Annotated in this window: 202 protein-coding genes, 2 tRNA genes and 1 other RNA gene (1 of these 205 running past the window's edge); 91 read left to right on the top strand and 114 right to left on the bottom strand. The window is 40.8% G+C overall.

The features are described from left to right. Positions 1 to 151: 151 nt before the first annotated feature. The 4 genes from ACE2AL_RS04245 to trmB all read right to left on the bottom strand — a co-directional run bounded on the left by ACE2AL_RS04245 (position 152) and on the right by trmB (position 2,990). Positions 152 to 883, bottom strand: a complete 732-nt coding sequence (locus ACE2AL_RS04245; protein WP_272539819.1) for a DUF2884 family protein — start codon at positions 881 to 883, stop codon at positions 152 to 154. A gap of 27 nt (positions 884 to 910) precedes the next feature. Then, positions 911 to 1,837, bottom strand: coding sequence for a glutaminase B (gene glsB / locus ACE2AL_RS04240; RefSeq protein ID WP_206084725.1), 927 nt, complete (start codon positions 1,835 to 1,837; stop codon positions 911 to 913). Positions 1,838 to 1,941: 104 nt separating this feature from the next. Beyond that, the gene (locus ACE2AL_RS04235; protein WP_206084724.1) at positions 1,942 to 2,271 is read right to left on the bottom strand and encodes a YggL family protein; all 330 of its coding nucleotides are present in this window, start codon (positions 2,269 to 2,271) and stop codon (positions 1,942 to 1,944) included. Next, positions 2,271 to 2,990, bottom strand: coding sequence for a tRNA (guanosine(46)-N7)-methyltransferase TrmB (gene trmB / locus ACE2AL_RS04230; RefSeq protein ID WP_206084723.1), 720 nt, complete (start codon positions 2,988 to 2,990; stop codon positions 2,271 to 2,273). Before trmB ends, ACE2AL_RS04235 begins: the two co-directional genes overlap by 1 nt. Before the next feature lie 294 nt (positions 2,991 to 3,284). On the opposite strand from trmB, the gene mutY reads away from it, so the two are divergent. The 4 genes from mutY (at position 3,285) to ACE2AL_RS04210 (ending at position 5,997) form a co-directional block, all read left to right on the top strand. Further along, a complete protein-coding gene (gene mutY, locus ACE2AL_RS04225; RefSeq protein WP_272539817.1) occupies positions 3,285 to 4,337 on the top strand; it encodes an A/G-specific adenine glycosylase in 1,053 nt (350 codons plus the stop codon). Between the two features lie 10 nt (positions 4,338 to 4,347). Further along, positions 4,348 to 4,617, top strand: coding sequence for an oxidative damage protection protein (locus tag ACE2AL_RS04220; protein WP_206084721.1), 270 nt, complete (start codon positions 4,348 to 4,350; stop codon positions 4,615 to 4,617). A 54-nt stretch (positions 4,618 to 4,671) separates the two neighbouring features. Then, a complete protein-coding gene (gene mltC, locus ACE2AL_RS04215) occupies positions 4,672 to 5,745 on the top strand; it encodes a membrane-bound lytic murein transglycosylase MltC (protein WP_206084720.1) in 1,074 nt (357 codons plus the stop codon). Between the two features lie 176 nt (positions 5,746 to 5,921). Continuing rightward, positions 5,922 to 5,997 (top strand) — tRNA-Phe (locus ACE2AL_RS04210). 102 nt (positions 5,998 to 6,099) lie between these two features. Here ACE2AL_RS04210 and ACE2AL_RS04205 read toward each other — a convergent pair. Then, positions 6,100 to 8,310 carry an extracellular solute-binding protein gene (locus ACE2AL_RS04205; RefSeq protein WP_272574355.1) on the bottom strand — a complete coding sequence of 737 codons (2,211 nt, stop codon included), beginning with the start codon at positions 8,308 to 8,310 and terminating at the stop codon, positions 6,100 to 6,102. Between the two features lie 344 nt (positions 8,311 to 8,654). Here ACE2AL_RS04205 and ACE2AL_RS04200 point away from each other — a divergent pair, with 344 nt between their 5' ends. The 3 genes from ACE2AL_RS04200 to ACE2AL_RS04190 are packed head-to-tail and all read left to right on the top strand — an operon-like array spanning position 8,655 to position 11,473. Further along, the gene (locus ACE2AL_RS04200; protein WP_272574354.1) at positions 8,655 to 9,476 is read left to right on the top strand and encodes an MBL fold metallo-hydrolase; all 822 of its coding nucleotides are present in this window, start codon (positions 8,655 to 8,657) and stop codon (positions 9,474 to 9,476) included. A gap of 12 nt (positions 9,477 to 9,488) precedes the next feature. Continuing rightward, positions 9,489 to 10,736 (top strand): MFS transporter, encoded by a 1,248-nt coding sequence (locus ACE2AL_RS04195; RefSeq protein ID WP_375084039.1) that lies wholly within the window; start codon positions 9,489 to 9,491, stop codon positions 10,734 to 10,736. Between the two features lie 23 nt (positions 10,737 to 10,759). Beyond that, positions 10,760 to 11,473, top strand: a complete 714-nt coding sequence (locus ACE2AL_RS04190; RefSeq protein ID WP_206084716.1) for an MgtC/SapB family protein — start codon at positions 10,760 to 10,762, stop codon at positions 11,471 to 11,473. A 71-nt stretch (positions 11,474 to 11,544) separates the two neighbouring features. Here ACE2AL_RS04190 and hypT read toward each other — a convergent pair whose 3' ends face one another. Continuing rightward, complete coding sequence (gene hypT, locus ACE2AL_RS04185; protein WP_206084715.1) at positions 11,545 to 12,453, bottom strand: hypochlorite stress DNA-binding transcriptional regulator HypT; 909 nt, start codon at positions 12,451 to 12,453, stop codon at positions 11,545 to 11,547. Between the two features lie 837 nt (positions 12,454 to 13,290). Here hypT and ACE2AL_RS04180 point away from each other — a divergent pair. The 6 genes from ACE2AL_RS04180 (at position 13,291) to ACE2AL_RS04155 (ending at position 20,840) form a co-directional block, all read left to right on the top strand. After that, positions 13,291 to 14,022, top strand: a complete 732-nt coding sequence (locus ACE2AL_RS04180) for an aspartate/glutamate racemase family protein (RefSeq protein WP_272574454.1) — start codon at positions 13,291 to 13,293, stop codon at positions 14,020 to 14,022. A 78-nt stretch (positions 14,023 to 14,100) separates the two neighbouring features. Next, positions 14,101 to 15,402 carry an anaerobic C4-dicarboxylate transporter gene (locus tag ACE2AL_RS04175; RefSeq protein WP_349422251.1) on the top strand — a complete coding sequence of 434 codons (1,302 nt, stop codon included), beginning with the start codon at positions 14,101 to 14,103 and terminating at the stop codon, positions 15,400 to 15,402. A gap of 731 nt (positions 15,403 to 16,133) precedes the next feature. After that, positions 16,134 to 17,207 (top strand): zinc-binding dehydrogenase, encoded by a 1,074-nt coding sequence (locus ACE2AL_RS04170; protein ID WP_375084038.1) that lies wholly within the window; start codon positions 16,134 to 16,136, stop codon positions 17,205 to 17,207. 149 nt (positions 17,208 to 17,356) lie between these two features. Next, positions 17,357 to 18,217 carry an ABC transporter substrate-binding protein gene (locus tag ACE2AL_RS04165; RefSeq protein WP_370661211.1) on the top strand — a complete coding sequence of 287 codons (861 nt, stop codon included), beginning with the start codon at positions 17,357 to 17,359 and terminating at the stop codon, positions 18,215 to 18,217. A 156-nt stretch (positions 18,218 to 18,373) separates the two neighbouring features. Continuing rightward, positions 18,374 to 19,858 carry a sugar ABC transporter ATP-binding protein gene (locus tag ACE2AL_RS04160; RefSeq protein WP_272539813.1) on the top strand — a complete coding sequence of 495 codons (1,485 nt, stop codon included), beginning with the start codon at positions 18,374 to 18,376 and terminating at the stop codon, positions 19,856 to 19,858. A gap of 4 nt (positions 19,859 to 19,862) precedes the next feature. Next, complete coding sequence (locus ACE2AL_RS04155) at positions 19,863 to 20,840, top strand: ABC transporter permease (protein ID WP_375084037.1); 978 nt, start codon at positions 19,863 to 19,865, stop codon at positions 20,838 to 20,840. A gap of 151 nt (positions 20,841 to 20,991) precedes the next feature. Here ACE2AL_RS04155 and ACE2AL_RS04150 read toward each other — a convergent pair whose 3' ends face one another. The 3 genes from ACE2AL_RS04150 to ACE2AL_RS04140 all read right to left on the bottom strand — a co-directional run bounded on the left by ACE2AL_RS04150 (position 20,992) and on the right by ACE2AL_RS04140 (position 23,444). Continuing rightward, positions 20,992 to 21,999 (bottom strand): LacI family DNA-binding transcriptional regulator, encoded by a 1,008-nt coding sequence (locus tag ACE2AL_RS04150; protein ID WP_206084709.1) that lies wholly within the window; start codon positions 21,997 to 21,999, stop codon positions 20,992 to 20,994. A gap of 248 nt (positions 22,000 to 22,247) precedes the next feature. Next, a complete protein-coding gene (locus ACE2AL_RS04145) occupies positions 22,248 to 23,042 on the bottom strand; it encodes a sulfite exporter TauE/SafE family protein (protein ID WP_272574451.1) in 795 nt (264 codons plus the stop codon). A gap of 54 nt (positions 23,043 to 23,096) precedes the next feature. Beyond that, entirely contained in the window at positions 23,097 to 23,444 is a 348-nt protein-coding gene (locus ACE2AL_RS04140; RefSeq protein WP_272539811.1) for a co-chaperone YbbN, read from the bottom strand. 172 nt (positions 23,445 to 23,616) lie between these two features. On the opposite strand from ACE2AL_RS04140, the gene ACE2AL_RS04135 reads away from it, so the two are divergent. After that, positions 23,617 to 24,492 carry a leucine-rich repeat domain-containing protein gene (locus ACE2AL_RS04135; protein WP_272574450.1) on the top strand — a complete coding sequence of 292 codons (876 nt, stop codon included), beginning with the start codon at positions 23,617 to 23,619 and terminating at the stop codon, positions 24,490 to 24,492. A 49-nt stretch (positions 24,493 to 24,541) separates the two neighbouring features. Here ACE2AL_RS04135 and ACE2AL_RS04130 read toward each other — a convergent pair whose 3' ends face one another. The 11 genes from ACE2AL_RS04130 to ACE2AL_RS04080 all read right to left on the bottom strand — a co-directional run bounded on the left by ACE2AL_RS04130 (position 24,542) and on the right by ACE2AL_RS04080 (position 31,085). Next, positions 24,542 to 24,949: a DUF3597 domain-containing protein gene (locus ACE2AL_RS04130; RefSeq protein WP_206084705.1), complete on the bottom strand. Its 408-nt coding sequence runs from the start codon at positions 24,947 to 24,949 to the stop codon at positions 24,542 to 24,544. 184 nt (positions 24,950 to 25,133) lie between these two features. Further along, complete coding sequence (locus ACE2AL_RS04125) at positions 25,134 to 25,514, bottom strand: hypothetical protein (protein WP_375084035.1); 381 nt, start codon at positions 25,512 to 25,514, stop codon at positions 25,134 to 25,136. 109 nt (positions 25,515 to 25,623) lie between these two features. Further along, positions 25,624 to 25,851: a hypothetical protein gene (locus ACE2AL_RS04120; RefSeq protein ID WP_272539808.1), complete on the bottom strand. Its 228-nt coding sequence runs from the start codon at positions 25,849 to 25,851 to the stop codon at positions 25,624 to 25,626. A gap of 335 nt (positions 25,852 to 26,186) precedes the next feature. Continuing rightward, positions 26,187 to 26,522, bottom strand: a complete 336-nt coding sequence (locus ACE2AL_RS04115) for a DUF6572 domain-containing protein (RefSeq protein ID WP_272574448.1) — start codon at positions 26,520 to 26,522, stop codon at positions 26,187 to 26,189. Between the two features lie 9 nt (positions 26,523 to 26,531). Then, positions 26,532 to 27,074, bottom strand: coding sequence for a hypothetical protein (locus ACE2AL_RS04110; RefSeq protein WP_375084033.1), 543 nt, complete (start codon positions 27,072 to 27,074; stop codon positions 26,532 to 26,534). 641 nt (positions 27,075 to 27,715) lie between these two features. Further along, positions 27,716 to 28,060, bottom strand: coding sequence for a DUF6572 domain-containing protein (locus ACE2AL_RS04105; RefSeq protein WP_375084032.1), 345 nt, complete (start codon positions 28,058 to 28,060; stop codon positions 27,716 to 27,718). A 9-nt stretch (positions 28,061 to 28,069) separates the two neighbouring features. After that, positions 28,070 to 28,387 carry a hypothetical protein gene (locus ACE2AL_RS04100; protein WP_375084030.1) on the bottom strand — a complete coding sequence of 106 codons (318 nt, stop codon included), beginning with the start codon at positions 28,385 to 28,387 and terminating at the stop codon, positions 28,070 to 28,072. Further along, positions 28,368 to 28,673: a hypothetical protein gene (locus tag ACE2AL_RS04095; RefSeq protein WP_375084029.1), complete on the bottom strand. Its 306-nt coding sequence runs from the start codon at positions 28,671 to 28,673 to the stop codon at positions 28,368 to 28,370. The genes ACE2AL_RS04100 and ACE2AL_RS04095 overlap by 20 nt, the downstream gene beginning before the upstream one ends. Before the next feature lie 9 nt (positions 28,674 to 28,682). Then, positions 28,683 to 29,105: a hypothetical protein gene (locus ACE2AL_RS04090; RefSeq protein ID WP_375084028.1), complete on the bottom strand. Its 423-nt coding sequence runs from the start codon at positions 29,103 to 29,105 to the stop codon at positions 28,683 to 28,685. Positions 29,106 to 29,166: 61 nt separating this feature from the next. Further along, complete coding sequence (locus ACE2AL_RS04085; protein ID WP_375084027.1) at positions 29,167 to 29,568, bottom strand: hypothetical protein; 402 nt, start codon at positions 29,566 to 29,568, stop codon at positions 29,167 to 29,169. Then, positions 29,565 to 31,085 carry a VENN motif pre-toxin domain-containing protein gene (locus ACE2AL_RS04080; RefSeq protein ID WP_375084026.1) on the bottom strand — a complete coding sequence of 507 codons (1,521 nt, stop codon included), beginning with the start codon at positions 31,083 to 31,085 and terminating at the stop codon, positions 29,565 to 29,567. Before ACE2AL_RS04080 ends, ACE2AL_RS04085 begins: the two co-directional genes overlap by 4 nt. Before the next feature lie 167 nt (positions 31,086 to 31,252). Between ACE2AL_RS04080 and ACE2AL_RS04075 the strand changes: the two genes are divergently transcribed. Next, positions 31,253 to 31,444: a SymE family type I addiction module toxin gene (locus tag ACE2AL_RS04075; protein ID WP_375084025.1), complete on the top strand. Its 192-nt coding sequence runs from the start codon at positions 31,253 to 31,255 to the stop codon at positions 31,442 to 31,444. A gap of 69 nt (positions 31,445 to 31,513) precedes the next feature. On the opposite strand, the gene ACE2AL_RS04070 is transcribed toward ACE2AL_RS04075, so the two are convergent. Together ACE2AL_RS04070 and ACE2AL_RS04065 are read right to left on the bottom strand one after the other, a co-directional pair. Further along, positions 31,514 to 31,891 carry a contact-dependent growth inhibition system immunity protein gene (locus ACE2AL_RS04070; RefSeq protein WP_375084024.1) on the bottom strand — a complete coding sequence of 126 codons (378 nt, stop codon included), beginning with the start codon at positions 31,889 to 31,891 and terminating at the stop codon, positions 31,514 to 31,516. Further along, complete coding sequence (locus ACE2AL_RS04065; RefSeq protein WP_375084023.1) at positions 31,888 to 33,249, bottom strand: VENN motif pre-toxin domain-containing protein; 1,362 nt, start codon at positions 33,247 to 33,249, stop codon at positions 31,888 to 31,890. Before ACE2AL_RS04065 ends, ACE2AL_RS04070 begins: the two co-directional genes overlap by 4 nt. 105 nt (positions 33,250 to 33,354) lie before the next feature. On the opposite strand from ACE2AL_RS04065, the gene ACE2AL_RS04060 reads away from it, so the two are divergent. Then, a complete protein-coding gene (locus tag ACE2AL_RS04060; protein WP_375084021.1) occupies positions 33,355 to 33,549 on the top strand; it encodes a SymE family type I addiction module toxin in 195 nt (64 codons plus the stop codon). A gap of 43 nt (positions 33,550 to 33,592) precedes the next feature. Here the strand turns inward: ACE2AL_RS04060 and ACE2AL_RS04055 are convergent, their stop codons facing one another. The 9 genes from ACE2AL_RS04055 to ACE2AL_RS04015 all read right to left on the bottom strand — a co-directional run bounded on the left by ACE2AL_RS04055 (position 33,593) and on the right by ACE2AL_RS04015 (position 51,697). Then, positions 33,593 to 34,117, bottom strand: coding sequence for a hypothetical protein (locus ACE2AL_RS04055; protein WP_375084020.1), 525 nt, complete (start codon positions 34,115 to 34,117; stop codon positions 33,593 to 33,595). After that, on the bottom strand, positions 34,114 to 34,602 hold the full coding sequence (locus ACE2AL_RS04050) for a hypothetical protein (RefSeq protein ID WP_375084019.1): 489 nt from the start codon (positions 34,600 to 34,602) through the stop codon (positions 34,114 to 34,116). The genes ACE2AL_RS04055 and ACE2AL_RS04050 overlap by 4 nt, the downstream gene beginning before the upstream one ends. A 12-nt stretch (positions 34,603 to 34,614) precedes the next feature. Beyond that, positions 34,615 to 35,076, bottom strand: coding sequence for a hypothetical protein (locus ACE2AL_RS04045; protein WP_375084018.1), 462 nt, complete (start codon positions 35,074 to 35,076; stop codon positions 34,615 to 34,617). Positions 35,077 to 35,150: 74 nt separating this feature from the next. Continuing rightward, the gene (locus ACE2AL_RS04040) at positions 35,151 to 35,465 is read right to left on the bottom strand and encodes a hypothetical protein (RefSeq protein WP_336844144.1); all 315 of its coding nucleotides are present in this window, start codon (positions 35,463 to 35,465) and stop codon (positions 35,151 to 35,153) included. Between the two features lie 2 nt (positions 35,466 to 35,467). Further along, a complete protein-coding gene (locus ACE2AL_RS04035) occupies positions 35,468 to 47,065 on the bottom strand; it encodes a hemagglutinin repeat-containing protein (RefSeq protein WP_375084016.1) in 11,598 nt (3,865 codons plus the stop codon). Between the two features lie 11 nt (positions 47,066 to 47,076). Next, entirely contained in the window at positions 47,077 to 48,786 is a 1,710-nt protein-coding gene (locus ACE2AL_RS04030) for a ShlB/FhaC/HecB family hemolysin secretion/activation protein (protein ID WP_375084015.1), read from the bottom strand. Between the two features lie 425 nt (positions 48,787 to 49,211). Further along, positions 49,212 to 49,877 (bottom strand): heme exporter protein CcmB, encoded by a 666-nt coding sequence (gene ccmB, locus ACE2AL_RS04025; protein WP_206084699.1) that lies wholly within the window; start codon positions 49,875 to 49,877, stop codon positions 49,212 to 49,214. Further along, positions 49,862 to 50,494: a cytochrome c biogenesis heme-transporting ATPase CcmA gene (gene ccmA, locus ACE2AL_RS04020; RefSeq protein ID WP_272539034.1), complete on the bottom strand. Its 633-nt coding sequence runs from the start codon at positions 50,492 to 50,494 to the stop codon at positions 49,862 to 49,864. The genes ccmB and ccmA overlap by 16 nt, the downstream gene beginning before the upstream one ends. A 24-nt stretch (positions 50,495 to 50,518) precedes the next feature. Next, positions 50,519 to 51,697 (bottom strand): ion channel, encoded by a 1,179-nt coding sequence (locus ACE2AL_RS04015; protein WP_206084697.1) that lies wholly within the window; start codon positions 51,695 to 51,697, stop codon positions 50,519 to 50,521. A gap of 360 nt (positions 51,698 to 52,057) precedes the next feature. Here ACE2AL_RS04015 and cptA point away from each other — a divergent pair, with 360 nt between their 5' ends. Continuing rightward, the gene (gene cptA, locus ACE2AL_RS04010) at positions 52,058 to 53,767 is read left to right on the top strand and encodes a phosphoethanolamine transferase CptA (protein ID WP_206084696.1); all 1,710 of its coding nucleotides are present in this window, start codon (positions 52,058 to 52,060) and stop codon (positions 53,765 to 53,767) included. Positions 53,768 to 53,816: 49 nt separating this feature from the next. Here the strand turns inward: cptA and ACE2AL_RS04005 are convergent, their stop codons facing one another. Beyond that, positions 53,817 to 54,503 carry a DUF421 domain-containing protein gene (locus ACE2AL_RS04005; protein WP_206084695.1) on the bottom strand — a complete coding sequence of 229 codons (687 nt, stop codon included), beginning with the start codon at positions 54,501 to 54,503 and terminating at the stop codon, positions 53,817 to 53,819. Between the two features lie 294 nt (positions 54,504 to 54,797). Here ACE2AL_RS04005 and ACE2AL_RS04000 point away from each other — a divergent pair, with 294 nt between their 5' ends. The 4 genes from ACE2AL_RS04000 to ACE2AL_RS03985 all read left to right on the top strand — a co-directional run bounded on the left by ACE2AL_RS04000 (position 54,798) and on the right by ACE2AL_RS03985 (position 58,531). Beyond that, complete coding sequence (locus tag ACE2AL_RS04000; RefSeq protein WP_206084694.1) at positions 54,798 to 55,121, top strand: hypothetical protein; 324 nt, start codon at positions 54,798 to 54,800, stop codon at positions 55,119 to 55,121. A 192-nt stretch (positions 55,122 to 55,313) separates the two neighbouring features. Continuing rightward, positions 55,314 to 55,754 carry a GNAT family N-acetyltransferase gene (locus tag ACE2AL_RS03995; protein WP_272574236.1) on the top strand — a complete coding sequence of 147 codons (441 nt, stop codon included), beginning with the start codon at positions 55,314 to 55,316 and terminating at the stop codon, positions 55,752 to 55,754. Positions 55,755 to 55,827: 73 nt separating this feature from the next. After that, positions 55,828 to 56,094 carry a DksA/TraR family C4-type zinc finger protein gene (locus tag ACE2AL_RS03990; RefSeq protein WP_272539032.1) on the top strand — a complete coding sequence of 89 codons (267 nt, stop codon included), beginning with the start codon at positions 55,828 to 55,830 and terminating at the stop codon, positions 56,092 to 56,094. 430 nt (positions 56,095 to 56,524) lie between these two features. After that, positions 56,525 to 58,531: a choline BCCT transporter BetT gene (locus ACE2AL_RS03985; RefSeq protein WP_206084691.1), complete on the top strand. Its 2,007-nt coding sequence runs from the start codon at positions 56,525 to 56,527 to the stop codon at positions 58,529 to 58,531. A gap of 158 nt (positions 58,532 to 58,689) precedes the next feature. Here ACE2AL_RS03985 and ACE2AL_RS03980 read toward each other — a convergent pair whose 3' ends face one another. The 5 genes from ACE2AL_RS03980 to hpaR form a co-directional block, all read right to left on the bottom strand. After that, a complete protein-coding gene (locus ACE2AL_RS03980; RefSeq protein ID WP_272539031.1) occupies positions 58,690 to 58,965 on the bottom strand; it encodes a hypothetical protein in 276 nt (91 codons plus the stop codon). Between the two features lie 79 nt (positions 58,966 to 59,044). Further along, on the bottom strand, positions 59,045 to 59,392 hold the full coding sequence (locus tag ACE2AL_RS03975; protein ID WP_272539030.1) for a zinc ABC transporter substrate-binding protein: 348 nt from the start codon (positions 59,390 to 59,392) through the stop codon (positions 59,045 to 59,047). Positions 59,393 to 59,404: 12 nt separating this feature from the next. Then, the gene (locus tag ACE2AL_RS03970; protein ID WP_375084013.1) at positions 59,405 to 64,537 is read right to left on the bottom strand and encodes a DUF637 domain-containing protein; all 5,133 of its coding nucleotides are present in this window, start codon (positions 64,535 to 64,537) and stop codon (positions 59,405 to 59,407) included. 24 nt (positions 64,538 to 64,561) lie between these two features. Beyond that, positions 64,562 to 66,235 (bottom strand): ShlB/FhaC/HecB family hemolysin secretion/activation protein, encoded by a 1,674-nt coding sequence (locus ACE2AL_RS03965; protein WP_375084012.1) that lies wholly within the window; start codon positions 66,233 to 66,235, stop codon positions 64,562 to 64,564. Positions 66,236 to 67,185: 950 nt separating this feature from the next. Next, complete coding sequence (gene hpaR, locus ACE2AL_RS03960) at positions 67,186 to 67,641, bottom strand: homoprotocatechuate degradation operon regulator HpaR (protein ID WP_206084687.1); 456 nt, start codon at positions 67,639 to 67,641, stop codon at positions 67,186 to 67,188. 420 nt (positions 67,642 to 68,061) lie between these two features. Between hpaR and ACE2AL_RS03955 the strand changes: the two genes are divergently transcribed. The 25 genes from ACE2AL_RS03955 (at position 68,062) to ACE2AL_RS03835 (ending at position 92,798) form a co-directional block, all read left to right on the top strand. Further along, positions 68,062 to 68,691 (top strand): fumarylacetoacetate hydrolase family protein, encoded by a 630-nt coding sequence (locus ACE2AL_RS03955; RefSeq protein WP_206084686.1) that lies wholly within the window; start codon positions 68,062 to 68,064, stop codon positions 68,689 to 68,691. Continuing rightward, positions 68,691 to 69,470 carry a fumarylacetoacetate hydrolase family protein gene (locus ACE2AL_RS03950; RefSeq protein WP_375084011.1) on the top strand — a complete coding sequence of 260 codons (780 nt, stop codon included), beginning with the start codon at positions 68,691 to 68,693 and terminating at the stop codon, positions 69,468 to 69,470. The genes ACE2AL_RS03955 and ACE2AL_RS03950 overlap by 1 nt, the downstream gene beginning before the upstream one ends. Then, positions 69,470 to 70,936, top strand: a complete 1,467-nt coding sequence (gene hpaE, locus ACE2AL_RS03945; RefSeq protein ID WP_206084684.1) for a 5-carboxymethyl-2-hydroxymuconate semialdehyde dehydrogenase — start codon at positions 69,470 to 69,472, stop codon at positions 70,934 to 70,936. The genes ACE2AL_RS03950 and hpaE overlap by 1 nt, the downstream gene beginning before the upstream one ends. A gap of 217 nt (positions 70,937 to 71,153) precedes the next feature. Continuing rightward, the gene (gene hpaD, locus ACE2AL_RS03940) at positions 71,154 to 72,035 is read left to right on the top strand and encodes a 3,4-dihydroxyphenylacetate 2,3-dioxygenase (protein ID WP_375084010.1); all 882 of its coding nucleotides are present in this window, start codon (positions 71,154 to 71,156) and stop codon (positions 72,033 to 72,035) included. A gap of 9 nt (positions 72,036 to 72,044) precedes the next feature. After that, positions 72,045 to 72,428, top strand: a complete 384-nt coding sequence (locus tag ACE2AL_RS03935) for a 5-carboxymethyl-2-hydroxymuconate Delta-isomerase (RefSeq protein ID WP_272539027.1) — start codon at positions 72,045 to 72,047, stop codon at positions 72,426 to 72,428. 27 nt (positions 72,429 to 72,455) lie between these two features. Next, positions 72,456 to 73,682, top strand: coding sequence for a Bcr/CflA family multidrug efflux MFS transporter (locus ACE2AL_RS03930; RefSeq protein WP_206084792.1), 1,227 nt, complete (start codon positions 72,456 to 72,458; stop codon positions 73,680 to 73,682). Further along, positions 73,679 to 75,142: an NAD-dependent succinate-semialdehyde dehydrogenase gene (locus ACE2AL_RS03925; protein WP_206084681.1), complete on the top strand. Its 1,464-nt coding sequence runs from the start codon at positions 73,679 to 73,681 to the stop codon at positions 75,140 to 75,142. The genes ACE2AL_RS03930 and ACE2AL_RS03925 overlap by 4 nt, the downstream gene beginning before the upstream one ends. A gap of 174 nt (positions 75,143 to 75,316) precedes the next feature. Continuing rightward, the gene (gene hpaH, locus ACE2AL_RS03920) at positions 75,317 to 76,120 is read left to right on the top strand and encodes a 2-oxo-hept-4-ene-1,7-dioate hydratase (protein ID WP_206084680.1); all 804 of its coding nucleotides are present in this window, start codon (positions 75,317 to 75,319) and stop codon (positions 76,118 to 76,120) included. Between the two features lie 10 nt (positions 76,121 to 76,130). Further along, a complete protein-coding gene (gene hpaI, locus ACE2AL_RS03915; RefSeq protein WP_206084679.1) occupies positions 76,131 to 76,937 on the top strand; it encodes a 4-hydroxy-2-oxoheptanedioate aldolase in 807 nt (268 codons plus the stop codon). Between the two features lie 160 nt (positions 76,938 to 77,097). Continuing rightward, complete coding sequence (gene hpaX / locus ACE2AL_RS03910; protein WP_272516356.1) at positions 77,098 to 78,465, top strand: 4-hydroxyphenylacetate permease; 1,368 nt, start codon at positions 77,098 to 77,100, stop codon at positions 78,463 to 78,465. A 198-nt stretch (positions 78,466 to 78,663) separates the two neighbouring features. Further along, positions 78,664 to 79,554, top strand: a complete 891-nt coding sequence (gene hpaA, locus ACE2AL_RS03905) for a 4-hydroxyphenylacetate catabolism regulatory protein HpaA (protein WP_375084009.1) — start codon at positions 78,664 to 78,666, stop codon at positions 79,552 to 79,554. A 476-nt stretch (positions 79,555 to 80,030) separates the two neighbouring features. After that, entirely contained in the window at positions 80,031 to 81,593 is a 1,563-nt protein-coding gene (gene hpaB / locus ACE2AL_RS03900) for a 4-hydroxyphenylacetate 3-monooxygenase, oxygenase component (RefSeq protein WP_206084676.1), read from the top strand. 19 nt (positions 81,594 to 81,612) lie between these two features. Continuing rightward, entirely contained in the window at positions 81,613 to 82,131 is a 519-nt protein-coding gene (gene hpaC / locus ACE2AL_RS03895) for a 4-hydroxyphenylacetate 3-monooxygenase, reductase component (protein WP_272539023.1), read from the top strand. 237 nt (positions 82,132 to 82,368) lie between these two features. After that, positions 82,369 to 83,190, top strand: a complete 822-nt coding sequence (locus ACE2AL_RS03890) for a transcriptional regulator (protein ID WP_375084008.1) — start codon at positions 82,369 to 82,371, stop codon at positions 83,188 to 83,190. Next, a complete protein-coding gene (locus ACE2AL_RS03885) occupies positions 83,180 to 83,662 on the top strand; it encodes a hypothetical protein (protein ID WP_375084006.1) in 483 nt (160 codons plus the stop codon). Before ACE2AL_RS03890 ends, ACE2AL_RS03885 begins: the two co-directional genes overlap by 11 nt. A 466-nt stretch (positions 83,663 to 84,128) precedes the next feature. Continuing rightward, positions 84,129 to 84,680 carry a fimbrial protein gene (locus ACE2AL_RS03880; RefSeq protein ID WP_375084005.1) on the top strand — a complete coding sequence of 184 codons (552 nt, stop codon included), beginning with the start codon at positions 84,129 to 84,131 and terminating at the stop codon, positions 84,678 to 84,680. 44 nt (positions 84,681 to 84,724) lie between these two features. Continuing rightward, positions 84,725 to 85,294: a fimbrial protein gene (locus ACE2AL_RS03875; RefSeq protein WP_375084004.1), complete on the top strand. Its 570-nt coding sequence runs from the start codon at positions 84,725 to 84,727 to the stop codon at positions 85,292 to 85,294. 34 nt (positions 85,295 to 85,328) lie between these two features. Further along, positions 85,329 to 87,818 (top strand): fimbria/pilus outer membrane usher protein, encoded by a 2,490-nt coding sequence (locus tag ACE2AL_RS03870; protein ID WP_375084003.1) that lies wholly within the window; start codon positions 85,329 to 85,331, stop codon positions 87,816 to 87,818. Positions 87,819 to 87,879: 61 nt separating this feature from the next. Then, entirely contained in the window at positions 87,880 to 88,560 is a 681-nt protein-coding gene (locus ACE2AL_RS03865) for a fimbria/pilus periplasmic chaperone (protein ID WP_375084295.1), read from the top strand. 27 nt (positions 88,561 to 88,587) lie between these two features. Then, the gene (locus ACE2AL_RS03860; protein ID WP_375084002.1) at positions 88,588 to 88,938 is read left to right on the top strand and encodes a hypothetical protein; all 351 of its coding nucleotides are present in this window, start codon (positions 88,588 to 88,590) and stop codon (positions 88,936 to 88,938) included. After that, positions 88,931 to 89,458, top strand: coding sequence for a fimbrial protein (locus ACE2AL_RS03855; RefSeq protein WP_375084001.1), 528 nt, complete (start codon positions 88,931 to 88,933; stop codon positions 89,456 to 89,458). Before ACE2AL_RS03860 ends, ACE2AL_RS03855 begins: the two co-directional genes overlap by 8 nt. A gap of 10 nt (positions 89,459 to 89,468) precedes the next feature. Then, positions 89,469 to 89,978: a fimbrial protein gene (locus ACE2AL_RS03850; protein WP_375084000.1), complete on the top strand. Its 510-nt coding sequence runs from the start codon at positions 89,469 to 89,471 to the stop codon at positions 89,976 to 89,978. Between the two features lie 14 nt (positions 89,979 to 89,992). Next, on the top strand, positions 89,993 to 91,048 hold the full coding sequence (locus ACE2AL_RS03845) for an adhesin (protein WP_375083999.1): 1,056 nt from the start codon (positions 89,993 to 89,995) through the stop codon (positions 91,046 to 91,048). Between the two features lie 17 nt (positions 91,049 to 91,065). After that, on the top strand, positions 91,066 to 92,469 hold the full coding sequence (locus ACE2AL_RS03840) for an O-antigen ligase domain-containing protein (protein WP_375083998.1): 1,404 nt from the start codon (positions 91,066 to 91,068) through the stop codon (positions 92,467 to 92,469). Between the two features lie 65 nt (positions 92,470 to 92,534). Beyond that, positions 92,535 to 92,798 carry a helix-turn-helix domain-containing protein gene (locus ACE2AL_RS03835; RefSeq protein WP_375083997.1) on the top strand — a complete coding sequence of 88 codons (264 nt, stop codon included), beginning with the start codon at positions 92,535 to 92,537 and terminating at the stop codon, positions 92,796 to 92,798. 92 nt (positions 92,799 to 92,890) lie between these two features. Here ACE2AL_RS03835 and ACE2AL_RS03830 read toward each other — a convergent pair whose 3' ends face one another. The 6 genes from ACE2AL_RS03830 to ACE2AL_RS03805 form a co-directional block, all read right to left on the bottom strand. Further along, positions 92,891 to 94,168, bottom strand: coding sequence for a glycosyltransferase (locus ACE2AL_RS03830; protein WP_272681984.1), 1,278 nt, complete (start codon positions 94,166 to 94,168; stop codon positions 92,891 to 92,893). Between the two features lie 21 nt (positions 94,169 to 94,189). Beyond that, complete coding sequence (locus tag ACE2AL_RS03825; protein WP_375083996.1) at positions 94,190 to 95,050, bottom strand: TauD/TfdA dioxygenase family protein; 861 nt, start codon at positions 95,048 to 95,050, stop codon at positions 94,190 to 94,192. 59 nt (positions 95,051 to 95,109) lie between these two features. After that, the gene (locus ACE2AL_RS03820) at positions 95,110 to 96,066 is read right to left on the bottom strand and encodes an L-tyrosine/L-tryptophan isonitrile synthase family protein (RefSeq protein WP_375083995.1); all 957 of its coding nucleotides are present in this window, start codon (positions 96,064 to 96,066) and stop codon (positions 95,110 to 95,112) included. A 507-nt stretch (positions 96,067 to 96,573) separates the two neighbouring features. Continuing rightward, positions 96,574 to 97,755, bottom strand: a complete 1,182-nt coding sequence (locus ACE2AL_RS03815) for a cyanate transporter (protein WP_375083993.1) — start codon at positions 97,753 to 97,755, stop codon at positions 96,574 to 96,576. Next, entirely contained in the window at positions 97,755 to 98,219 is a 465-nt protein-coding gene (locus ACE2AL_RS03810; RefSeq protein ID WP_206084658.1) for a nucleoside deaminase, read from the bottom strand. The genes ACE2AL_RS03815 and ACE2AL_RS03810 overlap by 1 nt, the downstream gene beginning before the upstream one ends. Then, positions 98,219 to 98,905, bottom strand: a complete 687-nt coding sequence (locus ACE2AL_RS03805; RefSeq protein ID WP_206084657.1) for an ankyrin repeat domain-containing protein — start codon at positions 98,903 to 98,905, stop codon at positions 98,219 to 98,221. The genes ACE2AL_RS03810 and ACE2AL_RS03805 overlap by 1 nt, the downstream gene beginning before the upstream one ends. 84 nt (positions 98,906 to 98,989) lie before the next feature. Between ACE2AL_RS03805 and ACE2AL_RS03800 the strand changes: the two genes are divergently transcribed. Together ACE2AL_RS03800 and ACE2AL_RS03795 are read left to right on the top strand one after the other, a co-directional pair. Continuing rightward, positions 98,990 to 99,844 (top strand): LysR substrate-binding domain-containing protein, encoded by an 855-nt coding sequence (locus ACE2AL_RS03800; protein ID WP_272681978.1) that lies wholly within the window; start codon positions 98,990 to 98,992, stop codon positions 99,842 to 99,844. 2 nt (positions 99,845 to 99,846) lie between these two features. Continuing rightward, complete coding sequence (locus ACE2AL_RS03795) at positions 99,847 to 100,215, top strand: DUF4440 domain-containing protein (RefSeq protein ID WP_206084655.1); 369 nt, start codon at positions 99,847 to 99,849, stop codon at positions 100,213 to 100,215. A gap of 50 nt (positions 100,216 to 100,265) precedes the next feature. On the opposite strand, the gene ACE2AL_RS03790 is transcribed toward ACE2AL_RS03795, so the two are convergent. Both ACE2AL_RS03790 and ACE2AL_RS03785 read right to left on the bottom strand, forming a co-directional pair. Further along, on the bottom strand, positions 100,266 to 101,231 hold the full coding sequence (locus ACE2AL_RS03790) for an agmatinase (RefSeq protein WP_375083992.1): 966 nt from the start codon (positions 101,229 to 101,231) through the stop codon (positions 100,266 to 100,268). Between the two features lie 43 nt (positions 101,232 to 101,274). Next, on the bottom strand, positions 101,275 to 102,495 hold the full coding sequence (locus ACE2AL_RS03785) for a sodium/glutamate symporter (protein ID WP_272681975.1): 1,221 nt from the start codon (positions 102,493 to 102,495) through the stop codon (positions 101,275 to 101,277). Positions 102,496 to 102,774: 279 nt separating this feature from the next. Between ACE2AL_RS03785 and ACE2AL_RS03780 the strand changes: the two genes are divergently transcribed. Continuing rightward, positions 102,775 to 103,647, top strand: a complete 873-nt coding sequence (locus ACE2AL_RS03780) for a LysR family transcriptional regulator (RefSeq protein ID WP_206084652.1) — start codon at positions 102,775 to 102,777, stop codon at positions 103,645 to 103,647. Between the two features lie 61 nt (positions 103,648 to 103,708). Here the strand turns inward: ACE2AL_RS03780 and fbaA are convergent, their stop codons facing one another. The 13 genes from fbaA to dnaQ all read right to left on the bottom strand — a co-directional run bounded on the left by fbaA (position 103,709) and on the right by dnaQ (position 119,522). Next, positions 103,709 to 104,785: a class II fructose-bisphosphate aldolase gene (fbaA, locus tag ACE2AL_RS03775; RefSeq protein ID WP_206084651.1), complete on the bottom strand. Its 1,077-nt coding sequence runs from the start codon at positions 104,783 to 104,785 to the stop codon at positions 103,709 to 103,711. A 59-nt stretch (positions 104,786 to 104,844) separates the two neighbouring features. After that, positions 104,845 to 106,008 carry a phosphoglycerate kinase gene (pgk, locus tag ACE2AL_RS03770; protein WP_206084650.1) on the bottom strand — a complete coding sequence of 388 codons (1,164 nt, stop codon included), beginning with the start codon at positions 106,006 to 106,008 and terminating at the stop codon, positions 104,845 to 104,847. Positions 106,009 to 106,101: 93 nt separating this feature from the next. After that, complete coding sequence (gene epd / locus ACE2AL_RS03765) at positions 106,102 to 107,121, bottom strand: erythrose-4-phosphate dehydrogenase (RefSeq protein WP_206084649.1); 1,020 nt, start codon at positions 107,119 to 107,121, stop codon at positions 106,102 to 106,104. 316 nt (positions 107,122 to 107,437) lie between these two features. Next, a complete protein-coding gene (tkt, locus tag ACE2AL_RS03760; RefSeq protein ID WP_206084648.1) occupies positions 107,438 to 109,429 on the bottom strand; it encodes a transketolase in 1,992 nt (663 codons plus the stop codon). Positions 109,430 to 109,987: 558 nt separating this feature from the next. Continuing rightward, on the bottom strand, positions 109,988 to 110,668 hold the full coding sequence (locus ACE2AL_RS03755; protein ID WP_375083990.1) for a TenA family transcriptional regulator: 681 nt from the start codon (positions 110,666 to 110,668) through the stop codon (positions 109,988 to 109,990). A 225-nt stretch (positions 110,669 to 110,893) separates the two neighbouring features. Next, positions 110,894 to 111,580, bottom strand: coding sequence for a fimbrial protein (locus ACE2AL_RS03750; RefSeq protein WP_206084646.1), 687 nt, complete (start codon positions 111,578 to 111,580; stop codon positions 110,894 to 110,896). A gap of 31 nt (positions 111,581 to 111,611) precedes the next feature. Beyond that, positions 111,612 to 113,228 carry a fimbrial protein gene (locus ACE2AL_RS03745; RefSeq protein ID WP_241017468.1) on the bottom strand — a complete coding sequence of 539 codons (1,617 nt, stop codon included), beginning with the start codon at positions 113,226 to 113,228 and terminating at the stop codon, positions 111,612 to 111,614. Positions 113,229 to 113,235: 7 nt separating this feature from the next. Then, positions 113,236 to 115,734 carry a TcfC E-set like domain-containing protein gene (locus ACE2AL_RS03740; protein WP_375083988.1) on the bottom strand — a complete coding sequence of 833 codons (2,499 nt, stop codon included), beginning with the start codon at positions 115,732 to 115,734 and terminating at the stop codon, positions 113,236 to 113,238. 19 nt (positions 115,735 to 115,753) lie between these two features. After that, a complete protein-coding gene (locus tag ACE2AL_RS03735) occupies positions 115,754 to 116,437 on the bottom strand; it encodes a hypothetical protein (protein WP_206084638.1) in 684 nt (227 codons plus the stop codon). 91 nt (positions 116,438 to 116,528) lie between these two features. After that, entirely contained in the window at positions 116,529 to 117,134 is a 606-nt protein-coding gene (locus ACE2AL_RS03730; RefSeq protein WP_206084636.1) for a common pilus major fimbrillin subunit EcpA, read from the bottom strand. A 125-nt stretch (positions 117,135 to 117,259) separates the two neighbouring features. Beyond that, the gene (locus tag ACE2AL_RS03725) at positions 117,260 to 117,580 is read right to left on the bottom strand and encodes a helix-turn-helix transcriptional regulator (RefSeq protein ID WP_206084634.1); all 321 of its coding nucleotides are present in this window, start codon (positions 117,578 to 117,580) and stop codon (positions 117,260 to 117,262) included. Positions 117,581 to 118,532: 952 nt separating this feature from the next. After that, positions 118,533 to 118,609 (bottom strand) — tRNA-Asp (locus ACE2AL_RS03720). Positions 118,610 to 118,763: 154 nt separating this feature from the next. Then, on the bottom strand, positions 118,764 to 119,522 hold the full coding sequence (gene dnaQ, locus ACE2AL_RS03715) for a DNA polymerase III subunit epsilon (protein WP_272539005.1): 759 nt from the start codon (positions 119,520 to 119,522) through the stop codon (positions 118,764 to 118,766). A 54-nt stretch (positions 119,523 to 119,576) separates the two neighbouring features. On the opposite strand from dnaQ, the gene rnhA reads away from it, so the two are divergent. Beyond that, positions 119,577 to 120,047, top strand: coding sequence for a ribonuclease HI (rnhA, locus tag ACE2AL_RS03710; protein ID WP_206084630.1), 471 nt, complete (start codon positions 119,577 to 119,579; stop codon positions 120,045 to 120,047). On the opposite strand, the gene ACE2AL_RS03705 is transcribed toward rnhA, so the two are convergent. Continuing rightward, positions 120,044 to 120,775 (bottom strand): class I SAM-dependent methyltransferase, encoded by a 732-nt coding sequence (locus tag ACE2AL_RS03705; protein ID WP_206084626.1) that lies wholly within the window; start codon positions 120,773 to 120,775, stop codon positions 120,044 to 120,046. The genes rnhA and ACE2AL_RS03705 overlap by 4 nt on opposite strands. A gap of 34 nt (positions 120,776 to 120,809) precedes the next feature. On the opposite strand from ACE2AL_RS03705, the gene gloB reads away from it, so the two are divergent. The 4 genes from gloB (at position 120,810) to ACE2AL_RS03685 (ending at position 124,164) form a co-directional block, all read left to right on the top strand. After that, the gene (gene gloB / locus ACE2AL_RS03700; RefSeq protein WP_206084624.1) at positions 120,810 to 121,565 is read left to right on the top strand and encodes a hydroxyacylglutathione hydrolase; all 756 of its coding nucleotides are present in this window, start codon (positions 120,810 to 120,812) and stop codon (positions 121,563 to 121,565) included. An 80-nt stretch (positions 121,566 to 121,645) separates the two neighbouring features. Then, positions 121,646 to 123,019: a murein transglycosylase D gene (gene mltD, locus ACE2AL_RS03695; protein WP_206084622.1), complete on the top strand. Its 1,374-nt coding sequence runs from the start codon at positions 121,646 to 121,648 to the stop codon at positions 123,017 to 123,019. 499 nt (positions 123,020 to 123,518) lie between these two features. Continuing rightward, entirely contained in the window at positions 123,519 to 123,887 is a 369-nt protein-coding gene (gene tomB / locus ACE2AL_RS03690) for an Hha toxicity modulator TomB (protein ID WP_225820328.1), read from the top strand. A 73-nt stretch (positions 123,888 to 123,960) separates the two neighbouring features. After that, positions 123,961 to 124,164 (top strand): HHA domain-containing protein, encoded by a 204-nt coding sequence (locus ACE2AL_RS03685; RefSeq protein WP_004905417.1) that lies wholly within the window; start codon positions 123,961 to 123,963, stop codon positions 124,162 to 124,164. A 356-nt stretch (positions 124,165 to 124,520) separates the two neighbouring features. On the opposite strand, the gene ffs is transcribed toward ACE2AL_RS03685, so the two are convergent. Together ffs and ACE2AL_RS03675 are read right to left on the bottom strand one after the other, a co-directional pair. After that, an RNA gene (gene ffs / locus ACE2AL_RS03680) (signal recognition particle sRNA small type) lies at positions 124,521 to 124,617 on the bottom strand. Positions 124,618 to 124,769: 152 nt separating this feature from the next. Continuing rightward, the gene (locus ACE2AL_RS03675) at positions 124,770 to 125,228 is read right to left on the bottom strand and encodes a YbaY family lipoprotein (RefSeq protein ID WP_206084618.1); all 459 of its coding nucleotides are present in this window, start codon (positions 125,226 to 125,228) and stop codon (positions 124,770 to 124,772) included. A gap of 238 nt (positions 125,229 to 125,466) precedes the next feature. Between ACE2AL_RS03675 and tesB the strand changes: the two genes are divergently transcribed. Beyond that, positions 125,467 to 126,333, top strand: a complete 867-nt coding sequence (gene tesB / locus ACE2AL_RS03670; protein ID WP_206084617.1) for an acyl-CoA thioesterase II — start codon at positions 125,467 to 125,469, stop codon at positions 126,331 to 126,333. 132 nt (positions 126,334 to 126,465) lie between these two features. Here tesB and amtB read toward each other — a convergent pair whose 3' ends face one another. The 5 genes from amtB to ACE2AL_RS03645 all read right to left on the bottom strand — a co-directional run bounded on the left by amtB (position 126,466) and on the right by ACE2AL_RS03645 (position 132,331). Further along, complete coding sequence (amtB, locus tag ACE2AL_RS03665; RefSeq protein ID WP_206084616.1) at positions 126,466 to 127,746, bottom strand: ammonium transporter AmtB; 1,281 nt, start codon at positions 127,744 to 127,746, stop codon at positions 126,466 to 126,468. Between the two features lie 10 nt (positions 127,747 to 127,756). Further along, a complete protein-coding gene (locus ACE2AL_RS03660; RefSeq protein ID WP_206084614.1) occupies positions 127,757 to 128,095 on the bottom strand; it encodes a P-II family nitrogen regulator in 339 nt (112 codons plus the stop codon). A 173-nt stretch (positions 128,096 to 128,268) separates the two neighbouring features. Next, complete coding sequence (locus ACE2AL_RS03655; RefSeq protein ID WP_272574213.1) at positions 128,269 to 130,053, bottom strand: SmdB family multidrug efflux ABC transporter permease/ATP-binding protein; 1,785 nt, start codon at positions 130,051 to 130,053, stop codon at positions 128,269 to 128,271. After that, complete coding sequence (locus tag ACE2AL_RS03650) at positions 130,050 to 131,795, bottom strand: SmdA family multidrug ABC transporter permease/ATP-binding protein (protein WP_206084611.1); 1,746 nt, start codon at positions 131,793 to 131,795, stop codon at positions 130,050 to 130,052. The genes ACE2AL_RS03655 and ACE2AL_RS03650 overlap by 4 nt, the downstream gene beginning before the upstream one ends. 74 nt (positions 131,796 to 131,869) lie before the next feature. Continuing rightward, the gene (locus ACE2AL_RS03645; protein WP_206084610.1) at positions 131,870 to 132,331 is read right to left on the bottom strand and encodes an Lrp/AsnC family transcriptional regulator; all 462 of its coding nucleotides are present in this window, start codon (positions 132,329 to 132,331) and stop codon (positions 131,870 to 131,872) included. A 277-nt stretch (positions 132,332 to 132,608) separates the two neighbouring features. Here ACE2AL_RS03645 and queC point away from each other — a divergent pair, with 277 nt between their 5' ends. After that, positions 132,609 to 133,304: a 7-cyano-7-deazaguanine synthase QueC gene (gene queC / locus ACE2AL_RS03640; protein WP_375083987.1), complete on the top strand. Its 696-nt coding sequence runs from the start codon at positions 132,609 to 132,611 to the stop codon at positions 133,302 to 133,304. 55 nt (positions 133,305 to 133,359) lie between these two features. On the opposite strand, the gene ACE2AL_RS03635 is transcribed toward queC, so the two are convergent. The 9 genes from ACE2AL_RS03635 to bolA all read right to left on the bottom strand — a co-directional run bounded on the left by ACE2AL_RS03635 (position 133,360) and on the right by bolA (position 144,235). After that, positions 133,360 to 133,785 (bottom strand): thioesterase family protein, encoded by a 426-nt coding sequence (locus ACE2AL_RS03635; RefSeq protein WP_206084608.1) that lies wholly within the window; start codon positions 133,783 to 133,785, stop codon positions 133,360 to 133,362. Between the two features lie 181 nt (positions 133,786 to 133,966). Then, complete coding sequence (locus ACE2AL_RS03630; protein WP_206084607.1) at positions 133,967 to 134,338, bottom strand: ComEA family DNA-binding protein; 372 nt, start codon at positions 134,336 to 134,338, stop codon at positions 133,967 to 133,969. A 144-nt stretch (positions 134,339 to 134,482) separates the two neighbouring features. Then, a complete protein-coding gene (gene ppiD / locus ACE2AL_RS03625) occupies positions 134,483 to 136,354 on the bottom strand; it encodes a peptidylprolyl isomerase (protein ID WP_206084606.1) in 1,872 nt (623 codons plus the stop codon). A gap of 175 nt (positions 136,355 to 136,529) precedes the next feature. Then, entirely contained in the window at positions 136,530 to 136,805 is a 276-nt protein-coding gene (hupB, locus tag ACE2AL_RS03620; protein WP_206084605.1) for a nucleoid-associated protein HU-beta, read from the bottom strand. A 234-nt stretch (positions 136,806 to 137,039) separates the two neighbouring features. Further along, entirely contained in the window at positions 137,040 to 139,475 is a 2,436-nt protein-coding gene (lon, locus tag ACE2AL_RS03615) for an endopeptidase La (RefSeq protein ID WP_206084604.1), read from the bottom strand. Between the two features lie 206 nt (positions 139,476 to 139,681). Continuing rightward, complete coding sequence (gene clpX, locus ACE2AL_RS03610) at positions 139,682 to 140,959, bottom strand: ATP-dependent protease ATP-binding subunit ClpX (RefSeq protein ID WP_206084603.1); 1,278 nt, start codon at positions 140,957 to 140,959, stop codon at positions 139,682 to 139,684. A gap of 118 nt (positions 140,960 to 141,077) precedes the next feature. Next, positions 141,078 to 141,698, bottom strand: coding sequence for an ATP-dependent Clp endopeptidase proteolytic subunit ClpP (gene clpP, locus ACE2AL_RS03605; protein ID WP_206084602.1), 621 nt, complete (start codon positions 141,696 to 141,698; stop codon positions 141,078 to 141,080). 541 nt (positions 141,699 to 142,239) lie between these two features. After that, entirely contained in the window at positions 142,240 to 143,544 is a 1,305-nt protein-coding gene (gene tig, locus ACE2AL_RS03600; RefSeq protein ID WP_206084601.1) for a trigger factor, read from the bottom strand. A 352-nt stretch (positions 143,545 to 143,896) separates the two neighbouring features. Next, complete coding sequence (gene bolA, locus ACE2AL_RS03595) at positions 143,897 to 144,235, bottom strand: transcriptional regulator BolA (RefSeq protein WP_206084600.1); 339 nt, start codon at positions 144,233 to 144,235, stop codon at positions 143,897 to 143,899. Between the two features lie 264 nt (positions 144,236 to 144,499). Between bolA and ACE2AL_RS03590 the strand changes: the two genes are divergently transcribed. The 9 genes from ACE2AL_RS03590 to ACE2AL_RS03550 all read left to right on the top strand — a co-directional run bounded on the left by ACE2AL_RS03590 (position 144,500) and on the right by ACE2AL_RS03550 (position 154,637). Continuing rightward, a complete protein-coding gene (locus ACE2AL_RS03590; protein WP_206084599.1) occupies positions 144,500 to 145,081 on the top strand; it encodes a YajG family lipoprotein in 582 nt (193 codons plus the stop codon). 121 nt (positions 145,082 to 145,202) lie between these two features. Then, positions 145,203 to 146,705, top strand: a complete 1,503-nt coding sequence (locus ACE2AL_RS03585; RefSeq protein ID WP_206084598.1) for an MFS transporter — start codon at positions 145,203 to 145,205, stop codon at positions 146,703 to 146,705. 276 nt (positions 146,706 to 146,981) lie between these two features. Next, positions 146,982 to 147,752, top strand: coding sequence for an outer membrane protein OmpK (locus ACE2AL_RS03580; protein WP_206084597.1), 771 nt, complete (start codon positions 146,982 to 146,984; stop codon positions 147,750 to 147,752). 426 nt (positions 147,753 to 148,178) lie between these two features. After that, entirely contained in the window at positions 148,179 to 149,129 is a 951-nt protein-coding gene (gene cyoA / locus ACE2AL_RS03575; protein ID WP_206084596.1) for a cytochrome o ubiquinol oxidase subunit II, read from the top strand. A gap of 4 nt (positions 149,130 to 149,133) precedes the next feature. Then, on the top strand, positions 149,134 to 151,125 hold the full coding sequence (gene cyoB, locus ACE2AL_RS03570) for a cytochrome o ubiquinol oxidase subunit I (protein ID WP_206084595.1): 1,992 nt from the start codon (positions 149,134 to 149,136) through the stop codon (positions 151,123 to 151,125). Next, the gene (locus ACE2AL_RS03565) at positions 151,115 to 151,729 is read left to right on the top strand and encodes a cytochrome o ubiquinol oxidase subunit III (RefSeq protein ID WP_206084594.1); all 615 of its coding nucleotides are present in this window, start codon (positions 151,115 to 151,117) and stop codon (positions 151,727 to 151,729) included. The genes cyoB and ACE2AL_RS03565 overlap by 11 nt, the downstream gene beginning before the upstream one ends. Further along, complete coding sequence (locus tag ACE2AL_RS03560; protein ID WP_206084593.1) at positions 151,730 to 152,062, top strand: cytochrome o ubiquinol oxidase subunit IV; 333 nt, start codon at positions 151,730 to 151,732, stop codon at positions 152,060 to 152,062. Positions 152,063 to 152,074: 12 nt separating this feature from the next. Then, entirely contained in the window at positions 152,075 to 152,962 is an 888-nt protein-coding gene (cyoE, locus tag ACE2AL_RS03555) for a heme o synthase (protein ID WP_206084592.1), read from the top strand. A gap of 313 nt (positions 152,963 to 153,275) precedes the next feature. Next, positions 153,276 to 154,637 carry an MFS transporter gene (locus ACE2AL_RS03550; protein WP_272538996.1) on the top strand — a complete coding sequence of 454 codons (1,362 nt, stop codon included), beginning with the start codon at positions 153,276 to 153,278 and terminating at the stop codon, positions 154,635 to 154,637. A gap of 55 nt (positions 154,638 to 154,692) precedes the next feature. Here the strand turns inward: ACE2AL_RS03550 and ACE2AL_RS03545 are convergent, their stop codons facing one another. After that, the gene (locus tag ACE2AL_RS03545) at positions 154,693 to 155,184 is read right to left on the bottom strand and encodes a YajQ family cyclic di-GMP-binding protein (protein ID WP_042846924.1); all 492 of its coding nucleotides are present in this window, start codon (positions 155,182 to 155,184) and stop codon (positions 154,693 to 154,695) included. 183 nt (positions 155,185 to 155,367) lie between these two features. Between ACE2AL_RS03545 and panE the strand changes: the two genes are divergently transcribed. The 4 genes from panE (at position 155,368) to ACE2AL_RS03525 (ending at position 157,806) form a co-directional block, all read left to right on the top strand. Continuing rightward, a complete protein-coding gene (panE, locus tag ACE2AL_RS03540) occupies positions 155,368 to 156,279 on the top strand; it encodes a 2-dehydropantoate 2-reductase (protein ID WP_206084590.1) in 912 nt (303 codons plus the stop codon). Further along, entirely contained in the window at positions 156,242 to 156,862 is a 621-nt protein-coding gene (gene yajL, locus ACE2AL_RS03535; protein WP_206084589.1) for a protein deglycase YajL, read from the top strand. Before panE ends, yajL begins: the two co-directional genes overlap by 38 nt. 244 nt (positions 156,863 to 157,106) lie before the next feature. Then, complete coding sequence (locus ACE2AL_RS03530) at positions 157,107 to 157,250, top strand: Hok/Gef family protein (protein ID WP_206084588.1); 144 nt, start codon at positions 157,107 to 157,109, stop codon at positions 157,248 to 157,250. 412 nt (positions 157,251 to 157,662) lie between these two features. Continuing rightward, positions 157,663 to 157,806 (top strand): Hok/Gef family protein, encoded by a 144-nt coding sequence (locus ACE2AL_RS03525; protein ID WP_375083985.1) that lies wholly within the window; start codon positions 157,663 to 157,665, stop codon positions 157,804 to 157,806. A gap of 71 nt (positions 157,807 to 157,877) precedes the next feature. Here ACE2AL_RS03525 and thiI read toward each other — a convergent pair whose 3' ends face one another. Then, positions 157,878 to 159,329, bottom strand: a complete 1,452-nt coding sequence (gene thiI, locus ACE2AL_RS03520) for a tRNA uracil 4-sulfurtransferase ThiI (RefSeq protein WP_206084587.1) — start codon at positions 159,327 to 159,329, stop codon at positions 157,878 to 157,880. A 219-nt stretch (positions 159,330 to 159,548) separates the two neighbouring features. Between thiI and xseB the strand changes: the two genes are divergently transcribed. The 4 genes from xseB to caiF all read left to right on the top strand — a co-directional run bounded on the left by xseB (position 159,549) and on the right by caiF (position 163,754). Beyond that, positions 159,549 to 159,800, top strand: coding sequence for an exodeoxyribonuclease VII small subunit (xseB, locus tag ACE2AL_RS03515; RefSeq protein ID WP_206084586.1), 252 nt, complete (start codon positions 159,549 to 159,551; stop codon positions 159,798 to 159,800). Between the two features lie 3 nt (positions 159,801 to 159,803). Beyond that, positions 159,804 to 160,721, top strand: coding sequence for a (2E,6E)-farnesyl diphosphate synthase (gene ispA / locus ACE2AL_RS03510; protein WP_375083984.1), 918 nt, complete (start codon positions 159,804 to 159,806; stop codon positions 160,719 to 160,721). Between the two features lie 234 nt (positions 160,722 to 160,955). Next, positions 160,956 to 162,821: a 1-deoxy-D-xylulose-5-phosphate synthase gene (dxs, locus tag ACE2AL_RS03505; RefSeq protein WP_206084584.1), complete on the top strand. Its 1,866-nt coding sequence runs from the start codon at positions 160,956 to 160,958 to the stop codon at positions 162,819 to 162,821. A gap of 540 nt (positions 162,822 to 163,361) precedes the next feature. Next, positions 163,362 to 163,754: a carnitine metabolism transcriptional regulator CaiF gene (gene caiF / locus ACE2AL_RS03500; protein ID WP_206084583.1), complete on the top strand. Its 393-nt coding sequence runs from the start codon at positions 163,362 to 163,364 to the stop codon at positions 163,752 to 163,754. A 69-nt stretch (positions 163,755 to 163,823) separates the two neighbouring features. Here caiF and caiE read toward each other — a convergent pair whose 3' ends face one another. The 6 genes from caiE to caiT form a co-directional block, all read right to left on the bottom strand. Continuing rightward, positions 163,824 to 164,417 carry a carnitine operon protein CaiE gene (gene caiE, locus ACE2AL_RS03495; RefSeq protein WP_272538994.1) on the bottom strand — a complete coding sequence of 198 codons (594 nt, stop codon included), beginning with the start codon at positions 164,415 to 164,417 and terminating at the stop codon, positions 163,824 to 163,826. 23 nt (positions 164,418 to 164,440) lie between these two features. Continuing rightward, a complete protein-coding gene (gene caiD, locus ACE2AL_RS03490) occupies positions 164,441 to 165,226 on the bottom strand; it encodes a crotonobetainyl-CoA hydratase (RefSeq protein WP_206084581.1) in 786 nt (261 codons plus the stop codon). Between the two features lie 85 nt (positions 165,227 to 165,311). Beyond that, positions 165,312 to 166,871, bottom strand: coding sequence for a crotonobetaine/carnitine-CoA ligase (caiC, locus tag ACE2AL_RS03485; RefSeq protein WP_272538993.1), 1,560 nt, complete (start codon positions 166,869 to 166,871; stop codon positions 165,312 to 165,314). Positions 166,872 to 166,943: 72 nt separating this feature from the next. Further along, positions 166,944 to 168,164, bottom strand: a complete 1,221-nt coding sequence (gene caiB, locus ACE2AL_RS03480) for an L-carnitine CoA-transferase (RefSeq protein WP_206084579.1) — start codon at positions 168,162 to 168,164, stop codon at positions 166,944 to 166,946. Positions 168,165 to 168,236: 72 nt separating this feature from the next. Then, on the bottom strand, positions 168,237 to 169,379 hold the full coding sequence (gene caiA / locus ACE2AL_RS03475; RefSeq protein WP_102139025.1) for a crotonobetainyl-CoA dehydrogenase: 1,143 nt from the start codon (positions 169,377 to 169,379) through the stop codon (positions 168,237 to 168,239). Between the two features lie 34 nt (positions 169,380 to 169,413). Next, entirely contained in the window at positions 169,414 to 170,931 is a 1,518-nt protein-coding gene (caiT, locus tag ACE2AL_RS03470) for an L-carnitine/gamma-butyrobetaine antiporter (RefSeq protein WP_272538992.1), read from the bottom strand. A 504-nt stretch (positions 170,932 to 171,435) separates the two neighbouring features. Here caiT and fixA point away from each other — a divergent pair. The 5 genes from fixA (at position 171,436) to ACE2AL_RS03445 (ending at position 176,181) form a co-directional block, all read left to right on the top strand. After that, complete coding sequence (gene fixA / locus ACE2AL_RS03465) at positions 171,436 to 172,206, top strand: putative electron transfer flavoprotein FixA (protein ID WP_272538991.1); 771 nt, start codon at positions 171,436 to 171,438, stop codon at positions 172,204 to 172,206. 11 nt (positions 172,207 to 172,217) lie between these two features. Beyond that, a complete protein-coding gene (locus tag ACE2AL_RS03460; protein ID WP_206084576.1) occupies positions 172,218 to 173,159 on the top strand; it encodes an FAD-binding protein in 942 nt (313 codons plus the stop codon). A gap of 52 nt (positions 173,160 to 173,211) precedes the next feature. Further along, positions 173,212 to 174,498: an FAD-dependent oxidoreductase FixC gene (gene fixC, locus ACE2AL_RS03455; RefSeq protein ID WP_349415735.1), complete on the top strand. Its 1,287-nt coding sequence runs from the start codon at positions 173,212 to 173,214 to the stop codon at positions 174,496 to 174,498. Then, positions 174,495 to 174,782 carry a ferredoxin-like protein FixX gene (fixX, locus tag ACE2AL_RS03450; protein ID WP_206084574.1) on the top strand — a complete coding sequence of 96 codons (288 nt, stop codon included), beginning with the start codon at positions 174,495 to 174,497 and terminating at the stop codon, positions 174,780 to 174,782. Before fixC ends, fixX begins: the two co-directional genes overlap by 4 nt. Before the next feature lie 73 nt (positions 174,783 to 174,855). Continuing rightward, complete coding sequence (locus ACE2AL_RS03445) at positions 174,856 to 176,181, top strand: MFS transporter (protein WP_206084573.1); 1,326 nt, start codon at positions 174,856 to 174,858, stop codon at positions 176,179 to 176,181. A gap of 52 nt (positions 176,182 to 176,233) precedes the next feature. On the opposite strand, the gene pgpA is transcribed toward ACE2AL_RS03445, so the two are convergent. From pgpA to queA, 11 genes are all read right to left on the bottom strand, one after another. After that, positions 176,234 to 176,746, bottom strand: coding sequence for a phosphatidylglycerophosphatase A (pgpA, locus tag ACE2AL_RS03440; protein ID WP_272538988.1), 513 nt, complete (start codon positions 176,744 to 176,746; stop codon positions 176,234 to 176,236). Next, positions 176,736 to 177,728 (bottom strand): thiamine-phosphate kinase, encoded by a 993-nt coding sequence (gene thiL, locus ACE2AL_RS03435; protein ID WP_272538987.1) that lies wholly within the window; start codon positions 177,726 to 177,728, stop codon positions 176,736 to 176,738. Before thiL ends, pgpA begins: the two co-directional genes overlap by 11 nt. Positions 177,729 to 177,980: 252 nt before the next feature. Beyond that, a complete protein-coding gene (nusB, locus tag ACE2AL_RS03430) occupies positions 177,981 to 178,397 on the bottom strand; it encodes a transcription antitermination factor NusB (RefSeq protein WP_036958557.1) in 417 nt (138 codons plus the stop codon). Positions 178,398 to 178,486: 89 nt separating this feature from the next. After that, positions 178,487 to 178,960: a 6,7-dimethyl-8-ribityllumazine synthase gene (gene ribE, locus ACE2AL_RS03425; RefSeq protein ID WP_206084570.1), complete on the bottom strand. Its 474-nt coding sequence runs from the start codon at positions 178,958 to 178,960 to the stop codon at positions 178,487 to 178,489. 91 nt (positions 178,961 to 179,051) lie between these two features. Continuing rightward, positions 179,052 to 180,164, bottom strand: a complete 1,113-nt coding sequence (gene ribD, locus ACE2AL_RS03420) for a bifunctional diaminohydroxyphosphoribosylaminopyrimidine deaminase/5-amino-6-(5-phosphoribosylamino)uracil reductase RibD (protein WP_272539039.1) — start codon at positions 180,162 to 180,164, stop codon at positions 179,052 to 179,054. An 8-nt stretch (positions 180,165 to 180,172) separates the two neighbouring features. Next, entirely contained in the window at positions 180,173 to 180,622 is a 450-nt protein-coding gene (gene nrdR / locus ACE2AL_RS03415) for a transcriptional regulator NrdR (RefSeq protein ID WP_206084569.1), read from the bottom strand. A gap of 245 nt (positions 180,623 to 180,867) precedes the next feature. After that, positions 180,868 to 181,836 carry a protein translocase subunit SecF gene (gene secF / locus ACE2AL_RS03410; protein ID WP_206084568.1) on the bottom strand — a complete coding sequence of 323 codons (969 nt, stop codon included), beginning with the start codon at positions 181,834 to 181,836 and terminating at the stop codon, positions 180,868 to 180,870. Positions 181,837 to 181,846: 10 nt separating this feature from the next. Further along, positions 181,847 to 183,694 carry a protein translocase subunit SecD gene (gene secD, locus ACE2AL_RS03405; protein WP_272538985.1) on the bottom strand — a complete coding sequence of 616 codons (1,848 nt, stop codon included), beginning with the start codon at positions 183,692 to 183,694 and terminating at the stop codon, positions 181,847 to 181,849. 26 nt (positions 183,695 to 183,720) lie between these two features. Beyond that, a complete protein-coding gene (gene yajC, locus ACE2AL_RS03400) occupies positions 183,721 to 184,053 on the bottom strand; it encodes a preprotein translocase subunit YajC (protein WP_004905542.1) in 333 nt (110 codons plus the stop codon). Positions 184,054 to 184,188: 135 nt separating this feature from the next. After that, on the bottom strand, positions 184,189 to 185,316 hold the full coding sequence (gene tgt, locus ACE2AL_RS03395; protein WP_219245724.1) for a tRNA guanosine(34) transglycosylase Tgt: 1,128 nt from the start codon (positions 185,314 to 185,316) through the stop codon (positions 184,189 to 184,191). Positions 185,317 to 185,405: 89 nt separating this feature from the next. Then, complete coding sequence (gene queA, locus ACE2AL_RS03390) at positions 185,406 to 186,476, bottom strand: tRNA preQ1(34) S-adenosylmethionine ribosyltransferase-isomerase QueA (RefSeq protein ID WP_206084565.1); 1,071 nt, start codon at positions 186,474 to 186,476, stop codon at positions 185,406 to 185,408. Positions 186,477 to 186,929: 453 nt separating this feature from the next. Here queA and ACE2AL_RS03385 point away from each other — a divergent pair, with 453 nt between their 5' ends. The 4 genes from ACE2AL_RS03385 to ggt all read left to right on the top strand — a co-directional run bounded on the left by ACE2AL_RS03385 (position 186,930) and on the right by ggt (position 191,146). Further along, a complete protein-coding gene (locus tag ACE2AL_RS03385; protein ID WP_206084564.1) occupies positions 186,930 to 187,541 on the top strand; it encodes an ACP phosphodiesterase in 612 nt (203 codons plus the stop codon). Between the two features lie 211 nt (positions 187,542 to 187,752). Next, a complete protein-coding gene (locus ACE2AL_RS03380) occupies positions 187,753 to 188,355 on the top strand; it encodes a peroxiredoxin C (RefSeq protein ID WP_219245721.1) in 603 nt (200 codons plus the stop codon). 193 nt (positions 188,356 to 188,548) lie between these two features. After that, the gene (locus tag ACE2AL_RS03375; RefSeq protein ID WP_206084562.1) at positions 188,549 to 189,169 is read left to right on the top strand and encodes a hypothetical protein; all 621 of its coding nucleotides are present in this window, start codon (positions 188,549 to 188,551) and stop codon (positions 189,167 to 189,169) included. Positions 189,170 to 189,379: 210 nt separating this feature from the next. Next, entirely contained in the window at positions 189,380 to 191,146 is a 1,767-nt protein-coding gene (ggt, locus tag ACE2AL_RS03370; protein WP_206084561.1) for a gamma-glutamyltransferase, read from the top strand. Between the two features lie 42 nt (positions 191,147 to 191,188). Here ggt and ACE2AL_RS03365 read toward each other — a convergent pair whose 3' ends face one another. The 4 genes from ACE2AL_RS03365 to phoB form a co-directional block, all read right to left on the bottom strand. Continuing rightward, positions 191,189 to 191,506 carry a DNA-binding transcriptional regulator gene (locus ACE2AL_RS03365; RefSeq protein WP_272681901.1) on the bottom strand — a complete coding sequence of 106 codons (318 nt, stop codon included), beginning with the start codon at positions 191,504 to 191,506 and terminating at the stop codon, positions 191,189 to 191,191. A gap of 157 nt (positions 191,507 to 191,663) precedes the next feature. Next, positions 191,664 to 192,989 carry a branched-chain amino acid transport system II carrier protein gene (gene brnQ, locus ACE2AL_RS03360; protein ID WP_206084559.1) on the bottom strand — a complete coding sequence of 442 codons (1,326 nt, stop codon included), beginning with the start codon at positions 192,987 to 192,989 and terminating at the stop codon, positions 191,664 to 191,666. A gap of 491 nt (positions 192,990 to 193,480) precedes the next feature. Beyond that, the gene (gene phoR, locus ACE2AL_RS03355; protein WP_206084558.1) at positions 193,481 to 194,791 is read right to left on the bottom strand and encodes a phosphate regulon sensor histidine kinase PhoR; all 1,311 of its coding nucleotides are present in this window, start codon (positions 194,789 to 194,791) and stop codon (positions 193,481 to 193,483) included. 23 nt (positions 194,792 to 194,814) lie between these two features. Continuing rightward, entirely contained in the window at positions 194,815 to 195,504 is a 690-nt protein-coding gene (phoB, locus tag ACE2AL_RS03350; protein WP_206084557.1) for a phosphate regulon transcriptional regulator PhoB, read from the bottom strand. A gap of 236 nt (positions 195,505 to 195,740) precedes the next feature. Here phoB and sbcD point away from each other — a divergent pair, with 236 nt between their 5' ends. Together sbcD and ACE2AL_RS03340 are read left to right on the top strand one after the other, a co-directional pair. Further along, the gene (gene sbcD, locus ACE2AL_RS03345) at positions 195,741 to 196,952 is read left to right on the top strand and encodes an exonuclease subunit SbcD (protein ID WP_272574205.1); all 1,212 of its coding nucleotides are present in this window, start codon (positions 195,741 to 195,743) and stop codon (positions 196,950 to 196,952) included. Between the two features lie 5 nt (positions 196,953 to 196,957). Next, positions 196,958 to 200,641 (top strand): AAA family ATPase, encoded by a 3,684-nt coding sequence (locus tag ACE2AL_RS03340; protein WP_375083980.1) that lies wholly within the window; start codon positions 196,958 to 196,960, stop codon positions 200,639 to 200,641. A 51-nt stretch (positions 200,642 to 200,692) separates the two neighbouring features. Here ACE2AL_RS03340 and ACE2AL_RS03335 read toward each other — a convergent pair whose 3' ends face one another. Together ACE2AL_RS03335 and ACE2AL_RS03330 are read right to left on the bottom strand one after the other, a co-directional pair. Beyond that, positions 200,693 to 201,976 carry a cystathionine gamma-synthase family protein gene (locus ACE2AL_RS03335; RefSeq protein WP_272574203.1) on the bottom strand — a complete coding sequence of 428 codons (1,284 nt, stop codon included), beginning with the start codon at positions 201,974 to 201,976 and terminating at the stop codon, positions 200,693 to 200,695. 49 nt (positions 201,977 to 202,025) lie between these two features. Continuing rightward, on the bottom strand, positions 202,026 to 203,060 hold the full coding sequence (locus tag ACE2AL_RS03330) for an isopenicillin N synthase family dioxygenase (RefSeq protein ID WP_375083979.1): 1,035 nt from the start codon (positions 203,058 to 203,060) through the stop codon (positions 202,026 to 202,028). A 250-nt stretch (positions 203,061 to 203,310) separates the two neighbouring features. Here ACE2AL_RS03330 and ACE2AL_RS03325 point away from each other — a divergent pair, with 250 nt between their 5' ends. The 3 genes from ACE2AL_RS03325 to ACE2AL_RS03315 all read left to right on the top strand — a co-directional run bounded on the left by ACE2AL_RS03325 (position 203,311) and on the right by ACE2AL_RS03315 (position 205,870). Further along, positions 203,311 to 204,171, top strand: coding sequence for a MetQ/NlpA family ABC transporter substrate-binding protein (locus tag ACE2AL_RS03325; protein WP_272538978.1), 861 nt, complete (start codon positions 203,311 to 203,313; stop codon positions 204,169 to 204,171). A 350-nt stretch (positions 204,172 to 204,521) separates the two neighbouring features. After that, entirely contained in the window at positions 204,522 to 205,121 is a 600-nt protein-coding gene (locus tag ACE2AL_RS03320; protein WP_206084551.1) for a nitroreductase family protein, read from the top strand. A gap of 449 nt (positions 205,122 to 205,570) precedes the next feature. Beyond that, positions 205,571 to 205,870 (top strand): type 1 fimbrial protein, encoded by a 300-nt coding sequence (locus tag ACE2AL_RS03315; RefSeq protein ID WP_206084550.1) that lies wholly within the window; start codon positions 205,571 to 205,573, stop codon positions 205,868 to 205,870. 175 nt (positions 205,871 to 206,045) lie between these two features. Here ACE2AL_RS03315 and ACE2AL_RS03310 read toward each other — a convergent pair whose 3' ends face one another. After that, positions 206,046 to 207,995 (bottom strand): bifunctional 2',3'-cyclic-nucleotide 2'-phosphodiesterase/3'-nucleotidase, encoded by a 1,950-nt coding sequence (locus ACE2AL_RS03310; protein ID WP_206084549.1) that lies wholly within the window; start codon positions 207,993 to 207,995, stop codon positions 206,046 to 206,048. A 985-nt stretch (positions 207,996 to 208,980) separates the two neighbouring features. Beyond that, a complete protein-coding gene (mak, locus tag ACE2AL_RS03305) occupies positions 208,981 to 209,886 on the bottom strand; it encodes a fructokinase (protein WP_206084548.1) in 906 nt (301 codons plus the stop codon). Between the two features lie 209 nt (positions 209,887 to 210,095). On the opposite strand from mak, the gene rdgC reads away from it, so the two are divergent. Next, a complete protein-coding gene (rdgC, locus tag ACE2AL_RS03300) occupies positions 210,096 to 211,001 on the top strand; it encodes a recombination-associated protein RdgC (protein WP_206084547.1) in 906 nt (301 codons plus the stop codon). Between the two features lie 240 nt (positions 211,002 to 211,241). Next, positions 211,242 to 211,751, top strand: a complete 510-nt coding sequence (locus ACE2AL_RS03295) for a GNAT family N-acetyltransferase (protein WP_206084546.1) — start codon at positions 211,242 to 211,244, stop codon at positions 211,749 to 211,751. Positions 211,752 to 212,147: 396 nt separating this feature from the next. Here ACE2AL_RS03295 and yedF read toward each other — a convergent pair whose 3' ends face one another. From yedF to exbB, 4 genes are all read right to left on the bottom strand, one after another. Then, positions 212,148 to 212,387, bottom strand: coding sequence for a sulfurtransferase-like selenium metabolism protein YedF (gene yedF, locus ACE2AL_RS03290; RefSeq protein WP_206084545.1), 240 nt, complete (start codon positions 212,385 to 212,387; stop codon positions 212,148 to 212,150). Continuing rightward, positions 212,384 to 213,598: a selenium metabolism membrane protein YedE/FdhT gene (gene yedE / locus ACE2AL_RS03285; RefSeq protein WP_206084790.1), complete on the bottom strand. Its 1,215-nt coding sequence runs from the start codon at positions 213,596 to 213,598 to the stop codon at positions 212,384 to 212,386. The genes yedF and yedE overlap by 4 nt, the downstream gene beginning before the upstream one ends. A 1,625-nt stretch (positions 213,599 to 215,223) precedes the next feature. Further along, the gene (gene exbD, locus ACE2AL_RS03280; RefSeq protein ID WP_206084544.1) at positions 215,224 to 215,649 is read right to left on the bottom strand and encodes a TonB system transport protein ExbD; all 426 of its coding nucleotides are present in this window, start codon (positions 215,647 to 215,649) and stop codon (positions 215,224 to 215,226) included. Positions 215,650 to 215,654: 5 nt separating this feature from the next. Continuing rightward, a complete protein-coding gene (gene exbB / locus ACE2AL_RS03275) occupies positions 215,655 to 216,581 on the bottom strand; it encodes a tonB-system energizer ExbB (RefSeq protein WP_206084543.1) in 927 nt (308 codons plus the stop codon). 430 nt (positions 216,582 to 217,011) lie between these two features. On the opposite strand from exbB, the gene metC reads away from it, so the two are divergent. After that, the gene (gene metC, locus ACE2AL_RS03270; protein ID WP_375083978.1) at positions 217,012 to 218,196 is read left to right on the top strand and encodes a cystathionine beta-lyase; all 1,185 of its coding nucleotides are present in this window, start codon (positions 217,012 to 217,014) and stop codon (positions 218,194 to 218,196) included. A 150-nt stretch (positions 218,197 to 218,346) separates the two neighbouring features. Then, positions 218,347 to 219,015, top strand: a complete 669-nt coding sequence (locus ACE2AL_RS03265; protein WP_375083977.1) for a DedA family protein — start codon at positions 218,347 to 218,349, stop codon at positions 219,013 to 219,015. 38 nt (positions 219,016 to 219,053) lie between these two features. Here the strand turns inward: ACE2AL_RS03265 and ACE2AL_RS03260 are convergent, their stop codons facing one another. The 8 genes from ACE2AL_RS03260 to ileS form a co-directional block, all read right to left on the bottom strand. Next, positions 219,054 to 220,079, bottom strand: a complete 1,026-nt coding sequence (locus ACE2AL_RS03260) for a MerR family transcriptional regulator (RefSeq protein WP_272538976.1) — start codon at positions 220,077 to 220,079, stop codon at positions 219,054 to 219,056. 168 nt (positions 220,080 to 220,247) lie between these two features. Next, the gene (carB, locus tag ACE2AL_RS03255; protein ID WP_206084539.1) at positions 220,248 to 223,469 is read right to left on the bottom strand and encodes a carbamoyl-phosphate synthase large subunit; all 3,222 of its coding nucleotides are present in this window, start codon (positions 223,467 to 223,469) and stop codon (positions 220,248 to 220,250) included. A gap of 13 nt (positions 223,470 to 223,482) precedes the next feature. Further along, on the bottom strand, positions 223,483 to 224,646 hold the full coding sequence (gene carA / locus ACE2AL_RS03250) for a glutamine-hydrolyzing carbamoyl-phosphate synthase small subunit (protein ID WP_272538975.1): 1,164 nt from the start codon (positions 224,644 to 224,646) through the stop codon (positions 223,483 to 223,485). 444 nt (positions 224,647 to 225,090) lie between these two features. Continuing rightward, positions 225,091 to 225,912, bottom strand: coding sequence for a 4-hydroxy-tetrahydrodipicolinate reductase (gene dapB / locus ACE2AL_RS03245; protein ID WP_206084537.1), 822 nt, complete (start codon positions 225,910 to 225,912; stop codon positions 225,091 to 225,093). 299 nt (positions 225,913 to 226,211) lie between these two features. Continuing rightward, on the bottom strand, positions 226,212 to 227,165 hold the full coding sequence (ispH, locus tag ACE2AL_RS03240; RefSeq protein WP_206084536.1) for a 4-hydroxy-3-methylbut-2-enyl diphosphate reductase: 954 nt from the start codon (positions 227,163 to 227,165) through the stop codon (positions 226,212 to 226,214). After that, complete coding sequence (gene fkpB, locus ACE2AL_RS03235; protein WP_206084535.1) at positions 227,146 to 227,616, bottom strand: FKBP-type peptidyl-prolyl cis-trans isomerase; 471 nt, start codon at positions 227,614 to 227,616, stop codon at positions 227,146 to 227,148. The genes ispH and fkpB overlap by 20 nt, the downstream gene beginning before the upstream one ends. Positions 227,617 to 227,699: 83 nt before the next feature. Continuing rightward, entirely contained in the window at positions 227,700 to 228,203 is a 504-nt protein-coding gene (gene lspA, locus ACE2AL_RS03230) for a signal peptidase II (RefSeq protein ID WP_206084534.1), read from the bottom strand. Continuing rightward, a protein-coding gene (gene ileS / locus ACE2AL_RS03225; RefSeq protein ID WP_206084533.1) for an isoleucine--tRNA ligase crosses the window boundary here: on the bottom strand, positions 228,203 to 230,686 show its 3' portion. It continues 327 nt past the right edge of the window; the window shows 2,484 of its 2,811 coding nt (coding positions 328–2,811); the start codon falls outside the window, past its right edge — the gene reads right to left on this strand; it ends in the stop codon at positions 228,203 to 228,205. The genes lspA and ileS overlap by 1 nt, the downstream gene beginning before the upstream one ends.

Below are 230,686 nucleotides of genomic sequence, written 5' to 3'. Positions count from 1 at the left end.
CTACATGTCAATCAAATAAGAATCAATTTCATTTTCATTCCCATTAATGGAACTAAAATCACATTTATAAATCCACATAATAACCATCATAAATAAAAAAACAGCCATGCAGTTAATACAGGGCTGTTTTTAAGAAATATAGATAAATGGATTATTTGGCTTTTAAGGAATTCAATAAAGAAACCCGTTGTTGCTCAATGCCAGTGACTTTTGAACACACTTGAACACCAAACAATTGGAAGCTTTTCTCTTGTTTTTTCCATTCTGTTTCAAGCTCTTGCTGCAAACCACCTAGATTGCCCAGCATGCCTTGTAGCGCTTGGTTAGCATCACCACCTGATAACAGTTGCTTGCGCCCCATTTCGTTGATGCTATCTTGTAAAATACCGCCCAAGCTTTCATTCACCAACTGCTTGCCTTTTGTTTCCGCATTTTTCATCGCTTCATGATGAAAAGCATAGCCATTCGGACGGGTTTCAATAATTTGGTTGATTTGGCTATTCAGGTCTTTTTCTAGCTTAGTCAAACGTTTACGTACATTACTGTCGCTGCCAATGACCTTAACAACGACTTTATCTACCGTTTCACGTGACGTTGCCAGTTTTTTCTCAGACTCTTGTTTTATCCAAGGTAAATCATTACGAATTGCCGATTGATAACGGATCGCTTGCTGTTTTTGAGCCTCAGTCGCCGCAATATTTTTGCCGTTTAACGTGATCTCACCATTAGGTGTAATCACTAAATCGCCACTGCGACCAACCACTCGCACGCTTTCTGGCGTCATGAAAATATCATCGTTCGGTGTCACTGAGCAGTTATAATCCGCAGCTTGGCTCGCTGCACTCGCTAACAGTGAAAATGCAATTAATGTACGGCGTAACATAACATCTCCTAGAAGGCGTTGAATTAATTAGAAAACAGAACGCCCAATTCGTTTCGATAATAGCTCTAAAGCAGCGCAACCCACCAGAGAATTCCCTGCTGCATCGAGTTCAGGTGACCATACCGCCACAGTAAATTGGTTAGGGACAACACAAACAATACCGCCGCCAACACCTGATTTCCCTGGCATTCCAATACGAAATGCAAATTCACCAGAGCCATCATACATTCCACATGTCATCATCAATGCATTGATTTGCCTTGATTGTAATGGGGTAATAATGGGGTCTATGGAGCAAGATGACATTCCTTGCGATGTTAAATAGGAGAAACATCTCACTAATTCAACACAGTTCATACTTAGAGAGCAATAATGAAAATAAGTTTCGAGCACCGTCAAAACATCATTTTCAAAATTACCAAATGATTTCATTAAATAGCCGATTGCTGCATTACGGCTTGCATGTTCCATTTCAGAGCGAGCAACGGTTGTATCGTAGGTAATATCAGGCTCACACGATAATTTTCGAACAAACTCTAGCATACGTTGTTTTGGCGCACTTAAACGCGACTGCAACATATCTGCAATCACAATCGCACCTGCATTAATAAACGGGTTTCGTGGGATACCTTTTTCCATTTCAATTTGAATTAATGAGTTAAATGGTAGCCCTGATGGCTCTTTGCCAACACGGCTCCAAATTTCATTTTCTTCGTAGCGCGTCATCGCCAATGTCAGGCTCAGCACTTTTGAAATAGACTGAATGGAAAAACGTTGATAGGCATCCCCTGCGGTGAAAACCTCACCGTCAATGGTGGAAACGGCGATACCAAGATGATGAGAAGGCACACAACCTAGCGCAGGAATATAGTTGGCAACACAACCTTGGCCTATTAGCGGCCGAACTTGGTCTAGAATGTCGTTAAGTAGCTGGTTAGAAAACATAGCACTCAAAACTTTTACTCCAGAAAATAAAGGCACCCAAAACTTGGATGCCTCTTCAAACACTGAGAAACTCAGCCTATTTATTTAGTGTGATTTAATCAACCAAAAAGTGATTATTCCCACCAAACATCAAACAGTTCAGAAACAACAACGTCGTTCATCCCTTTTGCTTTTAACCAATTTTCAACGATTTGACGGTGTTCTTCGGTACATTTACCAATTTGCTGTAGGCAAACAATCCCTTCCCAGCTCAAGTAGCCGCTTGCTTCGAATGCTAAACCGTTTGGTTCAATAGCTTCAGCAATCAGTTGGTCAACGGTAGTGTCAACTTCTTCGATCGGTGTACCTTCTTTAAAACTCCATTTAACCGTAAAACCTAACTCTTGGAATTCATCCAAACGCATTTTTTTACGTAAACGACGACTACGTGGTTGTTTAGCCATTATTTGGTCCTCTCAAACATTAAATCCCATACACCGTGCCCTAACCGCTGGCCGCGCTTTTCAAATTTTGTTTCTGGTCTTGATTCTGGACGAGGAACATAATCACCTGTTGGTGATAAATTTTTATACCCTTCGACACTCTTCATGACATCAAGCATATGTTCTGCATACGGCTCCCAGTCGGTCGCCATATGGAAAACACCACCAACCGCTAATTTACTGCGAATTTTTTCAGCAAATGGCACTTGAACAATACGGCGTTTATTGTGTTTTGCTTTATGCCATGGGTCAGGGAAAAATAACTGAACCATCGCAAGGCTTCCATTGGGCACCATGCAATCCAAGACTTCAATCGCATCATGGCACATCACACGGACATTACTGACGTTTTCTTCTTTTGCCGATGCTAAGCATGCGCCCACACCTGGCGCATGAACTTCAATGCCTAAAAAGTTTTGCTGTGGATTTTGCGATGCCATAGTCACCAATGAGGCGCCCATACCAAACCCAATTTCCAGCGTCACTGGGTTTGAGTTACTAAATACTTTGGCGAAATCAAAGGGTTCATTGATAAAATCAATCCCCATTTCAGCCCATTCTTTTTCTAATGCGTCTTCCTGACGTTTTGTCAGACGCCCTTGACGGCGGACAAAACTACGGACACGGCGCATAACCCGCCCTTCTTCATTATATTCGGGGGAGATAACATTATTGATCATAATAAAGGTTCTAAAAAATAGTTGCCCAATTAAGTTAATGTGCCAACGATCAAGTTCTATAAGGCTAGTAAATAGCAATTATGTTTAAATTACCCTTGCTAATTCAAACCATTAGATTAATTACCTAACAGTAATCGCAGGGTAAGAGTAGGAGTTTAGCAAAACTTCAACAAGGATGCAGTTGATAATTGGCTAACTTTACACTAAACCACACAATAAGCGGTTTACAGCCTACCGCGTCTATGTTGCAATCCTTAGCATTATTAAAAAATCGATAAAAAAATAAAGTGTTCAATGGAAGCTCAACAATTTTCTCATGCAGTGCTCGACTGGTATCACAAATATGGACGCAAAACATTACCGTGGCAGCAGGAAAAGTCCTCTTACCACGTATGGCTGTCTGAGGTGATGCTGCAACAAACCCAAGTCAGTACCGTTATCCCGTATTTTGAGAAATTTATTTCTCGTTTTGAAGATATTACCGCCCTTGCCAACGCGCCATTGGATGAGGTTTTACATTTATGGACAGGCCTTGGCTATTATGCCCGTGCCCGCAATTTGCACAAGGCAGCAAAAGTCGTTGCTGATCAGTATGGTGGGAAATTCCCAACCACTTTTGATGAAGTGTTGGCTTTGCCCGGGGTTGGTCGCTCTACGGCTGGCGCAATTTTATCTCTGTCCCAACAGCAACATTACCCTATTTTAGATGGCAACGTAAAACGCGTGCTGGCTCGTGCTTATGCCGTTGATGGCTGGCCCGGGAAAAAAGAGGTAGAAAACCGCCTGTGGGAAATTAGCACCGATGTCACGCCCAATGATGGCGTAGAATATTTTAACCAAGCAATGATGGATTTAGGCGCGATGGTTTGCACCCGCAGTAAACCAAAATGCGAGCTTTGCCCACTTAACTTTGGCTGTGTTGCCTATGCCAACCATTCATGGCAAAACTACCCAGGGAAAAAACCGAAACAAAAAATCCCTGAAAAAACCGCCTGGTTTTTAATTATGCAACATGAAGACAATGTCTGGTTAGAGCAGCGTCCCCCTTCTGGTATTTGGGGTGGGTTATTCGCCTTTCCACAGTTTGAGTCTTCAGAACAATTAACAGCATGGTTAGCGGAATCAGGCCTTTCTTATGACTCTCCTGAGCAGTTAATTGCCTTTCGCCACACGTTTAGCCATTTCCATTTAGATATTATCCCTGTAAAAGTTAAGATTCAGGCATTTAATTCTGCCATGGATGAAGGCAAAGGACTCTGGTATAACTTACACCTAGGCGCAACTATCGGCCTTGCCGCCCCAGTTGAAAGTTTATTAAAACAGCTCGCCTTACTACCTGATATTTGAGGAAATTTTAATGAGTAGAACGATTTTTTGTACATTCTTACAACGTGACGCAGATGGGCAAGATTTTCAACTTTACCCAGGTGAGTTAGGGAAACGTATTTTTAATGAGATTTCTAAAGAAGCATGGAGCCAGTGGATGACGAAGCAAACTATGCTAATTAATGAAAAGAAACTCAATACAATGAATCCAGACGATCGTAAGATGTTAGAACAAGAAATGGTCAAGTTCTTATTTGAAGGCCATGATATTCACATTGACGGCTATACACCTGAAAAATAATCTGTCTGTCTACCTACTCTGTAGGTAGACTTTTGCACCAATACTGTGAATCGTATGAAAAAACTATTTGCGCTGAGTTTATTGATCCCGCTACTTGTTTCGTGTTCCAGCAACCAAAAAACGGACTTCAACCCTGATTATGTCAAAGACACCAATGGATTTGATATTTTAATGGGCCAATTTGCCCATAATATCGAAAATATTTGGGGAATTAAGGAAGTCCTCATTGCGGGGCCAAAAGATTACGTTAAATATACAGATGAATACCGTACACGTAGTCATATTAATTTCGATGCAGGGACGATTACAGTTGAAACCATTTCCGCTGTAGAGCCATCGCAACACCTCAAAAAAGCGATTGTCACCACCTTATTGATGGGCGATGACCCTAACTCCATCGACCTCTATTCTGATATTAACGATATCCCCTACAGTAAAGAACCATTTTTATTTGGCCAAGTACTCGATAACACAGGGGAAGCGATTCGTTGGGAGTGGCGAGCAACAAAATTTGCAGATTATCTGATAGAAAACAAAATACAGCGCCGCCAATCTGGCATGAATATCGTTTGGTCAGTCACGATGCAATTAGTGCCTAACCACCTAGACAAACGCGCCCACAAATATTTGCCGTATATTAAAAAGTCATCAGCAAAATATGGCGTTGATGAGTCATTAATCCTTGCAATTATGCAAATTGAATCGAGCTTTAACCCTTATGCCGTAAGCCGCTCAGATGCACTTGGTTTGATGCAGATAATGCCAAACACGGCAGGTAAAGACGTTTTCCGCTCACAAGGAAAGTCCGGTGTGCCTAGTCGCAGCTATTTGTTTGATCCAGAAAAGAACATTGATACGGGGACTGCCTATTTGGCTATCTTGCAAAACAGCTATTTAGGCGATATTCGCAATCAAACCTCTCGCCGTTATGCTGTTATTACCGCATACAATGGCGGCGCAGGCAGTGTCCTGCGAGTGTTCCATAGTGATAAAAAGCAGGCAGCTCAGCGTATTAACAATTTAGAACCAGGTGAAGTGTATGAAACGTTGTCCACTAAGCACCCAGCTGCTGAGTCACGTAATTACCTCATTAAAGTGAACAAGGCACAGAAAAAATATTTGCGCTAACATTGGCGAACAGATGAAAATCACCCGTTAAACAGCGGGTGTTCTTCATTACCCAGATATTTTTAGGGCATTTCGTTTAAAAAGTAGCTAAGGTGTTGAAAAAAAGCGCATACGGTCGAAAGTTTTTATAATGCGCCTTGACTCAACTGATGGAATCAGGTTTAATACGTTCCGTTGCCCGGATAGCTCAGTCGGTAGAGCAGGGGATTGAAAATCCCCGTGTCCTTGGTTCGATTCCGAGTCCGGGCACCACTATTTAAAGAAACCAGCCTAAAGGCTGGTTTTTTGCTTTGTAACGCTTATCAAAATTAACAATGCAACTTTTACCACATTGCGCTCACCAATCCCCCCACTCTATCGTTCCCCTTGGGTATCCACTAATAAACGCTGATTAATGTATTCAATGGTTTCTTCTATTGTCATGATCTTATTCACCACATTAGTAATCCCTTGACCAATGATCACTTCAGCTTGGCGCAAATTAAATAACTTACCGTTTGGAATGGAGGATTCGCGGATCCCGCGGTTAATCTCTTGATAAGCCAGTGGCATCCAAGGGTAGCGATGGCAGATTTCTTGGTTATGGCTGAAATCTTGGTGGTTACTATTCCCACCCAATAAAATAAGATGATCCATCACGATAGGTGAATAGAGCCAACGATAAAATTGCTCTGCATAATGTGATTTTTGGCTATAACGAGATACTCCGAGCGCGCCTCCCCCGAGTTGTGGAAGCCCACCTGGCACAGAGGCATAACCAATTTTTGGAAAAATATCGCTATGAGCCACATCATTAAACAGATTCATATAGGCAATTAACATAGCAAGTTCACCTTGCTCGAATTGCCTAACGGATTCGCTCCACCACTTTTCATGGATATTTTCAGTGACAGAAACTTGGTGTAGATAATCGCTTAACACTTTGCCCGCCAAAGGCATTTCTAATCGAGGGATACCATCACCCTCAATTAACCGCCCACCTTCTGCATAGTAGCGCAGCAAATATTCACTTGCTATTAAGCCAGCACTTCCCAATGTTGTTGATGCACCAATTGGGCGAGAAAATTGCCCTTTTTCATGCTGCTCTGTAAAAAACTGTGTGACTTGGTCGTATTCGTGAAAACTCGTCGGCACAGCCAATTCATTGCCTGTTTTCTCGTAATACCTACGCCTTAGGATCGGGTCTTCAAACAAATCTTTTCGATAAAACAACAACTGGGCACTAGCATCAAATGGCATAGCATAAGCAGTGTCCCCGACTAAACTAAATTTTTGTTGGGTTGGTTTGGAAAAGCTGCTTAATAAATCCGTTAAGCCGTTCCCGACATTATCTAGTGGCTGTAATATTCGCTCTGCAAACCAAGGAAAACAGGCCATATCAATCCGCAATAAATCATAATAAGGATGTAAATGGAGCTGTCCCAATATTTGGTAGACTTCGTCATAAGGATGTATGGCTAAATTAACCTTAATGCCCGTTTGGCGATAAAAGTGGGGTAAGAGCTTTTTGAGTGCATTTGTCGAAGGACTTGGCAAAATAAGGAGATTCAAACTCGGCTCATCTTTATTAACAGTACTAAGTGCTGGTGTTGCAGTATAAAGGTTGCCACTTTGGTTACGCACATAAACAGTGTTTGCCCCCAGATTCTCGCTTTCCAGTTCATCCTCTTTCATTAGCTCATCAACAACCTCTAACCCTAGCTGCGCATAATTCATCGGAAAACAGTGTAGCCCTTTTAATATTGGGGGAATATTGCCACTTAAGGCAAAAATAGCAGGGCAATCACTGTTGCTACCAAAAAAACTGGCTTGAGTTAAAAAACTTGCCTTTTCAATATCTTCAGCAACAAACAAGTCTGGTGTTTGGTCTAAGGTGAAAAAATCAAATGCAGCTTTATAGGATTCATCATTCGATGCTCGGATCACAATATATTTTTTATTTGGTGCACACTGCTTGAGGCTTTTTTGTAACTCACTCACAAACGTTGAATGTTCTAACTCACCATGTTCATCGCTGAAAATCCCCACCAGTTGACTGCGGCTGGTCGCAATTTGTTGGCAAATCGCCTCTGCTGCTTGAGAAAAATCTAACGTGAAAAAATGATGGGCATTTGCTGGTTGGCGATAAATAAACACAATCTGAGAAGCAGGTAATTTTAATGTATCAAAATAAGTGTTCGCGTCTTGCAAACAACTCACAGCAACCACCTGTTTATATCCACCCGCTGCAATTTTTTGTAATGCATCTAACTCTGTTGTTTCAAGATCATCCGTCAAAAATAGATCATAGGTTATCTCGGGGTACAAAGAGATTGATTGCCTAAATGAATTAAAAAAGATTGCGTATTTATCGGACACTAACTGCGGTAATAGTATCGCGATTTTGTGGCTTTTATTGGTTCTCAACAATTGCGCTTGTGTATTGAGCTGGTACCCCATTTGCTTTGCTGCTTTATAGACAGCTTCAATTTTCTCTACACTCACATTTCCACGTTTATTCAAAACGTTAGAAACCGTTCCATGAGAAACACCCGCCAATTTTGCAATGTCTTTAATTGTTGCCATTTGTCTTTTCACCTTAATTGCTTCTCGCAATAGCATACCTGAATTATTTATCACGACCACCGATAATTAATTTGAACCTTCCAAAATAAATATGCAGATAAAACAATCAAATAATGGAAAGTATTAACATTCGATACACACAAAGCAAAAAATAAAAAATATAACTATTAATCAAGTAGATAATTATTTTAATTTGAATGAGATCACTGATCTGAATATCTGTCATTGGCAAACTAATCTCACCAAATTATCATTGGAACGTTCAAATAATAGTTTTATCGATTTAACACCAGCACCAGGGATTTAATAACCCAAAATAAAACAATAAGATAAAGGAAATTATCATGAAAATTCATTTTTTAGGCACTGCGGCTTCAGAGGGTATACCAAACCCTTTTTGCCGTTGTGAGCACTGCCAAAAAGCAAGGCAACTTGGTGGTAAAGATATCAGAACTCACTCCTCTGCTATTGTGGATGATCTCATGTTGATCGACGTGTCTCCCACATTTAGTTATCAACTCATGCGTGATGGAATGGATGCAACCCATTTTGAAAGCCTGCTATTCACTCACACTCACCCTGACCATTTTAATGTGGGCGATCTGTTCAGTAGAATGGAAGGTTATGGCTTTGAAATTCACCATCCACTTCATATATTTGGCAACGATCGTGCAATCAATGGCTGCCTTGAAGTGCTACCGGGGTACAGCAAAGAGCGTTTCGCTTTTCATTGTTTAATCCCTTTTGTCACCGTTGAAAGAAATGGATATAAAATTACCCCATTACTAGCAAACCATGCGAAATGGGAGCTCTGTTATGTCTATCATATTGAAAAAGATGGCAAAGCGATTTTCTATGGCCACGACTCAGGCTGGTTCCCAGAACTGACTTGGCAATGGCTTGAAAACAAACCGCTAGATATTGTTGTATTCGAATGCACTTATGGACTAAATGGCAATAACCGTACCGATAACCATATGAGCCTAGAAACCGTCTTTGCAGCACAAGAAAGGCTGCAACAACAAGGTTGTTTGCATTCTAATACTCAAATTGCCGTTTCTCATATTTCACACAGTGGTAAATTACTGCATGAAGAATTAGTGGCGGTTTGTGCTCCTTATAATATCCGTGTCGCGTATGACGGACTAACGTTAGAAACACATTAAGAGGGAAATAAAATGGATATGAAAATCACTTCCCGCTTGCTGATCATGATGTTTGTGCAATATTTCATGCAAGGTGCGTGGAATATGACGATGGGACTGGTATTAAGCACCTATGGTATGGCACATATTATTGGTAATGCTTATGCGTTATTAGGTGTCGCGACCATTATTTCACCGTTATTTATTGGTATGGTTGCTGACCGTTTCTTTGCATCACAAAAAGTGATGGGGATCCTTCACTTAATTAATGCCGCCGTCATTTTATGTGTTCCTCAATTTATTGAGGCACAAAACAGTGGCATGACCCTATTTTTGATCTTTATTATTGGCCTGCTGTTTTACCCAACAACCGCACTTTCTAATAGCATCAGCTTCTCCCATATTAATGGTGTGAAATATTTCCCTATCATTCGTGTATTCGGTACGTTTGGTTTTATGGCTATCGGATTTATTTTAGGGGAAATGGGCTTCTCGGGCAGTACCATGACATGGTATATCGCATCTGCAGTTGCAGTCGTATTAGGCTTTTACTGTTTTACACTGCCAAATACGCCACCAAAAGCTAAAGGCAAACCGTTCTCCACACGCGATATTTTATGCTTAGACGCATTGTCATTATTTAAAGACCGCTATTTCGCTATTTTAATGTTTAGCATCTTTGTATTAATGATTCCAAAAACAGCTTATTCCGCCTATATCCCTGTGTTTATTAAAACGCTTGGGTTTGATAATGCTGCTTCTATTATGCAAATTGGTATTGCCTGTGAAGTGCTGTTTATGTTCTTCCTATCGTTCTTCTTGATGAAGTTCGGTTTTAAAATCACTTTATTATTAGGTGCAATTAGCTGGATTATTCGCTCAACATTATTTGCCTATGCTGCGGTCGATACCAGTTTATATTTTATTGTCTTTGGGTTGATGCTTCAGGGATTATGTTGGGACTTCTTCTTTACCGCTGGCGATATTTATGTCGACCGTAAAGCAAAACCAGAAATCCGCGCACAAGCTCAAGGATTACGCTTTATTATTTCAAACGGCTTCGGTTTATTATTTGCCTCCACGATTTGCGGGCAAATATTTAACTCAACAGTCACGGAAAAAGGTAGCGAGTCCTTACCACAATGGGAAACCTTCTGGCATTACCCTGCTATCGTCGCTGCCGTTGTCAGTGTGTTCTTTATCTTCTTCTTTAAAGATGATGTTTCTAAAAAGAAAAATAACGACGATAAAAAAGCACCAGAGGGCGCTGTAGCACCGTAATTCGAAATATACAGAGGTAAGCCATGGATGCTCTTATGCAGTTTGTCGACACCATTGGCCCTTTGTCACTATCAAGTATTGCTAAATTACTCGCCGCCTTTATTTTAGGCGGCTTTATTGGCTTAGAACGTGAATCAAAGGGAAAACCTGTCGGCTTTAAAACCTGTGTCATTATTGCTGTTGCTAGCTGTTTATTAACCATCGTTTCTATTCAGTCTGCCGAATATTACGCCAATATTTCAGATAATATTCGCAGTGACCCAATGAGATTAGCGGCGCAAATAATCAGCGGAGTGGGCTTTTTAGGCGCGGGCGTTATTTTACATCGTCGTGATGATGCGATTTCAGGACTGACAACCGCAGCGATTGTTTGGGCTTCAGCTGGCGTTGGAATTGCGTGTGGTTCTGGCTTTTATTGGCACGCATTAATTGTCACCATTCTTTTTTTCTTGGCGATTCAACTGAGCCCACAAGTGGCATTGTTTCAGATGAAAAATCAAAAATTAGGCAAGATTAAAGTTCGAATGTTGTTTACCCATGAAGATGGCGTCCCCTTACTCATTGAGTATTTAAAACAACATAAAGACATTATTGAAAACCTAACAATACGTGACATAAAAAAAGAGCGAGTAGAAGTCAATTTAAAACTGGTGGTTCGCCAAAAAACCACATTGCCTGAATTTTATTGCTCGTTAAAACAGCTATCTTATGTTCATTCTGTTTCTTTAGATCACTAATATTCAATGACTATATGGTACAAAACCCGCGACTAAAGCGGGTTTTCTCGTTATAGGATTTCTATTAAGTTTTACAAATGCTTTAAATCCTCTGGAATATTTTTCTTCAAAATACGCCAAAAATCCTCTGCGGTTTTATTTAAGCGAGTGTCCATACGGTAAATGTAAGCTTGAATTGGAATCGTCAATTCTGGGGTATCAAGACAAACCAATTTCTTTTCTTTCAGCTCATTGACCACAGAGTAAATCGGCAGCCATGCGATGCCATGACCATCCAATGCCATATTTTTCAATAATTCACTCATGGAAGACATAAACAACGTTTTTGAACTAATTGCACCGAACTCGCTTAACCTGCGATTAACTAACCGCCCCATATAAGAAGCACTCGTATAATTCAACAAGGGAACTTGGGGTTGGTAAATATCGAATAACGGTTTACCAAATTCATCTGCGGCACAGATAGGGTAAAGCTCAGACTCAAAAACATTCAAGCAGGAAAATGGCGATTGCATTAAATCCTCATCATAAAATGAGATGATAAAATCACTTTTCCCTTCTCTTAGTGCATTAACCACCTGTACCACGTCAATGGCTTCAACATGATAGACAAATTCTTCCCCGAAACCTGACAATGCGTGAACTAGTTTGGGTAGCAGTGTTAATGATAAAGAATGGGCCGCCGCAATTTTAATATTAGGTAAACTTAAAATATTATGCCCAGAGAGTTCATTTAAATTACACTCTAATTGCTGCAACAAGCTACGGGCTTGAGAATGAAAAACTTTGCCTTCTTCAGACAACTGCAAGGGGGACGTGGTTCTATCAAACAATTCGACACCGATCGCCTCCTCTAACGCTTTAATACGCCGACTAAAAGCGGGTTGAGAAATGTTTCTCTGCTCAGCAGCATGGGAGAAATGTCGACAAGATTCCAAGGTTAAAAAATCGTACAACCACTTTGTTTCTATATTTTTCATGTTATTAAGCCTTAAGCAGACTCGCTGTTAAAATATATACGCTAAATCATTCGAGTTGCATGTAGGCGACAAGTGAAGATAGACCGATGAGCATACAAAAGTATGTGATTCGGCTATCTGAATGCAGTCAACACCCATGCAGCTTGAAAAAGTGACTAACCTATATACGCTAAATCATTCGAGTTGCATGTAGGCGACAAGTGAAGATAGACCGATGAACATACAAAAGTATGTGATTCGGCTATCTGAATGCAGTCAACACCCATGCAGCTTGAAAAAGTGACTAACCTATATACGCTAAATCATTCGAGTTGCATGTAGGCGACAAGTGAAGATAGACCGATGAGCATACAAAAGTATGTGATTCGGCTATCTGAATGCAGTCAACACCCATGCAGCTTGAAGGATGACGCGTATAAAATAATAATGATATTCTTATTGGTATATTTAGTTAACTGTCAGTTAAATTATCATTCATGGATTGTATGTCTATTATTTGTATTATGCATAAGGTTATCGTTTTAAACATTAATAAAAATCAAAATTTATTTTCTATTAACTAGAGCATTATCGTGAAAGCCAATTATATTCAGGCTTTGCCTTTCATTTCATTGAGCTCCTTCGAGTTAACATTAAAATCTTAATGCATATCTTGCATCATCCCATACTTACTTGCATTTCTCTTACCTAAAAAACATTGCTAAAAATTAGACACCGATTAATTAGAAGCAATCGTTAATAATTAATTAAATAATGTATCTCATGTTAAATAAGTTAAGCAATATCGCGTTTAATTTATCTTAAATCAAAAAAGATAAAAATCGCAGGAGTGTAATAATGAAAGGTTTAATTGGTGTATTAGGTGGAATGGGTCCAGCAGCAACCGTCGATTTATTTAATAAATTTGTAACATATACTATTGCTAATAAAGACCAAGAACATATTCCATTAATTATTTCATCTATTCCTGATATTCCAGATCGTACAGAAGCATTGCTAAATCACGGAGTCTCACCACTCCCTTTAATGACTAATTACTTAAAGAAACTTGAAGATGCAGGGGCAGAATGCATTGTTATCCCTTGTAATACTGCACATTTTTGGTTCGATGAACTAAAAAATACTTGCCATGTGGATATGCTGAGTATTGTTGAAACCACCATGCAAGAGGTTCTACTAACTAAGAAAAAAAATATTGGCTTATTAGCAACTAACGCAACTATGTATATGGGGCTTTATCAAAAAAGTATTGAACAAAAAAAATTAAACTGCATCACTCCCGATGAAGAAAGCCAGAAATTAGTCATGAAAAGCATTTATTTATTAAAATCTGGAAATAAAGATGCAGCAGAAGAAATTATGAAGTCGCAAGCTGAATTATTATTTTCACGTGGAGCTGAAGTCATTATTTTAGGTTGTACTGAAGTCCCTGTTATTTTAGCCAATGAAGTTAAAAAACACCCTAATAAGTATATAGATTCAACAGGTTCTTTAGTTAGGGCTAGTATTCATTGGTATGAAAATAGAGTTGGAAAATCGCATTTAATAATAACCGAAAATTTAAAGTAAATATTTAATCATTATTAAAAACAATCAATTTTAGAAATTTTATTACTAATGACAATATATTGTCTATTGGAGACGATTATGGTTTGGCTAGAGATCATTGTTGTACTAGGTGCTATTTTCTTCGGTATACGCATGGGCGGAATTGGTATTGGCTTATGCGGAGGATTGGGGTTGGCAGTATTAACCATTGGATTTGGTTTGCCAATAGGTTCTCCCCCTGTTGATGTTATTTTAATTATTATGACCGTTGTTGTCGCTGCATCAGCATTACAAGCGGCTGGAGGAATGGACTATTTAGTGCGCCTCGCCAGTACATTTATGCGTAAAAATCCGAAGTACCTAAACATTATTGCGCCAATCACCACGTGGGTGATGACCATTATGGCTGGTACGGGATTTATCGTATTTTCAATGCTTCCCGTCATTGCTGAAATAGCCAAAGACTCGGGTATCCGCCCTTCTCGTACACTGGCAGGCTCCGTTGTTGCTTCACAAATAGCCATTTCAGGTTCTCCGATAAGTGCCGCAATGGCGGCAATGTTAACCATTATGGAAGGTAATGGCGTTACCTTTATTGTTGTTATGTCAGTGTGTTTACCTGCATCCTTTGTGGCTGCAATGGTTGCTGCATTTATTGCGTCACGCCAAGGTTGTGAATTGGAAGATGATGAAGTTTATTTAGACCGCTTACAAAAAGGGTTAGTCCATAAATACGAAGAGAAAAAAGGCGAAAGTACTACCCGTGAGAAATTTTCAGTTGTCGTTTTTCTTATTGCAACCGTTGCGATTGTGATATTGGCAGCTTTCCCTCAATTACGCCCAGGTTTTGATATCGGCAAACCGATGGGTACCCGTGATATCATCATCATCTGCATGCTCAGTGCAGCCTGCTTGATGGTTATTTTCTGTAAAACATCACCAAACTCTATCGTTTTAGCACCAACGTTCCGTTCAGGAATGAGCTCTCTTGCTGTCATATTGGGAATTGTGACATTAGGCACCACTTTTGTTGATGCCCACATGGATCAAATCAAAGCTATCGCAGGGGATGTATTATCTGCCTACCCTATATTGTTAGCTGTCGTACTGTTTTTTACCTGTGCATTGCTCTACTCCCAAGGGGCAACAACACCACTAATCATTCCACTGGCCATTGCTTTGGATGTACCAACATGGGCTATTTTAGCGTCGTTCGTTGCTGTCACTGGCGTGTTTGTTTTACCCACTTACCCAACGTCATTAGCAGCAATCGAATTTGACTCCACAGGTTCAACCCGTGTCGGAAAATATATTCTTAACCATCCCTTCATGCTACCAGGGTTAGGTGGAATTATTGCTGGGGTTGTCTTTGGATTTATTATCGCACCGATGATTGTTTAACTTGATGAGTTAGGTCTAATCCCTCACTCATTACTATAAATAAAAACACCTATTTCCTTACAAAATGAAGTTATTAATTGGTATTTTTTTGGCTTTATTCTTAGTTGAATTTATTAAATACTCTACAGAATAGAGCCTTTTTTCTTTCAAATCTTATTTATTCATACTCAATCTTGATAAAAATTTAATTTGCAGCACTTATTACTTTCATGTCTAACCATAAAATAATTTTTAATAAATAAAATTTATACTGATTTTCGATTTTTAATCACCTTATTCAATGAAAATGAAATTAACTTTCATATAAAAATGTGAGCTGAAATGTTTTTGCATGAATTATCCACTTCTGAAAACAGTTAAAATAATTATACTCGGCTTCATATTCATTTCTTAATAACCCTAACACGAGGAATGAATTTTATTTTATTACTTATTTTTCATCGTGTTAGATACCTATGATTGACGTTTTTCACCCCTTTGACGGTGCTCTAAAAGCAATTAAAATTAAGAGTTAAATCACAAATCTTAGTTTTTCTTCTCTGCACCTTCAAAAATGACGACGTCGTCATATTAAAAATAAATTATTTTATCTATAACATTAAAGAACCATTTTTCTTACATTCGTATCCAAATTTATCGTTAAGCGTAAAAATTAAAGTCATTTAGAGATAAAAAAACGCTTAATGTTGACGTCAACATTAGGGCTAACAACTAGAAAGAGGTTTTAGAACATGAGTAACCTACCTGAAAAAATGAAAGCCGTTGTTTGTCATGGTCCCCATGACTATCGTTTTGAAAATATTAGAAGACCTACAGCTGGCTTTCGAGAAGTTGTCATTAAAGTCGATGGCTGTGGGATCTGTGCGGGTGACTGCAAAGCCAATGATGGCGCACAAATGTTCTGGGGGGATGACCCATGGATCAAAGCCCCTGTCGTACCTGGTCACGAATTCTATGGCAGAGTCGCAGAATTGGGCGAAGGGTCCGCTGAAAAATTCAAATTAAAAGTGGGTGACCGTATCCTCGCAGAACAAATCGTCCCTTGCTGGGAATGTCGTTTCTGTAAATCAGGTAAATACTGGATGTGTGAAACCCATGATATCTACGGTTTCCAAAAAGAAGTTGCCGATGGTGGGATGGCTGAGTATATGCGTTTTTCTGAGCGCGCTATCATTCACAAGATCCCAGATGAACTTTCCGATAAAGACGCCGCATTAATTGAACCAATGGCCTGTGCCATCCACACCGTTCGCCGTGGTGATATTGATTTAAATGACGTCGTCGTCATTGCAGGTGCTGGCCCGCTTGGTCTGTGTATGATCCAAGTTGCAAAACTCAAAACACCAAAAAAATTAGTCGTGATCGATGCTATCGACGAACGCCTTGAATTAGCGAAAAAATTTGGTGCTGACGTGGTGATCAACCCACTGAAAGAAGATGCCATCAAGTTAGTCAAAGAGATGACGGAAGGTTACGGCTGCGACGTTTATATCGAAGCGACAGGTGCCCCTGTTGGCGTAACCCAAGGATTAGAAATGATCCGTAAACTTGGCCGTTTCGTTGAATTTAGCGTATTTGGTAAAGAAACCACAGTTGACTGGTCAATTATTGGTGACCGTAAAGAACTTGATATCCGCGGTGCGCACTTAGGCCCATATAGCTATGAGGTTGCTATCGATCTCTTTAGCCGTGGCTTAGTCAATGCTGATGATATCGTTACCCACTTCTACTCCATCGATGATTGGGAAGAAGCCTTTGTCATGGCGAAATCTGCCGACTCAATTAAAGTCGTCATCAAGCCATAGACATGCACTAACTGTTTGTAATAATTAATAATTTAAATAAATACTAGACGAGTAAGACCCTACATATAATTAAACGCTCTTTAGGAGAACATCTTATGTTGAGTAAATTCAAAAAGTTAGCTGTAGCAGCTAGTGTCCTGACTTTAGGTATGGCGTTCAACGCTACGGCAAAACCTGTTTCAGTTGGCATGTCGTTTCAAGAATTAAACAACGAATATTTCGTCACGATGAAAGAAGCTCTGGAGAGCGCAACTGGCGATATGGGTGCTCAGCTGTATATTTCCGATGCGGCGCATGATGTCTCGAAACAAACCAGTGATATCGAAGATATGTTACAGAAAAAAATCGATATCCTGCTAATCAACCCAGCGGATAGTGTTGGTGCAGAAACGGCAGTACTGGCAGCGAAAAAAGCGGGGGTTGTGGTTATCGCTATCGACGCACAAGCGAATGGCCCAATTGACTCCTTCGTCGGTTCTAAAAACTACGATGCTGGCTTAATGGCGGGTAAACGCTTAGGTGAAGCACTGGGTGGAAAAGGTGAAGTCGCCATTTTAGATGGTATTCCAGTTGTGCCAATCCTCGAACGTGTTCGTGGCTTTGAAGCGGCAATGAAAGAATATCCAAATATTAAAATTGTTACTAAGCTGAATGGTAAGCAAGAGCGTGATACTGCGATGAATGTCACAGAAAACATGCTGCAAGCTAACCCAACTTTGAATGGTATTTTCAGCGTTAACGATGTGGGCTCACTTGGTGCATTAGCGGCTATCGAATCTTCAGGCCGTGACGTAAAACTTGTCAGTGTTGATGGTTCGCCTGAAGCCGTTGCTGAAATTGCGAAAGGTAACTCACCGTTTATCGCAACTTCTGCACAGTTCCCACGTGACCAAGTTCGTATCGGCTTAGCAATGGGTTTGGCAAAATATTGGGGTGCTAACGTACCGAAAGAAGTTCCGATTGATGTTAAATTAATCGACAAAACAAATGCGAAAGATTTCCACTGGTAATCGAATATTGACTCATTAATTGTATTGCACCTGTACCTATGTATTGGGTGCAATACCTTCTCATAACAATTAATAATTAAATGCATATTGGAATCACTTTATTCCAGATGACTTTGTTACCCATTTTTAAGCGGTTAAGAAATATAGGGAAGCAATATGATGCAATTATTAGCATTACAAGATGTCAGCAAAACTTTCCCTGGAGTTAAGGCGTTGGATAATATTAATCTCTCCCTTGAAAAGGGTGAGGTTCACGCGTTATTAGGTGAAAATGGCGCAGGTAAATCTACGCTAATGAAAGTTTTATGTGGGATTCATAAACCTGATAGTGGAAAAATTCTGATAGAAGGCAAAGAACATATTTTTCATAACTACAGAGATGCTATCAAAGCTGGTGTAGGTATTATTTTCCAAGAATTCTCTCTAATTCCTTATTTAAATGCGTTTGAAAATATCTTTTTAAATCGTGAATTAAAAAATAAATTTGGTTTATTAGATAGAAAACTTATGCGCCAAAAATCTCAAGCTTTACTCACAGAGCTTGGTGTTAATATTGATATTGATGAACCCATTATCCATTTAAGTATTGCAGAGCAGCAATTTGTTGAAATTGCCAAAGCACTTTCTTTAGACGCTAAAATTTTGGTATTAGATGAGCCGACTGCAACATTAACACCTAATGAAGCAAATCATTTATTCGATGTTATGCGCGATCTAAAAGCTAAAGGTGTTGGCATGTTTTTTATTTCTCATCACTTAGAAGAGATTTATGAAATATGCGATACCATCAGCGTGTTACGTGACGGGCAATATATTGGATCACGCAAAGTCGATGAAACAGACTTAGATGTCATTATTGAAATGATGGTTGGCCGAGAAGTAGAAAATATTTATCCACATAAGCGCGAATTCTCCCAACAGGAAATTATTCTTGACGCTGAAATTCAACGTTTCTCAAATAGCCCTGTTAACCATCTTCAATTGAAAAAAGGTGAAATTTTAGGGCTAGCAGGCCTTGTTGGTTCAGGGAGAACTGAAACTATTCTCGCCATGATTGGCGCGGATAAAGCGTATAAGAAAAAAGTCACTTTAGAAGGCAAAGAGGTCAAAATTAAATCTGCGGCGGCGGCACTGCAATTAGGTATCGGCTTATTACCTGAAAGCCGTAAAACCCAAGGTTTAGTTTTACCTTTCTCAGTCAATGAAAATATTTGGTTAAATAACCATGCGCAAAAATTGTTTTTAATCCAAAATAAAAAAGAACTCACTTTATCTATTGATTTAATTTCTCAAGTAAAAGTTAAAACACCAGAACCTCACACTGCGGTTTCCACATTAAGTGGTGGTAATCAGCAAAAAGTTGTTATTGCTCGCTGGCTAAATAAACAAGCCAAAATTCTTATTTTCGATGAACCCACTCGAGGTATTGATGTTGGGGCAAAATCAGAAATTTATCAGCTAATGCGCTCACTCACTGAAAAAGGGATCTCCATTATTATGATCTCCTCTGAATTACCCGAAGTTATTGGTGTAAGTGATAGAGTTTTGGTCTTTCGTGATGGTGAAATTGCTGCTGAGTTAAGTGGAGAAGATATTAACTCAACTCAGATTATGGTACATGCAGCTGGCAATATTATATAGGATAATGACTATGTCTAATCAAAGTGCAATTCCACTAACTAAAACTAAATTTAGTTTTTCTAAATTAACAAAAATACCTGCATTCTTACCACTTGTTGGTTTAATTCTTTTATTTACCTGCATGTCCATTTTTAATGAGCATTTTTTAACGGTAAATAACCTTTCCACCATTGCACGACAAGTTTCAATTAATGCCATTATTGCTATTGGTATGACGTTTGCCATTTTAACTGGCGGAATTGATTTATCTGTTGGTGCCGTTATGGCTTTATCGGGCACCTTGATGGCTGGCCTAATGAAATATTATGGTATGGATCCATATGCAGCCATTGCTCTGGGTTTATTATCAGGGATTGCATTTGGTTTTATTAATGGAATTTTAGCCGCTTACGGTAAAATGCCTCCCATTATCGTCACATTAGGCGCGATGATTATTGCGAAAGGTTTAGCGTTAATTTATACCGGTGGCTATCCAATATCAGGATTACCCAAAGAATTTGCCTTCTGGGGCCGTGAAGAGTTAATGGGCATTCAAGTGCCAATTTTATTAATGCTTGGCCTTTATCTTATTTTTTACGTCGTCTTAAACCACGTCTCATTTGGTCGTTATATTTACGCTATTGGTGGTAATGAAGAAGCCGCTCGCTTAAGTGGTATCCGCGTTGAACGCTACAAAATGTTGGTGTATGTAATAAGTGGTTTTACTGCTGCATTTGCGGGTTTAATTTTTACATCACGCGTCATGAGTGGGCAACCTAATGCAGGAGTCGGCTTTGAACTAGATGCGATTGCCGCAGTGGTTTTGGGTGGCGCTTCCATTGCGGGTGGACGTGGTATGATCATCGGTACATTAATTGGAGCCATGATCCTCGGCGTATTAAATAATGGATTGAATTTACTAGGTATTTCCCCTTACGTTCAATACATTGTGAAAGGCTTAATTATCTGGGGTGCAACATTTATTAGCTCAATGAAACGCTAGATTTTTCATAATTCAACCTTATCGGTTAATTGCCTGTAGATTATGACTGTCAATTAACCGATTTTTTTAATCACAAATTAAAGTGAAATATAAAATAGTAAAGGAAAGATAATCGGATAAAAGAGCCCCTTAACGAGGCAATTATATATTATTAATAAATAACAAGCTTACCATCAACAAAAATTTGTTTCGTTTCATGGCCTTTATTTGTATCACGCTCTATTTCTGAGAATAATAATTCTGTGGTTAATTCCCCAAGGTAAACGGAATCATGATGAACACCAGAAATAGATAAATGATAGGTATCTGCATAAGGTGGTAAATCGACTGAAAAATAACGGCAAGATAGCCCTAATTCCGCAATTATTTTATACATTCCCGCGGTAATAATTCCATTTAGCCCAACAATATACATTCCTGGAGTGTATAGATCTTGAACTTTTTGTCTTAAATACGCTTCATCTTTTTTATTAAACATATAACTACTATATAAGACATTAAGGTTTTTTCTATTTGGAAAGCTTGCATATATTCCTGACAAACGAGACAAGCTGATTTCTGAATTTTTAGGGCCAGAAATAATTAACGTATTTTCGCTATTTTGTTCATTAAGGAATTTTCCTGTCAATGCACCAATTTCAAAGTTCTTCAAAAATAACCCAGAATATTTTTTCTCATAGCCATAAATCGCACGGTCGACAAATACTAACGGAACATTATGTTGGTCGATTAATGAAAGATAACTAGGCTGGTAGTCTTTATCATCACGCACTGGTGATAGTAAAATGCCACTCGCCTTATAGCTAACGAGTGTTTCGATTGCCGTTTTCTCCGCTTTTTCATCACTATCTGAATCAAAAATCATCACTTGATACCCTTTCTCTTTTGCTAAACGAGAAACGGTTTGAATGAGAACAACATAGAAAGGGTTAAATGTACTGTCAGTAACCACACCAATTATGCGGCTATTTTTATTTTTCAGATTTCGTGCAAAAAGATTGGGAACATAGTTGAGTTCTTGAGCAATCGCTAATATTTTATCCCTTGTTTCTTTCTTTACCATTTCGGGATGATTAAATGCACGTGAAACGGTAATATCAGTAACATTTGCACGTTTAGCTATATCAATTATTGTTGTTGAGCTATCTTGTTTTGTCATAATTATATTAGTCAACCTTTAGTGCCCCCCTGATTGATATAATCAAAAATCCTTTTAAGCTATTATCAGAGAAGATGAAATGCGATTGTTCATTATACCGCATTGAAGGTGAAGATAAATCGTTTTATTCACTAACAATACAATAATCCGTCAATATGAAAATCATGTTATACACTATTGAATATAAAAACAGTTAAATTGCTAGTTGAATAATCTAATTTGTTAACATTTACCTTTAAAGCACAATTTCATAAAACATTTAACTCATCTAAGACTGAATAGATTAAGCTAAAAGAAACAATAATAATTAGGCTTGCAAATATATTTTTAACTAATTTTATTGAAATATAATTTATGATGACTCTCCCTATTAGTAAACCAATGACACAGGATGTGATAAATATTAAGCTAATTTCCTTAGGGTATTGAAATCCATTTAAAATATTGATTAAAATACTCACACTACCGATACAAAAAATCACCATCAATGATGTTGCAATAATACTTTTTATATTTAAATTGGATACCTTTCGTAACGCAGGAACAATCACAAAGCCACCACCAACACCTAATACCCCTGTTAAAAGCCCTGCAATAATTCCTATACCACCTAATATCGACGCTGTTTTTATATTCCAAATAAACTTCCCCGTCTCTTGGCTAATTTGGCACGGCGCATCATTTAATTCAGCCATTTGAGCAAAAAAAGTACGATATGCAACATAAAGCATCACTAAGCTAAAGATTAAAGTCAGCCAAACAGGCGTAATTATTTGAGCAAGAAAAATACCATATTTAGCAAAAGGAATGCTGACTATCGCTATCCATATAGCGGCTTTATATCGTATTGTTTTGTTAATAAGCCCTTGAATAACACCAATAAAAGCAGCTAATGTTATTGCTAGAAGTCCAACAGGTGCAGCAAGCGCCACCGTCCAATTTTGGCTTGCCATCAACGCAGGAACCGCTAAAATACCACCGCCCGCCCCTGTTAACCCAAGCAAGCATCCAATCAGTAAACCTTCAAAAATCAATAGCAGCATAACGATGAGCTTATTATTGTTATAAAGAGGAAAAAGCCACTTTAAACCGAACGCCTAATTAACACAAAATATTTGGTTTAACGTTTCTACGGCTTGAGTGAAAGAAACCTCTCCCGCAATCACTTTTATCAATCGAGACTCTTTAAAAATAGCGATTGTTGGGACAGATTTAATTCCATATTTAGGCGCTAATATGGGGGACTGAGCGATGTCAACCATACCGAATTTAACCGCACTTTTTTCAAAATGATTCGCCAATTGTTCAAAAACAGGCTTCATCTTTTTGCAAGGGATACACCATGACGCTGAAAAATAGACAACAACAACGGGTGAGTCTTGCTCTTGCGGGTTATACAATGTGCGTGAGAAACTTTCGCTATCTAACAATAAAATATTAGGCATCTAAACCGCCTTGGCTAGTATTGGAATCCTATTAATTGCTTAAACTGTATCATAGGTAGCAGCATGATTAATGACTTAAAAGGCCATTCAATTCAATCTTATTATGTTGTTCATTATTCTATTTTTTACAGATAAACTGCACATAATACGTTCTATTAAAGTGAGGAAGGCGATGCTACACCAACATTCCAACTCTGAGTTTGAACTCAATCTGGATTCAAGCTGTCGAGAAGAAATTGATACGCTTATTTTAGCGCCTTTTGATTACAGCTTGGTAAGCGCCTATAACAATAATCTCAGTGCATTTCCCTACCGAGTAACTCACTGTGAAAACCTAAAAGTGCTTAATCTTTCTTGTAATCAAATTCAATCGATCCCCGCAGAAATAGCAAAGTTAACGCGGCTCAAAATGTTAGATTTAGGGCACAACCATATTGTTGAAATTTCCGATGAAGTGGGTAACCTGCATCAATTACAATTCCTCTATTTGAGCGATAATGGCATTCACACTTTACCAAATTCATTATCTCAGTTAAAAAATCTGGTTTATTTCAATGCAACGGATAACTTGTTAACGCAGATACCCTCTTGGTTTTCTCAGTTAAAAAATCTTAAGGAACTGCGTCTGTATAATAACCAAATAGAGCGTTTTTCCAGCTCACTTTCTCAATTATCCAATGTGCATGAAATACACTTGATGAATAACTGTATTTCAGAGCTTACGGATAATATTTCGGGCCTATCTTCTCTTCGTATTTTGGATCTAAATCAAAATAAAATTCACACTATCTCCCCTGCAATATCTGCACTTAAGAAATTGCATACTTTAAATTTAAGGTTTAATCAGTTAACTCAACTACCTGAATCAATAGGTGAAATGCTATCTCTCCAATACTTGGATTTACGTGCCAATAAACTTCAAACATTACCCGACAGTTTAATAAATTTAACTGACCTCATTAAACTCGATTTGCGGTGGAATAGCTTTACAGAGGAACCAAAAGTGATTAAAGCGCTAAGAAATAAAGGCTGTACTATTTTTATTTAATGGTGACTTTAAGCGTGCCGTAGTCAAAACGCTACGGCACCACTGAGACTTATTTTTTGAGTTGATTCACGAGCTCATTCACATTACCACCCGCTTGCTCTAACTGCTTAATCACTTCTTTAATTAACCATACATTCATGGTTGCAGTATCACTTGTATCACCTTGATAACCTAGCTCTGCAGCAAGCTTTTTCCGCGCCGTTAAGCTATTATCCAAACCTAATAATGTTAACAAATCAACAATAGACACTTTCCAATTAAGTTTTTGCGGGTAACTTTTTGCCAAGCCTTCTAACACAGCTATGGCATCAATTTTATTATCTGAAATAGCATCATTACTGATATTAATATTGGCTCTAATCGCTTCCGTCATTGCAGCAACAGGGTCTGCACTATTTTCTATTTTGGCATCCGCGGGTTTAAAGACCTTAGTTAAAATCTCTTGGAAAAAGCTCATAAGTCCCTCTCTCATATTGTGCTAAAGGATAATATTCTTCACATAAACTATAGCACCCTACGCTGATAAATCTATTTTTCTACTTATACGCTAATGTGGATATTTTTAGGTAATCAAAGTTGGATGACAGTATTAGCTACAGACTAAATCGCTCACTAGAAGGTTAAAATAAATTAATTATTTTTTATAAAAATTTATAATAACGTTGCTTAATTCTTAGCATTGATTTCTCAACTGATATTTTATCCGTAGGATTATCAATGACATAATTGTCTGATATATATTGCATTAACTCTATAAAAATAGACACTGTCATTTTGGTACTTTCCAGCCCACCAACGTAAAACTCAACAGAATTAAAGTCATTTGGATCATCATAATCACCATCCAATGCAAAATCGAATCCTTCACCTTCACCATTACTAATGCCATGAGATGCATCATAAAGAAATTGTCTATATGTTATTTTTTCCCTTTTAATCAATGATTCAACCAAATAATAGAGATCTCCACCCTCATGACTTATTAAATAGTTTTTTGTTTTTTCCAGCCAACTAAGGTCCATAAACTTTTACTCCAAAAACTATTAATTCAGCGTTTATTTCTCACATATCTTTTTAAAATTAGCCAGTATCACTGTGATATCAACTAGCTGTAAAAACCTGTAATGCCAATCATATCGTCAATCTCAGACAATGTCTTTTCTTGCAATAATTCAAAATAAAAATGAGTTTACCTACAAACGGCGCGACTTCATATATACCCACCGTAATATCAAAACCGCCTTTGCCTGCATTGATACCCGTTTGTTTATCCACCGATTGATAATCACTGTGCATCTCGGTTTTATTCACATTCACCGATGCCGTGGTATTCAACCCTGTGCCAATACTGCCCGACAAGCTGCCACCTTTTTGCTTCGAATCGTATTTGTCGGTGGTTTGTTCGGTGTTTTTGAACAAAAAAAGAAAGGGAAATAACACGATAGGCTTGCAATATTTGGATGGGTGATTAAAGAAGAAGGGGTTAAAACCAGGCAATATACAGTGGGCTACGCCCCTAACCGCGGTAAACCCAACCCCAATCCATAGATGAGTATCAGCAGTAATTGCCTGAAAGAGTTAGGTTTTAAGTGGGGTGCACTACACCCTCACTCGCCAAGCCAGACAGTTGATTATCCAGTTAGCAGAGGAGTGAGCGAAGTAGACTAAGGATGATCCCAGTCTAGAACTGGGACTTATTCATTATCTACTTCATATCTTAACGATGTATTGATAGTAACCAGTATGTCTTTTACCTTTTCAAGAAATTCAATACATTCTGATGGTATTTCATGCAGAAAGAATATTTCGATCAAAAAATTATTAATTCCTTTCGATTCAGGGAAAGCTTCATATACCTCTTTACTTTCAATAAAACGAATATAACTATTAATTTTCTCTTGTAATAAATATAAATGTTCAAGTATATCGTCATTCCAACATAGATGATCAGTTATACCTAATCGAACAAGATCTGTATTATCTTTTGGTATACCAATCATATCTACTTTATCGGTATCTACTATTGACATTTATTCCCTCTATTTTTCTTTATCTGGTCTGACAATTTCGCCTTTAGTTGGAGGTAATTTTGTTCCTCCCTCAAAACCAGGTTTGCCTTCACCGACTATTATCCCACCATTTTTTTCTAAATCTGGGTATCCTATTTTTTGATTATCGGTTAAAGGTGCCGTTTGTGAACTCTTACATTCAACGCAGTTTATTACTCCGTTCTTATCTTTACCGATCATATCAACCCTAACTTTAGTCCCACTCTCAGTTTTTATTGTAATTTCTCTCTGAGAAGTTATGTTTTCTTGTTGATATTTTTCATAGTGTTTTTGCTCAAACTCCTTGCCTTTTTCACTATTTTGCTGAACATTTGTTGGCGGATTTGGTGATGGCACTTTCCTCTTAACACCATTTTCAAAAGTATAGTATCCACCATTATTACTATAAACAGTGTTTCCTGATGCATCTGTCTTGCCAGTATTACTATGCCCCATCAATAATGGCTCTAGCATTATCATATTGAAATAATGGAATAGAATACGTAATTGTTGCTCCAGTGTTTGGGTCAACATAACTTACTGTAAATTGCTCATTCGCAAGCTTATCACGTAATTCAGCATACTCTGGCTGATTACCAATTTGTTCCAACTTTTCGTAATACGCTTTTTCAGGGGTACCTTCTGCAAATCCAGCAGAGCATTTTAGTAACGCACAGGATGCGGCATCTAGCTCTTCTTTTTTTGCAATACCTTGAGTTGTGAATTTATCAATAACGTCTTTTTCTAAATGATTAGCAAGTCATTATTTTCAACAACAACTAATTCCATTGCGAAACGGGCAGATAAAACCATTTTTTATTAGTCTATTCAGCTGGTTAGTATTAAATTTCCAAAGGTTTTTTTAACCTGCTGAGCCGATTTTCCCGACGTGTGTTTTGAGATTAAAGATAGAAGTGAAGGCAGATAAAGAATAAGCTCAAAAAACTAGATAATACTCAATGGGTTATCTGAAGATCCGAGGTAAGCCCAATCCTAGCCTCAACTGACCACTAGCGGTAAGTGGTTGAAGGAGTTGGGGGTTGAAGTAGGCAGTCACTACACTCTCACTCACCAAGCCGGACAGTTGATTATCCGGTTGGCTGAGGGGGAGTAAAGCGGTTAAGTAGATCCCTGTATGAGGCAGGGATACACTGTTCTTAAAGTAGTACAAGTACTTAATCTTTAATATTTTTTTCTTCATATGTCAGTTGAATTTTAATAGACGACAAAATTTCACTAACTCGATTTATAAACTCAATACATTCATGAGGAATGCCATACTTAAAGTAAATTTTAAACATAACCTCCTTTCCAAAGGCATCTGGATATTTATCTAACATTTCTCCACTTTCAACAAATTCTATATATTTATTAATTTTTTCTTGTAATTTATATAAATGATCATTGATATATTCTGACCACTGTAAATGATCTGTAATAACTAATATAACTTGTGGAGGCACTATGTCTTCGCAAGTAACTGTAATTAAATCGATTTTATTTAAATCTTCTATAGACATGTAATATCCTTAATTATCAGTTGCTTTTGGTCTAACAACTTCAACTTCTGTCGGTGGTATTTTAGTTCCACCTTCAAATCCAGGCTTTCCTTTTCCAACAATGGTTCCGCCTTCAGCTTTAAGTTCAGGAAAACCTTTTTCTTGGTTTTTAGTGAATGGAGCCGTTTGAGAACTCTTACATTCTATACACTTAATATTTCCATTTTCATCTTTAGCCATTATATCAATTCTAACTTTAGTTCCTTTATTTGTTTCTATAGTGATTTCTCTTGAAGGCGTTTTTAAACTAGGATTTGATTTTATTTCATCAAAAAATAGAGCTTTCAAACTCCTTACCTTTTTCGTTATTTTGCTGAACATTTGTTGGCGGATTTGGTGATGAAACTTTAGTTTTAACACCATTTTCAAAGGTATAATATCCGCCATTATTACTATAAACCGTGTTTCCTGATGCATCTGTCTTGCCAGTATTGCTATATGTACTTCCTTTCGGACCGACTATTGCGTTATCTTTTGCGCTGTAACCAGTCGGTAATTTAGAACCTTTGCCTATAATGTTGACTTTGGAGCCACCCTTGGAACCAATAGCGCCTACCGCAGACTCCATCAACATCAAATTACGTTATTCTTCTTGTACAAACTGAGCAGCATCCGCAACCGTCATCCCTGAGTTGACTAACTCTTTCTGGCGTAATTCTGTGTCGAAGAAACCGGTTAATGGACCTTGACCGTTATTTGTCCAGCTTAAATTTTCAGAAACCCCAATTTTGCCACCTTCTCGATAGCCCCTGACTGCTAACTCTTTCCCTAATTCATGGTTGATGAAGGCTAACTCTTCACGACTCAGTTCACCATTTAGCGCCATTTCTTTCAAGGTGCTAATCGTAGCATCGCTCGCGGCACGATAGTCTGCCCAAGCAGCTTTACGACAGGCATCATCTTGGCAAGAAGTTAGCTTATCACGCATCGTTTCAACCGACGGTAATCCTTTATCTAAGATGCGTTGATTTAGCTCTTTTGCTTTACCACATGCCGCCGGTGACATGGTTAAGCAATCACTTTGGGCTAACTTTTCAGAGGATAATGCATTATTCTCAACAATAACACTATGTTACAGATAAAATATAACGATCATTTTCTAGCTCATCAGAATTCAAATTTACTAAAACATGATTTCCATTCGGGTTAATTAATATCCACTCGAATGGATCAACATTTTCATTTGATATTAAACAATTGGTACTCAAAAAATTGCATAATTCTTTTACTATTTTAATGGCTGTACATGTTATATTTTCATCTCTTATAAAGACCATACAACTCAGTGAAAAGTCACCCTCTATAGGAGTAGTAATACACCATATTTTTATTTCATCACTTAATGGTGTATCAACATAATCATCTGATATAAATATGTTTTTCTTTAAGACACAAAAAGCAGTAGCCATAGCATTTTTTAAATCTTTTTCAGTTACGTTTTTTTCAATGATGATATCAAAACCACTCATTTCTGGTTCCTTTTCCACGTATCAAGAGCTTTTATTTTAGCTTCAGAGCTCGTATTCATATTGGTCAGAATATCTCTAGCTTTTTGTGTATCGCCAAATTGTTTGTATACACCGAGAGCTTTAAACTCGGCTCTAGTAAGAGTTGTAAAACCAGCTCCAGAAACAGGGTATAAAACACCCGATTCTTTTCGCTCATAAGTTCTATTATTAACTGTGATTGTATTTCCTTTAATTGATGCTTCACCATTTTTTATTGCAGCCATATCTTTTGCTACATCTACAGAATTATCGATTACGGTATTTAGCTCTTTTGTTGTCGTTTTTTGATTAATACTATTAAAATTATGTCTACTGTTTGGTGTTTTAATATCATTAACCCAATCAGGCAACTGATTTTTGTTAGCAATTATATTGCTATCTTTAGGAGATGTAACTCCTGGTTTAGTAGTGTTTGAACCATCAATAACTTGGTTACCTTTCGGTGGAACTACATTTGGCTTAGCAACATCTTTTCCGAACTGTTTAACTAACGCACCTGAGTTCGCAATTGCAGACATTCCACCAAAAATATAAATAGAACCGACATAGACTCCTGCACGAGTGCGTGCTTCTTCATCGGTATAACCGAAATTTTTAAAGGCTTCAGTATAGGACTCCAACAGATTGTACGCCTGCTGTGCCTCTGGTGAAGTTGAATTCAATAATCTTTCGATTTCTTGATAACCCGCTTGTGCTGTTTTTGGGTTTTGATACGTCAAACTGACGTAAGTATCTATCGTTTCGAATGCATCTTTTCTAGCTGCGGTACATTCAGGCGAAACACCTCCGGCACAGGTATCAAGTAATCTTTGTGTTGTCTCCGTATCTTTAATTCGCAACTCAGCCAGTTTCTGTTGCTCGACTTCCGTGATCTTACCTTGCTTCTCTTTCAGTTCCAGCGATGTCTTCTGGCGGTGCTCTGAGTCGCTCAGATAGTTATTCTCAACCGTGGTCTTCCCTGCCTCTGCGGCATTTGCCGCACTCGACGTATCCCCGCCGACTAACCCTCCCGCTATACCCGCGGCCAGGCTCGCAAACGCACTCACCGTCGATTTTTCATCTTCCGTTAGCTCACTTGGCTTTTTCTTATACAGCTCTTGCGACAGCATTCCCACCGCTTCTGCCGTCATCGCACCTAATGATTGCGCTCCTGCATTTTCACCTTTTGCCAGCGCTAATGCAACATTCGCAATACCGTGCGCCGCTATACGACCCTCTTTATTTTCAGCTGGGATATGTTGCGCTATTTGATTCGCGATATACGGCGCACTCGCATTCGCCACCGCTTTATTTACATCCCCATTCACCAAGCCTTGGATTAACGCTGTGCCCGACTCCACTATGCGGCGTTTATCACCTCCCACGCCCCATTCAGATTTGTTAACTTGAGCTTGAATAGCATCTTCTCTTTCCTTGCCACTCAACTCAGGGTGCGCTCTATCTACATCCTTCGTGGCTTTTATGGCTACATCCGTCACCGCAATATCCGTAATCTGCTTACCTAACTCGTCGACTACCCTGTGCCAATGCTACCCGACAAGCTACCGCCTTTTTGCTTCGAATCGTATTTGTCGGTGGTTTGTTCGGTGTTTTTGAACAAAAAAAGAAAGGGAAATAACACGATAGGCTTGCAATATTTGGATGGGTGATTAAAGAAGAAGTGGTCAAAACCAGACAGTATACAGTGGGCTACGCCCCCAACCGCGGTAAGCCCAACCCCAGCCCACAACTCACCTTAAGCGGTAAGTGGCTGAATGAGATGGGCTTTGAGGTCGGTAGTCACTATACCCTCACGCGCCAAGCCGGACAGTTGATCATCCGGCTGGCTGAGGAGTGAGGTAGCTAAGGAGATCCCAGTGTGGGGCTGGGATCTTTTGTATTAGTAGGATAAGATAAAAGTTGATGATTAATAACTCATTATTTTTAAAATATCTTGCTGTAAGTCTTTTGACAGTTCAGTAAGATCCAATGATGTCAAGATTCTTTTAATTTCATTAATGCTTCCTATATTCTGACTAATATCCTTACCTGACAGTGATGCTATAGAAGCAATTAATTCACCATCATAATACTCACCTGCAAGTGGTTCATCTTTTAATATATTGCATGCATTAGGCAATATTATTTCTAAAAATAGCTTTTGCCTAATAGCGCGACAAATATCTTCAATTGATAAATCCGATATTGGCACATCAATTACTCGATAAAACCAATCATCTAAAGGTGATGTGTGCCTTTCACTTGTATCTATTGAATTTTCAAGTAGTGTTCTAAAAGTAATCATATGCCATAACCCTTAATAGATGACTCTATCTTATCGATTGCTTGTATAGCTCTATTATATGCGGCTTGAGCTTCGGGGTTATTAATATTTTTCAGAGTTTCAGCATTATTACGTAATCCTCTAAGTGTATTATTCATTTCTTGCATATGATCCCAATATCCGCCATTTGGTTTAGCTACTGGATTTCCGTCCATATCTTTAAGCGTTCCCATAATATCATGGTCTTTCATCGCTTTTTCTATTGCATTATCGATTTTACGGACAGCGCTTTCTTGCTTCTGATTAAGTTTTTGTACTTGCGTGTTTTTTTGAGGTTCTTTTGATTTATTTTCATCATCAGGCTCAAAACCATTCGGTGTCCCGCTAGCACTACCGCTACTTGAAATCCCAAGCGCTTCTTTTTCTTCTTTAGTTAGTTCTTTCCCTTTATTTGGATTGGATTCATTACCGTTACCTGATGTATTGTTTTCAGATAATGTAACCTTGTCTCCCCATGTTTGTGTACCAAACATCAGATCACCCAAACCGCCACTGGCTAGAATTTGGCTATCCAACCACAATATTTGGTCTACAGATAAGTTAGCGATTTTCGATGGGTCTCGGCTGATCCCTGCATTCGTAGCTTCTTCAATTTGTTCTTTGGTTAAAACGAATGCGGTTGATAAGCCTAACGTCCCTGTTACGGCATTGCGACAACCCGGGTTTTGCGCGCAAAGTTTAATCGCACCTTTTCCTGATTCTTTCGCTATCGTACCGCTCAGATAGTTATTCTCAACCGTGGTCTTCCCTGCCTCTGCGGCATTTGCCGCACTCGACGCATCCCCGCCAACTAGCCCTCCCGCTATACCCGCGGCCAGGCTTGCAAACGCACTCACCGTCGATTTTTCATCTTCCGTTAGCTCACTTGGCTTTTTCTTATACAGCTCTTGCGACAGCATTCCCACCGCTTCTGCCGTCATCGCACCTAACGATTGTGCTCCTGCATTTTCATCTTTTGCCAGTGCTAATGCAACATTCGCAATACCGTGCGCCGCTATACGACCCTCTTTATTTTCAGCTGGGATATGTTGCGCTATTTGATTCGCGATATACGGCGCACTCGCATTCGCCACCGCTTTATTTACATCCCCATTCACCAAGCCTTGGATTAACGCTGTGCCCGACTCCACTATGCGGCGTTTATCACCTCCCACGCCCCATTCAGATTTGTTAACTTGAGCTTGAATAGCATCTTCTCTTTCCTTGCCACTCAACTCAGGGTGCGCTCTATCTACATCCTTCGTGGCTTTTATGGTTGCATCCGTCACCGCAATATCCGTAATCTGCTTACCTAACCCTGTGCCAATGCTACCCGACAAGCTACCGCCTTTTTGCTTCGAATCGTATTTGTCAGTGGTTTGTTCGGTGTTTTTGAACAAAAAAAGAAAGGGAAATAACACGATAGGCTTGCAATATTTGGATGGGTGATTAAAGAAGAAGGGGTTAAAACCAGACAATATACAGTGGGTTACGCCCCCAACCGCGGTAAACCCAACCCCAGCCCACAACTCACGTTAAGTGGTAAGTGGCTGAAAGAGATGGGGTTTACGGTGGGAAGCCACTATACCCTCACCCGCCAAGCCGGCCAGTTGATTATCCGGCTGGCTGAGGAGGAGTAAGACAGCTAAGGAGATCCCAGTGTAGGACTGGGATCTTTAGAAGTTAAATAACAATAAGTTCGCCGCATTCGTCGAATGGAGCTTTTATTTTATAGTTTCGCGTATAGACATTAACTATGTGTTTTAAATAACTGTTTAGATCCCAGTCAGTCGCTTCTACCGTTTCTTCATTCTCATCATATTGATAAATTATGTTAGGAGTGTCAGATGCCGTTAGAACAAAAAAATATTGTGTATAACTTTCTACTGATATAAAAAATGGTTTTTTAGGTAATAAATCATGTCGTTGTATAGATGCTAAGTCTTGTCGTGAACCCACTTGAAATAAAATATCACCTCTAATTGTTTTTTGCCCTTGATAAAAAACAAGAGGGGTATCACCAAATAAACCTCCGCTACAACGACCAATACTAGTTAAAAAATCATACAATTGATCTTTCACTTCGATATCGTATAGACGCTCAATTTTTTGAATTTCATCTGCGGTGTACCCTCGCATATAGCTAAAATCAATCGGTAACTCCGGATACACTGAATGTAGGTATTCAATTAGCTTATTGTTTATCACTTATTTTCTCCAGTTGATCCTTGATAAATATTCACATTAAGATTTTTATTATTGTCTGCGAAATTTTGGCTTGTATAACCGCAACCAACACACATACCAGGATCTCGCTTAGACGTATTTTGTATTGCCATATTTACATCTGCTTTTTGGCCTTTATAAGCATCTTGAATGTGATTAAATAACTTTTGTTCCGCATGATTAAAATTCGTTTTCTTGGCATCAATGTCACCGACACTGGTAAAACTGTTTTTATCATCCCGGATTACTTTATAATTTGTTCCACCAATATTGACTTTATCTGGGGATTGACCTGACCATGACTTACCACTCACCGAAAGATAATATTCAGTTTTACCATTTACTGTGACTGGTGCTGTTGCATAACTTATAGCCGCATCTTCTTTTTGAGCTCCTAACTTAAGATATTGTTTTGTTCCTTGTCTAATAGTATTTAAATTTAATGCTGGATCATTAACTTGTTTCAAGTCATGAACTTGCTAGTTATTTAGTTTATTACTGCTAGTTTGGTTAGGAGATGTCTGTGTATTACTTCCTGTATTTTTGCTTTCGTTACCTTTATTTCCTTTACCAATTTTACTTCCAATCGCACCACCAATCCCAGTTCCTGCTAATGTAGACCCAATATCGGATACGGCAGCTAAATCCTTACCAAACTCACTGGTATGCTGATTGATAACTGCATTATCTTTAACTGTTTCTTCTTGAACGAAATTGACAACATCAGGATCAATCCCTAGCCAAAGCCCATTGGCCATGTTTTCATTATAAGCTTCATTGGCTAACTCGCGCCCGAAACCACATAAATCTGGGTTATCTATGCATGACGCTTTATTTTTTTCTCTATCTTTTTCAGCTTTTGCACGAGCTTCTTCTAAAATTGGCGTTATATCTTCGCCTTTTCTTTTAGCCTCTTTGATTTTCCTATCTAAGGTGAACATATCACCCGATAAATAGTTATTCTCAACAACAATTATTTATGATTAATTGCATATGATTAATCAATATTCATTCTCTATGCTTCTTTATGCATTAATTTTCGTAAAAAATCACGAGCTTCTTTTTTAGCTCGCCCTTTCCCTTGAAGACTTTTTTCATACTCTTGTACAGTCAAAATTTCATTTTTAGTTATACTATGATCTATAGTCGAGAGGTCGAACTCTATTACAAATTGTTTATTTACTAAATAAGCATAAATTTCAACACATTGGTCTATTCCTTGATATAAAATATCTACCGAATTTAAAAAAGAAAACTCATTTTGAAGAAATGGTAAAATAATTTCTTTTTCAATTTCTTTAAATTTTATTAACTCATCATTATTATTCATGTTTAATTTATAACTCCAGGAGTTGCTGTAACTAAATTTCCGTGCTTATCAGTAAGGATAGTCATTTTATTCGTAGGACCATTACTAAATTTATCAATTCCAATTTGTTTATCTAAAATTATTGTTCGTTGATATAATATTTCTTCCTTACCTGTTGCTTTATTCAATGACGTTTGAGTCTTACTTATCGGTATCTTTACTACCTCTGGATTTTGTAATAATGATTTAAGTTCGGATTCACTAATTGTAAATTGGCTAGCATTTGAATTTCCAGAAAAATGACGTTTGATAACATGCTCCCAGCCAGCTTTTGAATTGCCATTTTGGACATTTATACGGGACTGAGTGATCGGATTAGCTAAATTACCTTTATCTATCGCATTAGGAGAGCCATTTGAAACTTGATACTCACCTGCATTAATTTTCGAATCATTTGGCTTCCATGCACCACTGGATGACTGCGAGGTTGGATTAGAAGGCGATTTTGTTGGTATGACATCACTCGCTTCTTTTATAAGCTTATTAGCACCATCAAGATCACCAGCTTTTAATAGTAATTTGGCTTCTTTCAGTGGTTTTGTGAAAACTTTAGCAAAAGGCAATGTGCCCGCCGCAGCTAATGTGTAATCAATCCAGTCATCTGCTTCAGCAAAACTTTTAAAATCACCGACCACTGGCACAAAATCAATACCTAAAGAAGCGGCTTCTCTGAAGAACTTATCGCGATCTTCTGCCATTTTAGCTGAGCAGGCACCTGCACTCATTCCTGCGCAGTTTTCTTTTTTATAGCGCTCAATTTCGGCGTTTACACGTTCTTCAGCGACTTTTTGAGGAGTTTTCCCCGCCGCTTGAGCTTCAACAAGATCACTGAGTGCATTATTCTCAACCGTGGTCTTCCCTGCTTCGGCTGCATTTGCCGCACTGGAGGTATCGCCGCCCACTAATCCACCTGCAATACCCGCCGCCAAGCTCGCAAATGCACTGACTGTCGCTTTTTCGTCTTCCGTCAGCTCACCGACCGTTTTACCGTACAGTTCCACCGACAACATGCCTACCGCTTCACCCGTCATCGCTCCCAGCGATTGCGCTCCCGCATTTTCACCTTTTGCCAGCGCTAATGCAACATTCGCAATACCGTGGGCGATAATCCGACCTTCCTGATTTTCTTTTGGTATTTGTTTGGCGATTTCATTGGCAATATACGGCGCACTCGCATTCGCCACCGCTTTATTCACATCTCCACTGATAAGCCCTTGAATCAAAGCGGTGCCTGACTCGACTATGCGTCGTTTGTCTCCACCGACTTGCCAACCTGAACCGTTGATTTCAGCCTGAATCGCCTGCTCTTTGATATAACCGTCTATCACACTTAAATCATTTGTCTCTACACCTTGTTTTGCTAGCGCTTTTTGTGCATCCTCTCTTTCCTTCTCTGTTGGCGTTTTATTTTCCGCATTCACCTTCTTCGTGGCTTTAATCGTCTCATTCGTCACCGCAATATCGGTAATCTGCTTACCTAATTCGCCCACTAACTGCGTTTTTTCTATCCGTTTTTGCTCTTTTTCTTTGTCAAAAATCGTATTGAGTTTCTCATGGGTATTGTCTGTATCTCGGCTTAAGTCGTTGATATCTTGCTTCTGATTAGCCTTATCACGGATAACAATTTCACCTTCCGACACCGCTGAGTGCGTGGTGTTGCTGTCTTTGCCTTGGTTGTTCACATTAGTCAACAAGGATCCCGCGGCATTCCCCGCAAGCTGGTCTGCAAATGGAGAGCCCCCCGTACTAAAGCCACCACTTTGACTATCCACCTTGTACTCGGCCTTGTTTTTGATGTCCCCAAAGCCCAGTGTGCCCGTATCCAATGTGTTCTTATCAGCCTCTGCCGTGCTACCAATCACCGCACCATCGAGCTGGGTGTGATTGCCCACCGTAATATCAAAACCGCCTTTGCCTGCATTGATACCCGTTTGTTTATCCACCGATTGATAATCACTGTGCATCTCGGTTTTATTCACATTCACCGATGCCGTGGTATTCAACCCTGTGCCAATGCTACCCGACAAGCTACCGCCTTTTTGCTTCGAGTCGTATTTGTCGGTGGTTTGCTGGCTCGATAAAGTTAAATTGCCGCCAACATTGGCTTTCACTGTTTCGCCGCTGACCTGCGCACCTGTTAATGTGGTATCTTTGCCGCTGTTCAAGGTCAGTTGTTTACCTGCATCCACCTGTGTATCGGTGTAATACTCACTATTACCTTTTTCGAAACCGCTGCCTTTATTAACGCTGGCATTGACGTTCCAACCGCCTGAGCTGATCCCCGCACCAATTGAACTGCCTGAGCTTGAGTTTTTGCCATCCACCGTTTGCGTGTTGCTAGCACTGGTCAGGTCGATATCATTTTTTGCTGTTAAGGTGATGTCTTTATCTGCGGTTAACTGGCTGCCTTGTACTGCCAAGTTGCCTTGACTGCCTTCTTTTTTGCCCGTGGCTGTAAGGTTAATATTATCCCCAGCGCTCAGGCTGCTACCAGATGCGGTATTTTGCTGCGTTTTTGTCGTGGATTTTGACGAGCTACTGCCATAAGACACGTTCACACCAAAGGCATCTGTGACACTGCCGCCTTTTTTCAGCCCAGCCAACTCACCAGCTTGTTCTGCTTGAACACCTTGCAGACCCGCTTTCATCCCTTTAAGTGCCGCTAATTGGCCATCGTCTTCCTGTTTCGCCGATTTCGCTGTCTGCGCCATACCGTCTAACATACTGCCCGCAGTACCACCTAATGACACCGTGAGGCCACTGGACTTACTTTCCACCGTCGTGATATCGGTTCGGCTATTTTCAGCGGCCGTAATATTCACGTCACTGCCTTTGATATTAATATCTTTCGCGGCGATTACATCACTGCCATGGATGTTCGCTGAACCACCAGCCTCCAGTGTCACATCACCTGCGGAGCTGCCGATTACGCTGCCTTTTTTCAAGTTACTGTCACTATCAGTCGTGACTTTTTGAGACGTTGATCCGACAGTTAAACCCAAGCCGCCTGTACTCATCAGCCCTGATTTCTTCGTCTTGGACATATGAGTTTCATGTAACGCCTCATCAGACGTAGTGACATTCAGCTGGTTACCTGCATTGACGGCAACATCGTTAGTTCCCAGAACATTGCTGCCCTGAATATTCACGTCATTACCTGCGGTCATTTTGATGCTATCGCCACTTAATGTACTGCTGATCGCAGTACGCGCGTTGACTTCATCATGGGTTTCTTTTGTGGTGCTCGATAGAAAACCTTTGTCCGTGTGTTTGGTGTGCTTAGCATAGTCACTGCTTTCCACCCCTGAGGTCAGGTTAATATCACGCCCCACATTCACAGCTAATTCGCCGCCACTGGACACATTCGCTGCGCGAGCGGAGAGATCTTGCCCTGCAGACAGTGTTAAATCCCCTTGAGTTTGGATTTGTGTGCCCACTTCTGTGCTATTAGCGCCACGATAGTAATTGCTTGAATTATGTGTGTAATCAAACGCTGAGCTAACATCGCGCGTTTCTAAACTAATATCCTGACCCGCAATAATGGAGGTTTTACCATCAACGCCTAAATTGCCAACATTTGTAGCGATCAGGTTGATATCTTGCACGGCTTTTAAGGTAAGCTGACCGTTATCACCCGTGACATAAATGCTGGCAGGGCGGTCGAGCCATTGTGATTGGCCATCTCCACGCTGCGCGGTTTCGCTGAGAATATCGCGCCCCGCGATGAGTGATACGTTATCTAAACCACGGATTTCACCACCCACATTTTTTATATCTTTCAATGCGTTGAGCTGAATATCCTTCCCTTGAATACGCCCGCTGTTTTCAATATTTTCTGCGCGTAAATCTGTTAATTCGCGGCTGTTAATTTCACCACTATTGAGCAAATCACCCGTAATATTGGCAGACACATTGCGCCCTGCAAGTAGTGCGCCATTGCCGTTTAGATCGCCTTGGCCTGCACGAACATACACCTGGGGCACACTTACCATCTCAACACGTCCATCTGGCAAGGTGACTTCTTTATTTACCATCCACACAATATCGGTTGTTAAGTTCGCCATTTGTTCTGGTGATAATGCAATACCTGGAGTCAGGTTAAATTGATTACCAAACGCAACACCATTCGTCAGCAGCGCACGGTATTGTTCTTCATCACTATTGTAGTTGCCTAATAAGCGCTGCCCTGTAGTTTCAATCAATTGATCGCGAACTAAGCGTTGCTCATAATAGCCATCACCTAAGCGCTTATGTAGCTGCTCATTAGTGACAATATCAATGCTGGATAACCATTTTTTGTAATTAGTGAAGCGAGAGTCCGTTTCAATTAAGAACTGGCTATCCGTGCCTGGTATGACGTTAAACAAGCTGTTATCTGGCAATTGGGTACTTGGCCCAACGGTTCTGATCACGGTATCGAGGTTGTCTTTACCTTGGGGCGCTTTTTCTGCCGTGATATTTTGCCCTTTACCTACGTCAGTTTGGCCTTGAATATCAGTACCATTCCCCACATTGGCATCACCTGTCTGCGCTGTCGCGCCAACAGTTTTATCATCGCTCACGTCAGCTTTCGCCGAAACCGAAGGTAATTGCGTTACTTCAGCCTGTTGGCCTGCTGTAAGCTCAAGAGGCGTATTTTGACTGTCTTTTAATGTAGTTTCCGCCAGCAACGCCCCTTGGTTATCCGTTATCGTTGACTCAGACACGGTATCCGCTGCGCCATCGAGCGGATTGACTTTCACACCATCCAAGTGAGTTTTATTAATTCCCCCCGCTTGCTCTTTTACCTCCAGTAAATGTAGCGGTAAATCTTCTTCGCTATTAATACCTTGGTATTTTGACGTACTAGTACGCGTTTTCCATTTACCACCGCCTTTATAGCGATAAATCGTATTTCCATCCTCAAAAATATGACGAACACCTTGTGCTTCTTTATTGTTTAGCTCATAGCCTGTTAAGATCAGGTTTTGCCCCGCAACAACGCGTGAATTTTCATTGTTCAGTTGCTGTCCATCAATCGTTAAGTGTTTACCACTGGTGATTAATGCTGCATCGCGTTTGATGATTTGCGTTTCATAAATTATACGGTCGTAATCATATTCATAGAAATTTTTAGTCCAATTACCATACTCAAACATCCGCCAGCGATTGGATTTTTCATAGTGAATACCCACTTCCTTGTTGAGCGTACCATCGTCATTAATCGCATAACGGGTTTGGTTACCATTACGTGGCTGAATTTTATAGCGCTTACCATTACCGTAATCGTACCAATCAAAGTGCTCGCGGCTAACTTCAACTGGTTTTTCAGTCAGCTCTAAGTGAATATCTTTGTTTTCCAGTAGATCAGTTTTGAGAGTAAGATTGCCATCCGCTTCAATATTTGCACTGTGGTTTTTCACACTTTTAGCATGGCCTGTGGCTTGTAGCTTGTCGTTGAGCACATTGCCGATGGCTAAATCACCGTCACTGTAAATTAAAGCGTGATCGCGGTTTACCAGCTCAGAAACTGCGAGATTAACCTCTTTACGCCCTGCAATAACCGCCGATTTATCCCCTTGTTTATCATTCAATAAGGCATTGGCTGCTATTGATAAGAAATCGCCATAAATACGCCCTGTACCTACGTTATCGAGATTTTTTGCAACAATGTGGGTCAAGGTACCATCAATTATCCCAGTATTGAGGACGTTGCCACTGGCCTTGATTCGCGTATTTTGCCCACTAATTTCCCCAGATAGCTGATTAATGACAGCCGTCGTGCTTAAAGCAAGCTCACCAAGGCTAGACATTAGCCCATAATTTGTGAAACCTTGGGCAAAATTAGCGGTTAAGCGTTCGCCCGCCTGAATACGCCCATGATTTTCAAATGCTTGATTAATAGCGAATGTCAGTGCTTTTTGGGCAATAAGTTTCCCTTCGCCTGTTAATGTGTTCGCTGATACACTCGCAGAACCATTGCTAACGATGACCCCTTGCTGGTTTGTCAGCGTTAAAGCTTTTCCTTTCACATTATCAGTAATGGTCAAATCTGACCCTGCGGATACCATGCCTTGGTTATTATTTAAGGATTGAGCGATATTTGCCTGAATAGCTTGCCCTGCGCGCACTGCGCCACGTTGGTTATTCAATTCAGTCGCTTTTAGCGTGGTATTTTGCCCTTCAATCCCTTGCCCTGCTTGGGCGGTATTTTGGTTATCAATATTCTTTGCGGTGATATTCAGGTTACCATTAGCTTTAATCCAGCCTTGTTGGTTATCAAGCTGTTGCACTAAAAGCAATTCAACGTTGTTTAGCCCTTGAAGAGTGCCTTTGGTGTTATTCAGGTATTGGCTAGCAACCTGTAAATCTGCCCCTGATAAAATTTGCCCTTGTTGGTTATCAACACCTTGCGTAATCGTCAGGTGGCTATTTCCCTGTGATTGCAATGTTCCTTCGCGGTTATTCAGGGTGGTGCCTGTGATTTTCGCTGAAGATTGACTTAAGAGTGTGCCTTTTTGGTTATCGATATGATTAACATCGACATTTAAGCCTTGTTTACCTTGTACGAACCCTTGCTGATTCTTCAGATCATTGGCTGTTAGGGTGAGTTTCTCTTCACTCGCTAACACGCCCTCTTGGTTCAATACATCATTTTTCTGAGTATTGATATCCAATAAGCCACCCGAATAAATCCGCCCTTGCTGGTTATCCAAGGTCTGAGAGGTTAATACATTTACCCCCGCACTTTGGATTTGCCCTTGCTGGTTCGTTAATTTGCCGCTGTTGAGCGTGAGGTTCCCACCACTTAACAACCCACCACTTTTTTGTGTGTAGCTATTGTTGAGAAGCTGCCCATGAGTGTCCAAGGCTAACTGCAGACCTGCTTGAACCCGCCCTTGCTGGTTATCAAACTCCCCACTGTTCAAGCTTAACCCGAAACTGGCTAAAATTTCCCCTTGGGAGTTATCGACACGGTTTTTCTGTGTATCGATTCTAATATCACTCGCTTGAATATGGCCTTGTTGATTAATCAGCTCACCAACCGTTAACGCCAGTTTTTGGCTAGCAAAAATCCCTTGATCGTCTGTTTTTGCGGTGTTGGTTAAACGTTGGCCTTGAGTATCAAGGGTGATAGATTGCCCCTTAATCGTGCCTTCGGTGTTATCCAACTGCTGAGTTTTCATCGAGATAGCAGATTGGCTGCCAATCAAACCTTGCTGGTTAGTTAACGCTTGGCTATTAAGCGCCAACTGGCCTTTTGCCACAATACGGCCTTTTTCGTTATCGAGCCCCCCCGTGGTTAACGTTAGCCCGCCTTGTGCATAAATACCTTTATTATCATCACTTTGCGTATTGTTTAATTGCTCACCATGAGTATCAATCAGCATGTCACTACCTGACTGAATGGTGCCCTGCTGGTTTTCAATTTTACCGCTATTTAACGTGAGTTTTTGTTGCGCTAACAATGCCCCTTGTGTGTTATCAAATAACTGGCTTTGGGTATTGATATTGATGCTATTGGCCTGAATGTACCCTTGCTGGTTTTGCAGTGCTTGGTTACGCATCTGCAATACTTGCTCTGCCGCAATAAGTCCCGCTTGGTTATTGATATGACCCGCAATATCTAATGTGCTATTCCCATGGCGTGCGACAACCTTACCCTGCTGGTTATTCAGTTCACTCGCTGTGATTTTCAAGCCATTTTCACCGACCAAAGCACCATTTTGGTTAACTAACTCATTTTTTACATCAATGGATAAGTGACCATTATTTGCTGTTAAAATCTGGCCATCTTGGTTATCAAGGGAATCCGCTGTTATCGTAAAGTGGCCATTACTGCCAATTTCACCTGCTTGGTTGTTTAACCGCCCTTGCAGCGTGATTTTTCCTGCTTTATCACCTGTTTGTAATAATTTGCCATTTTGGTGTTCGAGGGTGTTTGCCGTGAGAAAAACCTGATCTGCCTGAGTAACCCCTTGGTTTAATGACAGCGTTTCACCTTGAATATTCAAGGTATTTGCAGCCAGTAGCTCGCCTTTATCACCATCAAGAGATTGGCTGTTTAAGGTAACATCCCCCATACTCGCAATCACTTTACCTGTACGGTTAATCAGTAATTGAGTATCGGCGAATACCCCTTGGCGTCCAGTTAAGGTGCCGCTTGTATTATCCAGTACCTGTTGAATTTGTAGGTTTAACGCCCCCATTCTTGCACTGAATATTTTGCCTTGTTGGTTTCCTAACGTATTTGCCGTTATCTGCCAAGAACCATTACCACTGATGTTACCCGCTTGGTTATTTAGGTGTTGAGAAACGAGAAGTGAACCTTGTTGCTCTCCAAGTTGAGTCATTGTCCCTTGCTGATGGTTTAGGTTTTCCGCTGTCAGCTGAATGTGATTGGCTTGTGTATTTCCTGCGCTCAAGTCAATGTCTTGTCCATGCAGTACAAGCTCCCCATCCGCGATAATTTCCCCGCGCTGGCCTTGTACATTTTCAGCAACAATGAACATGTCTCCTTGCTTGCTAATCACCTTGCCATCCACATTAGTGAGTTGCGAGGCGTTCAATGTGAAATCATGTTCGGCAAACAGCGTTCCTGCTGTGTTATCTACGCTGTCTTGTGCATGAATAAACAATGCCCCCACTTTCGCAGCAACGACAGTACCTTGTTGGTTAGCCAACGCGTTCACATCCAGATGTAAAGCACCTTGGCTACTGATATTACCCGCTTGGTTATCAAGGGCTTGAGTCAGTTTTATTTGGCCTTTTTCACTGCCCGTTTGCAGCATTTTCCCACGTTGATGAGAAAGATTTTTCCCGTCTATCTGAATATTGTCAGCTTGGGTAATTGCGTCATTAAGGTTGAGATTATCTGCCGTTAAAGTCAGCTTGCCTTTCGAGAGTATTTCGCCTTTCTCGCCCTCTAGCTGCTTAAGTGTTAGCTGGTTATCTCCAAAGCTCGCAATAAGTTTACCTGATTGGTTAATCAAACGATTTGCTGCAAGTTTAATACCTTGATTACCTAATAATGTGCCTTGAGTATTATTCAATGCTTGTTGAATATTTAGGGATAATTGCCCTAATTTCGCTGCAATAATTTTGCCGTCTTGGTTATTCAACGCATTGGCTGAAATCTCAATTTGCCCATTGCTGGAGATTTCCCCACGCTGATTATCAAAATGATTTTGAATGCGTAGTTCTGTTTTCCCTTCCCCTACTTGCAGTAACGTTGCACCTTGATGGGAAAAGTTATTGGCTAAAATGGTAATTTGATTAGCTTGCGTAAGCCCATGATTTAAATTGATATCTTGACTTTCAATGTGCAAAGAGTTTTGTGCGAAAACCGTTCCTTTATGGCCATCCACCTGGTTTGCGGTGAGTAATGCAGCGCCTGATAAACTGCTAATTTTTCCTTGTGTATTCACCAGCTGATTGGCTTTGATAGCTAAATATTTATCAGTTTGGATCACGCCCTGCGTGTTATTCAATTTTGTGGTTGCAGTGATCTCTAACTGTTTGTTAGCACTGGTGAATAATTTACCATCACTGTTATCAAGGTTATCGGCCTGTATGTGCAGGTCACCTTTGGATGACACTCTTCCCCCATGGTTATCCAAGGTCGTCGCAACATCCACCGTCATGGCTTTATCGCCTGTTTGTAGGATATTTCCTTGGCGATGAGAGAACGCATTGGCTTTTAAGGTGATTTGTTCAGCTTGAGTCTTCCCATTATCCAAATTCATGGATTTCCCAGTTAAGCTTAGGGCGCCACTGGTCAGAATTTCCCCTTTTTTTCCATCCAACTTGTCTGTTTTGATGGATAGCCCTTGTTTGCCAGAGGCTAAAATCGTGCCTTGCTGGTTGTTCACATTTTGACTTTGAATATCCACTTTGCCATCACGGCTGAGCAGCTGCCCTGACTGGTTATTCAACTGCTGCGTGATGATTGCGGTATCACCCGCAAGGTTAATTTCCCCATTTTGGTTATCAAGCAGTTGGGTCTGTAATGCGTTTTTCGAATTGCCCGTTTGGACCAATTTACCTTGTTGGTTATGGATAAATTCAGGGGCAATTAACAACAAGTCTTTGGCAACAATTTCCCCTTTTTGGTTATCAATCCCTGTTTTTGCCGTTAATGTGACTTTATCCGTTGCCTGTAAATGCGCTTCTTTGGTGCGAATATCTTTTATTGTCGATGTCAGTGTGATGTTTTGAGCTTGGGTATTTGAGAACGAAAGGTCGAGTTCACTCCCTGTCGCTGTTAACGATTCTTTAGCAACAATATCACCTTGAAGTGTAACGTTTTTATCACCTTGAACCGTTAAAGAGCCCGCCGAGGTTAATTTTCCTTTGCTGTCGACCCCTGCCGCGAGCAAGGCTGTTTTATCACTGTTGATTTGTGCGGCATTTAAGGCCGTATCACGTCCAGCAACCATTTGGCCTTTATCGGTGTTGGTAATTGCCTGTTTTGCATTGAGCTTCACATTTTGCTGAGCTAAAACAGTACCTTGGTTATGAATTGATTGTTGGCTGTCGATGGCAATGTTTTGGCGTGCCGTGATCACCCCCGAGTTCCCCACTTTACCATTCGCTGATAAAGTGATATCCCCAGCTTCTGCCCCAATATGCCCTGCATTTCGTACACCCACGCCATTTTCTGTTCCACGCATTTTGATGGTATTGGCGTACATCCCCCCCAATGCAGCAACATCTAAAGCAAACTCAGGTTTATCATCCGTTGTGGAATTATCCGTTTTGAGAATGGTTTTCCCATCCGCTGCAACCGTGTTTTTCCCTGTGGTAATGGCTAAGTCTTTAGCATGCAATTTAGCATTAATATTGACTGAACGGGCGATTAACGCCGTATAGTTGGTACCATTACCGTTGTACCCCTTACCAACAATATTGATACTGCCTTTATCAACTTCAAACCCTTTGATTTTGCCATTTTCAATCAAGGTTTTGCCTGCCGATAGCAAAGCTTTATCCGCATTGATAAACCCACAACCATTACAGGTGATCCCCGCTGGATTGGCGATGATCACATCGGCTTTTTTCCCTGCAACTTCGATAAAACCGTTTAATTGACTCGGATCGCGGCTATTTACCTCATTTAAGATGATTTTCGCCTCGCCCTTTGCCAACCACTCATTGCCTTGGATCATTCCACCCAGTTGAGTGTTGACGTCGTGGCGGCTGTTATTCAGGATTGCCCCTTTGTTATCAACATCAAATTGGCTGTATTGGTTACGTGAAACGCCATCGCGATTAGGCGCTTGAATATTCACTTGAGGTAACCCATTTTGGGTATTCACAATCGTCGGTTGCTGATTACTAGGCGCATTACTATCCGCTTTAATGTTCGATGCGGAGGCGCTAATGCTCACCATACCCAACGTCAACCAAAGACTGGTAACAATGGGTTTAATTGACCAACGAACTCGGCTATTTGCTGTTTTTTTAACACGATTTTCTGTTTGGCACGCAGGCCCTGCTTGATGACTGCGAGTAATGTCCGCAACGACCATCACCATTTGGCGCGCTGCATTAAAAATTAAGCGGTAAAATAACTTATTCATCCTGAGATACCTTAATAATTCCAATTAACAGAAAATGCAAACGTCGCCGGATCCGTTTTAAATCCGTCAGGTTTAGAGAATGGCGTACCAATAGAGAGGTCGTAGCTGAGGTTAGCCGCACTGATTGCTCCCCTCAGACCAATTGCGCCCCCCGCTAGGTGATTGCCAAGATTACGGTATGTACCGTGTCCACCAATTTCCCCATAATCAGCCCCAAGATAGAGCTCTTGGTTCGGGAGCGGTGTTACCCATGAAAGGGTATTTCTTAGCGTCCATCCTTGGTCTGCACTGAGAGTTCGTTCCCCATCAAAGCCGCGAACCGTCCAGCGGTTACCGATACTGAATTGATCTTGAGGAGTTAGCTGTCTGTCACTAATTTGGCGTAAATATTGAGTTTCAAAACGCAGTTGTTGGTCTGAAACACGAAAAGGAATACTTGCGGAGGCTGAAAATTGCATCACTTTTGCCAGTGCAGTGGCATATTCCCTTGAGTTGGGATCGTTCGTTTCTTCAAAAGCAGGCATCGCACCAAACCAACGCGTTCCATGTTGATAGCTTGCGCCAGCGGTGATCGTTGACTGCCCGATATATTGACGATGGTTGAGACCCAGTTTCCAAGAGGTAGTACGGCGCTTTTGGTTTTCAATTTCGGTATCACGAACAAAGTTACGTGTTTCGCGTAAGTTAACATCATACGTTGCCGTCGTTTTTGCTGTTGCATCACGATATAACACATTGCTGAGCTGCAAGTTTAAGCTCTTACTTTTTCCACGATATTGAATATCATCATTCATACCAGCAATTGTTTGTGTATATTCATAATCACTCGCCGTGGTCGCAAATTGCCAATAACCAAAAGGAACAGAATAGTGGGCACTGTAGTTCGTCGTATCCTTGCTACTTGAAAAGCTCAAGTCACGAGTTGCAGTAATGTAGAAAAGATCGCTCAGTGAGGTCGGATTATCCAAGGCAAGCATGATACCAGCTTGGTTTTTACCCGTACTTTTTGACCCTGTGTTATCTGCCCATGCGCTCGCATGCCAATAGCGTGATTGTTGCCGATTAATCACAATTTGCGTTTCGCCTGGCCCATCCCCAGGGATCATTTCCATTGAAGCTTGTACCGTTGGTAAGCGTTGTAAATTTTCGAGGCCTTGCTCAATATCACGCAAATCTAATAAATTTCCCGAATGCGCTGGCATCGCGGTATATAACGTGCTGTATTGAGATGAGTTATCAGTAAAGAGAACTTTTTGTACCTTACCAGGTAGCACCACCAATTTAAGTGTGCCCGTAGATAAATCTTGCTCAGGTACCAACACTCGTGAAGTGATCCAGCCATGACTGATCAAACGATTCTGCACGTCGGTAATTAAGAGATTGATACCATCAATACCAATACAATGCCCAACCGCCTGATTGGCTAAACGTTGTACAGGAACCCAATGAGGTAAGCCTTCTTGCCCTGTGATTTCAACTTGTCTAATCACAAAGCAGGGGGTTTCCTCAGGGAATTGCAACTGTGTTTTTGCAATAGGTGAAAGCAAGCTGACATCAGGAGACTTCGCGTCAAACTGTTGTTGTTGCGCTTGCTGCTGCTGCGTCTGCCGATTAAATAAGTTATCTGTATTATCAGGCTTCAATAGTGAGTCTTTTGCGACGGTAGGAAAACAAAAGGTAAATAAAATTGATCCATAGATAAAATTACGCTTTAAAAACATTATTTTTATTAATCACTATGATTTGAGTTAAGTCAATATACGCAACTTTACACAATTTGACTTAAATTACAATCGGACTAGCCCCTGCATTTTTATTACACCCTTTAGTATTTTATTTAATGAATTGATTTAAATGTAATATTAAACTGTAAAAAAGTTTTTCATAAAAAAAACAATAGAAAAACCAGCTTATTTAAACGGCGTTAAGTTCACTGATAAACCTTATTAACTTGGCATAAAAATTATTTCCACCATTATTGTTACGTTAAAAAAATAAAAAATAACTAATAGCCACCCAAAAAATGAGTAAATATATCTTATTGATTTAGATTTTATTGTGAACTAGAGCTTGATGAGTGAAAATAACTAAGAAAGGGCGATAAGGGCAATAATTCACCCTTATTTAAAGATAAATGATGTGATTTTTAGCTATTGCTAATATTGATTTTCAATGCTGCTGCAATCGCTAAAGGGGAGAAAGTAATACTTGCGGCAAATAATGCAGCGAGAATGGCAAAATAGCCATCTAATGGCATTTTGAAACTGTGCGCTTCCATGGTACCTGTCGCATAAATCAACACAGGAATATATAAAGGCAATACCAGCAAACTAACTAACACGCCACCTTTTTTTAATGACACCGTCAGTGCTGCACCTATCGCGCCAATAAAGCTTAAAACAGGCGTTCCCAGTAGTAATGTTCCCGCTAATACCATTAGGGTATCGCTAGTAAATGACAACATCAATGCAGCGATTGGTGACAATAAAATCAGCGGTAAACCCGTCACTAACCAGTGTGCAATCACTTTTGCAAAAACAGTGATAAACAAGGGATGAGGTGCCAACAATAGCTGCTCAAGGGAGCCATCAAGATAATCATCTTTAAATAAACGCTCTAAAGAAAGTAAAGATGATAAAATGGCAGCAACCCAAAAAACCCCTACAGAAATACGTGATAATAGCTGTGGCTCTGGCCCAATACTCAGCGGAAAAAGCGTAATGACAATCAAGAAAAACCACAGTGGGTTAACTAACTCAGAAAAACTGCGAAAGGCAATTTTCAATTCTCGTTTAATTAATAACCAAAACATGATTCACCTCCACCCGTCAGTTTTAATGAGCCAAATCGCCCTGACATCGCCTGATGAGAGGTAAACAAAATAATCCCCCCTTGATTAGCATGTTGATGAAAACGCATCGTTAACCGTTCAACCCCTGCCACATCAATTGCGGTAAAAGGCTCATCTAGGATCCACAATGGTGCTTCACTTAACCACAAGCGTGCTAAGTTCACACGGCGCTGCTGCCCTGCAGAAAGCTGGTTCACAGGAATATCTTCAAAGCCAATCAACGAAACTTCCTCTAAAGCCTGCCATATGCTATCCCCTTCAGGCCCTTTATGGTGCATTTGATGATAAAACTTGAGGTTTTCATACGGCGTGAGTAACGATTTAACAGCAGGTTTGTGGCCTAAATACAGCAAATGGCGAGTAAATTCTTCTTTAAGTTTGTCAATCGGTTGATTTTGCCAACATACCTCGCCCTCATCAGGCTTAAGTAGCCCAGCCATCATTCGTAAAAGCGTGGTTTTTCCCGCGCCATTAGGCCCTTCAACCTGCAAAATTTCACTCGGTTGAACGGTAAAATCGAGCTGTTGAAATAAAATGCGATTTTGACGATGGCAACTGACTTGTTGTGCACTTAGCATGCCGTTGATTTCCTGTTTTTTATTCTAAGATTTGGCAATTTTGTTCAACAGCATATCACTGATGGAGTCACTCGATATTGCTTCACCGCAAAGCACTTGCATCAAAACTTCAGAGCCTAAAGTGGATAGAGAAAATAACATGTCGGGTTTAAGCAAGCGGATTTTATCCATATTGCTTTCTTGATTGATCAATACAACGGTTTTTACTGTGCTATCGCTGCCCGCTAACTCCCTCACGCCTAACAAAGCAAATGTGCTAAGTGAGTCACTGTCAGTCATGATCAACACACACTTCGCATGTTTGACATTGGCGGCGGCAAGTAGCTCAGAGCTGGTTGGATCACCTGTGACAATATTGTCTTTTTCAGGGTAATGGCTACGGTGATTCTCTTGACAAATAACGGCTACAGGTAGCTCGCGTTTTTTTAATCCTTGATACACATTGACCGCCATTGGCGTACTACCAATCACCACATAATGATTTTTCATATATGAAAACCTCTTACGCACAATTTCTTTTGTGCCTTTTGCCAATACGCCAACAACATACACAACTGAAGTGGTGAAAATAGTAATACCTAGAATAATGACAGTCACGGTAAATACCCGCGCATCTAACGTCACGGGCACAATGTCGCCAAAGCCAACTGTCGTCATGCACACCAGTGCGAAATAGAAGGCCGTTGTACCATCTTTCACGACGGGTAGGAACTCATTGCCAATATATAAAGTACCGAAAATGGAATATAACAATAATGAAATAATACAGGTAATTGCCACAAACCCCGCGCTGGTTAAGCTGTGATGGTGGTAAAGCTTCCAAAATAATCCCAGTGCAACAAATAAGGCCAAAGAAAAATAACCTTGGTGAATATTTTCTTGGGCTAGTCGTAAATCAACAAATGAAATGATCCCTAATAAAAATAGAGAGAAAATCCACGCGATACGCGCGCCATTTAACATAAAGAGAGAAAGAAAAATGAGTGAAATACCAAGTAAAAAACGCGGAATATCTAATAATTTCATAAACCCTAATGATTTCAACCACTCGGTAAAACCATTTTCACGCCAGTCAATGTAGTCCGTATATGCACTTAAAACAGGCTTTAAAATCATCGAACCATCAATGATGATCAAGATAGAAAGCACTATCCTGATCGTTAAGGATGATCTCAAAAAAGCCACAAACGCGTTATCTAACATGACTGACTTTCATCCTTTTTTAGCAAACCATTAAAACTTTTTATATACCATAAATATAACAAAAGATAATATCAATTCCGTTTGCCCGATAACAAATCGTCATTCGTTATCGGGACATTTAGATTATGAATGATAAAACATCGTCTATAATTGGAAGTCACCTCATTCGGTGATGGGCTAAAATGAGTTAATCTCACTTCCATTTTGCTGAAAAAACAAAACATTAAAGAATACTTAAATATTAGTGATCATGGCCAAACTATTTTGAACTTAAGTTTGACCTGTAAATCTAAACACCGATTTCTCAATTATTTTTCAATATTACTTAGCGATTAAAGAAAATAAGAGTTTAAAAACACTATGCTTAACACTACACGCACAGAGAGATTTAGCTGGTTATCACTACTCTGGCTATTAATCTACTTTTGGTATTTCTCGTCGTTATTGCAACTATATGTGGTCGTCACAGGCCAAAGTAACAGTATCGGGTTAAGGGATTCACTGCTGTATAGCTCTTTATGGCTAATTCCCGCGCTACTTTTCCCTCGGAAAATTAAGCTTATTGCAGGCGTTATTGGGGTTATCTTGTGGCTATCTTCTGTCGTCGCCCTCGCTTACTTTGTGGTTTACGGCCACCAAATCTCACAGAGCGTTATGTTTGTGATGTTTGAAACCAATACCAATGAAGCAGGGGAATTCCTCAAACAATACTTTAGTTTTAAAGTCGTCGGCATCATTCTTGCCTACACCTTAGTGGCTATTTTCTTGTGGTCACGCCTAAAACCCGTTTATATACCGAAAAAAGGCAACGTGGTTGTTTCCTTGCTAATATTGATCATTTTGTTTGGTGTGCCGTATTACAACAAAGGCATCAAACAAGATAGACCACTAGCCAATGTGGCTTCTTATGTAAATAGCAAACTGGCCTATGCAGCACCATGGCAGTTTGTTAGTGGTTACTTTCTCTATAAAAACCAGTTAGCTAATATGGAGGAGTTGATCAGAGACAACAGTAAAATTCCACCGCTCGCCAACTTTGTCGATGCCAATGGCAACACGCCACGTACCTTTGTATTAGTGATTGGTGAGTCCACCAGCCGCGATAGAATGAGTTTATACGGTTATCAGCGCCCAACGACGCCAGAATTAGTAGAACTTGCAAAAGACTATCCTGCTAACTTATCGGTATTTAATGATGTGGTAACGCCACGCCCATATACCATTGAAGCGCTACAACAAATTCTGACGTTTGCCACCCAGACAGAGCCTGAACTGTTTAACTCTCGCCCTTCTATCATGAATATGATGAAGCAAGCGGGCTTTAAAACGTTCTGGATCACCAATCAGCAAACTATGACTGAGCGAAATACCTTACTGACGGCCTTCTCTCGCCAAACGGATAAGCAGTATTACCTCAATAATGATATGGCTCAGAGTTCACGTATCTATGATGACGTGGTATTTGATCCTTTCAAAGAAGCACTTGCTGACCCTGCGGAAAAGAAATTTATCGTTGTACACCTGCTAGGCACACATATGCGTTATGAATTCCGCTACCCAGAAGATAAAGCGATATTTACGCAAAGAGACAGCCTGGTACCTGCTAACCTGAAAGATGACCAAGTCAAAGATTACAACGCGTATGATAATGCACAGCATTATAATGATTATGTGGTGTCAACCTTAATTAAAGACTTTGATTCTTCTAAAGAAAATGGCTTCTTAGTCTTTTTCTCTGACCACGGAGAAGATGTCTATGATACACCACCACATGAAATGTTAGGCCGTAGCGAAGGTAAGCCAAGCAAGGTTATCTACAATGTGCCATTCCTTGTTTGGCAATCACCTGAATGGTTAAGTACCCATCAGTTTGATTTAAAAGAAAAAACAACTCGCCCATTCAGCACGATGGATTTCATCTATGCATGGTCTGACTTAGCAGGCTTTAACTACACAGGTTATGAACCAGAAAAGAGCTTGTTTAGCACAGAGTTTAAACCTCAGCCTCGTTACATCGGCGACCCTGATAATAAATCCTCAATCATGCTTTATGATGATTTGAAGAAATAATGTCATAACAAGTAGGTGGAGTGCATTGCATTTCATCTACTTGCCTATCTTAAGCAATGCTTTTTAGTTCATGTGTACCTTCGCGGTTTATTTTGCCATCTTGCAAAATAAAACTGACTTCACCACGCCAGAACTCCGCTAAGAAAATATCATCGAGCGATTCAATACCTTGAAATTCAATCTGTTGTTTTAACCAAGCTTCATCCCTTTCTATCGATTCCAACTCACTGGTTCTTATCACGCCATCTTTCATTAAAAGTACCGAAGGCATATTTTTTTCATCACAAATGATGGTGAGCTGCCCGTCAGGTTCGATTTGTGCGTAGTAAATTTCTTGAAATGAATGAATACCTTGAGCATGAATGCGTGATGAGATATTGATGATATCTATTTTATTTTTTTTCTTTAATATATTTTCCATAATGAATTGCCCCTTTTTAATAATCGGTATTGGGTTACCAATTGCGACATTACGGAAAAAATTCACTTTCTTTGTTAATAAATTCAAAGAACTAATCAATAAAACACCGATTATTAAGATCGTTATATATTGATACAATGGTATTGTATCACTGTAGATCACCCCTCCGATAATTCCCCCTAAGACAAAATTACCAATGAAATCAATTGGTGTCATTTGAGAGAGCTGCGTTTTTCCAGACAAATTCATATGAGTAATAACGATAGCGAAACCAATAATGAACTTTAAAATGATAAACGAATAATAGTACGTCATATTGCTACCTTTTATATTATCTAATTCAAAACATTTTTTACTTCTTGTGCTTGTACAATCAGTTTAGCCTGTTTACGCCCCTTTAGATGTAATGACTTCACGAGTCATTAAAAACCACGCACATTCAGCACAAGGTTGTAATTAATGATATCAGACAACCAAACATCCTTTTAATATTTCAAAAATTCACCTATTGATTTTATAAAAATCTTAAAACCAGCTATATTAAAATATAAGCATAAATATCAATGCTGAAAAATGGTTTTAAACTCATTTTATTCTAAGGACATATTTATGAATAAGAAAATCATCGCTTCATTATTTTTTGTCGGCCTATTTACTGTCATAACAGGCTGTGATGATTCATCTAAACCCAGCGATACTGTTAAGCAAGCTGAAGAAAAAGCTCAGCAACTCAAAGCTGATGGTGAACAAAAAGCCAATGAACTTGCTGAAGAGACAAAAAATAAAGCTGAGGAGCTGAAACAAAATGCTTCTGATCTTAGCCAAGAAGTTAAAACTGATGCCATTAATAAAGCGGATGAAATTGCAACTGATGTGAAAGAGAAAACAGAATCCATCAAAGCTGAAAATGATGCTAAAACAGAGAATAAGTAATGTTTAAAAAAGTGCGAGAGTAAAACGCTGTAATCGCACTGACTCATGCCCCCAAATGCAGGTTTTTTCGCCTGCATTTGCCTGTTTTATCTATTCCCATACTAAAAAGCACCAAAACCTACCTGTTCCAACGGCTATCTCGTTATATAGTAAACCTTCTTTCATTTTATGACGTCAATACTAGGACTCACCATGGAAATCAAACACAGCCTTGGCCATGCAAACCCTGCATTAGTCGCAGATGCCTTTGACCTACGCCAACAAGTCTTTACCCAAGAACAGGGGTTCCCCGCTGAAATCGATATTGATGAGTATGATGATACAGCACTGCATGTCGTTTTATATTTAAACCAGCAGCCTGCAGCCGTTTTGCGTTGTGTATTGTTAGATAATGGGTTGATCAAAGTAGGCCGTGTTGCAGTGCAAAAATCGCATCGCGGTAAAGGCTTAGGCCGTGAAATGATGAAGTTTGTCCAGCAATATGGTACTGCAAACCAGTATCAAAAAATCGGCCTTTCTGCCCAACACACTGCTATCTCATTCTACCAAAGCCTAGGTTATCAAACCGAAGGGGAAATGTACGATGAAGATGGCATGGATCATATTTTTATGAGCTTATCTTTAAACCGTTAACTTTGCCCTTGAAATTAATTTTCTCGCCGCCATATTAAGATAAGGTCAATTATTAACCAATTAGAGGTATACTATGGCGAACGGCTGGGCAAATGAAAATGCGGTGCAGGAACAAATTGATGCCACGCTCGATGACGCGATTGCGAAAGCACGTGGCCAGTTGCCTTCAGGTGAAAGTGCTGAATTTTGTGAGGAGTGTGGAGAACCTATTCCTGAAGCGCGCCGTTTGGCGGTATTAGGCGTGAAACTCTGTCTAAATTGCCAATCTGAACTAGACAAAAAACAAGCCGCCTTTAGTGGTTACAATCGGCGTGGTAGTAAGGATAGCCAATTAAGGTAACACACTTTTCTTATCAAAGAATTGGCTATTTTTTGCAAGTTAATATCCTCTTTCATCTATCTTCTTTAACTTATTGGTAAAACATATAAATTTATCATTCTTAATTATTAATAAATTGATAATTAACACGATATTTTATCTGTCTTTCTAATCTTATTCCCCACTATTGTTGATCATTCATCCATATCATGGCAGTATAACCGACTATTTTTTAACTTACTGAGGTAGCAAAGACTCGACATTTATGTTTTTTTCGGCCGTTTTCACTGCCAACAACACCACGTATAACGCGTTTTTATTGTTCTTTCTATTACGTTCCCTTAGGGAATATTTTCGCAATTATCCATTGTTTCATTAAGAAGGACTGGTCGTTGCATACCGTTCTCGCTCTTGGTATGCCAAAAATAAAATAAAACAAAAGAAGGTTGTTATGAGTCAAATTGATACTGATTCGAAAAAAGTTCGTTCTAAAATTAGCCCCCCTGTATTTTATAGCTCTGCTATTATCATTTTGGTTATTGTCGGCTTTGCCGCACTAATGCCAAAAGTCGCAGAATCTCATCTAAGTCATCTTCAACAAAACTTGTTTAACAACGCCAGTTGGTTCTACATCCTTGCTGTAGCCATCATCCTACTGAGTGTGACTTATCTGGGACTCTCCCGCTATGGGCAAATAAAGCTAGGGCCAGACCATGCGCAGCCAAATTTTAGTTATGTGTCGTGGTTTGCCATGCTGTTTTCCGCAGGTATGGGAATTGGTTTGATGTTCTTTGGGGTCGCTGAACCCGTGATGCATTACCTCAACCCACCAGTGGGTGATGCACAAACTGTTGAGGCAGCTAAGGAAGCTATGCGTTTGACCTTCTTCCACTGGGGGTTACACGCTTGGGCGATTTATGCCATTGTTGCCTTAATTTTAGCGTTTTTTAGCTATCGCCACGGGTTACCACTGACCTTACGCTCTGCTCTGTACCCTATTATCGGTGAACGTATCTATGGCCCTATTGGCCATGCTGTTGATATTTTTGCGGTTGTTGGTACGGTGTTTGGTGTCGCTACTTCATTAGGCTTTGGTGTATTACAGGTCAATGCAGGCTTAAATCACTTATTTGGGTTGCCAGTAAATGAGATGGTACAAGTTGGGCTAATTGTCACCTTTACCGCACTGGCAACGCTTTCTGTGGTCTCTGGGCTGGATAAAGGCATCCGCATTTTATCAGAACTTAACCTAGGTCTCGCGTTCTTGCTGCTACTGCTGATTGTGATACTGGGGCCGACTGTTCTGTTATTAAAATCGTTTGTGGAAAATACAGGTGGTTATCTTTCTGAAATTGTGACCAAAACCTTTAATTTGTACGCTTATGAACCTAAATCAAGCGATTGGTTAGGTGGCTGGACGTTACTGTATTGGGGTTGGTGGTTATCATGGTCACCGTTTGTGGGGATGTTTATCGCCCGAATTTCCCGTGGTCGTACTATCCGTGAGTTTGTTATGGGCGTGTTATTCGTGCCTGCTGGGTTCACATTAATGTGGATGACATTCTTCGGTAATACCGCCATTGACCTTATCAAAAATCAAGGGGCAGTAAAGCTTGCCGAAACCGTGCAATCGGATGTCTCCCTTGCCCTGTTTGAATTCCTAAATTATTTCCCATTCTCTTCAGTGCTATCATTTTTTGCCATGTTGATGGTGGTGGTGTTCTTTGTCACTTCTGCAGATTCAGGGGCGATGGTGGTCGATACATTGGCTTCTGGCGGCGACTCCAATACCCCAATTTGGCAACGTATTTTCTGGGCAGGATTAATGGGCGTCGTCGCCATCACCATGCTGCTGGCGGGGGGGCTACAAGCGCTGCAAACTTTAACCATTGCCAGTGCCTTGCCGTTTGCAATGGTCCTGCTTGCCTCTATTTATGGGTTATTTAAAGCACTGCGAGTAGATGCTTATAAACGGGATAGCCAACAATTAGCCACCATTGCACCTACGGCAAGCCGTAACCCAATCCCATGGCAACGCCGCTTACGTAATATTGTCTATTTCCCTAAGCGTGCCCATGTGAAGCGCTTTATGGAAGAGTCCGTTAAGCCGTCAATGGAGATGGTTTCTGAGGAATTAGCGAAGCAAGGCACAGTTTGCCATATTCACACAGACAAAGATGACCGTATTGGTTTTGAAGTGGATTTAGGCGACGATATGAACTTTTTCTACGAAGTTCGCCTCCGTTATTATATTCAGCCGTCTTTTGCCTTAGCCGGTATGGGCACAGAAAGTGATGAAGAAAAGAGTGAAGAACAACGTTATTACCGCGCCGAAATTCACCTAAAAGAAGGCGGCCAAGACTACGATGTGATGGGCTGGGCAAAAGAACAGATCATCCACGATATTCTCGACCAATATGAAAAACATATTCATTTCTTACACTTGTTGGGTAAGTAGCCTAAAAAGAGAAGCGTTACCTAAAATGTGTCGATAAAAATTCACAGGCGGCTAAAAATATAGCCGCCTGTTTTTTCCATCTTTTTTGCTCAATTCTATTGAACTTAGAGCTACCTACACCCTATCATTGGGGCTTACTGATTGTTATTACCTGATTTTTATAATAATTTTTCAGGAAGTATTACGTCTTTGCCTTTAACGTAATCCCATACCAAGGTGAATATCTTTTTATATATCGAACTTTCATATTGTGATAGGTGCATTAATAGTTTTGATAGTTCATCAGACGATCTCATTACTGATATCTCACCATCCTCAGGATACGCTATAAAAACGTTGTTAACACCGTTTAAGGATATAGTTAAAAAGGCCTTTCCATTAATATATTGTATATTATTGAGATATACACTACTGACTAAAAACGGCATTTCCATTACTTGCACCTTCCTGTTGTTCCCTGATATATGGAAATATTATAGTTTTTATTTTGCTCTGCAAATTCTAAGCTCGTTTTTAATTAGCTATAGGATTATTTTTTGGACCTAACCATTTTAGTTGCTCTTTTAACTCATCAGGTACTAAATCAAATAACATTTTGATATATTCAATATTTTTTGAGTAAAGTATACTAATTTTTGGCGTGCAGTTTTCATAATAGTATTTAGCTTGATAGTTTAAAAATGATATATCACCACTAGTAAACTCATTAATTAGTATTTTATTTGGCAAGTTATGTATTAGTTCAGATTCATAGTAACATGATAAATCCTCAGATTTTATTTTTGCATCCTGAGATTGAATATTTCTTATGTATGGAAGGATCCAAAATAACATATCTATATATATTTCACTTTTTGTCATGAGATTATCCTATTAATTTCTAGATGGTAATGATTTAGCTCCAACAGGAGCGGATTCGACTACAGTCCACCTTCCATTTTCAATCAATTTATTAATATACTGTGAGTCTCCTGTTTTAATATATATTTCTTTAGCAGCTACCATTCTATGATTGCCTTCTGAAATATAATAAACTCCTTTTTTATCGACATATCCAGCAATAATACCTTCTGGCGCAGTGAATTTATAGTTATTACTGAGCATGTCTATTTTCATTTGATCTACTTGATTAGGGTGTTTTAGACCCGTTTGCGTACTTTTTATTACTGATGTTATTTCATCAGAACCTAGTTTAGATATTGTAAAGGCGCTCTTTTGTATAAGTTGTTTTCCTATCCAACCTAATGAAACAACAGATGCTTGTATTTCAGGATCTGATATTAATACTGCTGCTTTTGTCCAACCCGGTGTTTTTGCGTTTATTTTATTTAAGTCTTGTGAGTTCCAATACATTAAATATTGTTTTGCTAGATCATTTTGCATGACATCAAAGCCGAGGTAACTAGCCCAGTAAGGCCTTTTAGCTAAATCAAATGCATTTGATATTCTCGTTTTAGTGATATCTTGTGTAACTAATGGGTTATTAGTTATTTCTAAATCTAAATTTCCACTGTTTATTATGCTGAACATAGCATACTTTTTTATTTGTGTAGCTTCACAGCTTGTATTACCTGCACATTTTTGCATATTTCTATCAAAATCCATGGCAAGTTCGTGGAGTAGATGGTTAAACCTGAAGGTACTTTCTGCCGAGTCCGCGCCACTGTAGACCCCTCCTGGCTCACCAGTAAATATTGCACCCGCAAATCCACCCAGTACTCGGGATAATTGAGCGTATTTCTCAGAATCTTTTTGCCACTCTTTTTCATTGATTAAATTATTGTTTAGCGTAATTCCTGCTAACTGAACAGCAAGACTACCAACTATTGCCCCTTTTGCATTTCCACCTGCAATTTCAGCGCTAATACCCGAAACCACAGAATGGCCTAAAAGCTTGCCTGAGTGACCTAAAATGTCCCCTTTATCCCCAATAAGTTTGGCTCCCTCCGCATTCACCTGACTCCCGATATTACTGAGTAAGGCACTCTTAAAGTTATCAGTGAAACTACCGCCTTGTATCGTGGTATTCACGGTTGAGCTAATCACAGATTGCGCGGCAACACGTTGAGCAACCTTATTCCAATCTCCATTACTTAATAGCGGTAATTTAGCATCTGCTGGGTTACCTTTAGTCCATTCCATTTTTACGTCTAGGCCATTGAGCGCTCCTGAAATCGCCATTTGGGTAATAATAGATTTGACGGTATCACTTTTGCCTAGTGAATTAAGTGTCTTGGATAGATTTCCTTGGTTTTCAGCCAGAGCGACCGCCGCTTGCGTGGAGAGTGCTGTCATTCCAGAGTATGCTGCCCCAGAAATAATAGTGTGAGCTGTACCTTGTGTTCCTGATGCTGCCCATGCAGCAAAATTTTGAGCTGTACCCGATGTCATCGCTGCAACGGTTATCATAATCAACGCAGCAGCAACCGGGTTTAAACTCTGGCTTTTATAATCCCAACTGTCATAGGCATCTTTAACTAAGTTCCACTGTACATCTTTACGGTCTTTTAAACCCGCGAGCCATTTTGTACCCTCGGTTTGTCCAAGGGCATTCAGGGCATTTTGTAAGCTTTGATTATTTTTCGCTTTAATGTCTGTTGTGATGCCGTTTGCGGCATCGATGGTCAGTTTGCCACCAATATGCAGGGCGGGCAGTATCCATTTATCTTCGGTATACCCTTTGTTGCGTTGAGTGATATAAAACCCTTTCGAGTTAGAAATTACTTGCTCAAAAGTGGTGTTCTTGACCGCTTTGAAATTCACTTTACCGGTTTGGCTGGTGATTTTGGCATTCTTGCCCGCATTAATTTTGGTGGCTTCTAACGTGACATCATCTTTGGCGTACAAATTAATATCGCCACCTGCGGTAAACTCAGTGACTTTATTTTTGGTTTCACTGCGCGTTTTTTTGACTTCTTTTTTGGTGATGCAAAGTGTCCATTTATTGCATTTTTTCTTTTGCTCTTCATAGTGGCTGGTTTCTTCCATGGCTTGGGCATAGAGATACCCACCTTTTGCCGCAATATCCATCGCACCTTTGGCAACGAGACGAGACGCTTGGAAAAGGATGCTCCCCTCAGACAAAATGGTCAGGGTTTTACCACTATTAATTTCAGTTCCAATTTGGCGATATAGCTCTTCAAATTTTTTCCCTGACTGTTTTCGATAATTCGTTTTGACCGACTCTAAGCGCACATTTCCGCCGCTTGATAATGTGATATCACCTAGGGATTTGATTGTGCTGCCTTGTGCGGTGAGTGCGCCATTGGTGGCCAGCGTAACGCCTTTATCACCAGAAAGTGTCGAAGTCACATAACGTACATCTTGGTTATCTTCATTGGGGTTGGGAATGGCAGAGTAGGCGGTAGCGGTTAATTTAATATCACGACCTGACAATGCAGTAATTTTGTCTTTGGATTGAAGATTAGCAGATTGCAAGTCAATATCACGTGCGGCATTTAACGTGATATTGCCATTCGCAATAAGTTGAGAGCGTAGCTCTGGGTAGCGATTGGTCTTGAATACATTGTCGGCATCTTTAATTGCCTTAGAGCCTAACAAAATATCTTGGCCTGCATTGAAAGCGATTGATTTTCCACTGTTAAAGGTTATTCCTCGCGCTTCAATATTTTTACCTGCAGTGAGGTTTATTTCCCCTGAACTCACCCAACTTCCTGTTTTCGTGAGTAACTCATTGATATTTTGGGTAGGCTCTGAAGCCGCGAGTTTCATTAAATTGGATTCATCGCGACGAATAACAATACTGTCATTGGCAATAATGTTCAGAGTCTTGGCTTTATTAAGCAACGTATTTTCAAATATCATGCTTTTTCCAGCATTGATAAGAAGAGCGTTTGTCGCGGTTAATTGATTTAAGCCAGTATTGGTGTTCAGCGCTTTAAATATGGGGGACTTAGTATTTTTTAAAAAAATGTTCCCATTTTTTGAAATAAGGGTGATATCTGCACCAGATAATGTATTTTGACTTAAATTTAAATCTTTTTGTGTTAATAGTGAGAGGGACTTTACCGCACTTAATTCGCTTCCTGCGATGTTTAATAGTTCACTTAATAGCGTTATATTGTCGGCTATTAATTTTGAATTATTGATATCTAACTGATGGGTATTTATAACCATATTTTTAGCAGAAAATGGTGCCGAGTGAATTGTCGTGCTGTAATTTACTTGGTTGTATTCAGAGGCAACCGCAGGCGACAGGATTATTTTTTGAGTAAAATCCAAGACTAAATTGTTTCCTGCTCGAATTCCTTGATTGTCTTTTGCTTTATTTTCAAAAATTAATTGTTTGATTACTTCCTCTTTTTTGTAGGGAATTTCAACCCAAATACCTTGAATAGGGTATCCATTTGCATGAGTAATGCTGTCTTGGTTTTTATCCTGTCTGTATATGAAAAAATCATTTACCCGATAGCTATAACGCGGCTGATATTCTAATACTCCTCCTGTCATGATAACATTGTTCTTGGCGGTAATAAGACCATTATGGTTATTTATCTTATTACTATTGAGGTAAGCGTGTTTACCGCTAATTATTTCACCTGGTTTTGATAATGAATTTAAAGTGAGTAATGTTTGTCCTGTATTAACCCAAATATCTTTATCTATATACTCTAAATTATCTTGCGCAAAATTAGCTTTACCAAACCATTTACTAGGTAGATTTGATGTTATTTTTGCTATGAATTCAATATCATATTCATCATTGTAAGCTCTAACTTTATAAAGTTGTAAGTTTTTATCTGTAGAGTTTGGCGTTAATTCTTTCACTGTCATATTCGAAGAGTCACTGTCATTTACGAGCGCTTTGCTTCTAACAATCAAGTCCCCTGCATTGGTTTTTATCGTCCCCGATTTATTCTCAATCAAGGTACTCAAATCCCCCTTGGCATTCTTTTGCATCCACAAATTATCTTGAGCCTGAATAAGGGCGCCATTACCCGTATTACTGATTTTGTCAGCAAAGACACGCATATCCTTGCCTGCGGTCACTTTTCCGTTATTGGTCAGGGTGTTGGTGGCTAATGTGATGTCTTTGGCGGCATTCACATTGGCATTGGCGTTAATTTGCAGGTTTTTGGTGCTGACATTAATGCCTTTTTTCCCTTGAATATTGCCTGCAAGGGTAATTTTGCCATCGACGGTTAACGTCAGGTCATTTTGGTTGGTTTGCACATTGCTGAGATTAATTCCCACCCCAGCCTCGGTGCTGACCAATTTCACTTGGTTGGCATACATCCCCCCAAGTGCCTTGGTATCCACAGAAATACTCGGTTTTGCCCCTTCACCTGCAATGGGTGTCACTGTGCCTTTTTGAAAATCAACACGGTTGGTGCCTTGCATCAGAGTCAGGTTTTTGGCTTTGATTTGCCCATTCAGTTCAGTGGCGCGACTGATAATATCGGCATAGGTTTGCGCTTCGGCATTTAGGCCATTGGCACCGATAACCACACTGCCTTTTTTCACTTCAACCGCGGACAAGGCACCCTTGTTATCCAGGATGGGTTTCCCCGTGGTCAAGGTAATCGCTGGGGTATTCACAAAGCTACAGCCATTGCAGGTAATGCCATTCGGATTGGCAATTAAGACGTTTGCTTTAGCGCCAGCAACCTCTAATTTGCCTTGCAGTTGTGAGCGACTACTACCTGTGACTTCGTTGATAATCAGATTGGCAGCATTTCCCTTTAAATTGGCATTGGCTTTGATTTGCCCCGCGATTTGAGAATTCACATTGGCAGTGGCGTTATTGAGTACCGCGCCTTGCTTATCAACATTAAATTGTTGAAATTTATTGTGCGATATCCCTGCCCCATTTGGTGTGGCGATATTAATAATCGGGACGTTATTTTGTTGGCTGATTTGTGTATTTTTATCTGCCGCTGTCATGGCAGCTCCCCAAGCGGGATGTAAGGGGTAGACAGCGGTTAAGAAAATAATGGTGTAACTTAATAGCCGCTTAGGGCGCGAAGGCAACTGTTCATTTAGCATAAATAATCCTTTAAAAACGTAAAGCTACAGAGAAAATGAGACAGACCAATAGGCCGACCAATTGTCTGGTTTAAGTTGTGACGGATAATGCAAAGGCTTGCTGAGTAAAAACTGAGAATAAAACAGGCTATTGCCAGTAAAAGAGAGACCAATGGCTCCCCCCGCTAGGGTGTCATGTTCAACGTGGTATTTATCTGAGGCAATAAACCCGTAATCTAATGCACCGATAAAACGCAGTTGCCCAATTGCCGTATTGGCGATGTCTTTATTGACTTCATTACGCCAATAGCCACCTCGGTTACCACTTAAAGACTGCTCATGGTAGCCTCGAACAGAGTACTGCCCGCCGATGCTGATGCGTTCAATGCCGTATAAATTATCGGGCGAATATTGGCCGTAAAATGAGGTTAGATAGGTCAAACCATTGGGAAAAAAATACTGATAGCTACTGCTTAGACTAAATTTGCGGTAATGGCTACGGGGTGAGTCTTTCGCGAGGGTGTCGGGTGAGGCACCAAAGGCGGATATTCCCCATTCAGCCGCAGGGTTAAACGTGAAGTAACCTTGCCCGAGCGTGGTGCTGTACTGCGGAGTAAACGAGAGGGCGGTTAAGGTTGGGCTGCTAATCGTCAAGGTTTGGGACGCTAATTGCGTAGTCGCATTTTTATGTTTTAAGCTACTTTGTAGTGTAAGCCGTTGCTTCCCATCGCGATAAACTAAGCGGCTGATATCAAACTGTTGATTGGTGTTTTTGCCTTCATAACGGTATTGCTGGCCCGATGCCTGAAACGGTTGTAACGTACTATTACGGTAAAATTGGTAACGGTAAGACCAATAGCCATAAGGCACATTCAAATTCGCAACAATATAACGATTATGGTGGGATGGGCTTCCATCCATATCTGTATTGGCCGAGGCTGACCACTGTTCACCAAACCCTAAAGGGGAGTCCACCGTTAAACTACCAGTAAGTAGCTGTTTTCCCGTTGCTTTCATGCCTGAATTATCAAAGCTCAATTGGCTCGTGATAGGCCATTTTTTCCCTTGCTGATGAATAATAATCCGAGAGTAGCCATTCTGGGTTCCTGGCTGGATATCGATAGTGTATTTGGCAGATGATAATCGGTTGAGTTGCTCTAACCCCTGTTCAATGTTCCGTAAATTTAATATTTTACCTTGTTGATGAGGAAATATTTGATGAACTAAGCGCTCAGGGGAATTTTCAATCTCAATTGTTTCAATATGCCCTTCAATGACTTGTAAGCGCAATTGATGTGAGGATAAATCTTGCTCAGGAATGATGGCTTGAGAGGTAATAAACCCCTGTTCCATATAATAATTAGTCACATGCTTGGTGAGCTCGTATATTTCACCCAGCGTGAGGCAGCGTTTTAAGTAAGGTGAAGTTAATTGGGTTTGTATTGTGCTACTAAGCCGTGTTGCACCAACAAATTGGATCTCGCTGATAGGGAAACATATTTCATCTTGGGAAGGAGGAGGCAAAACACCCTCAATGGGGATGGTAGTTTGTTTTTCCAATAAATTACGTTGGCTTAGCTCCGACTCCAATCGTTGTTTCTGTTCAAATTGAATGCTTTCTTGTGTCGAGGGTAGCAGTTGATTTTCTGTATAGCCATAAGGCGAAATCATGAATAACGTTGAGAATAATAAACACCATAAAACCTGATTATTTGTCATTTTATTTGAGTTTACGTCATTAATAGTAAATTTTACGTAATGTAACTCATTATCATTATCTGTTTTTAGATAAAAAAGAACCACCATAACTAAAATTGAATATTTTCATGTTTAATACGGTTTTTTGTATTTTTTCATTAAATTATTTCGTTTAACCCCTCCTTAACCGTAAAAATCAATGTCAAATGCTAGAAATCAATTGATTGATTTTATTGAGAATGATTTCGTTGAAGAATTTGTCACAAGTCACTCTACAGGTAATTTCACAATGCTAAAAAGGATATGACAGTAAGGGATTTAGAGCTTATCTAATAAGTATAAGTGAAGCTCGACTTCAGTGAATCTACAGGGAAAATAAATCATTTAAGTAATAGCTATACTCTAAATAATTCGAATTGCAGGAAGGCGGTAATTGAAGATAGTTTGATGAACATACACCAACATATGGCCCAACTAACCAAGTGCCAGCAACAACGTCACAGTGCGAAATATGACGAAGGCAAACTAATTTCCTAGATACAAACTAATTTTCTAAATAGTTCGAACTCTAGCAAGGCGGCAATTGAGGATAGTTTGGGGGGCATACACCAACATATGGCCCAACTAACCAAGTGCCAGCAACAACGTCACAGTGCGAAATATGGCGAAGGCAAACTAATTTCCTAGATACAAACTAATTTTCTAAATAGTTCGAACTCTAGCAAGGCGGCAATTGAGAATAGTTTGGGGAGCATACACCAATATATGGCCCAACTAACCAAGTGCCATCAACAACGTCACAGTGCGAAATATGGCGAAGGCAAACTAATTTCCTAGATACAAACTAATTTTCTAAATAGTTCGAACTCTAGCAAGGCGGCAATTGAGGATAGTTTGGGGAGCATACACCAGTATGTGACCCAAATAGCCGAAAGAAGCCAACACAGCTAGAGCTCGAAATATGACGAAAATTAGGCGCTCTTTTTCTTATCAGCAACGATACTACTATAATCTGGGCTCTCTAAAGCGATAAGCTCATCCAACAAGGCGGTCAGTTGTTGCATTTTCTCTGGAGAAAATGCCAGTTCGATTTTTTGATAGCCTTCTTCGACTTCCTGACGAGCTTTATCGTACAGCTCTTGCCCTGTTGGCGTTAGCGAAACGTAGAGTTTACGTTGGTCATTCAGGGGTTTTAAACGGAAAATTAAACCTTCGCGCTCCATACGGGTTAAGATCCCCGTTAGGCTTGGACGGAGAATACAGGTTTGAACCGATAACTCATGAAAATCAATTGAACGGTTATCAGCTAAAACGCGAATGATACGCCATTGCTGTTCAGTCAAATTATACGACTTTAAAATGGGCCGAAAGAACCCCATTGCGGTTTCTCTCGCTTGCAATAATGCAATTGTCAATGATTCATGCATAAGCTTAAAACTCATCACTTAATTAATGTTATTTAATCCCTATTTAGGTGCTTTGAAGTTATGCTTTTGGGCTTGTTGTTAATAAAAACACACTATTTTCACCCTGACTTCAATACACCTCGCTCACCTCTGTTAAAGAGTAGCACGCTCAAATAACAATCTCAAAGAAAAACCCTAAAATATTAATGAGTAAATAATTTTTTAATTATCATTCAAGTTAAATAATTGTAATTAAAAAAAAGTTGAAAAAATAATAAAATATTTAATAACAATAGCTTACATATTGGCAGTTGCATTTTGTTAATGCGATCACAATTAAAATTAACATTTCTATAAAGGTATTGCTAATTTCAAAATTATACTTTATTAATATGTTAATAATTACTCGAAAGTTGAATTCTTTTCATTAAGGAGTTGTCAATGAAAGGCACAGTATTTGCCGTTGCCCTCAATCATCAAAGCCAACTTAGCCATTGGCTCGAGGCATTCCAGCAAGCCCCTTATAAAACCCCACCCAAAACCCCAGTGTGGTTTATTAAGCCGCGCAATACGCGCATCAATTCTGGCGAGCAAATTTTGCACCCTGCGGGCGAAGAAGTGCAAAGTGGAGCAACCCTTGCACTGGTGATTGGCCAAGATGCACGCAAAGTCAGCAAAGCGAATGCAATGAAATTTATTGCTGGATTTGCTCTCGCGAATGAAGTGAGCCTGCCGGAAGACACCTTCTACCGCCCTGCTATCAAAGCAAAATGCCGTGATACTTTCTGCCCAATTGGTGAGATGGTGAAAACGTCACTAAATGCCCCTGTTGATATCATCACTCAAGTGAATGGCAAAGAAGTCGACCGTTGGTCAACAAAAGATTTAATCCGTGATGCCAGTGAGCTAGTTGCTGCCCTCAGTGATTTCGCCACCTTAAAACAAGGCGATGTGATCCTGATGGGAACCCCACAACAACGCATCACTATCAAACCAGGTGATGAAGTGGTGGTTCAAGCAGAAGGCTTCCCAAGTCTGAAAAACACGGTTGTCGCGGCAGGAGGAAAATAATGTCTACTATCACTAAACGCGCAAAAATCCTTTTTAAAGGGACAGAATATGCCGTCACTGTTGGCGATAACGAAGCCATCACATTACCAAACGGGAATGTTGTTGCTGGGGATTCATCTGATGTGACGTGGTTACCCCCTGCGCAAGGTACCCTATTCGCCCTTGGTTTGAACTACGCTGACCATGCCGCAGAGTTAGAATTTAAGCCACCTGAAGAACCATTAATTTTCTTAAAAGCAGAAAGTAGCTTAACAGGCCACCGTCGAGTTTCTGTACGCCCAGACAATGTTGAATATATGCATTATGAGTCTGAGTTAGTGGTGGTGATTGGCAAAACGGCTCACAAGGTTTCAAGAGAAGATGCGATGGATTATGTCGCGGGTTATACCGTGTGTAATGACTACGCGATCCGCGACTATTTGGAAAATTACTATCGCCCCAATCTGCGTGTTAAGAGCCGCGATACATTGACACCTATTGGCCCTTGGATTGTTGATAAAGATGCAGTGAAAGACCCGCATAACCTTGCGCTTTATACCTATGTGAATGGGGAATTACGCCAAAAAGGCACCACGGCTGATTTAATTTTCGATATTCCATTTTTAATTGCTTACCTCAGTGACTTTATGACACTGCAACCAGGCGACATGATCGCCACAGGCACGCCGAAAGGGCTGTCAGATGTGGTACCAGGTGACGAAGTCATTGTTGAAGTTGAAGGCGTTGGCCGACTGGTTAACACCATTATCAGCGAAAAAGACTATGAGGAACGAGTGTAATGACTAAGATTAATCATTGGATCAACGGTAAGAACGTTGCCAGCAAAGAGTATTTCCAAACGACGAACCCAGCTACGGGTGAAGTACTCGCTGAAGTCGCCTCTGGCGGTCAAGACGAAATCAACCAAGCCGTTGCCGCCGCGAAAGACGCGTTTCCAAAATGGGCTAACACGCCAATGAAAGAACGTGCTCGCTTAATGCGCCGTTTAGGTGAATTGATCGACGAAAACGTACCGCAAATTGCAGAAATGGAAACCAAAGATACGGGTTTGCCAATTCACCAAACCAAAAATGTGTTGATCCCACGCGCTTCACACAACTTTGAATTCTTTGCTGAAATTTGCCAACAAATGAACGGCCGCACCTATCCCGTTGACGACAAAATGATGAACTACACCCTGATACAACCCGTCGGTGTGTGTGGATTAATCTCTCCGTGGAACGTACCGTTTATGACGGCAACATGGAAAACGGCACCCTGTTTAGCACTGGGTAATACTGCCGTGCTGAAAATGTCTGAACTGTCTCCGCTATCTGCAAACCGTTTAGGGGAGTTAGCGCTTGAAGCAGGAATTCCTGCAGGCGTCCTGAACGTAGTACAAGGTTATGGTGCAACGGCAGGTGATGCACTGGTGAAACATCACGATGTGCGCGCAGTTTCATTCACCGGTGGTACAGCAACAGGCCGTGCCATTATGCAAAACGCAGGGCTGAAAAAATATTCAATGGAATTAGGGGGTAAATCTCCAGTCCTAATTTTTGAAGATGCTGATATTGAGCGCGCAATGGATGCGGCGCTGTTTACTATTTTCTCTATTAATGGTGAACGTTGCACCGCGGGCTCACGTATTTTCATTCAAGAAAGCATTTATCCTGAGTTTGTAAAACGTTTTGCTGAACGCGCAAACCGTCTGATCGTTGGTGACCCGAACGATCCGAAAACACAAGTCGGTGCATTGATCAGCCAACAGCACTGGAACAAAGTGTCTGGTTATATCCGCATCGGCATGGAAGAAGGCGCAACTCTGTTAGCGGGTGGCCCAGATAAACCAACTGATCTACCTGATCACCTGAAAAATGGTCATTTCTTGCGCCCAACCGTTCTGGCTGATGTGGATAACCGTATGCGCGTTGCACAAGAAGAGATCTTCGGGCCCGTCGCTTGTTTGATCCCATTCAAGACTGAAGAAGATGGTCTACGTATGGCGAACGATGTGGAGTACGGCCTGGCTTCGTATATTTGGACGCAAGATGTCAGCAAAATTCTGCGTTTATCTCGCAGCATCGAGGCAGGTATGGTGTTTGTTAACACCCAAAACGTCCGCGACCTGCGTCAACCATTCGGTGGTGTCAAAGCTTCCGGTGTTGGCCGTGAAGGTGGCGAGTACAGCTTTGAAGTGTTCGCCGAAATGAAGAACGTGTGTATCTCCTACGGAGACCACAACATCCCACGCTGGGGTGTGTAATAAAAAGCAAAATTATTCCGTAGCAAGCTACACCATTTTTTATTCTAAGTAATTTTGAATCAATGATAATTAATTCAGCTACTTATTCTAAATAATTCGCGGTGTAGCTAGGCGACAAACAAGCTAATCCCTAGGAGCATACATAAGTATGTGACTAGGGTTAGCGCGAGCGGTCAACAACGCTACAACGTGAAGTATGACGAATAAGGGGAAGAAAATGGGTAAGTTGGCACTAGCTGCAAAGATCACACACGTCCCATCCATGTACCTATCTGAACTACCAGGTAAAAACCATGGGTGCCGCCAAGCCGCTATCGATGGCCATAAAGAAATTAGCCGTCGCTGCCGTGAATTAGACGTGGATACCATTATTGTTTTTGACACTCACTGGTTAGTCAACAGCGCGTATCACATCAACTGTGCCGATCATTTCAAAGGTATTTATACTAGTAATGAACTTCCACATTTCATTCGCGATATGGAATATGAATATGATGGCAACTCTGCCTTAGGCCAGATGATAGGTGAAGAGGCGCGTAAGCTCGGTGTTCGTGCTCAAGCACATGAAATTCCAAGCTTAACTCTCGAATATGCAACCTTAGTTCCAATGCGCTATATGAATAGCGATCGCCACTTCAAAGTCATTTCAATCTCTGCATTTTGTACGTCACATAGCTTTGAAGACAGCCGCAAGTTAGGCGAAGCCGTCCTCACTGCCATTGAAAAATACGATGGTACGGTGGCGGTATTAGCCAGTGGCTCGTTATCACACCGCTTTATCGATGACCAAAAAGCGGAAGATGGCATGAATAGCTACACCCGTGAATTTGATGAGCAAATGGACAAGCGTGTCGTCAAATTATGGCGTGAAGGCCGTTTTCAAGAGTTCTGCAAAATGCTGCCTGAATACGCGGACTACTGCTACGGCGAAGGCCATATGCATGACACAGTTATGTTGCTTGGCATGTTAGGTTGGGACAAATATTCAGAGAACGTAGAAATCTTAACCGATTTATTCGCCAGCTCAGGTACAGGGCAGCTCAATGCGGTTTTCCCACTACCAAGCTATATCACTGACAAGCAAACTGAAACTGCGTAAGGAATTGTTATGCCACATTTTTATGCAGAATGTACCGAAAATATCCGTGAAGAGGCTAAGCTTCCCGAATTATTTGCCAAAGTAAATGAAGCCCTTGCGGGTACAGGTATTTTTCCATTGGGCGGCATTCGTAGCCGTGCAATTTGGTTAGATACATGGCAAATGGCGGATGGTAAACATGACTATGCTTTCGTGCATATGACGCTAAAAATTGGTGCAGGTCGTTCCCTCGAAGACAGGCAAAAAACAGGGGAAATGCTTTTCGACCTAATCAAGGCGCATTTTGCAGATTTAACTGCAAAGCGCCTATTAGCGCTGTCATTTACCATGGAAGAGCTTGACCCCATATTGAACTACAAACAAAACAACGTTCACGCTTTATTCAAAGCGTAATCGTTGAGCGAAGAAAGCGAGGGCACGATGGTCAAAAGTTTCGATAAACACATCCCACACTGGCTGATCCCATTATTAGGATCATTGGTGGCATTTGGGCCATTGTCTATCGATATGTATCTTCCTGCCCTGCCTCAAATGGGGACAGCTCTACAGGCAACACAAGGACAAATGCAGTATACCCTTGGAGCATTCTTTGCGGGTTTCTGTGTGGGCATGCTGTTTTATGGCCCACTCAGTGACCTACTGGGTCGCCGAAAAATGTTGTTAAGCGGGCTGGCTATTTTTACCGTGGCAAGCTTGTTATGTGCTCAAGCGACTAATGCTAATACCTTGATTATTTTCAGAGCATTACAAGCGTTTGGTAGCGGTGCTGCAATTGTCATGGCAAGGGCAATCGCGCGGGATGTTTACCCTGCAAATGAATTACCCAAAGTGCTGTCATTGATGACCTTAGTCACCATGATTGCGCCTTTGCTAGCACCCCTACTGGGTGGTTTTTTATTGATTCATTTTCAGTGGCAGGCAATTTTTTATCTGTTGGCGTTAGTTGGTCTAGTTTCGGTGAGTACAATTTTCCTTCTGTTGCCCGAAACGTTAGTCCACCAGCGCTCGTCAGAGAATTTACTTTGTGTGGCGTTTAAAAACTACACGCAGGTGCTCACAGACCGAGAAGCACTGAGTATTATCGGCACCATGGCCTTCTCTTTTGCAGGAATGTTTGCCTTTATCAGTGGTTCACCGTTTGTGTACATCAACTATTTTGGGGTATCTGAACAGCATTATGGCTTGTTGTTCGGCTGCAATATTTTGGGGATGATTGTGATGTTATTGCTAAATGTGAAACTGCTAAAAATTTACAGTTTAACACGCATACTCACCATGCAAAGTGGCTTTCAATTAGCATTTGGTCTGCTTTTGCTACTTTTTTACCAACAAAATCTCCCCATAATTGTTATTCTTGTGGTGCTGTTCCTATCGATGGTCAACGCTATCGGCACCAACAGTTTGTCACTGTTACTGCAACATCGCGGCAAAATTGCTGGCAGTGCAAGCGCACTTGCGATTTCAATTCAATTTGCGTTGGCGGCACTGGCGAGCGTTGCAGTTTCTGTCTTACAGGATGAATCCCCTTTTGCTATGGCACTTGTGATGGCGATTTGTGCTGGATTAAGTTTTACGAGCCAACGTTTATCGGCTAAAAACATCCGCCCACAAATTCAATCCGTGTCTTCGGAGAAAAACGAAAAATGAGCATAAACACCAATTCTACATTATTCCGCCAACAGGCTTATATCAACGGTCAATGGGTTGATGCCCAAGATAAAAGCGTATTTGATGTGACCAACCCTGCGGATAACACGGTGATTGCCAAAGTCAGCAATGTGGGCGCAGTAGAAACCCAACGCGCTATCGAAGCGGCCGAAAAAGCCTTACCTGCTTGGCGGGCAAAAACTGCCAAAGAGCGTAGCCAAATCTTAAATAAATGGTTCCGTTTAATGATGGATAACCAAAAAGAGTTAGCGCAACTGCTAAGCGCAGAGCAAGGCAAATCGATGACAGAATCGATGGGTGAAATTGCTTACGGTGCTAGCTTTATTGAGTGGTTTGCTGAAGAAGGTAAGCGTGTTTACGGTGAAAGCATTCCGTCCCCATTACCGGGTCGCCGCCTTGTAACCATCAAACAACCTGTGGGCGTTGTCGCAGCCATCACACCATGGAACTTCCCGAATGCGATGATCACGCGCAAAGTGGGCCCAGCCCTTGCGGCAGGCTGTACGATGGTGCTGAAACCTGCGGCTGAAACGCCACTGTCAGCCCTCGCTCTAGCGGTTCTTGGTGAAGAGGCTGGTATTCCTGCTGGGGTATTTAATATTGTTCCAGGGACTGACGCGCAGGCTATTGGTGGCGTTATGACATCAAGCCCAATTGTGCGTAAGCTGACATTCACTGGCTCAACCCGTGTTGGTAAATTATTGATGGAACAGTGTGCCAACACCGTGAAAAAAATGTCATTAGAACTTGGTGGTAACGCACCGTTTATCGTATTTGATGACGCTGATCTAGACGCCGCAGTTCAAGGTGCTTTAGCCGCGAAATTCCGTAATAGCGGCCAAACTTGCGTATGTGCAAACCGCATTTTAGTGCAAGAGGGTGTCTATGATGAGTTTGCAGCTCGCTTAGCCAAAGCGGTTAATGCACTCAAAATTGGCCCTGCAACACAAGCCGACTCCCAACAAGGCCCATTAATTAACCAAGCGGCTATCGACAAAGTCTCAGAGCACATTGCAGATGCTGTTTCTCATGGGGCAAAAGTGGTTGCTGGCGGTAAAGCAGCAAGTTTAGGTGGCTTGTTCTTTGAACCTACTGTTATCACTGGCGTGACAAAATCCATGAAAGTCGCCAAAGAAGAAACCTTTGGCCCGCTAGCACCACTATTTAAATTCCGTGATGAAGAAGACGCTATCGCTCTTGCCAATGATACTGAATTTGGCTTGGCATCTTATTTCTATTCACGGGATATCGGCCGTATCTATCGCGTTGCTGAAGCATTAGAAAGCGGCATGGTGGGTATCAACGAAGGCATTATTTCGAATGAAGTCGCCCCATTTGGTGGCATTAAACAGTCTGGACTGGGGCGTGAAGGTTCGCGCTACGGCATTGAAGATTATCTGGAAGTGAAATACCTCTGCTTTGGCGGTCTTTCTAACTAGTTAATTAGCAGACTATTTTTCAATAAATTGCAGATAAAACCTAAGCTCGAAGTATAACTTGAACGGATGATTTTAAATCCAAATTGTTAGCTCTAAATAATTCGAGTGAGAACAAGGCAGTTAATGCAGTTCTCACTCGAAGCATGACGAGCTGAGGTACAAAAGGAAAATAAGATGTTACAGAAAGACATAATCTTGCAAATAGCGCAGCGTCTAAATCAAGCGGAAAAAAGCGGTGAGCAGATCCGCCAGATTTCTTTAGATCACCCTGAAATGACGATCGACGATGCTTATGCCGTTCAAAAAGAATGGGTTGGGTTAAAAATCGCTGAAGGGCGCGTGCTCAAAGGCCATAAAATTGGGCTGACATCAAAAGCGATGCAGGCCAGCTCACAAATTGATGAGCCAGATTACGGTGCGCTACTTGATGATATGTTTTTTGATGACGGCTGTGACATCCCAACCGACCGCTTTATTGTACCGCGCATTGAAGTTGAACTCGCGTTCGTTTTAGCAAAACCACTGCGTGGGCCAAACTGCACAATTTTTGATGTTTATAACGCCACAGACTACGTGATCCCCGCGCTTGAGCTGATCGATGCCCGTTGCCATAACAATGATCCTGAAACTAATCGCCCACGTAAAGTGTTCGATACTATCTCAGATAACGCCGCAAACGCCGCGGTCATTTTAGGCGGACGCCCAATTAAACCACGCGATTTAGATATGCGTTGGATCAGCGCCCTGCTTTATCGCAATGGTGTCATTGAAGAATCTGGCGTTGCGGCAGCAGTGCTGAATCACCCTGCCAATGGCGTTGCATGGTTAGCCAATAAATTGGCGCCACATAATGTTCAACTTGAACCTGGCCAGATCATTCTTGGCGGGTCCTTTACCCGCCCAGTTCCCGCACGTAAAGGCGATGTGTTCCACGTCGATTACGGCAACATGGGTTCTATAAGCTGCCGTTTTGTATAAGGAAATTATAATGGACATCTTAGAAAATAAATTCAAAAAAGCGCTAAAAAGTGGGCAACCTCAAATTGGTTTATGGCTGGGTTTATGCAGCCCGTATAGTGCCGAGTTGTTAGCGGGTGCTGGCTTTGACTGGCTACTGATCGACGGAGAGCATGCACCCAATAATGTACAGACAACATTATCGCAATTGCAAGCGATCGCCCCTTATTCATCGCAACCCGTTGTGCGTCCACCATGGAATGATCCTGTGATCATTAAACAACTGTTAGATATTGGCGCACAAACTTTGTTGCTGCCAATGGTACAAAATGCCGAACAAGCGAAGCAAGCAGTACGCGCAACACGCTACCCACCCGCAGGGATCCGCGGTGTTGGCAGTGCATTAGCACGTGCATCTCGCTGGAATCGAGTCCCTGATTACCTCACTCGTGCCAACGATGAAATGTGCGTGATCGTGCAGGTCGAAACCCGCGAAGCAATGAATAACCTGCCAGAGATCTTAAAAGTAGAAGGCGTCGATGGTGTATTTATCGGTCCAGCTGATCTCAGTGCAGACATGGGCTTTTCGGGAAATCCTAACCACCCTGAAGTCAAAGCCGTGATAGAAAAAGCGATTGTACAAATTCGTGCTGCGGGTCTCGCCCCTGGCATCTTAATGGCAGCCCCTGAGGTTGCTGAACATTATCTGAAACTCGGCGCACTGTTTGTCGCTGTCGGCGTTGATACTACGCTGCTAGCACGTACCGCCGAAGCCCTTGCCGCAAAATTTGGCAAAACGGTCTCGGAAGTGACATCCAGCACACCTAGTGTTTACTAACTAAACCTGCTTATTTAGATAACTTTTTACCCTACAGACAAACGGCTTATCTAAACGAGTGAAATATTAAAATCGCAATAAAGGGCAGACACCACCATGACTGCCTCATCGTCCCTTGTACCTATAATAATTTTCAGAAGAAAGAATTGAGGGCCCTACAATGAGTAATCAACAACTTGCAAGCACTAACCCTGCTGAACAACATAAAAATTTAACTGAGCCGCAGCAGCGGGTCATTAATAAATTATTCAAACGGCTGATCGTCTTTTTATTCGTGCTGTTTGTTTTCTCTTTCCTAGACCGTATTAACATTGGCTTTGCAGGTCTCACCATGGGGAAAGACATCGGCCTGACCTCAACCATGTTTGGTTTAGCTGCCACCTTGTTCTATGCCACCTACGTTATTTTTGGTATTCCAAGTAATATTATGTTGGGGATTGTTGGTGCGCGTCGCTGGATAGCCACCATCATGGTACTTTGGGGGATTGCTTCAACGGCAACCATGTTTGCCACAGGGCCAACAAGTTTGTACGTTCTGCGAATGTTAGTGGGTATCGCTGAAGCGGGCTTCTTGCCAGGGATTCTGGTGTACCTAACTTATTGGTTTCCAGCCTATTTCCGTGCCCGTGCGAATGCCTTATTTATGATTGCGATGCCAGTGACTATGGCGTTCGGATCCCTAGCTTCTGGTTATATTTTAGGGATGGATGGTATTTTAGACTTAAAAGGCTGGCAATGGTTGTTCCTGCTTGAAGGTTTCCCTTCCGTGATTTTAGGTGTATTAGTCTGGTTCTATCTTGATGATTCACCGAAGAAAGCCAAATGGCTGACGCAAGAAGATAAAGACACTCTGCAAGAAATGATGGATAAAGACCAGCTGGAACTCGTGCAGCCACAAGGGTCAAAAAGCCACAGTGCCCTGCAAAATACCAGTTTGTGGAAAGAGATTTTCACCCCTGTTATCTTGATGTATACCGTCGCTTATTTCTGTTTAACCAACACGTTAAGTGCGATCAATATTTGGACACCGCAGATCATGCAGAGCTTCAACCAAGGCAGTAGTAATGCCATGATTGGGCTACTTACCGCTATCCCACAATTCTGTACGATTTTGGGGATGATTTACTGGAGCCGGCGTTCAGATAGATTGCAAGAACGGAAAATGCACACCGCCTTGCCATATTTATTTGCTGCCGCGGGTTGGGTTCTCGCTGCAATGACTAGCCACCCAATTATTCAGCTGATTGGTATCATTATGGCATCAACGGGTTCATTCACCGCGATGGCGGTATTCTGGACAACGCCAGACCAATCGATCAGTTTACGCGCTCGCGCCATCGGTATTGCGGTTATCAACGCAACGGGTAATATAGGTTCTGCCGTCAGCCCACTATTGATTGGTTGGTTAAAAGACCAAACGGGTAGTTTTAACTCAGGTTTGTATTTTGTGGCTGGCCTGCTGGTGGTCGGCGCGCTGTTAGTCATTGCTATCCCAATGAAAAACTCAAGGCCAAGGGCAACACCTTAAAATTTTGATGGTTCGAATGTTTTAAATGTTTTAAATGTTTTAAATGTTTTAATAACTTATGCTGCAAATAATTATTAAAGGGTGTTACCCAAAATAATTTGGTTTGCAGCTAGGCGGCAAGCAAGTTAATCCCTAGGAGCATACTGAAGTATGTGACTAGGGTTGGCTTGTGAGGCCAACAACGCTGCGAGCCGAAGAATGAAGGGTAACTCAACTTTAATTACGAATATCGACATCAGTACAGACTACGACGAAACCCAAGGCACTGACGACGTCCACTACCAAACCTTCGGCAACATGGCTGCCTTTTTTGGTCGTGATATGCAGGCGCATCGCCATGATGGTTTCTTCCAGTTGCATTATTTGGTCACTGGCCACATTACCTTACAGCTTGACGAATTACGCTATTCTGTCCAAGCACCGTTGTTTATTTTAACTCCCCCTTCTGTCGCCCATGCCTTTTTTACTCAAGAAGACACGGACGGGCATGTACTGACTGTGCGACAAGATCTTATCACACCACTGCTTGAGTCTCTTTATCCTGCTCATCCCGATTTAGTGGATATTCCTGCTATTTGCTTATCTGTTGCCGATAAGCTCGATGATATTGATACTTTCAATCATTACTGGGCACTGATGGCGCGTGAATCAGCAAATAACTATGTAGGGAAACATCAGGCTTTATCCTCTTTGGCGCAAGCACTTTTTACTTTTCTACTACGGTCAATCCCATTAGATGGGCACCCGACTAGCGGCGTTCGAGGGGAGCATCGCCTATTCCAACGGTTTAACCAATTAATTGAATTACATTATCATGAGCACCTTGCCGTACCTGAATATGCACAAAAACTTGGCGTAACAGAATCGCGCCTCAAAGATATGTGCCGCCGATTTGCTAATCGGCCGCCAAAAAGACTCATTTTTGACCGTATTCTACGTGAGGCTAAGCGTTTGCTTATTTTTTCGGACAGCCCTGTTTCTGAAATTGCTTACCAACTCGGGTTTAAAGACCCAGCCTACTTCGCTCGCTTTTTTAACCGACTCGTTGGCAGCTCACCGAGTACTTGGCGTGAACAAAATATCCATTAAGCGATTAAATATTTCCCTTTCACTTGAAAAATTTTATTGCCGTTGAACAATTCAGCGGCAATAAATTTTATTTTACATTTTAAAAACATTTTTATCTCTTATCAATTTTGTTTTAACTTACTTAAATAAGGTTATCCAGAATAACAAAAAGTGAAATTAAAGGACAAAAAATAGGCATATTAATAAAATAAAATTATTTATTATTAATATATAAATAGATTTTAATATTATGATATTTAAATTGTTTTAATTAAAAATAATGATTACATTAACATTAAAATATCGATAAGATCACATTTCTTTTATAAACTTTCCATACCAACGAAAAGTACCAGCAAACCTTTCTAAAGTCTCTTTAAAATTGTCTCAGAAAGCGATTCAATTAATAAACACAAAACAAACATAAAATTAACATACTCGCTTGCACCTTTGTCCCCTATCAATGCAAGCCCTCATTGTGAGATAACGAGGTAGACATGAAACCAGAAGATTTTCGCTCAGATGCTAAACGCCCTTTTAATAGCCAAGAATACCTAAAAAGCCTACAAGATGGCCGTGAAATTTATATTTATGGCGAACGCGTAAAAGATGTCACCACTCACCCTGCTTTTCGTAATTCAGCGGCTTCTATAGGACAGTTATATGATGCGCTCCATGATAAAACGACTCATGACCAGCTTTGCTGGAACACCGACACAGGTAATGGTGGATACACGCACAAGTTCTTTCGTTTCGCGAAAAGTGCGGACGAATTACGCCAACAACGTGATGCAATCGCAGATTGGTCACGCCAGAGCTACGGATGGATGGGACGCACTCCAGACTATAAGGCGGCATTCGCCAGCTGTTTAGGCGCAAACCCTGAATATTACGGCCAATTTGCGGATAACGCGCGCAACTGGTACAAACGCATTCAAGAAAGCGGCTTATACTTTAACCATGCGATTGTTAACCCACCAATTGATCGCCATAAGCCCGCAGATGAAGTGAAAGATGTTTATATTAAACTCGAAAAAGAAACTGATGCAGGGATTATCGTCAGCGGCGCAAAAGTCGTCGCAACCAACTCTGCATTGACTCACTATAACTTTATCGGTTTTGGTTCTGCGCAAGTGATGGGCGATAACCCTGACTTTGCACTGATGTTTGTTGCACCAATGGATGCCGACGGTGTGAAATTAATCTCTCGCGCCTCTTATGAATTAGTGGCTGGCGCAACTGGCGCACCATTTGATTACCCACTTTCCAGCCGTTTCGATGAAAATGATGCCATCTTAGTGATGGATCATGTGTTAATTCCATGGGAAAACGTCTTGATTTACCGTGACTTTGACCGTGCTCGTAATTGGGCTGTACAAGGTGGGTTCGCACGTTTATTCCCATTACAAGCTTGTGTCCGCTTGGCCGTTAAATTAGACTTCATTACCGGATTGTTACAAAAAAGTTTAGAATGTACAGGTGTTATTGATTTCCGTGGTGTACAGGCTGATTTAGGTGAAGTGGTCGCGTGGCGTAACCTGTTCTGGTCATTGACTGATGCAATGACATCAGAAGCGAAAGCGTGGGAAGGCGGGGCATTCCTACCAGATACCCAAGCTATCCAGACATACCGTGTTATGGCACCTATGGCTTACACCAAAATTAAAAATATCATTGAAAGTAACGTAACGAGTGGGCTGATCTACTTGCCATCCAGCGTTCGTGATATGAATAATCCAGAAATTGATAGGTACTTAGCCAAATATGTACGCGGTTCAAACGGAATGGATCACGTCGAACGTATTAAGATCCTCAAACTCATGTGGGATGCAATTGGTAGTGAGTTTGGTGGGCGCCATGAACTGTATGAAATTAACTACGCAGGAAGCCAAGACGAAATTCGTCTGCAATGTCTGCGTCATGCACAAGGTTCTGGCAACATGAAAGCCATGACAGATATGGTTGATCGCTGCTTATCAGATTACGATCAACACGGATGGAAACGTCCACACCTGTATAACAACAATGATATTAATCAGTTAGATTCGCTGCTGAAGTAATCAGTAGCAGGAGGTCAATATGTCTTTAGAAAATGAACATCGCCTGCGTTTCAGAGATGCGATGGCTAGTCTCGGTGCAGCAGTGAACATAGTCACCACGGATGGTACTGAAGGTCGCTGTGGAATTACAGCAACTGCAGTCTGTTCAGTTACGGATACGCCACCAACTTTGATGGTATGTGTCAACCGCAACAGTGCAATGAATGCGGTATTTCAAAAGAATGGCCGCCTGTGTGTGAATGTGCTAAGCCATGACCAAGAAGAATTAGCGTGCCATTTTGCGGGAATGAAAGGTTCCACAATGGAAGAGCGTTTTAACTGGAATGTGTGGGATAACGGTATTTTACAGCAACCATTACTGAAAAATGCCCTCGCCAATCTTGAAGGCGAAATCACGCAAGTTCAGGACATTGGTACGCACTCTGTCTACATGGTTGAAATGAAACAAATCATTGTGAATGATACAGGGCATGGGTTAGTTTACTTTAAACGTAAATTCCACCCTGTTATGCATCAAATCCTTGAGCCAACAGCTTAACGGATAATCTAATACATCAAAGCCCCCTAACCGGGGCTTTTATTGTTTAATTAAACATAATAAAGTTGTCATTACATCAATTAAATCCCACTTACCCCTTAGATATTTATTTCGCATTTTCCACTTTAAATAATATAATAAATTACTCTAATTCAGTTTAATTGACATATCCCGAATTACGGGTATAAACTGACACCATACAGTTGTATTCCACTATAAATAAAAACCCATCCTAAAATGAAATATTTAATTAATCAGCATGTTACCTATGACAGCAATCAGGGGCTGTTGTATACGAGTCACGTTGACGACGCAATTAAGCTGACGACAACGTTAAATCGTTTACTTTTAGTATTAGCACAAAATAACGGAGAAGTTTTAGATAGGGAAACTTTATTACGTCGTGTATGGGAAGAACACAACCAAGTTGTTTCTGACAATAATTTAAATAGCAGTATTTCTGTTTTGCGCCGCCATTTATCATCTTTTTTTGATGAAGAAATTATTTCAACTATTCCAAAAGTAGGAATAAAATTTTCAGCTAATTTAACCTTTGAAATAAGTGACGAACAGCCTGAAGAAACTATTTCAGAAATCCCCTCCCTCTTATCTCCATCGACTGAGTCTTCTTTAGAAATAGATGAAGAAAACGAAATAAATGCCAAAACCCCCGTTAAAAAAGCTTATATTTTAAATAATCGCTACCTAGAAATAACACTGATTGCCGTTATTATCTTTTGTTTGCTTTATTTGTTTAAAAGCTACTTTTTTGCTAGCCGTACTGAATACCCAGAAGTCGGTCAAATTGATCAGTGCTCAATTCGTTATATAAATAGTTACCATAAGGCAGATACTCGCTCGATGAGTTTTTCTGTACTAAAAGATAGGCTAAAAAGTTTAAATATTGATTGCAAGAAACCCGCTACTATTTTTTATTATAATGTAGGAATTATCACCCAAAATAAAAATTTCGATGATGACTATCTATTTTTATCATACTGCCCTAAAACTGCAAAAGATGGTGCTACAATAAGTTGTGAGAATTTCTATGCCAAATAACAAGCCTGTACGATTTGTTTTTTTACTCCTCACCACCATCACTTTGATTTTAATTAGCTTATATACATATATTCAAATTAATACACCTATTGTGCCTGACTGCCGTGCAACTTTAAAAATTGATATCTCAGACGATCGCTCTAGCTTAAATGGCTATTACTTATTGAGTATCATTCCAAGTGAGGATAATGATAATCAATATTCTTTTATCATGTCAGGAGAAATTAATTTTAATCATAAAAAATTCATTATCTCCCGTAAAATGCTTATTGAATACAAACAGCAAGGCGGTCATTTTTTTTCTCGGATAAAAAATATTTACATTGACCCGAGCGACCAGGCTGGCGATGACATTTATATCCGAGGCCTCCCGCAGCTTAACCAAATTTACTTCACTAGAATAAAACGGTTAAACGATAAAAATTATATTTTTGAAGAAAATTACTCGCCAATGTTTATTTGTACAATCTAATCACTGTTAGTAACCCTCAAAAAAACAACAAAATGCATCAGATATTCTAATATCTGATGCATTTTTTTTGTATTTTAAAAAATTCATACATTGAAACATATTAAAACACCTTAAAATCACAAAAATTAATTATTTACTTCAATATTAATAAAGCATAAAAATATTAAAACCCATTAAAACACAACAACAACTAAGAACAAACGTTCATATTAGATTAAAATTTAAGAATTTTATTTCTCTATACACTCGGCAAGGGTAATATAGCTCTCGTCGAATAGACTGATATTCAAATATCATTTCCTGATATGAAAGTACGAATGGACACAGGTTTATAAAAGGCCCAATTTTTCTTTTATATATAACCAGTTACATCCCAATGATGGGTAAGTAAATCAATTCCTATAATGCCCGCTAGTTAAGAAGCTTCATTATGGAAATTGTTAATTTTTCTCTTAAGGATTTTAGTATGAAATTAAATAAATTATCTGTTGCTATTTTATTTGCTGCGTCAACACTGTCTACCTCTGTATTAGCAAGTGGCAACTCAGGCGAATTACATTTCAGCGGCCAAGTTGTTAATGCGCCATGTAATATTGAATCTGAAAGCACTAAACAAGAAGTTCCTTTTGGTCAGCTTTCTCGCGCATCTTTAGAAGCAGGTAATGCAGCTGAAAAAGATATCGCGATTAAAATCAAAGACTGTAATTTCGATGAATTCAGTAAAGATAAAGATGATAACTGGGTTGCAGTTAAAGATATCAAAATTACCTTTGGTGGTAAAAACTATGTGGGTACTAACAAAGAATTCTTAGGTACTAGAGGTTCTGCAACAAACATCGGTGTTCAGATTAAAGACTTTAAATTTGATGAAGCTAAATCTGTGATGAACCAAATTCGTAATAAACAAGGTGAAAACGTTTTAGAATTTACTGCATTAGCTAAACGTGTTGATGGTGCTGTTGCAGTCACTGAAGGTGAATTTAGCTCTATTGCTGATTTTAAAATCACATACGAGTAATTTTTTAAGGGAGGATTTTATTCCTCCCTATAAAAAGGTTCATTATGAAAAAAAATATTTATATATTAACCACCTTATTATTGAGCTCTATTAATTCTTATGCAATAGATTCTAATTTAGGACATGTACAAGATGGGCTTCGTGGTGAGGCGGTAATGCAAGGCTATATTGTTGCTGCCCCCTGCTCTATTGAAACAGATAGCCAGTATCAGTATATCAATTACGATTATATATCTAACTTTAGTATTAATGAAATAGAAGATAGAAAAATAACGCGTAAGCCATTTTATATAAAATTGAATAACTGTATTAGCGAATATGACAATAATAACCACAAAGGCATTAAAATTCGCTTCTTTGCCCCGCAAGATATATATAGCAATGCAATAAAACTTTCAGGCCCTAAGCCTGGTGTTGTTCTATATATTTACGACAGCAATGACAACTTATTAATGCCAAACAAACTCTATTCCATATCTGATAACTATATTTACTTTGATCATAAAAGCAAAGAAAGCTATTTAAAATATGAGACAGAATTAGGCACAAGTAATAATGAAATTACGCCTGGGGATTATTTTACCACTATTAAATTCAACGTTACTTACGATTAATAAATAAACACATAATTAATTCGATGAAAAAATCATGGTTAGACTTAATATTTATTCCTACATTATTGTGACGTCTTTTTTATCTTCTATTTCTTCAATAGCCTATGCTGTCGAATTTAATACGGATATGTTAGATACCGAAGACACACAGAATATTGATTTTAGCCAGTTTTCTCAGGCCGGATTTATTATGCCTGGCACTTACCATTTAACACTCAAAGTCAATAATGAGAGTATGGGAAGTGCACAAGATATCACAGTAATCGCACCGCAATCTCAAGAAAATAATTTATTCGATACGGTTTGTATTCCTTTCAATATTTTGGATCGCTTAGGATTAACGCCTGATGCAATCAAATTAGTTCAATATCGTGATAATGGAAAATGCTTGGATTTATCCGCGCTTGAAGGTGCAACGCTAAATGTTGATTTATCCACATTAACACTCTCCATTTTAATTCCACAAAGCTATTTAGAATACACTGATCCAAGCTGGGTTCCTCCTTCCCGCTGGGAGGAAGGTGTTAATGGCTTTCTATTGGATTACAACCTAACTGGCTCTTTAACGCGCAGAAACTCTGGCTCTCGAGAGTCATATATTTCAGCCAATGGAACAACAGGCCTTAATTTTGGTGCATGGCGCTTACGGGGTGATTACCAAGCCAATTACCGTAAATCCACGGGGAGCTTTGAGAACCAATATAGCGATGTCACATTTAGCCGTTTATTCGCATATCGTTCAATAAAATCAATAGCATCTATTTTAACGCTAGGTGAAAACTACTTTTACTCTGCTATTTTTGACTCTTGGCAGTACACCGGTATTTCTCTTGAAACCGATGAAAATATGATGCCGCCAAAGTTAACAGGTTATGCCCCTGAAATTATTGGTATTGCCCAGACCAATGCCACCGTTATTGTCAAAAGCCATAACCGCATTGTGTTAGAAACAACGGTGCCTGCGGGACCGTTTCGTATTCAAACTCTAGATAGCTCCATTCGTGGAACGCTCGATGTCACCGTGCGTGAAGAAAACGGTGAAGAACAACAATTTAGTATCACCACTGCAGCGTTACCTTACTTAACTCGACCAGGGCAAATTCGTTATAAGTTTGCTGCGGGGAAACCCCGCTTTAATGGCCGAGAACTCGAAGGTGATTTAACCGCATCAGGCGAATTATCCTATGGGTTAAATAACCTGTGGTCTATCTATGGCGGTTCAGTTTTATCAAAAAATTACCAAGCCTTTTCGGCAGGTTTTGGCCGTGACTTATTTACATTCGGTAGTCTTTCGTTTGATGCCACCCAGTCACATGCTCAGTTGATTGATAAAACCTTAACAGGACGAAGCTACCGTCTCAGTTATTCAAAATCGTTTGACGAAGCCAGAACCGATATTACGTTCGCAGGGTACCGTTTCTCTGATGAAACTTACCGTTCATTGCAACAAACCTTGGATGAGCGACGTACAAGGAATGAATCCCAAGCGCAAAAAGAAAGCTACCAAGTGAATATCAACAAATATTTTGATGATTTTTCTTTGGGAGGCAACTACCAATACAACACCTATTGGAATAGTGAAACCGAGGAGCAGTACAGTTTATATCTGAGCACCTTGTTAAATTGGGCTGCGGTCGGGCTGAAAAATATTAACCTCACCGCATCTGCGACTCGTTCAAAAAGGGCGGGTTATCAAGATGATGCGATAAGCCTATATTTTACGATCCCATTATCCCAAGGCAGTAGCTTCAGCTTTTCGGAAGGTTACACACGGGATCAAAATGGCAAGCACAGCTCAACCCACAACGTTGGCTACAGCGGATATAGTGAACAACGCAGCTATAACCTGAATGTGGGTTACCAAACTGGAAATAATCAAGATGATCAAACTAGCTTTAGCGGGTATTTAAGCCAAAACCTCCCTTATGCCTCTATTTCAGGGAATGCCAGCTATGTGCCGAATGAATACCACAGCGTGGGGGGATCAATTAATGGTGGTATCACGTTAATTAAAGAAGGGATTGCTATGCACCAAGCAGCCTATGGGGGCACACGCCTCGTAGTAGAAACCCCAGGCGCTGCTAACGTACCACTCAGTGGTGGGGTATACAAAACTAACCACTTCGGCCTTGCTGTATTACCGAATGTAAGTAGTTATCGGAAAACTAGCGCATCAATTAATACCAGTAAGTTACCAAAAGACGTCGAAGCATTAGAGACCGTCACTGATGCCACGTTAACCCGTGGAGCCATTGGCTATCGCAGCCTGAATGTTATTCAAGGTGAAAAAACTTTTGCACGTTTAAAACTTACCGATAACAGCTATCCACCATTTGGTGCCAGCGTGCGCAATAGCAACAATATTGAGCTAGGCATTGTCGGTGAACAGGGCATTACATGGATTGTCGGTATCCGCGCCAACGAATTATTAAATATTTATTGGGGAAATAAACTTCAGTGCAGTGCACAGGTTCCTGACGTGATTAGCCCTCAGGAAGTTTACCCTACTATCATTTGCCGTTAATAAGAGAATTAAGATGAAATTGAACCGCCACTTTTTACGCTTAACCACCGCATTCACACTTATGGTTGGTATCTTGAGCACAACTCAAGCAGCTGTCACGCTTGATCGTACTCGTATTATTTTCGATGGGAATCAGCCATCTATCAATATTACTATCCGCAATGATAACCCTGAACTGCCTTATTTGGCGCAATCATGGTTAGAAAATGCCTCAGAGCAAAAACTCGAAACAGGCCCTATCATTGCCACGCCACCTATTCAACGTATGGAGCCAAAATCCACCAGCTTGGTTCGCTTAAGTACCGCGCCTGACGTAGCGAAATTACCCCAAGACAGAGAATCTCTGTTTTACTACAACCTGCGCGAGATCCCGCCTAAATCATCAGAAGCTGGCGTGCTGCAAATTGCGTTACAAAGCCGCGTAAAACTGTTTTATCGCCCTGAAAGCATCGTGGCACAAAGTAAAACAGATTGGACAAAACTCGTCACGCTAACGCCTGCAGCAACGGGCTATACATTAAATAATCCAACACCCTTTTATTTAACCGTTATAGGCATTGGAAACAGCCAAAAGCAATCTGAAGAGAGTGATTTTGAAGCTGTCATGGTGCCACCAAAATCGAATCAAATCATTAAATCAGCTAAATTTTCAACACCTTACCTGACATACATTAATGATTATGGCGGAAAGCCATCACTGGCATTCAAGTGCCAAGCATCGCAGTGCAGCGTGACTGAATAATGCGTCAAAATAGAAAGGAGCAGAACTATGAAATTACGTTACTTAGCGCTATGGGCCTTTGCAGTCCCTACTTTTGCGCAGTCCACTGCACCTGTCACTACAGGCACAGTCTATGTCAACGCACGTATTGTCACTGCTCCTTGTCTACCGCAGATTTCATTAAAATTGAATGAAAATACGTTACTTGTACAGACCTACCAATTGGAAATGAATTTTTCCCATTGTCGCTCATTGGCTCAACAACAAACTTGGGTACCTTTTACCTTGAAGTTAGGGGCAAAAAAATATGTATTATCACGCCCTCTGCACAATAACGCATTTTTACTGTCTATTCCTGCTAATAATATGGCTCAACGTTTGGAAATAAATTATGACTAAGTACTCAATATTTTTATTTAGCCTTTTATTCCTAACGGCAAATAGCAGTTTTGCAAACAGCTTAACAGTTTATTTTGAAGGGGTATTAGTGCCTTTAGGTTGTCGCCTCAGTGATGATGATGCCCAGAAAAAAATCTACTTATCTGGGCTCCGCTTTTCATCTCTTGAAACATTAGGCCGTTCTGACATTCAGCCTTTTCAGCTTGATATCGTGGACTGTTCAACGATGGCATTAAATAAAACCATCAAAATCACCTTAAATACCCAAAATACCGAAGTACATAATGGCATTAATTATCTAAAAACAACGGGTGAGTCTAATGTGTTATTGGCGCTGACCGATAGCAATGGCAAAGAGCTCGATCTGAATACAAAAATAGATGTGAGTACCGTCACTGAATCAGGAAAGGGGTCAATTAACACCCTGTCATTTGGCGTGTATGCACAAAAACCCTTTAATGCACGTTTAAAAACGGGCAGCTTTGCCTCAACCGTAACATTCAGTCTTGATTACCAATAGGGAGAATAGAATGAAACTGACACGTTTTGTATTTCCTTTAGTGGGTCTATTTATTTCCTTTGGTACTCAAGCCGATATCTTACTGTCACTGTCTGCCAAGTTAGTGCGACCAGCTTGTGTGTTAACCACCGAAAGTGGTGAAAAAGAGCTATTGATTAATTTCCGAGAAGTTTCCTTAGATAGACTAACCGAAGAAAAGCAGTCCTTTGGTATTTTGATTAAGCAATGTGAGCTCCGTAAAAATTTACAGGTTTATCTTTCACCAAGGGAAGGCAATACCCTAACCGTCAATAACGAAACGGTACTGGCGACCTCAATTACAGGGCTAGGTATTCGTTTCTCAGAAGAAAATAAAAGCACGGCCTTGAACTTGAATAAATGGGAACGGATCGCCCCCACCGTCAGTGGTGATACTGGGAAAATCATTATTCAATCGCAACTTGTGACTAATCAAGCCCTAGAAAACCTTACCGCAGGGCCATTTACAGCCGCTTTGTCTGTGATGGTTGATTACCTGTAATATTGGGAAACCTTATGAAAAAATTAAAAATTTATACACAATTACTTTTATTGTTACCGCTGTGTTTAGGAAGTTTACAAGCACAGGCTACCCGCTACGCAGGCGCTGGCGGTGGGTATAAAGTGAACCTCATTTCTAACAATTCGGTTGTAGCAACGACTCCAACAATTGGCACCGATAACAATAAATATTATTTAATTGCCCCACCAAATAGCACAGGGATTGTAATTAATGAAACAACGTCACAACCTTTTGGCCAAGTAAAATGCACCGTTAATTACCTAGAAGGAAACTATAGCGCAGGCCTGCATTGGACTTATGCTTATCATCGTGTTTTTGCTTATATGCCAGAAGCTGGATTTAAGCTTAAAGGCTTAACAACCTATAAAATCAACTCAAATACCTTCTTTACCCTTAATTCTGATAACGGCATTACTAGCGGGTGGCGAAATATTTCGGGACATGGATGCTCAAATGAAGTAATGGGGCCATTAGAAACGTCTTTCTTTACCGTACACTTCCCCTTTGAAGTGAGTATTTATGTTAAAGAAATCCCTGTCGATGGCAAGATTGTTATTCCTGATGCAATGATTGCGGGTTATACACGCTTATTTCAAGATACGGGTACACCGACTATTACTGTTCCCTCAGATAAAGCCACTGTGAAATTAGACCTTGCCACATCAGTGATTAATTATCCATCAAATTGCCATTCCAATATTGATAATCTCAATATTGACCATAAAACACTGGATGCCTTTGAGTTTAATAGTAAGGAAACACGCACAGTCACCTATACCTGTGAGCGAGTTCAGCCTGTGAAAATAAAATTAAAATTAGATTATACAACTGACACCGACCCAGAAAAACGCGTTCCACTAAAATCAGGCAATAATACAATTTACTCTGAAGTTACGCTGTTTGATGAGCAAACCAACCAAAGTGGGAAAGAAATTGAAACCACTATTGATAAGGTCAAAAATATTCGCATTGAAAGTCAGCTTTCAGGTTCAGACGCTGAACCTGGGGACTACAAAGGCAATGCTTGGTTAATCGCTACCTTTATTTAATACAGTGGTAATGCACTATGATTATGATATCCCGCTCATTATTTATTGGTATATTTATTATTTGGCATTTAACTAGCCTAATTTATATTGATAGCCTGGGAAGTTTACGTCAATCACTTCCGCAAAATATCATTGCCTGGCTTGCTATTGCCATAATTATTTCGACTGTTTCATTTACTGTTTTTTATCGGAAGAATAAAATTATTATAACTGTACCCGCAATTTGTTTTTTGATTGCGTTAATTTTTTTAGCCATGGGGCTTGCTTATTCGACAGATATAAAAAGTGACCTTATTTTTTGGTACTGGTCAGGTATTACTATTGGTGTTTTATTATATGTTACTGGGCTACAAATAAAAGATAGATGGCGGGTACAGTCATTTTGTATTTATTGCAATATTACATTCTCAGCTATTCAAGCGCTCTTAACGGGTTACCAGTTTTTTACTCAGCCCGATATTTTTTATTTCGCAACTGATATGCGGTCAAATGGCTTATCACAACAAATTAATATATTGTCAGTGAGCGTAGCGGCATCATGCTTACTTGCAATGATGACACTGATCTTATCACAATTTACCTTAGCGAAGGCTAAATATGAAAATATACGAGCTATCGCCTTAGGCTGCTCAATTTTTTTATTTACTTTAACCCTCGTAACACTTCAGTCCGTCACGACATGGTTAAGTTTTATTGTGGCAATATTCATATTCATTTGTTTTTTCTATAAAAAAAATCAGCTGAGAGTGATTGCTAGCTACTTTATCATGGCTGTAGCTGTGTTTATTGGTATTTACCTCATTAAATTATGTCCTCAGTTTATCAGTGCTGAGGTGATTAATCAGTTTCATTTAAAACAAATGTTACGATTTTCGATTACCCTTTTTTTGGAGCAACCTGATGATATATGGGATCCTTCGTTAATCCCTAAGGATAGTTATGGCAGAACACCATTACCCTTTTTAAGTCCAGAACAATACATCGTACCACATTCACATAATGAAATTTTTCTTTGGATTATGAGAGGAAGCAATATTAATTTAATTTTTATGTCGTTACTGATAACAGGGAGTATTTACGTTATTTTCCAATCTTTTATTAAATACAAAAAAAATGGTAATGGATATTCATTAGCGATGATCATTGCCATACTCCCCATCGTTATTCATAACAACGTTGAATATCCGTTTCTTTTATCGGTACTGCATTGGGGGACGATTATATTATTTTTATCTTTTTCTGACTCTGCATTCTCACTAAAAGATCAATCATTATTTTATATTAATAAAAATTTATCCGCATTATTTAGCGTTATAATATCTATTATTGGAATTAGTGTTTTTATTTTAGGGATCGTTTTATTTAATGGAGAAAGTTATATTTACCCCAATGATGATATCGAATTAGTAAATATTGATTAATTATTGATTACATACCAATAGTTTAATACTAATTTAATTCATTATCACTTGATTAGAGTTATATTATGACAAAATACCATACAGATATTTCAAATTCTTATATTGGGCATAAAATACGCAAGCGTCGTTTACAAATGGGCTTAACGGGCAATAGCCTAGGAGAAAAATCTGGCTTAAGCCAGCAACAAATATCCCGTTACGAGCGCGGCGTACAAAATTTTACCATTCGTCGACTTTGTATATTCGCCAATATCCTGCAATGTGATTTAAACTATTTTCTTGAACAAGAGAATAATGAAACTATAGCAAATATAGATAAATTTTATTAGCTAATAACTAATAGAGATAACTTAGTTTGTCGTTTTATAAAATTAAGTTATCTCTCTAACATTATGAATGAATTTTTACAGTAGCTTAATTATTAATATAAAAGCTTATTGATATAATGTAGTGCTAATTCTAAAGTATTATACTGCTGATTCGCCTCTTGCATAATTTTTGCTTGTTGATGCCATAATGGCGTTGATAACATCTCAGTGACCGCATTTAATATTTGTTCATCACTCGGCATATCTGTTTGCAAACTAATTCCACAACGAGACCTAAGGACTCGGGCTATCGCCTCTAATTTACCATCGCCTATCCCAGCCATTATCATTGGAACACCATGGCGTATGGCAGATGTCACTGAACCATACCCTCCATTAGTAATTAAGATTGATGCTTTGGGTAGCCAGTCTTCAAAATTAATACAATCAACAAGATAAGCGTTATCGGGAAGTGGAACCTCTGACAAATCAACCTTACGCCCCCCTGTAATAGCTAATACACGTACAGGTAAGTTTGCTAATGCCCTCAGCGTTGGCCTGAGTAATTGGTTAAAATCAACATTCGCTAATGTGCCTTGTGTCACGATAATTAAAGGCTGGTTTTCGTTTTTCCAATTAATTTGTATATGATCTTCTCTCGCGTCTATCGCCAATGACCCAATAAATTTAACGTGACTCGGTAAACTTGTATCAAAAAATTCAAATACTGATGTTGCAAGCTGCAAATAACAATCTACACCGCATATCAATGCTTCATTTTGATCTGTTTTCAATGGTAACCCGCCTGCAGCTGTCACCATCTGAGAAAATTTCTCTCTAACACTTTCAATTAATAAATGTATTTCTTCATTAATTAGCTGCTCTCGTGTAATTTCTGCTGGTAATATTTCAGGGGGTATTCTAGCGCCCCAAAACACACTATCGACAGAGGGCCAAGCTAATGGCGTTACCCCAATAGCCACAACTGGTATGCGCTTAACAAGCGCTTGTTGCAACAATGGTAAAGCAGCATAAAAGGTATTATCGATAACTAATAAGTTAGCTTGTTTTTCTTGAATTAATTGCATTAATTGCTTTGATAAGACTGGAATAGGTTGTGCAAAAAATTGTATTAAGCCTTGTGCCATTTGGCTATTACCTGCGGGGTATAAGCCCCGTTCAGGAAAATGATGTTCTAAATCACGATGGTCTATATCGACCATACTGTCAAAACAAACAAAGTTTGCCCCGCTCGCCTCCACTTGTTGTCGAAAAAAAGACCCCGTAAAAATAGTAATTTCATTTCCTTGGCCAATAAGCCCTTTCGCTAAAGTTAAAAGCGGGTATACATGTCCTGGCGTCGCAATCGCCGCTAATATTATCTGTGGCATAAGTGATTACCGAATAATTTTTTAATCTGTAAAAGAATAAAAATGAGCATTTTTACAAACAGGTACACCATGAATATGAACCCGCTGAAGTTGGCGAGGTGCTTTAGAAATAAAAGCCTCTCGACCATGTAATAACGTGAAGTTATCACAAATAGCCACATCCCCTTCTTCCCAGCTATGCGCATAATAATACCGGGGGTCATATAACCTGCTATTTAGTTCTTTTTCAAACAGGGTTTGGTTTTCTCTAGACATTCCTTTAATTATTAAAGAGTGATGATCTGCATATTTATCATCATCAATTTTCATAGGTTCGTTGTAGCGCATCACCCACTTATTGTTATTTGGGTGTAAGCAAACAAGGGGGGACACAACCTCGCCCCCATAGTGGGTAACCTGTTTTGTTTTATAGCTAATAATGGTGTCTTTCCATAATTGAACCTCTTCAAAACTGGATTCATTAAGGAGCTTTTCTGTATTAACAAACGTTGTTCGCCCCCCTTGAGATATCACTGGGGCATGTATGCAATGAAAAATTTGGAATTCTGGAATAGTTTCTCGATACATCCCATCCCAATGCAATGGTATGTAGCCATTATCTAAAACATGGTCTGAAGGGTTCGAGCGCTCCTGAATATCTAATACACTTCCAAAAGACCATTTCATGATATCCCCCCAACATTCTGAATATTCAATCAGTTTATTTTCATCTGTAAAACCTGACTGAAACCCCCGCAGTATAACCAGTGAATATTGACGAGCTAAGTGACGTAATAAGCTTATTGGCAATGCTGTAATGTTTTGATGTAAAACACATGGTGTTAATAACACCCCAAAAGGGTTAATTAATTTAACATGACAATTTATTGAGCTTATATTCATAAAACCTCACGTTATTATTTACCTATATATTTATTTTTATTAATACAAATAAACTTCAATTAAATAGATTCAATTACGTAATGGCTGGGTGAACCGTTAACCTCAACAAGTTTTCCGTTCATTTTCTTTGCTGTTTCATTTTTCATTAATATAAATCGGCCATTTATATTAACGGCAACACCGTGCCATGGTGTTAACCAATTATCTCTGGTTGGCATTAAATGAATACCCATTTTAATACTATCCGCGGGTTGCGGATGAATGGAAAGACGGATCGCAGATGGGAACTTTGTTGATAACAAATTCCCCCATGCTCGACTACGTTGAATAACGCCTACAGCACGCTGTTTAGCATTTCTTTGCAGAGCTGCTTTCGACCCCGTGTAATCGGGAAGAAAGCTATCTTCATATAAAAAACGCGTAATAGCTTGATATAATTGAATACCCCCATTCGTCTGCTTGAGTTCTCCTTTTATCTCCTCAATAGAGGTTGCGTAATTTTTAACTAATAACGACCTTAATTGGGTATAATCTTGAGAATATTGAGTTAATTCTTTAACACTACTAAGGGAATATAAATATAGACTCTCCCCATCTAGTTTAGATAATAATTTATTAAGTTCTTTTTGATAAAGCGTAATGTCATTATCATCAACATAAATAAGATCACTAAACACATGTCCATCAGAACAGATAATAATCTTAGCACCTAATGAGTAAATATCTTTTATTTTCTGGCAAAGCGAATTCAAAAAAACAAGCGATAACTTTTCTGCCATATCTGGTATCTTTCCTAATACCTTCTTAGGGTTTGGTGATTTAGTCGGAAAAGCAGGTAAAATAAATTCAATAGGCTGACTTTTTTCAATAAATGCACGGATCCTTGGAATTTGAATTTCAGATACCTTTCTTTCCTCATATTCATTACACTCATTTGATTGAGAAAAGCAACGGCGATATTTTAATAATTCTTTTAAAACCTGATGAGAGATATCTATTGAATCAAAATTTTCCATAATTCATCACCTTACCATAAACATGATTCGATAAAATTAATAAAAAAAATAAGGCCATGAAAAACCAGATACCTTTTGAATACATATTAAAAAATAAAAAAGAAAATAAAAACAATATAAAAAATATAACGTTAATTAAAAATAATATGATTATTAATAATTAAAATTAATTTTATTATTTCAATAGCTAACTCATTATATAAAAATAGAGTAAGATAACTTTAGGTTAATTTCACTATATCCATAGGCTATTATTTTTTGAGTTGATTTGGTGAGATAACGAAGCATCCATGAAATGCCAAAATCGCTGTGAATCAGAACCCCCTCGGCGAACACGAAGAAACGCCCCAACACAGTGTTCTTCCTATGTTGAGTGGGTTTGAGTGAATGTTTTTCCAATACGTTGCGGCATAGTCGTTCATATTGAATAAACAACTATGTCGCTATCTGGGCAAAAAACACCAAAACAACAATAACCATCGTTCGTAATAAAATAACGGGAATTTTTTATTTTAAAGCAAATAGTTGGCTATATCCTTTCGGGTTTAAACGTAAATAAAGCAGCAATGTCACTAGCACAAAAATAACATGCATTCCCCACACCCAAGTGAAACTTTGGCTTAATTGATGTAACCATGCCGCGAGTAGTGGGCCAAATGCAGCGATAATAAACCCGCCCGCTTGCATTAATGCCGTTAATGCCCCCGCGCTAACTGGATGGGGAATATGATCCAGTGCTGTAATTATGCTAAGCGCAAAACAGCCCCCTAACCCAACGCCTAATAGTGCTATCCATAAGAAAGGCACATCACGGGCAAACAACATTAACCCAATAAACCCGATGGCTTGGCAACTTAGCGTCGCAATAAGCCAGAAACGACGATCGATATTGTGAGAAGCGAGTACAGGGATCATCAGAGCTGATAAGGCCTGAAACACCGTCAGCATGGCAACAAAAGAGCCACTTTGTGCAGCACTCATTCCCTGTTCTTGGAAAAAAGGCGCTAACCACGTGACAACTGTTCCATAACCCGCATTGATTAACCCAAACCCCGCCATTAATAACCAGGCCCGTGGCTTTTTAAAGAAAGCGAATACGGAAACGTGACCAACGCTAGTTTTATTCATCGTGCGAATATTTAATAGGATAGCAATTAACGCGATCAGCGCAGGGAGTGCTAGCCATGCCAACGCACTTTGCCAATGGCCTGTTACACTTTCTAAAATAGGGGTTAACTGTGCGCCTATCGCACCGCCCGCCATTAACGTTGCAGAATAGAGCCCCGTCATCATGGCCATTTTTTGTGGAAAATGCGCTTTAATAAAACCAGGAAAAACCGCTTGAATATAAGCGGCACCGGCACCACACAAAAACGCTGTAAACAATAATATGTGACCATTTTCGGCAAAATAACGGAAAAAAGAACCGAAAAATAGCAATAACATCGCCAAAGCAATTCCACTTCGCTCGCCTATTCGTTGGTTTAATGCGGGGACAACCAATGCACCAATCCCCATCAATAACATGGGCAATAACGTCAGAAGCGAAATGCTTTGGTAGCTCATTCCTGTCGTGTGAATAATATTGTCGATGACAGGGCCAGGACCTGTCATAAAGGGCCGTAAATTCAGCCCAACTAACACAATAGTGACCACTAACGCGAGGGAGTACGACGCTGTTTTACCCATTATTTTTGCTGTTCCCACCACATTTGGTACAGCGCTGAGCGCGGTGCATCATTTGGCCTCAATTGCTCAAATTTAAAACCCAATTGTTGCTCAGGTGCCACACGTAACGCCTTGGCAATTTCCGCGGTTGATAAGCCAAAGGGCTCTGCATCTTGGTTTGAATAACCATATACCACGCGAGAAACCCCCGCCATGCGCATTGCAGCAAGGCACATTGGGCAGGGTTGCCCACTGGCATAAACAATACAATCATCCAGTTTAACGCGGTTCAATGCCTTCCCCGCTTGGCGTAATGCCATTAATTCCGCGTGCGCGGTGGGGTCGTGTAATTCAAGCATTTGATTTACCCCTGTTGCCACTACTTTACCTTCTCTAACAACAACAGCACCAAATGGGCGACCACCCGCCTGCACATTTTCTTCAGCAAGCGAAACCGCCTGCTGTAAAAATTGCCTATCCGACATTATTTCGCTCCTGCTTTTTCAAGGATTTCAATCAAGTTACGGTAGCCTTTACTTTTTGCTAACGTTAAAGGCGATATCCCTGAGCCATCCGCTAAGTTGACATCCGCCCCGCCTTCAATCAACAGCGTGACAATTTGCACGTACTTATCGCTACCATCCCCCAAAATAATCGCTTCAATCAATGCCGTCCACCCGAGGCGATTAATATGGTTTACGTCCACACCCGCATCAATCAAGGTTTTAACCGTGTCGATATGGCCACGTTCTGACGCAGGGATCAACGCCGTACCGCCATAACGGTTGGTACTGTTTAAATCAGCCCCATTTTTCAGGGTTAATAATAAAATATCTTGCAGCCCACGCGCTCCTGCATAAAGGTACGGTGAATCTTGCATATTATCCTTCGCATTCACATCTGCGCCATGCTCAATTAAGTAGCGCGCCACATCCACACGGTTTTCATGAGTAGCTGCCATTAATGGAGTACGTTGGCGCAAATCCCGTTGCTCGATGTTAGCTCCTTGCTCAATTAGCGTTTGAACTTGGTATAAATTGCCTTGCTCAGCCGCGCTAACCAGTATATTAGATTGTGATGTTGCCATTCCTTTCACCATAAAGATCAATGAAATTGAAAGAATACCCAGTAAATAAACCAACCACTTAACACGTAACAATGTTGTTTTCATGATTTATCTCCTTCTCATCTATTTAATCTACTCAAAAAGTATGCTATTTAGAAATTAAATAACCAAATGATAGGTATTAAATAAATGAATCCATTGCTCAATTTAGTCCTGTTGAACACCTTTGTCACCGTTGCCGAAACAGGGAATTTCACTGTGGCTTCACAGCATTTAAATTCAACGCAATCTACATTGAGTCAGCAAATTCAACGCTTAGAAACTCTAGTGGGGCAGCCATTGTTTGTTCGAGGCCACCGCATCTTAACGTTGACCGAAACAGGTGAAATCCTACTGAGCTATGCGAAAAAAATCTTAGCATTAAACGACACATTTTTTATGAAGATCACGGGCAGTGCGGTGATCCACACGCTTCGTCTTGGTTTTCCTGAAGATCTGGCATCAGGGCAAGTTACCCCTACCCTTGCCGCCTTTATGCAAGCAAACCCCAATGTGCGCTTAGAAGTCACAAGCGGTTTAAGCCGCCAGCTACATCAGCGCTATCAACATGGGGAATTAGACTTAATCATCGTTAAACAGAAAAAAGGGGAATTTAAGAGTGATTACAGCTGGCCTGAACCGTTATGCTGGCTAACAAGCAATCAACGTCAATCACTCAATAGTGATTCTGTCCCGCTTATCGTTTTCCCTGAAAATGGCTTGTATCGCAATGATATGTTTAAGTTATTAGATAACGAGCAACGCCCTTGGCACATCACTTATACTTGTTCAAGCCTGGCAGGCATTCAAAGCGCCATTACGGATGGCTTAGGGATCAGTTTACTGCCCCAGCGTGCTAAGTTGCCACAGCACCGCATTTTAACGGAAGAGGAAGGTTTCCCTGCTGCTCAAGAAATGGAAATTGCGATGCACTTTCATCGCAATGCCTCAGATACCCTCACGGAACTTGCTGAAAAATTAGCACAACAACTGGAGCAACGCTAATCGTGGAAACGTTATTTAATATCCTGATTGAGTTAGAAAAAAAACTGCATTTTTCCGCTAATCGACAAAATATCGATTTTCTTCAAGATATCCTACACCCTGATTTTTTTGAATTTGGCCGTTCTGGTGGCACAACAGATAAACCCGATACCTTAGCCTCTTTGATTGATGAGGCCCCAAAAACGATTTATTCAGAAGGCTATCACTGCACATTATTGAGTGAGCACACGGTATTGATGGCTTATATGAGTTATGAATTACAACAAGGGGAAAAAATAAGGCAAACCAATCGTTCATCGATATGGTTAAAGAATTCAGCAAATAAATGGCAACTGAGGTTTCATCAGGGGACGCCAACAGATAATCAATAAAGTGGGAAATATCTCCCACTTTATTGTTAGTTCAGCATTAATTAACTCCGTTATTTTTTATCAAAATACCCTGCTCGAATAGATGCCCCTATTAAATTCACCACAAAGCGCCCAGCAGTAACGCCTGTTAGTTTAGAGGGGATATCTTTTGCAGGCGTGATTTCAACGATATCCATACCCACAACCCGACCTTTTTTCACTAAACCGTGAATTAAGCTACGCGCTTGTAAGTAAGTTACTCCACCTGGTGCAGGGCCATCTACACCTGGCATAATGCTTGGGTCGATACCATCTGCATCAATACTGATATAGTAATTTGAGTTATCTGGGATACGGTCTAAAATTGCCTTCATTCCTACTTCATGCAGTTCATAGGCAGGAATAACATGAGCACCATGATCTTTAGCTGCTTGATAATCTGCGGGACGTCCACTCCCTTGAGCACGTAAACCTATCTGAAAAATTTTACCGATATGTTTCATTTCCGATGCACGACGAATTGGACTAGACAAACCTGTATTCACACCATTAACTTCTTCACGCCAATCTAAATGAGCATCAATATGAACTAAAGTGACTGGGCCAACTTCATCAAATCCCTGTAAAATCGGCGTAGTTATACCGTGGTCACCACCTAAAATAATCGGTAACGCATTCACCCTTAATAATTGCCTGATTGCTTCTGCGGCTCTTTCATGATGTTCACCCAGTGGTTGAGATAAATCAGGGATAACGTCACCGCAATCAACGAATTTAATATCTTTACGTCCCTGCAATAGTGGACCATCAATATCAAAGTCATAATGATCTGGATGCCGAACAATTCGGTCACTCATATCACGTAAATATTGTGGTGCTCTTGATTGATCATTTGTAAAAGCATGAGCGCTATAGGCAGAGCTAAATGGCATTCCAAGTATCGCAATATCGGCTTCGATATTATTTAAATCGGTCGCAAGTTCAGAATATAAAAATGTTTTATGGCCAACATGTGGCGCTGTCGTTAATTTTTTCATCTACTTTTTCCTTATTAAACTTTAAATTTATTCTTTATTTTTATTAGCCGCCAAATGTATTGGCTAAAAATACAAATAGAGGGACACCGACAATGTCAGTTAATACTGTTCCTGCAATAGGAATAATAATGAATGCTTTCCTTGAAAATAGGCCATATTTATTACAGATAGCATCCATAACAACTAAGCCATTTGGTGTTGCACCTAATCCATGACCAATAAAACCAGCAGACATCACTGCCGCATCATAATTTTTACCCAATGCACGATATACGATAAATACAGCAACAAGAATGGTAGCAATAACCTGAGATATTAATATGATCGTTAATGGCAGAGCTAGCTCATAAAGCTCCCATAATTTTAATTTCATCATTGCCATCACTAAAAACATTTCTAATGAAATAGTTGAAATTAGAGCTACCGTATTTTTTGATATTTTTATAATCGGTTTTCTTTCATTAATTGAATGAAAAACAACACCTACAAATAAACTAAAAATATGCCCTGGTATTGTAAACCCTGTAATTTCACTTATCCATTTAGCAGTTGGCATTCCTATTGCAAGAATAGTTAAAATGGCTGCACCAGCGACAATACATTTCTGTGCGCTAATTTTATCTTCCTGGGCATCAACTTCAGCTAAATTATTTAAATCAACATGGTCTGTTTCAATTTTCAATTTATTTCTTTGGATTAGCCAATTACCGACTGGCCCGCCTAATATCGAACCTGCAATTAAGCCAAATGTTGATGCAGCCAAGCCAACATTAAGCGCTTGGTCATAACCAAATGACTCAACGAGTGGTGCTAATGAAGCCGCCATCCCGTGCCCTCCCTGCATTGAGGCTTGTCCTGCCATCATTGCAACCAAAGGCTCTATATCTAATATGTAGGATAACCCAATGCTGACACCGTTTTGGGCAAATGCTAACCCCCAGCAAATAACCATATAAATAAGTAATATTTTCCCACCACTGATTAATAATTTGACTCCTGTCATGAGTCCGATAGTGACAAAAAATACATACATAGCTAAATCATATAATGTATTATCAAATCCTAATTCTACAATATTAAATTGATACGCTAACCACATCATGATAGAAAATAAAAATCCACCAATAACAGGACTAGGTATTGAATACTTCATAAAAAATGGAAACTTCTTTATGATTATATTACTAGCAATTAACAACAAAGCACCTAATGCTGTAAATGTAATCATATCTAATTTTATTGTTAACATTTCATCTGTGACCATAAATTAGAATCCTTTTGTATTTATATATATTTGGATTAATTATTATTTTGGCGCCACCTTAGTAATAATTTATTAACAACTACAACTTTAAGATATACATGTTTTTTAATAATAAAAGTGATATTTTTGACCCCTTGGTTTCATAAAATGAAACCTTTTAAAATTAATAAAAACAATTTTAATTATTAAAATAAAACAGTAAATTTAGGCTATTTGTATCTAGTTAAAAATTGAGATAGATTAGCAATAAGTGATTGAATTCACGCAATAGGTAAAAATATGCATAATAAAAAACTAACAGAAAAAGATTTAAAATCATTACGTGTTTTTATTTCTGTTGCCGAAGCTGGCGGTTTTTCGATTGCTGAAAAAAAACTCAACATGTCCAAAGCATCTATCAGTCGGCATATACGTGAAATCGAAGAAAAACTAAGTGTTCAACTTTGTGAACGAGGACCATCCGGCTTTAAGCTGACAGAATCAGGGCTATTAGTCATTAAAAAAGCCAACACTGCACTTAAGGCACTCGATAATATAAAAACAGAAGTCGATGAACTACAAGGGATCTTATCAGGCGTGCTGGTTATTGGTGTTGTTGAACATATACTGACTAACCCACAATGTCACCTTTCTTCTGCTATTGCTAAATTCACTGAAGCGGCACCACATGTAAAGCTAGAACTCATTGTGCTCAATCATAATCAATTAAATCGAGCTTTGAGTGATCGGACAATTCAAATTGGTATACGTGGTCAATTTCATGAAAATAGCCGCTTCAACTATCAATTTTTATTTATTGAAAAGCATAAACTGTATACTTCAGAAAGTAGTGCTAAAAATAAGCATAATTTGGCATTGGTTTATCGCCCACATCCGTTCACTGAAAGTGTTCTAGCTTCTGGAGAGTTTAATAAAGGCCCTGATGCAGCAGGTTTAGAAGCTGTTGCAGCATTTATCGCTTCTGGACACTATGTTGGAATTTTGCCAGAAAACTATGCCTCTCATATTAATGCACGTCATGCCCTCGTTGAAGTAGCTAATTCCCCTGTTTTCCAAAACCGTATTTGTGCGATAACCGAATCAAGCAAACCACTGGCACAAAGTGAAGCATTATTTTTAAAATTACTTTCACAGGCCAGTGAAAAACCATAAAAAATCCCCCAGCAAGTCACCTTACTGGGGGATTTTTAATTCAAAACTGAGTCTGTATTAATTACAGAACATCAACACAGTTCAGTTCTTTGAAAGCTTGTTCTAAACGAACAACCATTGAATCTTGTGCTTTACGCAGCCATACACGCGGGTCGTAGTATTTTTTGTTAGGTTTATCTGCACCTTCTGGGTTACCTAACTGACCTTGCAGATAGCCTTCGTTCTTTTTGTAGTACTGTAAAATACCATCCCAAGTTGCCCACTGAGTATCAGTATCGATGTTCATTTTGATAACACCGTAGCTAACTGCTTCTTTGATTTCAGCAGCACTTGAGCCAGAACCACCGTGGAATACGAAGTCTAAGCTGTTGTGTGGCAGGTTATATTTTTCTGAAACGTAGTCTTGTGAGTTGCGCAGAATTTTTGGCGTTAATTGAACGTTACCTGGCTTATAAACACCGTGAACGTTACCGAAAGATGCTGCGATAGTGAAACGTGGGCTTACTGCATTGAGTTTCTCGTATGCGTATGCAACATCTTCTGGTTGAGTATACAGTTCAGAGCTGTCCATACCTGTGTTATCAACACCATCTTCTTCACCACCCGTACAGCCTAATTCGATTTCCAACGTCATATCGATTTTAGCCATACGCGCTAAGTATTTAGCACAGATTTCGATATTTTCTTCCAGCGTTTCTTCTGACAGGTCAATCATGTGAGAAGAGAACAGTGGTTTACCTGTTTTCGCATAGTGTTTTTCACCTGCATCTAACAAGCCGTCGATCCATGGCAGTAATTTTTTCGCACAGTGGTCAGTATGCAGAATAACTGGCACACCATAGTGCTCAGCCATTTGATGCACATGATAAGCACCAGAGATCGCGCCTAAAACCGCTGCTTGTTGACCTTCTGCCTTCAAACCTTTACCTGCGATAAATGCTGCACCGCCGTTTGAAAACTGAACAATAACAGGCGCACGCACTTTCGCGGCCGCTTCGAGTACGGCGTTAATTGAATCCGTACCAACACAGTTCACCGCTGGCAATGCAAAGTTATTTTCTTTGGCAACTGCGAAAACTTTCTGTACATCATCACCCGTGATAACACCCGGTTTAACAAAATCAAAAATTTTAGACATGTGAAAAGGTCCTGTGGTAAACAGGCAGCCTACGCTGCCTGTTGTGTATGAACAATTAATTACGCTTTAGCACGTTCTTCTAGCATCACAACGGCAGGGAGCTTTTTACCTTCAACGAACTCAAGGAAAGCACCGCCACCCGTAGAGATATATGAAATTTTGTCTGCAATACCGAATAAATCGATAGCCGCTAATGTATCACCACCACCCGCGATGGAGAATGCATCACTGTCTGCGATGGCTTTTGCAACGATCTCAGTTCCTTTACGGAAGTTAGGGAATTCAAATACACCAACTGGGCCATTCCACAGAATGGTTTTGGCATTTTTTAGAATTTCAGCCAGACGCTGCGCTGATTCATCGCCTAAGTCCAGAATTTGCTCGTCGTCTTTGATTTCAGTACTTGATTTCAGTGTCGCTTCTGCGGTTTCAGAGAACTCAGTAGCAACGCGAACATCTGTCGGTACTGGAATTTGGCAGTTAGCCAGTAATTTTTTCGCTTCAGGAATTAAGTCATCTTCATATAATGAACGACCAACATTGTTGCCTTCTGCTGCGATAAAGGTATTTGCAATACCCCCACCCACAATTAGTTGGTCAGCGATTTTAGACAGTGAATCTAACACGGTCAGTTTTGTGGAGACTTTAGAACCTCCAACAATCGCCACCATTGGGCGCGCTGGGTTACCCAGTGCTTTACCTAATGCTTCTAACTCATTGCTTAATAATGGACCTGCACATGCAACGGGTGAGAATTTTGCCACACCATGAGTTGACGCTTGAGCACGGTGAGCCGTACCAAATGCATCCATCACATACACATCACATAATGCAGCGTATTGTTTTGACAGTGTTTCGTCGTCTTTTTTCTCGCCTTTGTTAAAGCGAACGTTTTCCAGAACGACTAACTCACCAGCGGCAATATCAATGCCATTTAAATAGTCTTTGACTAAACGAACTGGGTAATCGATTTTATCTGCCAGATAGTCAACAACAGGTTGCAGTGAAAACTCTTCGTTGTACTCGCCTTCAGTCGGGCGACCGAGGTGAGAAGTGACCATGACTTTAGCGCCTTGCTTCAGAGCAGCTTCGATTGTTGGTAATGAAGCACGAATACGTGCATCAGAAGTAACTTTGCCATCTTTGACAGGAACGTTTAAGTCAGAACGAATAAAAACGCGTTTACCCGCTAAGTCTAAATCGGTCATCTTAATTACAGACATGGTGAATCCTCTTGTTGATTCTCTATAAAGTTTCCATCAACTACTGGGCAGAGGCGAAAAGGTTATCATGCCCTGCTGTCTGTCAGTAGCCAATTAGTTTAAACCTGTTGCTGCCATCGCTAGCGTTGTATCTAGCATCCGGTTAGCAAACCCCCATTCGTTATCACACCAAACTAGGGTTTTTATTAAATGTTTTCCGCTAACTCGCGTTTGCGTACCATCAATAATAGCACTGTGTGGATCATGATTAAAATCCATCGAGACTAACGGCAGTTCTGTGTAGTCCACTATACCACGAAAATGCCCCTGTGCGGCGCTTCTCAGTAGTTGGTTCACTTTTTCAACACAGACATCGTCATGTACGGTAACACTCAAATCAATCGCTGTCACATTGGTTGTCGGTACACGGACAGAGATGGCTTCAAAATGATCTTTGAACTTCGGAAAAATTCGCGTAATTCCCGCCGCTAATTTCGTATCAACTGGAATAATAGATTGGCTGGCAGCGCGCGTTCTTCGTAAATCTTTATGATAGGCATCGATAACGGGTTGGTCATTCATTGATGCGTGGATCGTCGTAACGGTTCCTGACTCAATCGTAAATGCCTCATCAAGCAATTTAATAATCGGGATAATGCAGTTAGTGGTGCAAGATGCGTTTGACACGATATTGTCTGAAGCCGTTAAGCTTTCGTGGTTAACGCCATAGACAACAGTGGCATCAAGGTCATCAGTACCTGGGTGAGAGAACAGCACTTTTTTGGCGCCTGCCGCGATGTGCATTAAGCCATCATCACGGGAGCCATATGCCCCACTGCAATCAAGGACAATATCAATACCGAGTTCTTTCCAAGGCAAATCACGGATATCGGTTTGGTGAAATAAGCGGATATTATCATCGCCGACTTGCAAGAGTGAGCCATTAAGTCTCACATCCCACGCAAAACGCCCATGGCTGGAATCATACTTCAGCAAATGCGCGATACCTTCTGGTTCAGCAAGTTCGTTAATTGCAACAACGACGATCTCTGCCCGACGGCTCGATTCATATAACGCTCTTAAAACGCTTCGACCTATTCGACCAAAGCCATTTATTGCCACCCTGATTGCCATTCCACACCTTGTATATGAGCAAAATCACACGGTTGCTAAGGATAACTGACTCACACCAACTCTACTGCTCATTTTAGCAGTTAAAGGTTAAAAGTGTGCTGTAACCTACACTTTTTAAAAATTTTTTCATTGAATTTCATTTCACTGAAACGGTTCAGCTAATCTAAGGTTAGATTAAGGGATAAAGTAACAGAACGCAATAGAAAATCATTGATTAGTGCACAAAAAAACAACGCCTAACGATTAGCTAGGCGTTGTTCAGCAAAATAAGCACATACAGGGCATTCAACGCATGAATACCCCATCATTAACTTACTTATTTCAGAAGAGATTTCGCTGCTTCAACTGCTTTTTCTACGGTGATGCCGAACTCTTTGTACAGTTCTTCCGCTGGCGCGGATTCACCGAAGGTATGCATACCGATGATAGCCCCGTTTAAGCCAGTGTATTTGAACCAGTAGTCCGCGATACCCGCTTCGATAGCCACACGAGCGCTAACATTTGCAGGTAAAACAGCTTCACGGTACGCAGCATCTTGTTTATCAAATGCATCCGTAGATGGCATTGAAACAACGCGAACTTTGCGGCCTTCGGCAGTTAGTTGGTCTGCGGCTTTCACTGCCAACTCAACTTCAGAACCTGTTGCGATAAAGATAAGCTCAGGGGTGCCTGCGCTATCTTTCAGAATGTAAGCCCCTTTCTCGATATTCGCTAATTGCTCAGCGGTGCGAGGTTGCTGCTCTAAGTTCTGACGAGAGAAAATCAGTGCACTTGGGCCATCTTTACGCTCAACTGCATATTTCCATGCAACCGCAGACTCAACTTGGTCGCACGGACGCCATGTGCTGACGTTTGGCGTCACACGCAGGCTTGCCAGTTGCTCAACAGGTTGGTGAGTTGGGCCATCTTCACCCAGACCGATAGAGTCGTGAGTGTAAACAAAGATGCTACGAATTTTCATCAGCGCAGCCATACGCACAGCATTACGCGCGTATTCAACGAACATCAGGAAGGTTGCACCGTAAGGAATGAAACCGCCATGTAATGCGATACCATTCATGATGGCAGACATACCAAATTCACGTACACCGTAATGGATGTAGTTACCCGCAGGGTCTACGTTCAGTGCTTTAGAGCCTGACCACATGGTTAAGTTACTTGGTGCTAAGTCAGCAGAACCGCCCATAAACTCAGGTAATACTTTACCGAAAGCTTCCAATGCATTTTGTGATGCTTTACGGCTAGCAATATTGGCAGGGTTTTGTTGCAGTGTTTCAACGAATTTTTTCGCTTCTGCATCAAAGTTTGCAGGTAATTCACCGTTCATACGACGGGTAAATTCAGCCGCTAGTTCAGGGAAGTTCGCCGCATAAGCTGCAAATTTCTCATCCCACGCTTTTTGTTTCGCTTCGCCTGCTTTACGCGCATCCCAAGCGTCATAGATATCTTGTGGAATTTCGAAAGGACCGAATTTCCAGCCCAGTGCTTCACGTGTTGCTGCAATTTCAGCATCACCTAATGGCGCACCGTGAACAGATTCAGAACCCGCTTTATTTGGTGAGCCAAAACCAATGATGGTTTTGCACATAATCAGCGTTGGTTTATCTGCTTTTTTCGCTTCATTGACGGCAGCATTGATTTGCGATGCATCGTGACCATCGATGTCACGAATAACATGCCAGCCATAAGACTCAAAGCGCGCAGCGGTATCATCAGTAAACCAACCTTCAACTTCACCATCAATAGAGATGCCGTTGTCATCATAGAATGCGATCAGTTTATTTAATTTCAGTGTACCCGCTAAAGAACATGCTTCGTGCGAGATACCTTCCATCATACAACCATCACCCATGAAGACATAAGTGTGGTGATCAACAACATCATGGCCAGGACGGTTGAATTGCGCCGCTAATGTGCGCTCTGCAATCGCAAAGCCGACTGCGTTTGCGATACCTTGACCTAAAGGACCCGTTGTTGTTTCAACACCTGGAGTATAGCCATATTCTGGGTGGCCCGGTGTTTTAGAATGTAATTGGCGGAAGTTTTTTAACTCTTCGATAGATAAGTCATAACCAGTGAGGTGCAGCAAGCTATAAATCAGCATTGAACCATGGCCGTTTGACAGCACAAAACGGTCACGATCCGCCCAGTGTGGGTTTGCTGGGTTATGATTCATATGGTCACGCCACAGTACTTCAGCAATATCAGCCATGCCCATTGGCGCGCCAGGATGCCCTGATTTTGCTTTTTGAACCGCATCCATACTTAGAAAGCGGATAGCATTAGCAAGGGTTTTACGAGTCGTCATCAGTATACTCCAGGTAGGATAAAAACGTACTTAAACCAATTTTTACAACGCAATACGGATAGTGCTACTTTGATTTCGCTATAACGAAAAACACCAATTTACCGATACATCACCCCATGTTCCTTTTTCTAAGGGCCATAGCGTATCAACAAGAAATTGAGCATTTCACGAATAGAGCGATTGAAAGTAACCCAATTCTACCCATACCGCAATATTTGCTATGTTCATGGCAGCAGATCGCTAATAAATTGAACTGCCGCAAAGCTGAATCCATTCCATTGCGCAAAATATCCCTTAAGGCTTACATTTTTGCGCAAGTGACTAACCTTATTAAACCTGAGTTCACTGTCTGGGATCAAGGTGATTTATGCATCTAGCACATTTAGCTGCCACATTAGTGATAATTGACAAAGTTTTAAGCAAAAAAGTGCCTCAATATGCCCGAATATTTTTGTTTGAGTTTACGTAAAAACACGCCTTCCAATAACAAAAATAGCAAATAAGGTGCGATAATTCGCACCTTATTTGAAAATAAAATTTCAGAAAATAGCTCTCAGATTACGATAAACTGTAATAGAAGCTTGTATAAGCGTTTGTCAGTAAATGACTCCCAAATTTAATCCCCTCTTTAATTAAATCTTGAGCCTCTGGTTCAAGCCAATTTTCATTGACCACTTTCAAAAAATCTTCAGCATGTTCAATATCAATTTCTTTATGTAATCCATAGTGAGTAATTTGGCTCTCCTCAAGCCAACCATAGTTCTTGATTGCTTCATAAATGAGAGTTGATGCATCAACAAATGTACGCTCAATACCTGCATATACCGCTGATGCAAAGCGGTAATCTGAGAACGAAGAAACACTACGGATTGTTTCGTTAAAAATACGCGCATTCAATGGCGGCTGGTGAATATTGATTTTGGCAGTATCACCACCAAGACGAGAGATTAATGTTAAGATCGTATTACCATGAACATTTTCTTTAATTCCTTGCCCATGTTCTTCCCAAAGATTTTCGACAATGGCAATACGCGGTATTGCATCAGGAACGTTTGCGATAATTTGTGCCATTGGGCGACTAAAGAAAAAAACCATTGTCGCGAACTCATTTTGCGTTTCTACAAATTGCTCTTGAGATAATTCACCTGCACATAATGCTTTAAAATAAGGGGTTTCAGGTAAATTTACGGTATTAATCGTAGATTCTAAATAATTTTTTAATTCACTATTTAATGCCATAATTATTTTCCTCCTGAATTATCAGATAAAGAAAAGCACACGATATTAAATTCAAATGAGAACCTAATAATTAGATAAAAATTAATTCTCACATAATTTTCATGCTGCGCATTAAAATGAAATATGTTAGCTATTATCAAGAAACAATGTGTAACCTGAATTGAAAAAAAAACCAGTAACAATAAGCATTACTGGCTAATCATATAATATGAAACTTTAAACAGGCTAATCGCAGTTGCCTATAGAATGGTATTTATCAAATATAACAATATACTTACGGCTTTTTTTCTTTAGAATATTATGGCGAAACTCTTGTTGTGGTAACAGATTGAGAACCAATGGCTGCTCATCATCTTTTACCTCACAGCTTTCGTGAACCAATACCCTGAAATAAGTATTCCCTGTATTTTTTAACACTCCCTCATTAGCATCCATAGCATATTGGAAATTAATATTTTTCGGTCTAACGACAAAGTAAGTTTCTAAACTCACTGTTGGATAAAATAACGATTGTTGTTTTTGTGCGAGATCGTTTTCGACATCAAGTGATGTTTCACTAATTACAATTTTATAATACCGTTCTTGATTATCTTCTTTACCTCGATAAAAAATTTTAAAATACTCTTGCTCGCCAGGTAATAAGATTTTCTTTAAGGGCGTAAAAATAATTTCGCCATCTTCTATTGGCTTTCCCTGCTCTTGAATATCTGGTTTATCTATTTGATAGGCGCTAAATGTATATAAATTCACCTTTTTTGTATCATTGATGTAGGCCTTCGAAAAAAAACTTTTATTCGGCTCAAGTGCTGAAATATCTGAGCTCAAATACAGTGCATGCGCCTGACCAAAGAATGAAAATATCGCCCCAAATAATACAAAGCCGAAAATTTTTTTTGTGTTTATTCTTCTCATACTATTTTTCAATAACACCATCAATTCATGCTTATAGATGCACATCAGGCCCCGTCCAAATCGCTTTCACAACAACGGTTCCACTGGCCGATACCGTTCCTAACCAATCAATGCCATCCAAAGTAAACAACGAATTAGAGTCATTCATCGGAAAACGTAAATCTAGATAGGTTCGATAGAAGGAGCCTAAATCTTGGTTAGGGATATCCCACGGCGTTTCTGCCCATAAGGCGTCATTCATCGATATTTCTGTGCCATCACAACTTGAACGATAAGATTCCTCTGTACCTGAAGCATTTTTAAATGATAAATAAGCCGAGAATGGCACGCGGAATTTATCATCGTCTGAACTGAACAGACAAAAGTTTTGACCATTCACATTTACCGTTGGGCCTTCTACTCTTGCGGTAATAGAGTCAGCCTGCCGAGGCCCACTGGTCGTCACAATATAGTTAAACTCAATCGGCGGTTCTTCTGGGCCAATCTTTCCTGTCTTTGACGGGTTTGGAATATAATCCGCAGGCACAATACTGATACTATAATCGCGTGGTTTTATCACTAGCTGGTTTGATGGCGTAAATTCATAATACCCTGACTGTGGCGCCGCTGCGGGGTTAGTAAACGAAAAGGTAAAAAAGTCTTGGCTATTGGTAAAATCCACATTATTTGTTATTAACTGCTTAAAGAACGTATTGGAAAAAAAGATAGAAACATACTGATTCGAACTTTTAAAATACGTATTGGCAGCATATGTTGAATTATAATTACGCCAAATATTCGAGCCATCATCAGGCCCAATTTTTATTGATGCGCCCGCAACAGTAAATGGGATCAGCGTTGAGTTAACTTTTAAACTCAATATAACATTGGCAAAAACATCCCCTGATGTCTCGTGTTTTACAACTTGGCAAATCAAGCCATTGACATTAGCGACAACGCCAATTCGGCAAAATTGTTCGCCAGGGCCTAAGCTTGGGTTCCCATTGCTGTCAATGTAAACCTCTTGCATTGCCCCAGTAGAGCTGAGCTTAATATGGGCAGATTTAGTAATCGTAAATTCATGGGATGCAATAATTCGCCCGCCAACACTTTGGCAACTTTCCCCTTTCGCTGGGTCATAATCCAAGTCGGTCATGCATGCACGATAACTGTAGGTTTCAACCGCCCCAACAGCCATCTGTCTAAAATATTGATAGGTTGATTCGCTAAAAATACCTCGCGCGTATGCCCCTTCTCCCAATGTATTGTCCTGCACAATTTTATATGCACCATTTCGACCAACGTATTGTGCAGGCCAATAACCTGTATCTCGGTTGCAATAATTACGCATACAACGGTTGCCGATAAATGGGCCATCAATAGGGGAATTTTCAAACCAAATATCCACATTCTGATTTGCTCGAATCGAAGTATTGGTGTAGCCCATATACCCTAAACTTTCTTGGTTTTTTGCTGAATAACGAGAAAATTTATTTGCGCCAGTAAAGCGGGGGTCTAACGACCTCGGTGTGACAAAATATTCATCATCCACACCATTCTCAACAAAAACAATGGAATTACTCAGTGCAACGGCACCCACCGTTGAACTGAATAAAGCACTGAATATCATGCTACTAAGAGACAGAAAAGAAATCGGTTTAATCATCATAAAATTCTCATTGCCTTAATGCGACTGTACGCTGCGGGTCGCAAGTCACATCGCCTAGCCACAACGCGCCTCGAGCACCTTCTAAATTTAAATCAGCTTCGCATATAGTTTGCTCATCCTCTTGTAAAAGAGAAATAACGGGATATCGCACATCAACATCCATTGAAAACTCACCATTGTGATCCGTTTTCGTACGACCAATATGATTACGAATAGACGCATATTTAATAAATTCACCATTAGGGGATTTCAAACGGCCAAATACCGTTACTAACTGCCTAACTTCTGGTTTATAGATAGCAATATTCCCAGGGTATAAAGTGACAGACTTATTTCGCCCAGACACAATGTCAAAACTGTCTTTAGACTTCTCATTATTCATTAATTGAATGTCATAGTCTGAATAAGGCGATAAAGGGATAAACGTATTTTTTCCACTAATTGGGTAACTTTGCCCATTAACTCGAGCGGTCATACTCCCTGCCCCATAAATATCCGAATTAATGATGACGCCCGACTTCCCTTGTTGCCCGCTGGGCATAATGGTGCCATCGCTATAGGCTAACGAACCACGAGATGTAAAGTTACCATTCAATCTTTGATTATCAGGTCGATTAACCGTTAGCATCCCTGAGTTATATTTCGTTTCGTAGGAGGCATAACCCATCGTTGAGAAATCAGACTCTCCATTATTTTTATCGCGCACTAATTTAGAAACAGATCCCCCGATATCGGTAATAACAGAATCTTCGAAACGTTTATTCGCGTAAATATTGGCTTTCATATTGCCATTACTTGAAGATAGACCTGTACTTAACCATGTTGATAACGGTAATGAAAAATCAAGACTGATAAATTTTTCATTCAGGCTTTTTTGGTCATCATAATGGTAACGCTGGACGCCTGTTCTTAATCCAATCGTGCCATAGCGGCCTGAAAATAGTGTATTTGAATATTCATAGTTAATTGAATCACTACCAATACGTTTATCTGTTGTACTGCTAATGGTAAATGACCCTGCTCGGTCAACAAGCTTATCAAGGTTCAACGTCGCACCATAAGATTCGCTATTTGAATCATAAATAGGCAGGTCACCTTTAATAACCGCTTTTTCTTTCGAAGCCCAAACAGAGCCATAGCCGTCTGGCACACTGGTTGATACTGTCGCAATATTCCTAAAGCTGCCATGATTCTCCACCATACCTTGCCAAGAAATTGAGACATATTGGTTCAATGAAAGGTTAATACTGCTTTCATTAATTAAATAATTGTCATAACCGTAGTTCGACATTTGAAAATTTATCCCAGACAACACTGGGAAATTTTTTGCAACAGACGCCCCGAACAAATAACTTTTTTCTAATGGTTGGCGTTCTGCTTGTTTCCCTCTGACATAACGTTTTTTATCAAAATCGATATATCCGCCATAAACTTCCCAGCTAAGCTTGTCAAAATCAGCACCACTTGAACTAAATGACTTATTAATTGTTTGACGCTGTGATGTCACAATTTTGCCATCAACAACAGTTTCAATCATTACGTCATAAATACCAAAGGGCAAAATACTGGTATCCACTTCATAACTTCCCATTGGAAAGTTCTGGATATTTAATAATTTTTCATCACGATAAATTCGCACTTCGCCTGGACTATTTAAAAAGACATAAATTGGTGTCAGGGAGTATTTTTTATTGACTACGACACTTGAAGCATTATTTCCAATAGATGCCGCATATATTTTACTGCGATTTAAGGTTGTTAAACTCGCAATAGACTGCAAGTTCCACGTACTCATTAACCCGATGGCAAAACGTAGGCCATTAAAGTCACGCTCATACATTGCCCGATAAAGCTCAATATCAGAGTTCGATTTACCAATACTGTATGCTGATGCATTCACGTTTATATGGTGCTCTGCAATCGCAAATAACGTGTCTAAGTTAAAATAACTGCTTGATGAATTTTTTCCTTTTTTTACCTGACTTTCAAAAATACCGAGATCATAGTTCGCAACCGTCGAAAAAGTGTCAACGGAAGAATCACCTAATGCAAACTGTCTGACTTTTTCATTAGCGGCAATCGCTTCTTTATTAACATCGAGAGATAAATTAAACGAAGCAATATTCAATTGCAGCACTGCATTTTTATCAACGACAATATTATTAAGCTCATTAAAGAAAACATCTTTTTTTTGTTCTAAACTTTCAATCAGCAAAGGTTGTATTTTGGGGCCTTTATTTGTGTCGATAAAATGAATATTGGCAAGTTTAATCTTCCCTTCAGCTATAATGATGATGGCATCTGCAATTTTATCTTCACTTTGATTTTTCCCATCATCTGATTTTAAACGTAGAAACACAGGCACCGACATTCCTTCCTCTAAAGCCAAAACAAAAGCAGGAGGAATAACATACCCACCAATTTTAATTCGCTTAATATCTTTAGCATAAAGAGTACTTGAAAAAATAAAGCTCATTATTGATAACGCGATAACACTTTTACGCATAATTAAGACCCAACCCTAATTATTTGACAACAATAAACTCCCCTTTGTGCCAAATACCAATACTTGTTTTTTTATTATTTATATCAACCAACTGAAGGTTAACGGCTAAATTAGGTAAGAGATAATAACGTTCACGACAAATACCTTCTGCGCCATATTTTAACTTTTCGGTTAAGCAAGGGCCTGATGCAACAACCCGAAAAGAGCTATTCCCTAAATTAGCTATTTTATTTTTATCATAATTATATTTAAAACTTTCAATCCTTGGTGCTACGACTAAAATTGTACTTATTGTTGCGGATGTCGTTGCAGACGCTGACTTGGTACTTTTAGTCATTCCGCTTTCACTAATTGGGTCATCTGTCCAGTTTAACCGGTAGTAACGTTCCTGTTCGTCTTTCGGGCCTTGATAGATAATTTTAAAAATATCTCGTGATTTGCCTGGAAGTATAATGTTCGCTGGTGTTGACAGTATTTCGTTAGGATCGTTAATAGGGATAACCTTTCCACCCTCAAGTGGAGAGTCTATCTTTTCAATACTTAAGTTAACCAATCTTGCCGCATCAACAGTATTTTCAATTTCTTTTGCTAAGGTTTCTTCACCTGAAGAAATAATTTCCGTAATATTACCAACGTTAACGGCAAAACTATTTTTTAACGGTAACATGGATAATAAAATAACTGTAAATGTGATTTTATTCATTATAAAAACTCAAATAGAAAACGATAAAGATCAACATCCTTATATTCTCTTTATCGTAATATAAAATTTATTATTTAATTAACGATCTAACTTATGGAGTAGTGAAGCTACCTTCCCAGTTTGCTGTAAACTGAATTTTTACATCACCATCCCAAACACCATCAGCTAAATCTTTAAATTCTGCGTCTACACCAGCTGCTTTCGCGTTAGCAATAACGAAAGTAAACTCACCGCGGTCTGTTGAACGGTCTGAAACATCCCAAGAGCCATTTGCAGCTAAGTTGTCTAAACCTGAAGTGATACCTTGTGCGACATCAATTAAAGTTGTATCAGTAGTCGAGTCTAAATCTGCACCATTCCATTTAACACCAACTTCTAATGTAGAATCATCAGTTGTTCTTGCTAAGGTATTTGCAATAATTTTTGATGTTAATTTAAAATCAGTTGCACCTGCTTGGCCTTGGATAGCAATATCAAATGCACCGTTTTGCTGGTTAAAGCTTTTTTGTCCTTCAGCGTAATTGAAAGTCAAACTTTTAAGTGGGGTAACAACTAACATACTTGTTGTGTCTTTAATTGCAGTTGCTTGCCATGTTGCTGTCGCTTGAGCAGTACGCGTATCTGCATTTGCAACAGTAGCAAAAGAAGCAGCAATAATCCCAGATAATAATACAGATGCCATTTTTTTATTAAACATATTGTTCTCTCTAATTAATATTCAAAATATAACAAATAGAAAATTACATAGTATAAAAAACACTTTCTTGTGTTTTTTATAAAATATAATCTGACCACTGTTCTTTAATTAACGTAATATAATTATTATTCTTTACTAGATACAAAATCCATTAAATACCGACCTAATGAATAGCTTTCCTTTTCTTCTATTTCGTTTTTTAAATTATTCTCATTCTCTTTTTCATTTTGAACAAAGAGAATAAGGTCAACCCAACTTTTATCGAGTAGAGATAATAGCTGATGTAATTGATCTAAGGTTAACGGTGTTTTACCTGTTTCATAACGAGAAATTTGTTGCTGACTTACACGCATTAACTTTGCTAATTGCTTACCAGTTAGATTTTTTTCTCGTCTAGATTTTCGTAAGAAAAAACCAGCATAATAACTTAACTTATTTGATTCCATAAGCATTTCCAAAACTTTCCCAACGGTGAAATAATTCGTATAACTCTATAAAAGCTAATTATTAATATATTTATATTCTTGATTAAATAATTCAAAAATTAATTATTCGTAACTAATTTGTTCTTAATAATATAAATGGATACAAAATCGTGTAAAAATGTTTAAAACTATTAAAAAACAAAAAAACAATAGCCCGCGGCTATCAAAATATTTTTTCTGCAACATTTCCCTATCTAAAAACAACAAAAAACACGTAATCAGAGTATTAAATTAATAAGTAACTATGTGATTAATAGATTAATTTTAAATGTTGCTATTTTGTTTTTAATATGCGCGAATTAAGTTATAGATATAATTACTTATTTTTTTAAATATATATTAGAGACACCCAATTTAATAGGCATTTTCATTTTGTTACAAATTGGCATGGAATGTATTATTTGAATGGGGATTTAACACCAAATACGAGTATTAAGGTTTTTCACCTAAAAAAAATTCAATATCTAGTGTTAAGATCGAGTACGCCAAGTTTATCTTTGGGAAAGGAAAATGTACTCTTTACTTTTCAACTTTTCTAAGCATTATAAAAATGAGAATGATTGTTAGAATAACATTTCAAACTGAAATAGTTCATCAATGATATAAAAAAAAACATTTTTTAATCGTCACAATAACGCATAAAAAAGCACCTAATTACCGTCATTATATTAATAATGAAATAAAATGTGTTACTGTTCGAAATCAAAAATATGAGCCTTACTAGCAGTATGCGTTGCAAAATCGTCATATACAAAAACAATAAACGCATTCTATGCGTATAACACCAATTTGTTACGATATGAATTAATGAAACAAAATTTATGTGAAGGGCAAATTACGATAAAATGCAAAGTAGAATTCGCATAAAAAAGATAAAAAAAAGCCCCGAGCAAATGCTCAGGGCTTCAATGTTTGGCGGAACGGACGGGACTCGAACCCGCGACCCCCTGCGTGACAGGCAGGTATTCTAACCAACTGAACTACCGCTCCGAATGTTCCCTGTTGGGAACGCCATGCATATTACGAACACTTCATTAAGCAGTCAATACTTTTTCTTGAAAAATCGCGCAGTTGAACAGTTTTTAGCCCAAATAATAGGATAAATCACCGCACCTTTATTACGCTTAGCAAAAACCACTCAAAACTAATGCAAAATTTCTTCTTCATCAGACTGCCGCCAAAGGCAAGGTTTTCCACCTTTCTTATCAACAATATCAAGGCGAGCTTCATGAGCAATAAGTTCTTCATCAGAAGCATATAACACAGTTAAACCACTTGAAGGTCGTTCAATACGTTGAATTTCATATGCTTGCTCATTATTTGCTGATTCGGCATCCATCGAGAATGATAACGACGTTTGCCCCCCCGTCATCGCAAGATACACGTCCGATAAAATTTCAGCATCGAGTAAAGCGCCGTGCAACGTACGTTTAGAGTTATCAATTAAATAACGGTCACATAAGGCATCTAAGTTATTGCGCTTACCTGGAAATAACTTTCGTGCCAACACCAAACTATCCGTGATAGTACAAAAATCGGCTGTGGGTGGGATCCCTCTATTGAGTTTACGGAACTCATAATCCATAAAACCGATATCGAAGGGCGCATTGTGAATAACTAATTCTGCCCCTCGAATAAATTCAAGAAACTCATCAGCAATGTCAGCAAAGACGGGTTTATCTTGTAAAAATTCATCACTGATCCCATGAACCTCAAAAGCTTCAGGATCCACTAAACGATTCGGTTTGATATAAACATGGAAATTACGACCAGTTAAGCGTCGGTTAATGACTTCAACCGCGCCAATTTCAATAATATTATGGCCTTCATAATGAACACCAAGCTTATTCATACCTGTTGTTTCAGTATCAAGGACAATTTGTCGGGTTATCGCCGTGCTCATAATGGTATTTTGTGTCAAACTAGAGGTGAATGAATATTATAGAGTGTACCAGAAATGACAAAGCAGGTAGAAATTTTCACGGATGGTTCCTGTTTGGGTAATCCAGGACCAGGTGGATACGGTGTTGTCCTTCGTTATCAACAACATGAAAAAACGCTCAGTGACGGCTATTTTATGACGACTAACAATCGCATGGAGCTGCTTGCTGCCATTGTTGCCCTTGAGTCCCTCAAAAGACCATGTGATATCATCCTAACCACAGATAGCCAATATGTTCGCCAAGGTATTACTCAATGGATCCATGGCTGGAAACGTAAGCAATGGCGTAAAGCCGATAAATCCCCAGTCGTTAATGTGGACTTATGGAAACGTCTTGATGAAGCAATCCAACCCCACACGATTGATTGGCGCTGGGTGAAAGGCCATGCAGGCCACCCTGAAAATGAAAAATGTGATGAGTTAGCACGCGAAGCTGCATCATCTCCAACAAAAGAAGACACTGGATATCAACCCGCAAAAGACTAAGCACTTGGCTTTTTCGTGCGTTTACTTAACTCTTTTGCTGCCCCTAATGCGGTGCCAATTTTCATTTTCGGTTGTTTGAATTTTAATGGTGTTGGCGTGAGCGGGTATGTTCGTTTTCTCGCCACGATGACACTAAGCACACCAATTCCACCACCGCTTTTATTGATCCACCGCTGCGGGCTCATCCATGGAATTACGTGGCAATTCCGATGATATAACACTTCATAATTTAATAGACTCAGCCAATCAAATACCCTAACCGATGGAAAGAAACGGCTACAATAAGGCTGTCTTTTACGTAAAACAGGAACTAACTTTGCTAACCCTGCGAGGCTAAATGGATTAAACCCTGTAATAATCAGCCAACCATCATCGATTAATACGCGGTCAACCTCTCTCAATAGCCAATGTGGATCATGGCTATATGCTAAACAATGTGAGACTAAACAAGCATCAATCGACTTTGCTGTAAAAGGTAAAGCATCGGGCTGCGCAATAAGATTAAAGCGAGGGTCGTTCTCCCCCACATTGAATTGATGGGAGATTAGACATTCTTCGGTATGGATTTCAGTGCTTAAATGCCCTAACTTAAGGAGATGAAAACCAAACATTTTCGGCCACCAAGGACGAAGCTGGTTTTCCAGGGCTTGCTGGTATTGTTCGCCAAAAGGAATATCAGACCAACTAACGGGCATTTGAATTTTTTTATCAATACGCGCAGGCTTCATGACATTCCCCTATTAAACAGTTTTCGAGGTCATTATGGAGTTAATTCGAGTCCCCGCTTTAAATGATAACTATATTTGGGTTTTAGCAGATAACCAAAAACAGTGTATCATCGTTGACCCTGCGGAGGCAGAGGCTGTGCTCGAAATAATCACCCAGAGGCACTTAACCCCTGTCGCCATCTTATTAACCCATCACCATAATGATCATACAGGTGGTGTGGAAGATATTTTAAACAAATTTACAACGTTACCTGTATTTGGTTCAAAAGAAACCGCAGATAAAGGCGCAACTGAATTAGTTGCAGATGGCGATAACGTCGTCGTCAATCACTTCAACTTCCAGGTTATCTCTTTATCTGGGCATACCACTGACCATATTGGTTTCTATCAAGCACCTTATTTATTCTGCGGTGATACTTTATTTTCCGCAGGCTGCGGCCGTATTTTTGAAGGTACGCCAGAACAAATGTATCAATCTATTCAGAAAATTGCTGCCCTGCCCGATGACACTCTCATTTGTTGCGCCCACGAATATACTTTATCAAATCTAAAGTTTGCGCATCATATTTGGCCTGAAAATGAAGCAATTACACAATATTTACAAAAGATAACGCAAATGCGTGACAAACATCAACCTACAGTACCTACCACATTGAAAACAGAGAAAAAGATAAATATTTTTCTTCAGTGTGATAATCAGCAATTACAGAAAAAATTGCAAATTAATATGCAAAATCCACCTTTGAGGGCCGTTTTTACCCTGTTACGTCAATTAAAAGACCAATATTGAAGTTTATTGATTGTCATATCGGGGTGGGGTAAGTATTATTGTTCGACTTTTAAACATTAAAATGAAGAACAATAGAAAAAATGAAGATAATCGCGACGCTTATCGCCATTGTTCTGCTGGCTGGATGCCAAACTACCCCGAAAAAAGTTAAGCAGAATAAACCCACAGTAAATCATACAATTGAAACCATTGCTTCACATAACCAAGCGGCTAGTCGACAACAATCTAAAGTTGATTATGACTTATGGGGCTATATTAGTGATGAATTAAAAATGGACATCCCTGATAACCCACAAATTAGGGAAATGGCCAACAGTTATATGAATAAACAAAGTTTTGTCTACGATGTGGCATTAAGGGCTGAGCCTTATATGTACCTCATCGTAGACGAAATTAATGAACGTAACCTCCCGATGGAACTCGCTTTAATCCCAATTATTGAAAGTTCATTTAATCCCAAAGCGACCTCCCCAGCACAAGCCGCTGGCTTGTGGCAAATAGTGCCAATCACAGCCCGCTCTTATGGGTTAAAACAAACTCAATGGGTTGATGAGCGCAGAGATGTTCTTTCATCTACCAATGCTGCATTTGATTTACTCGAGAACCTAAATGTGATGTTCGGCCATGATTGGGCACTCACTTTAGCGGCTTATAACTGCGGTGAAGGTTGTGTACAAAACGCGATTAAAAAGAACGAAGCAGCTGGCCTTCCAACTGACTTTTGGTCACTATCATTACCGAAAGAAACTAAACAGTATGTCCCTAAAATTTTAGCACTAAGTAAAGTATTAAAAAATCCAGAGCAGTATCAAGTTAATTTACCGACAAGCAATAAAAATAGAGCACTAACACAAGTGGATGTCGGTCAACAAATTACCTTATCCCAAGCGGCTGAGCTGGCAGGGTTAACAGTTGAATCCGTCAAAACCTACAACTCTGGTTATACCCGAGGGATTACATCTCCCACAGGGCCACACTATATTATGTTGCCTACTGCAAAAGCAGAGCAATTTAAAACCTCACTAACAGACCAAGAGGTTTTAGAAACAATTCGCCTTGCCACTGTGCAAAATCAACAAATTAAAGCAATAACACAACCAACAGCGATTTCAACGGCTCGCCAAAATCGTGCCAAGGTCACCACGTATAAAGTCCGCAAAGGTGAATCTATCGCCAGTATTGCTCAAAAATTCAATACGACAGCGAAAAACATTCAGAAGCTTAATGGCCTTAAAACAGCTAGCGTGATTAAACCAGGCCAAATGCTCAAAGTTTCAGGTGCCGCACCAGTCGCTAATAGTCGTAAAAGCACAGTGTACAAAGTTCGCAAGGGTGATTCTTATTACAGTATTGCAAAACGCCACGGGATCAAGCTGAATGATTTAATGACTTGGAACTCTGGAGTCAAAATGGCAGACCTGAAACCTGGCGTTACATTAAATCTCTATCTCTAAGTTGCAACCTAATTTAAAAACCTTTACTTCATTTTGTGAAGGTTTTTAAATACCTCATCTAATAGGTTGAATAAAACTATTTAAATACTCTGAATGGAGTAATACTTTTTATAAGCTGTCTTATGTCAACTTTCATCTCTGATTGTATTTAAAATACACGGGTGATTTAAATACACTATAAAATTGTGTTTAGTCAGAAAATCCCGTATCCCCTCTAAAGTAGAAAAAAGTGGTTAATAGAGGGTGACTTATGTCATAATAGTGATATTATTGCTCTTACACTGAGGCGGTTTTCACTGCTAGTCTGTATTTGAATATTACTTATGTTAATAGTATAAACCTTCAAACATTCAATGTTTTTATAATAACCTTATATTTTTCAATATATTAACAACCCATGTTTTTACATTGAACATAAGTGCTTTTAATTAGTTATTATGGCTGTATTATTGATATAAAAGATACATAGCAAACGTCAGATTCGCCTGCGGAGGTGATTATGGATGAATACTCACCCAAAAGACATGATATAGCAGAACTTAAATACTTATGTAATAGTCTGAATCGGGACGCTATTTTAAGTTTACAACAAACAAATACACATTGGATTAATGACTTAAGCTCTGACCAAAGCGCGGCGCTTAATGAACTCATAGAGCACATCGCAGCATTTGTTTGGCGATTTAAAATCAAATATCCAAAAGAAAATCTTGTTATTTCATTAATCGAAGAATATCTCGATGAGACTTACGATTTATTTGGTAGCCCTGTCATCACATTGAGTGAAATTATTGATTGGGAAACAATGAATCAAAACCTTGTCGCTGTGCTGGATGACGATCTAAAATGTCTAACCAGCAAAACTTAAAGACTTTATTTATCTTTAGTCTAACTATCATATTGTATATTACCGAGTTATTTCTCATAAAAGAAAGGGCGTTATGACCAAATCTGATTATCTGATGCGTTTAAGAAAATGCACAACAATTGAAACACTTGAGCGAGTGATTGAAAAAAACAAGTATGAATTATCTGATGATGAATTGGAATTGTTCTACTCAGCAGCAGATCATCGCCTTGCTGAACTGACAATGAATAAACTCTACGATAAAATTCCAGCTTCTGTTTGGAAATTTGTTAGATAATATCTTAGAAACACGCACAGATAGTAAATGGTTATAGCCGGTAACAACATTTATCGGCTGAACTCATTATTATTCAAACACAATTATTGGCATTATTTTAATGCTAATACCCCTTTTACGCTGTTTATTTTCCTCTCAAACTTAAAAAGCAACTCATTTTAACAATTAATGCGATATTTTTAACTTTGTTCTATTTATATATTAGGCATTATTTAAAAACACAAAACCACCTTAACACTTATATAAAATTTAAATGTTAAATAAATTAAAGGTAACTTTATTAGTTATTAGCACTGGGTTGAATGAATTTAAATAATATTAAAGGATAAAGTAAGAAATGAAATTTTGGGTGGGAGCCCTGCCAGCGACATCCCGGCACACACGACCCCTGCTATGGCTGCTTCCTTCCGGACCTGACCAAGTTAACAAGTTAGCGTTGCGGGAGAACCAACAGAGCCCCCATTGAATGCTTCTTTCGAAGCAAATGTATTATGCTCGATCGCCGTTTAAATAGCAAGAATACTGCGGCTAAGTGCTGATTTATTACACAAAAAAGACAACCTATTAACCGTAAAATCGAAAAATTAGGTGCGATAAAAATAACGTTAATTGGCAGGCACCATTAATAATTCAATATTTTTGGTGACACCATTATTAATCACTTCAACCACAGAATCCGTGATATAAAGCAGCTTTCCATCAGCATTAACCGTTGCATTCACAGTCAGTTTACCTTCAGGCCTTACCTCATTTTTATGATAAGTTAACTCAAAAGGTATGGTCGGGCGATTATTGAATGAATCATAGTATTTTTGAGACAAAATAAGCGCAGGCAAATCCGTGATTGAAGTATCTGCAAGCGTAACAGTCATAACCGCACCTGCAGGTATAACAGAGCTCTGCACAATCACAACACGCCCTTCGATTTTTCCTGAATCAACAGTTTGGTTGTTATGGCTAGTTTTACTATTCAATGTTTTTTCACCTGGCTTCGTGTTATTCCCTTCACAGCCGATTAAAGAAAAAACAAATATAAAGCTAACTAAGTAGCGTAAGAACATCATAATTATGACCTATAAGGCAATGTTTAATAACATATTTAAAAAACTTGAAATTGGAGAATCTTTTTTTGATGTGGGAATTGAAAAAAGTATAACCAATTTGAATAAAATAACAAAATAATATTTCAAATTGTAACTGCAAGTAAGCGTTAGTTTACCCTTACACAATCTATCTACCTATTTTGGTAAAATAATGGGAAAATACCGACATCTCATTATTTTTAACGGTATTAAGGTAATTATGAGCCCAGAATTACAGAACTTAATTAGCCTCATTGAACTAGAAAAAATTGAAGAAGGTATTTTCAGAGGGCAAAGCGAAGACCTTGGTTTACCACAAGTTTTTGGTGGTCAAGTTGTTGGGCAAGCCATGTATGCCGCTGAACAAACGCTTCCTGAAGATCGCTTTATTAACTCTTTTCACAGTTATTTCTTACGTCCTGGCGATAGCTCTCGCCCTATTGTGTACGACGTGGAAATTTTACGTGATGGTGGAAGTTTTAGTGCACGCCGTGTCAGTGCCATTCAAAATGGCCAACCAATATTCTTTATGACGGCTTCATTTCAAACCCAAGAAGATGGATATTCACATCAAAACTTGATGCCTGACGTTCCACCTCCTTCTCAATTAATTTCTCAAGATGATATTGTGCAAGCATTGGCCGATAAATTGCCTGAAGCCGTCAAAAAATATGCCTTAAGGCCTAACCCTTTCGAATTTAGGCCAGTTGAATTCTACAGCCCATTTGATGCGCCACCTCAAGAGCCATTCCGCTATATTTGGTTTAAAGCTAAAGGGCAATTACCCAATATACCTTCACTACATCATTATTTATTAGGCTACGCTTCTGACTATAATTTTTTACCTGCCGCTTTACAGCCCCACGGTCGTGGTTTTATGGAAAGAGATTTACAAGTCGCGACCATTGATCACTCAATGTGGTTCCATCGCCCTTTTAAAATCGATGATTGGTTACTTTATGCAGTCGAAAGCCCATCAGCGTCTGGCGGAAGAGGCTTTGTGAAAGGGCAAATTTACAATCCTCAAGGTGATCTTGTTGCAACAGCTGTGCAAGAAGGTGTTATACGTCAAAGGCAACCTCGCTAGACAACATCGATTGAAAAGTAAGTGATTACTTACTCAGCAAAAAGGTAATGGCAGTGTTGTGTATACTGCCATTATCAATTTGAATAGAACACAGTTTTATCCTGAATTCATAAATAAAAGTACGTGGCAGCCTTAGTTATAGGCACTTTCACCGTGGGAAGTAATATCCAAACCTTCTCTTTCCTTTTCGACACCAATTCTTAACCCTGATGTCTTCGCTGCAACCATAAAAGCAATAAATGCAACAACAGCGGTCCATACAACACACACTAAGATGCTAAACGCTTGGATACCGACCTGTTTTAGCATCGTGATGCCTTCCGCAAAGCCACTTCCTCCTAATGAACTTGAGGTAAATACCCCTGTCAGCAAGCAACCTAAAATACCGCAGACACCATGAACGCCAAAAACGTCACAAACATCATCGACTCTCAGCTTACGTTTTAATATTACCACGCCCCATAACCCCGCAATCCCTGAAAGCAGCCCAATGATTAATGCGCCGCCAACGCCAACAGTTCCAGCCGCAGGAGTGACCCCAACAAGTCCAGCTAAGCAACCCGAGCAAGCACCAAGTAAAGACGGTTTATCCCTAAAAATCCATTCCGCCAATGTCCACGATAAAATCGCACCAGAAGCCGCTGCAACGGTGTTAACAAAGGCTAAAGCAGCTATACCATCAGCACTTCCCGCAGATCCTGCATTGAATCCAAACCAACCAATAAATAAAATGGATGTCCCCATAAATACCATCGGCAAGTTGTGTGGTTTAATCGCCTCTTTACCAAGCCCTGTACGATGGCCAAGTAAGTAAGCACCAACTAAGCCTGCGACTGCCGCATTAATATGTACGACAGTTCCCCCCGCAAAATCCAATGCCCCATCTTGTGAAAGAATTCCGCCCCCCCAAACCATATGTGCCATAGGTAAATAAGCAAAAGTGGTCCAAATAACAGTAAAAATTAAAACGGCTGAAAATTTAATCCTCTCGCCTAAAGCTCCGATCACTAGCGCCACGGTTAAACATGCAAACGCCCCTTGGAATGCAACATGAACAAACTGCGGAATTGTTGCGGATAAGCTTTCCACTGTAATTCCCTTTAACATCACAAGGCTAAATCCACCAAAAAATGCATTCCCCTCACTAAATGCTAAGCTGTACCCATAAACAATCCAAATAACAGAAACCAACGCTAGAATTACTGTCGTCTGTGCCATAAGTGAAAGTACGTTTTTGCTTCTTAATAACCCGCCATAAAACAAAGCAATACCTGGTACAATCATGAAAATCACCAAGGCCGTGGATATCATCATAAAGGCATTATCTGCTTTATCTAATCCCTCTTGGGAAGCCAAAACGGTCATTGGAAAACTACTTGCTGCTATTAATATATATTGAAACCATTTACGCATCGCCGTTCTCCTAAAGTGCTTCATCTTGTTTTTCACCCGTACGAATTCGTACTGCTTGCTCAAGTGGCAAAATGAATATTTTTCCATCGCCAACTTGACCGGTGTGTGCCTTTCTCTCGACTGTTTCAATGACTAACTCGACTAACTCATCTGGAACGGCAATCTCCATTCTCACTTTAGGTAAAAAATCGACGGTATATTCTGCCCCTCGGTATAATTCAGCATGCCCTTTTTGTCGTCCAAAACCACGCACTTCTGTCATTGTCATCCCTTGAATGCCAATTTCGGACAACGCCTCGCGAACTTCATCTAATTTAAATGGCTTAATGATTACGATGATATATTTCATTCTCACTCCTATAAGTCATCTCAATAGCACGCTCATCCTCTATGAGCGCTACTGACTTATGAGCAAATCTCATGCCAAAAACTATTTATTGTTTAAATTCAATTAGAAACAACAAAATAAAAAACCACTCGAATGAGTGGTTTTTTAGGATGCATTATAATAGTGCAGAATAATTAGCTAGTTACAACCTCAACCCCAGCATCACAGCGGGCATTTAAGGATTCACCGACCTGTTGCAACTGGTACATTTGATAATAACGCCCTTTTTGTTGTAAAAGATGCGAGTGAGTCCCTTTCTCAACAATTGCACCACGATGCAGCACAATCACTTCATCAGCATCAACAATGGTTGATAAGCGATGCGCAATTACCACCAGCGTTGTATTTTCACGAATAACACGTAACGCCTTTTGAATCGCTTGTTCTGTGCCTGAATCAATATTTGCAGTTGCTTCATCCAAAATAAGAATTTTAGGCGTAACTACTAGCACCCGAGCCATCGCTAATAGCTGCCGCTGCCCAACAGACAGTGTATTTCCTTGCTCGCCAAGTACAGTATCTAAACCCTCCGGAAGCTGTCGAACTAAGCCTGCAAGTTGCACAGTTTCAAGCACTTCCCATACTTTACCTTGGCTAACATCACGCCCTAATGCCACATTATCAAAAAATGAAGACGCTAATACGACAGGGTCTTGCTGAACCATCGCAATACCGTTACGCAAAGTTTGGTGAGACAAAGTGTGTAAATCACGACCATCCAGCAATATTTCACCTTTTTGCCATGGGTAATACCCCATAATCAGGTTAGCAATCGTGCTTTTACCGCTTCCAGTGTGACCAACCAACGCAATAAAGTGGTTATTCGGCACATGCAGATTAATATCATTCAAAACTAATTTATCATCGCGATAGGCAAAAGAAAGGTGATTAATGGTAATTGAGCCACCTTGTAATGGAGCAATGCTTTCGCCATAGCCTTGCTGTGGGCTATCCATTAACTCAAAAACACGCTCACCAGAAACCACGGCTTGCTGCAACATCGATTGCTGTGATGTTAATTCAATTAGCGGTTCATTTAATCGGCCTAAATAATTAATAAAAGCATATAAAACGCCTACCCCAATCGTTGTTGTCCCTTCAATGCCAAATAAGAATAGTAAACCACACAGGATAGAAGCAGAAAATAAGCTAAGTAATGGACGTAGCAACAAACCATCCAGCTTTAATGCTTTCATTCTCGCTTTATAATGCTCTTGACTCACATCCTGCATTTTTGCGCCAAACCGAGCTTGCTGCAAAAATTGTTGGATCACCGTCATACCATTAATAACTTCATTAAAACCGTTATTTATATCCGCAAGATATGAACGAACTCGACGAATAATCGGTGTGCTTAGACGTTGATAAGCTATCATCACAACAAATACAGCAGGAAAAATCATTACTGCAACTGATGCCATTCGCCATTCAAGGGAAAACATCGCGACTAACATGGCGCAAATCAGCGCTAAGCTACGAAACACTGTCGGAACAACCATAACAAAAAGGTCTTTGATCACTTCAGTATCATTAGTAACGCGAGAAATTAGCTGACCAACGGGCTGTTTATCAAATGCACTTAACGGTTGCCGAAGCGCCGCATTCATCACATCAGTACGCAAGTTTTGCACCACGCCGACAGCGGCTTTATTAAATAAAATGATTTGGTAATAATGCAGTAGCGCAGCAATTACCTGTAGCAATATAAAACCAATAACCATATACAAGGTCAGTGGCATGATAATTTCTTTTTTAGCCACCATATTATCAATAAAGTAGCTAACGAGCAGAGGCCCACTGACCTCCGCAATTGCAGCTAGCCATAACATACCAATAGCAATACCCATCGTGCCACGGTAAATTTTCCCGTAGGAAAGAAGCCGTTTTAATGCTGGCCAAAGTGGTTTTTTCTGGCTCATAGTTCACCATCCAAAGCCGCTTCAATTTGTTGATAATGATACATATCTTTATACCAGCCTGGCTGACTTATTAGAGATTCATGCTCACCTTGAGCGGTTATTGTCCCTTGAGATAGCACTAAAATAGTATCGGCCTCCACTAAGGCAGATAACCGATGAGCACTAATAATTAACGTTCGTCCTTGTCGCCAGTGGCTTAAGTTCTGCAATATAGTAAATTCTGTTTGCCCATCCACTGCGGAAAGGGAATCATCCAACACCAATATTTCTGCGTTTTGTAAAATTGCCCGTGCAATAGAAATACGTTGTTTTTGCCCCCCTGAAAGCATAACGCCCCGCTCACCCACTTGCGTCTCATAACCTTCTGGCAAACGCAAAATATCATCATGCACACAGGCAATTCGTGCCGCTTCTTCGATTTCAGCTTGCGTGGCATCTGGTCTGCCAAGAGCAATGTTTCCTGCCACAGTATCTGAAAACAAGAAAGGGGATTGGTTCACAATCGATAACCTTGCACGCCATTCATCTAGTTTAATTTCAGATAACGGCAACCCTTGATAGCAAATGTCCCCGTCAGTCACATCAAATTGTCGCTGTAATAACGTTAATAATGTGGATTTTCCTGATCCAGTCGGCCCACAAATACCTAAAAACTGCCCTGGTTTTAAGTTGAATTGGACATTGTATAGCGAGGTTCGAGCTGTTTCTGGGTAGCTAAAAGCGCTAATGTTCACACTCAATTCACCTTTTTCAGGTTGCAATGAATGCGAGCCATCGTTAATCACCAGTGGCTCATTTAATAAGCTTAAAATTCGGCTATAAGCGGCACTACCGCGTTCAACAATATTAAACATCCAAGCCAGGGCTAACATTGGCCAAATCATTAGCCCTAAATACATAATAAAGCTAGTGAGTTCACCTAACGTGAGCGAACCATCTAATACCATCCAGCTCCCACCCGCGATAGCGAGTAAATTCGCCATGCCGATTGCCATAAATATGGTTGGGTCAAAACGCGCATCAATTTTTGCGACATGCATATTACGGCGGCCTGCTTCGGTCGCCACTTGCTCAAACTGGTTAGATTGATGGTCTTCAAGACCAAAAGCCTTGATCATGCGAATGCTTGTTAAACTTTCTTGTGCATGGTTGTTTAATGATGAAAATGCGCCTTGGGCATGCTTAAACCGATGGTGAAGCTGATCCCCATAACGCTTGATGACGATAGCCATAATTGGCATCGGAATCAACGCCAGTAAGGTTAACTGCCAGCTGATCTCAACACTCATCATAATTAAAACAGCGCATCCCATAACCAACGAGTCAACTAGCGTTAACACCCCTTCCCCTGCTGCAAATACGACACGATCTACGTCATTTGTCGTACGAGCGATGAGATCCCCTGTACGATATTTCAGGTAAAATGCTTGGTTTTGCAGACTTAATTGGCGATAGAATTTCTGGCGTAGTTGAACAGCCAGTTTATAAGAGGCACCAAATAGCCAAAGCCGCCAAACATATCGCAAGCCATAAACAATTAATGCAATGAATAACATTAGCAGGACGTAGTTGACTAGTTGACTTCTCGGCATGGTTTCTTTGCTAATCCCATCAACAACCACACCAACAATGCGAGGAGGAATGAGCTGTAAGATAGCAATGACAATCAAAAAGCAAACAGCGCCGAGATAGCGCCGCCATTCACTTAAAAAATACCATTTTAGTTGTGAAAATAATCGCACGTATTGCTGCCTTGAATGATTTTAATTAATTTATACACCTTAAGCTGCCTTATATTGTCTTTTCTGCCGACAATCTAATCAGGGATAGGTAAAACTGTTGTATATTTGATTTTTTCCATCGCAAAGCTTGAAGTGACATCAATTAAACCCTGAACACCATTCACCAGCTTTTTATAAAAAAGGTCATAAGATTTCATATCATGCACTTCAACTTGCATCAGGTAATCATATTCCCCCGCCATACGGTAAAACATCAGTACCTCTGGCATCTGACTAACAAATGACACAAATTGCTCATACCACTCACTATTATGGTGCTGAGTTTTTATCGTTACGATAACCGTCAAGCCTAACCCCAGCTTTTCGCCGTCAAGTAGCGTAACTCGTCCACGAATGTAGCCTTCATCTTCGAGACGTTTTAGGCGTTTCCAACACGGTGTAGAGGTTAAATTAACCGCTTCAGCGAGTGTATTGAGGGATAAGCTACTGTCATTTTGCAATAAACAAAGCAGTTTTTTGTCTATTTTATCTAACATGATTGCTCTCTTGGCTTAGATGTAAATGCTTTTTGTTATGTTTTTAATATTGGAAACCTTATTATGCAAAACATCATCATTCAAAAAAAATAATAGTGTCACCAATTCGCTTTATTATAGAATAATTTTATACAAATTAAAGAATAATAGGATAAATAGCACATCAAATAGACTAAACCTATAAAAATAAAACTGTTAATTATGTTATCACCTCGCTAACATGGAAAACTAAAACCTCATTTTCTTGAATTACATGAATTATCACCAAGGAGTGACTATGAAACGCGCGGTTGTCGTCTTTAGTGGTGGGCAAGACTCAACAACTTGTCTGATCCAAGCCTTAGAAAATTATGATGAGGTGCATTGTGTCACTTTCGATTATGGACAACGACATCGTCAAGAAATTGAAGTTGCGCTGAAATTAAGTGCATCATTAGGCGCAACAGCCCATAAAGTTTTAGATGTCACATTACTCAATGAATTAGCCGTGAGTAGTTTGACGCGAAACAACATCCCTGTCCCTGATTTTGAAAAAAGCGAGGCGAGTGGATTACCGAGTACCTTCGTACCTGGGCGCAATATCTTATTTCTGACCCTAGCAGCAATCTACGCTTATCAGGTCCAAGCAGAAGCAGTGATTACTGGCGTATGCGAAACCGATTTTTCAGGTTACCCCGATTGCCGTGATGAATTTGTTAAAGCGCTTAATCACGCCGTCACTCTTGGTTTAGCAAAGGATATTCGCTTCGAAACGCCCCTTATGTGGCTAAACAAAGCCCAAACTTGGGCGTTAGCTGATAGTTACGGTCACCTTGACACCATCAAAGAACAAACGCTAACTTGCTATAATGGTATTCAAGGCGCTGGCTGCGGTGAATGTGCAGCCTGCCATTTAAGAAGCAATGGCTTAAACGAATACTTAAACCAAAAAGAAGCTGTAATACAGTCATTAAAACAACTACAAGCTAAATAATGCAGTAAGCAAGTTTACCTACCTGATAATCAAGATCAGGTAGGCTTTCATTTAATTAACTAATAAAATCATCAATAACCGCATTAAATGACTCCAGCTTCTCACGCAGCTCTTCATCAATCATAATCGCTTTATTAGTGAGGTTATCAATAAATACGAAAGTGACATAAGCATCAGAGACGACTTCTGATTGCCCTGCTTTATTACGAATAATTTGTTGATAGCACACCGCGCTTTTAGAACCGATTTTATCCATCCGTGTCACAACAGTGAGTTCATCCCCCAGCAATACCCCCTGAATATAGTTCACATTGATATTCACGGCAGCCATGGTTAAATTGCTTTGTATTGCCCAACTGATAAAGTTGCGCTTATTCATCCACTCCCAGCGGTCTGCCTCGTAGAACTCTAAATAGCGTGCATTGTTTACGTGCTGGAATACATCAATATGATAACCATGAACTTTAATCTTTGTTGTCATAACTACTCCGACCAGTTTATATTCCGATAACATAAAAATAACAAATGTACGGAAAATATGCTGAATAAATATCACGAATAAGACTTAGCTCTCAAATTATTTACCATAAAACAGTAAATCAGATTAATAAATAGCCATATCATAAGTAGCTCCCCAATCATTCGAATGAGGAGCCATGACATCAAAGCATGAGTTTATTCTTATTTTTTTCTAAAAACGCAGGGCCAATTCCTTGGACTTCCAAAATATTTTCTATGGTATTAAACGCACCGTATTTTTCCCGGTACTCGACAATAGCTTTTGCTTTTTGTTTGCCAATACCATTCAATTTTTGAGCCAGCTCTTCTGCCGTTGCGTTATTAATACTCACTTTATTTGATTGGTTGATATCAATAGCTTTTACGCTTTCTGTAGATTCAGTTGGCTGAGAGTGTGTTATTGCGTTTTTCTCTGCTGTGTTTTTTTTCGCCCATGTTAAAGATGAAAAGCCCCCCAATAATGCTAAGCATAATGCTGTCGCTAAACTACGTTTAACAATTGTTTTCCATGACATGATGTTTCTCCTATGTATGTAGAGACATCACAGTGCCAGAAAAAAATCATCTCGGCATTTTGCGAAAAATAAAAATGCGAAAGGCCACCCAAAGGTGGCCTTTTAATAATATGCTTACAACTTAAATTGCGAAGCTACTCGCAATTATTCAAGATTCAGAACTTCAATTTTCGCATTTTCACGTAAATTAAGCATCAACGCTTCATTCACAGCAGAGCTCATCACACCTTGGTATTCACGGGATAACTGTTTCAGCTCGTCTTCCGTTGGCTGGCCTAAAGTCACTTTATCCAACTGAATAACAACATAGTTGTCAGATTCATCACGTGCAATAGAGTAGGCAGGCTTACCATCAACAGGTTGAGCCATGTCCATTGCTGTGTTAATCGTCGCGGTTTGTGGCATTAAACGCGAAACAGTTTGCACGCCAGTAAATTTAACGCCCGCTGTACTTAACGCTTCTTCGCCTTTACCAGCTTTCAAGTCAGCAAGTAGCTTGTCTGCGGTTGCTTTTAGTTCTGCATCGGCTTTCTGGCGCTTAACTAATGTTTCAATCGCAGGTTTAACTGTTTCAAACGGCTCTGTGCTTTCTGGTTTGTACTCAGTCACACGAACAACAAATGCACGGTCACCTTCAACGTTAATTACGTCAGAGTTAATCCCTTTAGAGCCATTTTTATCAACTAGACGGTCGCTAAAGACTTCATTGATAACTTTAGGGAAATTTAACGCCGCAGGTGGATTGTTACGATCAAACCAATCTGTTGTCACCATTTTCAAGCCAGAAACAGATTCAACTGAAACTAATGATTCCATATCGCTTGTGGCAGCCTCACTGACTTTCTGTTGTAAGTCATAGAACTGCTTGATGTTTTTATCTTGCAGCAAGCTAACTTTGATGGTTTCAGAAACTTGTTCAAACGGTTTTGTTGACTCAGGCTTAATATCATCTAAACGGAAAACAACGTAGTTATCCTGCGCTTTAACTGGTGCCGAAAGTTGGCCTTTTTCTGTTAAGTTTGCAGTGATAATTTCGCTCGGCGTTGAAGCGGCCTCCATCCAACCAATCAGGCCTTTGTTACCCGCACTGAATTTATCCGTTGATTTTTCAGCCGCTAGCGTTGCAAAATCTGCACCTGCTTTGATTTCATTGATGATGTCGTTCGCTTCTTTTTCTGAAGCTACTTGGATCATGCTGTATTGTTTTTGCTCTGCCTGAGTGTAATTTTTCAGGTTTTGCTCATAATACGTTTTCACTTCTTCATCAGAAACCGTGGCTTCTGGCATAGATGCTGCGTCCATTTCAACATAGCTGACTTTCACTTTTTCCGGTGAAATAAAACTATTTTGATTCGCATCGTAGTATGCTTTCAGCTCTTCTTCAGATATCGTTTGTTTCGCTTGCACATCAGCTAAGGACAAAGTTGCAGTGCGAATTTCACGCTCTTGCATAAATAATTCAGCATATGCTTTAACTTCTGATGGTAAAGCGAAGTCCGTCCCAGTAAAAGATTTCCCTAGCTGAGCACGTGTTAAATCTTGGCGAATTTGTGCCGCAAAACTATCCGCATTGATGTTATAACGACTTAAGATTTCGCGATATTTGTCGCTATCAAACCGACCATCAGTTTGGAAGATTGGCATAGAGAAAATGGATTGCTCAATCTGTTGATCGCTTGCTGAGAGATTCAGTTCATTAGCATATTGATTAATCAATTCATTGTTAATCAAATTATCAAGCGCTTGGCGACGCAGCAAATTCATGCTTTCTTCATTACTCGCCACTTCAGAGAATTTATCTCCCAAGTATTCTTGTAATGATTGGCGTTCCTGCTGAAAAGCCTGCTGTAACTGTTCCTTGCTAATTGGCTGCCCATTAACTTCTGCTGCTTTGTTGGCACTATTGCCACCTAAGCCGCCCATCATAACGCCTGTCAGCACGAATGACAGCATAATGAGCCCTAGCAAAATTTTAATAAAAGGACTGTTGGCCTTCGTGCGTAGATTTTCCATCATAAAAAGGCTTAACTCCGCTTTGTTGAATTCAATTTCTTAATAATACGCTAATCTTAACTCAGAAAGAAAAAAAAGCGCACCATTTCCATGGTGCGCTTATATATTAGCTGATTAAAGGCATTCCGTCAGTTTGAGTTTTTGCAAAAATGCAAGAAAGACAAACTAAAATACTTAATTAGCTATTAACAGCGTCTTTAAGACCCTTGCCTGGACGGAAAGCTGGAACTTTCGCCGCAGCGATTTTAATCTCTTTGCCCGTTTGTGGGTTACGGCCTGTACGTGCAGCACGCTCACGAACAGTGAAATTACCAAAGCCAACTAAAGCAACATCGTCTCCTTTACTCAAAGAACTCGTTACAGTAGCAACGAACGCGTCAACAACGCGACCTGCAGCAGCTTTAGAAATATTCGCATCAGAAGCGATTTGATCAATCAGTTGAGCTTTATTCACTCTTATCATCCCCATTATTAGTTGGACTATAAACCATCAAATTAACTATAGCAGCTAGCTTCTATTCGTACAGCTAATTAATGATTTAGCCGTTATATCAATCCTGATTACCAATGGCAAGAGAACAGATTGCATACAAACAATTATCAGAATCATCGCTAAATTAACGATGAAAAAAAAGGCTGACAAGCCCTAAATTAGCTGTCAGCCTTAGTTTTATGCAAACTTCTTGATTCAGCTCACTCTTTTCGCTTTCTTTTTAACAACCTCAACCCCGAAAGGCGGGTTAACTAAAGCTAAAGAAAGAACTTCTTCAATGGTTTTCACTGGGTGAATTTCTAAATCAGCGATCACATTTTGAGGAATTTCTTCTAAGTCACGTTCGTTTTCTTTAGGGATTAATACGGTTTTTATTCCGCCACGGTGTGCAGCTAATAATTTTTCCTTTAACCCACCAATTGGGAAAACTAACCCTCTTAATGTGATTTCTCCCGTCATTGCCACGTCTGCACGAACTGGGTTACCTGTTAAACAAGAAACCAAGGCTGTTGACATCGCAATACCTGCGCTTGGGCCATCTTTTGGTGTTGCACCTTCAGGAACGTGAACGTGGATATCGCGTTTCTCATAGAAATCGCTGTTAATACCCAGTTTTTCAGCACGAGCTCTCACCACGGTTAAGGCCGTCTGGATCGACTCTTGCATTACTTCACCTAAAGAACCGGTATAAGTCAACTTGCCTTTACCTGGTACACACGCAGTTTCAATGGTAAGTAAGTCCCCACCCACTTCAGTCCACGCTAAACCAGTCACCTGGCCGACACGGTTTTCAGTATCTGCTTGGCCGTAGTCGAAGCGACGAACCCCCAGATAATCTTTTAAATTATCTGCGTTGATTTCGATGTGTTTGAGTTTTTTATCCATTAATAATGCTTTAACGGCTTTACGACACAATTTCGAAATTTCGCGCTCTAAACCACGTACACCCGCTTCACGCGTATAGTAACGAATAATGCTCATTAATGCGCTATCATCGATCGTTAATTCGCCTTTTTTCAAGGCATTACGTTCAATTTGTTTCGATAATAAATGTTTTTTAGCAATATTCAGTTTTTCGTCTTCGGTATAACCTGAAAGGCGAATCACTTCCATACGATCCAGTAGTGGCGCAGGGATATTCATCGAGTTTGACGTTGCAACAAACATAACGTCAGACAAGTCGTAATCCACTTCTAAATAGTGGTCGTTAAACGCGATATTTTGTTCTGGATCAAGCACTTCTAATAATGCTGATGCAGGGTCTCCGCGCATGTCTGAAGACATTTTGTCTATTTCATCCAGCAGGAACAGTGGGTTTTTCACCCCAACTTTTGCCATTTTCTGGATAAGTTTACCTGGCATTGAACCAATATAGGTACGACGGTGACCACGGATTTCTGCTTCGTCACGCACACCACCTAACGCCATGCGGGTGTATTGGCGACCCGTTGCCTTCGCAATAGATTGACCCAAAGAGGTTTTACCAACCCCTGGAGGCCCTACCAAGCAAAGAATTGGCCCTTTGATTTTACTGACACGGCTTTGTACTGCCAGATACTCTAAAATACGGTCTTTAACACGCTCAAGGCCATAATGATCGGTATCCAGCACTTCTTGTGCTTTAACTAAGTCTTTTTTGACTTTGCTACGCGCATGCCATGGTACTTGCACCATCCAGTCGATATAACTACGGACAACCGTGGCCTCTGCAGACATTGGAGACATCATTTTCAGCTTCTGCAATTCTGCTTCTGCTTTTTCTTGTGCCTCTTTTGGCATTTTCGCTTCTTCGATTTTACGTTTTAGCGATTCATATTCATCTGGCGCGTCATCCATTTCACCCAGTTCTTTCTGAATAGCTTTCATTTGCTCATTCAGATAGTACTCGCGCTGACTTTTTTCCATCTGCTTTTTAACGCGATTACGGATGCGTTTTTCGACTTGCAGTAATTCTGTTTCTGACTCCATCATCGCCATCAGGAACTCAACACGTTCAGCAATATTTGCCATTTCAAGAACGCGCTGTTTATCCGCTAATTTTAGCGGCATGTGGGATGCAATAGTGTCTGCAAGTTTATCAAGCTGGTCTTGCTCTATCGAGTGCAATGCAGTCAGCACTTCTGGTGGAATTTTTTTGTTGAGCTTAATATAGCTTTCAAACTGGCTCACAATGGTGCGATACAGCACTTCATTTTCTTTTTCATCAAGAATTGATGCTGGAGTGCCCGCTGTGGTTTCGTCGTAAACGGCACCTTCAGCGTGTTTATCTTGTTCGGATGCTAAATACTCAGCTTGCGCGAGGAAATACTCGCCGTTATCCGTCAAGCTAGTAATACGCGCACGTCTTAAGCCTTCAACTAAGACTTTCACTGTGCCGTCTGGCAGTTTTAGCATCTGAATAACGGATGCAACTGTACCAACAGCAAATAAATCGTTCACCCCTGGCTCATCAGTCGAGGCTTCTTTTTGCGCAACCAGCATCACTTGTTTGTCATGATCCATCGCTGCTTCCAGACTGTGAATGGATTTTTCACGTCCAACAAACAGTGGGATCACCATATGTGGGTATACCACTACATCACGCAGAGGCAATACTGGTATTTCAATGCGTTCGGAACGCTCTGGATTCATAAAGCTCTCTCTTCGTTTAGCTCACGCTAGTTTAAGGGTTTCTGTCTCTCGCTTGAAAAATATTCTCAAAAACAAGGAAACCACACCTCAGAATATAAACTATATGGGGACAAGATTTTAGCATTCAATGGGTAGTTAAACATAAAAAACAAAATGAGGGATATCCCTCATTTTGTTTGATTATTTATTGAACGCTTTCTTAAAGATTAGTTATCACCTGAAGCTTGAGCATCTGGCTTGCTGTAGATCAACAAAGGTTCTGATTGTTCGTTAATGACATTTTCATCAACGACGACTTTTTCGACATCCGTCATAGAAGGAAGGTCATACATGGTATTTAACAGAGCAGCTTCAACAATTGAACGCAAGCCACGGGCACCCGTTTTACGTGCCATCGCTTTTTTCGCAATAGCTTTTAACGCTTCTTCTCGAAACTCAAGTTCAGTTCCCTCAAGACTAAACAGCGCTTGGTACTGTTTAGTTAATGCATTTTTCGGCTCTTGTAAAATTTGAATTAGCGCTTCTTCGCTCAGCTCAGTCAACGTAGCAACCACTGGCAGACGACCAATAAACTCAGGAATTAAACCGAATTTAATTAAATCTTCTGGCTCAGCTTGTGTTAATAATTCACCTTCTGTTGCTTTGTCTGACTCGCCTTTTACTTCTGCCGCGAACCCAATACCTGAACGGGTATTTAAACGCTGACCAATCACTTTATCTAAACCAGCAAATGCGCCACCACAAATAAACAGAATCTTCGAGGTATCTACCTGTAAAAACTCTTGTTGTGGATGCTTACGCCCACCTTGTGGAGGAACAGCCGCAACGGTACCCTCGATAAGTTTCAAAAGTGCTTGCTGCACACCTTCACCCGAAACATCGCGGGTAATGGATGGGTTATCAGATTTACGAGAAATTTTATCAATTTCATCGATATACACGATACCACGCTGCGCTTTTTCTACGTCATAGTCACATTTTTGCAGTAATTTTTGGATGATATTTTCGACGTCTTCACCCACATAACCTGCTTCGGTTAATGTCGTGGCATCGGCCATAGTAAATGGCACATCCAAATAACGTGCTAAGGTCTCAGCCAGCAGCGTTTTACCACTCCCCGTTGGACCAATTAACAAGATATTACTTTTGCCTAATTCGACACCATCACTGGTTTTGTCGCCATTACGCAAGCGCTTGTAATGGTTATAAACCGCAACCGCCAAGACTTTTTTCGCTTTTTCTTGACCGATGACGTAATCATCAAGGTGTTGCCTAATTTCATGTGGCGTAGGCAGTTCACTGCGCTCACGGTGTGGCGCAAGTTCTTTAATTTCTTCACGGATGATATCAAGACATAAGTCTACGCATTCATCACAGATATAGACTGACGGACCGGCAATCAGCTTACGTACTTCGTGCTGACTTTTTCCGCAGAAAGAACAGTAAAGCAGTTTACCCGTTCCCTCTTTGCGTTTCTCTGTCATCAGTTGACCTCACTTTTATCCATATTGCCTTGTTTTTGTTTGATTAAAACAGGAAACACAGCAACGATTTTCTTAAAATAGTTTATGGTATGAATTAATTATACCAAAAGTTAACCAATTAGCGGCTACTATAAATTTGGTCGACTAAACCGTACTCTTTCGCTTCATTAGCTGACAAGAAACGGTCACGCTCAGTGTCACGGCTGATTTCTTCAATGGACTTACCCGTGTGGTGAGCCATGAGTTCATTCATACGAGTTTTCACTTTTAAAATTTCTTGTGCATGGATTTCAATATCCGTTGCTTGGCCTTGATAGCCACCTAGCGGTTGGTGGATCATTACACGCGAATTTGGCAAGCAAAAACGCTTACCTTTTGTGCCAGCAGTCAACAAAAATGCGCCCATAGAGCACGCTTGTCCCATACAAATAGTACTAACATCTGGCTTAATAAATTGCATGGTATCATAGATAGACATACCTGCCGTAATCACACCACCTGGTGAGTTGATGTACAGTTGGATATCTTTTTCAGGGTTTTCTGCTTCAAGGAATAACATTTGAGCGACGATTAAGTTCGCCATATGGTCTTCCACTTGACCCGTCAGGAAGATGATACGTTCTTTTAATAGACGTGAATAAATATCATATGAGCGCTCACCTCGAGAGGTTTGCTCAATGACCATTGGCACAAGAGCCATTTGGGATGCTAATTGTTCCTGACCGCCAAAATGTGACATCGAAATCTCCTATTAAAAACTTTCTGGTGCTTGCGCCTAATTTGCTATCTGCTAACCATCATCTTGAGCAAAGGGAGTGTTGCAAAACAACATGTTTAAAAATACCTTTTTTTGCAAACTTTCACGATCCTCTTATTTCTCTATTTTAGCCTATATTGGACTGATTACGGGTGAAATAAGAAGAAAGTGCAGTAAACTGTGCTGAAGTCAATAAGACGCTCTTTCAATAAGTCTAACACAAGTCTGTTTACTTACACGGTATTATCCCATTAGAAAACCATAATTGATTTTCAAAAATGACGAAATAACTCTTTTGGTGGAATTCGTCTCTCTTTTGATATTTGCTCTACAAAATAGTTCAAATCGCAAGCAAAACTGAATACATGCTAGATGAAGTATTAGGGATATAATTAGGGTTTAAATGTGATTTTCAAGGTTACCCTATCTTAATTCACAAAAAAGTTGTTATTCAAAAGCTTTAATTGCAAAAAAACCCGCAGTAAGACACCGCGGGTTTTTATTTTGTACAACAAGAAATAAATTAACCAGCTTGAACTTGGTTCATCAGCTCAGTGAAATTAGTTTCTTTTTCAGTGACTTTAGCAACAGCTAGAACAGTTTCAACCGCTTGTTCTTCTAATGCTAAGTTACGAACGCTGTTCATCAGCTCTTCGTTTTTGCTGTAGTATTCGATAACTTCAGCAGGATCTTCGTATGCAGATGCCATTTCTTCGATCAGCGCTTTAACACGATCTTCGTCAGCTTTCAGTTCGTTTTTGTTGATCACTTCGCCTAACAGCAGACCGATAACAACACGGCGTTTTGCTTGTTCTTCGAACAGTTCACGTGGTAATTCCATCGCTTGTTGTTCGTTGCCACCAAAACGTTGTGCCGCTTGACGACGCAGAACATCGATTTCACCATCAACCACTGCTGCTGGAACTTCGATGTCGTTCGCTTTGATCAAACCATCAAGAACTTGTGCTTTAACACGGTTACGCACCGCATTTTTCAGCTCACGTTCCATGTTTTTACGAACTTCTGCACGCAGACCGTCTAAAGTACCATCAGCGATACCGAAACGCTTGATGAATTCTTCAGTAAATTCTGGCAGTTCACGTTGTTCTACTTTCTTCAGAACGATAGCGAATTTCGCTGCTTTACCTTTCAGGTTTTCAGCGTGGTAATCTTCTGGGAAGTTAACTTCGATATCGAACTCTTCGCCAGCTTTGTGGCCAACAACGCCGTCTTCAAAGCCAGGGATCATGCGGCCTTCGCCCATAACCAGTGCGAAATCTTCTGCTTTACCGCCTTCGAACTCTTCACCGTCGATAGAGCCTGTGAAGTTGATAGTGATGCGTGAATCAGCTGCTGCTGCCTCGTCAACTTCTTTCCACTCTGCTTGTTGTTTACGCAGAGTATCTAACATGTTTTCCAGGTCTTCGTCTTTAACAGAAACCGCTGGTTTTTCAACTTCGATAGTGTCTAAACCGGTTAATTCGATTTCTGGGTAAACTTCAAACTCAACTGCGTAAACAAAATCTTTACCATCTTCCAGTTGCTCTGGCTTGTAGCTAGGCGCACCAGCTGGGTTGATTTTGTTTTCGATGATTGCATTGATGAAGTTACGTTGCATCACATCGCCCAGAACGTCTTGCATAACAGACGCACCATAACGTTGTTTAACGATGTTCATTGGTACTTTCCCTTTACGGAAACCATCAACACGTACTTTCTTAGCAACGCTAACCAGCTCGCTATTTACTGCTTTTTCAATATCAGTGGCAGGAACGGTGATTGTTACACGACGCCCAAGGCCTTGAGTCGTTTCAACAGAAACTTGCATCTTCTTACCTCAAAATAAATCTTAGTGATCGGTCTACTCCAGAGTTATGCCATTAAGCAATTAATGGCCTTCTCCCTTCCAGAACCGGGGGCGTTACTTACGTAACGGTCAATCCCTGATATCAGAAGCGTCCCGAAACCTTACTGAAAATTAGACGCAGCATTATACCGATGACAGCGCCCTGAGTCGAGAAAAGCAGATAAAAGAAGCGATTTTTCCTCTTTATTTGTGACTTTTCTGACTAAAATTTTTATTTCCTCACGAAAATTGAAGAAAAAATACCCATCAGACTCCTTTTAGGTTTGATGGATAATTCCAATCGTCCCAAGTAAAGGCCAATTGGCTACACAAATTAACGACTAACGCCACCTACACCACGACAAGCTGGCGATTTTAACGCGGTATCTGCCAATTCATCCCATTCTTTTGGTGTATAGGTATGCAGAGCAAGAGCATGGATGCCCCCCGCTAATTCATCGGCTAAAATAGCATAAATTTCACGGTGACGGCCAAGCATTCGTTTATTTTCAAATTTATCAGTGACTAAGATGACTTTGAAATGACTTTCCGAGCCAGGTAATACATTATGTTGATGGCTTTCATTAATAACATTCAAGTGACTTGGTTCAAAAGCATCTTGTAATTTTTGGCTCACACGAGACTGCATACTTTGTGATGCATTGGCGACCATAAAATACTCCTTAATAGCGACCCGCTCTAGTATTGATAAGTTCAGTAAACTATATTGCACATCTTGATTATTGCTATCTTCTTATTATAGAAATATCCGATCATGACTTGGCAATGTTATGATATCGACACATTAGTGCGAATTTTTTCAAAAACTGTTGTCTAATAGTTCAGGATAATTTGGCCACTCGACTTTATATCGAGTGGCGGCTACCCGCACCATAACGAAACATTTTCAATTAGGAAAGATGAACTGGAAAAAATTATGTTAAGAAAACTGTGTTTTCCACTTTTTGCGTTGTTTCTACTTGCTGGATGTGCAACTAGCAGCAATACACTCTCGCTCGAACCCAAAATAGCGTTACCCGCTAAAAATCCGACGCTGAATGCAACCTCAATTAGCGTTAGCAGCGTAGACAACCGTACCAATAAATCATTAGCTGAAGTCAATCGTAATGGTAGCCTAGTGGTGCTTAATCCATCCCGTGATCCCCGCTATTTGATGCAAGAAGCCGTTGAAAAACAGATGGCTGCTCGTGGCTTTATGGTCACTTCACCCGCCAATGTTAATTTAGTCGTTCAATTGAACAAATTGGACACTAAAGTTGCTGAAGGTAGTCTACGTCATAATATTACTGTTAATTCAAGTGTAAGCATCACAGCAACTGCACCAAATGGCTCAACAAAAACGCGCTCATTCACCCGTAATTTTAATACACAAGAATTGTTAGCGGCGAATAATGCAAAAATTGAAGCTGCAATTAATAGTGCATTAGCTGATTTAATTGCCGACATGGCATCCGATCAAGAAATTACCGATTTTATCAGACAAAATTCACGCTATTAAACGAGCGAATACCATCATTTCGTATTAAGCTATCCAAGTTAACACTTGGATAGCTTTGCGCGGTCAATACCTCTGCAGCGCTATGTATTGCAGCAAAATCACCTTAGGCTTAGAGGGAATAATGCCTCGTTTCACACTACCGAATAATATTACTTTAATCCTTTTAGGCTTCGTTTCTGGCTTACCTTTAGCGCTGACTGCAGGGACATTGCAAGCTTGGTTAACGGTTGAAAACGTTGATATCAAAACAATTGGTTTCTTTTCCTTAGTCGGGCAAGCTTATGTTTTGAAGTTTTTATGGTCTCCTATGATGGACCGTTATACACCGCCTTTTTTGGGGCGTCGTAGAGGCTGGCTGTTAACCACACAAATTCTTCTTATTATTAGTATTGCCGCAATGGGATTCATGAACCCTTCTGAGCATTTATGGTATCTCGCCGCATTAGCCGTTACCGTCGCTTTTTGTTCTGCATCCCAAGATATTGTATTTGATGCTTATAAGACTGACTTGCTAAGCGCAGAAGAACGCGGAATTGGTGCTGCAACCTCAGTGATGGGCTATCGAATCAGCATGTTAGTTTCTGGTGGGTTAGCCCTTTGGCTCGCCGATAAGTTCCTTACATGGAAACAGCTTTACCTTGTCATGGCAGGGTTAATGGTCATCGGTGTTATTGCGACTTTGCTAGCCAAAGAGCCCGAAGAAAATAGCGTCCCGCCTACCTCGTTAAAAAAAGCCATCTATGAACCTCTAGCCGAGTTTTTTAGCCGTAACAACGCATGGCTCGTCTTATTATTATTAGTGTTTTATAAATTGGGCGATGCTTTTGTTATGGCGCTCAATACTAACTTTTTACTCAATGCGCTGGGCTTTAGCCTTAGTGAAGTCGGTACAGTGAATAAAACAGTCGGAATGGCTGCTACTATCATTGGTGCATTATTAGGTGGTTACTTAATGAAAAACATGAGCTTGTTTAAGGCTCTGTTTCTTTTTGGCTTGCTCCAAGGTGGGTCGAACATTGGTTATTGGTTCCTCGCTGTCACCCCGCCTCATATCATGACGATGGGCTCCATTATTTTCCTTGAGAATATTTTTTCAGGGATGGGTACCGCAGCATTTGTTGCACTGCTAATGACGCTGTGTAATAAATCCTTATCCGCAACGCAGTTTGCACTCCTCTCTGCCCTTTCTGCGGTAGGACGGGTATATATTGGCCCAGTCGCCAGTATTTTCGTCAGTAACTATGGCTGGCCACTGTTTTATTTGATCTCCATTGGCGTTGCCGTTCCAGGGATCTTATTGTTATTAGCCTGTCGCAGTTCTTTGCTATATACCCAGGCTACAGGGCTGTTCCAGCGCCGTGAGCTATACGCAAATGGCTATCGTTTCGCTGTTTATGCCCTACTTGCTGCAGTAACTTGCCTTGCGATTTGGCTACTTTCTCTATTGGCATTTTCTTTTAGTGGAATGAAAGTTTACCTATTCACCACGCAAATTGAATTTTGGCTGGCTATCCCTAGTTACCAAAATATTTTGTTTAATGCTGGGATTAGCATTGGTGCCATCAGTTTAATTATTGGGGGGAGTTTAGATTTCCTCGCTGTGCGTAAAACTGTCAAACAATAATTCTTTTTTCTCTCACATTTACTTATCTATTTAATTGATTCCCTAAGACTAACTTATTAGTTTAGGGAATCTGATCATTTAAATAAAATAGCCCTTAATCACAAAACACCTCAAAATCACTTTATTATCGTGATTATGATCACTCATCCAATGAAAAATATTTCTTAATTGCAATTTTAAAGCCTAATATATCACATGTTAGAGACTAGTTAGATAACACGTTAACGAATAGTGCACTACTCAACCCCATTAATTAATTAACGAAAATAATCTATTATGAAAAAACTCCTTTATATTGCCGCCTTAGCTTCTGTGGCAGGTACGGCATATTCTGATGATCTTTTAGGCTATCAAAATGGTTTTGCTGATATCAACATTAACTATTTAGACTGGTCTCACCGTACTGAGACCAAAACGGAGAAAACGACTCGTAAAAAAGATTTTGCTTATGTTGAATTAGAAGGTGGAGCTAATTTTAATTGGGGTGAACTCTACGGTTTCTTTGATGTGGAAAACCCTCTCCATACACAGCATACCGATTCAGGACGTAATAAACGCTACACCATCAAAACAACAGGCCGTTTTTATTTAGGTGATACTGGTTTTAATCTGTACGGTCACGTTTACGGTACATGGTCATTGCCAGGAACAAAATATGGCGGGAATTTCCATGATGTGAATACATTATATGGTATCGGTTACAACACCGCTTTTGGTGACTTGTGGTTTAAGCCTTTTATCGCCCTAAACTATACTGATCAAACATTCTATTCTGGTAACAACGGTTATACCGCTGGGTGGGTAGCGGGTTATAATTTCAGCGCGTTTGAAGAAAACTTCATGATAACCAACTGGCACGAAATGGAATTTGCACGCAATAAACGCTACAACGGAGGAAAGCGAAATGGCATTAATGGTGCCATGGCTTTTTGGTGGAATGCGACGCCACATTTAGCTGCGGGTGTGCAATATCGCTATGCTGACAATAAATTAGGCGATACATTTTATCAAGACGCAATCATTTATACATTAAAGTATACGTTCTAATGCGTTATTGAAAATTGTATGGCGATTTATTAATTTTCTTTTTAAATCAAAATAGTAATAATTTTTCTAAACTATTTTGCCGATAAAGCGACTTAAATAGCTTTATCGGCAATAAAAAACGTAATTTCCCTTACCATATTGCTTATGATTCATATCAGTTTTGTCATTTTTTCACTTCTTTTGTATATATTTTTCTTTGAAAAATTACTAAGATAATTTAGTATTAAAGGGCTTTTATCAATATATACTTATAATCCGTATCAATTTTAACTTTTTCTTTATAAGTTCTTTACATGTGATCATATTAACATAAAGAGCTAACAATTCCGTTTCTTTGCCTTACAATCATTTACACTCGCATAACCTTACCGTAAAATGCCCGCACTGATGAAACGACAATTAGAATCTTGTCATTTGGGGTCGTGGATGAGACTTATGAACTACAAAAAAAGTATCGGAGCAATCTCACTCGTTGTAGCAACCTTATTATTAGGTGGTTGCGACATGGTGTTGATGGATCCAAAAGGCGCCGTAGGCGTAAAACAAAAAGAGCTAATTCTTATTGCAATTGGCTTAATGCTGCTTGTTGTTATTCCCGTTATTTTTATGACGATTATCTTCGCCAGAAAATATCGTGAATCCAACACGTCTGCTACATACCGTCCAAACTGGGCTCACTCAAATAAAATTGAGTTAGTCTGCTGGACTGTTCCTATCATCATTATCATCATTCTGGGTGCTATCACTTGGAAGACGACACATGAGCTGGACCCGTATCAGCCATTAGTGAGTGATCAGGAACCTGTCACAATCGAAGTTATTTCAGCTGACTGGAAATGGATCTTTATCTATCCAGAGCAAGGTATTGCTACAGTTAACGAAATCGCATTCCCTACTGGTGTGCCAGTTAACTTCAAAATCACGTCTGATTCGGTGATGAACTCGTTCTTCATTCCATCTTTAGGTGGCCAAATCTACGCGATGGCAGGTATGCAAACTAAACTTCACTTAATCGCCAATGAACCAGGCACCTATAAAGGCTTCTCTGCAAGCTACAGTGGCCATGGCTTCTCTGATATGAAGTTCAATGCGATTGCAACCCCTGACCGCCAAGGCTTTGATGAGTGGGTACAAAAGGTAAAAGCGTCTCCTAAGACAATGGATACAATGCAGGCATTCGACGAAGTCGCTAAGCCAAGCACAAATGTTCCTGTTACCTACTTCTCTAGCGTGAAACCTAACCTTTATAACGATATCGTTCTGAAGTTTGGTCATGAGCACCATAAAGGTCACGCTCCTGTAGAAACCAAAGAAGAATCTACAGGTCATTCTATGCATATGAGCCATAATGCTCATGCAGCAGGCGCTGAGGAATAAGGGCATGTTCGGAAAATTAACACTAGATGCAGTTCCGCTCCACGAGCCGATCATCGTTGTCACACTGATTGCTATTGTCCTTGGTGGGCTTGGCTTAGTCGGTGTGATCTCCTATTTCGGTAAATGGAAATGGCTGTGGAAAGAGTGGTTAACCTCGGTTGACCATAAAAAAATTGGTGTCATGTACATCATTGTAGCAATGGTTATGTTGTTCCGTGGTTTTGCGGATGCCATCATGATGCGTGGTCAGCAAGTGCTTGCTTCTGCTGGGCAAGAGGGCTTTTTAAACCCTCATCACTATGACCAAATCTTTACCGCACACGGCGTTATCATGATTTTCTTCATGGCAACTCCATTTGTTGTCGGTTTGATGAACCTCGTTGTACCTCTGCAAATTGGTGCGCGCGACGTTGCCTTCCCATTCCTTAACTCATTGAGCTTCTGGTTCTTTGTAGTTGGTGTTGTCTTAATCAACATCTCTTTAGGGGTAGGTGAATTCGCACAAACAGGTTGGTTAGCTTATCCGCCATTATCAGGCTTGGAGTACAACCCAGGGGTCGGGGTCGATTACTGGCTCTGGAGTCTCCAGATATCGGGTATTGGTACGTTATTAACAGGGGTTAACTTCATCGCCACGATTATCCGTATGCGTACTCCGGGTATGTCGATGATGAAAATGCCTGTATTCAGCTGGGCTGCGTTATGTACTAACGTATTGATTGTTGCTGCTTTCCCTATCTTAACCGTCACTCTGACGCTTCTGACGTTAGACCGTTATTTAGGTACCCATTTCTTCACTAACGATATGGGTGGCAACATGATGATGTACATCAACCTGATTTGGGCATGGGGTCACCCTGAGGTGTATATCCTTGTTCTACCAGTGTTCGGTGTGTTCTCTGAAGTTGCAGCAACCTTCTCGAAAAAACGTTTATTCGGTTATACCTCATTAGTTTGGGCAACAATCGTTATCACCGTTATGTCCTTCATCGTATGGCTGCACCACTTCTTTACGATGGGTTCAGGTGCTAACGTAAACGCCTTCTTCGGTATCGCCACCATGATTATCGCAATCCCAACAGGGGTTAAGATCTTCAACTGGCTGTTTACTATGTACCAAGGTCGCATTGAGTTTAAATCACCAATGCTGTGGACTATTGGTTTCATTATCACCTTCTCTGTGGGTGGTATGACAGGTGTTCTGTTAGCTGTACCAGGTGCAAACTTTGTTCTGCACAACAGTCTATTCCTGATTGCTCACTTCCATAACGTTATCATTGGTGGTGTGGTGTTCGGATGCTTCGCGGGTATGACTTACTGGTTCCCGAAAGCTTACGGCTTTACACTGAATGAAAAATGGGGTGTCCGTGCATTCTGGTTCTGGATCATCGGTTTCTTCTTAGCATTCATGCCGTTATACATTCTGGGCTTTATGGGGATGACTCGTCGTTTAAGCCAGAATATTGACCCGACCTACCACACAATGTTGGTTGTTGCTGCAGGCGGTGCTGCGTTAATCGCTATCGGTATTGCATGCCAAGTTATCCAAATCATTGTGAGTATTCGTGACCGCCATGAAAACCGTGATTTAACGGGAGATCCATGGGGTGGACGTACTCTTGAGTGGGCAACTTCTTCACCACCACCATTCTATAACTTTGCGATTGAACCACACGTTCAAACTCGTGATGCTTGGTGGGATTTGAAAGAAAAAGGTCTTGCTCATAAGAAACCAACTTCATATGAAGAAATTCATATGCCGAAAAATACTGGCGCTGGCGTTATCATCGCAGCATTTAGCTTAGTTTTAGGTTTCGCAATGATCTGGCACATCTGGTGGATGGCAATCATTGGTTTCGGTGGAATGATCGTAACTTGGATTGCAAAAAGCTTCGACGAAGATGTTGATTACTACGTACCTGTGGCTGAAATCGAAGAAATCGAGAATAAGCACTTTGAAGAATTACGTAAGGCAGGTGTGAACGATGTCAACTAATACAATGACTAACCAAAATATCGCCCATGCTGAGCATGGGCACCACGATGCAGGTGGCACTAAAGTATTCGGTTTCTGGCTCTATATCATGAGCGACTTGATCCTGTTTGCTTGTTTGTTTGCAACCTATGTTGTTTTGGCTGATGGAACTGCTGGCGGTCCCGCTGGTAAAGATATCTTCAGTCTGAAGTTCGTATTAGGCGAAACCTTCTTACTGTTAGTAAGTAGTATCACTTACGGCTTCGCTATGATTGCGATGCATAAAGGAAAAATCGGTGCAGTTAACTTATGGCTGTTCGCGACATTCCTGTTAGGCCTTGGCTTCGTTATCATGGAAGTCTATGAGTTCCACGAACTGATCGCTGAAGGCTTTGGCCCTGACCGTAGTGGTTTCTTATCTGGTTTCTTTGCACTGGTTGCAACGCACGGTCTGCACGTTTCTGCGGGTCTGATTTGGATTGTTATCATGATGATTCAAGTCACTCGTCGTGGTTTGACTGACGTTAACAAAACACGTTTGAACTGCCTGAGCCTGTTCTGGCACTTCTTAGACGTGGTTTGGATCTGTGTATTTACCGTTGTTTATCTTCTGGGGGCTATTTAAATGAGTCATGCAAAAGATGCTCACACTGGAGCAAGCCACGGTAGCGTTAAGACATACCTGATTGGCTTTATTCTGTCAGTTATCCTAACGGTTATCCCGTTCTGGATGGTGATGGAAGGCACAGCGACGACGTCAACAATCCTTTGGACTGTTGTCGGTATGGCAGTCGTGCAAATCTTCGTTCACTTAGTATGTTTCTTACATATGAATACCTCATCTGATGAGCGTTGGAACTTGGTTGCATTTCTGTTCACCATGCTTATTGTCGGCATCGTTGTTGTCGGCTCGCTGTGGATTATGTACAACCTGAACATCAATATGATGCTCGACTAAAGAGTTGCCGATATGTTTAAGCAATACCTGCAAGTGACCAAACCAGGAATTATATTCGGAAACTTGATTTCTGTGATCGGCGGTTTTCTTTTGGCCTCAAAAGGGTCAATTGATTACCCGCTGTTCGTTGCGACTTTGCTGGGTGTATCACTGGTCGTGGCTTCTGGTTGTGTTTTCAACAACTACATCGACCGTGATATCGACCGTATCATGGAAAGAACTAAGAATCGCCCTTTAGTTAAAGGGCTGATTGACCCGAAAGTTAGCCTGATTTACGCCGCTGCATTAGGTATTGCTGGTATGGTACTGCTACTCGTAGCAGCCAATGCCTTGGCAATGCTACTTGCAGTCATCGGTTTCATTGTTTATGTAGGCATTTATAGCCTGTATATGAAACGTAAGTCAGTCTATGGCACGCTAATTGGCAGCTTGTCTGGCGCAGCACCACCCGTTATCGGTTACTGCGCTGTCACCAATGAATTTGATGCAGGGGCTCTAATCCTGTTATTAATTTTCAGTTTGTGGCAGATGCCTCACTCGTATGCCATTGCCATTTTCCGCTTTAAGGATTACAAAGCCGCGAACATTCCCGTGTTACCGGTGATTAAAGGAATTTCTGTCGCTAAGACACATATTTTCCTGTACATCCTTGCGTTTATGGTTGCAACGTTAATGTTAGCTATCAGCGGATACGCGGGCTATAAGTATTTGGTCGTGGGTGCAGCAGTTAGCTTGTGGTGGCTGGGTATGGCGATTTCAGGTTTCAAAACCGAGAACGACGACCGAGTCTGGGCAAGAAAACTATTCATTTTCTCAATCGTAGCAATTACTGCATTGAGTGTAATGATGTCTGTTGATCCTACCGTTTCAACCGATACTGTTATAGCTCTCGTCAGATAACCTATCTGCTCTCTGATGATAACAATGTCTAAACGGCGGGCTTTCCCCGCCGTTTTTATTTGTCTCTGATGGCTTTTACAACTCACTTTTACGCATTCTGCCTATCCTTATGAATCTATTTTATGGTTAAATAGCCCCTTGCTATTATAAGCTAGATATAAAATGCACTATTAAAAATGGCTAATAAGCTGATATTTCAACATATTTTTAATGTAATCAGACACTATCTAAAATAGTTTGAATTACTAATATGTGAGACCTAGCTAGCTAAGAGAAGCCAATACCGCTACAGCTCGAAATATGAAGAATAAAAATGAACGATAACAAAATGACATCAGCAGAGCTCAGATCCACGTGGGGATTAGGTTCTGTGTTCTCCTTGCGAATGCTTGGTATGTTTATGGTTTTACCCATTTTGACCAGCTATGGAATGCACTTACAAGGGGCAAATGAATTTTTAGTGGGCATTGCCATTGGTATTTATGGCCTTAGCCAAGCACTTTTTCAGATCCCTTTTGGCTTGATGTCAGACAAAATCGGTCGTAAGCCACTCATTGTTATTGGCTTAATCATTTTTATTATTGGGAGTATTATTGCAGCGCTCAGTAACTCAATTTGGGGTATTATTATTGGCCGCGCATTGCAAGGCGCTGGTGCGATTTCAGCAGCTGTCATGGCGTTACTATCTGATTTAACCCGAGAACAAAATCGCACCAAAGCAATGGCATTTCTAGGGATAAGCTTTGGGTTAACTTTTGCGATTGCGCTTGTTTTAGGGCCTATCATTACCCATCTAATTGGGCTAAATGGTTTATTTTGGGGGATAGCCCTACTTGCCGTTGGCGCGATTGCACTCACCATTTTTGTTGTACCAAACACCAACACCCATGTTTTGAACCGTGAATCTGCCTTTGTGAAAGGCAATTTAAAAACCGTTTTAGCTCAGCCTCAATTATTAAAATTAAATATCGGTATTTTGTGCCTACATACATTGCTAATGTCGAGCTTTGTTGCTCTGCCACTGATTATGACAAAAGCAGGCTTTCTCGCCCAAGATCACTGGAAAGCCTATTTGGTCACAATGCTAATTTCCTTTGTGACTGTTTTGCCTTTTATAATCTACGCAGAAAAATATCGTAAAATGAAGCAAGTCTTCCTGGTCTGCATCGCACTATTGGCAGTTGCAGAAATCACATTGTGGTTCTCAGGTAGCCAGTTATGGATCATCATCCTTGGCTTACAGATCTTTTTTATTGGCTTCAATATTATGGAAGCCATTTTGCCATCATTGATTAGTAAGGAAGCACCCGCAGGCTATAAAGGAACCGCGATGGGGGTTTATTCCACCAGCCAATTTTTAGGTGTCGCACTTGGGGGGATTGTCGGTGGATGGTTATATAATTTTGAAGGGGCAAATACTGTCTTTATTGGTGGTTTGATCCTGACAATCCTTTGGTTTGTCGTTAGTCTAACCATGAAACAACCACCATACGTCAGTAGTATTCGTATCGAATTGCCTACACACTTAAAAAATACTCGCGCCCTAGAACAAAAGCTACGAGCTCAAAATGGGGTTATGGAAGCTTTAGTTGTCGACGAGGAATTAAGTGCCTACGTTAAAGTTGATCGAAAAATCATTAATCGCGAGCAACTGGAAGCGATTATTCAGCAATAAAAAATAGGCCTGCAAAATTGTAGGCCTATTTTTATTGATAACTTACTCGTCGTAATTAATCACGGAAGTTATTAAATTGGAAAGGCTGGCCTAAATTCCCGCCACGCACTAGTGCCATAACCGACTGTAAATCATCGCGTGCTTTACCTGTCACTCGCACTTGGTCACCCTGAATTTGCGCTTGGACTTTCAGTTTGCTGTCTTTGATTAACTTAATGATTTTTTTAGCAATAGCCGCATCGATGCCTTGTTTGAACGTCACTTCAACGCTATAAGTTTTCCCACTATGAACAATATCGTCAGGGACATTTAGCACTGCGCCATCAATACCACGCTTCGCCATTTTTTCCCTTAAAATATCGACCAGTTGGAGGACTTGGAAATCCGATTCACTGGTGATTTTTACTGATTCATTTTTATCGTTAAGTTCAAAGCTTGCTTCAACATTTTTAAAGTCCCAGCGGCTCGTAAGCTCGCGCTGCGCATTCTCTACCGCGTTACGCACTTCATTCATTTCAACTTCAGACACAATATCAAATGATGGCATTGTTCAGACCTCTAAGGATATTTTTTGTTGCATGCATGATAACGTTTTTAGCCACTGCACTTCAAGTTATCAGGGCTCTCTCCTTCCTTACGCTATAATTAACGCACACTAAGGTATATACTTGGTTAGATAGCCAATGTCAGAGATGACAAGGTGTCAGAGCACATATTTCAGAGGGACACTATGAAAATAACCCTGATCGGTTGTGGTGCTATCGGTAAGCTTTGGCTTGCTGGCCTCACCTTACAAGGCCATGATACTCAAGGCTGGCTGCGTGTGGCTCAGCCCGATTTGTTTGTCGATGTGAATGAACCTGGTGGACGTACTTTTCGCGAACTCATTCCTTGTAATAATATCAATCATCTACAAACCAGTGAACTGGTGATTGTCTGCTTAAAAGCATGGCAAGTTTCCGATGCCTTATTGCCTCTACTTGGCAATATTCCTGAAAAAACACCCATTTTACTCCTCCATAATGGAATGGGGACAATAGAAGAGCTGGCACCTTTGCGACACCCCGTTTTAGCAGGTGTGACAACCCATGCGGCTTGGCAAGAAAACAACCAAGTATTTCATGTTGCTCACGGAATGACACATATTGGGGCAATCAATTCACAAGCACAAGCTTATTACCCTATTGCAGATATCCTACATGAAGCACTTCCTGACGTTGCTTGGCACAATCAGATTTTGACCACCTGTTGGCGAAAACTGATCGCTAATTGTGCTATCAACCCTCTCACGGTAGAACATAATTGTAAAAATGGTGAATTAACTTACCACACAGAGCAAATTTCACGGGTTATTGATGAAATCTGCCACGTTATGGCAGCAGAAGGGTTACACACCGATAAAACAGAACTGACTGAGTATATTAATGGCATTATTCAAAATACCGCTAATAACTACTCGTCCATGTTACAGGATATTCGCAATAATCGTCGCACAGAGATTGATTACATCACGGGATTTTTAATCAAACAAGCCCGAGCTCATGGCCTAAATACCCCTGAAAATGACCGTTTATATCATTTAGTCAAAAATAGAGAACAACAATATGACGACTTCCGTTCTAATTTGCATCACCCATGGTAGTGAAGAGATTGAAATTGTCACTACTGCGGATTTATTAGTCAGAGCAGGCATTCAAGTCACTCTTGCTAGTGCTAATGAAGACGGCTCCCTGCAAATCACCGCCTCACGGGGTATGAAAATCGTCGCAGACATCCCATTAATTAAAGTGGCTGATGAACCTTTTGACGCTATCGTTCTACCTGGCGGCATCCAAGGCGCTGAAACATTTCGTGATAGCCCATTAGTCGTTGAAAAAGTTCGCCGTATGCATCTGGACGGTAACATTGTTGCAGCAATCTGTGCTGCCCCTGCCATTGTATTAGAACACCACCAACTATTTCCCCTTGGTAATATGACCTGCTATCCGTCGATGAAAGATAAAATTCCTGCGAGTAAATGGGTTGATCGCCGAGTTTACTTTGATGAACGCGTCAATTTGTTGACCAGCCAAGGGCCCGCTACGTCCTTTGATTTTGCATTAAAACTAATTGAATTATTAGTTGGTCGAGAAATCGCAGGAATCGTTGCTGGGCAGCTTGTTTTACCGAATGGAATTAACGATTATTTGGAAGATAAACCCTCTACTCATACCCATCATGAATAATTGGTTAAGAATCAATTAAGACACTGAATTAAAATGATTTATTTTACAGATAATGACTGAAAAAGCCTTTGAAGCTCACGGCTTTTTGTTATGATTGCGACGGGTGCTTGGATCATTTTGGTTCAAGCATTTGCCAGAGCCAAAAAGACGAAAGCCCCGAATTTAGATGTTAATCTTAATCCGAGGCAGTCTCAAAACCCAAACAGTTTGATTCTGTCTCCTTTTAGAAAAGGAGTCAAGAGGAATGGCCAAAATTGCCCTTGTAGGGTTAATTACCGTGTGTCTTACGGTATTGAGTTTTTCAGGCATGATGCAAGAAAGATTGTGTTCGTTAAGCATCAGTAGCGGAAATACTCTGGTTCAAGCTACTTTATCGTGCGGTAAGTAGTCTTGTGGGGGAGTTATCTCCCCCACATTTCTCTTTCTATTGTCGGTTTGTGGTACAAGCACCCTGTCTAATTATCGCCACCAAAATACCCCGAGGTGATTGGTTTTACCGAATGGAATCAACGACTATTTGGAAGATAAACCCTCTATTCATACCCACCATGAATAATTGGTTGAAAATCAATTAAGACACTGAATTAAAATGATTTATTTTACAGATAATGACTGAAAAAGCCTTTGAAGCTCACGGTTTTTTGTTATGATTGCGACGGGTGCTTGGACCATTTTGGTTCAAGCATTTGCCAGAGCCAAAAAGACGAAAGCCCCGAATTTAGATGTTAATCTTAATCCGAGGCAGTCTCAAAAACCTAACAGTTTGATTCTGTCTCCTTTTAGAAAAGGAGTCAAGAGGAATGGCCAAAATTGCCCTTGTAGGGTTAATTACCGTGTGTCTTACGGTATTGAGTTTTTCAGGCATTATGCAAGAAAGATTGTGTTCGTTAAGCATCAGTAGCGGAAATACTCTGGTTCAAGCTACTTTATCGTGCGGTAAGTAGTCTTGTGGGGGAGTTATCTCCCCCACATTTCTCTTTGATAAGTTTTGGATGATACAAGCACCCTGTCTCGATTATGGGCGGTAAACCTTAATATTATCAAACCCTTGTTCTTTGAGGTACAACGCCTGTAAACGGCTCATCACCCCACGGTCACAATATAATAGATAGGTTTTATCTTTTGGTAAGTCACCAAATTGTGTGCTGAGTTTGTAGAATGGAATATGTTTGATTTCCATACCTTCAACTTTCAAAGGTTTATCTTCGAACTCATCAATAGAGCGGATATCCACAATCACTTCATTTTCCACTGAAAGCTCACTGACCATTTCAATTTCAGGGACTTTCTCTAGACTTTCTTGTGCGATTTGGCGAATATCGATATTTTGTGCCTGCTCAACAACAGACTCTAAAATACAAAAGTCAAAGTTAGCTTCTTCCGCTTCGATCCGTGCTTTTACCGCTTTCACTGTTGGGCTTTTCGAAATCACACCACAATATTCTGGCATGGTTTTCGCAAAATCTTCCGTCCCAATTTGACGAGCTAATTTGATAATGTGCTCTTTGTCATGGGAAATCAGCGGTCTTAATATTAACGTATCAGACGCATTATCAATCAAACGTAAGTTTGTTAAGGTTTGGCTAGAAACTTGCCCAAGTGCTTCCCCCGTCACAATCGCTTGCACACCATAACGCTCTGCAACTTTCGACGCCGCACGCACCATCATACGTTTTAATACAACACCCATTTGGCCATCGTCGACTTTTTCTAAAATTTCTGCGACGACAGGTTCAAAGTTAACGGCAATAAAGCGCACTTTATGGGAGCTCCCAAAACGGTTCCATAAATAGTGCGCAATTTGTTTCACACCAATTTCATGGGCTGCGCCGCCTAAATTAAAGAAACAATAGTGCACGCGACAGCCACGGCGCATTAGCATGTAGCTGGAAACGCCTGAGTCAAAGCCGCCTGAAATTAACGATAAAACATCTTCTTGAGTACCAATTGGGAAACCACCGATCCCTTCAATACGCGCTTTCACTAGGATGAGTTTGTCATCTTCAATTTCTAAATGTACGGTGGTATCAGGGTCTTTAAGCTTCACTTTCGCAGAAGCAATGTGTTGATTTAACCCACCGCCAATGTAGCGCTCAGCTTCAATAGATGAAAACTCATGTTTACCGCGGCGCTTTACACGCACACAGAAGGTTTTATTTTCCAATGATGGGCCGTAAGCTTCGTGGGCCATTTCAAAGATATGGTGCAAACTGGTAAACGGTTTTTCTTCAACTTCAAGAATATGGTGAATACCTGGAATACGACCGAGCATGTCACAAATTTCGTCATGCTTCGTTTCCCCTTTCACACGCACTTCTATGTTATCCCAATTACGGACAACCGAAATTTCTTCGCCAAGTGACTTAAGCACGTTACGGATATTACTGGTCAAAATTTTAATAAAACGTAGCCTAACAGTTTGGCTTTTAATGGTAATTTCTGGGAATAACTTAATGATAAACTTCATAATAGCTGCATGTTCATGGTTGTTGGGGCTAACGAATGTATCTCACAGTGACACATGTACACGTTACCAATTGTCAATAAAGAGGCGTATTATAACACTATCTTGCGGACTGAATCTAAAAACACCAATAATAAATTGTAACCGTAGCAAGACTGCGTTAGTCTGCTAAATATTTAAAATACTCCAAATATATTGATTTAACATTAGTGGCTAAATAACATGGCTAAAGAAAAATCTCAGCAAGTTCCAACTGTTAGTTTCGAAAACTCACTTCAAGAGCTGGAGCAAATTGTTGCTCGCCTCGAATCTGGCGATCTTCCACTAGAAGATGCGCTCAATGAATTCGAGCGTGGTGTCCAAATCGCCAAACAAGGTCAAAAAGTACTGCAACAGGCCGAACAACGCGTACAAATATTGCTTAGCGATGATGAAAATAAACCCCTTGCCGATTTTTCACCTGAAACTGAATAAATTATGTCTGAACAACTTCCAGATAGCTTTGCACTGCAACAAAAACATGCCTACGACAGAGTTAACCAATACCTATTAGATACGCTAAATGCACTGCCTTTTGCAGAACTGCCATTAGCCAATGCAATGCGTTACGGTGCATTATTAGGTGGGAAACGTTTACGCCCCTTTCTAACCTATGCAGTCGGCTCCATGCTGGGTGTCAGTGAAGAAAACCTTGATGCCCCCGCCTCAGCAGTTGAATGTATTCATGCTTATTCATTGATTCATGATGATTTACCCGCTATGGACGATGATGATTTACGTCGCGGCCAGCCGACTTGCCATATCAAGTATGGTGAAGGTAATGCCGTTTTAGCGGGTGATGCCTTACAAACCCTCGCGTTTCAGTTACTTGCTTCAGCGAAAATGCCTGATATTTCTGATAACGACCGTATCGCGATGATAGCTGAACTAGCTTACGCCAGTGGCCTAGCAGGAATGTGTGGTGGCCAAGCCCTTGATTTAGATGCAGAAGGCAAACATGTTGACCTTGCTTCATTAGAACGTATTCATCAACATAAAACTGGTGCGCTCATTCGTGCAGCGATTCGTCTTGGGGCATATGCCGCTGGCGATAAAGGCCATCAATTGTTACCAGCCTTAGATAAATATGCTGAATCCATTGGACTTGCCTTTCAAGTTCAAGACGATATCCTAGACGTCATTGGGGATAGTGCGGTAACGGGTAAACGCCAAGGCGCGGATGCTGAACATGAAAAGAGTACTTACCCATCGCTACTCGGCCTTGAGGCTGCACAGAAAAAAGCGCGTGAGCTATATCATGATGCAATAGACGCTTTAGAGACGATCCAATCCCATGGGTATAATATAGAGATGCTAAGTGCTTTAGCTAATTTTATTATTGAGCGTAAAAGCTGACAATATGCTTTGCCTTTAGGCATTAAGAAGACTGATAATTACGGCATTGATTACCCGATGTAGTTTAAGCTGTAAAACGGGCTTTACCTTAACTATTTGATGTGATGGGTCAGTGGCTAATAGAACAAATCGCGAAACATCGATTTTTATGTATGTCTAGCGTAAGAAAATACAGCCCCTTACTGTCGCTGAAAATAGGATGGGTATTTTTGATTAATTATAAGTGAGCACCTAATGAGTATTGATATCGCTAAATATCCAACGCTAGCACTGGCTGAGACGCCTGATGAGCTTCGTCTGCTGCCCAAAGAAAGCTTACCTAAGCTTTGTGATGAACTCAGACAATTTTTACTGAGTAGCGTGGGTCGCTCTAGCGGTCACTTTGCCTCTGGTCTTGGTGCAGTAGAACTGACTGTTGCCTTGCATTATGTCTACAAAACCCCCTTTGATAACCTAGTTTGGGATGTCGGCCACCAAGCGTATCCCCATAAAATCTTAACGGGACGCCGTGACCGTATTGATACTATTCGTCAAAAAAATGGTTTACATCCATTTCCATGGCGTGGTGAAAGTGAGTATGACATTTTAAGCGTTGGCCATTCCTCAACATCCATTAGTGCTGGTTTAGGTATGGCCATTGCGGCAGAAAAAGAGAAACAAAACCGTAAAACCGTGTGTGTCATTGGCGATGGTGCAATCACGGCAGGGATGGCATTTGAAGCCATGAACCACGCAGGAGATGCCGCGCCAGATATGCTGGTTATCCTCAACGACAACGAAATGTCGATTTCAGAAAATGTTGGCGCGCTCAATAACCATTTGGCGCACTTACTTTCTGGCAAGCTGTACACCACATTACGCGAAAGTGGCAAAAAAGTGTTCTCTAACATGCCACCGATTAAAGAATTACTGAAGAAAACCGAAGAACACATCAAAGGTATGGTGGTGCCTGGTACAATGTTTGAAGAGCTTGGTTTCAACTATATTGGCCCTGTCGATGGGCACGATGTTGTTGCACTCACCCAAACATTGAAAAATATGCGTGACTTAAAAGGGCCACAATTTCTGCACATCATGACCAAAAAAGGCCGCGGTTATGAGCCTGCGGAAAAAGACCCAATTAGCTGGCATGCAGTACCTAAATTTGACCCAAGTACCTTTACGTTACCGAAAAGCAAAGAAACTGGCCCAACATTCTCCAAAATTTTTGGTGATTGGTTGTGTGACGAAGCAAAAGATGATGGCAAATTAATGGCTATCACGCCAGCCATGCGTGAAGGCTCTGGTATGGTGCGTTTTTCAAAAGAATTTCCAGACCAATACTTCGACGTCGCTATCGCTGAGCAACACGCTGTAACCTTTGCTGCAGGTTTAGCGATTGGTGGTTATAAACCGATTGTCGCTATCTATTCAACGTTCTTGCAACGTGGCTATGACCAAGTTATTCATGATGTAGCAATCCAAAAAGTCCCCGTGATGTTTGCAATTGATCGCGCAGGGATCGTAGGTGCCGATGGGCAAACTCACCAAGGGTCTTTTGATATTTCATTCCTGCGCTGTATACCAACCATGGTTATCATGGCCCCTAGTGATGAAAATGAGTGCCGCCAGATGCTACACACTGGCTACCACTATAACGATGGTCCAAGTGCTGTCCGTTACCCTCGTGGTACGGGTACAGGGGCTGAACTCCAGCCTTTAGCACCATTACCTATTGGTAAAGGAGTCATCCGCCGCCAAGGTGAAAAAGTGGCTATTCTGTGCTTCGGGACCTTACTCAGCCACGCGCTTGAAGCCGCAGAGCAATTAAATGCGACCGTTGTGGATATGCGCTTTGTGAAACCCTTGGATGAAGCATTGATCCTCGAGATGGCAAATAGCCATGATGTGTTAGTGACACTCGAAGAAAATGCCATCATGGGTGGCGCAGGGAGTGGCGTGAACGAGTTTTTAATGCATGAAAAGAAAATAATTCCTGTATTAAACCTTGGCTTGCCAGACTACTTTATCTCCCAAGGTAGCCAAGAAGAGCTGATTGCCGATCTTGGATTAAATGCCAAAGGCATTGTTAATTCAATCACAAGCTACCTGAATAAATAACCTTTTATTAAATGAGAGTCATTATTTCGTGTAATGACTCTCATTTTCTTTCAAATACGCATTAATTGAGTATTAGATTAATTTGTTATAAAAATAGTTATCTAAAATAACAACATTTACATATTCCCCTTAGTTTAATAACATCCCTTTCAATAAAAAAACCAAATATAATCAGATAATAAACAACAATGTTTATCTCTTCACCCAAAAATAGAATATAAACAAAATTATTACCTTAAATGTAATTTTAAAAAATAAATACATGCAAATTATTTTTAAATCTATTATTATGAACCTTGTCACTGTATGACTGCGCAATTTAGGCTCTGACTTATATTCGTTATAAATTACTTAACTATCTAAAAGCAAAGTAAAATAAATCAATAACAAATATATTATTTTAACAATTTTAACCAGGCTTTAATAATTAATTATTTTCCTTTAATTTATTACGGGAGATAAATAACATTATTCCAACTACAATTTACATATAGTTTCTCTTTATTTATTCAATTTTAATAATTAGATTTGGGAGCGCTTATGTGTGGACAATATATTAACGAACCCTTGTATTTATCCATAGCACATTGGGTAATGAAGCAAGGTCGTTGGACAACCGCCAGAGAAATATCTAACAATTTCGATATTCCGCATCCTAATGCTGTTAATATTGTTTCTTATATTCTATCGGATGTGGCTGAGATCCAATGTGAAGTTAAAATGATCCCGAATAAACTATCGGGTCGTGGGTGCCAATGCCAGCGTTTAATTAAAGTGAGTAAAATTGATAACCAACTTTATTCTCGTTTAAGAAACCACCAATCGGAAAAAGTCACCATAGATTCCCCCGTGAAAGCGGCTTCAATGCCACCAAGTGAACTGAATAGAGAACAGAAATGGCAATGGATGTTATCCAAAGCACAGCGCCGCTAGTTAATATGTTATATCAATAAAAAAACGCAGGTTTTAAACCCGCGTTTTTTTATTTCCGACCAATACCTATTATTGCCCTTTAGGCTTCACTTCTGTGGTACCAAATAGTTTTGGTCGATTAATTTCAATTTCAGTGAGGGGCTTAGTCTCTTCTAACCCAACAAGATAACGCCCAGCAAGATCCTGGTACTCTTTTGTATTCAATTGCTTCCAATGTAGTTCTTCATCCTTAACCTGACGAAGAAATCGTGCGGGGCTCCCCACTAACATTTGCCGTGGTTCGCCTTGAAAACCAGCTTTAACAAAACTCATTGCAGCAACAATGCTTTCCTCACCAATCACGGCGCCATCCATGATGACGCTATTCATTCCGACTAAAGCATCGCGGCCAATGATACACCCGTGTAAAATAGCGCCATGACCAATATGCCCGCACTCACGCACAATCGTTTCTACATCACTGTAACCGTGCATAATGCAGCAATCTTGAATATTGGCCCCTTTTTCAATCACTAAGCGCCCATAATCCCCTCTGAGTGACGCATTCGGCCCAACAAATACTCCTTCTTTGATAATTACATCACCAATCACGACCGCGGAAGGATGAACATACGCCGTTGGGTGTACCACGGGCCTTACGCCTTCAAATGAATAGAAGCTCACAATTGACCTCTCAGGTGGCTAGATTATCGGCCTTTCCAACTTGGAGAACGTTTCTCTGCAAACGCTAACGGCCCTTCTGTCGCATCTTCAGAGTGTAAAACCGCTGGGTAATTAGTTAATACCCCACTGCGCATCAGTTTGTAACCCTCTTCGACGGTCAACTCCCCAGTTGCACGGAAAATTTCTTTTAATGCCGCAACCGCTAATGGTGCGCTTTGCGTGATTTGCTCTGCCAGCTCACGGGCTCTATCCATCAATTTTTCAATAGGCACCACATCATTCGCAACGCCCCAACGCAATGCTTCTTGAGCATCCATGCGCCTGCCTGTCATTACCATTTCATTCACGATAGGTGCAGGCACTATTTTTGGCAGACGTAAAACACCGCCACTGTCTGGAACAATCCCTAATTGGGCTTCTGGCAACGCAAAACTGGCATTTTCTGAACAAATAATCATATCTGCCGCCAATGCGAGTTCGAAACCGCCACCAAATGCATAACCGTTAACCGCCGCAATCACGGGTTTATTAAGATTAAAAATCTCAGTCAACCCAGCAAAGCCACCAGGACCAAAATCCGCATCAGGGGCTTCACCTTCCGCAGCGGATTTTAGATCCCACCCTGCAGAGAAAAAACGTTCCCCTGCCCCTGTAATAATGGCGACTCTTAAAGATGGGTCATCTCGAAAGTTAAGAAAAACTTCACCCATTTTGAAACTGGTTTTTGCATCTATCGCATTCGCTTTAGGCCTATCGAGTACGATTTCCAAAATGGAGCCATTACGGGTAATTTTTAATGATTCACTCATAGTGCAATCCTTTCGTCATCATAGGGGGATACCTCTGTTTTAAGTAATAAACAGAGGTATCCTCAGAATTAATAGAATGATCCGATTATTGCAGATGTTTTTTCAGTACTTTCCCAGAACAATTTCGCGGCAAATCTTTGCGCACTTCAACACACGTTGGTACTTTAAATTTCGCCATTTGTTTTTCACAAAAGGCAAAGAACTCCTCCTGCGTTAAGGTTTCCCCTTCTTCCAGCACAATAAACGCCTTAATGGCTTCGTCACGTATATCATCCGCAACACCAATGACCGCTACATCCACAATGGCAGGGTGTGAGGCAATGATATTTTCGATTTCACTACAAGAGACGTTCTCACCACCGCGTTTGATCATATTGCTGCTTCTATCAACAAAATAGAAAAAGCCGTCTTCGTCTTGGTAAGCGAAGTCCCCTGTATGCATCCAACCTGCGCCATCAAAGGCTTTTTCTGTAGCCTCGGGGTTGTTGTAATACGCTTTAAACAGCGTTTTACCGCGCTCACCTTTAACACACAGTTCGCCAATCACTCCTGTTTCAACGGGTTGGTTGTTTTTATCCCGAATTTGCGCTTGGTAACAAAAACCAGGGCGGCCAATTGATGGCCAGCGGCGGATATCACCAGGTCTGTCCCCAATCAACCCCACTATCGTTTCGGTCATACCATAAGAAGTTAAAAAGCGTTTCACGCCAAAACGTGCCATAAATTGCTCTTTTTCTTCATCGCTTAAATTGAGATAAAACATGGCTTCTCGCAGGCAATGCTCTTTTTCGTTATCCGCCAGCGGTTGGCTTAATAACGTTCGGATCATCATTGGGATTAACTCAGTCACAGTGGCACGATGCCTAACAATTTGCTGCCAAAAACGCCGCGCACTGTATTTTTCGATTAAGACAAACGTTGCACCAACGGAGAAAGCTGCCATCGATGCCGTACATTGACAGTCAATGTGGAAAGCAGGCATCACCGTTAAATACACATCATCGGCACGTAACGCGTTTTGCCATGAAGAGTAGTACCCCGCAAAACGTAAATTATAGTGGGTGATAATCACCCCTTTAGGCTTTGACGTTGTTCCTGAGGTAAATAAGATTTCCGCAGTATCGCTCACACTGAGCTCAACAATTTGTGTGAGCGCCGCTGGCTGAGCCGCTTGTTCTGATAAAAAGTCCGAAATGCCATCTTGTTGTCGGACGGGTGTATCTGCAATTAAAAAAACATGTTCAAGACAAGTGCTTTCATCCGCCAAAACACGTTGATAAATATCTAAAAATACGGTGCAAGTCACTACCATACGAGGTTGGCAGTTCTGCATAATCCACGCGCTTTCGTTATATTTATACCGTGCGTTGATGGGCACCATAATTGCGCCGATTTTCGCTAAACCAAACCAGCAAAAGAAAAATTCAGGGCAATTATCCAGATGTAAGGCAACTTTATCCCCTTTTTGAATGCCATAGGCTAAAAAGAGATTCGCTGTGCGATTGATTTGCTCATTCATTTCTAAATAGCTGAATTCACGAATATTTCCATCGCAAGACTCAAAGATAAGCGCCTTATTGTCTTGGTGAGTTAACGCAAGGTCGTCCCACATTTGACGCAAATTTTGTCTACCGATTACATCCATTAATTGTTTTCCCTCTATTTCCCCAATGAACATTCAGGCCAACAGGAAAGATTGACCTGAATAATCATTTAATTACTCAACAATTTTCGCTAGTCCTTTATCGACCAGCTCCCGAATATCATTTTCGTTGTAGCCAATGTTTTTTAGTATTTCAGTGGTGTCCATACCGTGAGATGGCATACCACGCCAGATTTGTCCTGGATTGTTTTTGAATTTTGGCATCACATTTGGGCCACGACAGGTTTCCCCATCCATGGTTTGCCAACTGGTGATGGATTCACGGGCAATATATTGTGGGTTAGTTTCTAACTCAGGAATGGTTAACACTTTAGCGCTCGCAATATTCAGCTCAGCTAACCTTGCAAGTACCTCTTCGATGGAACGTGCGCCTAACCACTCATCTAATTTTTCCTCAACGAGTGGCCCATATGGGCATTCAACACGGTGAATCAGTTGTGTGCCTTCTGGGATCTCAGGAGTACCCAATAAATGTGCGAGACCAATATCTTTGAAAATTTCTTGGATTTGCGTGATACCGACAATTTCCATGACAATATAACCATCGTTACAGCTATACAGGCCGCAACCTGCATAGTACGGGTCTTTCCCTTTGGTCATACGTGGGCAAACTTCACCACCATTGAAATAATCCATCATGAAGTATTGCCCCATACGCAGCATCACTTCATACATTGCCACGTCGATGCTTTCCCCTTTCCCTGTTTCGCGCGCTTTATATAACGCAGCTAATGCCGCGGTTGTGGCGGTCATACCCGAGAAATAGTCTGCCGTATATGGGAAAGCGGGCATTGGTTGGTCTTTATCACCGTTTTGAATCAGGTAGCCACTGAAGGCTTGAGCAATGGTGTTATATGCAGCAAGATTGGTATATTGCGGGTCGCCATACTGGCCAAAGCCCGATAAGTGAGCGATAACCAATTTTGGATTGTGCTCCCACAGCACTTCATCCGTGATCCCTCGGCGGGCAAAAGCAGGGCCTTTACTCGCTTCTATAAATATATCCGTCGTTTCCATTAACTTAAGAAATGCTTCTCGTCCTTCATCCTTAAAGATATTCAATGAGAGCGCCCGTAAATTACGTCGCGATAGCTGCGGGTAATTTGGCTGGACACGAATAGTGTCTGCCCATGCCACGTTCTCAATCCAAATAACTTCTGCCCCCCATTCCGCAAACATTTGCCCCGCGAATGGGCCTGCAATTTCGATTCCTGAAAATACGACTTTAACCCCAGAAAGTGGGCCAAATTCAGGCATAGGTAAATGCGCTGCCATGTTCGATTCTCCTGTGAAACTCGGTTGACCCTCTAACCATGATCAAAGGGTCAATCCACGACGGTTACGTCATTAGCGGTACTGTTTCAGTACACTGCGGCCTAGTGTCAGTATTTGCATTTCATCTGAACCACCCGATACGCGGTCAACACGCAGGTCGCGCCAGAAACGTGCGATCCGATGTTCACCCGCGATACCAACGCCACCCAGTACTTGCATCGCAGAGTCCACCACTTCGAATGCGGCATTTGCACAGAAGTATTTACACATTGCTGCATCACCTGAGGTGATCAGCCCGTTATCACTCTTCCATGCAGTTTCGTATAACATGTTGCGCATTGAATTGAGCTTGATCGCCATATGTGCAAATTTTTCTTGAATTAATTGATAACGACCGATTGCTTCGCCGAATTGAACGCGTTGGTTGGCATAACGCGCCGCATCTTCAAATGCACACATCGCTGTACCGTAGTTAGTTAGCGCCACTAAGAAACGTTCATGGTCAAACTCTTCTTTTACGCGGTTAAAGCCGTTTCCTTCGCGACCGAACATGTCTTTTTCATCCAGTTCGACGTTATCAAAAGTAATTTCACAGCAGCTATCCATGCGCAGGCCCAGCTTTTCAAGTTTGTTAACCTTGATACCTGGTTTGCTCATATCCAAGAACCACTCAGTAAAGACGGGTTTATCTGGCGAATCTGCATCGCGACTCATCACCACAATGTATGGCGTATAGGCGCTACTGGTGATAAAACATTTGCTTCCGTTCAGGTAAACTTTACCGTTACGGCGCTGATAAGTAGTTTGCAGGCTACCCACGTCAGAACCCGCGCCCGGCTCAGTAATGGCTGAGTTCCACATTTGTTTCCCCGTGCCGCGGAACGCCATGATTTTATCAATCTGTTCTTGCGTCCCTTCACGCAGTACGGTATTGAAACCACCCGGCAGTTGATACAGCACGTATGTTGGCGCACCTAAACGCCCCAGTTCCATCCACACCGCAGCAACGGTGATAAACCCTGCATCTAAACCACCATGCTCTTCTGGAATCAGCAGGTTATCGATTTCCATATCCGCTAACGCTTTGACAAAGCGTTCAGGGTATTGGCTGTCGCGGTCGCATTGTGCGAAGTAGCTTTCCCAGTTTTCACTGGCCATCAGTTCACGGATCCCTGCGACAAACAGCTCCTGCTCATCATTCAATCTAAAATCCATATCAATAACCTCTTAAATGTTGTTTCTGAGTAAATTAGTCATCTTTCCAATGCACTTTGGCATCTTTAATAAACGAGAGCGTTACCATAATGTTGACGAAAAAAAGTGGGCATCCTCCGGCAATTATCGCTGTTTGAATTGGTTTCAATCCGCCTAGAGCCAGTAAAACAATGCCGATGACACCAACTAAAACAGACCAACCGATGCGCACTAACAATGGCGGCTCTTCACCGTCTTTCACTGCGCGACAAGTCGACATGGCGAGAGTGTAAGAACAAGCATTAATTAGTGTCACAGTGGCGATAAAGCAGAGGATGAAGAAGCCCCAAATTGTTACAGTACTCAAAGGTAAGGCAGCCCATGTCTCAATGATGGCGCGTGGAACGCCAAACTCATCAATCAGTTTTGGAATGTTAATAATATTTTGGTCGACAAGTTGCAGTGTGTTACTGCCTAAAATCGTCCAAATCAGAGTGGTACCTGCGGTCAGACCCGCGACCATACCAATACACAGTTCACGAACGGTACGACCTTTAGAGATACGTGCGAGGAAAATACACATTTGAATTGCGTAGATAACCCACCAAGCCCAATAGAATACTGTCCAGCCTTGTGGGAAACCGCTTTTACCGACCGCATCTGTATAGAACAGCATGCGCGGCATATACATCATTAATACCCCGATAGAATCGGTAAAGTAGTTAACGATAAAACTTGCACCACCAACAATGAATACCCATCCAAGCATTAAGAAACTCAGGTAGCTACGTACATCACTGGCAATTTTCACCCCTTTTTGCAGACCGAATGCCACACAGATTGCGTTCAAAACAATCCAGCAGAAAATAATGATCGCATCAAGCTGTAAAGTGTGAGGGATACCGAATAAATACTGAATACATTCAGTCACTAGCGGAGTTGCTAACCCTAAACTAGTGCCCATCGCAAGGATTAACGCCACTAAATAGAAGTTATCAACAATTGTTCCGAACCAACCATTTACGTGTTTTTCACCGACCAGCGGTACTAATGTACTACTTGGGCGGATAACATCCATTTTACGTACAAAGAAGAAGTAACCAAAAGCAACCGTTAAGAAGCTATAGGTTGCCCACGGTAATGGCCCCCAGTGGAATAAGCTATAGGCAAGCCCAATACTTTTCGCCTGAGTTGAATAAGGGGCAAATTCAAAAGGCGGCGTTGAAATATAATAATAAATTTCAATAGACCCCCAAAAAAGTACCGCTGCCGATGTACACGAAGCGAACATCATGAAAATCCAGCTCGCACGGCTAAATTCAGGCTTCTCTTCCCCTAGGGTTTTTTTCGCATACGGCCCTAAAATCAACCAAAACCAGCCACCAAGCATCACGACCATATACCATTCAAATGCCCAGCCCCACACGTTTGTCACGTAGCTAAACACTTGGTTGATCACTTCATTCGAAGCATCAAGGTCACGGACGGTTAACCAACACAATAGTCCAACAATGATCAATGGAGGAAAAAACACTTTCGGTTCTATCCCACCCTTTTTATTTTCTTTGCTCATAGTTCGATCCCGATTTATTATTTAATACATAAGTTTTAAAATAGATATTATTCGCAATACCTCTCCACTTATTTATTATTTAATTCCTATAAATTTAATTAACTATTAATCCAATCACTATTCAAATCATGTCGGCTCATCATTAACAATTCTGTTATTAAGGTCACAATATTATTCGTGATAAATATTTGTTACTGTTTTTTCGTGTTTTTATTATCAAAATAACCAATCAATACAAACAGATAAAATATCTTGTAACGGCAATGTTATTAAATACCTTCAGTATTGGTGATTAGGGTAGCAATATTGAACATTTCGTCGCTAAGTTGATGATTTTTACAATATTGGTGAGTAAGGTAGCAGTATGAATATTTAAAACACGTTTAATTTCAAGTTTTCAATATTGGTGACCTAGGTTTTATTTTTAAATATCCAGTTCATGATAATTATATAATCCGAAACCAAAACGGATCATATTTATTAAATATATTTTTAGGAGATGTAATGAATATTATTACATGTTATAAATCTGTTCCTGATGAACAAGATATTATTATTAATAGCTCAGATGGCTCTTTAGATTTTTCCCGTGCGGATACCAAAATTAGTCAATATGATTTAAATGCCATCGAAGCGGCTAATCAAATTAAAGCACAACAACCCGATAGCAAAATCACAGCATTAAGTATTGGTGGCAAAGCGCTGACCAACATGAAAGGCCGTAAAGACGTGTTATCTCGCGGCCCAGATGAATTAGTCGTGGTTATTGATGACCAATTCGAACATGCCCTTCCTCATCAAAGTGCCATTGCCCTTGGTGCAGCCGCACAAAAAATAGGTTTTGACTTAATCATTTGTGGTGACGGTTCTGCTGACCTCAATGCGCAGCAAGTCAGCATTCTACTGGGTGAAAGCCTGCAAATTCCTGCCATTAATGGCGTGAAGAAAATTGTTTCTCTTGGGGCAGATAACATTGTCGTTGAGCGCGAACTTGAAGATGAAATTGAAACATTGTCGCTTCCGCTGCCAGCCATTATTGCAGTGACCTCCGATATTAACGTCCCTGTTATTCCGTCTATGAAAGCAATTTTAGGCGCTGCGAAAAAGCCAGTTCAAGCATGGGGCATCGCTGATATTGCACTAGCAGATGTCGCCGCTTTATCGGCTCAATCGATTGCAGCACCGAAGCAAAAAGTGCGTCAACGCATCATTATTGAAGGTGATGGCGAAGACCAAATTGCACAATTTGCTGAACATTTAAGAAAAATTATTTAATCGGAGGCGTCATGAGCAAATTATCAACCGTTTGGGTCTTTAGCGATATGGCTTCTCGTCTACCCGAATTGATTGGCGGAGCACTCACCCTCGGTGAGCAAGTGAATGTATTAGCATTAGATGAAGCACAAAGTTCCCAAGCATTTCAATTGGGTGCAACACAAGTCTTTCAATTAACGGGCAAACCTGATGACCGTATTTTGGAAGACTACGCTGATACCATCGTTGCGACCATTAAACAACATGGCGACAAAGGCCTGTTACTACTACCGAATACACGTCGTGGAAAATTACTGGCTGCTCGTTTAGGTGCAAGACTGCAAGCTGCCGTATCGAATGATGCGGCATCGATTGCTATCGAAGCCGACAAAGCAGTCATTAAACATATGGTCTACGGCGGCTTAGCTTTTGGCCAAGAAACCTTAAATAGCATCTTTTCCATTGCAACCGTTACCACAGGCACCTTTGAAGCAGCTGCAAGTGATGCATCACGCAGCGGGACGGCTCAAACTGCACAATGGGTCGAACCAAAACAATCTGTTGTACGTACCTCGGTTCAGAAAAAAGCAGGCAACTCCGTGGAATTAGACAAAGCTCGCCTTGTAGTGAGTGTGGGTCGCGGAATCGGCAGCCAAGAAAACATTGCCATTGCCAAAACGCTTGCGGATGCCATAGGTGCTGAAATTGCCTGCTCCCGCCCTGTCGCTGAAAATGAAAAATGGATGGAGCACGAGCGCTACGTTGGGATTTCCAACTTAATGCTCAAACCTGAACTTTACCTTGCTGTCGGTATTTCAGGGCAAATCCAGCACATGGTCGGGGCAAATGGCGCACAAACTATCGTTGCCATTAACAAAGATAAAAACGCACCTATCTTCCAATTTGCCGATTACGGCATTGTCGGTGATTTATTCAAAATTCTGCCTGCTTTAACGCAGCAATTGGCGAAATAAGCCTATCGCAGTGGAGTTGTCACTCCACTGCTTAGTATGATTTGGAGAAACTATGTCCGATGATATTTTTGATGCAATCATTGTTGGCGCAGGCCTAGCGGGTTCTGTCGCTGCACTGGTGCTTGCCCGTGAAGGTGCGCAAGTTCTCCTAATTGAAAGAGGAAACTACGCTGGCGGGAAGAACGTCACAGGTGGGCGGATGTACGCCCATAGTTTAGAACGCATTATTCCTGGATTTACCCAAGAAGCGCCTATCGAACGCATGATCACCCGTGAAAGGCTGTCATTTATGACTGAAACCGGTGCCGTCACCGTCGATTTTCAAAATAGCGCCGAGCAGAGCCCAGACGAAACATCTTGGTCTGTTTTACGGGGAAAACTCGATCCGTGGCTGGTAGAACAAGCTGAAAATGCGGGAGCGCAATGCATTACAGGTATCCGAGTTGATAAACTGGTCGAGCGGGACGGCAAAATCGTTGGTGTCGAAGCGGATGGTGATGTGCTTGAAGCCAAAGTTGTTATTTTGGCTGATGGGGTGAATTCACTGCTCGCCGAACAAATTGGCATGACGAAGCGTGTGAGCGCTGAACATGTCGCTGTTGGGGTTAAAGAATTAATCGAACTCCCTAAAGATGTTTTATGTAATCGCTTCAATATTAAAGACAATGAAGGCGTTGCATGGCTATTTGCTGGCTCGCCAACTGATGGGCTAATGGGGGGAGGATTCTTATATACCAATGAGGACACTGTCTCTTTAGGTCTGGTTTGTGGTTTGCATCATATCAAAGATGCCAAAAAATCTGTTCCACAAATGTTAGAAGATTTTAAGCAGCACCCCGCTGTCGCCCCGTTAATTGAAGGCGGCAAGATGATTGAATACGCTGCACACGTTGTGCCAGAAGCGGGCTTAAAAATGCAGTCGGAACTTGTCCGTGATGGCGTGTTAATTGCGGGTGATGCAGCGGGTATGTGTATGAACCTTGGGTTTACCATTCGCGGCATGGATTTAGCCGTTGCCTCGGGTGAAGCGGCAGCTAAAACTGTGCTTAATGCAATGAAAAAAGAAGACTTTAGCAAGCAAGGGCTCAGTGCATATCTTTCACTATTAAATGAAGGCCCACTGCGTGACATGAAGATGTACCAAAAAATGCCTGAGTTTTTGGATAACCCACGTATGTTTACCGCTTACCCAGAAATGGCAATTGGGATTGCGAAAAAATTATTTACCATTTCGGATGAAGCGCCTGTTCCACTGCGTAAAACCATGCTGCAACATGCGAAAAAAGTGGGCTTCATGAATTTAATCAAGGATGGAATTAAAGGAGTGAGAGCAATATGAGCCAGCCAGTTAACGTTGATGTCAAACTTGGTATCAATAAATTTAATGTCGATGAAGAAAATCCACATATCGTCATCAAAGAACACCCTGATATGCAAGTGCTCGACACTTTAACAAAGGCCTGCCCCGCAGGTTTATATAAAAAACAAGAAGATGGCTCAGTCCGTTTTGACTATGCTGGCTGCCTTGAGTGCGGTACTTGCCGTATTTTAGGCTTAGAGAGTGCACTCGAAAAGTGGGAATACCCACGTGGCACTTTCGGCATTGAATTTCGTTACGGCTGATTAGTATTACTCTCGAAGTTTCAAAGACTTCGAGAGTTTTATAGCGTATTTTACGCTGACACTGGGATACACAATGAAACCGAAAAGTTTTGATGATATTCAATTCTCCTCCGTGCATCGGCGGATCATGCTGTGGGGCAGCGGCGGGCCTTTTCTTGATGGTTATGTATTGGTTCTGATCGGTGTCGCACTTGAACAACTCACCCCTTTACTCAATTTAAGCAGCGAGTGGATAGGCTTACTCGGCGCAGCAACCCTTGCAGGGTTATTTATCGGTACATCACTCTTTGGCTATATATGTGACCAAGTCGGTCGACGCAAAATGTTCCTCATTGACATTGTGGCGATCGGCGTCATTTCTGTCGCCACCATGTTTGTCTCCACGCCATTGCAGCTACTTCTCATGCGCTTTTTGATTGGCATTGTGATTGGCGCTGATTACCCCATCGCTACCTCAATGATCACCGAATTTTCAAACACCAAACAAAGGGCATTTGCCGTCGGCTTTATTGCGGCGATGTGGTATGTGGGGGCAACTTGCGCCAACCTTGTGGGCTATGTGCTGTACGATGTCGAAGGCGGCTGGCGCTGGATGCTAGGCAGCGCAGTAATCCCTTGCATCGTTATTTTGATCGGTCGCTTTGATTTGCCTGAATCGCCACTGTGGTTGATACGTAAAGGGCGAATTAAAGAATGTGAAAAAATGATGGAAAAACTATTCGGGCAACCCGTGGTGTTTGAAGCGGAAGAACAGAAGAAAACACATTTCCTGCAATTATTCACTAAACGTCATTTTTCCTTCGTCTTATTTACCGCAATTATTTGGACTTGCCAAGTGATCCCAATGTTCGCCATCTATACCTTCGGCCCACAAATTGTTGGGCAGCTCGGTTGGGATCAAGGTAAAAACGCCGCACTCGGTAACGTCGTGATCAGCCTATTCTTTATGTTAGGTTGCCTGCCTGCCATGTATTGGCTCAATAAAATGGGCAGACGTCCCTTACTTATTGGCAGCTTTGCCATTATGACACTTGCACTAGCGACCCTCGGGCTATTTTCCAACCTTGGGATCTGTCTGGTGATCATTATGTTTGGGATCTACGCCTTTTTCTCTGGAGGGCCTGGGATCTTACAATGGCTCTATCCAAATGAACTGTTCCCAACGGATATCCGTGCTTCTGCCGTCGGTGTGATCATGTCAATTAGCCGTATCGGAACCATCTTTTCTACGTGGGCTCTGCCTGTGTTTATCAGTGAATATGGTATTAGTAATGTGGTATTGATGGGGGCGGGAGTGTCGTTATTAGGTTTAGTCGTTTCGATATTGTTTGCTCCAGAAACCAAAGGGTTAACGCTAGCACAAACATCAGTAATGGGAATTAGTCGTCGAAAGGAATAATTTTGTTAATGATGACAAGCAAGGCCATCCATTGATGGCCTTCTTATTTTACTCATAAAAAGGAGAGCAAATTAAACTTAACACATAGCCAGACAGTTGCATAAGCGAAAATCGCCGCGATGATATCGTCGATCATAATGCCAAAACCGCCGCCAACTTTACGGTCAAAAATACGGATCGGCCAAGGCTTCCACATATCGTAAATACGGAAAATAAAGAAAGCGGTGACAACCCACTCAAAATCCACCACAGGGATCGCCATCAACGTAATCCACATACCGATAAACTCATCCCAGACAATACTGCCGTGGTCATGAATTTTCATGTCGTCCGACGTGCGTTGGCAAATCATACAGCCAATCCAGAAGCCTGCAACAATCACCACCCATAAACTCCAAACGGGCATCCCTGACATCAATAGCCAGAATGGAATTGCAGCGAGTGAGCCCATCGTTCCAGGAACAATCGGCGATAATCCACTGCCAAACCCCGTAGCAAGTAAATGCCATGGGTTACGCATGTTTAGCCGTTTTTTCGCTTCTACTTTTTCTTGGCTAGTCGCCATAAACACCTTCCGAAACAAAGTGATCGAAACCTTTAAGGTTTACATCAACTTCTTGGTTATTGCAAAAGTAGCGGATCCCTTCGGATTGGGGTTTGATCTGCCCAATACAGGTAAAACCAGAGCCTGTATGTGCTAACGCCATTTCTAGCGCACCACGGTTGATTTCAGGTACTGTGAAGCACAATTCATAATCTTCACCGCCACTGAGCGACCATAAGCGCCCTTGTTCTACACTACAACTTTGTTTTAACGCCTCCGATTGTGGCAACGAATCTAAGTTGATCCGCGCACCGCAGCCACTGGCTTTTAAAATATGGTTTAAATCGGAAACCAAGCCATCAGAAATATCAATCGCTGAAGAGGCTAAATTACGCAGGGCTTGGCCTTGTAAAATACGCGGTTGAGGACGCAAATGGCGTGCAACTAACCACGCATTGTCTTCGGTGTTCGCAACATGCAGTCTATCTTGCAAAATAGCGAGCCCTGCCGCGCTATCCCCCAATGTGCCTGTCACATAAATCCAATCGCCATTACGCGCACCAGAACGGGACATTGCTTTACCAACTGGCACTAAGCCATGCACTGTATAGGTTAAGCTCATAGGCCCACGAGTCGTATCACCACCAATTAATTGCATTCCATAATAATTTAGTTGTTCGAACAAACTATCACTAAAAGACTGCAACCATTCACAATCGACACAAGGCAGTGTAATAGCTAAAGAAACCCATGCAGGATCAGCCCCCATTGCAGCAAGGTCACTTAAATTAGAGGCTAATGATTTGTACGCAAGGTCAGCGGGAGAAATCGTAGGTAGGAAATGAATGCCGGAAACGAGAGTGTCAGTACTCACAGCAAGTTGCTGTTTTTCCGGGATGGTCATCAACGCACAATCATCACCAATACCGATATTCACATCACGTCGGTTAGTGGTTTGACGGTTAAAGTAACGTGCGATGAGGTCAAATTCGCCATATGACATGGTAGATTTTCCGTTTTCGCTATCTCTATTTTCGTTTTAAACGAAATAAATAATTTATACTCTGAATAATTCAAGTTACAAATAGGCGGCAAATGACTGCACTTCCTAAAATAGACTAAAACCTGCATTTGAGCCAATTCTAGCCAATACACCTGTAACTTAAAGTATGACGAGCCTATAAGTACAAAGGTAGACTGAAACCCAGCCTACCTCTCGACTACTGTAGTGTTACAGGAGGGAACCCTGATATTATTATTTTTTACGACGAACCGCTGGTGCCGCTTTATCTAATACACCGTTAACGAATTTATGGCTATCTTCTGCGCCGAATACTTTCGCTAATTCAATACCTTCATTAATTGCGACTTTGTAAGGCACATCTTCACGGAAGCTCAATTCAAACATAGAGACACGTAAAATCGCTTTTTCTACCTGACCCAGCTCTTCGAGTTGACGAGATAAATAAGGCGCCATCAGTTGATCAAGCTTAGTTGCATTGGTCGCAACGCCTGATAACAGTTCACGAAAATAGTTTACGTCAACGTCTGACATGTCCTGTTCAGCAATAAACTCATATTCGACTTCAGCAATTGGATTGCCAGATAATTGCCATGAATAAATGGCCTGTACAGCACACTCACGAGCGCGGCGACGAGCAGCAGGTTTCACAAGATTCCCCTTAAATTTAAAAACTATACACAATAATTTGTGTCGCAAAGAGGTTTACACACTCTCCGCGACGTCACATTATTTGTGTATTATTTGCCTTTGATGGCTTTAATCACATTAATCATTTCAAGTGCTGTTAAGGCAGCTTCAGCGCCTTTGTTGCCCGCTTTAGTACCCGCACGTTCAATAGCTTGCTCGATATTTTCAGTGGTTAATACACCAAAAGTTACAGGCACTTCGCTATTCATTGCAACATGGGACAGGCCAGAGCTGCACTCACCCGCAACGTATTCAAAATGAGCAGTACCACCACGGATAACCGTACCTAGTGCAATAACGGCATCATATTTTTTAGTTTCAACTAGCGCTTTCGCGGTTAATGGCAGTTCATAGGCACCCGGGACCCAAACGATAGTAATGTTGTCGTTTGAAACTTGGCCAATACGCTCTAACGCATCAACAGCGCCTTCCAGCAGACTATCATTAATAAAGTTGTTAAAACGAGCAATAGCGATAGCAACACGCGCTTTCGGCGCAGCAACAACACCTTTAATTACGTTCATAGTCTTCCTCTAATATTAATTATAACCCGCGGGGCGCGGATTTTATCACATTCTTTCGTTTATCGTATGCGCGAATTTCAAAAAAACGCACTTACCAGACAGGGCGTAGCCTGACACGCAGGTCATCACCGACTTTCGTCACATCTGTAAATTCAAATCTTGGCGCATCCACCAAGGCATTTAATGCAGGGAAATCAACCAAACCACGTGCATTGTTGCCCAGTAATTTAGGGGCAATATACACAATCAGTTCATCAACAATACCCAGCTTGAGTAACGATCCCGCTAATTTGGCCCCCGCTTCTACCCAAATACTGTTTACGTTACGTTTCGCCAGCTGCATCATTAAAATAACCAGATCAGTGCCGTTATCATCAGCGGGAACGGCAATCTGCTCAACTTTTCCTTGCCATGATGTGTTTGCTTCTGGGGTTGCGCGAACTAACCAACACTCACCATCAAGTTGTGTGACTTTATGGTCAGCCGTCACGCGGTTGTGGTTATCCAGCACAATACGGATTGGCTGGCGCACTTGGCTTTCTGGGTAAACGTGTTGAATATCCGCGGGGAGCTCGTTCCAACGCACTGTCAGAGATGGGTCATCCGCAATCACAGTGCTACTGGTGCTTAAGATGGCGCTAGCCTGGGCACGAAACTCTTGGACATCTTTACGCGCCGCAGCACTGGTGATCCACTTACTTTCGCCTGTCTCTAACGCGGTTTTACCATCGAGTGAGGCGGCAAGTTTTAACTGAATATACGGGAAGCCAGTACGCATGCGTTTTAAGAAACCGCGGTTTGCCGCTTCGGCTTCCTCTAATAAAACATTACTGCGAGTTTCAATTCCCGCTTGAGACAACATGTACAGACCACGCCCAGCGACCTGTGGGTTGGGGTCTTGCATCGCGGCAACAACACGACTCACGCCTGCGTTAATCAATGCTTCTGCACAAGGTGGTGTACGGCCATGATGGCTACAAGGTTCAAGGGTGACATACGCCGTTGCCCCTTTCGCTTTCTCGCCCGCCATTCGCAGTGCATGCACTTCCGCATGGGGTTCACCCGCTTTTTGGTGATAGCCTTCACCCACAATTTCGCCATCACGTACAATCACACACCCGACGTTTGGATTCGGTGATGTGGTAAAACGGCCAAGACGTGCTAATTCAAAAGCACGCGCCATGTAAATGTTATCTTGTTCAATCATTGGCGCTAATCCTGTAATTTCGCGATTTCTTCGCCAAACTCACGCACATCTTCAAAACTACGATAAACCGAGGCAAAACGGATATACGCCACTTTATCGAGCTTTTTCAGCTCATCCATTACCAAGCTACCAATTAATTTCGACGGAACTTCACGTTCCCCTGTCGCACGGAGCTGGGACTTAATGGAAATAATAGCTTGTTCAATATCATCAGAGCTAACAGGGCGTTTTTCCAACGCTTTTTGCATACCGCGATTGAGTTTTTCTTCATCAAACGGCTCACGCACTTCATCACTTTTAATGACTCGGGGCATGACAAGTTCTGCCACTTCAAACGTGGTAAAACGTTCATGACAAAGCAAACATTGGCGGCGTCTACGGACTTGAGCACCTTCACCAACCAGACGCGAGTCGATGACTTTCGTATCTACAGCTGAGCAAAATGGGCAATGCATAGCGTTTCCTGAGTCCTATTTACGGAGGGATAGTTTACCCTACTATGCAAGAAAAAACACCTTGTAAGGTAACTTACAAGGTGTTCGTAACTCTTCATATTTCGTGTTGTGAGGGTGTTAGCTGCACTCCGATACCCTAGTCACATAGTTTACTATGTTCCTAGGGATATCGCTCGCTTGCTGCCTACTCACAACACAAACTATTTTGAGTACTAATTGGCTTAGTTATTTATCGTTTTTAAAAACTAAGGCAGTAATGACTCTTGGTCTGCGCCTTCTTTTTCGACTTTTACTTGCATCAAGTGTTCACGCTTCATACCCATCTTCAGTGCTAATGCAGAAGCCACATAAATAGATGAGATAGTACCGATAGTTACACCGATTAACATAACCAGTGAGAAGCCTTCCAACATTGCGCCACCGAACAGGTACAGCATCAGAACCACTAATAATGTGGTGGCTGATGTCATGATGGTACGGCTCAATGTTTGCGTCAAAGAGACGTTCATGATTTCGTACGGTGTACCACGACGAATTTTGCGGAAGTTTTCACGGATACGGTCGGAAACAACGATACTGTCGTTCAGCGAGTAACCAATAACCGACATCAATGATGCTACGATGGTCATATCTATCTCAATATGGAACAGAGACAGAATACCCAAGGTAATCACCACGTCATGGGCAAGAGACAATACGGCACCCGCTGCCAGACGCCATTCGAAACGGAAACCGACATAAATCAAAATACAGATAAGCGCAGTTAACAGAGCTAATGCCCCTGTTTGCGCCAGCTCTGCACCGACACTCGGCCCCACGAATTCGATTCGTTTTACAGTGGCTTTATCATCAACGTTTTGGTTGATAATCGTAATAATCTCTTTGCCGACTTCTTGACCCGCAGTACCTTCAATTGGCGGGATACGGATCATGATGTCACGGCTGCTACCAAAGTTTTGAATCAATGGGTCTTTATGGTTCGAGTTAGACAAGCTATCACGAATTTTATCCAAATCAGCAGGTTGACTTAGGTTAATCTCAATAACCGTCCCCCCAGTGAAATCTAGACCCCAGTTAAACCCTTTTAGTCCGATAATGACAACTGATGCAACCAATAACAGAGCTGAAATCGTGAAGGCAACGTTGTCCCAGCGCATAAAGTCATAGACTTTACGGCCATAGTTCAATTGTTCAACAGTATAATCCTGTGCCACAACGTGCTCCTTAAATTGACAGCTTGTTAATACGTTTACCACCATATAGCAGGTTCACAATCGCACGTGTACCTACAATCGCTGTAAACATAGAGGTTGCGACACCAATCGCTGTCGTAATTGCAAAGCCTTTAATCGACCCCGTCCCCACTGCATATAGAATGATAGCGGTGATCAATGTCGTTAAGTTTGCATCGATAATACTTGAGAAGGCACCTTTATAACCTTCATGAATCGCTTGCTGAACGGATCGCCCGTTTTTCAGCTCTTCTTTAATACGTTCGTTGATCAGTACGTTGGCATCGACCGCAACCGCAAGGGTTAATACGATACCCGCAATACCTGGCATGGTAAGTGTTGCACCTGGCAACAACGACATCACACCCACAATTAACACCAAGTTCGCTAACAGCGCGCTACTCGCAATCAAACCAAATTTACGATAGTAGATAATCATAAACAGGATAGACGCTAACAGACCCGCGATACACGCCTTCAGACCTTGCTCGATATTTTGCATACCCAGTGTTGGACCGATAGTACGTTCTTCAACGATTTGAATTGGCGCAATCAACGCACCTGCACGTAATAATAATGAAAGCTGGCGTGCCTCATTACCATTATTGATACCAGTGATACGGAATTTGCTACCAAAACGTGCAGAAATACGTGCAGCATTGATAACTTTTTCGTCTTTCACCAAGATTGAACGGCCAGTCGCATCTTTTTTACCGCTGTCTTTATATTCAACAAACAGCGTTGCCATTAGCTTGTCTTGGTTATCACGCGTAAAGTCAGACATGATAGAACCACCAGAACTATCAAGGCTGATGCTCACTTGAGGTGCACCGTTTTCATCGGCTTCAGAGGTGGAGTCAGTGATATGATCCCCCGTTAAAATAACGCGTTTATATAGGACATATGGCGCCCCTTCACGGTCATATTTAACTTCAGAGTCACCAGGTACACGGCCACTTTCTGCAGCGGATGAATCCACGCTGGTATTGACAAGGCGGAATTCTAATGTAGCGGTTGCGCCTAAGATTTCTTTAGCACGTGCTGTATCTTGAATACCCGGTAACTCAACCACAATGCGGTCTGCACCTTGGCGTTGAACTAAAGGCTCAGCAACACCTAATTGGTTTACACGGTTACGGATGATAGTAATGTTTTGAGAAACAGCATAGTTACGAGCTTCACGTAAGCGCTCGTCGGTCATCACAGCGATCATCGTGTTGTCGCTGCCATCACTAAACACGAGGTCTGGATATTTACGTGCTAGTGCTTTTTCTGCTTGGCTACGATCGTCAGCATTACGGAAGCGAACTTCAACGCTGTAATCATTGCCTTTACGAATAGAAGAGTACGCAATGCCTTCTTGACGCAGGTCATTACGCAAACCATCCATGTTTTGTTCCTGCAACTTACCTAATGCAGTGTCCATATCAACTTCCATCAGGAAGTGAACCCCACCACGCAGGTCAAGACCCAGCTTCATCGGCTCACCGCCGACAGCTTCGAGCCACTTAGGCGTCGCAGGTGCAAGGTTTAATGCAACAACATACTGGTCACCCAGTGCATTCATGATGACTTCACGAGCACGTAACTGAACATCAGAGTTGTTGAAACGGGCTAAAATTGCCCCATTTTCCAGAGAGATAGACTTACTCTCAATGTTGTCATCTTGTAACGATTTTTGGACTTGGACCAGCGTTTGTTCATTGGCGGCGGTTCCCCGCACGCCAGTGATCTGAACAGCCGGATCCTCACCATATAGGTTAGGAAGCGCATAAAGCAGACCGATGAGGATCGCAACGATCAACATCAGATACTTCCACAAAGGATAACGGTTTAGCACGGCAGTTCCCTTCGGGAAAATCAGAATTAAATTGCTTTCATTGTGCCTTTAGGTAAAACAGCAGCAACGAAATCACGTTTGATGGTTACTTCTGTGTTCTCACTCAGTTCAAGAACAACATAACCTGTTTCAGACACTTTAGTCACACGTCCGATTAAACCGCCAGTTGTTAAAACTTCATCACCTTTAGTGATAGATTCCATCAATTTACGGTGTTCTTTCGCACGTTTTTGCTGTGGACGCAAAATCATGAAATAGAAGATCAGCGCAAAAACAACAAGCATGATAACCATGGTGTATGGGCTACCTTGCGCTGGTGCACCTGCTGATGCCGCTGCTTCAGAAATAAAAAAACTCATTCAACTTTCCTCATTGTTTTATTGAAAGCAATTTTAAGTACAGACTCTAACTAATTCAGTGCGTTTATATTCGAAGTCTAACGAATAAACCAAGCTAACTATGCTACACAGATTAGCGTGATTTCGCACTTAAATTCATTCGATATTTAACGAAGGTTCAGGTTTTCCAATCTTTTGATAGAAATCTTTCGCAAACTCTTCGAAATTACCGTCTTCAATGGCTTGGCGGATACCCGCCATTAAACGTTGATAATAACGTAAATTATGGATGGTATTGAGCCTTGCGCCAAGAATTTCATTACATCTATCAAGATGATGCAAGTAGGCACGACTATAATGACGACAAGTATAGCAGTCACAATCCGCATCGAGCGTTGATGTGTCAGATTTATACTTCGCATTACGAATTTTTACCACGCCATTTGTGACAAATAAATGGCCGTTTCGTGCATTTCGTGTTGGCATCACACAGTCGAACATGTCGATACCACGACGAACGCCTTCCACTAAATCTTCTGGTTTACCGACACCCATTAAATACCGCGGTTTTTCTGCCGGAATTTGTGGGCAAACATGCTCTAAAATACGGTGCATATCTTCTTTCGGTTCGCCAACGGCGAGGCCGCCTACAGCGTAACCATCAAAGCCAATTTCCACCAGCCCCTTAACCGAAATATCACGTAAATCTTCGTAAACACTGCCTTGGATGATACCAAACAACGCATTTTTATTGTTTAACTCATCAAAACGTTGGCGGCTACGCGCAGCCCAGCGCAGTGACATTTCCATTGAGGTCTTTGCATAATCCCAATCTGCTGGATATGGCGTACATTCGTCAAATATCATCACGATATCTGAACCGAGGTCGTACTGAATTTCCATCGATTTTTCAGGGCTTAAGAAAACTTTCTCACCATTAATTGGGTTACGGAAGTGTACGCCTTCTTCTTTAATTTTACGCATCGCGCCAAGACTAAAGACTTGGAAACCACCCGAATCCGTTAAAATTGGACCTTGCCATTGCATAAAGTCATGGAGGTCACCATGCAACTTCATGATTTCTTGGCCGGGACGTAACCACAGGTGGAAAGTATTGCCTAACAGGATTTGGGCACCCGTTTCTTTCACTTCTTCTGGGGTCATACCTTTTACGGTACCGTAGGTGCCCACTGGCATAAATGCAGGGGTTTCAACCACACCGCGCTCAAACACTAAACGGCCGCGGCGTGCATTGCCATCGGTCGTTTGTAATTCATATTTCACGTTTGCCTCCAAACATCAGAAAAACAGTCTGATGTTATCGATAATATTAATTTGCTAAGCAAGCAGCCGATGCCACCGCTTATCACTGATTATTCGCCAATTTTTTCGAATTTAGCATTCGCATTGGGGGTGATAAACATCGCATCACCATAGCTAAAGAAACGGTATTGCTCAGCAACCGCTTCTTTGTACGCATTCATTGTGTTTTTATATCCAGCAAATGCAGAAACCAACATAATTAATGTCGATTCAGGCAGATGGAAGTTAGTGATGAGTGCATCAATCACCTGATATTCATAACCTGGATAAATAAAAATTTGGGTATCATCAAAAAATGGAGCAATTAAAGCATCTTGGCTGGCTTTAGCTGCGCTTTCTAATGAACGAACTGACGTTGTTCCCACTGCAATAACACGGTTACCACGCGCTTTACACGCCAATACCGCATCAACCACATCTTGTGGCACTTCCGCATATTCGGAGTGCATGATGTGGTCTTCGATGGTATCAACACGAACAGGCTGGAACGTCCCCGCGCCAACATGTAACGTGACAAACGCCATTTCGACACCTTTTTGGCGCAAAGCTTCAAGCAAAGGCTCATCAAAGTGTAGGCCAGCCGTTGGTGCTGCGACAGCCCCCGGTTTTTCGCTATACACGGTTTGATAAAGCTCTTTGTCCGCTTCTTCATCAGGTCGGTCGATGTAAGGTGGCAATGGCATATGACCAATTTGGTTCAAAATGCTCAGCACATCCCGTTCATCATCAAAACGCAGCTCAAATAAAGCTCCATGACGCGCCACCATCGTGGCGTTGACGCTTTCATCTTCACCCAGCAACAATTCAGTGCCTTCTTTCGGCGCTTTTGAGGCGCGAACATGTGCTAATACACGGTGCTCGTCCAACATGCGTTCAATGAGAACTTCAATTTTACCGCCGCTAACTTTACGACCAAATAGCCTTGCAGGGATCACGCGAGTATTGTTGAATACCAGTAAATCCCCTTTCTCCAATTTTTCTAGAACATCCGTAAAAACACCATGCGTTAGCTGCCCCGATCCGCCATCTAGACTTAATAAGCGGCAAGCGCTACGTTCAGCCTGTGGGTAGTGGGCAATCAGTTCTTCAGGTAATTCAAAAGTAAAATCAGAAACACGCATTGTATTGACATCAATCTAAAAAAAACAGGCGACTAGTCTAGTGCCGCACCGCCTTTGGCGCAAGAAATAAGCGCAAAATCGCACAAAAAACCACCATTATTTAACAAATATTTTGTTAGCAAAAAATTCTGTACGCTATTTATCCATTCGATAAATGAATTATTTCTGTTTTTCCTTTTATCTCTCAATACTCATACCTCATGAATTTCGAATTAGAGGAATTCTTTATTATTCCTCTACCAAGTAATGTCCTGTAAGTTTCGAATTCAACATAATTACTGCTATAGTTTGAGCAATCAAAAAGTTAGCTAAGCTGCGTTGCATGTCCTATGGATTTCGAATCACAGGTAGGCAGCAAGTAAAGATATCCCGATGAGCATACATGAGTATGTGATTCGGGTGGCTTTACGAAGCTAACACCCCTGTGGTTTGAAAGACGACGGACATTTTAAAGTGAATTATTTAGCGCACCTCCACCTGGCCCACCTCGCTGACAGCTCCCTGCTCGGCAATACAATGGCTGACTACGTTCGCGGCAACCCTGCGGGCATTTACTCGTCCGAAATTGTCTCTGGCATTATGATGCACCGTGCCGTCGATCGAATTACTGACACACATCCCTTAGTCAAAGAAGCCAAATTGCTGTTTCGTGAGGAATATCGGCGTGTTGCGCCGATCACCTTGGATTTAGTATGGGATCATTTTTTGTCTTTGCATTGGTCGACAATTGAGCCAGCCATTTCATTGCCTGAATTTGTGCGTTATTGTCGAAATATTATCGAACCTCAGCTTTGTCATACCCCTGAAAAATTTCAGGAGCTAAATGAGTATCTCTGGCCGCAGCAATGGTTAATTCGCTACGCAGATAAAAGCTATATCGGTAAATCCCTGAATGGGATGGCGAAAAGAAGGCCTAAACTGAGTGCGCTAAGTGGTTCATTTGATGATTTTTTATTGCAGTATAGTGAACTTGAAAATATTTTCTTTCAATTTTACCCACAAATGATGGTGAATGCGCTGCAACAAATTTTTGTACAAGATGTCACAATACAGGCAAAGGAATAAATTAATGCTTGCACTTTGGCAGAATAAAACTATCTTATTGATATTAATTTATTAAACCAGTACAATTGATAGCTAAAACCTATCACAATAATTGGTTTAAATGTCTTTATTATCAAAAGATAATTTTTTATCCTTTTGGAAGTCTATGTCCGAAAATACATAATTTTTTGTAAAATCTCTCGGACAAAAATCAAACTCATAGGAGTAAATTATGGTTCTGGTAACACGTCAAGCCCCTGACTTTACTGCTGCTGCTGTTTTAGGTAACGGTGAAATCGTTGAAAACTTCAACCTGAAAACCCACCTGAACGGCCGTCCAGCTGTGATCTTCTTCTGGCCAATGGACTTTACTTTCGTTTGTCCTTCAGAGCTGATCGCATTTGACCACCGCTATGAAGAATTCAAAAAACGCGGTGTTGAAATTGTTGGTGTTTCTTTTGACTCTGAGTTTGTTCATAACGCATGGCGTAAAACCCCAGTAGATAACGGCGGTATCGGTGAAGTTAAATACCCGATGGTTGCTGATATCAAACGCGAAATCATGAAAGCTTACGGTATTGAACACCCAGAAGCAGGCGTTGCCCTGCGTGGTTCTTTCCTCGTTGACAAAAACGGTGTTGTTCGTCACCAAGTGGTTAACGACCTGCCATTAGGCCGTAACATCGACGAAATGCTGCGTATGGTTGACGCACTGCAATTCCACGAAGAGCACGGTGATGTTTGCCCAGCTCAGTGGGAAAAAGGAAAAGAAGGTATGAATGCTTCTCCAAAAGGCGTTGCTGACTACCTGACCAAAAACTCTGCAAAACTGTAATCAATCGATTTAGTTTTTCGAAAGCGGGCACTGCCCGCTTTTTCTTTTCATAAGCTCGTCCTAAGAAACATCTCAAACAACCCCAAAATCTCCCTTATCATTTATCTCTGACTATAAACCTTTCCTTATTTATATTACCGTTACAATTAGAATCATTTAATTACAAATAAATAACAAAACTAGGTATCGGAAAATGAAATTAAAACTCATCACCTCAATCGCTCTCATCAGTGCATTACTTGCAGGATGTGATAGCAGCCAAACCGCATCAGAAAGTAACTTCAAAAAGTCTATCCAAGATTACCTCGATACTAAGAAAGCGATTTGTATCAATGTAGATCCTATGCCAGCAGGCTTTATCACCAAATTCAGCTACCGTAATATTGAACAACTGGATACTTTAGTGAATGCAGGTTTACTGGCAAAAAGCGAAAAACAAGTCACCGTGAAAGATATGTGGAGTGGAGAGCAAGTAGGGGATGGCGTCGAATATACATTGACCAGTGAAGGGCAAAAATTTTATAACGAGAAGCAAGCCCAATCTTCAGGCCGTGGCAGTTTCTGCACGGGTAAGTTAGTCGTTAACGAAGTCACTAATTTTACTGAGCCAGCTGAGCGCGGTGGTCAGCAGATTTCTATCGCCAACTACACGCAAAAACTGGAGGATGTTGCTGCATGGGCAAAAAATGAAAAAGTGATTGCGGCTTATCCTCAAATTAAATCAGCACAAACACATGCTGAACGTGCACAGCAAAGCCCTCTCATTTTAACCAATAATGGTTGGGTCCACATGGCATTGTTTAATAAGAAATAATATACTTCATGGGCTCTTTTTGAGCCCTTTTCCTATCCATATTTAAATCCTGCTTATTGATAAATAACCCTACCCAGTTAACACTTCTTAACTCAAATATTCAACGTTCTGCACTATTGTATGCTATACATTAAAAACACAAATAATTAACAAATTATTCATATTATTGATTTGTGTTACATCAAACTTTACCTTAACTGGGAGATACGAATGATCAGAACATCATTACGCCCTGCTGCATTATTGCTTTCCTTATTATTTTCAAGCCAACTCTTTGCTGCATCAGAACCTGCCGTTGAAGCCAAAAAAGGCATGGTCGTTTCATCTCAACATTTAGCCTCACAAATTGGCGCAGATATCTTGAAATCAGGCGGAAACGCTGTGGATGCTGCAGTGGCAGTTGGCTATGCCCAAGCCGTTGTTAACCCGTGTTGTGGCAATATTGGCGGTGGCGGCTTTATGACCATTCACTTGGCTGATGGCAAAGACCTCTTCATTAATTTTAGAGAAACCGCCCCTGCCGCAGCAAGCGCTGACATGTATCTTGATAAAGACGGTAAGTTAATCAAAGACGCAAGCCTGTATGGCTACCTCGCTTCGGGTGTGCCGGGTACCGTAAAAGGCCTTGATTACGCATTAGAAAAATACGGCACGATGAGCCGCCAACAAGTGATGGAGCCTGCAATTAAGCTTGCCAGAGAAGGCTTCACCCTAACCCGTGCAGATACCGATGTGCTGGATACAACCACCGAGCGCTTTAAACAAGACCCTGAAGTTGCGCGTATATTCTTAAAACCTGATGGTAGTGCTTTCCAGCCCGGTGACTTATTGGTACAAACCGATTTAGCCAATACCCTTGAAAAAATTGCCAAAAATGGGCCGTCCGCTTTCTATGAAGGTGAAATACCAAAAGCGGTCGAGGAGGCGTCAAAGAAAAATGGTGGCATACTCACCGCGAAAGATTTTGCCGATTTTACTATCACGGACACAACACCAGTTAGCTGTACCTATAGAGGCTATCAATTTATTTCTGCGCCACCGCCAAGCTCTGGTGGTGTTACTATCTGCCAAACCTTAAATATTTTAGAGGGTTATGACCTTAAAGAGATGGGTTTTAATTCTGCTGAGTATATTCATACCCTAACCGAGGCTATGCGCCACGCCTATATGGACCGAAATACGTTTCTTGGCGACCCTGAGTTTGTGGATAACCCAACCGAAAAATTGTTAAGCAAAGCCTACGCCGAAGAGCTGCGCAAAGAAATCAAGCCAAACCAAGCGACACCTTCAACACAAGTTCAGCCAGGTATGGGGCCTCATGAAAAGCCAGAAACAACGCATTACTCGGTTGTTGATGAAAAAGGAAATGCCGTTTCAACTACTTACACAATCAACGGTCGATTTGGCTCCGTGGTTATCCCTCCAGGAACAGGTTTCTTCCTTAATGATGAAATGGACGATTTCACCACAAAAGTTGGAGAGAAAAACCTTTATGGCTTAGTACAAGGTGAACGAAATTCTATCGCGCCGGGTAAACGTCCACTTTCATCAATGAGCCCAACTATTGTCACCAAAGACGGCAAAGTATTCTTAGTGCTTGGCTCACCGGGAGGCTCACGGATTATTTCTATCACCCTGCAAACTGCTTTGAATATCATTGACCACGGTATGCCACCACAAGAAGCCGTCAATGCACCGCGTATTCACCATCAATGGCTACCTGATGAGGTATATTACGAAGAGCGCGGTGTGTCGAAAGATAGCTTAGCCCTCCTCGATAAGATGGGCTATAAAATGGTTGAGCAAACACCTTGGGGCGCCGCTGAGCTAATCATGGTTGCTATCCCTGATGGTGCTGGCGTCAGTGCTAAGTCATCGGGTAATGACTCCGCCGTTTCTGGTAAAGTCCGCGAAGGCTTTATTTACGGCTCTAATGATGTTCGCCGACCAGCAGGTAGTGCGGTAGGCGTGGATTAATTCAGCGTAATAAAACCAAGCCCTGTACTATCATGGGCTTGGTTAAACCCGAATATTCCTTAACTCATCGATAATGCTAGGTTTTTTTTCAATAAGAAATAAAATTTTAAGTGCCATGCCCGATGGGAATCTACGCTTTTGCTCCCAACTACGGACTAAATCCACACTTGAGCCAATCGCCTCAGCAAACTCTTGTTGCTTCATTCCAGTATGTTTGCATCCGCTAGTGCGACTTATCGTGTCACCATATTCATAATTTTCTAACAAAAATGTCTGAAATAATTGAAACTCATCATCGTCCATCAATAACTTTCGCTCACGACTAAATACTGTCGTTTCAATAAGCTCTAAGTAGTTCATCTGCACCTCCTTGCGCATACACACCACTTCATTCGTACCGAGTACTAATTTCAACAAAAAAACTCTACATTTATTTGGTAAGTACATTTCAGTTTTGAAAACACTCAAAAAGAAAAAGGGAGCCAATCGGCTCCCTTTTATTTGATAATTCAGATAATTAAGCTTGCTTATGCTGCACTGATGGTGACACCACTTTGTCACAGACAATCGCGACAACTAAGACAACAAGCGTAGGTAATACCCAAACTAAATCTTGTTTATACAATGGCATCGCTGTCATCCACTCTGGGATATAGACTTTCAAATGTTCGGACGCTTTCACCGCACCAATTAAACCGACCACAAAGCTTACCAGCATCGTTGGGGCTATCACCACCGTTGGATTTTTCCACCATTTCAATGTAAAGCTCAGTAAGATCAAGACAATACAAGGTGGATAAATTGAAACCAGTACAGGTAATGAGAAGGCAATTAATTTACTCAAACCTAAGTTTGAGATGACCATAGAGAAAATACCTAAGATCAACACCAGCTTACGGTAAGAAATTGGCACGTAGCGGCTAAAGAACTCTGCACAAGCACAGGTCAAGCCAACCGCAGTCACCATACAAGCCACAAAAATCAATACCGCAAGGAAGAAGCTACCGTAGCCACCAAACGTGTATTGCACATAAGTATGTAGGATATCCGCACCATCTTCTGGATTTGGGATCAACGAGCCACTGTTTTCACCCAGTTTAAACAAGGATAAATACACCAGCGTCAACAGTACCCCAGCAATTAAGCCTGCCCACATGGTGTAGCGAGTGAGTAATGATGAGTTTTCGATACCCCTTGAACGCGCCGCATTCACGATAACAATCCCAAACACCATCGCCCCGAGGGTATCCATAGTGAGGTAACCGTTAATAAAGCCATTTGAAAAAGCCATATCACGGTAGTCTACCGTCGACGGAATTGGATCGCCCGCAGGCCACATCACCGCTGCAACACCCAAAATAGCCAATGCCAGCATTTTAACAGGCGCCAAAATGTGCCCTACGCTATCCAGCAGTTTCCCTGGATATAGCGAAATACCAATTACCAACACAAAATAAACCGCGCTATAGATAAACAGTAACATATCAGATTCGCCACCAAATAATGGTGCGATCCCGACTTTATACGATACTGTTGCGGTTCTTGGTGTGGCAAATAACGGGCCGACAGATAAATAAGCGACTACCGCTAGCAGTAAACCCGCTGTTTTCCCAACTGGCGAACTCAGGGCTTCAATTCCGCCCCCAACTTTCGCCAATGCAATAACTGTTAATACAGGTAGACCCACACCCGTGACTAAAAAGCCAAGTGCGGCGGTCCAAACTTGTTCCCCTGCCTGTAAGCCAACCATCGGAGGGAAAATAATATTTCCTGCCCCGACAAATAACGCAAAGGTCATAAAACCTAATGCGATGATATCTCTTGATGATAAACGATGAGCCATATTATGTTAATTTTTAGTAGCGAAAATAAAAAATTACGGATATGCACTTAGCAACCCTTTGAAATATATATAGCGAGATAGAATTCTGATAAACATACTGTTAACAATATAAAAAAGTATGCCTGCTTGCCTATGACAAAACGAAAAATCAAAAAACAGAAAAAATCGCCAATAACTGACAACAAGTAGAACTTTTATAGGGCAAAAAGGCAATAGCAAACCCGAAAACAAGAGGAAATAACTAAACTAATTTTCAGAACCAGTGATTCCTTTCAGTAAAATCACAATACTCGTTATATGATTTGTTCGAAAAATAATCAACTCATCATTTTGTCATTCATTTTTTTTACTAACTGGTAGGATATATAATATCAAAATCATTAATTGGCAGGATAATATAAAAAAATAATGTATTAACAAAATTAATTAATAGGTAAGCAAGCAGGATCCACTTTATTAACAAGTTGATTATATTAATAAAGTGGGATCATTTAGGATTTTTTCAATTTTTTATCATCAACGATTAGCACAGGTGGCAAAGTAAATGAGAACTCACTCCCTTTACCAACTTGGCTAGTGACCACCAGCTGGCTGCTATGGTGCTGAACGGCATGTTTCACAATAGCCAACCCAAGCCCTGTTCCACCACCACCTTGACGTGAACGTGCTTTATCCACACGGTAAAAACGCTCTGTCAAACGTGGAAGATGCTCTGACGGGATCCCTGGCCCATTATCCTTCACACTAAATTGAGCACCAAGACTGGTTTTACGCCAATCCACACGAATTTTTGTGCCTTCAGGCGTATGGTTAATAGCGTTATACACTAAGTTCGCCACAGCACTGCGCAGTTGCTCCTCATTGCCATGTACTCGCAGTGATTCATCGATATTAAACTCAAATTGCTGGCGGCCCTGGCTTAAACTTAACGCTTCTTGCTCAATCATTTTGAGGATTACTGGAATGTTTACCTGCTCATCAAGGTTGATTTGCGGTGCAATTTCGATACGAGATAACTGCAAAAGCTGTTTAACCAAATTATCCATTCTATGAGCTTGCTCTTGCATCACATTCAGCGCTTTTTTATTGACGGCTGGCATACCTTCCTGGTCATCCATTACCTCAAGATATCCCTGAATAACGGTAAGTGGAGTACGTAGTTCGTGGCTAACGTTAGCAAAAAAATCCCTACGCGCTTTCTCCAACCGACGTTTTTCAGTGACATCTCGCGCCACCATCAGTAGTTGCCCTTCGGTATAAGGCAAGATACGAAACTCAACAATTTCCCCACTATTCAGCTCAATGGTTAATGCTTGGTCGTAGCTTTTGATTGAAAAATAACGACTAAAATCAGGGTAGCGCAATAAATTGAAAATATGTTGGCCATTATCTTCTGGCCAGCGAAAGCCTAACAAAGCCTGAGCGTGGCGATTACACCAAAAAATATTGCCTTCAGTGGTCATCATCACAACGGCGTCGGGTAAGGATTCAGCGCCACTACGAAAACGTTTAATCAACTGCCCTAATTCGCGGCGACGTTTACGATTACGCTGCTGCATCTGGTATATACCGTAAAATATCGGCTCCCATCCTCCTCGCCCCTCGGGTGGTAACATACTTTTATCCAACCAAAGCCAATAAGATAGTTTTAGCAGGTTATATGCATGCCACACTAAGGCTGCCAGTAACGAAACCACCAACAGCCAAGGCAAATGCCCGATAAAAATGGACAAAATCAGCGCTGGCAAGATAAATAAAAACAGCCCCCAAACCAGCTGTTTAATCGATAAGCGTTCAAGCACGCATGTCTCTCCCTAGTTTGTCGTTAATAACGAACAGAGAAACGGTAACCCGTACCGCGTACTGTTTGCACCATTTTATCATGACCTTCAGTTTCTAGCGCTTTTCTTAAACGCCGAATGTGCACATCCACCGTTCTATCTTCGACGTAAACATTCGCGCCCCACACATAATTCAAGAGCTGCTCACGGCTGTATACACGCTCAGGGTGAGTCATAAAGAAATGCAGAAGCTTATATTCCGTTGGCCCCATATCAATCGGGGTGTCATTACTCGTCACACGGTGGGAGGTTGGGTCTAACGTTAACCCATTCATTTCGATGATATCTTCTGTCGACATCGGAGAGATCCGACGGAGAATAGCTTTAACGCGAGCAATTAACTCTTTCGGGGAAAACGGCTTAATCAAATAATCATCAGCGCCGACTTCAAGCCCTTTCACACGATCTTCTTCTTCCCCGCGTGCTGTTAACATCATCACGGGAACATCACGCGTCGCGCTATCGCGCTTCATATGTTTAATCACTTGGAGACCTGAACCACCAGGGATCATCCAATCCAATAAAACCAAATCAGGGAGAGGATCAACTAACTGTGCAATTGCGCTGTCATAATCATCAGCTTCAATTGGCTGAAAACCATTCTGTTCTAATACAAAACAAACCATTTCTCGGATGGGCGCTTCATCTTCAACCACTAGAATGCGTCTTGCCATGATTGTTCCTGTAAATAAGAAGACATTGTTAATGTGAACGCATTATGCGTCACTTTTATGACAGAATTATGAATGTCTATTCGCAAATCAAATATTTCTCCTTATATTAGCGGGTAAATGTCATCTAAGTGAAATAATTCCGCCATAACACGAGAAAAACACGAGGTTTTGATAGGATCAGGTATACTGGATAGCAGTAATTTATGCCCTTTATCAAAGACAGGAACGGATGGCTCATGCGCATTATTCATACCTCTGACTGGCATCTTGGCCAATACTTTTTTACCAAAAGCCGTGCGCCTGAGCACCAACACTTTTTAGATTGGTTAGTAAACCAAGTCGAAATTCATCACGTTGATGCCGTTATCGTAGCAGGGGACATTTTTGATACAGGGTCACCACCTAGTTATGCCCGCGAGTTATATAATAAATTTATTGTGGACTTGCAAAAAACGGGGTGCCAGTTGGTTATTTTGAGCGGTAACCACGATTCCGTCTCCGTTCTGAATGAATCGAGCGCATTATTAAGCTACCTCAATACCCAAGTGGTCACCTCTGGCAGTGAACCGAATGTTATTACTCTACACAATAAACAATCGCAACCCATTGGCCTCGTGTGTGCCATTCCTTTTTTACGCCCTCGGGATATTCAATTGAGTGTTGCAGGGCAAAGTATTGAAGAAAAACAGCTTTCGCTACAAACCGCTATTCATGACCATTACCTAGCCAGCTACCAATTTGCCCTCGAACAACGCGCAATGCTCGGCGTGGATATTCCAATTATTGCTACGGGGCATTTAACTGTCATTGGCGCGGAATTAACCGATTCCGTGCGTGATATTTATATTGGCACATTAGAAGCCTTCCCTTCAGGGGCGTTCCCCCCTGCGGATTATATTGCTCTTGGCCATATTCATCGCCCTCAAGTGATTGGTGGAAAACAACATATTCGCTATTGCGGATCCCCTATTGCCCTCAGTTTTGATGAAACCGCCCAACAAAAAAGTGTCTGTTTAGTTGAATTCACAGGCAGCGAATTAACCGAAATCACCCCGTTAGCGATCCCTATTTTTCAGCCCTTACAGACGATTAAAGGCTCATTAAAAGAAATAGAACAACAACTTAGCGTATGGCAAGATTACCAAGGTGAGAATGCAGTTTGGTTGGATATTGAGGTGGCCTCTCAAGATTATCTCGCGGATATTCAACAACGCATCGAAGCACTCACACAAAACCTTCCCGTTGAAGTCGTGTTACTGCGCCGTGCGAGAAAGCAAAAACAAGGGCAAAACCTTGCGTTGGCCAATGAAACCCTGAATGAACTTACAGTAGAAGAGGTTTTCTTACGCCGCCTTAGCGAAGAAACGCTAGAAGACCCTGAACGTGAACAGCGTCTAACCCAACTTTTCCAACAATCCTACGACGCATTACGCCAAGAGCAAGGGTAATTGATATGAAAATCTTAAGCTTACGCCTCAAAAATATTAATTCTCTCAAAGGTGAATGGAAAATCGACTTTACGCAAGAGCCGTTTGCCAGCCAGGGGCTATTTGCCATCACAGGCGCAACGGGTGCGGGGAAAACCACCTTATTGGATGCCATCTGCTTAGCGCTATATCATCGGACACCACGATTAGATTCAATTTCCGCAAGCCAAAACGAACTGATGACCCGCCACACCGGGGACTGCCTTTCAGAAGTGGAATTTGAAGTCAAAGGTGCGGCCTATCGCGCATTTTGGAGCCAACGCCGCGCAGGTAATAAACCAGATGGCAACTTGCAACCACCGAAAGCGGAACTTGCCCAAGTGGCTGATGGCAAAATCATTACCGTTAAGGTATCTGAAATTCGCGACCAAATAACCAAAATTACAGGGTTAGATTTTGGCCGCTTTACAAAATCCATCTTGCTATCGCAAGGGGACTTTGCCGCTTTCTTAAACGCTTCCGAAAAAGAACGCGCTGACCTACTTGAAGAAATTACAGGCACAGAAATTTATAGCCAAATCTCCAAATATATTTTTAACCAACACAAGCAAGCAAAAACAGATTTAGATCTCTTAAAAGCCAGAGCGCAAAGTATTAATTTACTTACGGAATCAGAACACCAAGAGCTGCTAGAACAGCAAAATACGTTACTGAAACACGAAACTGAAATAAAGCAAAAGCGTGCACAGCATCAACAGGAACTTAATTGGTGGCAACAACACAACCAGCTCACTGTGAGATTACAATCACTTGATAATGAACTAAAAAATGCCCAACTTGAATACCAAACGGCGCAACCACAACTGAAGAAACTATCGAATGGCGAACCTGCGGAGTCGCTACGCCCTCTTTGGCAAAATATTGAAAGTCTACAGAGGCAACTCACTGAATACACAGAACAACAACAGCAGTTACAACTCAATCTGGAAAAACAACAGGCCGAACGAACGCCGCTACAAGCCACACTCATTCAATCTCAGGATGAACACCGCAAACATATTGATTTTGTAAAACAACAAAACCAAATGATTGATGAAACAGTTCGCCCTCTCGATAACCAAATTTTGCAGTTAACGCAGCAACAACACGAATTAAAACAACAAATAGCTGAAAAAAAGGTAACTTTTGAACAAAAACAACAGTGGATAAATGAGACACAAGGCCAGATTCAACAGGCAACCCATCAACTTAACGAGTTGAACATATTTCTAAATGAAAAACAAAAAGATGCAGATATCAACGCGCAAATAGGCAGTTGGAAACAGCAAGGGCGTTTTATTTTTGAATTAGGAGATCAGCTCAATACCTTATTACAGAAACAAAAGAAACTCTCAAAAGAAATTGAACAACTGCAAGTGGATAAACAAAAACGCACAGAAGAATTAACACAAACTACGTCCACCTTAGAAAAACACACACTCGCGTTTAAAAGACAAGAACAACAATACAAAGCCGACCAAGAAAAATACGATATTTATGCAGTTAATCAACAGATTGAGCAACTGCAAACGCGTTTACAGCATGCCAAATTATTACCGTTAATGCTGTCCCAATACCTGAGTGCGCAAGCCCAATTACAGCAACACAATCAGCAACATGCTGATTTACAGCAACAGAGCAGCCAAACACAAAAAGAACGCGAACTGACTGAGTCTCAAATCAATGAGTTGGCACCTCGCATCAAACTAACCAATGAAAAGTACCAATTAGAACAGAAAATTGTCAGTTTAGAGCAAGAACGTCAACAACTCGTTTCAGGAAAACCGTGCCCACTATGTGGCTCCACGCAACATCCAGCGGTACAAACATACCAATCCATTCACCTGAGCGAAACACAACAGCAACTCATTCACTTAACTGAGCAGCTTGACCACCTTAAACAACAACAAACTAAGTTATCCACGCTATCCGAAACACAGCAGCTACGCCAAAAAGAGCAAGCACAACAATTGCAGCAAACCACTGCTCACCTAGATAGCTTGGTTCACAACTGGAAAAAAACATGTGAGCAAGCACTTACACCTGAATTAGCACTGAACGAGCAGGCTGTGAGTGCCTTTATCAATGAGCTAACTGCTAAACTAACACAACAACAAAAAATCACCCATGAATTCATGACATTAGAGCGTGAATATCAGCAAGCTAAGCAGTTGCAGCACGACCAGCAAACGTATTTAACTCAACAACAAGCAGGCCTTTCACTCATTGAAGAGCGATTAAAATATCAAACCCAATTATTTGATGAATCGCAGAGAGAACTGGCTCAATTACAGCAACGAAAAAATGAACAAACTGAGCAATTTCAAACAGCTTTAGTCCATTTTGATCTGAACTTACCAGAAAGTGAAAACTTTGATAAATGGTTGAGTGATATCACTCAACGTGGTGAGTTTTACAATACTCAAAAAATCACCGCGCAGGCTCTAAACCAAAAAATTGAGGTCACAAGCGCCACACTTAAATCTGAATCCGACCAATTAAAGCAACTCAATCAGCAAATTGAAAAAGAAGAAACTCAATTTAAACAAGCTAATATAGTCCTTCAGCAAAAAAACGCTGAGCGCAAAACACAACTTTCAGGACTACCTATACCTCTATTTATCCAACAGATGAATACTCAACAAGAGGCACTTTCGTTAGCTCAAGAACAACTTAGTCAACAGCTAAATGAAGTTGATAAAAATATTGCCTCACTTAATGGTCGCTTGCAGGAGATTATCAAGACACTCAATAAAGCCAAATTCGAACATCAACAAGCGCAAGAGCAATTTAATGATGCACTGGCAAAAAGCCCATTTAGCACGCAACAAACCTTCCTTGAGGCATTGTTAAACCTTGAAGAAAAACAACAGTTAGAAGCGTTAAAGCAACGAGTCAGCCAAACGCTATTGCAAAGTGAGACCCGCCATCAAGAAGGCATGCAAGCACTCGAAGCCCTTAGTCAGCAACGTTCCACAGATTTTTCGTCACTTTCTGAGGCACAATTAAACGACATTATCACAACCCTCGATGAGGAAATTAAACAATATAATCAACAACAAGGGCGCATTATTAATCGCTTAGATACCGATAGACAACAACGCCACCAGCAACAAGATTTACTGCAAGAAATAGAAAAAAGCCAACTCAGTTACGATGATTGGAGTTATTTAAATGCACTCATTGGTTCCGCTGAAGGGGATAAATTCCGCCGCTATGCACAAGGCCTAACGCTTGATTGTTTGGTAACGTTAGCCAACCAACAACTCGATAAGCTCCATGGCCGCTATATATTGCAACGTAGCCACCAAGCTAACTTAGAGTTACAAGTTATCGATAGCTGGCAGGCTGATTCTGTCAGAGATATCAAAACGTTATCTGGGGGGGAAAGCTTTCTTGTTAGTTTAGCATTAGCACTGGCACTTTCAGACATGGTCAGCAACCGCACACAATTAGAGTCACTATTTCTAGATGAAGGATTTGGTACTTTGGATGCCGAAACGCTAGATATTGCCCTTGATGCTCTTGAAAGTCTGAATGCTTCAGGGAAAATGATTGGCGTTATTAGTCATGTAGAAGCGATGAAAGAGCGTATTCCAGTACAGATAAATGTGAAAAAAGCCAATGGCCTTGGTTTTAGCGAGCTACCATCTCAATATCGGTTAAATTAGTCAAGAAAATGGAGAGGAGCAAACCTATTCCTCTCCATAATATTTAATCGCTTAGATGGCGTCTAATGCTTGCTCTAATGCATGTTTTAGGTCATTTACATTCTCGATACCAATAGATAAACGCACTAAGTTATCACTAATCCCAATTTTCTCACGTACTGCTTGTGCAACACCTGAGTGCGTTGTTGAAGCAGGGTGGCTTGCCAATGATTCCGTTCCCCCCAAGCTCACTGCTAGTTTAAAAATCGCGAGATTATCTAAAAAACGGAACGCATCAGCTTCATCTTTTCCAACATTAATGGAGAACGTTGAACCTGCACCACTACATTGTTTCTGATAAACGTGGTATTCAACACTGCCTTTCGGAAAAAATGCAGGGAAATGCACTTTGCTCACTTTCGGGTGCTGATATAAAAATTCAGCCAGCGTTTGTGCACTGTTATTTGCCCTCTCCATCCGCAATTGCAGCGTTTCCAAAGAACGCCCTAACATCCAGCTTGAATGCGGGTCTAATTGCGTTCCGATGGCATTACGTTGCGCTTTGACTTTTTTCACCAGTTCATGACTACCTGCAACAGCCCCTGCAACAAGGTCAGAATGTCCACCCACATATTTAGTTAGTGAGTACACACTTAAATCCGCACCTAATGCGAGAGGTTTTTGAAATACAGGGCCCAACAACGTATTGTCACAAATCAATAGTGGGGCTTCTCCACCTTGTTTTTGACCAATTAGTTTCGCTGCTTGGCTCAATAACTCAATATCAACCACTGTATTTAGCGGGTTTGATGGCGTTTCAATATAAATGGCCGCAATCTTTTGGCCTTGCTCAATACTATTTGCCACGTCTAAAACAGCGTTTAAATCACAGCCATTTTGAAAAGGCACTGATGTAATACCAAACCGCTTTAACGTATTGAGAAACAAAGTTTCTGTTCCACCATAGAGTGGTTGTGAATGCAGTAATACATCTCCAGGTTGTAACACCGCCATCAAACAAGTGGTAATCGCTGACATACCGGATGAAAATAAAGCGGCACTTTGTGCCCCTTCATACAACGCTAACCGGTCCTCAACAATTTCACTGTTGGGGTGATTAAATCGTGAATAGACGAGCCCTTGCTTCTGGTGACTAGGCGCTTGTGTGCGCCCACTAACCAAATTAAAGAAATCTTTTCCTTCCTGAGCCGTTTTAAATACAAACGTTGACGTCAGAAAAACGGGAGGCTTAATCGACCCTTCTGAAAGCTGCGGGTCATACCCATAACTCATCATTAAGGTTTCAGGCGATAATGCCCTTCCATTTAAGTCTTTTTTGTAACTTTGATCTGACATACTTAGCTCCAACTGATTTTCTTTTATCAATGTCAATTTGTTCTATTCGTTATAGGATATTACTGTTATTTATTATTTGCGCATATTCCGCAGGGTAAAATCTGCGTGTTACCGCTAAATGTGAACGTAAACGGCCTTTAATCATATTTTTTCCTAAATTGGTAAATAAAGGGTTGAGAGGATCGCTATCAGGCCCTAAAGCTTGTTGTGCTAAATAACTTGGTAAGGTTAATAATGGCACTTCATCAGCAAAAATACTTGGTGTAATAAAGTAAGCGATGGAATAACGGGAATCACTGTTTTTCTTTCTCACAACTTGGTGCACGTTAGCTCGTAAATAACCGTTAGTTGCTAATTCAAACACTTCACCAATATTTACAACAAATGCATTTTCCAATGGCGCGACATCAATCCAGCCATTATCCGTTTCGACTTGTAGGCCGCCACTGTTGTCTTGCCACAATAAGGTTAAAATACCTGCATCTTTATGAGCACCAACACCTTGTTCTCCATCGTTATTATCTTCTCTCGCGGGATAGTGTATAAGCTTCAATAAATGCTGGGCAGGTTCAGCAATAATGTGCTCAAAGCTATTTTCAGGGAGATCTAAAGCAACCAAAAATGCTTTGATGAGCTTCACTGCAATGGCACGCATATCACTTTGCCATGCCAGCGCTTGCTGTTTCAGCTCGGGTAAGGCCTGAGGCCATTGGTTTGGTCCATGTAAGTTAAACCAAATTGGGTCATTTTCTGTCAGTTCGAGCGCGGGTAACTCTTCACCAATATCAATTTGTTCACGGTAATCAGGCTGATTTCGAGTGCTTTCTTCTGTTGACGCAGTGTAGCCGCGAAAATGGCGAGAATGCGCCATAGAAATCGTTTCTTTTTCTGCCTTTGGTAAGGCAAAAAATTGTTTTGTCGTGGTTAAGAGCTGCTCACGAGATTCTGGTGTAATGTTATGACCAACTAAATAAAAGAAACCGATTTCACGAGCGATAAAACGTAGCTTTTTATAAAAGTCATCTCTGGTTTCAGGATTATCAAGTTCATGTAAATCAATAATAGGCAATTGTGTTAAAGACATAATTAATCAACCTTTTAAATTATTTTTTAGATGGTGAAGAATTTTCACGTTTATTTTTAATATCTGATTAGATACCACAATAAATATTGCTAAAAATAATTTAAAACTATATCGATATAACAATTTCGAATGAGTTCATGTGTATTTTCTGTATATAACCAAAAGCTTAGAGTCTGAATAAAATATTATTTATAAAAAACTATTTTTGTTTGATTAGATATCACCAACAAAAATTATTAGAGATAATCGAATGAAAAAAATATCTGCATTATTATTAGCTTTGTCATTTTCTACGCTAACCGCTTGTTCACAAGAGGAAAGTTCAACCGATAAGCCAAATCAGCAAGAACAAACATCGCAAAAAATTATTATTGGCAGCCATGGAAGTGATGCTGATATATGGAAATTTATTGCGCAATCTCCAAGTGCGAAAGAAGCAAATTTAGATATTGATGTCAAAATCATTGATGATGGGATCACACTTAATGTGGCAACAATTGATGGGGACGTTGATGTCAATGCATTTCAATCATGGGGTTTTTTAAAAGACTTCAATAAAAACCATAATAATAAATTGGCCGCGATTTCCACCACTTATTTTGAACCAATGGGCATTTATTCGGTAAAACATAAAAACCTTGCAGATTTGCCTAAACAAGCCATTGTGGCTATCCCTAATGATGCAGCTAATCATATACGCGCACTAAAATTACTTGAAAAGGCTCAATTAATCACATTAAAACCTGATTTTAATCAAGCGACTGGATCGACTAATGATATTATTGCAAACCCAAAAGATTTGGTATTTAGACAAATAAAATATGCACATGGCCCAAGAGCTTTGCCTGATGTCGATATTGCCATTATCGGTAATACTGCAGCACAAGAAGGTGGACTTAATGTGTTAAAAGATTCTTTATTTAGAGAACAAAATGATGACACTATCAAGAACAATATTAATTTATTAGTCGTAAAATCGGATAATAAAGATGACCCTAAATTTGCTAAATTAGCACAGTTGTACCACACTGAAGCTGTCAGAAAATATATCATTGATAACTTTGGTGGAACCAAAATTGAAATTACCAAAGATGTCAGTGAACTCAATTAAGTAAAACTAGTTATCATTTTTGTCTAGCGGGATTACGCCCCCGCTAGACCCTTTATCTTGATACATCTTTCCCCCTTTAATATCCTCAATTTTTTTCTACCCATTTGATGCCCAATGTCCTATTTTAACTTGTCAAAAACTAAATACTGCAAAAAAATAAATTTAATATATTGAATTTATTACTTATTTATAAAAATAAATCTTAGCCTAAAATTTTGAACCTTACGGTTAAATTTTTTTTCTATGATTTTAACTTTCCCCCGTTATAGTAGTTACTATTGAAACGAACTGCGGCTTCTAAGATAGATTCTATAAAATGCCGTGCGCTAATGAAGATCTAGGAGACTAAAATGTCTAACGCATTTATCGAAATGATTAAAAATCGTCGTACTATTTATAACCTCGGCGATGCTTTACCTGTATCTGAAGAACACGTAACAAAATTAATTAAAGAAGCTGTAAAGCATTCACCATCGTCGTTTAATTCACAAACTTCGCGTGTGGTCATTCTGTTTGGCGCTGAACATAAGAAATTATGGAATATGACCAAAGAAGCTCTGCGTAAAATTGTGCCAGATCAGGCTTTTGCCGCTACAGAACAAAAAATTGATAGTTTTGCAGCGGGTGCAGGTTCTATCCTGTTTTTTGAAGACCAAGACATTGTAAAAGGTTTGCAAGAGCAATTCCCTTTATATGCAGATAACTTCCCAATTTGGTCAGAGCAAGCAAGTGGTATTGCACAATTCGCTGTGTGGACTGCGTTGTCTCAAGAAAATATCGGCGCATCATTACAACACTACAATCCATTAGTGGATAATGATGTACAAAAAACGTGGAACACACCTGCTAATTGGGTCTTACGTGCTCAAATGGTATTTGGTTCGATTAATGCGCCAGCAGGTGATAAAGCCTTTATGGATGACGATGTACGTTTCAAAGTTTTCAAATAAAATGAAACAGTAAGATTTTAAAATAAATGCCCTTATAAAACTATTTATAAGGGCATTTTATTTTCACCATTTATTAAATCCCCCACAAAATAAATCATCACTAACGATTACCTTAATAAAGAAAATAGAACACCAAATTACTTTTATATTTAAAATTTATTTAATGTAACAATAAATTCAAAAAACATATTTACCAATAAAATTTAACTTAAATAAAAAGATAATTTCACACCACCCTTCTTTGCTATTAATTCAAAAAAAACAATGATTAACGATCAATCGAATGATATAAGAATAAAATAAATTTTGATGTTTATCAATGAACTAAATCGCTCCAATACTAAAATCCAAATATATTTAGAAAATTTAGTTTGCATTACTAATAATTGAACTACACTAAAAGTGAAGGCAAAAAAACACTGTTCTCAGTGTTATTTAGGGGGTGGACTATGAAACGTTTATCTTTACTCACATCTGTAGTTGCTATAATCATTTCAAGTTGTTCTTTCACCTATGCTAGTAATAACTCATCAGGAGGGACAATCACATTCACTGGTTCTGTGTATGAACCACAATGTGCTATAAATGCGAATGACCAAGAACGTGTCAATGTTGTGTGCTACCGAAAAGGAAAAGACATTTCAATGACAGGCTCTTTAAAAAATGGCAAAAAAATAGAATCTGAGTATGTTAAAGTCGAATACGATAAGTTCAGTAAACTACCTATGTTGAATGTGTTTTATGAATAATTTATTAGGTGTCAAAAATCAATAACCGCTCGACGTGTTTCGATAGTTGTCAGTAAAATGCGCCGAGCGTTATTTATTTACCATCAAAATATCTTCCTACCCCATTTTTCTTATTTTATTAATATAAAAAAGCCCACCCAATAGGGCAGGCTCACTATAACGTTAATTAAAACGCTTACTTAGCCGTTAGATCCACTTGGTAGATAGCGAAACCAATGTCATCAGTACCCACTTTTTTCATTGGATACTGTGCATTTTCTTTAATAAAGTTAGCCGCTTTTTCACTTGGTGCAGTTTCAAAGCGAACATCCAGTTTTTTGTCTGTCTTAATTGGTGTAAATGACCAGTTGTTTGCCGCTTTCGTTGAAATTTCACCTTTTTCTTTAGACACTTTAGCAATATACGCGGCTAAAATTGAACGGTTTTCATCTGGAGAAGCAAATGCAATATTACTATCACCTGTACCTGCGAATTTACCACCGTAGCCACGATAGTTGTTGGTTGCCACTAAGAAAGTTGCTTTTGGATCAATCGGTTTACCTTGGTAAGTGACGTTTTTGATTCGGTTAGCATCTTTATTCACGGTTTGGCAATCAACATCATATTTCGCAGGCTGGGTCAGGTCGATTTGATAATCCACGCCACTTATTGTGTCGAAGTTATACGTTCTGAAACCGTTCCAGTTCAGCAAGCTTTGTGGCGCCGTTGATTGTGGGTCGATTTGGTTATACATACCCGCAGAACATTCTAGCCATTCAACCACATCCGCCCCCGTTGCTTTAACCACAACTAACGTGTTTGGATACAGGTAAAGATCCGCTGCATTACGGAACGTTAAATCACCTTTTTCGACTTCAATAAATTCAGTTGGTGAATTCTTACGACCACCCGCTTTAAACGGTGCGGCTGCTGCTAACACAGGTAAATCGGCCAGATCAGGGTCACCCTGAATGAAATTTTTGGTGTAATCGATTTGCGCATCATTGACAATTTGTACCGTTGGGTCACTTTGCACCAACGCTAAGAAGCTGTACATGTTTTCAGACGCTTTACCAATATGTTTACCGACAAACTTACGGGTATCTTCGTGCTCTTTTTCGATAATTTTCGCAAGGTCGCCATCACGTTCAACAAGGGCTTTTTTATTTGGTTTGTCATAAACAGGGCGAGCATGTGCTGTTGCATCAACCACTTTCCATGCACCATCGTCATTGCTAACCACTAAATCGACAACCCCTAAATGATCCCCCCATTGACCTGGCATAACAGCTGGAACACCATTGACAGTTCCTTTTGCAATGTCGACACCTTTGATATCGCTAAAGTCTTTGCTTGGGAACACACCATGTGAGTGACCAAACATAATGGCGTCAATTCCTGGGACTTCACTGAGGTAATACACGGAGTTTTCAGCCATTGCCTTGTAAGGCTCTTGAGAGAAACCTGAGTGAGGAATAGCAACAACTAAATCAGCGCCTTCTTTTTTCATTTGAGGCACAAATTTTTTCGCCGTTTCAGTAATGTCATTAACTAAAACTTTGCCTTCTAAGTTTGGTTTATCCCAAATAAGAATTTGAGGTGGAACAAAACCGATGTAACCCACTTTAATGGTATGCGTTTTCCCGTCTCTATCTTTAACTGGCGTATCAACAATAATGTATGGGTTGAAGTAGTTTTTACCTGTTTTTGCATCAATAATATTGGCATTGATATATGGGAATTTTGCCCCCTCAATGGCTTTATGCAAGAAATCTAATCCAAAGTTGAACTCATGGTTACCAAAGTTACCGACGGTGTAACCCATTGTATTCAGTAGTTTGTGCGCAGGGTGAGATTCGCCATCTTTTAGGCCTTCACCAACGATATAGTCAGCCAGTGGGCTACCTTGGATTAAGTCTCCGTTATCCACGAGTACAGCGTTTGTAGCTTCTTGTTTTGCCGCTTTAATTAAAGTCGCAGTACGAACATAACCAAATTGTTCTGTTGGTTTATCTTTATAATAGTCGAAGTCTACAAGGTTACTGTGAACGTCTGATGTTTCCATAACACGTAAATCAACCGTTGCCGCGTTCGCATTAAATGCGACTAACATAGCAAGTGTTGAGAGCTTCAATACTTTATTCATTTGATCCCCTTAGTTGCCTTTATTGAGAGAAAATTGCCTCTCGAATCCGTATACACACCTTATGCCATTGAGCAAATAACCAACAAAATGGCATTAAAATTTTACACAATGTGCATAACGTCAATTTTTAATGATAATACACTGCAAACAGTAACCATTTTTTGTGACTAAATCACGGTTTTCATCTTTTTATCGAGCCTGATTTTTATATCTGTCACAAAAATGAATTATTCATGACAAATTCACGCCAAATAACTGAAATTATTTTTTTAGTGTTTTGTGAATAATTTTCGTAGGAAAAAAAGAATTGTGATTGATATCACTTAGTATTGAGAAACTTATTTAACTTAAATTTTATGTTTTATAAATATACGTATTATTTAATTTTTAATTAATATAAATTTAATTTAAGCAATAAAAGATGATTATTTAAACATGAAAACTAACACTCTATTTCTTGTTAATTTTCATCACATCCACACTTTTTTCTAAATAATTCGAGTTGTGGCAAGGCGGCAAAATGAAGACATCCCTAGGAGCATACACAAGTATGTGACTAGGGTGGCTGAATGAAGCCAACGTAGTCACAGCTTGAAGTATGATGAAAAAATGAGTAGCCGAGTGCAGCTAACACCGCCACAACGTAAAACTCTATTTCTTGTTAATTTTCATCACATCCACGCTTTTTTCTAAATAATTCGAGTTGTGGCAAGGCGGCAAAATGAAGACATCCCTAGGAGCATACACAAGTATGTGACTAGGGTGGCTGAATGAAGCCAACGTAGTCACAGCTTGAAGTATGATGAAAAAATGAGTAGCCGAGTACAACTGACACCGCCACAACGTAAATTAGGACAAATAGAGAACCCTATTATTTTCTAACTAATTTTCGGTGTGGCTAGGCGGCAAAGGAGGCTAGCTCAGGGAGCATACACAAGTATGTGACCTGAGTAGCCGAGTGCAGCTAACACCGCCACAACGTAAATTAGGACGAAAATAGCCAAGCCGCGCCGCGTACCCCGCTCGAATCGCCATGCACCGCTTTACGAATGGGTGTATCACACTCACGCCCAAATACCCATGAGCGAATGCGTGTGGGTAGCTCTTCATAGAGGCTATCTACGTTACTCATTCCTCCCCCTAACACGATGACATCAGGGTCAAGCATATTGATCGCCTGCCCTAATGCTTTTGCTAGTCGATTCAAATAATTATCCATCGCAATTTTAGCAAATTTATCCCCTTCTTGGGCTAACTTAACAATGTCTAAACCTATTTTTGCCTCACCCGATAATTTAGCATAATCGGCCATAAAGCCTGTCCCAGAGACAAACAACTCTGTGCAGCCTGTTAAGCCACAATAGCAGTTTTCATTTGATAAGAACTGCCTGTCGCTATCATCTTGCCAGGGTAATGGATTGTGTCCCCATTCCCCTGCTACGCCATTGCCGCCTGAGTGTACTTGCCCATCAAGTGCAATACCTGCGCCACACCCCGTCCCAATGATCACGGCAAAGACCACTTTTGCCCCCGCACCTGCGCCATCAACCGCTTCGGATACCGCTAAACAATTCGCATCATTCGCGACTTTAACTTCACGCCCTAATAATTTTCCTAAATCGGCATCAAAAAACTGGCCATTCAGCCATGTTGAATTGGCATTTTTCACTTTTCCAGTCACAGGAGATAAGGTGCCTGGAATTCCAACTCCCACACTTCCTGTTTGCCCAGTTGCCGTTTCCGCATCATTTACCAAACCGACAATAGCGCTGAGTGTTGCAGGATAGTCGCCTTTTGGTGTTGAAACACGCTTACGAAATAAGGTTTCACCATCATCATCTAATGCAATCACTTCAATTTTCGTGCCACCTAGGTCAATTCCTATTCTCATTGCGCAGCTCTCTTTGATTTTCTTGTTTATCTTCACCATCATGACCTGTCTAGGATGCTTTTTTCAAGTATAAGAGATAAAAACTGAAGGATTGCTTAACTTCCTTAATAGGACCTTAGGCCAAATATATTTTTTTCGCTTAATAACCGACAATTCGTTATCATAGGCCCTGCTCTAACTGGCTATTTATCAACAAAGGTAGGTTTTTCATGTGGTTCAAGAATATATTGGTCTATCGCCTGAATCGAGATTTGGCACTCTCTGCAGACGATCTGGAAAAACAACTTGCCGCACTTGCCTATCACCCTTGCGGCAGCCAAGACATGATGCAAACAGGTTGGGTCGCGCCGATGAATGGTGCAGATGCCTTAACCCACGCTGCAGGTAACCAAATTCTGATTTGTGCTAAAAAAGAAGAAAAAATGCTGCCATCTCCTGTCATTAAACAAGAAGTACAGGACAAAATAGAGAAACTCGAAGCAGACCAAGGCCGAAAACTCAAAAAAACTGAAAAAGATGCCTTAAAAGACGAAGTCGTTCACACCTTACTACCTCGTGCATTCAGTAAATTTAGCAAAACCTATATTTGGATTGATACCGTCAATCAACTCATTATTGTCGATGCAGCAAGTGCGAAACGCGCTGAAGATAACTTAGCCTTATTACGTAAAAGTTTAGGCTCTCTTCCTGTTGTTCCTCTTACATTTAAAGACCCAATTGAACTCACACTCACCGAATGGATCCGTTCAGGCTCACTCCCTCAAGGCTTTGCTGTGATGGATGAAGCTGAGCTAAAAGCTATCTTAGAAGAAGGCGGAATTATTCGCTGTAAGAAGCAAGATCTGATCTCTGATGAAATTGCGACACATATCGAGGCAGGTAAACTCGTCACGAAGCTCGCTTTAGATTGGGAAGAGCGCATTCAATTTATGTTATCTGATGATGGTTCGCTAAAAAGACTTAAATTCAGTGATACATTGAAAGACCAAAATGACGACATCGGCAAAGAAGATTACGCACAAAAATTTGATGCGGATTATGTTCTAATGACAAGCGAACTGAGCGCCTTAATCGCTCGCTTGATTGATGTTCTGGGCGGTGAAGCAGAACACTAACCCTTCTTAAATTTTCTTTCTTATCTCACGATGGCAACGCACTAAAAAGTAAGTTGCCATTTCTTTTTAGACTCCGCTTGCATAGCCACAATTAAGTCATTGACTGGTTGTGAAATCTCTGGTTGATTAAATTACAACCCTGTAACAAATTTACTTTAGTTTCAAATTTGTTAAATAAAAATAATAAATATCAGCCTCCATTATTGGAATTATGGTCAATATTCTATCGAAGGAATAGTCATGAAAGAGCTTATCGAACCTGAAGTGGATGAAAATTCATTAGTTACCTTACAAAAAATCACTGCGGACAATTTCTCAGAAATTTGCCTACTTAGCCACACACTGAGTGAAGCACAACGTAATATGGTTGCTGATAATGCTTACTCAATGGTTGAGGCACAGTTTTCAGACTGTGCCTGGTACAGAGGGATTTATGCGGATGATACCCCCGTTGGATTTATCATGCTGCACTCTGGTTTAGATGATGACGAGCTCGAATATGATGGCATCATGCTCTGGCGCTTCATGATAGCGGAGCCTTACCAAAAATTAGGCTTTGGTCGCGAAGCATTAATCCAAGTAATACGTTATCTAAAAAAGAAAGGTTATCCACGCCTTTATAATAGCTGTGGTGAAGGGGAAGAAAGCCCATTTGAGTTTTATAAAAAACTGGGGTTTATTCCAACTGGCGGATACATCGATGATGAATGTGAGCTGGTGTTAGATATTGCTAGCTGGCAGGACGAATAACCACCACTAATTTAAAATATGAATGCATTGCATCATGATAATCACTGCATTGCTCTAAATAGTCATGAGGTGGCAAGACGGCGAGTGAGGATACGCGGAGCATACACAAGTATGTGACTAACGAAGCCAACAAAGCCACCACTTGAAATATGGGGAGCAATCATAGGGAAGTGACTAGAGCCTGTGAGCGCAGTCAACAACGCGGCGGCAAGAATTCATCACGTCAATCAACGAATGATATGGCCTATCATACCGCTAAGATACCCTAAATAATTAGTGTTGCAGCTAGGCGACAACCGAACAGGCTCTAGGAGCATACTAAAGTATGTGACTAGAGCCTGTGAGTGCAGTCAACAACGCGGCGGCGCAAAGTATGACGGGTATCTCGGGTATCCGTTATTTTTGGATTAAATAACGTATCGTCGGCCCATCTTGCTGGATATCCAAAACCGTATAGCCGTAGTTTTTTGCATCTAACGGAATATTATTAATGGATTGTGGGCAATCGCTTACCACTTCTAATATTTCGCCACTTTTTAGTGATGGCATCGCTTCTAATGTTGCGACTGCAGGGTATGGGCAAGGTTCCCCGACCATATCTAAACGATAATCAGGGATAATTTCTTTCTTACTCATATTGCCTCCGCTGATGTTTGCTGTGATTTTTGTGTACGCTTACGGAAAAAGTGCTTCTCCCAGACTAACATCAGCACAAAAGCCACTGCCAATAATGCATACGTCACCAACAGACCACCTTGTGGCCCAAAGGTCTCTAATAAATTCACTTTGTCAAAATCGGTCGCTAACCAAGGGCCTAAATCATCCCAATAATAAGCGAGGATAGTGGCACCAATAATATTACCAAAACCAACCCACCAATAGTGAACCTGGCCTTCCACTGCTCGGTACATCCAACCTGTTTCACAGCCACCCGCTAGGACAATACCAAAACCAAATAGTAAGCCGCCAATCACTGCATTTGGGCCTGCCCATAAAATTTTAGGTGTAGCCCCCAATTGAACATAGCTAAAGATACCAATCGCACTGACAGCCATCCCAATAATAATGGCTTTAGCCATATGGGTTCGACCGGTGATCCATAAATCACGAAAAGCAGAAGTAAAACAAATTTGAGCTCGTTCAATTAATAAGCCGAAGCCAATTCCACAAAGGATAGCAAAACCCATCACTGGAGAGTCAAGCAAGGTATAAAAACCCCACGCCAATGCTAAGGTAAAAATAATCATCCCTAACTTAAAGCGTCGTTTCGCCACATCATGATTTTGCGTTAATGGTGATGCCGCACTGACTTTTTTCAGTTTGACTGGGATCCTAAACATCGGCATCAATGTAAACTTAGCGCCAAAATATGACCCTGCCGCAGTCGCAACAGCGAAATACCATGCGTGTAGAGAAAACTGAGGGATCCCAGTAAAGAATGCTGCCAAATTACATCCCATCGCTAAACGCGCACCAAATCCAGCAATAATACCACCAAGAATAGCTTGGAAAATGCGAATACGATGCTGTGGCATTCGTAATTTAATATTATTGGCCCAAAGCGCTGCGGCAAAACACCCCGCAAACATACCAATAATCATGACGCCATCGATACGATCAAGTGGTGATCCTTCAAAGCCAATGACTTTGAAATAACCCCACGTTTCTGGATGAGCGCCAAAGAGTTGCATAATGTGTCCACCCCAGCGAGTGAACTCACCCGTAACGGCCCAAAATGTACCCGTTAAGCCAAAGTAGTAAGTTGATAAAATACCTGCGGCAATCACTGCGGGCAAAGGTTTCCAAAAACCGATGAGATAGTGAGATTTGAAATCAGACCAAGTCATTGTTACATCCAATTTATTCACGCCAGATCCTGGCAGAGAAGTTCGCCGTTGTATAATTATCTTTATAATCTGTTATATCGATACCCCACAGCGAAGTGAAAATATCATACGCGGATATTTCTTTTCGTGAAGTTCTTTTATCAAAAAATAGGGAAAAGATTGATTTTCTGCATTATTAAGGGACATTTGGTGCTAGATTGGCGGTTATTCCATTCTGATTATGTTATTGGTGCGAAAAAATACACATTTATTATACGATAAAATATTGAGTAAAAAAAAAGCGTTACCTTAAAGGTAACGCTGGAAATGTAGTCTTATTTTATCTATAGAGGAGTATAATATGAAATTGCCATTTCTGGCTTCGCTTGCTATGCGTAGTCTGTAGTCAGCCCATTTGACTCCAGTAATAACATTCATGTTGACTCAAAAATATAATGTTCTACCTGAGTTACCCAATTAAGTAGTTATATCTACTTTTAATATAAAGCCTAAAATCTTGCTAATCTAAATTATTTTTAAAATTAGCATGGCTTGATTATTTCCCTAGCTCGAGTAAATTTCAAAAATAAATAACTTGGTATAATAAAATATTTAAAAGTGTTTCCAAATGTTATTGATTGTATTATAGCCTAACACTTAGGTTGCGCAAGTGTTTTTTTGTTTAACTTAAGAAGTCATCTAAATTTAATTAAATGTAAAAATATCAAACAGTTAAAGAAATCAAGCAACATAAAACGCCTATTGTTAAGATATTACAATCTATTTACATATATACATATTTACTATTCATTCACTATTTACTTTATATTTAAATTAAATATATTTATATTATTTTAAATATAAAGTGCTGATGTAAATATATTCAAAATAAATACTCGATTCTAATTTCATAAAAAATATTTACATAATCATTATCTTTCTTCGAAGTAAAAATAATCCTTTTTTTATTTACATCCATATACCTATTCTATCAAAACTAAATTTCCCCATAAAAAACAATCATTTTATCTAAATTTTAATTTTTTAATTTACCCATGTGATTTATGTGGTTTAATTATTATATTGATAAAATAGTCATTATTAATAAAACCATTCAAATATAATGGTTTATTTTTTGTTATGTTTTGTTGGTTTAATCACATTGAAAGTAGTCAAATACACCCTATTTCAGACTACACTAAGCTACATTTTCAATGAAAAACCGCATTAAAAAAAGAAGCTCAGCTTATAATTGAGTCAAAAATGTCACGTTGAAATACGGTTTCATTCAATTACCTTATCTGAAGCCAGATAAAAAATATCGAATATTCATCAATTATTTTAATATACTTCTTGTTTTATCACTTTATCTTAGCGCTAAATACCCCATAAGAGAGTATTTTACATGCGACTAAGGCTCTGTCCTCTCAATCAAACACAAATAAAACGCGTGAATATAGGATAAAAATCTTTTAATCATGATTTAATCATACAAATAAATATGACATTACACAGAATAATTAGCATTCGATAGAAAAATCAGGCAGCTATACACTCGCTTTGATGCACTTTTGTTTGATTCATAAAAAACGCGCTTTATCCTTAAAGATAAAACGCGTGATAACAGCTGATATCGTTGATATTGACTATTTAGACGAAGTAGCTTCCATTCCAACTAAGCCAATTTTTAGATAACCCGACTGGCGTAATGCATTCATCACATCCATCATCGTTTCATAATCAACACTTTTATCTGCTTGGAAGAAGATCGTTGTTTCTTTATTTGAACTTGTTGCTTGGTCAAGTGTTGCAGAAAGCTGTTCTTTTGATACAGCTTGGTCGCCAATAAATAACTGGCTATCCGCTTTAACTGTTAAGAACACAGGTTTTTCTGGCCGTGGCTGCGGCTTCGCGGTTGAAGCAGGTAAGTCAACTTTAATATCTACAGTTGCCAAGGGAGCCGCGACCATGAAGATAATTAATAAAACCAACATCACATCGATAAACGGTGTTACGTTAATTTCATGCATTTCACCGCTATCATCTTGTTCGTCACCTAAACGCATTGCCATAATAATTACCTTGCTTTGCTATTTGCCAGATCAAGATCACGCCCTAATAATAATGCAGACTGTGCAGCCACATCCCCTACCTGACCACGGTAGTTATTAATCATTCTGGCGAAAATGTTATAAATTACCACTGCTGGGATCGCAGCGATAAGACCAATTGCCGTTGCAAGAAGTGCCTCTGCGATACCAGGCGCAACCACTGCTAAGTTAGTGGTTTGTGAATGAGCGATCCCGATAAAGCTATTCATGATGCCCCATACCGTTCCAAACAAACCAACAAAAGGAGAGATAGCACCAATAGTCGCTAAGTAACCATTACCACGGCCCATATATCGGCTGATTGCAGCAACGGCCCTTTCAAGGCGGAATGACGTCCGCTCTTTCGTACCAGACAGGTCGGTACTATTTGCCGATAACGCTCTTTCTGTTACTGCTTCATTAAGCAGCATTCGTGTAATACTATTTCCTTTGAAACCTTCAGCAATTTTCACGGCTTCATCAAGGGATTTCACTTCTGCGATCGCTTTCGCTTCGTCTTTTAAACGACGACGAGCAACTAAAATTTCGAGGCCTTTAGAGAAGAAGAGTGCCCATGTAATGACTGATGCAATAACCAAACCTATCATCACCGTCTTCACGACATTATCCGCATTTTGGTACATGCCCCAAACAGATAAATCCTGATCAAAACCCCCTGTTGGCGCCTCTGTCGCAATTTCGATATTTTCATTCACAACAGCAGTATTGACTGCAGGCTCAGAAGATACGGGAGCAACTTCACCATTTGGTGCTGTAATTGGCGCCGCAGGATTTGCAGCAGGTGTCGATGATGTATTTTGAGACGCAGCTGGTGTTGTTGCTGGTGTGGTTTCAGCGACCGCCGTCCCCATCAAGCCGAACGCCAATAGAATAGAAGCTGTTAGTTTACGCATCAGTTGGCCTTTACTCTCTTTTTAGTGTTGTATAAAAAAATTCATATCGATGATTGTGCCATTCATCGACTAACCTTTAAAAGCGAAATTTAACTCGCGCTGTTCGTCTCTTTTCAAAAAGACGGTGCTGATGATATCAAAGACAGCGCGAATTGATAGTAATTATCATTAGTATTCACAAATTTTTTTATATTTTTTGTTCTCAAACAATGAAGTCCACGCCTATTACACGGGTATTGCTTGTTTATTCTTATTAATGCAATAAATGTATTCAATGGACAAATATACTCCCCCCTTCTTCTATACCAATACGATTTATTGAACTTTGTAATACTGAAGAAAACTCAAGTTACATTTCCCCACGAATGCATTAACGTCATAGTATCCACGCCTCTGGATAGGCTAAATTTGAAACCATAAAGGAAAGATCATGGCAAACACCAAACCAGAAACCCAATTAGTGCACATTGGTCGGAACCCTAAATTCACACAAAAAGGTGTAAATCCTGTCATTCAACGAGCATCTTCGATTATCTTTGACACGCTTGAAGAAAAACGTCATGCAACTCGGCATCGTGCGGATGGTGTGCTTTTTTATGGCCGCCGAGGCACACAAACCCATTTTGCTTTCCAAGAAGCCATGGCTGAATTAGAAGGTGGAGCAGGTTCTGTACTTTACCCATCAGGTGCTGCTGCCATCACCAATGCAATCTTATCCTTTATTTCTGCAGGAGAGCACATTTTAGTCACAGGCTCCGCTTATGACCCAACACAGAATTTTTGCGACCATATTTTAACCAAATTACAGGTTAAAACGACCTACTTTGACCCGCTCATTGGCGAAAAGATTACAGATTTGATTCAAGCGAATACGCGCATTGTCTTTTTAGAATCTCCAGGTTCAATTACCATGGAAGTCCACGATTTACCTGCTCTCGTTCAAGCTATACGTAACAAAGCACCTGAAATCATCATTATGATTGACAATACATGGGCAGCGGGTGTCCTGCTCAAACCTTTATTGTTCGATGTGGATATTTCAATACAATCCGCAACAAAATATATTAATGGGCATTCTGATGGCATGTTAGGAGTCGCAGTAGCAAATAAGCGCTGCATCGAAACTTTACGTGAAAATTCATATCTGCTTGGGCAAACCGCAGACCCCGATACCGTTTATATGGCTAATCGTGGTTTGCATACCCTCCCTACGCGCCTAAAACAGCATCAAGAAAACAGTATACAAGTAGCAAACTGGCTGCAAGAACGCCCCGAAGTCGAACAGGTTTTTCATCCAGCCCTGCCAACTTCGCCTGGTCATGAATTCTTTATTCGGGATTTTTCAGGGTGTAATGGCTTATTTTCTTTTCAACTTAAGTCACGCCTATCCACTGAACAGTTCGCTGCTTTTATCGAAAATTTAGCTCATTTTAAAATGGGGTATTCATGGGGTGGATTTGAATCGCTAATTTTAGGTTACCAAAAAGAAGATTTACTCAGCATGAGACAATATGATTTTCAATTGAACGAAGGGACTTTTTTCCGTGTTCACGTGGGGCTTGAACACCCACAAGATTTAATTGATGACCTACAATTGGCTTTTGAACGCATTTAAAATAAAAAATGAAAATTGCAGAAAACACTAAAATGTTTTCTGCAATTCATCGACTAATGAATGAATACCCCCAAACAAATCAAACCCAATCTTATTTTTTCCTGTAATATAAATAAGGAAATTCGCTTTTAGACAAATACAGGAATGATTATGGAAGTCCTACGCGAAATCGTACTAGCGCTTTGGGATCACGATTTCCTAAAACTCTCCAACCCCGAAGTACTTTGGGTTATTTATACCGTACTTTTTGTTGTTATTGTTTTGGAAAATGGGGTTCTTCCCGCCGCTTTTCTGCCTGGAGATACCTTGTTAATCCTTTCTGGCGCATTAATCGCCAAAGGAGTTTTGCACTTTGTCCCAACCATTTTATTGCTCGCCACAGCTGCGAGTTTGGGTTGTTGGTTAGGGTTTATGCAAGGTAGATGGCTCAGTGAAACGAAAACGGTCAAGCGTTGGCTAGCCCAAATTCCTGATGAGTATCATGCAAAAGCAAATAATATGTTTAATAAACAAGGTTTATACGCCTTACTTATTGGTCGTTTTTTAGCTTTTGTTCGTACATTATTACCTTTACTTGCAGGGCTCTCTGAATTAAGCCATCGCCGTTTTCAGTTTTTCAATTGGCTAAGCGGACTTTTGTGGGTAGGTATTATCGTTTCTTTAGGCTATGCCCTTAACCAAATCCCGTTTGTAAAAGAGCACGAGCAAGTGGTTATTAGCGCATTAATGATCATCCCTGTTATCTTATTAATTAGTGGATTAATTGGCTCTATTGTGATGTATTGGAAACACCGCAAGGCATTAAGTAGCAATAAATAACACAAATATCTATGGCCGCAATATTGCGGCCACTTGCATTATTTCCCCATCAAAATATTCACCGCTGAAAATAAATATTGCCCGATTTCTGGCGTCATCCAAGTACCTTGAGAAACTTTAGGCTCTTCACGGTAAACTGTGCGGATCTTTTCCTGAATGATAGGGTCACCTCCAGTGAATTGAATAAACATGTCTAACCATGTACGAGCCAGCACTTGTACTTCAGGTGAGTCTGGAGATTTATGTGCTTTCAATGCATTATGCAGCCCAGCAATCAGCTCAGGCCAAACTTGCCCCGCAGTAAAATAATGTTGCCGAACAAGCGCAAACTGCTCTTCTGTTAAATGGGGCTTAAACAGCGCTAATTGATATTCACTAAACCCTTGTGCAACAAATTGGATCATTGACTCAGAAATACCTGATGAATAAGCTAACGCGTTGTCTGTTAAGTGAATTTTATTCAACCTTGCAAAAAAATCTGGGTTTCCACCCGTATCTCTTTCCAGAGCGACCATCCATTCATACCCCAGTTGCTGTGCTTCAATTGATTGAGGTGTCATACCTTGTTGCATTAATGCATTCACCGCCGCCACTCGTTGCTGCCACTCTTGGTTTTTCAGCGTATGTGCGGTGTATAGCGGTAATTGTTCTAACTCTTGCGGTGTAAAATATTTATCAAACATCGTCATCATCTCCAATACAGAGAACCAATCGACCTGAGTTGAGGTATCGCCCATTTGCATCTGTTTTTGAAGTTGCTCCAACCGAAAACGCAATGTTGCCATTTGCTGCATTTGTTCAGTTAATAAAGCAATTCGTTCCTGCAGAAGGTTTGTCATATCTCCACTCTGACCATCCAATATTTCACCGATGTTTTTGAGTTTGACTCCAACTTGGCGCAGTAATTGAATTTGCGTTAATCGCTCAATACATTGCATGTTATAGAGTCTGTAACCTGCATCGGTTCTTGCAGTTGGAAGCAATAAGCCAATTTCTTCATAATGATGAAGTGTTCGGATGGTTAACCCCGTTTTTTCCGCGATTTCACCCACTTGAAATAGCATACGTTCCTCCTGTAAGTGAGACTGAGGTTACGGCCTCACGTTACGTGAGAGTCAATGACCATTTTGCCTTTTTTTATTTTTTTTGCACCTTTCCCCTTCAAGTAAGCAATATATAAAAAAAGCCCCAGTCGGCAGGCTACCGCTGGGGCTCAATTCAATACGCGTTGATTACTTAATCAACGCGTGCATCTCTTGGACTGAAATCACTTTTTCAGTCGGATCTGCACTCAGTGACATTGTGGTTGCAAAACCACCATTCAACGTCGTGTCATAGTGAACCTTATACTGCAATGCGCTGCGACGGATTAGTTTTGAGTCTTCAATCGCTTGACGCCCTGCGGTTGTATTCACGATGTAATCGTACTCACCATTCTTAATTCTATCCTGAATGTGTGGACGACCTTCATGTACTTTGTTAACTAAGCGCGGGTTAATCCCTGCTTCACCAAGAACAATCGCCGTACCGTGCGTTGCATCTAGCTCGAAGCCATGTTTTAGCAATTTAGCCGCTAAATCAACAACGCGAGTTTTATCGCCTTCACGCACGGACAACAATGCTCGACCTGATTTTTTCATGGTTGAGCTGCTACCTAACATCGCCTTAGCAAACGCTTCTGCAAAAGTACGACCAACTCCCATGACTTCCCCTGTTGAACGCATTTCAGGGCCAAGAATTGGGTCAACACCTTGGAATTTGTTAAATGGCAGAACCACTTCTTTGACTGAATAGTAAGGAGGAATAACTTCTTTCGTCACACCTTGCTGGGTCAATGTCTGGCCAACCATAACACGAGCAGCCACTTTTGCCAGCGGTACGCCCGTTGCTTTTGAAACAAATGGGACAGTTCGCGCAGCACGAGGATTCACTTCAATCAAATACACTTCGTTATTTTTGACTGCGAATTGAACATTCATTAAGCCACGTACACGTAATTCGAATGCTAAGCTGCGAACTTGCTCACGCATCACATCCTGAATTTCTTGGCTCAGTGTATACGCTGGCAATGAACAAGCAGAATCACCAGAGTGAACGCCCGCTTGTTCGATGTGCTCCATGATCCCGCCAATCAGCACCATTTCACCATCACAAATCGCGTCAACATCCACCTCTACAGCGTCATCTAAGAAACGGTCAAGTAGTACTGGTGCATCATTTGAGACACTGACTGCAGTTTGGAAATAACGGCGCAGGTCGATTTCATCATACACGATTTCCATCGCACGACCGCCGAGAACATATGATGGGCGTACAACGAGTGGATAACCAATTCCAGCCGCTTTTTCAACAGCTTGCTCAATCGCTGTGACCGTCGCATTTTGCGGTTGTTTTAAATTCAAACGATTAACCGCTTGCTGGAAACGTTCGCGGTCTTCTGCACGGTCAATCGCATCAGGGCTAGTTCCAATGACAGGAACACCGGCGGCCTCAAGTGCACGTGCCAATTTCAGTGGCGTTTGACCACCATACTGTACGATCACACCTTTTGGCTGCTCAATACGCACAATTTCTAACACATCTTCGAGCGTAACAGGTTCGAAATAGAGACGGTCAGACGTATCATAGTCAGTTGAAACGGTTTCTGGGTTACAGTTAACCATGATAGTTTCATAGCCATCTTCACGTAGCGCGAGTGAAGCGTGCACACAACAATAGTCAAACTCAATACCTTGACCAATACGGTTAGGCCCTCCCCCCAGAACCATCACTTTTGGCTTGCTATGGTTTGGGTTGGATTCACACTCATCTTCATACGTGGAATACATATAGGCAGTATCGGTTGCAAACTCAGCAGCACAGGTGTCAACACGCTTATAAACGGGGTGCAAATCATAACTTTGGCGTAATTTACGTAGCTCAGCTTCTGATACACCAACTAAACTTGCTAGGCGTGCATCCGCAAACCCTTTACGTTTTAATACACGTAAGAAATCTTTGGTTAAGCCGTTGATACCTAACTCCGCAACTTCTTCCTCTAGACGCACCAGCTCTTCAATTTGTACTAAGAACCAGCGGTCAATGTTGGTTAAGTTGAAGACACCATCAACGGACAAGCCCGCTCGGAATGCATCTGCAATAAACCAGATGCGTTCTGCTCCTGCATCTTTTAATTCACGACGAATGCGCGTCAGTGCTTCAGGGTCATCCTGTTCAACTTTAGGATCAAAACCTGTTGCGCCCACTTCTAAGCCGCGTAACGCTTTTTGCATCGACTCTTGGAAAGTGCGGCCAATCGCCATCACTTCACCCACCGATTTCATCTGCGTGGTTAAACGGTCATTGGTACCCGCAAATTTCTCAAAGTTAAAGCGTGGAATTTTAGTCACAACGTAGTCGATAGAAGGCTCAAACGAAGCAGGTGTACGGCCACCAGTAATATCATTCATCAGTTCATCGAGGGTATAACCGACCGCCAGTTTCGCTGCAATCTTCGCGATTGGAAAGCCCGTCGCTTTAGAAGCTAGCGCTGACGAGCGAGAAACCCGCGGGTTCATTTCAATAACAATTAAGCGCCCATCTTTTGGATTAACCGAAAACTGAACGTTTGAACCCCCCGTCTCAACACCAATTTCGCGTAAAACTGCCATCGAGGCATCGCGCATGATTTGGTATTCTTTATCTGTTAAGGTTTGAGCGGGTGCAACGGTGATTGAGTCACCAGTGTGGATCCCCATTGCGTCAAAGTTTTCGATTGAGCAGACAATAATGCAGTTGTCATTTTTATCGCGAACAACTTCCATTTCATACTCTTTCCAACCAATCAATGACTCATCAATTAATAATTCATTGGTTGGCGATAAATCTAAACCGCGCGTACAAATCTCTTCAAATTCTTCACGGTTGTAAGCGATACCACCACCCGTTCCGCCCATCGTAAACGATGGGCGAATAATACAAGGGAACCCCACATCGTCTGCAACGGCATACGCTTCTTCCATGTTGTGAGCAATACCTGAGCGTGCAGTACCTAAACCAATTTTTTTCATCGCTTTATCAAAGCGTTGACGATCTTCGGCTTTATCAATGGCGTCTGCTGTTGCACCAATCATCGTAACGCCAAACTCAGCAAGAACCCCTTTACGCTCAAGTTCAAGCGCACAGTTAAGCGCTGTTTGCCCACCCATTGTTGGTAAAATTGCATCAGGACGTTCTTTTTCAATAATTTTACGAACCACTTCCCAGTGAATCGGCTCAATATACGTCGCATCGGCCATCTCTGGGTCGGTCATAATCGTCGCAGGGTTAGAGTTAACTAAAATGACACGATAACCTTCTTCACGTAAGGCTTTACATGCTTGAGCCCCAGAATAATCAAACTCGCATGCTTGACCGATAACAATTGGACCCGCACCTAAAATCAGAATGCTTTTTATGTCTGTACGCTTTGCCATGATTTGCTCCCGATTATTGTGCGTTTTGACGTGGTGTGGTTTGACGATATTCGTTAATCAAATCAATGAAGTGATCGAATAAATTGGCTGCATCATGTGGCCCTGAACTTGCTTCAGGATGGCCTTGGAAACTAAATGCAGGTTTATCTGTACGGTGAATACCTTGTAGTGTTCCATCAAATAGTGACTTGTGAGTCACACGCAATGTATCGGGAAGTGTAGATTCATCGACTGCGAAACCATGATTTTGTGCCGTGATCATCACAACATCTCGATCCAAATCTTTCACAGGATGATTTGCTCCGTGATGACCAAATTTCATTTTCAGGGTATTTGCACCGCTAGCTAAAGCCAATAATTGGTGCCCTAAGCAAATACCAAAAACAGGGATATCCGTTGTTAAAAATGTTTTAATCGCCTTGATTGCATAATCACATGGCGCTGGGTCGCCAGGGCCATTCGACAAGAAAATTCCGTCTGGATTCATTGCGAGTACTGCTTCTGCTGATGTTGTCGCAGGCACCACCGTTAAACGACAACCACGGTCAACTAACATGCGTAGAATGTTGCGTTTTGCACCGAAGTCGTAAGCAACAACATGCAATGGTAACTCTTCAACTGATTTAGCACCTTGTTGGCCGTTTTCTAGCGTCCATGAGCCTTGGGTCCAACTATAGGCTTCTTTAGTACACACTTCTTTTGCCAAATCTAACCCATTAAGCCCAGAAAAATTACGTGCTTTTTCTAGCGCAAGCGCCACATCAGGGTTATCTCCTGCAATAATGCACCCATTCTGAGCCCCTTTCTCTCTCAATAAACGGGTCAGTTTACGTGTATCGATATCTGCAATTGCCACAACCTTGTGGCGCTTCAGATACTCGGATAGCCCTTCTTGCCCACGAAAGTTACTGTAAACCAATGGTAAGTCACGAATGATTAAGCCTTGAGCATGAACATTTGGGGATTCTTCATCATCAGCATTAGTGCCGACATTACCAATATGGGGATAAGTGAGAGTAACAATTTGGCGGGAATAGGAAGGGTCTGTAATTATTTCTTGATATCCGGTCATTGACGTATTGAAAACGACTTCTCCAACTGCGGCCCCTTCAGCACCGATGGCACGCCCGTGGAATTGGGTTCCGTCTTCCAGAACCAATATAGCTGACTTAATCAAAACACCCTCCGGAGAATAATAAATCACGTTTTTTGCATATTAATTCAGATTTTGCGATCTAAATCAATGCCAAAATGAGTTTTTAAGCAAATTTTTGGCAAATTGCGCGCATTCTAATGATGAGATAGGGTCTTGTCTAGAAAAAAATGCATTTTTTACACTTTTATCTTACTTTTATAGACAACAACCCCAGTTTACTTAACGTGAGCACTGAAAATGATAGCCAATATGAATAAGTAAACGGTTGCCAAGTAAGATAACTGCACAATTGATAATAACGCAGCTTGAATTGAGATTAAAGGGAAATTAACTCGAATAAAAGTCAGTTTTATAGATGAATTAAACGGAAAATAGCAATTTAAAATAAAATAATAACAAAAGCCATTATAAACCAATAAATAATAAATAATTTATTGATTTATAATGATAATTTAAAATAAAAAATCAAAGATCATCAAGACAAAGCACATCTTTCATATCATATAACCCAGATTTTTTAGAAAAAACCCAAGAGGATGCTTTAATAGCACCATTTGCAAAGGTCATCCTGCTTGATGCCTTATGTGTGATCTCTACGCGTTCGCCGATATCAGCGAACATCGCCGTATGTTCACCAACAATGTCTCCTGCTCGAATTGTTGCAAAACCGATAGTGCCAGCTTCACGCTCACCAGTATAACCTTCACGGGTATATACTGCGCAGTCTTTTAGATCCTTTCCTAGCGCACCCGCAATAGATTCCCCCATAGCTAATGCAGTACCAGACGGAGCATCAACTTTGTGACGATGGTGAGCTTCCACAATTTCAATATCGGTGTAAGTTCCCATCACTTTTGCTGCTTTTTCCAGTAATTTAAGGACTAGATTAACACCGACGCTAAAGTTTGCCGCGAACACAATTGGAATGACTTTTGCCGCATCAGCAATAGCTTGTTTCCCTTGTTCATCAAAACCTGTTGTGCCAATAACCATGCCCTTTTGGTTAGCTTTGCAAAATGCTAAATAATGCAGCGTGCCTTCAGGCCGGGTGAAATCAATAACAACATCAAAATCATCAACGACTTTATCAAGAGAATTCGTAATATAAATTCCTAGTTTACCAACTCCTGCAAGCTCACCTGCATCTGCGCCAATCAGCGAAGAGCCTTCTCGCTCAATAGCAGCGCCTAATTGAATGCCATCTTGTTGTTGTGCCGCTTGAATTAACTGCCGTCCCATACGACCACCTGAGCCGACAATCGCAACACGTACCACTGAATTTTCCATGGTTCATCCTTTTTCATTATTGATGCAAATGACTAAATTTAAACTGAGTATCTCACGTGAATATCAATATTTTTCACAAACAATTTAGTTTATTATTGCGTTACAGATTAACCATCATGATGAGATTCTGCCAGTATTAATCGACAGTTATTAACAAAAACGTAGAACGCGGACTGATTATCAGAAAAAGTGTTGATGATAAGAAAAGTAGGAAAGAAAAAATCAGAATAAAAAAGACCGAGCCACCTTGATGATACAAAATGACTCTTTGAATAATATGCTGCTATGTATGCTATGTATTAGTTAATTTCTTTAACTTCGACTCGCAATTCTTTTGGCACTTCAAAAACAATATTTTCTTCACGGCCTTGTAGTTCAACAACAGAGTCTGCACCAAGCTCTTTTAATCTATCAATAACTTGACGAACTAAAATATCAGGCGCTGACGCCCCAGCCGTTAAACCAATAATATTTTTATCCGTTAGCCACTCAGTTTGGATGTCTTCTGCACCATCAATCAAAAATGCAGGTTTTTGCATTCTTGATGCAAGTTCAGCAAGACGGTTTGAGTTTGATGAGTTTTTAGAGCCTACAACTAGCACAATATCTGCACGCTCAGCCAGCTCTCTTGCCGCTTCCTGCCTATTGGTTGTTGCATAACAAATATCATCTTTACGTGGCCCAACAATACTAGGGAAACGTGCGGTTAGTGCATCAATGACATCTGAAGTGTCATCCACAGAAAGTGTCGTTTGTGTCATAAACGATAAATTATTTTCGTCTTTGACTTTCAATTTCCAAACATCTTCTGGGCTTTCAACAAGATACATACCACCTTCAGGGTTGCTATATTGCCCCATTGTCCCTTCGACTTCTGGATGCCCCGCATGCCCAATCAAAATCGCTTCTTTACCTTTACGGCTTGCACGAGCGACTTCCATGTGTACTTTAGTCACTAGTGGGCATGTTGCATCAAATAGCATGGTCAAATCACGAGAACGTGCTTCTTGGCGGATAGCTTGTGACACACCATGTGCAGAAAAAATTAAGATTGAACCATCTGGTACTTCAGAAATTTCTTCAATAAAAATAGCACCACGCTGACGCAAATCATCAACTACATAACGGTTATGAACCACTTCATGACGAACATAGATAGGTGCGCCGTATAGTTCTAATGCCCTTTCTACAATGCTAATTGCGCGGTCAACACCAGCACAAAAACCACGAGGGTTAGCCATTAATATTTGCATTGTGATTCTCCAATTGCGGGTCTACTTCAAGCACTTCAATTTCAAAGCTAATTTGTTGCTCAGCGAGTGGGTGATTAAAATCAACAGTGATCGATTCACCTTCGATCGATTTTACTACACCAGGCATTTCGCTGCCATTCATTGCGGTAAATAACATGATAGTCCCAATTTCAGGGATACCTGTATCCATAAAATCACGCAATGAAAAATACTGCACTAAATCAGGGTTATGTTTACCAAAAACAGTATCACCAGGTAATGAAAAATTTTTCTTTTCACCTTCGTTAAGCCCAATTAATTTGGCCTCAAGTTCAGGTGATAACGAATCATTCCCTAACACAAACAACGCAGGCTTTCCTTGTGCGTGTGAAGAATCGGCTGTAGAGCCATCTTCCAATTTCAATGTGAAATGCAGTAAAACTGCGCTCTGAGCCTGTATTTGAGTAGACATAAACCAAACCTATTTTGTCATAAAATTCAGCCCAGAAAATCTGGGCTGTGTGTCATTACATTGTAACCTATTGTGCTACCAATTTATTTGGCTTTTTCCTGCTTTGGCTTTTCTGGTAAAAAACCTTCCAAAATAACTAAAGCAGCACCAATACAAATTGCCATATCAGCTAGGTTGAATGTTGGCCAGTGCCAATTACCGACATAAATATCAAGGTAATCAACGACAAACCCATGAACCAGACGGTCGCTAAGGTTGCCAATTGCCCCGCCAATAATGAGTGCGTAAGCAATATTGGATAGGCGTTTTTGCGCGCTTTGGCGGTACATCATCACCATTAAAATAATGGAAATTCCCACCGCAATACCCGCAAAGAACCAACGCTGCCAGCCGCCTTCATCAGCCAAGAAACTAAATGCCGCACCAAAATTTTGGGCGTACATGATGTTGAAAAATGGCATTACAGCATGTGGTTCATACAGATTCAGGTCTTTTAGCACCAACTGCTTTATTCCTAAATCTGCCACGATAATCACGATGGTTAGCCATAACCAACGCAGGCCAGTAGAACAAATAGGCGTCTTCATTAAGCAAACTTACGCAATTCGCCGTCACCGGCTACGTTCGTCACACAGCGACCACAAATTTCTGGTTGCTCGCTTGATGAGCCGATATCGCTCGCATAATGCCAGCAACGTGGGCATTTTTCGCCTTCCGCTTTACTAAAGGCAATTTTAAGGCCTTTTAACTCGCTCTCTTGCGCATCAGCAGACGCCGTTGCAATATCCGCGACAGTCGCTTGAGAAGTCAGCAGAACGAAACGCAGTTCATCACCTAAACTTTGCAGTTTGTTTGCTAAGTCTTTATCTGCATATAACGTCACCGCAGCCTCTAGTGAGCCACCAATGTGTTTATCTGTACGCGCTTGCTCTAACACTTTATTCACTTCACCGCGAACCGCCAGCAGTTCAGACCAGAAGCTGTTATTCATTTCATTTGACTCATCTAAACCAAATAAGCCGTTATACCATTCTTCGGTTAGAACGAATTGAGCACGTTTTCCTGGTAATTCATTCCAGATTTCGTCTGAAGTGAAAGAAAGTACTGGGGCTATCCAACGTACTAACGCTTCAACGATATGGAACAGAGCTGTTTGGCAGCTACGACGCGCTAAGCTGTCTCCTTTCGCTGTGTACTGACGGTCTTTAATGATATCCAGATAGAACGAACCCATTTCGATAGAGCAGAAATGCATTAAACGCTGAATAACGGAAAGGAAATCATATTCATCATACGCTTTGGCGATTTCTTGTTGTGCTTCAAGCGCACGGCTAACCGCCCAACGGTCTAACACCACCATGTCTTCAGGTTTCACCATGTCCGTTTCTGGATTGAAACCATTAAGGTTCGCCAACAAGAAGCGGGCAGTATTACGAATACGGCGATATGAATCCGCTGCACGTTTTAAGATTTCATCAGAGACCGCGATTTCACCTGTATAATCCGTCGAAGCAACCCATAGACGCAGAATATCTGCACCCAGTTTATTCATGACATCTTGTGGACTTACCGTATTGCCTAATGATTTAGACATTTTACGGCCTTGGCCATCAACGGTGAAACCGTGCGTTAACACTTGGCGATATGGCGCTTTGCCTTTCATTGCTGTTGATAACATCAATGAGGACATGAACCAGCCACGGTGTTGGTCAGAGCCTTCCAAGTACATGTCAGCTGAATTACCATGGAATTCAGGACGTGCATCAACCACGGCAAAGTGTGTAGACCCAGAGTCAAACCAGACGTCTAGTGTATCTGGTACTTTACGGTAGGTTTCAGCTTCATCACCCAGTAATTCAGCTGGGTCAAGATCCCACCATGCTTGAATACCGTCAACTTCAACACGTTTAGCGACTTCTTCCATTAATTCTAACGTACGAGGATGCAGCTCTTCCGTATCTTTATGAACAAACAAAGACATCGGCGTTCCCCAAGTACGCTGGCGAGAGATACACCAGTCAGGGCGGTTTTCAACCATTGACTCAATACGTGCGCGACCCCAACCAGGGATCCACTGAACGATATCAATTTCTTTCAATGATTGTTCGCGTAAGCCATTTTTATCCATGCCAATAAACCATTGTGGTGTTGCACGGAAAATAACGGGGGTTTTATGACGCCAGCAACATGGGTAGCTGTGCGTGATTGCTTTTTTATACAGCAACGCGCCTTTTTCATTTAACAGCTCAACAATTAAATCATTAGCTTTAAAAATGAACACACCATCCAGTGTTGGATAGGTATTGGCTAAGAAACAACCGTCTGGCCCAACAGGGTTTGCTGTCTCTAAACCGTATTTTTGGCCAACCACATAGTCCTCAGGACCATGACCTGGCGCAGTATGAACGGCACCTGTACCTGCATCTAATGTAACATGGTCACCTAAGATAGCAGGAACATCAAAGCCCATAAATGGATGTTCAAAACGCAGCAGTTCAAGCGCAGAACCTTCACATTCACCTAAAACTGCCCATTCGTCGATACCAACAGTTTTCATTACATCTTCAACAAGGTCAGCTGCTAAAATGACTAATTCGCCATTCGCTTGTACCAAGTTGTATTTAAATTCAGGATTCAACGAGATTGCGCGGTTAGCAGGCAATGTCCACGGTGTTGTTGTCCAGATAACCAGTGATGGCGTTTTATCACTCGTAACCCCGAATTTTTCACACACCACTTTGCTATCTACTGCAGGGAAACGAACGTAGATAGATGGGGAAGTTTTGTCATAATACTCAACTTCAGCTTCAGCTAATGAAGAACCACATGCTGTACACCAATGAACAGGCTTAGCACCTTTCACTAAATGGCCGTTTGCAATGGTTTTTGCTAACGCTCTGATGATGTGGGCTTCGGTTTTGAAGTCCATGGTTAAGTAGGGTTTATCCCACTCACCTAATACACCAAGACGTATAAAGTCAGCTTTTTGGCCTTCAATTTGCTCTTTTGCATATTGGCGGCATTGTGCACGAAATTCAGCGGCGGAAACTTTTTCTCCTGGTTTACCCAC

The organism is Providencia xihuensis (genome assembly GCF_041953405.1).
Taxonomy (GTDB): Bacteria; Pseudomonadota; Gammaproteobacteria; order Enterobacterales; family Enterobacteriaceae; genus Providencia; species Providencia vermicola.
This window is presented reverse-complemented; position numbering and strand designations above follow the sequence as displayed.

Bases quoted from the DNA above. Each gene is read 5' to 3' on its own strand.
- ACE2AL_RS03740 (WP_375083988.1), bottom strand. From the start codon at position 115,734: ATGCGTAAAAGTGTTATCGCGTTATCAATAATGAGCTTTATTTTTTCA.
- ACE2AL_RS04175 (WP_349422251.1), top strand. From the start codon at position 14,101: ATGGTTTGGCTAGAGATCATTGTTGTACTAGGTGCTATTTTCTTCGGT.
- ACE2AL_RS03585 (WP_206084598.1), top strand. From the start codon at position 145,203: ATGCCTCGTTTCACACTACCGAATAATATTACTTTAATCCTTTTAGGC.
- ccmB (WP_206084699.1), bottom strand. From the start codon at position 49,877: ATGTTTTGGTTATTAATTAAACGAGAATTGAAAATTGCCTTTCGCAGT.
- ACE2AL_RS03780 (WP_206084652.1), top strand. From the start codon at position 102,775: ATGCATAATAAAAAACTAACAGAAAAAGATTTAAAATCATTACGTGTT.
- hpaD (WP_375084010.1), top strand. From the start codon at position 71,154: ATGGGTAAGTTGGCACTAGCTGCAAAGATCACACACGTCCCATCCATG.
- caiT (WP_272538992.1), bottom strand. From the start codon at position 170,931: ATGAGCAAAGAAAATAAAAAGGGTGGGATAGAACCGAAAGTGTTTTTT.
- ACE2AL_RS04085 (WP_375084027.1), bottom strand. From the start codon at position 29,568: ATGAGTGGTTTTGATATCATCATTGAAAAAAACGTAACTGAAAAAGAT.
- ACE2AL_RS03730 (WP_206084636.1), bottom strand. From the start codon at position 117,134: ATGTTTAATAAAAAAATGGCATCTGTATTATTATCTGGGATTATTGCT.
- ACE2AL_RS04135 (WP_272574450.1), top strand. From the start codon at position 23,617: ATGCTACACCAACATTCCAACTCTGAGTTTGAACTCAATCTGGATTCA.
- ACE2AL_RS03365 (WP_272681901.1), bottom strand. From the start codon at position 191,506: ATGAACTACTTAGAGCTTATTGAAACGACAGTATTTAGTCGTGAGCGA.
- ACE2AL_RS03855 (WP_375084001.1), top strand. From the start codon at position 88,931: ATGACTAAGTACTCAATATTTTTATTTAGCCTTTTATTCCTAACGGCA.
- ACE2AL_RS03785 (WP_272681975.1), bottom strand. From the start codon at position 102,495: ATGGTCACAGATGAAATGTTAACAATAAAATTAGATATGATTACATTT.
- pgk (WP_206084650.1), bottom strand. From the start codon at position 106,008: ATGTCTGTAATTAAGATGACCGATTTAGACTTAGCGGGTAAACGCGTT.
- ACE2AL_RS04030 (WP_375084015.1), bottom strand. From the start codon at position 48,786: ATGTTTTTAAAGCGTAATTTTATCTATGGATCAATTTTATTTACCTTT.
- mutY (WP_272539817.1), top strand. From the start codon at position 3,285: ATGGAAGCTCAACAATTTTCTCATGCAGTGCTCGACTGGTATCACAAA.
- ACE2AL_RS03860 (WP_375084002.1), top strand. From the start codon at position 88,588: ATGAAATTACGTTACTTAGCGCTATGGGCCTTTGCAGTCCCTACTTTT.
- ACE2AL_RS04220 (WP_206084721.1), top strand. From the start codon at position 4,348: ATGAGTAGAACGATTTTTTGTACATTCTTACAACGTGACGCAGATGGG.
- ACE2AL_RS03630 (WP_206084607.1), bottom strand. From the start codon at position 134,338: ATGTCATGGAAAACAATTGTTAAACGTAGTTTAGCGACAGCATTATGC.
- panE (WP_206084590.1), top strand. From the start codon at position 155,368: ATGAAAATAACCCTGATCGGTTGTGGTGCTATCGGTAAGCTTTGGCTT.
- ACE2AL_RS03755 (WP_375083990.1), bottom strand. From the start codon at position 110,668: ATGGCATTAAATAGTGAATTAAAAAATTATTTAGAATCTACGATTAAT.
- caiB (WP_206084579.1), bottom strand. From the start codon at position 168,164: ATGGCAGCGCATTTACCTATGCCTGAATTTGGCCCACTTTCTGGGGTT.
- ACE2AL_RS03820 (WP_375083995.1), bottom strand. From the start codon at position 96,066: ATGGAAAATTTTGATTCAATAGATATCTCTCATCAGGTTTTAAAAGAA.
- cptA (WP_206084696.1), top strand. From the start codon at position 52,058: ATGCTTAACACTACACGCACAGAGAGATTTAGCTGGTTATCACTACTC.
- ACE2AL_RS03825 (WP_375083996.1), bottom strand. From the start codon at position 95,050: ATGAATATAAGCTCAATAAATTGTCATGTTAAATTAATTAACCCTTTT.
- ACE2AL_RS03635 (WP_206084608.1), bottom strand. From the start codon at position 133,785: ATGACAACAAAGATTAAAGTTCATGGTTATCATATTGATGTATTCCAG.
- epd (WP_206084649.1), bottom strand. From the start codon at position 107,121: ATGGCAATCAGGGTGGCAATAAATGGCTTTGGTCGAATAGGTCGAAGC.
- ACE2AL_RS03805 (WP_206084657.1), bottom strand. From the start codon at position 98,905: ATGAAAACAACATTGTTACGTGTTAAGTGGTTGGTTTATTTACTGGGT.
- ACE2AL_RS03590 (WP_206084599.1), top strand. From the start codon at position 144,500: ATGTTAAGAAAACTGTGTTTTCCACTTTTTGCGTTGTTTCTACTTGCT.
- ACE2AL_RS03655 (WP_272574213.1), bottom strand. From the start codon at position 130,053: ATGAGCCAGAAAAAACCACTTTGGCCAGCATTAAAACGGCTTCTTTCC.
- ACE2AL_RS04140 (WP_272539811.1), bottom strand. From the start codon at position 23,444: ATGCCTAATATTTTATTGTTAGATAGCGAAAGTTTCTCACGCACATTG.
- ACE2AL_RS04205 (WP_272574355.1), bottom strand. From the start codon at position 8,310: ATGGCAACAATTAAAGACATTGCAAAATTGGCGGGTGTTTCTCATGGA.
- thiI (WP_206084587.1), bottom strand. From the start codon at position 159,329: ATGAAGTTTATCATTAAGTTATTCCCAGAAATTACCATTAAAAGCCAA.
- ACE2AL_RS03445 (WP_206084573.1), top strand. From the start codon at position 174,856: ATGAAACCGAAAAGTTTTGATGATATTCAATTCTCCTCCGTGCATCGG.
- ACE2AL_RS03325 (WP_272538978.1), top strand. From the start codon at position 203,311: ATGAAAAAAATATCTGCATTATTATTAGCTTTGTCATTTTCTACGCTA.
- ACE2AL_RS03975 (WP_272539030.1), bottom strand. From the start codon at position 59,392: ATGACAAAAAGTGAAATATATATAGATATGTTATTTTGGATCCTTCCA.
- ACE2AL_RS04095 (WP_375084029.1), bottom strand. From the start codon at position 28,673: ATGTTGATGGAGTCTGCGGTAGGCGCTATTGGTTCCAAGGGTGGCTCC.
- ACE2AL_RS04110 (WP_375084033.1), bottom strand. From the start codon at position 27,074: ATGTTGACCCAAACACTGGAGCAACAATTACGTATTCTATTCCATTAT.
- ACE2AL_RS04190 (WP_206084716.1), top strand. From the start codon at position 10,760: ATGGATGCTCTTATGCAGTTTGTCGACACCATTGGCCCTTTGTCACTA.
- ACE2AL_RS04015 (WP_206084697.1), bottom strand. From the start codon at position 51,697: ATGTTAGATAACGCGTTTGTGGCTTTTTTGAGATCATCCTTAACGATC.
- brnQ (WP_206084559.1), bottom strand. From the start codon at position 192,989: ATGGCTCATCGTTTATCATCAAGAGATATCATCGCATTAGGTTTTATG.
- mltC (WP_206084720.1), top strand. From the start codon at position 4,672: ATGAAAAAACTATTTGCGCTGAGTTTATTGATCCCGCTACTTGTTTCG.
- ispH (WP_206084536.1), bottom strand. From the start codon at position 227,165: ATGCAAATATTAATGGCTAACCCTCGTGGTTTTTGTGCTGGTGTTGAC.
- ACE2AL_RS03380 (WP_219245721.1), top strand. From the start codon at position 187,753: ATGGTTCTGGTAACACGTCAAGCCCCTGACTTTACTGCTGCTGCTGTT.
- ACE2AL_RS03565 (WP_206084594.1), top strand. From the start codon at position 151,115: ATGTCAACTAATACAATGACTAACCAAAATATCGCCCATGCTGAGCAT.
- fixX (WP_206084574.1), top strand. From the start codon at position 174,495: ATGAGCCAGCCAGTTAACGTTGATGTCAAACTTGGTATCAATAAATTT.
- ACE2AL_RS03850 (WP_375084000.1), top strand. From the start codon at position 89,469: ATGAAACTGACACGTTTTGTATTTCCTTTAGTGGGTCTATTTATTTCC.
- ACE2AL_RS03725 (WP_206084634.1), bottom strand. From the start codon at position 117,580: ATGGAATCAAATAAGTTAAGTTATTATGCTGGTTTTTTCTTACGAAAA.
- ACE2AL_RS03835 (WP_375083997.1), top strand. From the start codon at position 92,535: ATGACAAAATACCATACAGATATTTCAAATTCTTATATTGGGCATAAA.
- fbaA (WP_206084651.1), bottom strand. From the start codon at position 104,785: ATGTCTAAAATTTTTGATTTTGTTAAACCGGGTGTTATCACGGGTGAT.
- ACE2AL_RS03890 (WP_375084008.1), top strand. From the start codon at position 82,369: ATGAAATATTTAATTAATCAGCATGTTACCTATGACAGCAATCAGGGG.
- dnaQ (WP_272539005.1), bottom strand. From the start codon at position 119,522: ATGAGCACGGCGATAACCCGACAAATTGTCCTTGATACTGAAACAACA.
- ACE2AL_RS03840 (WP_375083998.1), top strand. From the start codon at position 91,066: ATGATTATGATATCCCGCTCATTATTTATTGGTATATTTATTATTTGG.
- hpaA (WP_375084009.1), top strand. From the start codon at position 78,664: ATGAAGGGTAACTCAACTTTAATTACGAATATCGACATCAGTACAGAC.
- dxs (WP_206084584.1), top strand. From the start codon at position 160,956: ATGAGTATTGATATCGCTAAATATCCAACGCTAGCACTGGCTGAGACG.
- hpaE (WP_206084684.1), top strand. From the start codon at position 69,470: ATGACTAAGATTAATCATTGGATCAACGGTAAGAACGTTGCCAGCAAA.
- ACE2AL_RS04115 (WP_272574448.1), bottom strand. From the start codon at position 26,522: ATGTCAATAGTAGATACCGATAAAGTAGATATGATTGGTATACCAAAA.
- caiD (WP_206084581.1), bottom strand. From the start codon at position 165,226: ATGAGTGAATCATTAAAAATTACCCGTAATGGCTCCATTTTGGAAATC.
- ACE2AL_RS04035 (WP_375084016.1), bottom strand. From the start codon at position 47,065: ATGAATAAGTTATTTTACCGCTTAATTTTTAATGCAGCGCGCCAAATG.
- ACE2AL_RS04040 (WP_336844144.1), bottom strand. From the start codon at position 35,465: ATGAATAATAATGATGAGTTAATAAAATTTAAAGAAATTGAAAAAGAA.
- tkt (WP_206084648.1), bottom strand. From the start codon at position 109,429: ATGACGACTCGTAAAACCCTTGCTAATGCTATCCGCTTTCTAAGTATG.
- ACE2AL_RS03745 (WP_241017468.1), bottom strand. From the start codon at position 113,228: ATGATGATTAAACCGATTTCTTTTCTGTCTCTTAGTAGCATGATATTC.
- ACE2AL_RS04235 (WP_206084724.1), bottom strand. From the start codon at position 2,271: ATGGCTAAACAACCACGTAGTCGTCGTTTACGTAAAAAAATGCGTTTG.
- ACE2AL_RS04160 (WP_272539813.1), top strand. From the start codon at position 18,374: ATGATGCAATTATTAGCATTACAAGATGTCAGCAAAACTTTCCCTGGA.
- ACE2AL_RS03530 (WP_206084588.1), top strand. From the start codon at position 157,107: ATGGCCAAAATTGCCCTTGTAGGGTTAATTACCGTGTGTCTTACGGTA.
- bolA (WP_206084600.1), bottom strand. From the start codon at position 144,235: ATGGTCGCCAATGCATCACAAAGTATGCAGTCTCGTGTGAGCCAAAAA.
- ACE2AL_RS03995 (WP_272574236.1), top strand. From the start codon at position 55,314: ATGGAAATCAAACACAGCCTTGGCCATGCAAACCCTGCATTAGTCGCA.
- caiC (WP_272538993.1), bottom strand. From the start codon at position 166,871: ATGGATGTAATCGGTAGACAAAATTTGCGTCAAATGTGGGACGACCTT.
- rnhA (WP_206084630.1), top strand. From the start codon at position 119,577: ATGACAAAGCAGGTAGAAATTTTCACGGATGGTTCCTGTTTGGGTAAT.
- nrdR (WP_206084569.1), bottom strand. From the start codon at position 180,622: ATGCATTGCCCATTTTGCTCAGCTGTAGATACGAAAGTCATCGACTCG.
- fkpB (WP_206084535.1), bottom strand. From the start codon at position 227,616: ATGTCTACTCAAATACAGGCTCAGAGCGCAGTTTTACTGCATTTCACA.
- fixC (WP_349415735.1), top strand. From the start codon at position 173,212: ATGTCCGATGATATTTTTGATGCAATCATTGTTGGCGCAGGCCTAGCG.
- queA (WP_206084565.1), bottom strand. From the start codon at position 186,476: ATGCGTGTTTCTGATTTTACTTTTGAATTACCTGAAGAACTGATTGCC.
- trmB (WP_206084723.1), bottom strand. From the start codon at position 2,990: ATGATCAATAATGTTATCTCCCCCGAATATAATGAAGAAGGGCGGGTT.
- xseB (WP_206084586.1), top strand. From the start codon at position 159,549: ATGGCTAAAGAAAAATCTCAGCAAGTTCCAACTGTTAGTTTCGAAAAC.
- tig (WP_206084601.1), bottom strand. From the start codon at position 143,544: ATGCAAGTTTCTGTTGAAACGACTCAAGGCCTTGGGCGTCGTGTAACA.
- hpaR (WP_206084687.1), bottom strand. From the start codon at position 67,641: ATGCATGAATCATTGACAATTGCATTATTGCAAGCGAGAGAAACCGCA.
- ACE2AL_RS03705 (WP_206084626.1), bottom strand. From the start codon at position 120,775: ATGAAGCCTGCGCGTATTGATAAAAAAATTCAAATGCCCGTTAGTTGG.
- hpaC (WP_272539023.1), top strand. From the start codon at position 81,613: ATGTCTTTAGAAAATGAACATCGCCTGCGTTTCAGAGATGCGATGGCT.
- ACE2AL_RS04145 (WP_272574451.1), bottom strand. From the start codon at position 23,042: ATGCTGCTATTGATTTTTGAAGGTTTACTGATTGGATGCTTGCTTGGG.
- cyoA (WP_206084596.1), top strand. From the start codon at position 148,179: ATGAGACTTATGAACTACAAAAAAAGTATCGGAGCAATCTCACTCGTT.
- ACE2AL_RS03335 (WP_272574203.1), bottom strand. From the start codon at position 201,976: ATGTCAGATCAAAGTTACAAAAAAGACTTAAATGGAAGGGCATTATCG.
- ACE2AL_RS03545 (WP_042846924.1), bottom strand. From the start codon at position 155,184: ATGCCATCATTTGATATTGTGTCTGAAGTTGAAATGAATGAAGTGCGT.
- ACE2AL_RS03260 (WP_272538976.1), bottom strand. From the start codon at position 220,079: ATGCTATTTCAAGTGGGTGAAATCGCGGAAAAAACGGGGTTAACCATC.
- ACE2AL_RS04180 (WP_272574454.1), top strand. From the start codon at position 13,291: ATGAAAGGTTTAATTGGTGTATTAGGTGGAATGGGTCCAGCAGCAACC.
- ACE2AL_RS04165 (WP_370661211.1), top strand. From the start codon at position 17,357: ATGGCGTTCAACGCTACGGCAAAACCTGTTTCAGTTGGCATGTCGTTT.
- ACE2AL_RS03930 (WP_206084792.1), top strand. From the start codon at position 72,456: ATGGTCAAAAGTTTCGATAAACACATCCCACACTGGCTGATCCCATTA.
- lon (WP_206084604.1), bottom strand. From the start codon at position 139,475: ATGAATCCAGAGCGTTCCGAACGCATTGAAATACCAGTATTGCCTCTG.
- ACE2AL_RS04155 (WP_375084037.1), top strand. From the start codon at position 19,863: ATGACTATGTCTAATCAAAGTGCAATTCCACTAACTAAAACTAAATTT.
- ACE2AL_RS03580 (WP_206084597.1), top strand. From the start codon at position 146,982: ATGAAAAAACTCCTTTATATTGCCGCCTTAGCTTCTGTGGCAGGTACG.
- ggt (WP_206084561.1), top strand. From the start codon at position 189,380: ATGATCAGAACATCATTACGCCCTGCTGCATTATTGCTTTCCTTATTA.
- ACE2AL_RS03830 (WP_272681984.1), bottom strand. From the start codon at position 94,168: ATGCCACAGATAATATTAGCGGCGATTGCGACGCCAGGACATGTATAC.
- exbB (WP_206084543.1), bottom strand. From the start codon at position 216,581: ATGCGTAAACTAACAGCTTCTATTCTATTGGCGTTCGGCTTGATGGGG.
- ACE2AL_RS04200 (WP_272574354.1), top strand. From the start codon at position 8,655: ATGAAAATTCATTTTTTAGGCACTGCGGCTTCAGAGGGTATACCAAAC.
- carB (WP_206084539.1), bottom strand. From the start codon at position 223,469: ATGGCAAAGCGTACAGACATAAAAAGCATTCTGATTTTAGGTGCGGGT.
- ACE2AL_RS03935 (WP_272539027.1), top strand. From the start codon at position 72,045: ATGCCACATTTTTATGCAGAATGTACCGAAAATATCCGTGAAGAGGCT.
- ACE2AL_RS03750 (WP_206084646.1), bottom strand. From the start codon at position 111,580: ATGAGAAGAATAAACACAAAAAAAATTTTCGGCTTTGTATTATTTGGG.
- fixA (WP_272538991.1), top strand. From the start codon at position 171,436: ATGAATATTATTACATGTTATAAATCTGTTCCTGATGAACAAGATATT.
- amtB (WP_206084616.1), bottom strand. From the start codon at position 127,746: ATGCGTAAATGGTTTCAATATATATTAATAGCAGCAAGTAGTTTTCCA.
- ACE2AL_RS04195 (WP_375084039.1), top strand. From the start codon at position 9,489: ATGGATATGAAAATCACTTCCCGCTTGCTGATCATGATGTTTGTGCAA.
- ACE2AL_RS03870 (WP_375084003.1), top strand. From the start codon at position 85,329: ATGGTTAGACTTAATATTTATTCCTACATTATTGTGACGTCTTTTTTA.
- ACE2AL_RS03875 (WP_375084004.1), top strand. From the start codon at position 84,725: ATGAAAAAAAATATTTATATATTAACCACCTTATTATTGAGCTCTATT.
- yajC (WP_004905542.1), bottom strand. From the start codon at position 184,053: ATGAGTTTTTTTATTTCTGAAGCAGCGGCATCAGCAGGTGCACCAGCG.
- rdgC (WP_206084547.1), top strand. From the start codon at position 210,096: ATGTGGTTCAAGAATATATTGGTCTATCGCCTGAATCGAGATTTGGCA.
- ACE2AL_RS03375 (WP_206084562.1), top strand. From the start codon at position 188,549: ATGAAATTAAAACTCATCACCTCAATCGCTCTCATCAGTGCATTACTT.
- hpaI (WP_206084679.1), top strand. From the start codon at position 76,131: ATGGACATCTTAGAAAATAAATTCAAAAAAGCGCTAAAAAGTGGGCAA.
- ACE2AL_RS04130 (WP_206084705.1), bottom strand. From the start codon at position 24,949: ATGAGCTTTTTCCAAGAGATTTTAACTAAGGTCTTTAAACCCGCGGAT.
- ACE2AL_RS03310 (WP_206084549.1), bottom strand. From the start codon at position 207,995: ATGAATAAAGTATTGAAGCTCTCAACACTTGCTATGTTAGTCGCATTT.
- ACE2AL_RS03460 (WP_206084576.1), top strand. From the start codon at position 172,218: ATGAGCAAATTATCAACCGTTTGGGTCTTTAGCGATATGGCTTCTCGT.
- ACE2AL_RS03885 (WP_375084006.1), top strand. From the start codon at position 83,180: ATGCCAAATAACAAGCCTGTACGATTTGTTTTTTTACTCCTCACCACC.
- ispA (WP_375083984.1), top strand. From the start codon at position 159,804: ATGTCTGAACAACTTCCAGATAGCTTTGCACTGCAACAAAAACATGCC.
- ACE2AL_RS03735 (WP_206084638.1), bottom strand. From the start codon at position 116,437: ATGAATAAAATCACATTTACAGTTATTTTATTATCCATGTTACCGTTA.
- ACE2AL_RS03865 (WP_375084295.1), top strand. From the start codon at position 87,880: ATGGTTGGTATCTTGAGCACAACTCAAGCAGCTGTCACGCTTGATCGT.
- phoB (WP_206084557.1), bottom strand. From the start codon at position 195,504: ATGGCAAGACGCATTCTAGTGGTTGAAGATGAAGCGCCCATCCGAGAA.
- ACE2AL_RS03970 (WP_375084013.1), bottom strand. From the start codon at position 64,537: ATGCTAAATGAACAGTTGCCTTCGCGCCCTAAGCGGCTATTAAGTTAC.
- ACE2AL_RS03660 (WP_206084614.1), bottom strand. From the start codon at position 128,095: ATGAAATATATCATCGTAATCATTAAGCCATTTAAATTAGATGAAGTT.
- thiL (WP_272538987.1), bottom strand. From the start codon at position 177,728: ATGTCATATGGCGAATTTGACCTCATCGCACGTTACTTTAACCGTCAA.
- ACE2AL_RS03990 (WP_272539032.1), top strand. From the start codon at position 55,828: ATGGCGAACGGCTGGGCAAATGAAAATGCGGTGCAGGAACAAATTGAT.
- ACE2AL_RS03845 (WP_375083999.1), top strand. From the start codon at position 89,993: ATGAAAAAATTAAAAATTTATACACAATTACTTTTATTGTTACCGCTG.
- ACE2AL_RS04000 (WP_206084694.1), top strand. From the start codon at position 54,798: ATGAATAAGAAAATCATCGCTTCATTATTTTTTGTCGGCCTATTTACT.
- sbcD (WP_272574205.1), top strand. From the start codon at position 195,741: ATGCGCATTATTCATACCTCTGACTGGCATCTTGGCCAATACTTTTTT.
- ACE2AL_RS03560 (WP_206084593.1), top strand. From the start codon at position 151,730: ATGAGTCATGCAAAAGATGCTCACACTGGAGCAAGCCACGGTAGCGTT.
- yedF (WP_206084545.1), bottom strand. From the start codon at position 212,387: ATGAGTAAGAAAGAAATTATCCCTGATTATCGTTTAGATATGGTCGGG.
- yajL (WP_206084589.1), top strand. From the start codon at position 156,242: ATGACGACTTCCGTTCTAATTTGCATCACCCATGGTAGTGAAGAGATT.
- ACE2AL_RS03790 (WP_375083992.1), bottom strand. From the start codon at position 101,231: ATGAAAAAATTAACGACAGCGCCACATGTTGGCCATAAAACATTTTTA.
- ACE2AL_RS03810 (WP_206084658.1), bottom strand. From the start codon at position 98,219: ATGTCGGATAGGCAATTTTTACAGCAGGCGGTTTCGCTTGCTGAAGAA.
- ACE2AL_RS04070 (WP_375084024.1), bottom strand. From the start codon at position 31,891: ATGATTACTTTTAGAACACTACTTGAAAATTCAATAGATACAAGTGAA.
- ACE2AL_RS03925 (WP_206084681.1), top strand. From the start codon at position 73,679: ATGAGCATAAACACCAATTCTACATTATTCCGCCAACAGGCTTATATC.
- tesB (WP_206084617.1), top strand. From the start codon at position 125,467: ATGAGCCCAGAATTACAGAACTTAATTAGCCTCATTGAACTAGAAAAA.
- dapB (WP_206084537.1), bottom strand. From the start codon at position 225,912: ATGGAAAATTCAGTGGTACGTGTTGCGATTGTCGGCTCAGGTGGTCGT.
- cyoE (WP_206084592.1), top strand. From the start codon at position 152,075: ATGTTTAAGCAATACCTGCAAGTGACCAAACCAGGAATTATATTCGGA.
- hpaH (WP_206084680.1), top strand. From the start codon at position 75,317: ATGTTACAGAAAGACATAATCTTGCAAATAGCGCAGCGTCTAAATCAA.
- ACE2AL_RS03525 (WP_375083985.1), top strand. From the start codon at position 157,663: ATGGCCAAAATTGCCCTTGTAGGGTTAATTACCGTGTGTCTTACGGTA.
- ACE2AL_RS03955 (WP_206084686.1), top strand. From the start codon at position 68,062: ATGAAAGGCACAGTATTTGCCGTTGCCCTCAATCATCAAAGCCAACTT.
- ACE2AL_RS03985 (WP_206084691.1), top strand. From the start codon at position 56,525: ATGAGTCAAATTGATACTGATTCGAAAAAAGTTCGTTCTAAAATTAGC.
- ACE2AL_RS03645 (WP_206084610.1), bottom strand. From the start codon at position 132,331: ATGTTAGATAAAATAGACAAAAAACTGCTTTGTTTATTGCAAAATGAC.
- ppiD (WP_206084606.1), bottom strand. From the start codon at position 136,354: ATGATGGAAAATCTACGCACGAAGGCCAACAGTCCTTTTATTAAAATT.
- ACE2AL_RS03880 (WP_375084005.1), top strand. From the start codon at position 84,129: ATGAAATTAAATAAATTATCTGTTGCTATTTTATTTGCTGCGTCAACA.
- ACE2AL_RS03315 (WP_206084550.1), top strand. From the start codon at position 205,571: ATGAAACGTTTATCTTTACTCACATCTGTAGTTGCTATAATCATTTCA.
- ACE2AL_RS04125 (WP_375084035.1), bottom strand. From the start codon at position 25,514: ATGGACCTTAGTTGGCTGGAAAAAACAAAAAACTATTTAATAAGTCAT.
- ACE2AL_RS03320 (WP_206084551.1), top strand. From the start codon at position 204,522: ATGTCTAACGCATTTATCGAAATGATTAAAAATCGTCGTACTATTTAT.
- mak (WP_206084548.1), bottom strand. From the start codon at position 209,886: ATGAGAATAGGAATTGACCTAGGTGGCACGAAAATTGAAGTGATTGCA.
- clpX (WP_206084603.1), bottom strand. From the start codon at position 140,959: ATGACAGAGAAACGCAAAGAGGGAACGGGTAAACTGCTTTACTGTTCT.
- ACE2AL_RS03265 (WP_375083977.1), top strand. From the start codon at position 218,347: ATGGAAGTCCTACGCGAAATCGTACTAGCGCTTTGGGATCACGATTTC.
- ACE2AL_RS03295 (WP_206084546.1), top strand. From the start codon at position 211,242: ATGAAAGAGCTTATCGAACCTGAAGTGGATGAAAATTCATTAGTTACC.
- yedE (WP_206084790.1), bottom strand. From the start codon at position 213,598: ATGACTTGGTCTGATTTCAAATCTCACTATCTCATCGGTTTTTGGAAA.
- caiF (WP_206084583.1), top strand. From the start codon at position 163,362: ATGTGTGGACAATATATTAACGAACCCTTGTATTTATCCATAGCACAT.
- cyoB (WP_206084595.1), top strand. From the start codon at position 149,134: ATGTTCGGAAAATTAACACTAGATGCAGTTCCGCTCCACGAGCCGATC.
- ribE (WP_206084570.1), bottom strand. From the start codon at position 178,960: ATGAACGTAATTAAAGGTGTTGTTGCTGCGCCGAAAGCGCGTGTTGCT.
- mltD (WP_206084622.1), top strand. From the start codon at position 121,646: ATGAAGATAATCGCGACGCTTATCGCCATTGTTCTGCTGGCTGGATGC.
- ACE2AL_RS04045 (WP_375084018.1), bottom strand. From the start codon at position 35,076: ATGTTCACCTTAGATAGGAAAATCAAAGAGGCTAAAAGAAAAGGCGAA.
- ccmA (WP_272539034.1), bottom strand. From the start codon at position 50,494: ATGCTAAGTGCACAACAAGTCAGTTGCCATCGTCAAAATCGCATTTTA.
- ACE2AL_RS03550 (WP_272538996.1), top strand. From the start codon at position 153,276: ATGAACGATAACAAAATGACATCAGCAGAGCTCAGATCCACGTGGGGA.
- ACE2AL_RS03800 (WP_272681978.1), top strand. From the start codon at position 98,990: ATGAATCCATTGCTCAATTTAGTCCTGTTGAACACCTTTGTCACCGTT.
- ACE2AL_RS04150 (WP_206084709.1), bottom strand. From the start codon at position 21,999: ATGACAAAACAAGATAGCTCAACAACAATAATTGATATAGCTAAACGT.
- tomB (WP_225820328.1), top strand. From the start codon at position 123,519: ATGGATGAATACTCACCCAAAAGACATGATATAGCAGAACTTAAATAC.
- ACE2AL_RS04245 (WP_272539819.1), bottom strand. From the start codon at position 883: ATGTTACGCCGTACATTAATTGCATTTTCACTGTTAGCGAGTGCAGCG.
- ACE2AL_RS03965 (WP_375084012.1), bottom strand. From the start codon at position 66,235: ATGACAAATAATCAGGTTTTATGGTGTTTATTATTCTCAACGTTATTC.
- ACE2AL_RS03340 (WP_375083980.1), top strand. From the start codon at position 196,958: ATGAAAATCTTAAGCTTACGCCTCAAAAATATTAATTCTCTCAAAGGT.
- ACE2AL_RS03685 (WP_004905417.1), top strand. From the start codon at position 123,961: ATGACCAAATCTGATTATCTGATGCGTTTAAGAAAATGCACAACAATT.
- ACE2AL_RS03980 (WP_272539031.1), bottom strand. From the start codon at position 58,965: ATGGAAATGCCGTTTTTAGTCAGTAGTGTATATCTCAATAATATACAA.
- ACE2AL_RS04170 (WP_375084038.1), top strand. From the start codon at position 16,134: ATGAGTAACCTACCTGAAAAAATGAAAGCCGTTGTTTGTCATGGTCCC.
- queC (WP_375083987.1), top strand. From the start codon at position 132,609: ATGAAACGCGCGGTTGTCGTCTTTAGTGGTGGGCAAGACTCAACAACT.
- ACE2AL_RS03950 (WP_375084011.1), top strand. From the start codon at position 68,691: ATGTCTACTATCACTAAACGCGCAAAAATCCTTTTTAAAGGGACAGAA.
- exbD (WP_206084544.1), bottom strand. From the start codon at position 215,649: ATGGCAATGCGTTTAGGTGACGAACAAGATGATAGCGGTGAAATGCAT.
- hpaX (WP_272516356.1), top strand. From the start codon at position 77,098: ATGAGTAATCAACAACTTGCAAGCACTAACCCTGCTGAACAACATAAA.
- ACE2AL_RS03330 (WP_375083979.1), bottom strand. From the start codon at position 203,060: ATGTCTTTAACACAATTGCCTATTATTGATTTACATGAACTTGATAAT.
- caiA (WP_102139025.1), bottom strand. From the start codon at position 169,379: ATGGATTTTAGATTGAATGATGAGCAGGAGCTGTTTGTCGCAGGGATC.
- hpaB (WP_206084676.1), top strand. From the start codon at position 80,031: ATGAAACCAGAAGATTTTCGCTCAGATGCTAAACGCCCTTTTAATAGC.
- ACE2AL_RS03815 (WP_375083993.1), bottom strand. From the start codon at position 97,755: ATGGGTAAAACAGCGTCGTACTCCCTCGCGTTAGTGGTCACTATTGTG.
- ACE2AL_RS04090 (WP_375084028.1), bottom strand. From the start codon at position 29,105: ATGTCACCGGCGGCATGTGGTAAAGCAAAAGAGCTAAATCAACGCATC.
- pgpA (WP_272538988.1), bottom strand. From the start codon at position 176,746: ATGGCGACTAGCCAAGAAAAAGTAGAAGCGAAAAAACGGCTAAACATG.
- ACE2AL_RS04005 (WP_206084695.1), bottom strand. From the start codon at position 54,503: ATGACGTACTATTATTCGTTTATCATTTTAAAGTTCATTATTGGTTTC.
- hypT (WP_206084715.1), bottom strand. From the start codon at position 12,453: ATGAAAAATATAGAAACAAAGTGGTTGTACGATTTTTTAACCTTGGAA.
- ACE2AL_RS03675 (WP_206084618.1), bottom strand. From the start codon at position 125,228: ATGATGTTCTTACGCTACTTAGTTAGCTTTATATTTGTTTTTTCTTTA.
- gloB (WP_206084624.1), top strand. From the start codon at position 120,810: ATGGAGTTAATTCGAGTCCCCGCTTTAAATGATAACTATATTTGGGTT.
- metC (WP_375083978.1), top strand. From the start codon at position 217,012: ATGGCAAACACCAAACCAGAAACCCAATTAGTGCACATTGGTCGGAAC.
- clpP (WP_206084602.1), bottom strand. From the start codon at position 141,698: ATGTCACATTTTGGCGGTCAGGAACAATTAGCATCCCAAATGGCTCTT.
- lspA (WP_206084534.1), bottom strand. From the start codon at position 228,203: ATGAAGACGCCTATTTGTTCTACTGGCCTGCGTTGGTTATGGCTAACC.
- ACE2AL_RS04105 (WP_375084032.1), bottom strand. From the start codon at position 28,060: ATGTCTATAGAAGATTTAAATAAAATCGATTTAATTACAGTTACTTGC.